The organism is Rhodanobacter sp. G1 (genome assembly GCF_055397855.1).
In genome coordinates this window covers 961,657-1,189,452 of record NZ_AP039674.1, presented here as the reverse complement: position 1 = coordinate 1,189,452, position 227,796 = coordinate 961,657, and the positions used below count along the sequence as shown (strand labels likewise).

206 protein-coding genes, 2 tRNA genes and 2 pseudogenes (1 of these 210 only partly in view) are annotated in these 227,796 nt (G+C 66.8%); 68 read left to right on the top strand and 142 right to left on the bottom strand.

Translation table 11 applies throughout. From position 1 onward, the window contains the following. From ACZ5Z2_RS05285 to ACZ5Z2_RS05270, 4 genes are all read right to left on the bottom strand, one after another. Positions 1-843, bottom strand: the 5' portion of a protein-coding gene (locus ACZ5Z2_RS05285; protein WP_464760908.1) for an SPFH domain-containing protein. The gene continues 102 nt to the left of window position 1, outside the view; only the first 843 of its 945 coding nucleotides appear in the window; it begins with the start codon at positions 841-843; the stop codon falls past the left edge of the window. Between the two features lie 42 nt (positions 844-885). Then, positions 886-2,271 (bottom strand): sensor histidine kinase, encoded by a 1,386-nt coding sequence (locus ACZ5Z2_RS05280; protein WP_464760907.1) that lies wholly within the window; start codon positions 2,269-2,271, stop codon positions 886-888. Positions 2,272-2,281: 10 nt separating this feature from the next. Next, a complete protein-coding gene (locus ACZ5Z2_RS05275) occupies positions 2,282-2,596 on the bottom strand; it encodes a hypothetical protein (RefSeq protein ID WP_464760906.1) in 315 nt (104 codons plus the stop codon). Between the two features lie 75 nt (positions 2,597-2,671). Next, positions 2,672-4,012: a sigma-54-dependent transcriptional regulator gene (locus ACZ5Z2_RS05270; RefSeq protein ID WP_464760905.1), complete on the bottom strand. Its 1,341-nt coding sequence runs from the start codon at positions 4,010-4,012 to the stop codon at positions 2,672-2,674. A gap of 138 nt (positions 4,013-4,150) precedes the next feature. Here ACZ5Z2_RS05270 and ACZ5Z2_RS05265 point away from each other — a divergent pair, with 138 nt between their 5' ends. Further along, positions 4,151-4,357, top strand: coding sequence for a hypothetical protein (locus ACZ5Z2_RS05265; protein ID WP_464760904.1), 207 nt, complete (start codon positions 4,151-4,153; stop codon positions 4,355-4,357). Next, positions 4,354-4,596, top strand: coding sequence for a type II toxin-antitoxin system HicA family toxin (locus ACZ5Z2_RS05260; RefSeq protein WP_464760903.1), 243 nt, complete (start codon positions 4,354-4,356; stop codon positions 4,594-4,596). The genes ACZ5Z2_RS05265 and ACZ5Z2_RS05260 overlap by 4 nt, the downstream gene beginning before the upstream one ends. 8 nt (positions 4,597-4,604) lie before the next feature. Here ACZ5Z2_RS05260 and ACZ5Z2_RS05255 read toward each other — a convergent pair whose 3' ends face one another. From ACZ5Z2_RS05255 to ACZ5Z2_RS05130, 26 genes are all read right to left on the bottom strand, one after another. Then, a complete protein-coding gene (locus tag ACZ5Z2_RS05255; RefSeq protein ID WP_464760902.1) occupies positions 4,605-5,831 on the bottom strand; it encodes an ABC transporter permease in 1,227 nt (408 codons plus the stop codon). An 11-nt stretch (positions 5,832-5,842) separates the two neighbouring features. Further along, positions 5,843-7,192 carry an ABC transporter permease gene (locus ACZ5Z2_RS05250; RefSeq protein WP_464760901.1) on the bottom strand — a complete coding sequence of 450 codons (1,350 nt, stop codon included), beginning with the start codon at positions 7,190-7,192 and terminating at the stop codon, positions 5,843-5,845. A gap of 67 nt (positions 7,193-7,259) precedes the next feature. Then, positions 7,260-8,498, bottom strand: coding sequence for an ABC transporter permease (locus ACZ5Z2_RS05245; RefSeq protein WP_464760900.1), 1,239 nt, complete (start codon positions 8,496-8,498; stop codon positions 7,260-7,262). A 4-nt stretch (positions 8,499-8,502) separates the two neighbouring features. Beyond that, positions 8,503-9,807, bottom strand: a complete 1,305-nt coding sequence (locus tag ACZ5Z2_RS05240) for an ABC transporter permease (RefSeq protein ID WP_464760899.1) — start codon at positions 9,805-9,807, stop codon at positions 8,503-8,505. Between the two features lie 54 nt (positions 9,808-9,861). After that, entirely contained in the window at positions 9,862-11,100 is a 1,239-nt protein-coding gene (locus tag ACZ5Z2_RS05235) for an ABC transporter permease (RefSeq protein ID WP_464760898.1), read from the bottom strand. A gap of 10 nt (positions 11,101-11,110) precedes the next feature. Then, on the bottom strand, positions 11,111-12,430 hold the full coding sequence (locus ACZ5Z2_RS05230) for an ABC transporter permease (protein WP_464760897.1): 1,320 nt from the start codon (positions 12,428-12,430) through the stop codon (positions 11,111-11,113). A gap of 55 nt (positions 12,431-12,485) precedes the next feature. After that, complete coding sequence (locus tag ACZ5Z2_RS05225) at positions 12,486-13,718, bottom strand: ABC transporter permease (protein WP_464760896.1); 1,233 nt, start codon at positions 13,716-13,718, stop codon at positions 12,486-12,488. A 400-nt stretch (positions 13,719-14,118) separates the two neighbouring features. Then, positions 14,119-15,432 carry an ABC transporter permease gene (locus ACZ5Z2_RS05220; RefSeq protein ID WP_464760895.1) on the bottom strand — a complete coding sequence of 438 codons (1,314 nt, stop codon included), beginning with the start codon at positions 15,430-15,432 and terminating at the stop codon, positions 14,119-14,121. Between the two features lie 184 nt (positions 15,433-15,616). Further along, a complete protein-coding gene (locus ACZ5Z2_RS05215) occupies positions 15,617-16,861 on the bottom strand; it encodes an ABC transporter permease (RefSeq protein WP_464760894.1) in 1,245 nt (414 codons plus the stop codon). Between the two features lie 10 nt (positions 16,862-16,871). Beyond that, positions 16,872-18,194 (bottom strand): ABC transporter permease, encoded by a 1,323-nt coding sequence (locus ACZ5Z2_RS05210; protein WP_464760893.1) that lies wholly within the window; start codon positions 18,192-18,194, stop codon positions 16,872-16,874. Between the two features lie 23 nt (positions 18,195-18,217). Next, a complete protein-coding gene (locus ACZ5Z2_RS05205; RefSeq protein WP_464760892.1) occupies positions 18,218-19,435 on the bottom strand; it encodes an ABC transporter permease in 1,218 nt (405 codons plus the stop codon). Between the two features lie 11 nt (positions 19,436-19,446). Then, positions 19,447-20,748: an ABC transporter permease gene (locus tag ACZ5Z2_RS05200; RefSeq protein WP_464760891.1), complete on the bottom strand. Its 1,302-nt coding sequence runs from the start codon at positions 20,746-20,748 to the stop codon at positions 19,447-19,449. A gap of 58 nt (positions 20,749-20,806) precedes the next feature. Then, complete coding sequence (locus ACZ5Z2_RS05195) at positions 20,807-22,021, bottom strand: ABC transporter permease (protein ID WP_464760890.1); 1,215 nt, start codon at positions 22,019-22,021, stop codon at positions 20,807-20,809. Positions 22,022-22,028: 7 nt separating this feature from the next. Next, the gene (locus ACZ5Z2_RS05190; RefSeq protein WP_464760889.1) at positions 22,029-23,336 is read right to left on the bottom strand and encodes an ABC transporter permease; all 1,308 of its coding nucleotides are present in this window, start codon (positions 23,334-23,336) and stop codon (positions 22,029-22,031) included. Between the two features lie 145 nt (positions 23,337-23,481). Next, complete coding sequence (locus ACZ5Z2_RS05185) at positions 23,482-24,735, bottom strand: ABC transporter permease (protein WP_464760888.1); 1,254 nt, start codon at positions 24,733-24,735, stop codon at positions 23,482-23,484. Positions 24,736-24,904: 169 nt separating this feature from the next. After that, a complete protein-coding gene (locus tag ACZ5Z2_RS05180) occupies positions 24,905-26,230 on the bottom strand; it encodes an ABC transporter permease (protein ID WP_464760887.1) in 1,326 nt (441 codons plus the stop codon). An 88-nt stretch (positions 26,231-26,318) separates the two neighbouring features. Continuing rightward, complete coding sequence (locus tag ACZ5Z2_RS05175) at positions 26,319-27,551, bottom strand: ABC transporter permease (protein ID WP_464760886.1); 1,233 nt, start codon at positions 27,549-27,551, stop codon at positions 26,319-26,321. Position 27,552: 1 nt separating this feature from the next. Further along, a complete protein-coding gene (locus tag ACZ5Z2_RS05170; RefSeq protein WP_464760885.1) occupies positions 27,553-28,860 on the bottom strand; it encodes an ABC transporter permease in 1,308 nt (435 codons plus the stop codon). 26 nt (positions 28,861-28,886) lie between these two features. Further along, a complete protein-coding gene (locus ACZ5Z2_RS05165) occupies positions 28,887-30,128 on the bottom strand; it encodes an ABC transporter permease (RefSeq protein ID WP_464760884.1) in 1,242 nt (413 codons plus the stop codon). Positions 30,129-30,138: 10 nt separating this feature from the next. Then, positions 30,139-31,452 carry an ABC transporter permease gene (locus ACZ5Z2_RS05160; protein ID WP_464760883.1) on the bottom strand — a complete coding sequence of 438 codons (1,314 nt, stop codon included), beginning with the start codon at positions 31,450-31,452 and terminating at the stop codon, positions 30,139-30,141. Positions 31,453-31,608: 156 nt separating this feature from the next. Further along, positions 31,609-32,955, bottom strand: coding sequence for a TolC family outer membrane protein (locus tag ACZ5Z2_RS05155; protein ID WP_464760882.1), 1,347 nt, complete (start codon positions 32,953-32,955; stop codon positions 31,609-31,611). A 34-nt stretch (positions 32,956-32,989) separates the two neighbouring features. Next, entirely contained in the window at positions 32,990-33,715 is a 726-nt protein-coding gene (locus ACZ5Z2_RS05150) for an ABC transporter ATP-binding protein (protein WP_464760881.1), read from the bottom strand. Between the two features lie 134 nt (positions 33,716-33,849). After that, on the bottom strand, positions 33,850-35,121 hold the full coding sequence (locus tag ACZ5Z2_RS05145) for an efflux RND transporter periplasmic adaptor subunit (protein ID WP_464760880.1): 1,272 nt from the start codon (positions 35,119-35,121) through the stop codon (positions 33,850-33,852). Positions 35,122-35,291: 170 nt separating this feature from the next. Continuing rightward, positions 35,292-35,852 (bottom strand): hypothetical protein, encoded by a 561-nt coding sequence (locus tag ACZ5Z2_RS05140; RefSeq protein ID WP_464760879.1) that lies wholly within the window; start codon positions 35,850-35,852, stop codon positions 35,292-35,294. A 104-nt stretch (positions 35,853-35,956) separates the two neighbouring features. Beyond that, the gene (hemP, locus tag ACZ5Z2_RS05135; protein ID WP_464760878.1) at positions 35,957-36,181 is read right to left on the bottom strand and encodes a hemin uptake protein HemP; all 225 of its coding nucleotides are present in this window, start codon (positions 36,179-36,181) and stop codon (positions 35,957-35,959) included. 57 nt (positions 36,182-36,238) lie between these two features. Then, positions 36,239-37,213 carry a potassium channel beta subunit family protein gene (locus ACZ5Z2_RS05130; protein ID WP_464760877.1) on the bottom strand — a complete coding sequence of 325 codons (975 nt, stop codon included), beginning with the start codon at positions 37,211-37,213 and terminating at the stop codon, positions 36,239-36,241. A gap of 164 nt (positions 37,214-37,377) precedes the next feature. Between ACZ5Z2_RS05130 and ACZ5Z2_RS05125 the strand changes: the two genes are divergently transcribed. After that, entirely contained in the window at positions 37,378-38,859 is a 1,482-nt protein-coding gene (locus tag ACZ5Z2_RS05125) for an alpha-L-fucosidase (RefSeq protein WP_464760876.1), read from the top strand. A 205-nt stretch (positions 38,860-39,064) separates the two neighbouring features. Here the strand turns inward: ACZ5Z2_RS05125 and ACZ5Z2_RS05120 are convergent, their stop codons facing one another. The 5 genes from ACZ5Z2_RS05120 to ribH are packed head-to-tail and all read right to left on the bottom strand — an operon-like array spanning position 39,065 to position 42,010. After that, complete coding sequence (locus ACZ5Z2_RS05120; RefSeq protein ID WP_464760875.1) at positions 39,065-39,574, bottom strand: phosphatidylglycerophosphatase A family protein; 510 nt, start codon at positions 39,572-39,574, stop codon at positions 39,065-39,067. Further along, positions 39,571-40,533, bottom strand: coding sequence for a thiamine-phosphate kinase (gene thiL / locus ACZ5Z2_RS05115; RefSeq protein ID WP_464760874.1), 963 nt, complete (start codon positions 40,531-40,533; stop codon positions 39,571-39,573). Before thiL ends, ACZ5Z2_RS05120 begins: the two co-directional genes overlap by 4 nt. A gap of 12 nt (positions 40,534-40,545) precedes the next feature. Further along, positions 40,546-41,103, bottom strand: a complete 558-nt coding sequence (locus tag ACZ5Z2_RS05110; RefSeq protein WP_464760873.1) for a GNAT family N-acetyltransferase — start codon at positions 41,101-41,103, stop codon at positions 40,546-40,548. Next, positions 41,103-41,549, bottom strand: a complete 447-nt coding sequence (gene nusB / locus ACZ5Z2_RS05105; protein ID WP_464760872.1) for a transcription antitermination factor NusB — start codon at positions 41,547-41,549, stop codon at positions 41,103-41,105. The genes ACZ5Z2_RS05110 and nusB overlap by 1 nt, the downstream gene beginning before the upstream one ends. Beyond that, positions 41,549-42,010, bottom strand: a complete 462-nt coding sequence (gene ribH, locus ACZ5Z2_RS05100) for a 6,7-dimethyl-8-ribityllumazine synthase (protein ID WP_464760871.1) — start codon at positions 42,008-42,010, stop codon at positions 41,549-41,551. The genes nusB and ribH overlap by 1 nt, the downstream gene beginning before the upstream one ends. A 126-nt stretch (positions 42,011-42,136) precedes the next feature. Here ribH and ACZ5Z2_RS05095 point away from each other — a divergent pair, with 126 nt between their 5' ends. From ACZ5Z2_RS05095 to ACZ5Z2_RS05075, 5 genes are all read left to right on the top strand, one after another. Then, positions 42,137-42,820 (top strand): type 1 glutamine amidotransferase domain-containing protein, encoded by a 684-nt coding sequence (locus tag ACZ5Z2_RS05095; protein WP_464760870.1) that lies wholly within the window; start codon positions 42,137-42,139, stop codon positions 42,818-42,820. A 540-nt stretch (positions 42,821-43,360) separates the two neighbouring features. Beyond that, a complete protein-coding gene (locus ACZ5Z2_RS05090; protein WP_464760869.1) occupies positions 43,361-44,161 on the top strand; it encodes a PDZ domain-containing protein in 801 nt (266 codons plus the stop codon). Between the two features lie 92 nt (positions 44,162-44,253). Further along, a complete protein-coding gene (locus tag ACZ5Z2_RS05085) occupies positions 44,254-44,529 on the top strand; it encodes a hypothetical protein (RefSeq protein WP_464760868.1) in 276 nt (91 codons plus the stop codon). Between the two features lie 94 nt (positions 44,530-44,623). Then, positions 44,624-44,845, top strand: coding sequence for a hypothetical protein (locus ACZ5Z2_RS05080; RefSeq protein ID WP_464760867.1), 222 nt, complete (start codon positions 44,624-44,626; stop codon positions 44,843-44,845). Between the two features lie 627 nt (positions 44,846-45,472). Continuing rightward, positions 45,473-45,604, top strand: coding sequence for a hypothetical protein (locus ACZ5Z2_RS05075; RefSeq protein ID WP_464759780.1), 132 nt, complete (start codon positions 45,473-45,475; stop codon positions 45,602-45,604). A 121-nt stretch (positions 45,605-45,725) separates the two neighbouring features. Here the strand turns inward: ACZ5Z2_RS05075 and ACZ5Z2_RS05070 are convergent. Continuing rightward, a protein-coding gene (locus ACZ5Z2_RS05070) for an IS3 family transposase (protein WP_464758604.1) occupies positions 45,726-46,882 on the bottom strand; the annotation gives its coding sequence in 2 pieces (ribosomal slippage) (positions 45,726-46,642 and positions 46,642-46,882; 1,158 coding nt in all). A gap of 121 nt (positions 46,883-47,003) precedes the next feature. On the opposite strand from ACZ5Z2_RS05070, the pseudogene ACZ5Z2_RS05065 reads away from it, so the two are divergent. From ACZ5Z2_RS05065 to ACZ5Z2_RS05055, 3 genes and pseudogenes are all read left to right on the top strand, one after another. Beyond that, a pseudogene (locus tag ACZ5Z2_RS05065) lies at positions 47,004-47,147 on the top strand (DinB family protein); the annotation flags it as partial. A gap of 100 nt (positions 47,148-47,247) precedes the next feature. Continuing rightward, positions 47,248-47,601 (top strand): hypothetical protein, encoded by a 354-nt coding sequence (locus ACZ5Z2_RS05060; protein ID WP_464760866.1) that lies wholly within the window; start codon positions 47,248-47,250, stop codon positions 47,599-47,601. Between the two features lie 89 nt (positions 47,602-47,690). Then, positions 47,691-48,074, top strand: coding sequence for a GFA family protein (locus ACZ5Z2_RS05055; RefSeq protein ID WP_464760865.1), 384 nt, complete (start codon positions 47,691-47,693; stop codon positions 48,072-48,074). 98 nt (positions 48,075-48,172) lie between these two features. Here ACZ5Z2_RS05055 and tldD read toward each other — a convergent pair whose 3' ends face one another. The 3 genes from tldD to rng form a co-directional block, all read right to left on the bottom strand. Next, positions 48,173-49,612 (bottom strand): metalloprotease TldD, encoded by a 1,440-nt coding sequence (tldD, locus tag ACZ5Z2_RS05050; protein ID WP_464760864.1) that lies wholly within the window; start codon positions 49,610-49,612, stop codon positions 48,173-48,175. Positions 49,613-49,678: 66 nt separating this feature from the next. Then, the gene (locus ACZ5Z2_RS05045; RefSeq protein WP_464760863.1) at positions 49,679-53,602 is read right to left on the bottom strand and encodes a YhdP family protein; all 3,924 of its coding nucleotides are present in this window, start codon (positions 53,600-53,602) and stop codon (positions 49,679-49,681) included. A gap of 27 nt (positions 53,603-53,629) precedes the next feature. Then, positions 53,630-55,108, bottom strand: a complete 1,479-nt coding sequence (gene rng / locus ACZ5Z2_RS05040; RefSeq protein WP_464760862.1) for a ribonuclease G — start codon at positions 55,106-55,108, stop codon at positions 53,630-53,632. Between the two features lie 219 nt (positions 55,109-55,327). Here rng and ACZ5Z2_RS05035 point away from each other — a divergent pair, with 219 nt between their 5' ends. The 7 genes from ACZ5Z2_RS05035 (at position 55,328) to ACZ5Z2_RS05005 (ending at position 65,632) form a co-directional block, all read left to right on the top strand. Continuing rightward, the gene (locus tag ACZ5Z2_RS05035; protein WP_464760861.1) at positions 55,328-55,993 is read left to right on the top strand and encodes a response regulator transcription factor; all 666 of its coding nucleotides are present in this window, start codon (positions 55,328-55,330) and stop codon (positions 55,991-55,993) included. Positions 55,994-56,822: 829 nt separating this feature from the next. Further along, positions 56,823-58,175, top strand: a complete 1,353-nt coding sequence (locus tag ACZ5Z2_RS05030; protein ID WP_464760860.1) for an ATP-binding protein — start codon at positions 56,823-56,825, stop codon at positions 58,173-58,175. Further along, entirely contained in the window at positions 58,172-58,873 is a 702-nt protein-coding gene (locus ACZ5Z2_RS05025) for a Dph6-related ATP pyrophosphatase (RefSeq protein ID WP_464760859.1), read from the top strand. Before ACZ5Z2_RS05030 ends, ACZ5Z2_RS05025 begins: the two co-directional genes overlap by 4 nt. Next, the gene (locus ACZ5Z2_RS05020) at positions 58,857-59,372 is read left to right on the top strand and encodes a mismatch-specific DNA-glycosylase (RefSeq protein WP_464760858.1); all 516 of its coding nucleotides are present in this window, start codon (positions 58,857-58,859) and stop codon (positions 59,370-59,372) included. The genes ACZ5Z2_RS05025 and ACZ5Z2_RS05020 overlap by 17 nt, the downstream gene beginning before the upstream one ends. Positions 59,373-60,057: 685 nt before the next feature. Continuing rightward, positions 60,058-61,437: a TolC family protein gene (locus tag ACZ5Z2_RS05015; RefSeq protein WP_464760857.1), complete on the top strand. Its 1,380-nt coding sequence runs from the start codon at positions 60,058-60,060 to the stop codon at positions 61,435-61,437. Continuing rightward, complete coding sequence (locus ACZ5Z2_RS05010; protein WP_464760856.1) at positions 61,434-62,576, top strand: efflux RND transporter periplasmic adaptor subunit; 1,143 nt, start codon at positions 61,434-61,436, stop codon at positions 62,574-62,576. Before ACZ5Z2_RS05015 ends, ACZ5Z2_RS05010 begins: the two co-directional genes overlap by 4 nt. Before the next feature lie 29 nt (positions 62,577-62,605). After that, positions 62,606-65,632: an efflux RND transporter permease subunit gene (locus tag ACZ5Z2_RS05005; RefSeq protein WP_464761665.1), complete on the top strand. Its 3,027-nt coding sequence runs from the start codon at positions 62,606-62,608 to the stop codon at positions 65,630-65,632. A 16-nt stretch (positions 65,633-65,648) separates the two neighbouring features. Here the strand turns inward: ACZ5Z2_RS05005 and queA are convergent, their stop codons facing one another. Beyond that, positions 65,649-66,713 carry a tRNA preQ1(34) S-adenosylmethionine ribosyltransferase-isomerase QueA gene (gene queA / locus ACZ5Z2_RS05000; protein ID WP_464760855.1) on the bottom strand — a complete coding sequence of 355 codons (1,065 nt, stop codon included), beginning with the start codon at positions 66,711-66,713 and terminating at the stop codon, positions 65,649-65,651. Between the two features lie 69 nt (positions 66,714-66,782). On the opposite strand from queA, the gene ACZ5Z2_RS04995 reads away from it, so the two are divergent. Further along, positions 66,783-67,325 carry a PH domain-containing protein gene (locus tag ACZ5Z2_RS04995; protein ID WP_464760854.1) on the top strand — a complete coding sequence of 181 codons (543 nt, stop codon included), beginning with the start codon at positions 66,783-66,785 and terminating at the stop codon, positions 67,323-67,325. 419 nt (positions 67,326-67,744) lie between these two features. On the opposite strand, the gene ACZ5Z2_RS04990 is transcribed toward ACZ5Z2_RS04995, so the two are convergent. The 6 genes from ACZ5Z2_RS04990 to ACZ5Z2_RS04965 are packed head-to-tail and all read right to left on the bottom strand — an operon-like array spanning position 67,745 to position 73,096. Then, positions 67,745-68,347 carry a response regulator gene (locus ACZ5Z2_RS04990; protein ID WP_464760853.1) on the bottom strand — a complete coding sequence of 201 codons (603 nt, stop codon included), beginning with the start codon at positions 68,345-68,347 and terminating at the stop codon, positions 67,745-67,747. After that, on the bottom strand, positions 68,344-69,549 hold the full coding sequence (locus ACZ5Z2_RS04985; protein WP_464760852.1) for a sensor histidine kinase: 1,206 nt from the start codon (positions 69,547-69,549) through the stop codon (positions 68,344-68,346). Before ACZ5Z2_RS04985 ends, ACZ5Z2_RS04990 begins: the two co-directional genes overlap by 4 nt. Further along, complete coding sequence (locus ACZ5Z2_RS04980) at positions 69,546-70,769, bottom strand: sensor histidine kinase (RefSeq protein WP_464760851.1); 1,224 nt, start codon at positions 70,767-70,769, stop codon at positions 69,546-69,548. Before ACZ5Z2_RS04980 ends, ACZ5Z2_RS04985 begins: the two co-directional genes overlap by 4 nt. A gap of 10 nt (positions 70,770-70,779) precedes the next feature. Further along, positions 70,780-71,358: a DUF7010 family protein gene (locus ACZ5Z2_RS04975; protein WP_464760850.1), complete on the bottom strand. Its 579-nt coding sequence runs from the start codon at positions 71,356-71,358 to the stop codon at positions 70,780-70,782. A gap of 41 nt (positions 71,359-71,399) precedes the next feature. Beyond that, positions 71,400-72,191 carry an ABC transporter permease gene (locus tag ACZ5Z2_RS04970; protein WP_464760849.1) on the bottom strand — a complete coding sequence of 264 codons (792 nt, stop codon included), beginning with the start codon at positions 72,189-72,191 and terminating at the stop codon, positions 71,400-71,402. Further along, a complete protein-coding gene (locus tag ACZ5Z2_RS04965) occupies positions 72,191-73,096 on the bottom strand; it encodes an ABC transporter ATP-binding protein (RefSeq protein WP_464760848.1) in 906 nt (301 codons plus the stop codon). The genes ACZ5Z2_RS04970 and ACZ5Z2_RS04965 overlap by 1 nt, the downstream gene beginning before the upstream one ends. 284 nt (positions 73,097-73,380) lie before the next feature. Between ACZ5Z2_RS04965 and ACZ5Z2_RS04960 the strand changes: the two genes are divergently transcribed. From ACZ5Z2_RS04960 to ACZ5Z2_RS04935, 6 genes are all read left to right on the top strand, one after another. Then, on the top strand, positions 73,381-74,892 hold the full coding sequence (locus ACZ5Z2_RS04960) for an aminotransferase class III-fold pyridoxal phosphate-dependent enzyme (protein WP_464760847.1): 1,512 nt from the start codon (positions 73,381-73,383) through the stop codon (positions 74,890-74,892). 145 nt (positions 74,893-75,037) lie between these two features. After that, on the top strand, positions 75,038-75,394 hold the full coding sequence (locus tag ACZ5Z2_RS04955) for a PsiF family protein (protein ID WP_464760846.1): 357 nt from the start codon (positions 75,038-75,040) through the stop codon (positions 75,392-75,394). 816 nt (positions 75,395-76,210) lie between these two features. Next, positions 76,211-77,086: a glyoxalase III HchA gene (gene hchA, locus ACZ5Z2_RS04950; protein ID WP_464760845.1), complete on the top strand. Its 876-nt coding sequence runs from the start codon at positions 76,211-76,213 to the stop codon at positions 77,084-77,086. Next, positions 77,083-77,802 carry a PA1136 family autoinducer-binding transcriptional regulator gene (locus ACZ5Z2_RS04945; protein ID WP_464760844.1) on the top strand — a complete coding sequence of 240 codons (720 nt, stop codon included), beginning with the start codon at positions 77,083-77,085 and terminating at the stop codon, positions 77,800-77,802. The genes hchA and ACZ5Z2_RS04945 overlap by 4 nt, the downstream gene beginning before the upstream one ends. A gap of 262 nt (positions 77,803-78,064) precedes the next feature. Beyond that, the gene (upp, locus tag ACZ5Z2_RS04940) at positions 78,065-78,703 is read left to right on the top strand and encodes a uracil phosphoribosyltransferase (RefSeq protein WP_464760843.1); all 639 of its coding nucleotides are present in this window, start codon (positions 78,065-78,067) and stop codon (positions 78,701-78,703) included. Further along, positions 78,704-80,293 (top strand): GMC family oxidoreductase, encoded by a 1,590-nt coding sequence (locus ACZ5Z2_RS04935; RefSeq protein ID WP_464760842.1) that lies wholly within the window; start codon positions 78,704-78,706, stop codon positions 80,291-80,293. It abuts the gene before it with no gap. 8 nt (positions 80,294-80,301) lie between these two features. Here ACZ5Z2_RS04935 and ACZ5Z2_RS04930 read toward each other — a convergent pair whose 3' ends face one another. The 6 genes from ACZ5Z2_RS04930 to pdxH all read right to left on the bottom strand — a co-directional run bounded on the left by ACZ5Z2_RS04930 (position 80,302) and on the right by pdxH (position 88,361). Continuing rightward, positions 80,302-81,198, bottom strand: a complete 897-nt coding sequence (locus ACZ5Z2_RS04930; protein WP_464760841.1) for a DMT family transporter — start codon at positions 81,196-81,198, stop codon at positions 80,302-80,304. Positions 81,199-81,277: 79 nt separating this feature from the next. Next, complete coding sequence (locus ACZ5Z2_RS04925; RefSeq protein ID WP_464760840.1) at positions 81,278-82,150, bottom strand: glycosyltransferase family 2 protein; 873 nt, start codon at positions 82,148-82,150, stop codon at positions 81,278-81,280. 99 nt (positions 82,151-82,249) lie between these two features. Further along, entirely contained in the window at positions 82,250-83,020 is a 771-nt protein-coding gene (locus ACZ5Z2_RS04920; protein ID WP_464760839.1) for a hypothetical protein, read from the bottom strand. Continuing rightward, on the bottom strand, positions 82,978-86,850 hold the full coding sequence (gene purL / locus ACZ5Z2_RS04915) for a phosphoribosylformylglycinamidine synthase (RefSeq protein ID WP_464760838.1): 3,873 nt from the start codon (positions 86,848-86,850) through the stop codon (positions 82,978-82,980). Before purL ends, ACZ5Z2_RS04920 begins: the two co-directional genes overlap by 43 nt. Positions 86,851-86,943: 93 nt before the next feature. Further along, positions 86,944-87,741: an ABC transporter substrate-binding protein gene (locus ACZ5Z2_RS04910; RefSeq protein WP_464760837.1), complete on the bottom strand. Its 798-nt coding sequence runs from the start codon at positions 87,739-87,741 to the stop codon at positions 86,944-86,946. A gap of 8 nt (positions 87,742-87,749) precedes the next feature. Then, positions 87,750-88,361, bottom strand: coding sequence for a pyridoxamine 5'-phosphate oxidase (gene pdxH / locus ACZ5Z2_RS04905; RefSeq protein WP_464761664.1), 612 nt, complete (start codon positions 88,359-88,361; stop codon positions 87,750-87,752). Between the two features lie 112 nt (positions 88,362-88,473). Here pdxH and ACZ5Z2_RS04900 point away from each other — a divergent pair, with 112 nt between their 5' ends. Continuing rightward, positions 88,474-89,313 carry a kinase gene (locus tag ACZ5Z2_RS04900; RefSeq protein WP_464760836.1) on the top strand — a complete coding sequence of 280 codons (840 nt, stop codon included), beginning with the start codon at positions 88,474-88,476 and terminating at the stop codon, positions 89,311-89,313. A 119-nt stretch (positions 89,314-89,432) separates the two neighbouring features. Here ACZ5Z2_RS04900 and ACZ5Z2_RS04895 read toward each other — a convergent pair whose 3' ends face one another. Continuing rightward, the gene (locus ACZ5Z2_RS04895; protein ID WP_464760835.1) at positions 89,433-89,777 is read right to left on the bottom strand and encodes a YbjQ family protein; all 345 of its coding nucleotides are present in this window, start codon (positions 89,775-89,777) and stop codon (positions 89,433-89,435) included. Between the two features lie 212 nt (positions 89,778-89,989). Further along, positions 89,990-90,823: an NAD-dependent epimerase/dehydratase family protein gene (locus ACZ5Z2_RS04890; RefSeq protein WP_464760834.1), complete on the bottom strand. Its 834-nt coding sequence runs from the start codon at positions 90,821-90,823 to the stop codon at positions 89,990-89,992. 27 nt (positions 90,824-90,850) lie between these two features. Here ACZ5Z2_RS04890 and ACZ5Z2_RS04885 point away from each other — a divergent pair, with 27 nt between their 5' ends. Both ACZ5Z2_RS04885 and aroB read left to right on the top strand, forming a co-directional pair. Continuing rightward, positions 90,851-91,390: a shikimate kinase gene (locus ACZ5Z2_RS04885; RefSeq protein ID WP_464760833.1), complete on the top strand. Its 540-nt coding sequence runs from the start codon at positions 90,851-90,853 to the stop codon at positions 91,388-91,390. Then, entirely contained in the window at positions 91,387-92,481 is a 1,095-nt protein-coding gene (aroB, locus tag ACZ5Z2_RS04880; protein ID WP_464760832.1) for a 3-dehydroquinate synthase, read from the top strand. Before ACZ5Z2_RS04885 ends, aroB begins: the two co-directional genes overlap by 4 nt. 2 nt (positions 92,482-92,483) lie before the next feature. Here the strand turns inward: aroB and ACZ5Z2_RS04875 are convergent, their stop codons facing one another. Next, entirely contained in the window at positions 92,484-93,152 is a 669-nt protein-coding gene (locus ACZ5Z2_RS04875; protein WP_464760831.1) for a TetR/AcrR family transcriptional regulator, read from the bottom strand. A gap of 92 nt (positions 93,153-93,244) precedes the next feature. Here ACZ5Z2_RS04875 and ACZ5Z2_RS04870 point away from each other — a divergent pair, with 92 nt between their 5' ends. The 5 genes from ACZ5Z2_RS04870 to ACZ5Z2_RS04850 all read left to right on the top strand — a co-directional run bounded on the left by ACZ5Z2_RS04870 (position 93,245) and on the right by ACZ5Z2_RS04850 (position 96,747). Next, positions 93,245-93,910 (top strand): O-methyltransferase, encoded by a 666-nt coding sequence (locus ACZ5Z2_RS04870; protein WP_464760830.1) that lies wholly within the window; start codon positions 93,245-93,247, stop codon positions 93,908-93,910. Between the two features lie 115 nt (positions 93,911-94,025). Then, positions 94,026-94,286 carry a WGR domain-containing protein gene (locus ACZ5Z2_RS04865; protein ID WP_192104990.1) on the top strand — a complete coding sequence of 87 codons (261 nt, stop codon included), beginning with the start codon at positions 94,026-94,028 and terminating at the stop codon, positions 94,284-94,286. 4 nt (positions 94,287-94,290) lie between these two features. Next, entirely contained in the window at positions 94,291-95,367 is a 1,077-nt protein-coding gene (gene hemE, locus ACZ5Z2_RS04860) for a uroporphyrinogen decarboxylase (protein WP_464760829.1), read from the top strand. A 39-nt stretch (positions 95,368-95,406) separates the two neighbouring features. Next, a complete protein-coding gene (locus ACZ5Z2_RS04855; protein WP_464760828.1) occupies positions 95,407-96,081 on the top strand; it encodes a hypothetical protein in 675 nt (224 codons plus the stop codon). Between the two features lie 162 nt (positions 96,082-96,243). Further along, positions 96,244-96,747 carry a hypothetical protein gene (locus ACZ5Z2_RS04850; protein WP_464760827.1) on the top strand — a complete coding sequence of 168 codons (504 nt, stop codon included), beginning with the start codon at positions 96,244-96,246 and terminating at the stop codon, positions 96,745-96,747. 47 nt (positions 96,748-96,794) lie between these two features. Here ACZ5Z2_RS04850 and ACZ5Z2_RS04845 read toward each other — a convergent pair whose 3' ends face one another. Together ACZ5Z2_RS04845 and ACZ5Z2_RS04840 are read right to left on the bottom strand one after the other, a co-directional pair. Beyond that, the gene (locus ACZ5Z2_RS04845; protein WP_464760826.1) at positions 96,795-97,163 is read right to left on the bottom strand and encodes a hypothetical protein; all 369 of its coding nucleotides are present in this window, start codon (positions 97,161-97,163) and stop codon (positions 96,795-96,797) included. Between the two features lie 181 nt (positions 97,164-97,344). Further along, the gene (locus tag ACZ5Z2_RS04840) at positions 97,345-98,493 is read right to left on the bottom strand and encodes an acyltransferase family protein (protein ID WP_464760825.1); all 1,149 of its coding nucleotides are present in this window, start codon (positions 98,491-98,493) and stop codon (positions 97,345-97,347) included. A 101-nt stretch (positions 98,494-98,594) separates the two neighbouring features. On the opposite strand from ACZ5Z2_RS04840, the gene ACZ5Z2_RS04835 reads away from it, so the two are divergent. Then, positions 98,595-99,230, top strand: a complete 636-nt coding sequence (locus tag ACZ5Z2_RS04835) for a hypothetical protein (protein WP_464760824.1) — start codon at positions 98,595-98,597, stop codon at positions 99,228-99,230. Between the two features lie 39 nt (positions 99,231-99,269). Here ACZ5Z2_RS04835 and def read toward each other — a convergent pair whose 3' ends face one another. Further along, positions 99,270-99,806 (bottom strand): peptide deformylase, encoded by a 537-nt coding sequence (gene def / locus ACZ5Z2_RS04830; RefSeq protein WP_464760823.1) that lies wholly within the window; start codon positions 99,804-99,806, stop codon positions 99,270-99,272. A 191-nt stretch (positions 99,807-99,997) separates the two neighbouring features. Then, a complete protein-coding gene (locus ACZ5Z2_RS04825; protein ID WP_464760822.1) occupies positions 99,998-100,789 on the bottom strand; it encodes a DUF4197 domain-containing protein in 792 nt (263 codons plus the stop codon). Positions 100,790-100,911: 122 nt separating this feature from the next. Here ACZ5Z2_RS04825 and ACZ5Z2_RS04820 point away from each other — a divergent pair, with 122 nt between their 5' ends. From ACZ5Z2_RS04820 to ACZ5Z2_RS04805, 4 genes are all read left to right on the top strand, one after another. Further along, on the top strand, positions 100,912-102,987 hold the full coding sequence (locus ACZ5Z2_RS04820; RefSeq protein WP_464760821.1) for a carbon starvation CstA family protein: 2,076 nt from the start codon (positions 100,912-100,914) through the stop codon (positions 102,985-102,987). Between the two features lie 4 nt (positions 102,988-102,991). Next, positions 102,992-103,192 (top strand): YbdD/YjiX family protein, encoded by a 201-nt coding sequence (locus ACZ5Z2_RS04815; RefSeq protein ID WP_464760820.1) that lies wholly within the window; start codon positions 102,992-102,994, stop codon positions 103,190-103,192. A gap of 70 nt (positions 103,193-103,262) precedes the next feature. After that, complete coding sequence (locus ACZ5Z2_RS04810) at positions 103,263-105,422, top strand: putative bifunctional diguanylate cyclase/phosphodiesterase (RefSeq protein ID WP_464760819.1); 2,160 nt, start codon at positions 103,263-103,265, stop codon at positions 105,420-105,422. 8 nt (positions 105,423-105,430) lie between these two features. After that, on the top strand, positions 105,431-105,949 hold the full coding sequence (locus tag ACZ5Z2_RS04805) for a DUF2127 domain-containing protein (protein ID WP_464760818.1): 519 nt from the start codon (positions 105,431-105,433) through the stop codon (positions 105,947-105,949). Positions 105,950-106,162: 213 nt separating this feature from the next. Here the strand turns inward: ACZ5Z2_RS04805 and pip are convergent, their stop codons facing one another. Further along, a complete protein-coding gene (gene pip, locus ACZ5Z2_RS04800) occupies positions 106,163-107,122 on the bottom strand; it encodes a prolyl aminopeptidase (RefSeq protein ID WP_464760817.1) in 960 nt (319 codons plus the stop codon). A 175-nt stretch (positions 107,123-107,297) separates the two neighbouring features. Here pip and bla point away from each other — a divergent pair, with 175 nt between their 5' ends. Then, positions 107,298-108,296: a class A beta-lactamase gene (gene bla, locus ACZ5Z2_RS04795; protein ID WP_464760816.1), complete on the top strand. Its 999-nt coding sequence runs from the start codon at positions 107,298-107,300 to the stop codon at positions 108,294-108,296. Here bla and ACZ5Z2_RS04790 read toward each other — a convergent pair whose 3' ends face one another. Continuing rightward, positions 108,297-109,685: an FAD-binding oxidoreductase gene (locus ACZ5Z2_RS04790; RefSeq protein ID WP_464760815.1), complete on the bottom strand. Its 1,389-nt coding sequence runs from the start codon at positions 109,683-109,685 to the stop codon at positions 108,297-108,299. Positions 109,686-109,794: 109 nt separating this feature from the next. Here ACZ5Z2_RS04790 and serA point away from each other — a divergent pair, with 109 nt between their 5' ends. After that, a complete protein-coding gene (serA, locus tag ACZ5Z2_RS04785; protein WP_464760814.1) occupies positions 109,795-111,027 on the top strand; it encodes a phosphoglycerate dehydrogenase in 1,233 nt (410 codons plus the stop codon). A 109-nt stretch (positions 111,028-111,136) separates the two neighbouring features. On the opposite strand, the gene ACZ5Z2_RS04780 is transcribed toward serA, so the two are convergent. From ACZ5Z2_RS04780 to thrS, 9 genes are all read right to left on the bottom strand, one after another. Further along, positions 111,137-111,213, bottom strand: a tRNA-Pro gene (locus tag ACZ5Z2_RS04780). An 88-nt stretch (positions 111,214-111,301) separates the two neighbouring features. Next, a complete protein-coding gene (locus ACZ5Z2_RS04775) occupies positions 111,302-111,658 on the bottom strand; it encodes a MerR family transcriptional regulator (RefSeq protein WP_181301494.1) in 357 nt (118 codons plus the stop codon). Continuing rightward, on the bottom strand, positions 111,639-111,938 hold the full coding sequence (gene ihfA, locus ACZ5Z2_RS04770; RefSeq protein ID WP_426664735.1) for an integration host factor subunit alpha: 300 nt from the start codon (positions 111,936-111,938) through the stop codon (positions 111,639-111,641). The genes ACZ5Z2_RS04775 and ihfA overlap by 20 nt, the downstream gene beginning before the upstream one ends. 1 nt (position 111,939) lies before the next feature. Beyond that, the gene (gene pheT, locus ACZ5Z2_RS04765) at positions 111,940-114,330 is read right to left on the bottom strand and encodes a phenylalanine--tRNA ligase subunit beta (RefSeq protein WP_464760813.1); all 2,391 of its coding nucleotides are present in this window, start codon (positions 114,328-114,330) and stop codon (positions 111,940-111,942) included. Between the two features lie 97 nt (positions 114,331-114,427). Beyond that, entirely contained in the window at positions 114,428-115,423 is a 996-nt protein-coding gene (pheS, locus tag ACZ5Z2_RS04760) for a phenylalanine--tRNA ligase subunit alpha (RefSeq protein WP_464760812.1), read from the bottom strand. A 246-nt stretch (positions 115,424-115,669) separates the two neighbouring features. Next, positions 115,670-116,029 carry a 50S ribosomal protein L20 gene (rplT, locus tag ACZ5Z2_RS04755; RefSeq protein WP_077481450.1) on the bottom strand — a complete coding sequence of 120 codons (360 nt, stop codon included), beginning with the start codon at positions 116,027-116,029 and terminating at the stop codon, positions 115,670-115,672. A 17-nt stretch (positions 116,030-116,046) separates the two neighbouring features. After that, positions 116,047-116,244 (bottom strand): 50S ribosomal protein L35, encoded by a 198-nt coding sequence (rpmI, locus tag ACZ5Z2_RS04750; protein WP_019467379.1) that lies wholly within the window; start codon positions 116,242-116,244, stop codon positions 116,047-116,049. A gap of 240 nt (positions 116,245-116,484) precedes the next feature. Continuing rightward, the gene (infC, locus tag ACZ5Z2_RS04745) at positions 116,485-117,012 is read right to left on the bottom strand and encodes a translation initiation factor IF-3 (protein WP_464761663.1); all 528 of its coding nucleotides are present in this window, start codon (positions 117,010-117,012) and stop codon (positions 116,485-116,487) included. A 42-nt stretch (positions 117,013-117,054) separates the two neighbouring features. Beyond that, the gene (thrS, locus tag ACZ5Z2_RS04740) at positions 117,055-118,956 is read right to left on the bottom strand and encodes a threonine--tRNA ligase (protein WP_464760811.1); all 1,902 of its coding nucleotides are present in this window, start codon (positions 118,954-118,956) and stop codon (positions 117,055-117,057) included. Between the two features lie 244 nt (positions 118,957-119,200). Between thrS and ACZ5Z2_RS04735 the strand changes: the two genes are divergently transcribed. Continuing rightward, positions 119,201-120,208 (top strand): NAD-dependent epimerase, encoded by a 1,008-nt coding sequence (locus ACZ5Z2_RS04735; protein WP_464760810.1) that lies wholly within the window; start codon positions 119,201-119,203, stop codon positions 120,206-120,208. Positions 120,209-120,219: 11 nt separating this feature from the next. Here ACZ5Z2_RS04735 and ACZ5Z2_RS04730 read toward each other — a convergent pair whose 3' ends face one another. The 3 genes from ACZ5Z2_RS04730 to uvrB form a co-directional block, all read right to left on the bottom strand. After that, a complete protein-coding gene (locus ACZ5Z2_RS04730; RefSeq protein WP_464760809.1) occupies positions 120,220-120,669 on the bottom strand; it encodes a CopD family protein in 450 nt (149 codons plus the stop codon). Positions 120,670-120,731: 62 nt separating this feature from the next. Continuing rightward, positions 120,732-120,806, bottom strand: a tRNA-Val gene (locus ACZ5Z2_RS04725). A gap of 82 nt (positions 120,807-120,888) precedes the next feature. Beyond that, entirely contained in the window at positions 120,889-122,910 is a 2,022-nt protein-coding gene (gene uvrB / locus ACZ5Z2_RS04720) for an excinuclease ABC subunit UvrB (RefSeq protein ID WP_464760808.1), read from the bottom strand. Between the two features lie 152 nt (positions 122,911-123,062). Between uvrB and ACZ5Z2_RS04715 the strand changes: the two genes are divergently transcribed. The 11 genes from ACZ5Z2_RS04715 to ACZ5Z2_RS04665 all read left to right on the top strand — a co-directional run bounded on the left by ACZ5Z2_RS04715 (position 123,063) and on the right by ACZ5Z2_RS04665 (position 152,502). Continuing rightward, a complete protein-coding gene (locus ACZ5Z2_RS04715; RefSeq protein WP_464760807.1) occupies positions 123,063-123,608 on the top strand; it encodes a GspH/FimT family pseudopilin in 546 nt (181 codons plus the stop codon). An 81-nt stretch (positions 123,609-123,689) separates the two neighbouring features. Next, positions 123,690-124,535 carry a prohibitin family protein gene (locus ACZ5Z2_RS04710; protein WP_464760806.1) on the top strand — a complete coding sequence of 282 codons (846 nt, stop codon included), beginning with the start codon at positions 123,690-123,692 and terminating at the stop codon, positions 124,533-124,535. Between the two features lie 318 nt (positions 124,536-124,853). Beyond that, on the top strand, positions 124,854-140,480 hold the full coding sequence (locus tag ACZ5Z2_RS04705) for a putative Ig domain-containing protein (RefSeq protein WP_464760805.1): 15,627 nt from the start codon (positions 124,854-124,856) through the stop codon (positions 140,478-140,480). Positions 140,481-140,488: 8 nt separating this feature from the next. Then, positions 140,489-141,094, top strand: coding sequence for a hypothetical protein (locus tag ACZ5Z2_RS04700; protein WP_464760804.1), 606 nt, complete (start codon positions 140,489-140,491; stop codon positions 141,092-141,094). Positions 141,095-141,180: 86 nt separating this feature from the next. Continuing rightward, positions 141,181-141,486 carry a hypothetical protein gene (locus ACZ5Z2_RS04695; RefSeq protein WP_464760803.1) on the top strand — a complete coding sequence of 102 codons (306 nt, stop codon included), beginning with the start codon at positions 141,181-141,183 and terminating at the stop codon, positions 141,484-141,486. Positions 141,487-141,568: 82 nt separating this feature from the next. Continuing rightward, complete coding sequence (locus ACZ5Z2_RS04690; protein WP_464760802.1) at positions 141,569-146,026, top strand: putative Ig domain-containing protein; 4,458 nt, start codon at positions 141,569-141,571, stop codon at positions 146,024-146,026. A gap of 205 nt (positions 146,027-146,231) precedes the next feature. Beyond that, entirely contained in the window at positions 146,232-146,669 is a 438-nt protein-coding gene (locus tag ACZ5Z2_RS04685; RefSeq protein ID WP_464760801.1) for a hypothetical protein, read from the top strand. Between the two features lie 76 nt (positions 146,670-146,745). Next, on the top strand, positions 146,746-147,159 hold the full coding sequence (locus ACZ5Z2_RS04680) for a hypothetical protein (RefSeq protein ID WP_464760800.1): 414 nt from the start codon (positions 146,746-146,748) through the stop codon (positions 147,157-147,159). A 14-nt stretch (positions 147,160-147,173) separates the two neighbouring features. Beyond that, positions 147,174-147,521: a hypothetical protein gene (locus tag ACZ5Z2_RS04675; RefSeq protein WP_464760799.1), complete on the top strand. Its 348-nt coding sequence runs from the start codon at positions 147,174-147,176 to the stop codon at positions 147,519-147,521. Between the two features lie 9 nt (positions 147,522-147,530). Beyond that, positions 147,531-152,015, top strand: coding sequence for a putative Ig domain-containing protein (locus ACZ5Z2_RS04670; protein WP_464760798.1), 4,485 nt, complete (start codon positions 147,531-147,533; stop codon positions 152,013-152,015). A 16-nt stretch (positions 152,016-152,031) separates the two neighbouring features. Beyond that, the gene (locus tag ACZ5Z2_RS04665) at positions 152,032-152,502 is read left to right on the top strand and encodes a hypothetical protein (RefSeq protein ID WP_464760797.1); all 471 of its coding nucleotides are present in this window, start codon (positions 152,032-152,034) and stop codon (positions 152,500-152,502) included. A gap of 472 nt (positions 152,503-152,974) precedes the next feature. On the opposite strand, the gene ACZ5Z2_RS04660 is transcribed toward ACZ5Z2_RS04665, so the two are convergent. Beyond that, a complete protein-coding gene (locus ACZ5Z2_RS04660; RefSeq protein ID WP_464760796.1) occupies positions 152,975-153,721 on the bottom strand; it encodes a transposase in 747 nt (248 codons plus the stop codon). A 279-nt stretch (positions 153,722-154,000) separates the two neighbouring features. Between ACZ5Z2_RS04660 and ACZ5Z2_RS04655 the strand changes: the two genes are divergently transcribed. The 8 genes from ACZ5Z2_RS04655 to ACZ5Z2_RS04620 all read left to right on the top strand — a co-directional run bounded on the left by ACZ5Z2_RS04655 (position 154,001) and on the right by ACZ5Z2_RS04620 (position 168,475). Next, positions 154,001-156,919: a LysM peptidoglycan-binding domain-containing protein gene (locus tag ACZ5Z2_RS04655; RefSeq protein WP_464760795.1), complete on the top strand. Its 2,919-nt coding sequence runs from the start codon at positions 154,001-154,003 to the stop codon at positions 156,917-156,919. Then, positions 156,916-157,434: a hypothetical protein gene (locus tag ACZ5Z2_RS04650; RefSeq protein WP_464760794.1), complete on the top strand. Its 519-nt coding sequence runs from the start codon at positions 156,916-156,918 to the stop codon at positions 157,432-157,434. Before ACZ5Z2_RS04655 ends, ACZ5Z2_RS04650 begins: the two co-directional genes overlap by 4 nt. An 83-nt stretch (positions 157,435-157,517) precedes the next feature. After that, on the top strand, positions 157,518-157,823 hold the full coding sequence (locus tag ACZ5Z2_RS04645; RefSeq protein ID WP_464760793.1) for a hypothetical protein: 306 nt from the start codon (positions 157,518-157,520) through the stop codon (positions 157,821-157,823). Positions 157,824-157,905: 82 nt separating this feature from the next. Beyond that, a complete protein-coding gene (locus ACZ5Z2_RS04640) occupies positions 157,906-162,495 on the top strand; it encodes a putative Ig domain-containing protein (protein WP_464760792.1) in 4,590 nt (1,529 codons plus the stop codon). A gap of 8 nt (positions 162,496-162,503) precedes the next feature. Next, positions 162,504-163,175 carry a hypothetical protein gene (locus tag ACZ5Z2_RS04635; RefSeq protein ID WP_464760791.1) on the top strand — a complete coding sequence of 224 codons (672 nt, stop codon included), beginning with the start codon at positions 162,504-162,506 and terminating at the stop codon, positions 163,173-163,175. A gap of 723 nt (positions 163,176-163,898) precedes the next feature. After that, a complete protein-coding gene (locus ACZ5Z2_RS04630; protein WP_464760790.1) occupies positions 163,899-164,312 on the top strand; it encodes an Imm70 family immunity protein in 414 nt (137 codons plus the stop codon). Positions 164,313-164,523: 211 nt separating this feature from the next. Next, positions 164,524-164,829 (top strand): hypothetical protein, encoded by a 306-nt coding sequence (locus ACZ5Z2_RS04625; protein ID WP_464760789.1) that lies wholly within the window; start codon positions 164,524-164,526, stop codon positions 164,827-164,829. A gap of 19 nt (positions 164,830-164,848) precedes the next feature. Then, entirely contained in the window at positions 164,849-168,475 is a 3,627-nt protein-coding gene (locus ACZ5Z2_RS04620) for a putative Ig domain-containing protein (RefSeq protein WP_464760788.1), read from the top strand. 120 nt (positions 168,476-168,595) lie between these two features. Here the strand turns inward: ACZ5Z2_RS04620 and ACZ5Z2_RS04615 are convergent, their stop codons facing one another. The 26 genes from ACZ5Z2_RS04615 to ACZ5Z2_RS04490 all read right to left on the bottom strand — a co-directional run bounded on the left by ACZ5Z2_RS04615 (position 168,596) and on the right by ACZ5Z2_RS04490 (position 188,634). Further along, a complete protein-coding gene (locus ACZ5Z2_RS04615) occupies positions 168,596-169,276 on the bottom strand; it encodes a sigma-70 family RNA polymerase sigma factor (RefSeq protein ID WP_464761662.1) in 681 nt (226 codons plus the stop codon). 36 nt (positions 169,277-169,312) lie between these two features. After that, on the bottom strand, positions 169,313-170,056 hold the full coding sequence (gene fliP / locus ACZ5Z2_RS04610; protein WP_464760787.1) for a flagellar type III secretion system pore protein FliP: 744 nt from the start codon (positions 170,054-170,056) through the stop codon (positions 169,313-169,315). Further along, a complete protein-coding gene (locus ACZ5Z2_RS04605) occupies positions 170,053-170,442 on the bottom strand; it encodes a hypothetical protein (protein ID WP_464760786.1) in 390 nt (129 codons plus the stop codon). The genes fliP and ACZ5Z2_RS04605 overlap by 4 nt, the downstream gene beginning before the upstream one ends. Positions 170,443-170,444: 2 nt before the next feature. Further along, positions 170,445-170,750 carry a FliM/FliN family flagellar motor switch protein gene (locus tag ACZ5Z2_RS04600; protein WP_464760785.1) on the bottom strand — a complete coding sequence of 102 codons (306 nt, stop codon included), beginning with the start codon at positions 170,748-170,750 and terminating at the stop codon, positions 170,445-170,447. Next, a complete protein-coding gene (locus ACZ5Z2_RS04595; RefSeq protein ID WP_464760784.1) occupies positions 170,747-171,526 on the bottom strand; it encodes a hypothetical protein in 780 nt (259 codons plus the stop codon). The genes ACZ5Z2_RS04600 and ACZ5Z2_RS04595 overlap by 4 nt, the downstream gene beginning before the upstream one ends. Before the next feature lie 3 nt (positions 171,527-171,529). Next, a complete protein-coding gene (locus ACZ5Z2_RS04590) occupies positions 171,530-172,720 on the bottom strand; it encodes a flagellar hook-basal body complex protein (RefSeq protein WP_464760783.1) in 1,191 nt (396 codons plus the stop codon). Positions 172,721-172,730: 10 nt separating this feature from the next. Further along, the gene (locus ACZ5Z2_RS04585) at positions 172,731-173,150 is read right to left on the bottom strand and encodes a flagellar hook assembly protein FlgD (RefSeq protein ID WP_464760782.1); all 420 of its coding nucleotides are present in this window, start codon (positions 173,148-173,150) and stop codon (positions 172,731-172,733) included. 11 nt (positions 173,151-173,161) lie between these two features. Continuing rightward, positions 173,162-173,983 (bottom strand): hypothetical protein, encoded by an 822-nt coding sequence (locus ACZ5Z2_RS04580; protein WP_464760781.1) that lies wholly within the window; start codon positions 173,981-173,983, stop codon positions 173,162-173,164. After that, positions 173,980-174,432 carry a hypothetical protein gene (locus ACZ5Z2_RS04575; protein WP_464760780.1) on the bottom strand — a complete coding sequence of 151 codons (453 nt, stop codon included), beginning with the start codon at positions 174,430-174,432 and terminating at the stop codon, positions 173,980-173,982. Before ACZ5Z2_RS04575 ends, ACZ5Z2_RS04580 begins: the two co-directional genes overlap by 4 nt. Continuing rightward, positions 174,429-175,769: a FliI/YscN family ATPase gene (locus ACZ5Z2_RS04570; RefSeq protein WP_464760779.1), complete on the bottom strand. Its 1,341-nt coding sequence runs from the start codon at positions 175,767-175,769 to the stop codon at positions 174,429-174,431. Before ACZ5Z2_RS04570 ends, ACZ5Z2_RS04575 begins: the two co-directional genes overlap by 4 nt. Continuing rightward, complete coding sequence (locus ACZ5Z2_RS04565) at positions 175,766-176,416, bottom strand: FliH/SctL family protein (protein ID WP_464760778.1); 651 nt, start codon at positions 176,414-176,416, stop codon at positions 175,766-175,768. The genes ACZ5Z2_RS04570 and ACZ5Z2_RS04565 overlap by 4 nt, the downstream gene beginning before the upstream one ends. Beyond that, the gene (locus tag ACZ5Z2_RS04560; protein ID WP_464760777.1) at positions 176,413-176,859 is read right to left on the bottom strand and encodes a hypothetical protein; all 447 of its coding nucleotides are present in this window, start codon (positions 176,857-176,859) and stop codon (positions 176,413-176,415) included. Before ACZ5Z2_RS04560 ends, ACZ5Z2_RS04565 begins: the two co-directional genes overlap by 4 nt. 5 nt (positions 176,860-176,864) lie before the next feature. Continuing rightward, positions 176,865-178,307 (bottom strand): flagellar basal-body MS-ring/collar protein FliF, encoded by a 1,443-nt coding sequence (fliF, locus tag ACZ5Z2_RS04555; protein ID WP_464760776.1) that lies wholly within the window; start codon positions 178,305-178,307, stop codon positions 176,865-176,867. Positions 178,308-178,385: 78 nt separating this feature from the next. Further along, positions 178,386-178,691 carry a flagellar hook-basal body complex protein FliE gene (fliE, locus tag ACZ5Z2_RS04550; RefSeq protein ID WP_464760775.1) on the bottom strand — a complete coding sequence of 102 codons (306 nt, stop codon included), beginning with the start codon at positions 178,689-178,691 and terminating at the stop codon, positions 178,386-178,388. After that, positions 178,688-179,110, bottom strand: a complete 423-nt coding sequence (locus ACZ5Z2_RS04545; RefSeq protein ID WP_464760774.1) for a flagellar basal body rod protein FlgC — start codon at positions 179,108-179,110, stop codon at positions 178,688-178,690. The genes fliE and ACZ5Z2_RS04545 overlap by 4 nt, the downstream gene beginning before the upstream one ends. Position 179,111: 1 nt before the next feature. After that, on the bottom strand, positions 179,112-179,471 hold the full coding sequence (locus ACZ5Z2_RS04540) for a flagellar basal body rod protein FlgB (RefSeq protein ID WP_464760773.1): 360 nt from the start codon (positions 179,469-179,471) through the stop codon (positions 179,112-179,114). Positions 179,472-179,482: 11 nt separating this feature from the next. Next, entirely contained in the window at positions 179,483-180,598 is a 1,116-nt protein-coding gene (locus ACZ5Z2_RS04535; protein ID WP_464760772.1) for a flagellar basal body P-ring protein FlgI, read from the bottom strand. Next, positions 180,595-181,185: a flagellar basal body L-ring protein FlgH gene (locus ACZ5Z2_RS04530; protein WP_464760771.1), complete on the bottom strand. Its 591-nt coding sequence runs from the start codon at positions 181,183-181,185 to the stop codon at positions 180,595-180,597. The genes ACZ5Z2_RS04535 and ACZ5Z2_RS04530 overlap by 4 nt, the downstream gene beginning before the upstream one ends. Next, positions 181,175-181,882, bottom strand: a complete 708-nt coding sequence (flgA, locus tag ACZ5Z2_RS04525; RefSeq protein WP_464760770.1) for a flagellar basal body P-ring formation chaperone FlgA — start codon at positions 181,880-181,882, stop codon at positions 181,175-181,177. Before flgA ends, ACZ5Z2_RS04530 begins: the two co-directional genes overlap by 11 nt. Positions 181,883-181,884: 2 nt before the next feature. After that, entirely contained in the window at positions 181,885-182,658 is a 774-nt protein-coding gene (locus ACZ5Z2_RS04520) for a flagellar hook-basal body protein (protein ID WP_464760769.1), read from the bottom strand. A 4-nt stretch (positions 182,659-182,662) separates the two neighbouring features. Continuing rightward, positions 182,663-183,340 carry a flagellar hook-basal body protein gene (locus ACZ5Z2_RS04515; RefSeq protein ID WP_464760768.1) on the bottom strand — a complete coding sequence of 226 codons (678 nt, stop codon included), beginning with the start codon at positions 183,338-183,340 and terminating at the stop codon, positions 182,663-182,665. Between the two features lie 8 nt (positions 183,341-183,348). Continuing rightward, positions 183,349-185,406: a flagellar biosynthesis protein FlhA gene (gene flhA, locus ACZ5Z2_RS04510; protein ID WP_464761661.1), complete on the bottom strand. Its 2,058-nt coding sequence runs from the start codon at positions 185,404-185,406 to the stop codon at positions 183,349-183,351. After that, positions 185,403-186,476 carry an EscU/YscU/HrcU family type III secretion system export apparatus switch protein gene (locus ACZ5Z2_RS04505; RefSeq protein WP_464760767.1) on the bottom strand — a complete coding sequence of 358 codons (1,074 nt, stop codon included), beginning with the start codon at positions 186,474-186,476 and terminating at the stop codon, positions 185,403-185,405. The genes flhA and ACZ5Z2_RS04505 overlap by 4 nt, the downstream gene beginning before the upstream one ends. Continuing rightward, entirely contained in the window at positions 186,476-187,231 is a 756-nt protein-coding gene (locus ACZ5Z2_RS04500; protein WP_464760766.1) for a flagellar biosynthetic protein FliR, read from the bottom strand. Before ACZ5Z2_RS04500 ends, ACZ5Z2_RS04505 begins: the two co-directional genes overlap by 1 nt. A gap of 15 nt (positions 187,232-187,246) precedes the next feature. Further along, complete coding sequence (locus tag ACZ5Z2_RS04495; RefSeq protein ID WP_464760765.1) at positions 187,247-187,510, bottom strand: flagellar biosynthetic protein FliQ; 264 nt, start codon at positions 187,508-187,510, stop codon at positions 187,247-187,249. Between the two features lie 2 nt (positions 187,511-187,512). After that, on the bottom strand, positions 187,513-188,634 hold the full coding sequence (locus ACZ5Z2_RS04490; RefSeq protein ID WP_464760764.1) for a tetratricopeptide repeat protein: 1,122 nt from the start codon (positions 188,632-188,634) through the stop codon (positions 187,513-187,515). 458 nt (positions 188,635-189,092) lie between these two features. On the opposite strand from ACZ5Z2_RS04490, the gene ACZ5Z2_RS04485 reads away from it, so the two are divergent. After that, a complete protein-coding gene (locus ACZ5Z2_RS04485) occupies positions 189,093-189,467 on the top strand; it encodes a hypothetical protein (protein WP_464760763.1) in 375 nt (124 codons plus the stop codon). On the opposite strand, the gene ACZ5Z2_RS04480 is transcribed toward ACZ5Z2_RS04485, so the two are convergent. After that, the gene (locus ACZ5Z2_RS04480) at positions 189,464-191,320 is read right to left on the bottom strand and encodes an O-linked N-acetylglucosamine transferase, SPINDLY family protein (RefSeq protein ID WP_464760762.1); all 1,857 of its coding nucleotides are present in this window, start codon (positions 191,318-191,320) and stop codon (positions 189,464-189,466) included. The genes ACZ5Z2_RS04485 and ACZ5Z2_RS04480 overlap by 4 nt on opposite strands. A 271-nt stretch (positions 191,321-191,591) precedes the next feature. Between ACZ5Z2_RS04480 and ACZ5Z2_RS04475 the strand changes: the two genes are divergently transcribed. Beyond that, on the top strand, positions 191,592-192,386 hold the full coding sequence (locus ACZ5Z2_RS04475; protein ID WP_464760761.1) for a hypothetical protein: 795 nt from the start codon (positions 191,592-191,594) through the stop codon (positions 192,384-192,386). Positions 192,387-192,436: 50 nt separating this feature from the next. On the opposite strand, the gene ACZ5Z2_RS04470 is transcribed toward ACZ5Z2_RS04475, so the two are convergent. Beyond that, positions 192,437-193,336, bottom strand: coding sequence for a glycosyltransferase family protein (locus tag ACZ5Z2_RS04470; RefSeq protein ID WP_464760760.1), 900 nt, complete (start codon positions 193,334-193,336; stop codon positions 192,437-192,439). 179 nt (positions 193,337-193,515) lie between these two features. Here ACZ5Z2_RS04470 and ACZ5Z2_RS04465 point away from each other — a divergent pair. Then, positions 193,516-194,672, top strand: a protein-coding gene (locus ACZ5Z2_RS04465) for an IS3 family transposase (protein ID WP_464759034.1) whose coding sequence is annotated in 2 segments (ribosomal slippage) — positions 193,516-193,756 and positions 193,756-194,672 — 1,158 coding nt in all. Because the reading frame shifts where the segments join, the coding sequence is not laid out codon by codon here. 77 nt (positions 194,673-194,749) lie between these two features. On the opposite strand, the pseudogene ACZ5Z2_RS04460 reads toward ACZ5Z2_RS04465, so the two are convergent. Continuing rightward, positions 194,750-195,055 (bottom strand): annotated as a pseudogene (locus tag ACZ5Z2_RS04460) (DNA methyltransferase); the annotation flags it as partial. Between the two features lie 462 nt (positions 195,056-195,517). Between ACZ5Z2_RS04460 and ACZ5Z2_RS04455 the strand changes: the two are divergent. The 3 genes from ACZ5Z2_RS04455 (at position 195,518) to murU (ending at position 197,846) form a co-directional block, all read left to right on the top strand. After that, positions 195,518-195,919: a hypothetical protein gene (locus ACZ5Z2_RS04455; protein WP_464760759.1), complete on the top strand. Its 402-nt coding sequence runs from the start codon at positions 195,518-195,520 to the stop codon at positions 195,917-195,919. Positions 195,920-196,012: 93 nt separating this feature from the next. Beyond that, a complete protein-coding gene (locus ACZ5Z2_RS04450) occupies positions 196,013-197,059 on the top strand; it encodes an aminoglycoside phosphotransferase family protein (protein WP_464760758.1) in 1,047 nt (348 codons plus the stop codon). A gap of 82 nt (positions 197,060-197,141) precedes the next feature. Beyond that, on the top strand, positions 197,142-197,846 hold the full coding sequence (murU, locus tag ACZ5Z2_RS04445) for an N-acetylmuramate alpha-1-phosphate uridylyltransferase MurU (RefSeq protein WP_464760757.1): 705 nt from the start codon (positions 197,142-197,144) through the stop codon (positions 197,844-197,846). 136 nt (positions 197,847-197,982) lie between these two features. Here the strand turns inward: murU and secF are convergent, their stop codons facing one another. The 6 genes from secF to ACZ5Z2_RS04415 form a co-directional block, all read right to left on the bottom strand. Continuing rightward, positions 197,983-198,939: a protein translocase subunit SecF gene (secF, locus tag ACZ5Z2_RS04440; RefSeq protein WP_464760756.1), complete on the bottom strand. Its 957-nt coding sequence runs from the start codon at positions 198,937-198,939 to the stop codon at positions 197,983-197,985. A gap of 69 nt (positions 198,940-199,008) precedes the next feature. After that, a complete protein-coding gene (secD, locus tag ACZ5Z2_RS04435) occupies positions 199,009-200,901 on the bottom strand; it encodes a protein translocase subunit SecD (protein WP_464760755.1) in 1,893 nt (630 codons plus the stop codon). Between the two features lie 154 nt (positions 200,902-201,055). Continuing rightward, positions 201,056-201,385, bottom strand: a complete 330-nt coding sequence (gene yajC / locus ACZ5Z2_RS04430) for a preprotein translocase subunit YajC (protein ID WP_464760754.1) — start codon at positions 201,383-201,385, stop codon at positions 201,056-201,058. Positions 201,386-201,572: 187 nt separating this feature from the next. Further along, positions 201,573-202,703, bottom strand: a complete 1,131-nt coding sequence (gene tgt, locus ACZ5Z2_RS04425; protein WP_464760753.1) for a tRNA guanosine(34) transglycosylase Tgt — start codon at positions 202,701-202,703, stop codon at positions 201,573-201,575. 49 nt (positions 202,704-202,752) lie between these two features. Continuing rightward, positions 202,753-204,033 (bottom strand): c-type cytochrome, encoded by a 1,281-nt coding sequence (locus tag ACZ5Z2_RS04420; RefSeq protein ID WP_464760752.1) that lies wholly within the window; start codon positions 204,031-204,033, stop codon positions 202,753-202,755. After that, positions 204,030-204,797 carry a c-type cytochrome gene (locus ACZ5Z2_RS04415; RefSeq protein ID WP_464760751.1) on the bottom strand — a complete coding sequence of 256 codons (768 nt, stop codon included), beginning with the start codon at positions 204,795-204,797 and terminating at the stop codon, positions 204,030-204,032. The genes ACZ5Z2_RS04420 and ACZ5Z2_RS04415 overlap by 4 nt, the downstream gene beginning before the upstream one ends. A gap of 97 nt (positions 204,798-204,894) precedes the next feature. On the opposite strand from ACZ5Z2_RS04415, the gene ACZ5Z2_RS04410 reads away from it, so the two are divergent. Together ACZ5Z2_RS04410 and ACZ5Z2_RS04405 are read left to right on the top strand one after the other, a co-directional pair. Next, complete coding sequence (locus tag ACZ5Z2_RS04410; RefSeq protein WP_464760750.1) at positions 204,895-206,499, top strand: amidase; 1,605 nt, start codon at positions 204,895-204,897, stop codon at positions 206,497-206,499. Positions 206,500-206,513: 14 nt separating this feature from the next. Then, a complete protein-coding gene (locus ACZ5Z2_RS04405) occupies positions 206,514-206,792 on the top strand; it encodes a hypothetical protein (protein ID WP_464760749.1) in 279 nt (92 codons plus the stop codon). 20 nt (positions 206,793-206,812) lie between these two features. On the opposite strand, the gene ACZ5Z2_RS04400 is transcribed toward ACZ5Z2_RS04405, so the two are convergent. The 33 genes from ACZ5Z2_RS04400 to rpsL all read right to left on the bottom strand — a co-directional run bounded on the left by ACZ5Z2_RS04400 (position 206,813) and on the right by rpsL (position 227,698). After that, positions 206,813-208,165: a class II 3-deoxy-7-phosphoheptulonate synthase gene (locus ACZ5Z2_RS04400; protein ID WP_464760748.1), complete on the bottom strand. Its 1,353-nt coding sequence runs from the start codon at positions 208,163-208,165 to the stop codon at positions 206,813-206,815. Then, positions 208,162-208,683 (bottom strand): disulfide bond formation protein B, encoded by a 522-nt coding sequence (locus tag ACZ5Z2_RS04395; RefSeq protein ID WP_464760747.1) that lies wholly within the window; start codon positions 208,681-208,683, stop codon positions 208,162-208,164. The genes ACZ5Z2_RS04400 and ACZ5Z2_RS04395 overlap by 4 nt, the downstream gene beginning before the upstream one ends. Positions 208,684-208,840: 157 nt before the next feature. Then, positions 208,841-209,224, bottom strand: coding sequence for a 50S ribosomal protein L17 (rplQ, locus tag ACZ5Z2_RS04390; protein WP_464760746.1), 384 nt, complete (start codon positions 209,222-209,224; stop codon positions 208,841-208,843). Between the two features lie 240 nt (positions 209,225-209,464). Further along, the gene (locus ACZ5Z2_RS04385) at positions 209,465-210,463 is read right to left on the bottom strand and encodes a DNA-directed RNA polymerase subunit alpha (protein ID WP_181301024.1); all 999 of its coding nucleotides are present in this window, start codon (positions 210,461-210,463) and stop codon (positions 209,465-209,467) included. A 15-nt stretch (positions 210,464-210,478) separates the two neighbouring features. Then, positions 210,479-211,105, bottom strand: a complete 627-nt coding sequence (gene rpsD, locus ACZ5Z2_RS04380; RefSeq protein ID WP_464760745.1) for a 30S ribosomal protein S4 — start codon at positions 211,103-211,105, stop codon at positions 210,479-210,481. 11 nt (positions 211,106-211,116) lie between these two features. Continuing rightward, positions 211,117-211,503 carry a 30S ribosomal protein S11 gene (rpsK, locus tag ACZ5Z2_RS04375; RefSeq protein WP_007513384.1) on the bottom strand — a complete coding sequence of 129 codons (387 nt, stop codon included), beginning with the start codon at positions 211,501-211,503 and terminating at the stop codon, positions 211,117-211,119. A gap of 12 nt (positions 211,504-211,515) precedes the next feature. Further along, on the bottom strand, positions 211,516-211,872 hold the full coding sequence (gene rpsM, locus ACZ5Z2_RS04370; protein ID WP_464760744.1) for a 30S ribosomal protein S13: 357 nt from the start codon (positions 211,870-211,872) through the stop codon (positions 211,516-211,518). Positions 211,873-212,009: 137 nt separating this feature from the next. Then, the gene (gene secY / locus ACZ5Z2_RS04365; RefSeq protein WP_464760743.1) at positions 212,010-213,332 is read right to left on the bottom strand and encodes a preprotein translocase subunit SecY; all 1,323 of its coding nucleotides are present in this window, start codon (positions 213,330-213,332) and stop codon (positions 212,010-212,012) included. Positions 213,333-213,336: 4 nt separating this feature from the next. Then, positions 213,337-213,774 carry a 50S ribosomal protein L15 gene (gene rplO / locus ACZ5Z2_RS04360; protein ID WP_464761660.1) on the bottom strand — a complete coding sequence of 146 codons (438 nt, stop codon included), beginning with the start codon at positions 213,772-213,774 and terminating at the stop codon, positions 213,337-213,339. Further along, complete coding sequence (gene rpmD / locus ACZ5Z2_RS04355) at positions 213,774-213,971, bottom strand: 50S ribosomal protein L30 (protein WP_192157034.1); 198 nt, start codon at positions 213,969-213,971, stop codon at positions 213,774-213,776. The genes rplO and rpmD overlap by 1 nt, the downstream gene beginning before the upstream one ends. Then, entirely contained in the window at positions 213,964-214,473 is a 510-nt protein-coding gene (gene rpsE / locus ACZ5Z2_RS04350) for a 30S ribosomal protein S5 (RefSeq protein ID WP_181301007.1), read from the bottom strand. The genes rpmD and rpsE overlap by 8 nt, the downstream gene beginning before the upstream one ends. A gap of 109 nt (positions 214,474-214,582) precedes the next feature. Then, complete coding sequence (gene rplR, locus ACZ5Z2_RS04345) at positions 214,583-214,936, bottom strand: 50S ribosomal protein L18 (RefSeq protein ID WP_464760742.1); 354 nt, start codon at positions 214,934-214,936, stop codon at positions 214,583-214,585. A gap of 97 nt (positions 214,937-215,033) precedes the next feature. After that, complete coding sequence (rplF, locus tag ACZ5Z2_RS04340; protein WP_464760741.1) at positions 215,034-215,561, bottom strand: 50S ribosomal protein L6; 528 nt, start codon at positions 215,559-215,561, stop codon at positions 215,034-215,036. A gap of 10 nt (positions 215,562-215,571) precedes the next feature. After that, positions 215,572-215,967, bottom strand: a complete 396-nt coding sequence (gene rpsH / locus ACZ5Z2_RS04335; RefSeq protein WP_464760740.1) for a 30S ribosomal protein S8 — start codon at positions 215,965-215,967, stop codon at positions 215,572-215,574. 222 nt (positions 215,968-216,189) lie between these two features. After that, positions 216,190-216,495: a 30S ribosomal protein S14 gene (gene rpsN, locus ACZ5Z2_RS04330; protein WP_464760739.1), complete on the bottom strand. Its 306-nt coding sequence runs from the start codon at positions 216,493-216,495 to the stop codon at positions 216,190-216,192. 10 nt (positions 216,496-216,505) lie between these two features. Next, positions 216,506-217,045 (bottom strand): 50S ribosomal protein L5, encoded by a 540-nt coding sequence (gene rplE / locus ACZ5Z2_RS04325; RefSeq protein WP_192164571.1) that lies wholly within the window; start codon positions 217,043-217,045, stop codon positions 216,506-216,508. Between the two features lie 11 nt (positions 217,046-217,056). Continuing rightward, positions 217,057-217,371 (bottom strand): 50S ribosomal protein L24, encoded by a 315-nt coding sequence (gene rplX, locus ACZ5Z2_RS04320; protein ID WP_192157047.1) that lies wholly within the window; start codon positions 217,369-217,371, stop codon positions 217,057-217,059. Positions 217,372-217,385: 14 nt separating this feature from the next. Beyond that, a complete protein-coding gene (rplN, locus tag ACZ5Z2_RS04315; RefSeq protein ID WP_007513359.1) occupies positions 217,386-217,754 on the bottom strand; it encodes a 50S ribosomal protein L14 in 369 nt (122 codons plus the stop codon). A gap of 15 nt (positions 217,755-217,769) precedes the next feature. After that, positions 217,770-218,030, bottom strand: a complete 261-nt coding sequence (gene rpsQ, locus ACZ5Z2_RS04310; RefSeq protein WP_464760738.1) for a 30S ribosomal protein S17 — start codon at positions 218,028-218,030, stop codon at positions 217,770-217,772. A 12-nt stretch (positions 218,031-218,042) separates the two neighbouring features. After that, on the bottom strand, positions 218,043-218,228 hold the full coding sequence (gene rpmC, locus ACZ5Z2_RS04305; RefSeq protein ID WP_464760737.1) for a 50S ribosomal protein L29: 186 nt from the start codon (positions 218,226-218,228) through the stop codon (positions 218,043-218,045). A gap of 1 nt (position 218,229) precedes the next feature. Beyond that, positions 218,230-218,643 carry a 50S ribosomal protein L16 gene (gene rplP / locus ACZ5Z2_RS04300; RefSeq protein ID WP_367853338.1) on the bottom strand — a complete coding sequence of 138 codons (414 nt, stop codon included), beginning with the start codon at positions 218,641-218,643 and terminating at the stop codon, positions 218,230-218,232. An 11-nt stretch (positions 218,644-218,654) separates the two neighbouring features. Continuing rightward, positions 218,655-219,419 carry a 30S ribosomal protein S3 gene (gene rpsC, locus ACZ5Z2_RS04295; protein ID WP_192157049.1) on the bottom strand — a complete coding sequence of 255 codons (765 nt, stop codon included), beginning with the start codon at positions 219,417-219,419 and terminating at the stop codon, positions 218,655-218,657. 12 nt (positions 219,420-219,431) lie between these two features. Then, positions 219,432-219,767: a 50S ribosomal protein L22 gene (gene rplV / locus ACZ5Z2_RS04290; protein WP_192105766.1), complete on the bottom strand. Its 336-nt coding sequence runs from the start codon at positions 219,765-219,767 to the stop codon at positions 219,432-219,434. After that, positions 219,767-220,039, bottom strand: coding sequence for a 30S ribosomal protein S19 (gene rpsS / locus ACZ5Z2_RS04285; protein WP_077481308.1), 273 nt, complete (start codon positions 220,037-220,039; stop codon positions 219,767-219,769). Before rpsS ends, rplV begins: the two co-directional genes overlap by 1 nt. A 12-nt stretch (positions 220,040-220,051) precedes the next feature. After that, complete coding sequence (gene rplB, locus ACZ5Z2_RS04280) at positions 220,052-220,873, bottom strand: 50S ribosomal protein L2 (RefSeq protein ID WP_192105767.1); 822 nt, start codon at positions 220,871-220,873, stop codon at positions 220,052-220,054. A 17-nt stretch (positions 220,874-220,890) separates the two neighbouring features. Beyond that, on the bottom strand, positions 220,891-221,184 hold the full coding sequence (rplW, locus tag ACZ5Z2_RS04275; protein WP_192164576.1) for a 50S ribosomal protein L23: 294 nt from the start codon (positions 221,182-221,184) through the stop codon (positions 220,891-220,893). Then, positions 221,181-221,783 (bottom strand): 50S ribosomal protein L4, encoded by a 603-nt coding sequence (gene rplD, locus ACZ5Z2_RS04270; RefSeq protein ID WP_192164577.1) that lies wholly within the window; start codon positions 221,781-221,783, stop codon positions 221,181-221,183. The genes rplW and rplD overlap by 4 nt, the downstream gene beginning before the upstream one ends. An 11-nt stretch (positions 221,784-221,794) precedes the next feature. Continuing rightward, on the bottom strand, positions 221,795-222,436 hold the full coding sequence (gene rplC / locus ACZ5Z2_RS04265) for a 50S ribosomal protein L3 (protein ID WP_192164578.1): 642 nt from the start codon (positions 222,434-222,436) through the stop codon (positions 221,795-221,797). A 20-nt stretch (positions 222,437-222,456) separates the two neighbouring features. Next, the gene (rpsJ, locus tag ACZ5Z2_RS04260; protein ID WP_014402136.1) at positions 222,457-222,768 is read right to left on the bottom strand and encodes a 30S ribosomal protein S10; all 312 of its coding nucleotides are present in this window, start codon (positions 222,766-222,768) and stop codon (positions 222,457-222,459) included. 372 nt (positions 222,769-223,140) lie between these two features. After that, a complete protein-coding gene (gene tuf / locus ACZ5Z2_RS04255) occupies positions 223,141-224,331 on the bottom strand; it encodes an elongation factor Tu (RefSeq protein ID WP_464760727.1) in 1,191 nt (396 codons plus the stop codon). Positions 224,332-224,520: 189 nt separating this feature from the next. After that, positions 224,521-226,650 (bottom strand): elongation factor G, encoded by a 2,130-nt coding sequence (gene fusA / locus ACZ5Z2_RS04250; RefSeq protein ID WP_464760734.1) that lies wholly within the window; start codon positions 226,648-226,650, stop codon positions 224,521-224,523. Between the two features lie 137 nt (positions 226,651-226,787). Then, entirely contained in the window at positions 226,788-227,255 is a 468-nt protein-coding gene (rpsG, locus tag ACZ5Z2_RS04245) for a 30S ribosomal protein S7 (RefSeq protein ID WP_192105773.1), read from the bottom strand. A 68-nt stretch (positions 227,256-227,323) separates the two neighbouring features. Further along, positions 227,324-227,698 (bottom strand): 30S ribosomal protein S12, encoded by a 375-nt coding sequence (rpsL, locus tag ACZ5Z2_RS04240; RefSeq protein ID WP_077481292.1) that lies wholly within the window; start codon positions 227,696-227,698, stop codon positions 227,324-227,326. Positions 227,699-227,796 lie beyond the last annotated feature (98 nt).

Genomic DNA, 227,796 nt, shown 5'->3' with positions numbered 1-227,796 from the left:
TTCGATGGGCAGCAGCAACATCTTCTGGTTGGGCGAGGCGGCCATCGCCTTCAGCGCCTCGACGTAGTTGTTGGCGACGAAGTAGTTGAGCGCGTTGACGTTGCCGCCGGCGATCGCCTCGGACACCATCGTGGTGGCCTTGGCTTCGGCCTCCGCCGTGCGCTCGCGCGCCTCGGCGGCGCGGAAGGCGGCTTCCTTCTCGCCCTCGGCGGCGAGGATCACCGACTGCTTCTCGCCCTCGGCCTTGAGGATGGCCGCCTGGCGGAAGCCCTCGGCGTCGAGGATGTTGGCGCGCTTCTCGCGCTCGGCCTTCATCTGCCGCGCCATCGCGTCCACCAGGTCGCGCGGCGGCGCGATGTCCTTGATCTCGATGCGGTTGACCTTGACGCCCCACGGGTGGGTGGCCTCGTCCACCACCTTGAGCAGGCGCGCGTTGATCTCGTCGCGCTTGCTGAGCGATTCGTCCAGATCCAGCGAGCCGAGCACGGTGCGGATGTTGGTCATCACCAGCGCCAGCGCGGCCTGTTCGAGCTGGGCCACTTCGTACGCCGCCTTGGCCGCGTCCAGCACCTGGTAGAACACCACGCCGTCCACGCGCACTACGGCATTGTCCTTGGTGATGACGTCCTGCGAAGGCACGTCCAGCACCTGCTCCATCAGGTTCATCTTGCGCCCTACCGACTGGTAGACCGGGATCAGCAGGTGCAGCCCCGGCTCGAGCGTGCGCGTGTATTTGCCGAAGGTTTCCACCGTCCACTCGTAGCCCTGCGGCACGATGCGCACCATCTTGAGCAGGGTGACGACGACCAGCACCACGATGACCAACGCAAGAACCGACCCCATGACGCACCCCTCTGTCCAGTGAGGATCGCAGTATAGGCGAGCCTATCGCGCGCCGTGTTGCGGCAGCCGCAGGCTCACGCGCAGGCCGCCGCCCTCGCGGTTGGCGAGCAGTACGCGGCCGCCGTGCGCCTCGGCGATCTCGCGCGCCAGCGCCAGGCCCAGGCCGGTGCCGGAGCGCTTGGTGGAGTAGAACGGCAGCAGCGCCTGCGCCAGCACGGTTTCGCTCATGCCGGGGCCGCGGTCGGCCACCTCGATGCGCAGTTCGCTGCCGACGTCGAGGATGGCGAGGCTGACCTCGTCCTCCGCGCTGCCGGATTCGTGCGCGTTCTTGATCAGGTTGATCAGCACCTGCTCGATCTGCACCGGGTCGAAGCGGCCGGGATGCACGGGGGCCGGCGCGGCAAGCCGGTAATGGCAGTGCAGCGCCAGCGAGGCGAGGAACGGCTCCCACTCCACCACCTGCGGCTGCGGCGCCGGCAGCTTGGCGAAACTGGCGTAGCCGGCGATGAAGCCGTGCAGGTGTTTCGCGCGCTCGCCGATGGTGGCGAACACGCCGGGCAGGCGCTCCAGGTTGCCGCGGCGAGCCAGCTCCGCGCCGGAATGCGCCAGCGAGGAGATCGGCGCCAGCGAGTTGTTCAATTCATGGCTGATCACGCGGATCACCCGCTTCCAGGTCGCCACCTCCTGCCGCGACAGTTCGCGCGTCATGCGCCGGAACAGGTGCAGCCGGTGCGGCCTGCCCTGCAGGCGGAACGCGCGCTGAGAGAGGTGGAAGGTTTCCTCGTTGCCCTCCAGCTCCACGCTGAGCAGCGCGTCCTCGCCGCTTTCCACCGCGCGCGACAGCGCCTCCGGGGCGGCGGTCAGCAGCTCGGCGAAGTTCAGCCCGTTGAGGCTCTTGCCCTCGTTGAACAGGTGGCGCGAGGCGATGTTGGAGTACACCACGCGGCCGTTGACGTCGGCGAGCACCAGCGCCACCGGAGTGTTCTGCACCACCGTTTCCAGCAGCAGCTCGCGCTGCACCAGGTGCTGGCGCTGCTCGCGCAGGGTCTGCCCCAGCGCGTTGTGCATGCGGATCAGCTCGCCCAGCTCATCGCTGCGGCGCGCCGCGATGGAGAAGCTGAAGTCGCCGTCGCGGTAGCTCGCCACCGCGCCTTCCAGCGCGCGCAGCATGCGACTCACCGGCGACATCACCTGATAAGCCAGCCACCACGCCAGCGGCAACAGCACCAGCACGCTGACCGCGAGGCCGCCGTAGATGCCCAACTGCGCCGGAGTGCGGATCGACACCGACAGATCCTTGTGCAGCCAGTCGATCAGTTGCGGCAACGGCCACTGGGTAAGGCCCACGTAGACCAGCGCGCCGGCCACCGCGGCCAACGCGAGCAGCAGGGTCAACCGGAACTGCAGCGAATTCAGGCGACGCCACATGGAAGCCCGCTCAATGGCAGGCGGGATCGTGCGGCGTCTGCGCGCAATCCACCGGCGGCTGGCCGTTCTGCCACGGGCGCCCGGTGCCCATCACCGCGTTCTGGTCGTTGGAACGCGGCGGCGGCGGCTCCTTCTCCCAGGTCTTGCGCGGCTCCTTGAACTTGAACGGCGACGGCTTGGCCTTGTCGGCGTGCACGCTGTAGTCGTGCGGGGCTGCGACGCTGGCGGCAGGCGCCACGCGCGCCCACTGGTCGGGCGCCGTCTGCGCCGCGGCGGCAAACGCCAGCAGGCAGAGCGGCAGTGCAACGAAACTTTGGATGCGCATGGAAATCTCCGGACGAGTAAATGCGGGCGTTGCGGCAGCTTTCCACGCCGCCACAATCGCCGCAAGCGACATCAGTCATGCCGATGCCGTCAGCCCGTAACGCTCCATGCGCCGGTACAGCGCCTGCCGCGACAGGCCCAGCGACTGTGCCGCGCGGCTCACCACGCCGTCGGCCTGGTGCAACGCGCCCTCCACCGCCTCGCGGCTGGGCTCGTCCAGGTTGCGCGCGGCGGCCGACGCCACCTGCGGCAGGTTGAGCAGCTCCGGCGTGATCGGCTTGCCGCCGGCCAGCAGCGCAGCGCGCTCGATCGCGTTCTTCAGCTCGCGCACGTTGCCCGGCCACGGATAGGCCAGCAGCGCCTCGCGCGCGGCGTCGCCCAGCGTGGCGCGGCCGGCGAGAAAGTGCTCGGCCAGCGGCAGCACGTCGTCCACGCGTTCGGACAGCGGCGGCAGGTTCACCTCGATCACGTTGAGGCGGTAATAGAGATCCTCGCGGAAGGTGCCGGCGCGGATCATCGCCTTGAGGTCGGCGTTGGTCGCGGAGAGCACGCGCACCTTCGCCTGCCGCGTCTTGCCGGAACCGAGCCGCTCGAACTGGCCGGTTTCCAGCACGCGCAGCAGCTTCACCTGGCCCGGCAGCGGCAGGTTGCCGATCTCGTCGAGGAACAGCGTGCCGCCGTCGGCCAGCTCGAAGCGCCCCTCGCGCGCCTTGTTCGCGCCGGTGTAGGCGCCGGCCTCGGCGCCGAACAGCTCGGCCTCGATCAGCTCGCCCGGCAGCGCGCCGCAATTCACCGCCACGAACGGGCCCTTCTTCACCAGCGAGTTCGCATGCACGATCGCCGCGATGCGCTCCTTGCCCGCGCCGTTCGGCCCGGTGATCAGGATGGGCACCTCGGCGCGCGCCACTTGGCAGGCCAGATCCAGCGTGCGCGCCATCGCCTCGGAGGCGAACACCACGCCGCCGAGGTCGTAGGTGTTCTGCAGCACCTCGCGGCGGCGGCGGCGCTCGCGCCGCACGCGGCTCGCCTCGCGCGTGGACTCGGACAGCTCCAGCAGGTTCTCCACCGTCGCCAGCAGCTTGTGGTCGTCCCAGGGCTTGGCGAGGTAATCGGCGGCGCCGGCCTTCACCAGCTCCACCGCGGTTTCCAGGTGCGTCCACGCGGTGAGCAGGATCACCGGCAGGTCGGGATACCGTTCGCGGATCGCGCGGAACAGCGCCACGCCCTCCTCGCCCGAGGTGGTGTCGGCGGTGAAGTTCATGTCCTGGATCACCACGTCCACCCGCTCGCGCTCCAGCTGCACCATGCCCTCTTCCGGGTTCAGCGCGATGAGCGGGCGCACGTCGTGCAGCGAGAGCAGAAGCGACAGCGCCTCGCCCACCGCCGGGTTGTCGTCAATGATCAGTACGGTACGCATCTTGTTCCTGCACATGTCTGCATGGATGCAGCTCCGGTGGAAAAGGTTGCCATGACTTTCGGGGGAGGCCCAGCAGTCTTTCTGCGTTCCGTCCCTGCCGGCCGCTGCGGTAAGCTTGCCGCGCCCCCGGAGCCCGCCATGAACGAAATCATCTTCCAAGTCGATGAAGCCGCCGAAGGCGGGTACACGGCCCGCGCACTCGGACATGCCATCTTCACCGAAGCCGAATCGCTGGACGAGCTGCGCACGAACGTGCGCGATGCCGTGCATTGCCATTTCGACGAAGGTACCGGACCGAAGGTGATCCGCCTGCATTTCACGCGCGACGAAGTGCTCGCCGCATGAAGTTGCCGCGCGACCTCGACGCGCGGCAACTGATCCAGGCATTGGGGAAACTCGGCTACCACCCGACCCGGCAGGCCGGCTCCCACATCCGCCTGAGCTGCGACTCGACGCCGCCGCACGCCCTGACCGTGCCGAACCACTCGCCGATCAAGCCGGGCACGCTCAACGCCATCCTCGCCGAAGTTGCTGCGCATCACCGCCTCGAAAAATCGGCACTCATCGACAAGCTGTTCGGCTGATCCGCGCATCACACGCTCCGCGTCGCCACCACCGGCGCCACGCGCGCGGCGCGCAACGCCGGCGACAGCACGGCGAACTGGCCGAGCAGCAGCATCAGCGCCGCGCCGTACGGCAGGAACGGCCACGGCAGGCGCTGCAGTTCGTAGTAGTGCATCAGCCAGGCGTTGCCGAGGTAGGCCATTGCCATGCCCAGCACCACGCCGGCGCCCACGATCAGCGCGTTTTCCGCGAGGAAGTAGCGCAGGATGTCGGCGCGCCGCGCACCCAGCGCGCGACGGATGCCGATCTGCCGCGTGCGCTGCTGCACCCAAAAACCGGTGAGCCCCATGATGCCGATGATGGTGACGATCACCACGGTCAACGCGACGCCGGCGAACAGCCACAGCGAGGCGCGACGATCCTTGAAGGCAGCGCTGCTGAGCGTGCCGTAGAAGCTCGCGCGCGGCTGCGCCTCCATCGGCAGCCGCGCACCGAACTGGCGCCGGATGGCCTTGCGCACGCCGCGTAATGCCGCCTCGCGCATGGCCGGATCGACCCGCACGGCGTACAGCGGCATGGGGGTGTCGCCCACCCGCTGCGGTATCAGCATGGTGTCGTCGGCACGGCCGTCGGTCGCCATGCCGAGCTGGTTGCGCAGCAGGTGGCGCACGATGCCGACGACCCGGTAGCCGGCGCCCGCCGGGTTCTCCGGATCGGCCACCGGCTGCCCCAATGCCTCCGCGTTGCCGAACAGCTTGCGCGCCAGCACCTGGGTGACGATCACCGGCTCCGGCGTCCCCTTGTAGCCGCCTTCCGCCCGGTATTCGTCGGGCAGGAAATCGCGCCCCGCCAGCAGTTGCACGCCAAGCGTGTTCGCCAGCCCTTCGCCGGCATACACGTTGACGCCCACCTTGGCCCTGCTCGGCCCTTGCAGGCCGAAGGCATAGATGGACGCGGCCACCATCGGCAGGCTGTCGGCCGCGCTGGCCGCGCGCACGCCGGGCACCTCGCGCAATGCCTGCGCGCCGGCATGCACCTCGGCGGACGTCCACGGGCGGTCGCCGCCGTCCAGCCGGTCGACGATGACCAGGTTCGCGGCATCCACGCCGCTGGGCGCGAGCATGGGCTGGAGCTGCTGCCAGCAGAGGAACAGCACGTTGCTCAGGATGGCGCAGGCCAGCGCCACCTGCAGCAACACCAGCAGCGGCATCAGGCTGTGCCGGCGCAAGGTGGCGAGAAGAACGCGGATGGACACGGCAAACCTCCTTATTCGCTCTTGACCTGCAGGCCGGGCTCGACCCGCGATATCCGCCACGCCGGCAGCAACCCCACCAGCACGCCCACCGCCAGCGCCAGCGCGAACAAGGCGCCGAACATCGCCGGATCGAGCCGCACCAGCCCCGAGAACTCGCTGCCCTGCTGGCGCAGTATCCACACGCCCAGCCCGGTCAGCGGCAGCGCCAGCACGCCGCCAACCAGGCAGGCGAGGCCGGCTTCCAATACGTGGCGCAGGAAGATCGCGCGCCTTGGCGCGCCCAGCGCGCGGCGGATGCCCACCTCGGCGCTGCGGCGCAGGAAGCGCGCCGACAACAGGCCGACCACGTTGAGCATGCACAGCAGCAGGAACGAGCCGGCCAGCCACACGTTGAGGCGCGCGCTGTCGGGCACCACCCCGTTGCGCTTCAGCCAATCGGCCACGCCGGTGAGACGCGACCGCGCCGGCTTGCGGAATCCGGCCAGCGCCTTCTGCTGCTCCGCGTAGCGCTGCAGGAAACCGCGGTAGTCCGCGACCTGCCGCGGCGTGTCGAGCTGCACCCAGACGCTCAACGAGGCGCAGTGCCGCGGATCGCCCGACATGCCGTGGTTCGCGGCCTGGTAGGACGCATCGCAGGCATCCGCATCGGGCGGCGTGAGGCCCGCATCCAGCGCGGCCGCATACGGCAGGTACAGCCCTTCGCCGCCGTCGCTGCTGTAGGCGCCGAAGTTCAATCCGTAGAAGCGCGGCTGCGGCGCGTAGGGCGCGATCACGCCGACCACGCGGAACACGGTGTCGTTGATGCGCACGCCGCGCCCCACGGCATCGGCGGTGCCGAACAACTTCGTCGCAAGCCCGGTGTCCACCACCGCCACCGGAGCGTGCGCGGCATCCTCGGCCGCCGTCCAGTCGCGCCCGTAGCGCAATGCCACGCCGAACATCGGAATGAAGTCCGCACTGGTCGCCAGGATCAGCTGCTGGTTCTGCACATGCTTGCCGTCCTCCGACGCGAGGTTGGCGGCCATGTCCGCCACCACCGCCTGGCGCACGCCACGGCGCGCCGCCAGCAAGGCCTGCGCATCGGCCAGCTTGATGCGGTCGTAACCCTGGCTGTAGGAGATGCCGTTCAACGCCATGTCCGTCGAACCGCTGCCCTTCGGCTCGGCCAGCACCGTATCCACCCAGGCCAGGTAAAGATGCCGGCTGCGTCCCGGCAACGGGTCGGCGCTCAGCACGTGCAGCAGCGTCAGCGTGGTCATGCACGCGGCCAGCCCCAGCGCCACCGTCAACACCACCAGCACGGTGCTCCTTGGGAAGCGTCGCAGTCCATGCAGGGCCAGTTCGAGGTTGTAGCGGAACATGTCGATCCTTCGGATTTCGAAATTGCGTGGTTCGATAAGGCGGCAACGTGGCGGGTTTCCGGCTCCGTCACACGCTCCGCGTCGCCACCACCGGCGGCACCGCCGCCGCGCGCAGCGCGGGGCCGAGCACGGCGAGCTGGCCCAACAGGCAGAGCAGCACGGCACCCGAGGTCAGCCACGCCAGCGGCATGTGCGCCAGTTCGTAATGCTTCATCAGCCACAGGTTCAGAGCCACCGCGCAGACCGAGCCCAGCACGATACCGGCACCGACGATCAGCAAATTCTCCGCCTGGAAATAGCGCAGGATGTCGCGCCGCGTGGCTCCTATCGCACGACGGATGCCGATCTGCCGCGTGCGTTGCTGCACCCAGAAGCTGGACAGGCCCACCACGCCCAGCGCGGTCAATGCGAGCAGGCAGCCGGTGACCACCGCCAATACCCAGATCATGGCGCGGTCGCCGTGGTAGTAATCCGAGATGGTGTCGGTATAGATCTTGGCATTCACCATGCGTGCGGGGTCGACGCGGGTGAGCACGCCGGGCAGATCGCGTGCGACCGCACCGCGCATGTCCGGCCGCACGCGCAGCACGTACACGCCGCCGACCACCTTGCTCACCGGCAGGATCATGTTGCGATCCGAACCCTGGTATTTGGTGATGCTCGGATTGAGCAGATGATCCGCCTCGCCCACCACTTGCACGGGCTGCTTGCCGTCGCTGTCCAGCCAGAAGATTTTCCCCAGCGGGTTCTCTCCTGGCCACAGCTGTTTGGCCAGCGTGCGCGTGACAATGACGACGGTCGGCGGCGGCGCCTTGCTGTCCGGCCCACCCATGAGCCCGGGGGTGTACGTCACGTATTCCTGCGGCAGGAAATCGCGCCCCGCCGACAGCTTGACACCTAGCGTGCTCAGCAGGCCAGGCGTCCCCACGTACTCGACCACATTGTTGACTTCGTTCTTCTTGTCGCCGGGGCGACGCCATGCCGCCACGCTCATGTAGTTGCGGCTCAACGGCAGCGAGTTGGCCATCGCCACCGATTCGACGCCGGGCATCCCCCGCAGGGCAGCAAGGTCGGCGTTGGTATCGGCGCCCATCCTGGTGTCTTGCCCCAGATCGAGGCCAGTGGTGCGCGCCCACACCAGCTCGTCGTCGGCGACACCCGTGACCGTGTGCATGGCTGCCAGGCGATCGCCGATCAGGAACAGCGCATTGGTGACGATGGCGCAGGTCAGCGCGATTTCCAGCGCCACCAGCACGACGGTGGTCTTGTGGTGCTTCAGTGCGGCAATGATCGGATGCATGGTCATGACCTCACTGCGTCTTGAGCAAACGGGCCGGCACGATGCGGCAGGCGCGCCACGCCGGGAACAAGGCCGCCAGCAAGGTGACGCACACGGCCAACACGAAAGTGGCGGCGAGCATCGTTCCGTCCATGCGCGCAAACGCGGCATATTCCACCGGCTGCTGACGCACAATCCACAGGCCGAAAGCCGCCAGCAGCAATCCGGCCGCACCACCAGCCAGCCCGATCAGCGCCGCCTCCACCAGAAGTTGCCCGAACACCGAGTGTTTCGAGGCGCCCATGGCACGGCGCACGGAGAGTTCGCCACCGCGGCGCAGGAATTTCACCAGCAGCATCGCCACCGTGTTGACGAGGCACACCAGCAGAAAGCCCAATGCCAGCAGGGTCTGCAACTGCACGCTGCCTGGCACCACGTGGTTGTAGTCCAGCCACGCCATCACATCGCGCAATCGCGTGTTCGGCGGCCGCGCAAAACGCCCCAACGATTTCTGCTGTTCCGAATAGTTCACGAGGAAGTCGTGATAGGCCACGACCTGCACCGGCGTATCCAGCTGCACCCAGAACTGCACCCAGGCGCACTGGTCGGCCTTCACCATGTTGCCGTCCGTCGGAAAATCCCCCCAGCAGTTGATGCTGCCCTGGACCCCCTGTTTCAGTTCCATCGCCGTCTCGAACGGCAGGAACACCTTTTCCGGCTCAGCGTAGCTGCCCATCGACAGGTCATAGAAATGTGGCAAGGGGTTCCAGCCGTCGATCACGCCAACCACGCGGAAGTCGTACTTGCCCAGCCGTAAAGTCTGGCCAACCGCATGCGGCGTGCCATAGAGCTTGTCAGCAAGCTCGCGGGCGATCACGGCCACACGCGCGTGCTTGTCGTCATCGCTCGCCGTCCAGCCGCCGCCATCCACGAACGGCACCTCGAACATCGGGAAGAAATCCGCCGTGGCATAGCGGGCATCCGCAATGAAAGCGTGCGTCGCCCCCTGTGGCGGCACCACGGTCACCCGACCGGCCGACATCGCTGCCTGACGTACACCCTTGCGCGCGTGCAGCAGGTTCATCGCATCGAGCCATGTCAGCTCGTCCGGCGGATCACTGTCCTTGCTGTAACCCTCCATGCCCTGCGGATCGACCTGCGGATAGAACAGCTTTCCGCTGCGCCCCGGGATCGGGTCGGCGGTCATCACGTGCAGTACCGTGATCATCGTCATGCTCGCGCCGATGCCCAGCGCGATGGCCAGCACCATCAGCATGGTGAGCGCCTTGTTGCGCTTCAGGCTGCGCAGCGCCAGGTCGAGGTAGTAGGCAAGCATTCCATTCCTCCTTAGCTCAGACTCCCCTCTCCCGCTTGCGGCAGAAGGAAAAACTCACGCGCTGCGCGTCGCCACCACCGGCGCCACGCGCGCGGCGCGCAGCGCGGGCGACAGCACCGCGAGCTGGCCGAGCAGCAACATCAGCGCGGCTCCGTACGGCAAGTAAGTCCACGGCAGCCGGGCCAGTTCGTAGTGGCGCATCAGCCACAGGTTGATCGCGTAGGCCAAGGCCATGCCGAACAGGATGCCGGCGCCCACCACCAGCAGGTTCTCCAGTTGCACGTCGCGCAGGATGTTGCCGCGGCGCGCGCCCAGCGCGCGGCGTATGCCGATCTGCCGCGTGCGCTGCTGCACCCAGTAGCTGGTCAGGCCCATGATGCCCACCACGGTGACCAGCAGCACGATCAGGCTGACGCCGGACAGCAGCCATACCGCGGCCTTCGGCTGCGCCAGCATGCGCTCGCGCATGTCGCCGTACATCTCGTAGGCGGGATCGATGCCCTGGATCATCTCGGGGCCGAGCTCGCGCTTGAGCGTGGCCTTGGCCGTCTTGAGCACGCCGTCCACCTCCGCGGCCGAGCGCACCCGCAGCGCGAAGATCGGCATCGGCCAGTTCGACGGGATGCCGGGGAACAGCATGCTGTAGTCGATGTCCTCGCGGTCGTCCTGGCCGAACTTGTTGCGCATCAGGTGCTCGACCACGCCGATCACGGTGCGCTGCCCCGTATCGGCCTGGTCGCCGACACGCACCACGTGGCCCAGCGCGTCGCCGCCAGGGAACAGCCGATTCGCCAGCGCGCGCGTGATGATCGCCGGCCCGTTCGCGTCGAGGCCCATGCCCGCGTAGGCCACGCCCTCCTCGGCTGCGCTGAAATCGCGCCCCGCCACCAGCTTCAGGCCCAGCGTGCCGCGCAGGTGGGTGCCGACGTAGATCGCGGCATCGGCCTTGGCCGGATGGTCGCCTTCGCCGAACACGCCGCCGTTCATCTGCGCCACGGTTTCCATCGGCCAGGAGCCGGCCACGCTGACCGAGGTCGCGCCGGGAATGGCGCGCAGTTCCGCCGCGACCTGGTTGAGCCGGCTGGTGGGCCAGGGCTGGCCGCGCGGCGCGATGTTCCATGCCACGACCAGGCGATCCGGGTGGCCCACGCCGTCCGGGGTCACGATGGGCACCAGCTTCTGCTGCAGCAGGAACAGCGCGTTGCAGGCGATGGCGCAGGCCAGCGCCACCTGCAGCGCGACCAGCAGCGGCATCAGGCGGTGGCGGAACAGCGGCTTGACGATGTGTCGCATGGTGATCCCCTTACGCGATCTTGATCTGCAGCGCCGGCGGCTGCCGGCACACGCGCCACGCCGGCAGGATGCCGACCAGCAGGCCCACGCCCACCGAGAGCGCGAACAGGATCGCGAACACGCCAGGGCTGAAACGGGCAGCGTCGGCGTAGCCCACCGGCTGCATGCGCACGATCCACAGGCCCAGCCAGGTCAGCGGCAGCGCCAGCAGGCCGCCGATCAGGCCGAGCAGCCCGGTTTCCACCAGGTGCTGCACGAACACGTCGCGCTTCGACGCGCCCAGCGCGCGGCGGATCGCCACGTCGCCCTGCCGGCGCAGGAAGCGCGCGGCCAGCAGGCCCGCCACGTTGACCAGGCACAGCAGCAGGAAGCCGCCGGCCAGCATCAGGTTGAGGTGCACGTCGTCGGGCACCACGTGGTTCAGCGCCATCCACGCCTGCGTGCCGTACAGCTTCGCCTGCGGCGGATAGGCGAAGCGGCCGGCGTCGTGCTGGGCATCCGCGTAGCCCGCGAGGAACCGTCCGTAGTCGCTCACCTGCGTCGGCGTGTCCAGCCGCAGCCAGGCTTCCATCCAGCGGCACTGCGCCACCGCCACCGACTGGAAGCTGACCACCGGCGCGTCCTTGCCGCATTCGCCCGAGATGAGCGGCCCCACGCCCGCGTCCAGCGCGGCCTGCGCCGGCACGAAGAAATTCTCCTCCTGGCCCATCACTCCGCCGGCGTTCTGGCCCAGGCCGAAGATCTGCACGCGCGGCTTCCACGGCGCGGACACGCCGATCACGCGGAAACCGTGCTGCCCCAGCATGACGCTGCGGCCGACGGCGTTCTCGGTGCCGAACAGCTTCTGCGCCATGTGCGCGTCGATCACCAGCACCGGCGCGTTCGCCGCCTGCTCGGCCTCGGTCCACGGGCGCCCGTAGCGCAACGTCACGCCGAGGGCCTGCACCGCCGGCCCGTAGGCCATCAGGCCATAGGCCTGTTCGGATTTGCCGCCATCGGTGTCACCCAGCGGCGTGAGGCTCTGCGCCACCGCCACCTGCTGCACGGCGCGGTGCGCATCCACCAGAACCTTGGCATCGGACAGCTTGAGCAGGCTGTCCGGCCGCTCATAGCTGGGGTTGTCCTTGTCCACCGCCTCGCGCGCGTCCATCGTCGCCACGTAGAGGTACGGGCTCACGCCCGGCAGCGGCGCGCCGGAAAGCGCGCGGAAAATAGTCATCGCCGTCATGCACGCGGCGATGCCCACGGCCATGGTCAGCACCAGCAACAGCACCATCGGCACGTTCTGCCGGCAGCGGCTCAGGGCCAGGCGCAGATAGTAGTCGAACATCCGTTGCTCCTTACGTTGGTCGCTCCCCTCCTCCGCGAGCAGGGGAGGAGAAAATTCACGCGCTGCGCGTGGCCACCACCGGCGGCACCGCCGCCGCGCGCAACGCGGGCGACAGCACCGACAGCTGGCCCAGCGCCCACAACAACAACGCGCCGACCGGCAGGTACCACAGCGGCAGGCGCGGCAACTCGTAATGCGCCATCAGCAGCAGGTTCAGGCCGATCGCCAGCAGTACGCCCAGCACGACGCCGGCCGTGACGATCAGGAAGTTCTCGGCCTGGAAATAGTGCAGGATGTCGCCGCAGGTAGCGCCGATGGCGCGCCGGATGCCGATGCTGCGCGTGCGCTGCTGCACCCAGAAGTTCGCCAGCCCCGCAATGCCCAGCGCGGTGACGAACAGCAGGCCCAGCGCAGAGGCCACCAGCAGGCCGATCATGGTGGTGTCGCGCTGGAAGTAGGCGGCGCGGATCTGGCTGTAGGTCTGCATCCGCTTCGGATTGATGATGCGGTTCGGGTCGACCTTGACCAGCGTGGCCGCCGCGGCCTTGAGCACGCGCTGGCGATCCCGCGGCGCGCTGCGCAGCGCATACGTCACGACAGAGTCGTCGGGCAGCCGCGGCAGGATCATGCTGTCGTAGTCGACGCCCGGCCGGCGCAGGTTCGGGCGCAACAGCGTGTCGACGATGCCGACGACGCGGATGAACCTGTCGCCGTCGTACATGCTCTGCCCCAACGCCGGCTGCCCCGGATACAAGTGCTGTGCCAGTGCCCGCGTGATGATGGCAGCGGGGGGCTTGCCCTTGGTCACGTATTCGTCGGGCCGGAAATCCCGCCCCGCGACCAGATGCAAGCCCAGCGTGTCGATCAAACCGGGCGTGCCGTCGTAGACGCTGGGCTCCACGCAGCCGCTGCCCTTGATCGAATTGAGTTGTATCGCGCGATCCAGCGCCTGCTTGCTGGGGCAGATGCCGCTGGTCGACTCGTCCTGGCCCAGCGGCAGCGAATAGCTCACCGCCACCACCGACTTCACGCCGGGTATCGCCCGCAGCGCCGCCAGGTCGGCGGCGTGCCGCGCCTGCACGTTCTCGTTCTTCTCGATGCCTGTGCTGCGGATCACCGACAGCTCGTTCTCGGCAATGCCGGTGGGCACGTCGATGCGCTGCACGCGGCCGGCCACCATGAACACCACGTTGCAGACGATGGCGCAGGTAAACGCCACCTGCAGGGTCAGCAGGGTGGCGGTGAGCTTGTGGTGGCGCAGGGTGGAAAGGATGGGACGGATTTGCATGATCAGCCTCCTGGTGCGCTTGAGTCGTCATCCCGGCGAAGGCCCACTACTGTCCGGAATAATTTTGAACATTCGTGGCCGCGGTCTTTCTCGTCATTCCGGCGCATGCCGGAATCCAGTGGCCGTGCGGCCTGAGCGAATATGGTCGCTACTGGATCCCGGCCTTCGCCGGGATGACAGTCTAGATAGGTGGTCGTTATCGGAAATGAAGTCGCCTTCCCGCCATGCTTCGTGCAAGCGGCGCGGGCCTTCATCCTTCGACACCGTCCCCAGATTATTCCGGACAGTAGTGGGCGAAGGCCGGGATCCAGGAGCGAACACACGCATTCAGGTCGCAAAGCCACTGGATCCCGGCCTTCGCCGGGATGACGCACATGAAAAGCCATGACGGTTCTCGCCCTCACTGCGTCTTCAGTTGCAGTGCGGGTGCCACGCGGCAGGCACGCCACGCGGGCAGCAGGCCGGCCAGCACGCTGGCGAATACGGCCAGCGCCAGGGTGCCGAGCAGCATCGCCCCATCCATCTGCGCCAGGTGCGCGTAGTCGTCGGGGCGTTGGCGGATGCTCCACAAGCCGAGTTGCGCAACCAGCAGGCCCAGCGCGCCGCCAGCCACGCCGATCAGGGCGGACTCGACGCCCAGCTGCGCGAAGATGTCGCGCCGCCCCGCCCCCAGCGCGCGGCGCACGCTGATCTCGCCGCTGCGCCGCAGGAACTTGGCCAGCAGCAGGGCCACGATGTTGAGCATGCAGACGAACAGGAAACCCAATGCCAGCCACAGCTGCAGCCGCACGTCGTTCGGCACCAGGTTTTCGTGCGCCAGCCAGTCCATCAGGCTGTATAGCTTCGCGTTCGCGGGCGGGCGCTGGAAGCGGCCCAGCGCCTTCTGCTGCGCGGAATAGTCGGTCAGGTATTGCCGGTAGGCGGCCACCTGTGCGGGCGTGTCCAGTTGCGCCCAGAACTGCAACCAGGTCGTGATGGGGCTGGTCATGCGCGTTTCCGCATGATCCTGGCCCCAGCTGCTGAAATTGCCGTTGACGTCCAGCTTCAGGTCGACCGCCGCCGACAGCGGCAGGAAGAACTGATCGGCATCGCTGTAGCGCTTGGCCGAAGCATCCGCATAGAACATCGGCTGCGGCGCCCAGTCGGCCACCACGCCGGTCACCCGGAAGTCGTTGTCGCCCAGCCGCACCATCCGGCCCACGGCATCGGCACCGCCGAACAGCTTGCGCGCCAGCGTTTCGCCCAGCACCACCACGCGTGCGCCGGCCTCGTCGTCCGCCGCGCTCCAGCCGTTGCCGCGTTCGAACGGCACGCCGAACATCGCGAAGAAATCCGCCGTGGCGTAGCGGCCGTCCACGTAGAACGGTCGCAAATCGGCACGGCCCGGACGCACCAGCAGGGAGCCGCCCGCCATCGCCGCCTGCCGCGTGGCGCGATGCGCCTTGAGCAAGGCCATCGCGTCGGGCCAGGTGAGGTTGTCGCTGGCATCGGGGCCATCGCCGCCTTGCTTTTGATCCAGCGGCAAGGGATCGAGATGCGGCGTGTACAGCTGCGCGCTGCGCCCCGGCATCGGATCGTCGGTCATCACGTGCAGCACCGTCAGCATCGTCATCGATGCGCCGATGCCCAGGCCGATCGCCAGCACCATCAGGCCGGTGAGGATGGGCGTGCGCCTGAGGCTGCGCCATGCCAGATCGAGGTAGTAGCCAAGCATTTCCATCCCTCCGTGATTGAACTTCCCTTCCCCGCGTGCGGGAAAGACCATGCCTTGCTCCCCTCTCCCGCTTGCGGGAGAGGGGTCGGGGGAGAGGGCATACGGCCAGCGTGCAAAGCCACGCTCCGCCCGTACCCTCTCCCGCCCTTGCGGGCACCCTCTCCCGAAGGGAGAGGGGAAAAACTCACACCGATCTCGTCGCCACCACCGGCGGCACCCTGGACGCACGCAGCGCCGGCACCAGCACCGCGCACTGCCCAAGCAACACCATCGCGGCGGCGCCGGCGAGCGCGCCAGCCAGCGGCAGCCGATCCAGCGCATAGCGATGCACCAGCCACAGGTTGAGCGCCACCGCGAGCACGAAGCCCGCGGCGGCACCGCCACCCGCGATGAAAAGATTCTCGATGTGGAAGTGGCGCAGGATGTCCGCCTTGCGCGCGCCCAGCGCGCGGCGCACGCCGATCTGCTTGCGCCGCTGGCCCACCCAGAAGCTGGTGAGGCCGACGATGCCGGCCGCCGTGACGCACAGCAGGATCAGGCTGATCGCCGTCATCAGCAGCGCCATGCCGCGGTCGCCGCGATAGACCTTGGCGCGGATCCCGGCAAGCGTCTGGATGCCCCAGGTGTCGGGCATCAGGCGCATGGGATCGACGGCCATCAGCGCCTTGCGCGCCTCGCGCATGGCGGCCTGCGCGCGCCCCGGCTTCGCGCGCAGCGCGTAGCTGGCCGTATCGCCGTCCAGGCGCACCGGCTCCAGCACCGAGTTCCATGCCCAGGCACTGCCCCACTTCGACAGGGTCGGCGTCTGCAGGCGCTGCACGATGCCCACGATGGTGGCCGGCTTGTCGTCCTGGTAAATCGTCTTGCCCAGCGCGCCGCCCTGCGGGAACAGCGCATCGGCCACCGCCTGGCTCACGATGACCACCGGCGCGACGGCCGTGCCGTGGATGGCGCGATGCAGGATCTCGCCCGCCGTGAAATCGCGCCCGGCGACCAGGCGAAGCCCGAGCGTGCTGCGCAGGCGTTCGTCGCCGTAGTAGTAGGCGGCCTGCACGCTCTTGCCTTTCGATTGCGGCGCCAGCGTGAGATAGCCGCTCCAGATCATGCCTTGCAGCGGCATGCTGGCCGATGCGGCGACCTCCTGCACGTCCGGCAGGCCGCGCAACGCGGCAAGGTCGGCGCGTTGCATGGCGTCCAGTTGCTCCACCGCGGCGGCATCGTCGCCGGCGGGCGCGTCCAGCCACTGCTGCGAAACGCGGATCAGGCCGTCCTCGACCACGCCGGTCGGGCGATCCATCCGCGCGATGCGCTGGCCGATGATGAACACCGCGTTGCAGACGATCGCCAGCGTCAGCGCGATCTGCAGCGCGATCAGCGCCACGCCGGTCTTGTGGTGGCCGAGGGCGGCAAGGATGGGGTGCAGTTTCATCGCGTCGCCCTCATTGCGTCTTCAATTGCCAGCCAGGCTGCACGCGCGAGGCGCGCACCGCCGGGTACAGGCCGGCGAGCAGGGTCGCGGCCACCGCCATCAGCAGTGCGAGCAGCAGCAACGGCGCGTCCACGTGCGCGAGGTTCGCGAGATACATGGGCAACACCCGGTTGGTGCAGAGCACGCCCACGCCCGTCAGCAGCAGTCCCAGCGCGCCGCCGGCCACGCCGATCACCGCGGCCTCGGCGAGGAACTGCATGCAGATCGCGCCGCGCGAGGCCCCCAGCGCGCGGCGCACGCCGATCTCGCCGCTGCGCCGCAGGAAGCGTGCCAGCAGCAGGCCCACCGTGTTGACCATGCACACCAGCAGCAGGCCCAGCGCCACCAGCATCGACACCCTGGTGTCGTCGGGCACCACGTGCTCGTGATCCAGCCACGCCCGCAGGCCGCGCAGACGGTTGTTGGGCGGCCAGCCGAAGCGGCCCAGGCGCTGCTGTTCGCGCGCATGGTCGTCGAGGTAGTGCCGGTAGCGCCGCACGGCCGCCGCATCGTCCAGCTCGGCCAGGTAGGCGATCCAGGTGCAGTCCGAGTGCTGCAGGCCGGCGAAGCCGGGCGCGTCGGGCATCCTGTCCTTGGGGCAATTCGTGCTGCCGGCGTTCTCCATGTTCGCCGCGATGGCGGTGTTGAAAGGCAGGAACAGGTCGGGGCCATCGCCGCCGAAACCGCCAGTGTCCACCACGTCGAAGAAAATCGGCTGCGGATTCCAGGGCTTCATCACGCCGGCCACGCGATAGTCGCGGCCGGCGATGCCCACCACCTTGCCCACGCTGTCGGCGCCACCGAACAGCCTGCGGTTGAGCGCGTCGCCGAGCACCGCCACGGGCGCCGCCCGCGCATCGTCGCCCACGCTCCAGCCGCTGCCGTACTCGAATGGCACGTCCAGCATGGGGAAGAACTCGCCGTTCACCGCGAAACCGTTCAGCGGGATCGGCGTGCGGCTGGCGTCCGTGGGCCGCACCGACGGCCCGACGGCATAGATCGCCGACTGCCGCGCGGCGCGGTGGTCGCGCATCAGCGCCATCGCGTCGGCGTAGTCCAGCGCGTCCGGCGGCTCGCCGTCGCCCGCGCGGTCGGCCGGCCCCCACATGTCGACCTGCGGCACGAACAGCCTGGACGACTTCCACGGGATCGGGTCGCCCGACACGGCGCGGAACACCGCATAGGCCGTCATCGACGCGCCCACCCCGAAGCCGATGGCAAGCACCATCAGCGCCGTGAGCCCGAGGCTGCGGCGCAGGCTGCGCATGGCGATTTCGAGGTAGTAGCCGAGCATTGCCAATGGATTCCCCTGAAGGCTCACACGCTGCGCGTCGCCACCACCGGCGGCACGTGCGATGCGCGCATCGCCGGGCCGAGCACGGCGAGCTGGCCCAGCGCCCACAGCGCCAGCGCGCCTACCGGCAGGTAGTACAGCGGCAGGTGCGGCAGCTCGTAGAACTTCATCAGCACCGCGTTGAGCACGTAGGCCAGCAACATGCCCAGCGCGATGCCGAACGTGACGATCAGGAAGTTCTCGGTCTGGAAGTAGCGCAGGATGTCGCCGCGCGTGGCGCCGATCGCGCGGCGGATGCCGATCTGCTTGCGCCGCTGCGCCACCCAGAAGCTGGTGAGGCCGACGATGCCCAGCGCGGTGACGCCAAGCATGAGCACGACCACGCCGAGCAGCAGGCCGATCATGATGCGGTCGGTCTCGAAGTAGCTGTCGCGCAGGTCGCTGAGCGTCTTGCTGTCGTCCTGATCCAGCACCACGTCGGGAGCGATTTTCGCCACCGCGGCACGCGCCGCCTGCAGCACGCGCTGCACGTCCTGCGGCTTGGCCCGCAACAGGTAGGTGCCGGACAGCGAACCGCCGGGCGCCGTCGGCGTGAACACCGTCCACTCCGCCTGCGACATGTCGTACTGGTGCGGCTGCGCACGTGCGAAGTGATCCACCACGCCGATGACGCGGAAGTGAAACTTGTCGCACCAGAAGTCCTTGCCCAGCGGGCTTTCGCCCGGCCAGGCGTGTTCCGCCAGCGCACGGGTGACCAACACCTGCGCATCATTGGGAACGAAGTTGACGGCGGGCTGGTAATCGTCGGGTTGCGGCATGCGCCCCTCGACCAGCTTCAGGCCCAGCGCCTTGAACGTACCCGGGCCGCCAAGCACGAAGTCCACCACGCCGATCAGGTTCTTGAAACTGCCCGGATCATGTGAGACCCCCGCCGCGCCCGCCTGTGGCCCAAACGGCACCTGGTTGATCAGGGTTGCCGATTGCATGCCCGGAATGGCTTGCAGGCCGGCCAGCATGCGTGCGTTGACGTCCGTCGCCTGGTTCGGGTCGAAGCCATTGACCGTGAGAACGGCCAGCGAGCTTTCGTCGACGCCGCTGTCGAGCCGGATCATTTTCCAGCGTTGCGCCACCAGGAAGCAGGCGTTGCACAGCACGGCGCAGGCCAGCGCGATCTCCATCGCGATCAGCAAAGTGGCCATGCGGTGGCGGCGTAGCGCCGCGAGTATCGGTTTGATCTGCATGGTCGGCCTCCTCACAGCGCCTTGAGTTGCCAACTGGGTACCACGCGGCTGGCGCGCAGAGCAGGTATCAGCCCGGCGAGCAGGCTCGCACCAACTGCCAAGGCGAAAGTGGCGAAGAACATGGCGGTATCCAGGCGCGCAAGATGGGCGTAGTCCACGGGCTGCTTCCGCACCAGCCACAGCCCGAACAGGGTCAGCAGCCAGCCGAAGAAGCCGCCGAGCAAGCCGATCACGCCCGCCTCGACCAGGCATTGCGCGAAGATCGCGCCACGGCTGGCGCCCAGCGCGCGGCGCACGCCGATCTCGCCGCTGCGGCGCAGGAACTTCGCCAGCAGCAGGCCTACCGCATTGAACAGGCAGATGACGAGAAAGGCCGCCGCCAGCCATGCCTGCAGGCGCACGTCGTCGGGCACCTGGCCACGGTCGGTGAGCCAGGTCATCAGGTCGCGCAGCCGCGCATGCTCGCTGCCCACGGCGAAGCGGCCGAGCGACTTCTGCGTGTTCGCGTAGTCGTCCACGAAGCGTGCGTAGTCGCGCACCTTGGCCGGGCTGTCCAGCTCCGCCCACAGCCATACCCATACGCAATCCGCGTTCTGCATGTCGTGCGGATCCTTCGGTACGTGCCAGCAGGTGTAGGGCTGGAAGTTGCCCTTGTTGATCTCCAGGCTGCTGCTGAAAGGCGCGAAGACGTCTTCCGCCTTGCTGAAGTTCTGGCTCCACGGGTCATAGAACAGCGGCACGGGGCGCCACGGCTTGAGCACGCCGACGATGCGCAGGTCGGCGTCGCGCACGCGCAAGATGCGGCCCACGCTGTTGGCCCCGCCGAACAGCTTCTGGTTCAGGTCGGCCGAGATCACCGCCACGCGCGCACGGCTCGTGTCCTCGCCCGCGCTCCAGCCGGAGCCGTACTGGAACGGCACGTCGAACATCGGAAAGAAGTCCGCCGAGGTGGAAAGCATGCTCAGCATCAGCGGCGGCTGGCCGCTGTCCGGCAAGCGCACCTTCACGGAGCTGCTGGTGAGGATCGCCTGGCGATCGGCGCGATGCGCGCTCCACAGATCCATCGCCGAGCGGTAGTCCATTTCCGGATACGGCTGAGTGTGATCCTGCGAGGTGGGCGTTTCCGGATCCACCTGCGGGAAAAACAGCGCGCCGCTCTTGCCGGGCAGCGGATCGCCCGACAGCAGGTGCACCACCGTCAGCGTGGTCATGCTGGCGCCTATGCCCACCGCGATGGCAAGCACCATCAGCATGGTGAGCACGCGGTTGCGCTTGAGGCTGCGCAAGGCAAGGTCGAGGTAGTAGCCGAACATCCTTCACTCCTTCATACGATGCACATCTCCAGGCACGAGAACGCGGCGGAACCCGTGCTCACGCCGCGCGCGTCGCCACCACCGGCGGCACATTCGCGGCACGCAGCGCCGGGCCGAGCACGGCGAGCTGGCCGATGCCCCACAACACGAACGCGCCCACCGGCAGGTAGATGCCTGGCAATCTCGGCAACTCGTAATGCTTCATCAGGAACAAGTTGAAGCCGTAGGCCAGCGCCATTCCCAATGCGATGCCGAAGCTGGCAAGCAGGAAGTTTTCGGCCTGGAAGTAGCGCAGGATGTCGGTGCGCGTGGCGCCGACCGCACGGCGGATGCCGATCTGGCGCCGCCGCTGCGCCACCCAGAAACTGGTCAGGCCGACGATGCCGAAGGCGGTCACCGCCAGCATCACCGCGCAGACCAGCACCAGCATCCATGCCATGCTGTTGGTGTCCGCGAAGAAGTGGTTTCGGATGTCGGTGAAGGTCTGGCCTTTCACCACCGCGCCGGGATTGAGCTTCTGCAACGTCTGCGTGGCTTGCTGCAGCACGCGATCACGATTCCCTGGCGCGCTGCGTACTATGTAGCCGCTGGTCATGCCGTCCGGCGCAAGCGGAAAATACACCGCGTTGTAGGCGTACTCCTTATCGCCGATCCAGGGCCGCATCACGTTGGCCACTACGCCGACCACCTGGTAGAAGTTGGGCTTGGAATAGAAGGTCTTGCCCAGCGGCGACTGCCCAGGCCACATCCGGTCGGCTGCGTTCTCGGTCAGCACGGCCACGTGGATGCCGGGCAGCACCCCGCTGCCGAGTTTGCTGTCGGCATATTCGTCGCTGGTGAAGAAGCGGCCCTGCTTGAGCCTGAGGCCCAGCGCCTGATCCGCACCTTCGCCGACGAAGTACATCGACAGGTTGACGGTGTGCTGGGTGGACAGCGTCGTGTCGGGCGAAGTGCCGAAACTCCAGCCGATGTTGTTGGTGGAGAGCGGCACCGTGTTGCTTACCGACGCGGCGGTGACGCCGGCGATGCCGCGCAGCGCGGCAAGGTTGCGCGGAATGTCGCTGGCCGCCAGCTTGGGGTCGGTGCCGTTCACCGAGACCAGCGAAATGCCATGCTCGTCGATGGCGTTGGGAAGGTGCATCTGCCCGACGCGCAGGCTGATCATGAACACCGCGTTGCACAGCACCGCGCAGGCCAGCGCGATCTCCAGCACGATCAGGATGGCTGGAATGCGGTGCTTGCGCAGCGTGGCGAGGATGGGTCGAAGTTCCATGGTCACCTCAGGACGCTTTCAGTTGCGGCGCAGGCGCCAGTACGCAGGCGCGCCAAGCGGGAAGAAGGCCGGCGATCAGGCTCGCCGTCAGCGCGACGACGAAGGTGAAGGCAAACATGCCGATGTCCAGATGCGCGAGGCTCGCGTACTGCGCGGGCTGATGGCGGATCGCCCAGAGCCCCAGCTCGGCGAACAGCAGGCCGAGCACGCCGCCGGCCATGCCGACGATGCCCGCCTCGACCATGAACTGCGCGAACACGGTGCGCCGCGTGGCCCCCAGCGCGCGACGCACACCGATCTCGTTCGAGCGGCGCAGGCATTTCGCCAATAGCAAGCCCACCGTGTTGACCACGCAGATCAACAGGAAGCCGAAGGCGATATACACCTGCAGCCGCACGTCGTCCGGCACCACCTGCTGCTCGCGCAGAACGCCCATCAGATCCAGCAGCGAATCGTCCGGCCGCTTGAGCCGGCCGAGCGCGATCTGCTGATGCACGTAGCCGTCGAGAAACCTTTTGTAGTCCGCGACTGCGGCAGGCGTGTCGAGCTGCACCCACATCGCCAGCCACTCGCAAGGCGCCGTTTCGATGTGCTGGATGTCGGTGATGGCGTCGTAGCACTCGATGTCGCCGCTGGGGCTCATCAGGGCCGCCCGGGCAGTCTGCAGCGGCAGGAAGATCGAAGTGCCGTCGCCATAGCTCCGGCCGCTTTGCGCCACGCTGTAAAACATGGGCTGCGGCGACCAGGGCTTGAGCACGCCGACGACGCGGAAATCGCGATCCTCGATGCGCAATGTCCTGCCAACGCTGTTTTCGCCGCCGAACAGCCGCTGGTTCAGCGCGTTTCCTATGACGGCCACCGCCGCATGGCTGTTCTCATCGGCCGCCGTCCAACCGGCGCCGTACTCGAACGGAACGTCGAACATCGGGAAGAAATCCGCCGTGGTCATCACGCCGTCGGCGAAATACGGCGGCTGGTTCGCGTGCTGCGGCACGATGCGCACCTGCGCCGGCGCCATCGCCGCCTGGTAGCGCGCGCGATGCGCCTGCAGCAGGTTCATCGCATCGGGCCACGTCATGATCGCCGGCGGCTTGGTCTGCCCGGCGACGTAACCGTCCATCCCGTTCGGGTCGAGTTGCGGATAGAACAGTTGCGCGCTCTTCGACGGCAGCGGATCGCCCGAGAGCAGCCGCAGGATCGTCAGCGTGGTGATCGTCGCGCCGATCCCCAGCGCCAGCGCCAGAACCATGAGCGCCGTGAGTACCCTGTTGCGCTTGAAACTGCGCACGGCAAGGTCAAGGTAATAGCCGAACATTCGTTTCTCCTCGGTTGCAGTTCCACTCACCGGAAGTGCCGGGACTGGCGCGGGTTTCCCGGGTATTCCGATCGCGCCGCCAGCCGCCTAGCCAGTCCGCTGGGAAGAAGGCCCCAAACGTTGCCCCTACTCGCAAGGGAAGCGATCACGCCGCGCGCGTCGCCACCACCGGCGGCACGTTGGAAGCGCGGCGCGCGGGGGTGAACACCGCGCCCTGCCCCAGCAGCAGCACCACGACCACGCCGACCAGCACGTAGAGCACGGGCATGCGATCCATCTCGTAGTGCTTCATCAGCAACAGGTTGAGGCCGATGGCCAGCGCCACGCCGACCACCGCGCCCAGGCCCGCGATCAGCAGGTTCTCCATCTGGAAATAGTGCAGGATGTCCACCTTGCGCGCGCCCAGCGCGCGACGCACGCCGATCTGGCGGTGGCGCTGGCCCACCCAGAAACTGGTGAGGCCGACGATGCCGGCGGCGGTGACGCCGAGCAGGATCAGGCAGATCACGCCCATCAGGATCGCCATGCCCACGTCGGCGCGGTAGGCCTTGGTGCGGATGTCGGAATAGGCGCGCACGCTGTCGTCGTCGAGCACGCGCATCGGGTTGACCTTGTACAGCGTGGGCGCGGTCGCCTGCATCGCGGCGCGCAGGCGGCCCGGCTTGGCGCGCACGGCGTAGCGGGAGAAGTTGGCGTTGAGGCGCACCGGCTCGATCGTCGCGTTCCACGTGAAGGCGCTGACCCAGCTGCCGGTGGACGGCACCTGCAGGCGCTCGACCACGCCGATGATGGTGCTGGGCGTGCCGCTGCCGTCGAGGTAGGCGACCTTGCCCACCGCACCGCCCTTCGGGAAGAGCTTGTCGGCCAGCGCCTTGGTCACTATCACCACGCTGGGCTCGGTGGTGTTGCGGAAACCCTTGTTGACGACGTCGCCGGCGTTGAAGTCGCGCCCGGCGACCACGCGCAGGCCCAGCGTGCGCACGAAGTTCTCGTCGCCGAAGTAGTAGGTGGTGCGCGCGTTGCCGCCGATCAGGGTGGCGTCGGCGTTGAGCGAGATCGAGCCGTTCCAGCTCGAATTCAGCAGCGGCAGCGAGTTCACCGGCGTCACCGACTGCACGTCCGGCATGGCGCGCAGCGCGGCGAGATCCTCGCGCTGCAGGGCATCCAGCTTCTGGATGCTGTCCGCGTCGTCGCCGGTGGGCGCGCCCACCCACTGCTGGGTGACGAGGTACATGTCCTTCTCGTCGAGGCCGGTGGGGCGGTTCACGCGCTGGATGCGCTGGCCGATGATGAACACCGCGTTGCAGACGATGGCCAGGGTCAGCGCGATCTGCAGCGCGATCAGCACCACGCCCGCCTTGTGCTTGCGCAATGCCGAGATCATGGGATGGATGGTCATGCCGGTGTCCTCTTTCGCCGCCGGGGTCGCCGGGATGGCGACCTGGGAGCTTTGGTTTTTGCCCGTCATCCCGGCGCAAGCCGGGATCCAGTGGCGATCACGCTCGCCCAAGCCATACCGTCACTGGATTCCGGCCTGCGCCGGAATGACGACCAAGGTAGTCATTCGTCTAATTGCTCTTGAGCTGCCACGCGGGTTGCACGCGCGAGGCTCGGTAGGTGGGATACAGGCCGGCCAGCACGGTGGCGACCACCGCCACCAGCAGGGTCATGGCCAGCAGCGACACGTCCAGCTTCGCCAGCGCGGCGATGTCACGCGGCAGCACCCAGCCCACGCAGGCCACGCCCGCGCCGGTGAACAGCAGGCCCAGCACGCCGCCCGCCGCGCCGACGATGCCGGCCTCGGTGAGGAACTGCGCGTACACCGCCGAGCGCGGCGCGCCCAGCGCGCGGCGCACGCCGATCTCGCCGCTGCGGCGCAGGAACTTCGCCAGCAGCAGGCCCGACGTGTTCACCAGGCAAACGATCAGCAGGCCCAGCGCCACCAGCAGCGACACCTTGGTGTCGTCCGGCACCACGTGCTCGTAGCTCAGCCATTCCGGCAGGTCGCGCAGCTCGTACTTGGGCGGCCAGTTGAAGCGCCCGGCCTGCTGCTGTTGGCGCATGTAGCCTTCGAGATAGTCCTTGTAGCGGCCCACTTCGGCGCGGCTGTCCAGCTCCACCATGTAGGAGATCCACACGCAGCTGGAATGCTGCAGGCCGACGAAGCCCTGCTCCTTCGGGATCTCGCTGCAGTTGGTGTTGCCGTCGTTGGGCATGCCCACGTCGATGGCGGTGTTGAACGGCAGAAACACGTCCTCGGCGCCGTCGCCGACGAAGCCGCCGGTGTTCACCACGTCGTAGTAGCGCGGCTGCGGGTTCCAGCGGGCGACCACGCCCACCACGCGGTAGTCCTTGCCCTCGATGTCGACGTTGCGCCCCACGCTGTTGACGTCGCCGAACAGCTTCTGGTTGAGCTTGTCGCTGAGCACCAGCACGCGCGAGCGGTTCGCGTCGTCCTGCGCGCTCCAGCCGCTGCCGTACTTGAACGGCGCGTCCACCATCGGGAAGAACTCGCCGAACACCGCATGGCCGGTGACGTTGATCGGATGCTTGCTCGCATCCGCCGGCACCACCGACGGCGACACCTGGTACATCGCCGACTGCAGCTTGCCGCGGTGGTCGCGCATCAGCGCCATTGCGTCGGTGTAGTCGAACGCCTCGGTGATGTCGTCGGGGCCGCCCTTCTTGCGGCTCTCCGGCCCCCAGATGTCGAGCTGGGGCACGAACAGCCTGGACGATTTCCACGGGATCGGATCGCCCGACACGGCGCGGAACACCGACCACGTGGTCATCGAGGCGGCCACGCCGAAGCCGATGGCGAGCACCATCAGCGCGGTGAGGCCGGGGCTGCGCCTGAGGCTGCGCAGCGCAAGGTCGAGGTAGTAGCCGAACATCTCGTACTCCTTCGTTGATCTTTCCCCTCCCTGCGGAGGGGCCAATCGCTGCTCCCCGCTCCCGTCGGCGGGATGGGGAGCAAAATGTTCACGCGCTTCTTGTCGCCACCACCGGCGGCACGTTCGCGGCGCGCAGCGCGGGGCCGAGCACGGCGAGCTGGCCGATGACCCACAGCACCACCGCGCCCACCGGCAGGTAGATGCCGGGCAGCCGCGGCAATTCGTAATGCACCATCAGGAACAGGTTGAGCCCGAAGGCCATTGCCATGCCCAGCGCGATGCCGAAGCTGGCGAGCAGGAAGTTCTCGGTCTGGAAGTAGCGCAGGATGTCGCCGCGGGTGGCGCCCAGCGCGCGGCGCACGCCGATGGTGCGGCGGCGCTGCCCCACCCAGAAGCTGGCGAGCCCCACGATGCCCAGCACGGTGACGGTGAGCAGCGCCAAAATCGTGCCGACCAGGATGCCGGCCATGGCGCGGTCGTTGGCGAAGAATTCGCGGCGCGCCTCGTCGTAGCTGCGCTTCACCAGCACCACGCGGTTGGGGTCGAGCTGCTTGAGCTTGGCTACCGCGGCCTTGAGTACCGCTTGGCGATCCTGCGGCGCGGTGCGGAGGACGTAGCTGGAACCATCGGCCACCGTCATGCGGATTGGCCAAAGCGTGCTGTACTCCACGCCGAGGTTCAGATTGTTAGGCCGGGCCAGCCCAGCCACCACGCCGACAACCCGGAACGGCAGTGCCTTGCCGACATAAAGCGTCTGGCCCAGCGCATCCTTTCCTGGCCAAAGCCGCTGGGCCAGCGCACGGGTGACGATGATGGTCGAAGGCAGATTCTTCAGGTCGCCGTCGTGAAGATCGGCGATGACCGTATCGAAATCGGCGTACTCGTCATGGCTGAAGTCGCGCCCTTCGACCAATCGCGCGCCGAGCGTGGAGCGTGCGTCCTCGCCGTAGTACGTCGCCGCCTCGAGCGTGTCCTGCTGCTGTTGCGGGCTGAGCCGGATGCCGCTGTTGGACGACCCGCCGTCGCTGAAAGGCAGTTGATTGACCACCGCCGCCTGCTTCACGCCAGGGATTCGCCGCAACGTGGCCAGGTCGGTCTGCGACTGCGCCTTGGCATCCGGATTGCCGCCGATGTAGCCAAGCTGGATCTGTACCAGTTCGTGCTCGGCAACGCCGCTGGGCAGGTTCATGCGATGCAGCCGCTGGCCGATCATGAACACCGCGTTGCACACGATGGCGCAAGTGAGCGCGATCTCCAGCACCAGCAGCCACGAGGTGACCTTGTGCCGGCGCAGCGTGGAAAGGATCGGTCTCAGTTCCATGTCAGTTGCTCTTCAACTGGAGGGCCGGGGCGACCTGGCAGGCACGCCACGCGGGCAGCAGGCCAGCCAGCAGGCTCGCGCCCAACGCCAGCAGGAAGGTGGCCAGCAACATCGCCGGATCGAGATGCGCCAGCGCGGCGTAGCTGGCCGGCTGCCGCCGCACCAGCCACAGGCCGGCGAAGGCCAGCAGCAGACCGGCAACGCCGCCGACCAGGCCGACCACGCCGGCCTCGACCAGCAACTGGGCGAACAGCGTGCGTTTCGATGCGCCCAGCGCGCGGCGCACGCCCAGCTCGCCCGCGCGGCGCAGGAACTTCGCCAGCATCAGGCCCACCGTGTTGACCAGGCACACCAGCAGGAAGCCGAACGCCAGCCCGTTCTGCAGGCGCACGTCGTCGGGCACCACCATGTTGTAGTCCAGCCACTGTGTCACGTTGCGCAACTGCACGTTTGGCGGTCGCTGGAAACGCCCCAGTACCTTCTGCTGCTCGGAGTAGTTGACGAGGAACTGCCGGTACGCCGCCGCCTTGGCCGGGCTGTCCAGTTGCACCCAGAACTGCAGCCAGACGCAGGGCGAATCATGTCCGGGCGTGCTCCCGCCGCCACCGTTGCCCCAGCAGTTGACGCCCCCATCATGGGCCATACCCGCGTCCTGCGAAGTGGACAACGGCACGAAGACGCCTTCGTTCTCGTTGTAGCTTTTGCGGTTCAGGTCGTAGAAGTGCGGGTTGGGATTCCAGTCGCCGACCACGCCGACGATGCGGAAGTCCATGCCTGACAGCCGCAGCATTTGCCCGGTGCTGTCCTTGCCGCCGAACAGCTTGTCGTTGAGCCGGCTGCTGATGACCGCCACGCGCGCATGCGCCGCGTCCTCCGCGTCGCCCCACGCATGGCCGTACTTGAACGGCACGCCGAACATCGGGAAGAACCCGGCCGTGGTGTAGCGCGCCGCTTCGTAGAATGGATCGAGCACCGCGCTGCCCGGCTGAACCGCCACCTGCCCGCCGGTCATCAGCGCCTGCCGATCCGCACGCCTGGCCTGCAGCAGGTTCATGCCGTCGATCCAAGTCACTTGATCCATCGGCGGTGTCTTGCCGGGCATATAGCCTTGGCTGTCCCGCGGATCCACCTGCGGGTAATACAGCGAGCCGCTGCGCCCCGGCAGCGGGTCGCCCGACAGTACGTGCAGCACGGTGAGCGTGGTCATCGACGCACCGATGCCCAGCGCGATGGCCAGCACCATCAGCGCCGTGAGCACCTGGTTGCGCTTGAGGCTGCGCAATGCAAGGTCGATGTAGTAGCCGAACATGCCAGTCTCTCCAGCCAGCAAAAAACTCAACCGCCGCGTGTCGCCTCCACCGGCGACACGCGCGAAGCGCGCAGCGCCGGCGCCAGCACGGCGCCCTGCCCCAGCAACAGCAGCACGACCACGCCGACGCCCACGTAGGCCATCGACATGTGATCCATCTCGAAGCGGGTTGCCGTCCACAGGTTGAAGGCGACCGCGAGCACGACACCCAGCGCCACGCCGACCACGCTGATCAGGAAGTTCTCGGTGAGGAAATACGCGAGGATGTCGCGCCGCTGCGCGCCCAGCGCGCGGCGCACGCCGATCTGCCTGCGGCGCTGGCCCACCCAGAAGCTGGTGAGGCCCACGATGCCCGCGGCGGTGATCGCCAGCAGCACCGCGCAGATGATGCCCATCAGGATGGCCATGCCGCGGTCGTTGTCGTAGACCTTGTGGCGGATGGTGGCGTAGTCCTGGATGCCGTCCTTCGGATCGATGATGCGCAGGCGGCTCTGCGCGTACAGCGCCTTGGGCGCCTCGCGCATCGCGGCGGCGAGCTGGCCGGGCCTGGCGCGCACGATGTAGTAGATGCCTTTCGAGTCGTCCGCCCGCAGCGGCCAGATCAGCGCCTGCCCGGCATAGCGGTTGCTGCCCTGATCCACGCCCTGGCGATGCAGCGGATCGACGATCCCGATGATGGTGCTGGGCGTGGTGCCCATCGCGTAGAAGCTCTTGCCCAGCGCGTCGCCGCCGGGGAACAGGCGCTCGGCCAGCGCCTTGCTCACGATCGCCGTCGCCGGGGTGATCGCCTGCTGCGTGCCCATCACCATCACCTCGTCGGGGCGGAAGTTGCGCCCGGCGACGAGCTTCAGGCCCAGCGTGCCGATGAAATGCTCGTCGCCGGTGTACACCGCCGCGTCCGTGGTCGGCTTGACCTGGTCGGGCGTCATGGTGACGAAGTTGTCCCAGCCGCCGCCCCGTAGCGGGTAACCGCTGGCAGGCGTGGCGTCGAGCACGGCCGGCAGTTGCCGCAGCGCGATCAGGTCGGCGCGCACCTGCGCATCGACCTGCTCCGTCGAGCGGTTCACGTCGGCCCAATAGTTGGCGACGACGAACACGTCCGCCTCGTCCACGCCGCTGGCCTGGGACAGGTTGGCCAGCCGCTGCTGGATGATGAACAGCGCGTTGCACACGATGGCCAGCGTCAGCGCGATCTGCAGCGCGATCAGCAGGGTGCCCGCCTTGTGCCGGCGCAGCGCGGTGAGGACGGGCCTGATCTGGATGTTCATGGCGCTCTCCTCAGCTCGACTTCAGTTGCCAGGCCGGCTGCACGTGCGCCGCGCGCCACGCCGGGTAGAACGCCGCAAGCACGGTGGCGACGATGGCCACGGCAAACGTGAGCGCCACCAGCGACGGATCGAGCTTCGCCAGCTTTGCGATCTCGGGCCGGAACAGCACGCCTACGCCACCCACGCCCGCCGCGGTGAGCAGCAAGCCCAGCACGCCGCCGGCCAGGCCCACCGTGCCGGCCTCGATCAGGTACTGGGTATAGATTTCGCCGCGTGTCGCGCCGAGCGCGCGGCGCACGCCGATCTCGCCGGCACGCCGCATGAACTTCGCCAGCAGCAGGCCGATGGTGTTGACCAGGCAGATCAGGAAGAAGCCCAGCGCCACCGCCAGCGAGATGCGGCTCTCCGGCGGCACCACCTGTTCGTAGTCCATCCACTGCATCACGTCGCGCAACCGCACGTTCGGCGCCCAGTCGAAGCGGCCCGCGCCCTGCTGCTCGGCGGCATAGTTGGCGAGGAAGCGGCGATAGCCGGCGACTTCGGACGGGCTGTCCAGCTCCACCCACGGCGTGATCCACACGCAATTGCTCTGCAGGTACTCCTGCCAGGTGGTGAAACTGAGCGAACCGCGGCAACTGTTGCGGCCGCCGGTGCGCATCTGCAGATCCAGCGCGCGGTTGAACACCATGTAGATGTCCGGTTCGTCGGCGAAGCCGCTGGTGCTGAACAGGTCGTAGAAGCGCGGGCGCGGGTTCCAGTGGCTGGCTACGCCCACCACGCGATAGTCGTGGCCGCCCAGGTTGAGCGTGCGCCCCACGCCGTCGGCGCCGCCGAACAGCTTCTGGTCGAGCTCGCTGCTGATGACCACGTCGTTGGCGCGCGCGTCGTCGTCCTGTGCACCCCAGCCGCTGCCGTAGCGGAACGGCACATCGAACATGGCGAAGAAATCGCTGGTGACCGCGTAGCCGTTGGCGTTCATGGGCAGGTCGCGGTTGCCGCCCGGTATCACCGAGAGCTGCACCGGATACAGCAATGTCTGGCGCTTCGCCTCGTGCGCGCGCAGCAGCTCCATCGCGTCGATGTAGCCCAGCGCTTCCGCCGGTTCGCCACCCTTCAGGTTCTGCTGCGGGCCCCAGGCATCGACCTGCGGCGTGAACAGCCGTGCGGACTTGTCCGGGATCGGATTGCCCGACACCGCGCGGAACACCGAGTAGGTGATCATCGACGCGGCCACGCCGAAGCCGATCGCCATCACCATCAACGCGGTGAGCGCCGGGTTGCGGCGCAGGCTGCGCAGGCCGAGCTGGAAGTAGTAGGCGAACATGCCGTCACTCTGTGTTTGATCCACCCCGCCCGCAGGAGAGGCCCGTCGTTCCTACCCTCTCCCGCCTGCGGGAGAGGGGCTGAGGGAGAGCGCGTTCTTCGCCACGCCCCCCTATCCCCCCGGCCCCTCTCCCACAAGTGGGAGAGGGGGGCAGGGTTATTGCAACAATCCGTTCACCGCTTCCATGTCGCGCACGTCGATGGTGCCGGCGGCCTGCTTGAGCAGCAGCTTGTTGAGCACGAACTGGTGGCGCACCACGGAGTATTCGCTCTGCATGTTCGCGAGGTACTCGATGGCAAACACCACGTTGGTCAACGACTGCGTGCCGATGGAATAGCCCGCGCGCATCGAGGCCACCGTCTTCTGCGCGGCGTCCACCGAGTCGCGCGCGCTGGCCACCTGCTCGATGCCGTCCTGCACCAGGTTGAAGTAGTTGGCGGCGTCGCGCGCGGCCTGGCGGCGCTGGGTTTCCAGCACGCCCTGGTCGGCGTCGCGCTGGTACAGCGCCTGCTTCACCTGCGCATGCGTGAGCCCGCCGCTGAACAGCGGGATGTTGAGCGTGAGGCCCACCGTGGTGGTGGCCGGCCCGTAGGCGCCACTGCCCGGCATGTTGCTCGTCCATTGGCCGAACTTGTTGTAGCCCACGCCCGCGGTGAGCGTGGGCAGGTGGCCGGCGCGCGCCGCCGTCACCTTGTGCTCGTCGCTGCTCACGGTGTAGCGCGCGGCGAGCACGGTGGGGTTGGTCTTCAGCGCCGCGTCCACCCAGGCCTGCTCGTCGTCCGGCTGCGGCGCCTGCATGGGCAGGTCGTCGCGCAGCTTCTTCAGCTCGCCCACCGGCTTGCCGGTGATCTGCTGCAACGCGCGGCGCGCATCCTTGAGACTGTCCTCCGCGCTGATCCGTTGTGCCTTGATGTACAGGTAGAGCGCCTTGGACTGGCTGACGTCCGCCGCCATCGACAGGCCGTTCTTGAAGCGCGATGAGGTCTGGTCGAATTCCTGCTTGTAGGCGTCCTCGTAGGCGCGGTCGATGTCCAGCATGTCCTGCGACACCAGCACGTTGAAGTACGCGTTGGCCACGCGCACGTACAGGTTCTGCAACGCGGCCTGGTAGGTCTGCTCCTGCGCATCGTCGGCCGCGTGCGCGGCACGCAGGTTGGCGATGGCGGACAGGTCGAGGATGGGCTGGCTGAGGTTGCCGGTGAGGTTGCGGTCACGCACGTGGCCGCCACCTCCCGTGCTGACGATATTGCCGTTGCTGTCGGTGGTCTGCCCGCTGCTGCCGCTGTGGATCTGATCCAGCTCCAGCCCCGCGGACAGATGCGGCAGCAGCGCCGCGCGGGCCATCGGCACGCCCTCGGCCACCATCAGCCGCTGCGCGTCGGCGGTGGCCAGCACGGGATCGTTGGCGACGGCCTGCCGGTAGGCATCCATCAGGTCTTCGCCATGCCCCGCGAACGGGGCGACGGCGAGCAGGAGCAGCACGGGCAGCAGCTTCAAACGCATGGGCTGGACTCGCAGGGTGATGAGCGGCGGACGCTCAGGCCGGATTGGCGTTGCCGCGCGCGGCGGACACGCTGGCGTGGAAGCGCGGGTCTTCGGACAGATCCACCACCTGGCCGTCGATGATGTGCACGTTGCGCTGCGCACGCGCGGCCAGTTCGGGATCGTGGGTCACCATCACGATGGTGGCGCCGTCGCGGTGGATCTCCTCCAGCAGCTCCATCACGCCGCGGGCCATCTGGGTGTCCAGGTTGCCGGTGGGTTCGTCGGCGAGCAGCAGGCGGGGCGAGCCGGCCAGCGCACGGGCGATCGCCACGCGCTGCTGCTGGCCGCCGGAGAGTTCAGCGGGGTAGTGCTTGAAGCGCGAGGCCAGGCCCACGCGCTCCAGCGCGTCCATGATGCGCTGCTTGCGCTCGGGCGCCTTCATGCCGCGGTAGCGCAGCGGCACTTCCACGTTGTCGTACACGTTGAGGTCGGGGATCAGGTTGAACGCCTGGAAGATGAAGCCGATCTTCTCGTTGCGGATCTTCGAGCGCGCGTTGTCGTTGAGCTGGCTCACCTCGATGCCGTCGAGGTGGTACTCGCCGCCGGTGAAAGTTTCCAGCAGGCCGGCGATGGTGAGGAAGGTGGTCTTGCCCGAGCCGGACGGGCCGGTGACGGCGACGAACTCGCCTTCCTTCACGTCGATGTTGAAATCACGCAGCGCATAGGTCTCCACCACTTCGGTGCGGTAGACCTTGGACAGGTGGGTCATCTTCAGCATGGTTCACGTTCCTCGGTGGTGGTGGATGGTTCTTCGGTTTTTTCGCCACCTCTCCGCAAGGAGAGGCTTTTCTTGAAAAGTGCGGCCACGGATGGCCGCTTTTTGATTTTCGCGTTCACGGACGAACGCACTGGTTACCGGCTGATGGCTACGCGCTGCGCACCCTTGAAGCTGTCGGTACCGGAGATCACGATGCGGTCGCCTTCCTTCAGGCCTTCGAGGACCTCCACCTTGTCGATGCTGCTCACGCCCACGCGGATCGGCGTCTTGGTGGCGATGCCGTCCCTGACCACGTAGGCGTAGCTGCCGCCGGATTCGTCGACGAAGGAGCCGCGCTGCACGGTGAGCACGTTGTCGCGCTTGTCGAGCAGGATGCGCACGGACAGGCGCTGGTTCTGGCGCAGCTCCTTCGGCGTGGTGCCCTCGAAGCGCACGCGGGCGGCCACTTCGCCATTCACCACTTCGGGCGAGATCGCGCTGACCAGGCCTTTCCACGTGCTGCCGTTGCCGCTGATCTCGCCGGTCATGCCGATGGCGAGGTCTCGCGCGAAGCTCTCCGGCACCTTCACCTCCACTTCCAGCGCGGTGAGGTCGATCACGCTGAGCAGTTGCGCGTCCTTCGCCACGGTGGCCACCGGCGCGACGAACAGCTGACCGACCTGGCCGTCCACCGGCGACTTCACGTTGAGGTCGTCCACCTGGCGCTGCAGATCCTGCACCGCCAGCATCTGGTTGTCGTGCGCCAGCTTCTTCGCCTGGATGTTGAAGTTGAGGCTGTCGTTGCTCATGCCGAGATCCGCCTTGGCGTGCGCCAGCGTGATGCGCGCCTTCTCCAGCGCATCCTTCGACTGATCCACCTCCACCCCGGTGGCGGCGCCGGCGGCGAACGCCTTCTGCTCGCGGTCGAGGTTGGTCTCGGCGCTCTTGGCGTCGATCTGCGCATCGTCGTAAGCCTTCTGCAGGGCGCCGCGCTTGGTGCGCGCGTCCACCTGCGCCTGCAGGTAGTCCACCTGCATCCCGTCGGCCTTGGACTGCTCCTGTGCCAGCTTGTTGCGCAGCTCGGGGCTGTCGATCACGGCCATCACCTGGCCCTTCTTCACCGCGTCGCCGGCATGCACGAGCAGCTTCACCGCGCCGCCGTAGGTGGCATAGAGCGTGGGGCTGTTCGCCGCCACCACCTTGCCCTCGGCGGCGATGTCGCGCACGAACGGCCCGCGCTCGACGGTGGCGAAAGCCAGCCGCGACGCGCTCACCGAGGCGTCGGCGGAAAACAGGCGGAGGATGCCCGGCATGGCGAGCGCCAGCACCACCAGCAAGGCCACGCCGCCGCCGATGAACAGCAGGCGGCGCTTGCGGTTGGGCTTGATCTCGACGATGCGGTCTTGAGCGGAAGTGTCGCGGATCATCGTGTGTTCCCTTGCCGCGGACAGTGCGGCCCCGACCTGTACTCAGCAATCCACGTGCCAAGCCGGCGCCCAGGAAAAACACGATTCAAGGCAACAACTTGCCGAATACCCTCGCGACGATTCCGCTGTCCGCGGACACTGCGCGGACAGCGGACAGGCCCGAGAGCCGGTCAGGCCAGCAGCAAGCCCTCGGCCCGCGCGATGCCGCGTGCGATCTCGCCGCCCAGCGTGGAAATACGCATGGCCGGCACGGCATCCAGTACATCGAATGCGGCCAGTCGGCGACAGCGGAAATCCAGCAGTTGCGCGGCTTCGACGCGCATGTCGTCGATCCGCCGGCGATTCGCCGAGGGCGCCGGCACGGCAGCAGCCTGCAAGGCATCCCAGCCCAAGTAGTCGCTGTCCGGCAGCAGGTGCAGGCGCGCGCACAGGCGACCGTCGCGGGCGCGGCATTCCAACCATTCGTGCGGGCCGTCGCTGCCGATGACGCTGGCCGCGACCAGCCAGCGCACGCGCAGCAACGGCGCGAGTTCGCCTCGCGCGGCGAGCAGGCCGGACTCGACGTCGTCCATCGTCGCCGGCGCCGCGCACGGCAAGTACAGCACGCATCCGGCGGCAGGCAGGCGACGCGCGAACTGTCGCGGCGCGATGCGCAACCAGCGGCGTTCCACCGCGACGCCGGCGGCGCGCGGACACACATGGGCGATATGGGTAGCCAGCCAGCCGAACATCGCGTTCTCCATCGTGGGCTGGCTGGCGCGGGCGCGACGAGGCGCCGTGCTGGCATGAAGATTCCCGCCTCGGGCCGGTCGCCGCGGAAACGGGAGGTAGCGCTTTACTTGGTGAGGATCAGCTTGTCGTTGCGGGTAAGGCGCAGGTGGTACTCGCTGCCCTGGTGCTGGATCACCAGCTCGCGCCCGCCGTCCAGCAGCGACTGGCTGCTGATGCGGCGCGCGGCGGGCGCCGGTTCCGGCACGTGCGAACGCAACGAAAGCCGCTGCAGCGGACGGGCAAGCCGGCTGCTCACGGCCGGCAGACTCAGGGTGGTGGCGATCGACATGGGCGGCTCCGCATCGGGGGTTGGGCGGAGTTGATGATAATAATTCTCATTAACATGTCAACCATCCCCCACCGCCCGCGCGATGCGCTGGCGCAGCGCCTCGTCCAGCTTCGGCAGCACGTCCAGCGCGGCCAGGTTGTGCTCCAGTTGCTCCAGCCGGCTTGCACCCAGCATCACGGTGGAGACGTGCGGGTTGGCCGCGCACCACGCGATGGCGAGTTGCGCGGTGCTGCAACCCAGCTCGTCCGCCAGCGGGCGCAGGCGACGCACCTGCTCCACGCGTTTGCCGCCCTCGCCCAGTACGCGTTCGCGCAGCCACGCATAGTCGGGGTGCGCCAGCCGCGAATCCGACGGCACGCCGTCGTCGTACTTGCCGCTGAGTAGGCCCGAGGCCAGTGGCGACCAGGTCGTGGTGCCCATGCCGTAGTCGCGGTACAGCGACGCGTATTCCACCTCGACGCGCTCACGGTGCAGCAGGTTGTATTCGGGCTGCTCCATCACGGGTGCAGTGAGGTGGTTTTCCTTCGCGACCTGATGTGCCTCGACGATGGCCTGCGCCGGCCACTCGCTGGTGCCCCAGTACAGCACCTTGCCTTGGCGCACCAGCATGTCCATCGCCGCCACGGTCTCCTCGATGGGCGTGTCGGGGTCGGGTCGATGGCAGAAGTAAAGGTCAAGGTAATCCACGCGCAGGCGCTGCAACGCCTGATGGCAGGCCTCGATCACGTGCTTGCGCGACAAACCGCGCTGCGTGGGCCGGGGATGCTCCTGCGCACCGAAAAACACCTTGCTCGACACGCACCAGCTGTCGCGCGGGAAACGCAGGTCGGCCAGCACGTCGCCCATCAGCGACTCCGCCTCGCCGTTGCCGTAGGTTTCCGCGTTGTCGAAGAAGTTGACGCCGCGATCCCACGCCAGCGCCAGCAGCTCGCGCGCCAGCGAGCGCCCCACGCCCTTGCCGAACGTGGCCCAGGCGCCGAAGGAAAGGACGGAAAGCGGCAAGCCGGAACGGCCGAGGCGGCGGTATTGCATGGGGAAACTCCATCGGGGCAAGGCGGGCGATCTTCCGCATGCTGCGTCGGCGCCGGCGACGAATGCAAGCCGTGCCCGCGCGTTACCCAAGATAGGGGACTTGCTTTTGGATCGAGGCAAGTCTTGCCTATAGTAGTCGCCACATCATGTTCCCAAGGCTCCGCATGGATCGTCGCCGTTTCCTGATCGCCGGTTCGGCCATCGCCTCGCTCGGCCTGCCGCGCGCCAGCCATGCCGACGCCGTTTTCGCACCCGACGACGACGGAACGCGTCCGCGCCCCACGCCGCAGCAGCTGCGCTGGCAACGCGACGAGCTGGCGATGTTCGTGCACCTCACAGTGAACACCTTCACCGGCAAGGAATGGGGTGACGGCACCGAATCGCCAACGATCTTCAACCCGCGCAGGCTGGACGCACGGCAATGGGCGCGCACGGCGAAGCAGGCCGGCTTCCGCAGCATGATCCTCACCGCCAAGCACCACGACGGCTTCTGCCTGTGGCCCACCGCCACCACACAGCACTCGGTGAAAAGCAGTCCGTGGAAAAACGGCCACGGCGACGTGGTGCGCGAATTCACCGACGCCTGCCGCGCCGAAGGCCTGGGCGCCGGCCTGTACCTGTCGCCGTGGGATCGCAATGCCAAGGTCTACGGCAGCGGCGCGGCCTACAACGACTACTACGTCGCCCAGCTCACCGAGCTGCTCGGCAACTACGGCAGGATCGTGGAGGTGTGGTTCGACGGCGCCAACGGCGAAGGCCCGGACGGCCGCAGGCAGGCCTACGACTGGCCGCGCATCCACGCCACCGTGCGCAGGCTGCAGCCCGACGCGATCATGTTCTCCGACGCCGGCCCCGACGTGCGCTGGATCGGCGACGAGAAGGGCGTGGCCGGCGAAACCTGCTGGGCCAGCGTCGACCCGGCCAGCGTGCCCTACCCGGGCTATGACCGCCCCTGGGTGGGCGACCTGCTGGGCCACGGCGATCCGCACGGCAGCGCGTGGCGCCCTGGCGAATCCGATGTGTCGATCCGTCCCGGCTGGTTCTGGCATCCCGAGGAAAACGACAAGGTGCGTTCGCCCGACGACCTGATGGGGCTGTACTTCAGCTCGGTGGGGCGCAACAGCAAGCTGCTGCTCAACGTGCCGCCGAACCGCGACGGCCTGTTCGAGGACGTTGACGTCGCCTCGCTGCAGGGCTTCGCGGCGAGGCGCACCGCGCTGTTCGCCGCCGACCTGCTGCAAGGCGCCAGCGTGCGCGCCAGCAGCAGCGACCTCGCGCACCCGGCCGCCAGCGTGCTCGACGCCGATCCCGACGCGTACTGGAGCGCCGCGCGCAGCGTGCGCAACGCGTGGCTGGAAATCGAACTGCCGCGCGAGATCGAATTCGACACGCTGGAACTCGGCGAGGCCATCGCCCTCGGCCAGAACATCGCCAACCATCGCGTCGAGACGTGGAACGGCCGTGCGTGGCAGCCGCTTGCCTGGGGCACCACCATCGGCCACAGGAAACTCGCGCGCTTCGACCCGGTGCGCACGACCAGGCTGCGCGTGCTGCTGGAATTCGCCTACGGCACGCCGCGGCTTTCGCGCGTGGCGGCGTACCGCGGGCCGGATCGCCGCTACGGGCCGGGGCACGACGAGAAATAGCGTTGGGTGTGGCTACACGCCGCGCCTTATCTGGACACTGGAGACTCTCCCACCCGTCATCCCGGCGCAGGCCGGAGGAGCTTCACAACAGCGAAGCTGGTCATCCAGTGACGGCAAGGCCTGAACGAACACAATCGCTACTGGATTCCGGCCTGCGCCGGAATGACGGGCAAAGCCCCCCAAGCGTTTTGCCCTGCCTGCATCGTCAGCGCACGAAGCGCAGCGCAATCGCCAGCACCGCCGCCGCGAACACGCCGGCGATCACGTCGTCCACCATCACGCCCAGGCCGCCCTTGAGGCGGCGGTCGAACACGCGGATCGGCCACGGCTTCCACACGTCGAACAGGCGGAACAGCGCGAAGCCCGCAAGCACCGTCCACCACGGCGCCACCAGCGCAGGCAGCAGCGCGATCCACTGGCCGACGAATTCGTCCCACACCAGCGCACGGTGGTCATCCACGCCCAGCGCGCGGCCGGCCATCTCGCAGGCCCACACGCCCAGCGCGAAGCCCAGCGCGATGGCCAGCAGGTTGAGCGGCAGCGAGAGTTCGCGCAGCAGCAGCCACGGCAGGATCGCCGCCAGCGAGCCGAAGGTGCCCTGCGCCACCGGCGCGAGGCCGGAGCCGAGCCCGCAGGCGATCCAGCCCGCCGGCGTGGCGAGCAAGGCGCGGCGTTGCGCGGGCGTCAGGGTCTTGCGTTCGGCGGATGCGCTCATGGCGCGAAATGATCCCAGCCTTGGCGCGCGGACTCCAGCCATGCGCCGTCCGCGTCGCGCACGCGCACGCCCGTGCCAGCCACGATGCGGCCGATGCGCGTGGCGCCGCAGCCGGATCGCGCAAGCTCGTCCCGCACCTCGTCCGCCCGCGCGGCAGGCACGGTGAAGCACAGTTCGTAATCGTCGCCGCCGGTCAGCGCGAAGTCGCGCGCGGCGGCCTCGCCGAACGCACCGAGCAGGGCCGGCGAATGCGGCAGCAGGGCTGCGTCGATCTCCGCGCCGACGCCGCTGGCCGCACAGAGGTGGCCAAGGTCGGCGAGCAGGCCGTCGGAAACGTCGAGGCAGGCGCTGGCGCGTCCGCGCAATGCCAACCCGGCCGCCACGCGCGGCACCGGCCGGCTCAGCCGATCCAGCAGGAAATCGCGCATGGACGTCTGGACGTCCATCTGCGATTGCAGGCAGCGCAGGCCGGCCGCCGCATCGCCCAGCGTGCCGGTGACCAGCACCGCGTCGCCCGCCTGCGCGCCGGCGCGGGTCAACGCCTGCCCCGGCTGCACGAAGCCGTGCACGGCCACGCTGAGCGCGAGCGGGCCGCGCGTGGTGTCGCCGCCCACCAGGGCCAGACGATACGGGTTCGCCAATTGCGCGAAACCCTCGGCCAGACCGTCGACGAAGGCCGCGTCGGGGCGCGGCAGGGTCAGCGCCAACAAGGCCCACGCCGGCGTGGCGCCCATCGCGGCGAGATCGGAAAGGTTCACCGCCAGCGCCTTCCAGCCGATGTCGGCGGGTGCCGTGCCAACGGGGAAGTGCACGCCCTCGACCATCGTGTCGATGGCCACCGCCAGCTCCTGCCCCGCAGGCACGGCCAGCAGCGCGGCGTCGTCGCCGATGCCAAGGCGCACGTCCCCGCGCGGCTGCGCGGTGCGCTCGCGGATGCGATCGATCAGGCGGAATTCCATGGCCGGATGGCCTCAGGTTTCGTCGCGCACGTACACGCGAACCGGCACGTCGCGATAGGTCACCTCGTGCAGGAAGACGAAGCCGGTATCCATGGCCAGCCGGATCGAGGCCGCATTGCCTAGCTCGATGATGCAGGCGGCGCGATGCACACCGAAGTGGCTCCTGCCCCACGCCAGCACGGCGGCCAGCGCCTCGCGCGCATAACCGTTGCCCTGCGCGTCGCGGGCCAGCGCCCAGCCGAGTTCGGGCATGCCGTCCAGCGGCGGCTCGATCGGACGCCTGGCGTCCATGTAGCCGATGTCGCCGATCATGCGACCGCCGGCCTTCTCCTCGATGGCCCAGAAACCGTAGCCCAGGAGCACCCACATGCCCGGATAGCGCAGCAGGCGCATCCATGATTCCTGCGGCGTGGAAGGCTTGCCGCCCATGTAGCGGATCACCTCGGGATCAGCCCAGAGCGCGGCCAGCGGCTCGAAGTCGTCCACGCGATGGCCGCGCAGGCGCAGGCGCGGGGTTTCCAGCACCGGCACCAAGCCGTCCGCTGCGGACGCTGCGCCGGAGCACAGCATCAGCCGCGCTTCTCGACCGTGCGCAACTCGCCGGCCAGCTTGTCCAGCACACCGTTGACATAGCTGTGGCCGTGGTCGGCGCCGAAGCGCTTGGTGACCTCGATCGCCTCGTTGATCACTACGCGGTACGGCACGTCGGGGCGGTGCTTCAGCTCGTACGCGGCCAGGCGCAGCGCGGCGCGCTCGATGGGATCGACCTCGGCCACCTCGCGGTCGAGGTAGGGGCGCAGCGCGGTATCCAGTTCGGCGACGTGATGCTCCACGCCGTGCAGCAGATCCTCGAAGTAGTCGAGGTCGGCCACTTCCATGTCCTGCTCGTGGCGGAACTGCTCGATCACCGCGTTCATGTGGCTGCCGGACAGCTGCCACGCGTACAGCGCCTGCAGCGCGCGGCGGCGGGCGCGCGAGCGCGCGGCGAGGTCGATGCCTTCGGGGCGTGCGTGCATCACAGTTGGCCGTACAGGTTGACCATCTCCAGCGCGGCGATGGCCGCGTCGGCACCCTTGTTGCCGGCCTTGGTGCCGGAACGCTCGATGGCCTGCTCGATGCTGTCGGTGGTGAGCACGCCGAACGCCACCGGCACACCGGAATCCAGCGCTGCCTTGGCCAGGCCCTTGGCGCACTCGCCGGCCACGTAGTCGAAATGCGGCGTGGAACCGCGGATCACCGCGCCCAGCGCGATCACCGCGGCGTACTTGCCCGAGGTCGCCAGCTTGTGCGCGGCCAGCGCGATCTCCCAGGCGCCGGGCACGCGCACCAACTCGATGTCGTCGTCCTTCACGCCATGGCGCACCAGCGCATCGCGCGCCCCGGCCACCAGCGGCTCCACGACGAAGCCGTTGAAACGGCCCGCGACGATGGCAAAGCGGCCCTTGGGCGTGGCGAAATCGCCTTCGATGGTTTTCATGCGGGAATGATCCTGAGCGGGCAGCAAGCCCATGCGAGGCGGGTATTTTACGAGTTTGGGGGCGGCGGTGCTTGCATCGGGCGTCCCCGCACCCATGGAAAGGGCACGCCAACCGGGGTTCCCGCCATGAGCAAGCGCATCCTCCACGTTGTCACCAACGTCGCCCACTACGCCGATCCGTCCGAGCCGACCGGCCTGTGGCTATCCGAACTGACCCACGCCTACCAGGCCTTCGCCGGCAAAGGCTGGGAGCAGCGGATCGTGAGCCCGCAGGGCGGCGTCTCGCCGCTGGAGCCGCGCTCGCTCAAATGGCCGAACCTCGACGCCACCGCCAAGGCCTGGCTGGCCGACGACGCCCGCATGGCGCTGCTGTCGGCAACGGCGCGGCCCGAGCAGATCGACCCGGCGGAATTCGACGCGATCTATTTCACCGGCGGCCACGGGGTGATGTGGGACTTCCCCGATGACGCGGAACTTCAGCGGATCACGCGCGACATCCACGAGCGCGGCGGCATCGTTGCTGCCGTCTGCCACGGCTATTGCGGCCTGCTGAACACCAGGCTGTCGGACGGCACGCTGCTGGTCGCCGGGCGCCGGATCACCGGCTTTGCGTGGACGGAGGAGGTGTTGGCCGGGGTCGCCCGCAAGGTGCCCTACAACGCCGAGCAGGCCATGAAGCAACGCGGCGCGCGCTACGAGAAAGCCCTGCTGCCGTTCACTCCGAAGGTCGTCGTCGACGGACGGCTGGTGACCGGCCAGAACCCGCAATCGGCCAGGGCGACGGCGGAGAGGGTGGCGGCGTTGCTTTGAGGGTAGTGCGCGGCGGCGCTTCCGCCGACCCGCATGATTGCCTTGCCCTCACCCGCCATCGCCCATGCCCACCGCAACGGTTTGCCATCCGGCGCAGCCCCGGCCACTTTCCTGGAGTTTCAGGGGACGCCTGCGGCTAGGCTCACCTCGGTTTGCCACCTCGACAAGCCTTGCGGCCGGCTATCCGGCCGGCCCTGCATCTCGCGACATTCCGGCTAGCGCTCCCGTACCTGCGACACATGTACGCCCGCACCCAACCGAGGCACCGCAGTCACGTCGCCAGGGGGCGTCAAACGCGCTTGCCCACGCCGGCTCCGGGTGAGAGGATCGCTGCATGGTCGCCGCCTCCGAGGAAAGGCTGCAGGATTAGGCTGCAGGATTAGGCTGCGGGAATAGGCGGCGCGATCAGGGGAACCCTTTGATTTATGTAGGAAGCTTCCGGCAGTTGCGGCTCGATCTACCGGATTAGGCTGCTGGATTAGGCTTCATTCAACAATCGAATTTAAGTTAGGCTTCAAACAACAACTGAAGGGGGATGTTATGAAGAACCTAGTGATTGTGCTGTTGGTCCTTGGCCTTGCAGGCTGCGCCTTCGGTAATGGCTATACCAAGTTCTATCGGGCGGTACCGGGCGCCACACCTGAGGTAATCGCACAGTTACGTGCAGCTCCCGCACCAGACATGCCACTAGTAGATCACGCGTTGAAATTCCCTGACCCGAAGCCGTACGCCCAACAAGGATACGTCGTAATCGGCTATTCGTCGTTCAACAGCGGACACAACGAACCTGACACCGAGGCCATAAGCCAAGCCAAGAAACTGGGCGCGGATCTCGTTGTCATCGTTGACCCAAGCTATACCGGTTCGGTCACGAGCCAGATTCCACTTACAACGCCAACCTCAACAACCTCGTATACAAATGGCTCCGCCACCGCCTATGGTTCCGGGGGTTCGGTTACGGCATACGGCAACGCTACGACCACAACGTATGGCAGCAGAACAACATATATACCCATGACGGTAAACCGCTACGACTACGGCGCCGTCTACTTCGTGAAGCAGAAGTTCATTCTCGGCGTCCAGTGGCGCCCCCTCAAAAGCGAAGAGCGCCAACTTCTTCAGTCAAACAGCGGGTTGTACGTAAACACCGTAGTAAATGGCACTCCTGCATTCCGCAGTGACATATTGCCGGGCGACATCGTTGAGTCCGTGAATGGACAAAAGCTGTACGACCCGAAGGCGGCGTCCGCGTTGCTGGATCAGTGGAGAGGGCAAGACATCACCGTAACTATCTACCGAGCGGGCCGTGTTCTTACCAAAAGCGTTCACCTCAATCAGTGAGCGTTGCCGTATCGCCAATCAGCCTAACTAGTCGGTCAAGCGGACGGCGTTCCGCCGCCGCTTACCTCCAGCGTTAGATGCAAGGAGCACACATGGCAAACGAGGCAGATAGCCGTCATCGCGCAAAAGAAGGAATAGTCATCTGCCTTCGTGATCTCGGCGACGGGAATTCCCGCCTGATCTTCGATGATGTTGTTGCGGACGATCCAACCGCACGCGAACGGATATGGCGGCACAAAGTTTTCTTTACACACAGCGCGTACCCCAACGATCACTTAGACAACATGGAGCTGTCAGACCAGCAGTTTCAACAAATCGGCGAAGCCGTCGTAGCGCGCCTCTTGGCAATCAACAAGCGGGTCAAGTAGGTGGCTACTCGCCAAACATCTAACAACTCGTTCAAGGCGGACGGCTTCGCCGCCGCTTAACTCAAGCGTTAGCCGTTATCAACAGGGGAAAGTCATGGCACATGAAGTACGCGTCAAAATCGACACCGCCGTCGTCGCCCACAAAGATTTCGAGGTAGTGGTTCGCTCCGATGATGGGAAGCTCGGCACCTTGCTCATCAGCAAGGGAAACATCGAGTGGCTTCCAAGGGGTAATTCGGTAAACAAGCGTCGTTTGTCTTGGGCAAAGTTCGCCGAGTTCATGGAAGAGCACGGAAAGCCGGCAAAGGCCAAGTAACTTGGGCTCGGCTAACAACTCGTTCAAGGCGGACGGCTGCGCCGCCGCTTAACTCAGGCGTTAGTCGGTAGCTTGTTGTTGCTTCATCGGTTCGTGTGTTTCACCCAGCTTTACGGCAGCTTGCAGTCCTTCGCCTCGGCAACCTTGTTCGTGGCGCTCGGCAAGTCTTCCGCCTTCAGAGCTGGCAGTTGGGGGTTGTCAGTTGCTCAAGCTCTGCGCTCAGCCCGGCCAAGCGTCGTCGCCTGTGCGCACCGCGTAGCAACCGTCTAACTCTTCGTCCAAGCGGACGGCCCTGGCGGGCCGCCGCTTAACTCAGGCGTTAGGGGCTAGGCCATGTGGGCAAACTTCAGCGGCATGCCAAAGCTTCTAAAGTTTCTAACTGCGCATGCGGCATGTTGCTTCGTATTCTTGGTCATATCGGTCATTCCAATCGACTCATACGCTATACAAGGTCGGCACGTCACTTACGCTGAGTGGTGGAGCAGCGGCGCCGGCGTACTTGCCTCCTTGCTAGGCATCGTTGGCCCATTCACCGCCTGGGCTCTAGCGTCAAAACAGCCATATGCTCGCGCCGTGTATTTGGGTTTCCTGGCGCTCGCATTCGTAGCACCATGTCCATTCTTCGGCATGCTAGCGTATGTTCTTCCGGGCCTGCTGGTCGTTGGTGTCGGTACGTTCTACATGTACAAGTGGCAGAGCGTGCAGGTCTACTTCGCCCCTAACCAGTCATTCAAGGCGGACGGCTCCGCCGCCGCTTAATTCAAGCGTTAGGCGGTAGCTTGTTGTTGCTTCATCGGTTCGTGTGTTTCGTCCAGCTTCACGGCAGCTTGCAGTCCTTCGCTTCGGAAACCTTGTTTGTGGCGTTCGGCAAGTCTGGGTTCTACCCCGAAATCACGGACGGTTGTGAAAGGGTGGAAAACTTCAGATCCTGCCTTGCCTGCCTGCGCCGCATCCTCGAATTGTGGAACCGCTCAATGTATTCGAACACATCGGCTCTTGCTGCATCGAGCGTCGGGTACCTCATGCGGTAGATGCGCTCACGCTTGAGCTGGCCGAAGAAGCCCTCGCAAGCCGCATTGTCCCCGCAATGGCCGACCGCGCTCATCGAGCACACCAACGCATTGGCCACCAGATAGTCCTGGTAGTCGCCGCTGCGGAACTGGCTGCCGCGATCCGAATGCAGGATCACCGGCTCGCCTCCCTGGCGCTGCCATACCGCCATCTGCACGGCCCGGATCACCATCTGCCGGTCTTGCCGATGATGCATCGACCCACCCACGACCCGGTGGTCGAACAGATCCAGCACGATGCACAGATACAGCTTGCCTTCGTCGGTCTTGATCTCGGTGATGTCGGTGACCCACTTGGTCTCCGGCTCCAGTGCGGTGAAGTCCCGTTCCAGCCTGTTGCGCACGCCCGGTGGGGCCAGCCCCGGTTGACCCCGCTGGCCGCGTCGCTTCTTGCGTGGCCAACCCTGCAGGCCATCGGCCGCCATCAGGCGCGCGACCCGGTTCAGGCTGGCCGACTCGCCTTCCGCGGCCAGATCCTCATGCATCCGTCCCGCTCCCAGCACGCCACGGCTGTCCTCGTGCAGTTCACGGATACGGCCGAGCAGGCGATCGTTGTCGGCTTGGCGGGCACTGGGCGAGCGCTTGCTCCAATCGTAGTAGCCGCTGGTCGACACACGCAGACAGCGGCACATCAACCGAACCGGAAACTCGTCGCGGCAACGTTCGATCACCCGATACCTCAGGATGATCCCTTGGCAAAGAACGTCGCCGCTTCGCGCAAAAAATCCCGCTCCTTCTTCACGCGCGCCAGCTCGCGTTTCAGGTGCGCCAGCTCCTCGTCCCGGGGCGTCCCGGTTCCGCCGAAGGCCACCTTGCCCTGGCTCTGGGCTTCACGCTTCCAACGGGTCAGCAGGTTCTCCCCGATCCCCAGCTCGCGGGCCACCTGGGCACAACTGACACCCGGTTGGCGGGCCTGCTCAACCGCGCCGCGCTTGAACTCTGCACTAAACTTCCTTCGCTTCGACATGAACACTCCTCAGGGCCTCGATCGGCCTTCTCGTAAGTGTCCGTGAAATCGGGGGGGGAACCCGTAATTCCGGACTCTAAACCGACCCGCTACTCAAGGCGGGGGGACGTCGCAGTCAGTTCAGATGCAAAAAGGCCCCATGTTCCTCCACGTCATTAACCACAAAACATATCACCGCGGCTGGGTGAGCCAGATGTTCTTTGATACTGGCATGGATCCACCGGAAACTGATCTTTCGGTTTATCTGAAAGGCTCAACTCCATAAGATCATGGGGTCGCAGCCTAACAATTCGTTCAAGCCGACGCCGCTTCGCGGCGCGGCTTAACTCAGGCGTTAGCCCCACCGCAGCGCTATAGGACTTAACATGAAGAAGATTTGGTTATTTTGTACCTGTTTAGCATTTAGCAACAACATCACATTGGCTGAAGCAGCGTCTACGCCGGGAACAATAACCGTCCGCACCGAGCACCACCCACGACCTCCATATTCGGAGGCCACTTATTATATTTACGAGCGTGACAACAAAGTGATTTGTACAAAAATTCAGGTATGCGACAAGTACGGGAACTGCGTGTCTAACTACAAACTTGGTGCTTATCACGATGAATATGGAGATGACAGCATTACTTATCAATCGACGCCGGCAGTTGTGATTCCGCAAGAGAAGCTTCGAAAGCATTTATGTTTAACTAAGTTCTCGCTTCTCCGGAGCCAGTAACGTAGCGGCTAACAACTCGTTCAAGGCGGACGGCTTCGCCGCCGCTTAACTCAGGCGTTAGGTGGCGCAACAGCCGACACATCCTCCCCATGAACCACGAACAACCCATGCCGTCGCTAGAAGGTTCCTGCCATTGCGGAGCGGTGCGTCTTACGCTGCCGGCGGCACCAGAGGACGCCACGAGTTGCAACTGTTCGTTGTGCCGTCGCACGGGTGGGATCTGGGCTTACTACCCTTTCGGGGAGGTGTCTATCCAAGGTCACCCTGAGAACACTGAAAGCTACATCTGGGGCGACCGAACCTTGAGGAACGTCCGGTGCAAGACCTGCGGGATCGTCACTCACTGGGAGCCGCTTGAACCCACGCCTGGCGCCCGCCATGGAGTGAACCTGCGGAACTTTGAACCCGCGCTCTTGGAGTCGGTCGTCGTCAGGCGCTTCGATGGAGCGCATACCTGGAAATTCCTGGATTGAGCACTTGCCGCTTTTCGTATCGGGCGCACGGTTCCACAGATGCTGCCTAGCGATTCGCCCAAGCCGACGCCGCTTCGCGGCGCGGCTTAATTCAGGCGTTACGCAGCGGTGCCGCCCACCGTCATCGCATCGATCTTCAGCGTGGGTTGCCCCACGCCCACCGGCACGCTCTGGCCATCCTTGCCGCACACGCCCACGCCCTCGTCCAGCTTCATGTCGTTGCCGATCATGGAGACGCGGGTGAGCACGTCGGGGCCGCTGCCGATCAAGGTGGCGCCCTTCACGGGAGCGGTGATCTTGCCGTCCTCGATCAGGTAGGCCTCGCTGGCGGAGAACACGAACTTGCCGTTGGTGATGTCCACCTGGCCGCCGCCGAAGTTCGGCGCGTACAGGCCCTTCTTCACCGAGCGGATGATTTCCTCCGGATCGTGGTTGCCGCCGCGCATGTAGGTGTTGGTCATGCGCGGCATGGGCAGCGCGGTGAAGGATTCGCGGCGGCCGTTGCCGGTGGGTGCCATGCCCATCAGGCGGGCGTTGAGCTTGTCCTGCATGTAGCCCTTGAGGATGCCGTCCTCGATCAGCACGGTGCAGTTGGTTTGCGTGCCTTCGTCGTCCACGCTGAGCGAGCCGCGGCGGCCGGGCAGCGTGCCGTCGTCCACCACGGTGACGCCGGGCGCAGCCACGCGCTGGCCGAGCCGGCCGGCGAAGGCGGAGCTGCCCTTGCGGTTGAAATCGCCTTCCAGGCCGTGGCCGATCGCCTCGTGCAGCAGCACGCCGGGCCAGCCTGGGCCGAGCACCACGGTCATCTGGCCGGCAGGGGCGTCGACGGAATCGAGGTTCACCAGCGCCTGGCGTACCGCTTCGTCGGCGAAGGCCAGCGCGCGGCCGTTCTCGATCAGCTCGCGGTAGCCGTAGCGGCCGCCGCCACCGGCGTAGCCCTGCTCGCGGCGGCCGTTGGCCTCGGCGATCACCTGCACGTTGAGGCGCACCAGCGGGCGCACGTCGGCGGCCAACGTGCCGTCGGAGGCAGCGATCAGCACAGTGTCGATGGTGGCGGCCATGCTGACGATGACCTGGGTGATGCGCGGGTCGCGCGAGCGCGCGTAGGCATCCACTTCGCGCAGCAGGGCGATCTTGTCGGGGTTGGGCAGGCTCTCCACCGGATCGATCGCGGGATAGAGCTGCCGCGCGTTGCCCAGCGCCAGCGGCTGGCCGGCGCCGCGGCCGTCCTGCGCGATGGCGCGCGCGGCCCTGGAGGCTTCCAGCAGCTGCGGCAGCACGATTTCGTCGGAATAGGCGAAGCCCGTCTTCTCGCCGGAGATCGCGCGCACGCCCACGCCCTGCTCGATGGAGTGGCTGCCGTCCTTGACGATGCCCTCCTCCAGCGTCCACGACTCGCTGCGCGAATGCTGGAAATACAGGTCGGCCGCGTCGATGGACGGCCCCATCAGCTGCGAAAACACGCGCTCGAGGTCGCCGGTGGCGAGTCCGCCGGGAGTGAGCAGCCGGCTCTGGGCCTGGGCGATGAGGGAATCCATGGGTCTTTGTTCGATGGCGGTGAGTACAGGGAGGATGGGGGCGCGGCGCGCGAAATCAAAGCCGCGTCAGCGCCCCGTCGACGACGCCGCGGCCGGCAGTGACTGCAGGCTGTCGCGCAACGGCATCGTGATGACGGAGCTGGAGGACGGCGCTGCGGGGGCCAGCAACGGTGGCTTGGTGACCGTGCCGGAAGCGGCCGGCACTTCGCTCTTCTCCACCAGGGTCATCACCGGTTTGTCCCAACTGCCGGTGACGTGGTAGCGCGCGCTGGCGGTCTTGTTGAGGCCGTGGCCCAGCAGGCCCTGCATGGCGAGGCCGGCGGCGGCGCCCACCGGGCCGCCTACCACCGCGCCGATCACCGGCAGGCTGTTGCCGATGTGCGGCACCACCTGCACGTACTGGTCGTAGTCCTTGGCGCGCAGGCCGGTGCGCCCGGTGATGCCGATCTGCGCGGCCGGCCCCTTGATGACGAGGTTGTTGGTGTTGGCATTGCCGTCGGCGAGCCGGAAGTCGCCCTTGATCGAGTCGAAACCCAGCCCTTTGCCGAACACGTCGCCGAAATCCAGCGTGAGCCGGCGCGGCAGCTCGGCCAGCGAGACCAGGCCGAACAGCCGCCCCACACCCGGCCCAACGTCGGGGATGCGGCCGTCGCTGACGTCGATGGCCAGCGTGCCGGTGGCGTTGGCAAGGCTGAAGGCGGAGGGCGAGCCGGGCCAGCTGGCGTCCAGCTGATCCTGCGTCTTGCCGCCGTTGACGAGGCCGTTGTAGCCGAACGCGGCGAGCATCTTGCCGAGGTCGTCGGCGGCGAAGTTGATGCGCATGTGGGTGTGGCTGTCGGCGGGCGTGCCGTTCCAGTCGCCGCCGCCGGTGACCTGCACGCTGGGCGACAGCGCGCGCAGTTGGTCGATGTGCATGCCTTGCGCGGTAGGCCACGTCTCCAGCCGCGCCTCGCCCAGCTTCGCGTCGCCGAAGCTCAGGTCGCCCACCCACAGGTGGAACGGCGGCAGCGAGGCCGGGTTGATGCCGGTGTTGACGGGATTCTCCTCGGGCTGGCTGGCGGCCGCCTTGCCGCTGGGGGTGGGCGGGTTGCCGGGCCAGTGCAGATGGGTGAGGCGCGCGGTGATGCCGCGCTTGTCCAGTTCCGTCGTGGGCACGCTGAAGCGGCCGGCCATCGCCGCGCCGCTCACGTCCACCTGCAGGTTGTCGCCCGTGGGTGTGGCTTGCAGGGTCATCGCGCCCAATGGGCGACCGAACCATTCCGCGCGGTCGGTGCCCACGTCCACGCTCTCCAGCGCGGGGCCGCCGCCGGCGCCGCTGCCGCCCGCGGCGAGCGCCACGGCCTGCTGCACCCAGCCGGTGACGTCGAGCGCGGCTGCATGGCCGCGGACGCGCAAACCCTGCGCGGGCAGCTCGCCGGGCATCTGCGCGCCGAACGTCAGCGTGCCGGCCAGCGGCTTGTCGCCGTCGGCCAGGCGCAGGTGGCCGCGCGCCCGCTCGCCCAACGCTACCTGGAGGTCGGCACCGCTCAGCGGCAGCGTCATCGCGAGGTGCAGCGGCAGCTCGCTGGCGGCGTCCTTCTTCAGCGGCACCGGCACGTCCAGCGCCATGCCGGCCAGGGTGGAGTCGATGGTGAGGGTTTGCGCCAACGCGCCGCCGCTTGCGGGCGCGGCGAGTTTGAAACCCAGCTCGAACGCGCTGCGTCCCCTGCCCAAGGGGTTCAGCCAGTCCAGCGAGGGATAGCCCGCGGTGAGGTCGGCCAGGCTGTAGGTGCCGCCCAGCCTCGCCGCCAGCACGGTGTCCGGATCGCCGGTGGCGCCGGCGATGGACAGATCCAGCGTGCTCGGCTGGCCGTGGAAGCCGCCGCTCAGCGGGCCGGCGTGGAAACCCTTGCCGTCGAACGTGGCCGGGCCGGCGAGCTTGTCGAGCTGCAGGCCCCAGTCCGCGTCGCTGGCGTCCACGTCCTTGAGCTGCGCGTTGCCGGCGAGCAGGAAATCCTGCGGCGCGCCCAACGGCAGCGAGAGGTGGAAATCGAAGCTGCCGTTGCCACCCAGCTTCAGCTGGGCGAGCTGGTCGGCCTGCTTGCTGGCGATGGGGCTCTTGAGCACGAAGCCGAGCAGGTTCGCCGCACTGCCGTTGCCGTCCACGTTGAGATCCAGCGTGCCGTTGGCGAACTCGGGGATCAGCGCCACCGCCTTGTCCAGCTTCACGCCCTGCGACGAGCCGGCGTCGACCTGCACTAGCATGCCGCTGTCGATGAAGCTGGCGATGGCGTGGATGCCGGTGGCGTCGGGCCAGTCGGGCGCGTAGCGGAAATCGAGGCCGCTGAGCTCGGCGCGCGCCTCGAAGCGGCCTTCGTTGTGGTGGAACGGCCAGTCCTTGAGGTCGCCGCGCACCAGCGCCTCGGCGTGGTCGATGCGGCCGCCCACCAGCGCGCGATCCAGCCATGCCACCGTTGGCGGCGGCATCGCGTCGATCGGCCAGAACAGCTTGGCAGCGGTGACGTCGCCGTGCGTCACGCTGGCGTAGATGTCGAGGAAGGGCGGCCCGCCGGCATCGTGCAGGCGAATCTCGCCGCGCGCCTGGCCACCGTAGCCCTGCCCTTCGAAATCCAGCGCGTCGACGCCGAGGTGCCAGTCGCCGTCCGCATGCCACAGCGCCAGCGTGCCGCCCAGCTTGGACATGACGAAGGGCTGGCGGAACACGTGCGTGGCGCGCACCGTGGTCGCCTGCGCGGGCAGCTCCAGCGACACCGCCTCGCCGTCGCCGCGCAGCGTGCCGGCCAGGCCGTCCACGCCGGGCAGCGCGCCCACCGGGTCGATGGCCAGGCCGCTGAACGTGGCTTGCAGCCGATCCAGCCCACTGGCCTGCGACCATGCCAGCGACACGTTGTCGAACCGGCCGCGCGGATGCCCGTCGCCCAGCCATGCCGCCAGCGCGGGCGGCAATTTGGGGACGAGGCCCAGCCACGGCAGCAGCGGCGCCAGTTGCAGGTCGCGCGCAGCCGCCTGCACGGCGAACCGCGGCGTACCGGGATCGTGCAGCCACACCGCCAGCGCGCTGCGGTCGTCGCCGGCCCAGCGCAGCTCGAAGCCGTCCGCGCTGCGCCGCAGCTCGGCTTCGCCGTGCAGCGCCGGCACGTCGGCGCCGCCGCTCGCACCGGCGATGCGCACGCCGTCGAGGTCGAAGCGGCTGAAGTTGCGCACCACCCGGCCCTGCTTCCAGTCCAGCCATGCCGAGAGGTCGCCCTGACCGCCCTGCACGCCGTAGCCGCCGAGATCCACGCCGGCGAACAGCGCGGCGAGGTCGAGCTTGCGCCCGGACAGCCACAGCCGCCCGCTGCTGCCGTCGTCGCGGAAATTGCCCGCCCCGCGCAGCACGCCGGGCGCCCCCTCGCGGTGCAGCAGCGCGCCCACGCGGATGCGGCGGCCCTGCCGGCTGATGCGCAACTGGTCGGCGATCAAGCTGTAATGCTTGCCGTTGGCTTCATCGGCGATGTTCAGCCGCAGGTTGTCCAGCCACAGCTCCACCGAAAGCCGGCCGAAGCTGGGCCGCTGCGAGCCGCCGCCGGTGCCCAGGCCGTTGACGTGCCAGCGGCCGTCCCGGTCGCGGCTGAGGTCGAGCTGCAGGCCGCGCGCGCGCAGGTTCACCAGGTGCCGCGTGGGCAGCCAGCCGCCGAAGTCGATCTGCAATTCCGATTCGGGAATGTGGATGGCCGTGCCGGCGCCGCCCGGCGGCACGCCCACGGTAACGTCGCGCAGCACGAACAGCGGGCCGGAGCCGCTCCACCCGCTGTGCAGCGAGGCGAAACTGATCGGCCGCTCCAGCTTGGCGGACAGCTCGCGCGCCACCCACTCGGGATGCCGCGCCACCAGCGGCACCAGCAGTTGCGCCAGCGCCATCAGCACCGCCAGCGCGATCACCGCGATGCCGGCGATCCAGCCCAGCGCGCGCGCGCCGAGGTGCAGCCATCGCTGCCAGCCGGAGCTCATCGGGAAGCCGCCGCCGAAGCGGCCGGGCTACAGCAACACCACATCAAACTGTTCCTGCGAATAATGTTCCTCGGCTTGGAAGCGTATGCTCTTGGAGATGAACTCCTCCAGTTCGGCCACCGCGGCGGACTCTTCTTCGAGGATGCGGCCGACCACGGCGGGACTGGCCATCACCAGCAGTTTCTCGGCATTGAACTGGCGCACCGCGCGGGTGATCTCGCGGAAGATCTCGTAGGTCACCGTCTCGGCGGTCTTCAGCGTGCCGCGCCCGCTACACGCCGGGCACGGTTCGCACAGCTGGCGCTCCAGGCTCTCGGTGGTGCGCTTGCGGGTCATCTCGACCAGGCCCAGCGAGGACATCGGGTACACCGTGGTCTTGGCGTGGTCGCGCGCCAGCCCCTTGGCCAGCATGCGCAGCACCTGGCGCTTGTGCTCCTCGTCGACCATGTCGATGAAGTCGATGATGATGATGCCGCCGAGGTTGCGCAGCCGGAGCTGGCGTGCCGCCGCCTGCGCCGCCTCCAGGTTGGTGCGGTAGACGGTCTCTTCCAGGTTGCGCGTGCCGAGGTAGGCGCCGGTGTTGACGTCGATGGTGGTCATCGCCTCGGTCTGGTCGACCACCAGGTAGCCGCCCGACTTCAGCGGCACCTCCTTGCGCAGCGCGTGCTGGATCTCGTCCTCCACGCTGTAGAGGTCGAAGATCGGCCGCTCGCCGTCGTAGTGCTCCACCCGGTCGTCCAGGCTGGGCATGAACTTGTGCACGAACTTCACCACCTTCTCGAAGGTCTCGCGCGAATCCACGCGCACCTTCTCGATGTCGTCGGTGAGCATGTCGCGCAGGCTGCGCAGCGGCAGCGAGAGTTCCTCGTACACGCGCTCGCCCACTTTGGTCTTGGCGATGTTTTCCTGCACCACGCGCCACACCTTGCCGAGGTAGGTCACGTCGAAGGCCAGCGATTCCGCGCTCTGCCCCTCCGCATTGGTGCGCACGATGTAGCCCAGCGGGTTCTCGCCGACCAGGCTGCCCATCACCTCGCGCAGGCGCGTGCGCTCGGCCTCGTCCTCGATGCGGGCGGAGATGCCCATGGTGTGTGCGTACGGCAGCAGCACCAGGTAGCGCGAGGGGATCGACAGGTGCGCGGACAGGCGCGCGCCCTTGCTGCCGATGGGATCCTTCACCACCTGCACCACGATCTCCTGGCCCTCGTGCACCAGCTCGCTGATGGCCGGCGTGTGGCCGTTGCCGTGGCCGTTGCCCTCGGCGCCTTCCGGCAGCGCCGGACGCACGATGTCCGAGGCGTGCAGGAAGGCCGCGCGATCCAGCCCGATCTCCACGAACGCGGCCTGCATGCCCGGCATCACCCGCTGCACCCGGCCCTTGTAGATGTTGCCCACGTAACCGCGCTTCGACGCGCGCTCGACATGCACCTCCTGCAACATGCCGTTCTCGACCACGCCCACCCGCGTCTCGCGCGGGGTCACGTTGATCAGGATCTCTTCGCTCACTGCATAACTCCCCGAATAGACAATCTTTATAGCCGTTGCCCGCTACAACTGTCGATGCACGACACGGTGCAAAAAATCGCCGGGAGCGATTTTTGACATCGCGCAGCGATGGCCCGGAGGGCGTCTGCCATGGACGGCGGGCGCAATAAAACGAATGTTTTGCTAAGCCCGAACGGGGACAATGGGGCCTCCTACCCCGGCTTGGACAATGGATCCGGCATGAAATTGCTGCTGGTGGAAGACTCCGAACGCCTGCGCCAGACCCTGCGCCACGGCCTGCAGAGCGCCGGCTTCACCGTGGATGCCGCCGGCGACGGCGTAGAGGCCTGCGGCTTCTTGGCCGGCTACGACTACGAACTGGTGGTGCTGGATCTGATGCTGCCGCGGCTGGACGGCATCGGCGTGCTGCGCAGCCTGCCCGCCAGCGGGCGCCGGCCGCGCGTGCTGGTGCTGTCCGCCCGCGACCAGGTGCCCGACCGCATCGAGGCGCTGAACGCCGGCGCCGACGACTACCTGATCAAGCCCTTTTCCTTCGACGAACTGGTGGCCCGCCTGCATGCGCTGGCGCGCCGCCCGCAGCAGGCGCAGCCCGACGTGCTCAGCCACGGCGCGCTGAGCTGGGATCCGCGCTCGCACAGCACCACGATCGATGGACGCCCGCTGGCGCTGACGCCGCGCGAGTTCGCCGTGCTCGGCCTGTTGCTGCGCCACCGCGGGCGCGCCTTCAGCCGCCAGGAGATCCTCGACCGCACCGCCGGCAGCGACGCCGACGTGTCGGATCGCAGCGTGGAAGTGCTGGTGTTCGGGCTGCGCCGCAAGCTGGATGCGGCGGGGGTGCCCGGTTTGATCGAGACGCGACGGGGGGCGGGATATCTGATCCCATGATGGCTCTCTCTCTTTCGCTGCCGCTGAACCTGGAACGGTTTCGGGAACATGCCGCCGGACTGCGCCCCTCGCCCGCTTGCGGGAGAGGGGTTGGGGGAGAGGGGGCTTTTTTCTTTGCTGGATTCTTCAGAGCGGTTTCGAGCGCCTGTCGGCGCCCGAGTTCCTTTCTCTTTGCGTGCCCAAAGAGAAAGGAACCAAAGAGAAACGGCACCCCGATGGCGCGCCCTGCGGGCATCCTGCCCTTCGGGTGCGCGGGCGGGTTACGGGGTTTTTCGACGGGAGTCCTGTCCCGGCGAAAAACTGGCCCGCATCCCTGCGGGCCATCCTGCGGACTTTCCTCCACCCACCCGCCGCGCCATAGGGGCCCCGGAAGAGCAGCGCGCTCCCAGCGCGCAGAAGCAAGAGCACCCCACCCCAACCCTCCCCTGCAAGCAGGGGAGGGAGATGGCATGCGCGCGGCGCTTGGCTCTGGTTGTTGCTTCTGGCGCGCACGATGCGCGCCTGCTTCTCCGGGGCCCCTCGGCGGCGGTGAGGCGGGGACGGAAAGGCCGCTCAGCGGGCGTTGCCAAGGATGGCAACGCCTTTTCGCGCGGGCAGGAGCCCGCTCGAAAAGCCCGGCTCCGCCTCACGCACTTGCCGGGCAGGACGCCCGGCAAGCGCCGCCGCGGGGTGGCCTCTCTTTTGGTTACTTTTCTCTGGCCACGCAGAGAAAAGTGACTCGGGCACCGACAGGCGCTCGAAACCGCTCTGTTTCCAGTGACAACGCAAAGAGCAAAGGCCCCTCTCCCCTACCCCTCTCCCACAAGCGGGAGAGGGAAGATCAATGTGCATGAGGCCCGCCTCCCTCTCCGCCCGCGTCACCGTGCTGCTGGCCATCGTCTGCCTGCTGGTGCTCGGCGGCGGCGCCAAGCTGATGGACTGGCGCATCGACCACGAGCTGGCCACCCGCTTCCACCTCAGCCTGCTCGACCAGGCCCGCGCGCTCGGCGCCATGCTCGCGCAGGAGCAGGCCGCGCCTTCCAACCACGTCGCGACGGGCGAGGACACCTGGTACGAACTGCGCTGCGACGGCGCCGCGCCGCAACGCAGCGACCCGCCACCGCCGGCCACGCCGCGCGGCTGGCCCGACGACGTGGACGCGAAGCCGCGCTACGCCCGGCTCGGCCACCATCTGGACACGGTGCGACTGGGCTTCGCCCGCCCCGGCAGCGCCACGTCCTCCAACTGCCGCCTGCTGTTCGTGCAGGATCGCCACTCGCTCGACGAGCTGATGCTGGCGATCGACTGGATCCTCGCGCTCGGCCCGCTGCTCGCCGCCGCCATCGCGCTGATCGCCGTACCGCTGGTGGTGCGCCACGGCCTGCGCCCGATGGGTGCGCTGGTGGAACGCATGCGCGGCATCGGCCCCAACGCGCCCGGCCAGCGCCTCGCGCCCATCGGCCTGCACGAACTCGACCCGCTGGTGGCGCGCTTCAACGACGTGCTGGCGCGCATGGACGAAGGCCTCGCGCGCGAGCGCCAGTTCGCCAGCGGCCTGGCCCACGAGACGCGCACCCGCCTCGCCGAACTGCGCGTGCTGGCCGAGGTGGAGGCACGCTACCCCAGCGGCCGCAGCCTGCCCGACCTGCTCGCCGAGATCGGCAACATCGGTGCCGAACTGGAAGCCACCGTCACCGCCCTGCTCCTGCTCACCCGCCTGCAATCGGGACTGGAACAGCCGCAATGGCAGACGCTGGTGCCGGCGCCATGGCTGGAGCGCCAGCTGCAACGCCAGCACGCCACCGTCGCCATGCGCGGCATCGCCCTGACGAGCGAAGGTTCACCGCCCGTGGAGCTGCGCACCGATCCCGCCCTGCTGGAAGTGATCGTGGGCAACCTGCTGGGCAACGCCTGCGCCTACGCGCCCGCGGGCGACACCGTGAGGCTGCGCGCCGATGCGCGCGGCCTCGCCATCGACAACGCCGCGCCCGACCTTGCCGATGCCGATCTCGCCAGCTTCGGCCAGCGCTTCTGGCGCAAGCAGTTGCCGCATGCTGGCCACGCCGGACTCGGCCTCGCGCTTGCCGCCGCCGCCGCGCAGGTGCTGGGCATCGCGCTGGACTTTCGGCTCGATCCGCAGCAGCGTCTGCATGCCGTGCTGGATTGGCATGCGGCCGCCCTCCGGGAAAACTCCACGCCATGAACAACGACACGCCCACGCCCATCCTGCTCGCCTGGAGCGGCGGCAAGGATTGCCTGATGGCGCTGCAGCGCCTGCACGCCGACCCGCGCTGGCAGGTGGTCGGCCTGCTGACCACGATCAACCGCAACTACCAGCGCATCGCCATGCACGGCGTAAGGCAGGACGTGCTGCAGGCGCAGGTGGCCGCGCTGGGCCTGCCGCTGGTGGAAGTGCTGCTGGACTGGCCCGGCAGCAACGAAGCCTACGAGGCCGCGCACGCGCAGGCGCTGGTCGAGGCGCGGATGCGCTGGCCAGGCATCCGCCATTGCGCGTTCGGCGACCTGTTCCTGGAAGACGTGCGCGACTACCGCGTGCGCCAGCTCGGCCGCGACAACTGGCGTGCGGTGTTTCCGCTGTGGGGCGAGGACACCGCCGCGCTGTCGCGCCGCTTCGTGGCCGAAGGCCATCGCGCCGTGCTGTGCTGCGTGGACACGCAACAGCTCGACGCCGCCTTCAGCGGCCGCGCCTATGATGCCGCCCTGCTTGACGCGCTGCCCAACGACGTCGACCCCTGCGGCGAGCGCGGCGAATTCCACACCCTGAGCTTCGGCGGCCCGCTGTTCAAGCAGTCGCTCAAGCTCAAGCGCGGCGAATCCGTGCTGCGCGACGGCCGCTTCCAGTTCACCGACTTCCTGTTGGACGATGCCACGCAAGGCTGACCACATCCTGCCCGACGTGCTGCAGCCCGGCCTCGCCCTGGTGTTCTGCGGCACCGCCGCCGGCAAGCGCTCCGCCGCCGAGCGCGCCTACTACGCCCATCCCGGCAACCTGTTCTGGCGCGCGCTGCACGAAGCCCGCATCACGCCGCGCCAGCTTGCGCCTGCCGAGTTTCCGCTGCTGCCGCAATTCGGTATCGGCCTCACCGACCTCGCCAAGCGCCACAGCGGCAACGACGACGAACTGCCGCCCGGCGCCTTCGACGTGCCCGCCCTGCAAGCGAAGATCGCACGCTACGCGCCGCACATGATCGCCTTCACCAGCAAGAACGCGGCGCGCGCAGCGCTGGGACGTGCCGTTTCGTATGGCCTGCAGGACGAGAGCATCGGGGCGACACGGGTGTTCGTGCTGCCTTCCCCCTCGGGGCAGGCGCGCGGGCATTGGGATCTCGGGCCGTGGCGCGCGCTCGGCGAGTTTGTCTCTCGCGCTCTGTTGGGGTGAGGCTTTCTTGGGTGTTCCGCAAGGAACAAGGCGGTTTCGACAGCCTGCCGGCTGGCAGTGCCTGTCCCGGACTCGGTCCGGGAATGCCCGGAGTCAAGAGAAGGAGTCCAGAGAAATGGCCTGGCTTGATCCGCCGGAGCTACAGACAGGCTGTGTCGAGGACGTTGGATCGACTCCCGCCGGCACGAGCTTCACAGCGGCCACGCCGCATCGTACCTGGGCACTGAAGGTTGAACCTTGCAACACCTCGCATTGCTTTTCGCTCGTCATTCCGGCGCAGGCCGGAATCCAGTGACCGCAAGGCTTGAACAAGCGCGATCGCTACTGGATCCCGGCCTGCGCCGGGATGACGAGCAGCGCTTGGGTGCCTTGCTTCGCTCTACCTTGTTTCTGCTCTGGCCGTGGCTTCTGCGCGCTGGGAGCGCGCTGCTTTTCCGGGGCCCTATGCGGCGGTGAGGCGGGGACGATCAGGCCGCGCCTCACGGACTCGCAGGGCAGGATGCCCGGAGAGCGCTGCATCGGGGTGGCCTTCTCTTTTGGTTACTTTTCTCTTGGCCACGCAAGAGAAAAGTAACTCGGGCACCGGCAGGCGCACGAAACCGCTTTGAAACTTGCGAAAACGCCAAGAGCAAAAGCCCCCCACGGATAAGAAAGCACTAAGCGCCCCCCGGCAAGCTGCTCCCCCATGATCCCCTCCGCGCGCCCACGCCTTCCCATCCGCACCACGCTGATCGCCACGGCAACCATACTGTGCGGCTGTGCCACCTATCACCCGCTGCCGCTGGGCAAGGGCGAAGGCGCCGCCAGCGCCACTCAGCTCAGCGTGCCCACGAATGCGATGCCCGTGCCGGAACTGGCGGCGCATCGCTTTGACCCCGCCGACGGCCTCGACGCCACCGAAACGGCGATGCTGGCGGTGGCGAACAACCCCGACCTCAAGGTGCAGCGCGACGGCCTGGGCATCGCCCGCGCGCAGGCGTTCGCCGCGGGCTTGCTGCCCGACCCGCAACTGGGATTCGGCGAGGATCTCCCGCATGGCGGCGGCGAGGACGGCGTCACCCGGGCCTACAATCTCGGCATTGCCGCAGACGTGAGCTCCCTGCTGCTTCGCTCCTCGCGCAAGCACGCGGCGAACGCGCAGGCCGAGCAGGTGAATCTCGACCTGCTGTGGGCGGAATGGCAGACCATCGCACAGGCGCGGCTGCTTTTCGGACAGGTGCAGGGTCTGCGCGCGCAGCAAGCCGAACTCGACGCCGAGCAGCAGGCGCTGGCGCCGGTGGATCAGGCCGTGCAGGCAGCGCTGCGCGCGGGCAACCTCGATTACGACAGCGCCAGCGCAGGACTCGATGCGATGGCCGACGCACGCAAGCAGGCGTCCGACAACGCAGTGGCATTGCACCAGGCCGAAAGCGACCTGCGCCAACTGCTGGGCCTCGCGCCCACGGCGCCACTGGATCTGGTGGGCGCACCGTACCGCGCCGATCCCGATGCCGCGCAGCTGCAGGCGGCGTTGGCCGACCTGCCGCAGCATCGGCCCGACCTGCTCGCGCTGCAGGCCGGCTATCGCGCACAGGAGGCGACCTTGCGCGGCGCCATCCTCGCCCAGTTCCCCGCAATCAGCGTGGGGCTCGACCACGCGCGCGACAACACCGGCATCAAGTCCAACGGCTTCACCGTCAACCTCAGCCTGCCGCTGTTCGACCGCAACCGCGGCAACATCGCCATCGAGACGGCCACGCGGCAGCAGCTGAAGGACGACTACGAAACGCGCCTGCTCTCCACGCGCACCGACATGCAGCGCCTCGACGCCGATCTACGGACGCTGGACGCGCAGCAGCAGTCGCAGGCCAAACACGCCAGGCAACTCGACGCGGCGCGTGTCGCCGCGCAACAGGCGTGGCAGAAAGGCTTGATGGACTGGCCGGCCTACCTCTCGATACGCGCCAACGCGCTCGCCGCCGACACCGGCCTGATCGCATTGCGGCAGTCGCGCTCCGCTACGGCGATCGCGCTGGAAGCCCTGCTGGGCCGCACGGATTTCGTCACGCAACGGACGTCCAAATGATGAAGCGAATCCCGCTCGCGCGCTGTGCCACGCTGGCCGCCGCCACCCTGCTGCTGATCGCCTGCGGCGGCAAGGGCGGCGACGGCGACGACGACAAGCCAAGCGGCGACGCCGAGGGCGTGGCCCTGGTCACCACCGCGATGCCGGTGCAGCGGCGCTTCCACGACAGCGTGCAGGCCTGGGGCAGCGCGGTGCCCGACCCGCACCACGCGCGCACAATCAGCTTGGCACACGGCGGGCAGGTCGTCGCGCTGAAAGTGAGCGCGGAGCAAACGGTGAAGCGCGGCGACGTGCTGCTGACCGTCGCGCCCGACCCGGCCGCGCGCAGTGCCTGGCAGCAGGCGCAGAGCGCGCTGGCGCTGGCCGGCAGCGAACTGCAGCGCACCGAGCAGATGGCGGCGCAACACCTCGCCACGCAGTCGCAGGTCGCCACCGCGCGCAAGGCGCTGTCCGACGCGCAGTCCGCCCTGCAGGCGCAGCAGGCGCTGGGCGGCGGCACGGCGCGGGAAGCCGTCACTGCACCGGATGATGGCGTGGTCGTCGCCGTGCCGGTGGCGCTGGGCGACCGCTTCGCCGCGAATGCGCCGCTGCTGGATTTCATGCCCGCCCATGCACTGCTCGCCCAGCTGGGTGTGCAGCCCGACGCCGGCGCGCAACTCCATGCGGGCATGCCGGTGGAGCTGCACAGCGTGTACGGCGACACCCAATCCTTCGCGGGCAAGCTGACGATGGTGGGCAGCGCGATCGATCCGCAGACCCACCTGCTGCCCATGCAGGCGGAGATCGACGCGAATGCCGGCACGACCCTGGTGGCCGGCGCCGCACTGGCCGCCACGATCCAGGGCGACGACTACACCGCATGGGCCGTGCCGCGCACCGCCGTGCTGGACGATGGCGCAGCCCATGACGCTGGAGGCGATTACCTGTTCCAGCTCGACCACGGCAAGGCGCATCGCGTGGACGTGCGGTTGCGCCAGCCGGAAGGCGATGTCGTGGGCGTGCTCGGCAAGCTCGATGCGAAGCTGCCGGTGATCGTGCAGGGCGCCTACGAGGTGGACGACGGCGCGGCGGTGCGCACGGGCGACGGCAATCCCGACGACAAGGCGGACGGCAACGCCGGCAGCGAGAGCAAGCCGTGATCGCCGCGCCATCGACGATCGCCGGCTGGATGCAGCGGCATCGCCGCTCGCTGCTGTTCTTCGCCTTCATCCTCGCCGTCGGCGGCATCCTCGGCGCGTTCAACCTGCCGGTGTCGCTGTTCCCCGACGTGTCGTTCCCGCGCGTGCGCGTGTCGCTGGGTGCCGCCGACCAGCCGGCCGACCAGATGGTGGCGATGGTCACCCGGCCAATGGAGGAGGCGATCCGCCAGGTGCGCGGCGTGCGCGAGCTGCGCTCCACCACCAGCCGCGGCAGCGCCGAGATCAACGTCGGCTTCGACTGGGGCGCGAACATGGGCCGCGCCCTGCTCGATGTCGACGCCGCCATGGGCGAGGTGCTGCCACACCTGCCGCCCGGCGTGAACGTGCAGGCGATCCGGCTCGATCCCACGGTGTTCCCCATCCTCGCCTACAGCCTGCGCTCCGACACGCTCACGCCGACGCAACTGCACGACATCGCCGAGTTCCAGCTGCGCCCGCTGCTCTCCGGCGTCGCCGGCGTGGCGCAGGTGGACGTGCAGGGCGGCGACGTCGCCGAGCTCCACGTGGACGTGGACGCGGCCAAGCTGCGCGCGCAAGGCCTCGCGCTCGCCGACGTGGAGCATGCGGTGGGCAACGCCGCCACCATCCAGGCGATGGGCCGCCTGCAGGATCACTACAAGCTCTACCTGCTGCTGGCCGACAACCAGCCGGCCACGGCCAAGGCATTGGGCGACATCGTGCTGCGCGCCGACGCGCACGGCGTGCTGCGCCTGGCCGACGTGGCCACGGTGGCGATGGCCCACGAGCCGCGGTGGGTGCGCACCATCGCCGACGGCCACGAGGCCGTGCTGATGCAGGTGTTCCAGCAGCCCGACGGCAACAGCGTGCAGATCGCCAACGACGTGAAGCAGCGCCTGGCCGATTACCAGAAGCAGGCGCCGAAGGGCCTGCACATCGCCAACTGGTACGACCAGACGCAACTGGTGCTGGGCGCGGCCGGCAGCGTGCGAGACGCGATCCTGATCGGCATCGTGCTGGCGGGACTGGTGCTGTTCGTGTTCCTGCGCAATGCGCGGGTGATCCTGGTCGCGCTGATCGTGGTGCCGGCCACGCTGGCGATCACCGTGCTGCTGCTGACCGTGCTGCACATGAGCTTCAACATGATGACGCTGGGCGGCATGGCCGCCGCGGTGGGCCTGCTGATCGACGACGTGATCGTGATGCTGGAACACATCATGCGCCGGCTGCGCGACGGCAGCGGCGCGGTGCGCGAGCGCATCGCCGGTGCGGCGTGGGAGTTCACCCGTCCGCTCACCGGCTCCAGCGCGGCCACGGTGGTGATCTTCCTGCCGCTGGCCTTCCTCGGCGGCGTCACCGGCGCGTTCTTCAAGGCGTTGTCGCTGACCATGGCCAGCGCGCTGGTGATCTCCTATCTGCTCACCTGGGTGGCGGTGCCCCTGCTCGCCGAATGGCTGATCGACGAGCGCCATGCCGCGGAACATCCGCCGGGCCGCTTCGCGCAGCGCATGCTGGCGGGCTACGAGCGCACGCTGGGCCGCCTGTTGCGACGCCCCCTGCTGGTGCTGCTCGGCGTGATCCCGCTGCTGCTGGCCGGTGCGCTGGCGTACCGGCAGGTGGGTAGCGGCTTCATGCCGCAGATGGACGAAGGCGGCTTCACGCTGGATTACCTCTCGCCGCCCGGCACCTCGCTGGACGAGACCGACCGCCTGCTGCAGCAGGTCGAGAAGATCATCCGCGCCAACCCCTGGGTGGACACCTATTCGCGGCGCACCGGCCTGCAGCTCGGCGGCGGCCTCACCGAGGCGAACACCGGCGACTTCTTCGTGCGCCTGAAGAACGGCCCGCGCCCCGCCACCGCCGACGTGATGGAGCAGATCCGCGAGCAGATCGCGGCCAAGGTGCCGGGTCTCGACGTCGATGTCGCGCAATTGATGGAAGACCTGATCGGCGACCTCACCGAGGTGCCGCAGCCCATCGAGATCAAGCTGTACGGCGACGACGAGGCGCAACTGACCGCCACCGCGAAGAAGGTGGCCGCCGCGATCGGCAAGGTCGACGGCATCGCCGAGGTGCGCAACGGCATCAACCCCGCCGGCGATGCGCTGGACGTGCGCATCGACCCGCTGAAGGCCGGCCTGCTCGGCCTGGATCCGGCGGCGGTGGCGCAGCAGGTGTCGGACGCGGTGGCCGGCAACGTGGCCGCGCAACTGCCGCAGGGGCCGAAAATGCTGGGCGTGCGCGTGTGGTTGCCGCCGGCCTCGCGCGCACAGGTGGAACAGCTCGCCGCGCTGCCGATACGCGCGGGCGACGGCCATGTCGTGCCGCTGTCCGAACTCGCCACCCTCCGCACCGTGCGGGGCCAGCCGGAGATCGACCGCGACAACCTCAAGCGCATGATCGCCGTGACCGCGCGCATCGTGGGCCACGATCTCGGCTCCACCGCCGCCGACGTGAAGCAGGTGCTGGCGAAGCCCGGCCTGCTGCCGCCCGGCATGTACCACGAGCTGGGCGGCCTCTATGCGCAGCAGCAGGCCGCCTTCCACGACCTGCGCCTGGTGATGCTGGCGGCCATCGCGCTGGTGTTCGCGCTGCTGCTGTTCCTGTACGAAAGCTTCCGTGTGGCGCTGGCGATCATGGTGGCGCCGCTGCTGGCGCTGGCAGCGGTGTTCGTGGGGCTGTGGGCCACCGGCATCGAGCTCAACATCTCGGCGATGATGGGCATGACGATGATCGTGGGCATCGTCACCGAGCTGGCGATCTTCTACTTCACCGAACTGCGCGAGGCGGAACAGCGCATGCCCTTGCACGAGGCGCTGCGCCACGCCGGCCACCACCGCATGCGGCCGATCCTGATGTCCACCATCGCCGCCATCCTCACCCTGCTGCCGCTGGCGCTGGCCATCGGCGAAGGCTCGCAGATGCAGCAGCCGCTGGCGGTGGCGATCATCGCCGGCATGCTAGTGCAGGTGCCGCTGGTGCTGCTGGTGGTGCCTGCGATCTATGCGGCGCTGCGCAGGCCGCCGAAGGGCGCATAGCGGCGGCGGAAGGCGCTCAGGCGCCCCCCGGCAGGATCAGCATCGCGTCGCCGTACGAGAAGAAGCGGTAACGCCGCTCCACCGCGTGCCGGTACGCGTCGAGCACGAACTCGCGCCCGGCCAGCGCCGACACCAGCATCAGCAGGGTCGACTGCGGCAGGTGGAAGTTGGTGATGAGGCCGTCGATGCTGGTGATGCGGTAGCCGGGAAAGATGAAGATCTGCGTTTCGCCCGCGAACGGGCGCAGCTCGTCGTCCACCGTGGCGCTTTCCAGCGCGCGCACCACGGTGGTGCCCACTGCGAACACGCGTCCCCCGGCGGCGCGCGTGCGGTGGATCTGCTCGACCAGGTGCGCGCCCACGTTGAGCCACTCGCGGTGCATGTGGTGCTCGCTGAGGTTCTCCGCGCGCATCGGCTGGAAGGTGCCCGCGCCCACGTGCAGGGTGACGTAGCCGAAATCCACCCCGCGCCCGCGCAATTCGGCCAGCAGCGGCTCGTCGAAATGCAGGCCGGCGGTGGGCGCGGCCACCGCGCCGGGCTCGCGCGCGTACACGGTCTGGTAGCGCTCCAGGTCGCTGTGGTCGGCGTGCCGCTCGATGTACGGCGGCAGCGGCATCTCGCCCAGCTTGAGCAGCAGCTTCTCCAGCGGCTCGGGCGCCTCGAAGCGCAGGCGGAAGAAGCTTTCGTCGCGCCCCAGCACCAGCGCATGGCTGCCGTCGGCCAGTTCGATGCGCGCGCCCTCCTTCGGCTTCTTGCTCACGCCGAGCTGCACGGTGGCCTCGTGCGCGCCGGTGACGCGCTCGATCAGGATCTCCACCGCGCCGCCGCTCTCCTTGCGCCCGTACAGGCGCGCCGGCAGCACGCGGGTGTCGTTGAACACCAACAGGTCGCCGGGCCGGAGGAACCCGGGCAGCTCGCGGAACATCCGATCCTCGCGGCGGCCGGCGGCCACGTCCAGCAGCAGCAGGCGGCTGGCCGAACGCTCGGCCAGCGGCGCCTGGGCGATCAGTTCGGGCGGCAGGTCGAAATCGAAATCGGACTTTTTCACGGGATGCGGAACGGGAAGCAGGCGACCGCGCATTATCGCGCAGCGCGGTGCGCACGGGTGCGCCGGCTTGTCCGCGCCGCGCCGGACGGTGAGAATCCGCGCATGCCGATGCACCATCCCGCCGCGCCCTGGGGCGCTTTCCTCAAGGGCATTTCGATCGTCGTGACCCTGCTTTTGCTCGGCATGTTCCTGCTGGGCGCATGCGTCGTGCCGGCGGATCTGCCCATGCTGCGCCCCGCCATGCTCGCGCTGCCACCGATGATCCTGCTGCCCGCCGCACTCTTCGTGGTACGCGGCTACGAGTTGCGCGACGGCGTGCTGTACGTGCGCCGCCTGCTGTGGACGACGCGCATTGCTCTGGGCGAATTGCGTGAAGCGGCCATCGACCCGCAAGCCGGCGCCGGCTCGCTGCGCCTGTTCGGCAACGGCGGGCTGTTCGCGTTCTCCGGCTGGTTCCGCAACGCCAGGCTGGGCCGTTACCGCGCCTTCGTCACCGACTGGCAGCAGGCGGTGGTGCTGCGCGCCAGTGCCGGCACCGTGGTGCTGTCGCCTGCCGATCCGGCGAGCTTCGTGCGCGGGCTGCAAACACCCGTCCCGTCGCCGAAGCGGGACAAGCCACTGCCGCGCTGGCGGCAAAGTCGCTAGGGGAATTCTTGGTCTTGCCCGTCATCCCGGCGCAAGCTGGACAAGCGCGGGGCGGCCACGGTGGGGCGAACGCAGCGAGTCATCCAGCGTCTGCAGGTCATGGAACACAAAGGCACCGGATTCCTGCCTTCGCACACTACTTGTCCGGAATAATTTTGAACATTCGTGGCCGCGGTCTTTCTCGTCATTCCGGCGCAGGCCGGAATCCAGTGGCCGTGCGGCCTGAGCGAACATGATCGCTACTGGATCCCGGCCTTCGCCGGGATGACAGTCTGGATAGGTGGTCGTTATCGGAAATGAAGTCGCCTTCTCGCCATGCTTCGTGCAAGCGGCGCGGGCCTTCATCCTTCGACACCATCCCCAGATTATTCCGGACAGCAGTGTGCCTTCGCAGGAATGACGGGCAGGATCAGAGATACCTACAGCCAGCCCTTCTGCCGCGCCAACCGGTACGCCTCGATGCGGTTCGCCACGCCCAGCTTGCCGATGGCTTCGGAAAGGTAGTTGCGCACGGTGCCATGCGAGAGGTTGAGGGCGGTGGCGATGTCGCCTGCGGATTGGCCTTCGCCGGCGAGGCGCAGCACCTGGCGTTCGCGGTCGTTGAGCGGGTCGGCCTCCGACCACGCCTCCAGCGCCAGTTGCGGATCGATCGCGCGGCCGCCGCGATGCACGGTGCGCAGCGCCTCGGCGAGGTTCTCGGCGGGCGCGTCCTTGAGCAGGTAGCCGGACACGCCCGCGTCCAGCGCGCGGCGCAAAAAGCCGGGGCGCGCGAAGGTGGTGACGATGATGACCTTGACCGGCAGCTCGTGCCGCTGGATGCGCTGCGCCAGTTCCAGCCCGGTGAGGCCGGGCATCTCGATGTCGGTGACCAGGACGTCGGGCTTGAGACGCTGCAGCTCGCGCCAGGCCGCCTCGCCGTCGCAGGCGGAGCCCAGCACTTCGATATCGGATTCGAGGTTCAACAGCGCCGACAAGGCGCCGCGCACCATCGCCTGGTCTTCGGCCAGCAGCACGCGGATCATGCGATGCCCTCCTGCCCGGCCAGCACCGGCAATGGCGCGCCTGCCGCCAGCGGCCGCTCCGCCGCGCGCAGCGGCACCACGATGTCGAGCACGGTGCCGCGCCGCGGGGGCGAATCGATGGCGAGCGTGCCGCCCAGCGCCCGCACGCGCTCGCGCATGCCGCTGACGCCGTTGCCGTGGGCGGCGAGGCCGCCGCGTCCGTTGTCGCCGATGCGCATGTGGAAGCTTTCCGGGTTGCTGGAGAAATCCACCCGCGCCGCCGTGGCGCGCGCGTGGCGATGGATGTTGGTGACGGCCTCGCGCAATACCAGCGCCAGCGTGGCCTCGGCATCCGGCAGCAGCCCGCACGTCGCCGGCGCGTCCGCGTCGAACGCGATGTTCGAGGCTTCCAGCATCAGCCGCGCGGAAACCAGTTCGGCGGCGAGATCGCTGCGGCGCATGCCGGTGACCGCGGCACGTACCTCGGCCAGCGCGTGGCGCGAGACGCGCTCGACTTCCTCCATCTCGCGCTGCGCGCGCGGCGGGTCGGCCAGCGCCAGCTTGCGCGCCAGTTCGGATTTCAGCGCCACCAGCGACAGCGTGTGGCCGAGCAGGTCGTGCAGGTCGCGGCCGATGCGCTCGCGCTCGGCCAGCACCGCCAGCCGGCGCACCTCGTCCTGCGAAAGGCGCAGGGCGGCGTCCTTTTCCTTGTTGACGTGCTCGACCATGGTAACGGCGCTGATCAGCATGACCGAAATCGGGACAATGACCAGCAGGGCCAATGGGTAGCCGATCCACCACGCCAACGCGACATACAGCACATTGAGTAGCACCAGTTGAGCCAATTGCCCGCGAACATGCATCCGGCAATGGCTCACCATCACGCAGGCGTAGACAAAATAACTGAGGCCACTCGGATACCAGTGCAATGACGCAAAGCACAGCGCCGCCATGGCCCAAGCGTAAAAGTGTGTCGTGCGCGACGCGGCAAACTGGATCCTGGCGAAAAGCAACAGGAATACCGGATAGGACACCAGCGTGAACAACAGCCACGTCGAGGTGTAGCCGTGAATGCCATGGTCAAACAACGGCGTGATGAAAATCCACACCGACCACAGCAAGTGCACGCTGTCCGCCCATGGCGACTTGCCGCGGCGCAGGTCGTCGGCCACGCCGGAATCGGGCGCGGGCGTGAACCAGCGCACGAGGAAGGCGGGCATCATGAGGCGCGCCGCGCCAAGGCCGGGATCGGCGCATCGGCCACGGGGGCTTCGGCAACGCGCACCGCGGTGGCCGCAGGCAACGGCACGTTGATGCTCAGCCGCGTGCCGGCGCCCGGCGGCGAATCCAGCTGCAACGTGCCGCCCAGCGCACGCACGCGCTCGCGCATGCCGGCGAGGCCGTTGCCTTCGGCGCTCAGGCCGCCGCGGCCGTCGTCTTCCACGCACAGGCGCAGCACGTCGCCTTCGCGGCTCCATTCGACCTTCGCGCGCGTGGCCTGCGCGTGGCGCGCGATGTTGGTCACCGCCTCACGCAGCACCAGCGCGAGGCTGCGTTCGACTTCCGCGGGCAGGTCGGCCGGCACGCTGCCGTAATCCAGGTGCACGGACGAGGAGCCGAGCAGCAGGCGCGCCGAGGCCAGCTCGGCGGCGAGGTCGGCGGCGCGGATGCCGGTGACGGCGGCGCGCACCTCGGCCAGCGCGTGGCGCGCCACCTGCTCCGCCTCCTCCGCCTCGCGCCGCGCCGCCTGCGGGTCGCGGTCGAACAGCTTGCGCGACAGCTCCAGCTTCAGCGTGATCAGCGACAGTGTGTGGCCGAGCAGGTCGTGCAGGTCGCGGCCGATGCGCTCGCGCTCGGCGGTGGCGGCCAGCCGGCGCACCTCCTCGTGCGAGAGGCGCAAGTCGGCTTCCTTTTCCTCATTCATGCGCTCGGCGTTGACGATCAGGCCGATGACGAGGGTCATCGTCGCCATCATCGTGGTGACCTGCCACGCGTAGTGCAGCAGCCAGCCTTCGAGCAGCAGCAGCGCATTGGCGAGCACCAGCGCGGACATGTAGCGGCGGAACGACATGCTGCACACGCGCAGCATCACGCAGCCGAACACGAAGTAGGTCAGGCCGCTAGGGTACCACGGCATCAGCGCCTGGCACAGCAAAATCATGCCGACCGCATAGGCGCGCGAGGTGCGGCGCGGAGCCACCACGCTCCCGGCATACAGGCACAGGAACACCGGGTAGGACAGCGCCGTGAGCAGGATCCAGCGCAGGTTCCACGCATCGTGGTCGAACACCGGCGTGATGAAGATCCACAGCGTCCACAGCAGGTGCACCGCGTCGACCCACGGCGACTTGCCGCGGCGGATGCTCTGCGCCGCCAGCGAATCCGGCGCCGGCCGCAACCAGCGGGCGAACAGGCGATGCAAGGCGGGCGGGATGGCTGGCATGCCCGGCATCCTACTTCAACCGTTGCGGCGCAACCGCTGCGCGACCGGCAGGAAAAGCGACAAGACGCGACTCCGCAAAACCGATGCCGGCAAACGCCAGCAAGACCACCCCGGAAAACCATCCGCCCACGCTGAAGCGGCTGGGGAGATACACGGCCACGACCACTCCGGAGGCCACCAGCAGTGCCGCCAGGGCGAGAAAGCTGCGCATGCCGTAGAGCGTCGCGAACGGCAGGTAGTGCGCGCCCACGAGCACCATCATCGCCGGATAAAACCAGTCCACGCGATACAGAACGACCGGCACCATCAGCAGCATGGACAATGGCAATACGAAGGCCACCTGGATCGCCAGATGGCGGAACGGATTGCCGGCGCCCAGCGCAGCCGGACGGCCAAGCAGACGCAATATCAAGGACGTCGCCGGGTAGATGCCGAATCCGCCCAGCACCAGGCAAAGCATCCCGGCCTTCGGCGACTGCCAGGTGGACAGCGCGGACGATGCCAGCCACAGCATCCCAGTCACGGACTGCCCGACCAGGCCGCCCAGATAAACGCGCCGCAATTCCTGCTGTGCTTCGTCAACTTGCATGGATAGATTTCCCCCGGTTGCGTGCCGTCTGGTTCGCGCGATCAGCCGACCCGGCGCAGCCGCCGCGCGGCCAGCAGGAAGAACACCCCGGCAAAGCCGGCCAGCACCAACGCATGCGGCCACCACGCGTCCTGCGCCATGCCCACCACAGCCAGCGCGATGCGGTCGAGGTGGTAGCTGGGCCACAGCGGCGCGACCTGCTGCAGCGCCTTCGGCAGCATCGGCAACGGGAACCACAGGCCGGACAGGAAGGACATCGGCAGATAGATCAGCTGCAGCATGCCGGGCGCACCTTGTCCCTTGGCCAGGGTGCCCACGAACATGCCCAGCGCGCAGAACGGCAGCACGCCCAGCACGCCGCTGGCGAGCAGGCCACCGACCTGCGCCATCGCCAGCGATACGTGCCCCAGGCCAAGCGCCATCGCCAGCAGCATCAGCATCACCACCGCGGCGGCGGCCATCGCCATCAGCATCTTGCCCAGTAGGTAGGCGCCGGGCGGCATCGGCAAGGCGCGCTTGAGCGTGAGCAGGCCGCCATCGCGCTCCAGCGCCAGCGACACGCCGAAGCCGAACAGGCCCGGGCTCATCACGCCGAACACGCCGTAGCTGGCCAGCAGGTAGCGCGCCGCGTCGGCGCCGTTGGTCTTCGCCATCAGGATGCCGAACACCAGGTAGAACAGCCCGGGAAACAGCAGGATGGGCAGCATGAAGCCGGGGTTGCGCAGGTAGCGCAGGCATTCGCTGCGCGCCTCGGCGAGGTAGGCGCCGAACACGCGGCTGGCCGGCATGCGCATCGCAACAGCGGGCGCGGCGGAAAGGATGGTGGCGTTCATCAGGCAGCCTCCTGCAAGGCGGGATCGCGGGTGAGTTCGGTGAATGCCTCGGCCAGGCCGGCGCGCTGCACTTCCAGTTCGGCCAGGGCCGGATCGCCGTCGAGCAGGCGGCGTACCACCGTCTCGGCGTTCGCGGTGGCGATGCACAGGTGCACGCCGTCGCGCACGGCGGAGGCGACGCTGGGCCACGCGGCGATCGCCTCGGCGTCGAGGTCGCTCACGCAGCGGATGCGGGTGAGCGCCACGCGCTTGCGCAGGTCGTCCACGCTGCCCTCGCTGAGCACGCGGCCCTGGCCGAGCACCACCACACGCTGCGCCAGTGCCTCGGCTTCCTCCAGGTAATGCGTGGTGAGCACCACGGCGCAGCCTTCGGCGATCAATGTGCGGATCGCCGCCCACAACTTCTGTCGCGCGTCGATGTCCATGCCCACGGTGGGCTCGTCGAGGAACAGCAGCTCGGGCCGCCCGCACAGCGCCAGCGCGAACTGCACGCGCCGCTGCTGGCCGCCGGAGAGCTTGCCGTAGGGGCGCCCCAGGATGTCGGCGATGCCGGCCAGCGCGGCGGTTTCGTCGTAGCCGCGCGGGTTCGGGTAGTAGCTCATGGTGAGGCGCAGCAACTCGCCCACGCGCAAGGTGGGCGGCAGGTTGGCCGATTGCAGCATCACGCCGATGCGCCGGCGCGCCTCGATGCGCTGCGGGTCGAGGCCGAACAGTTCGGCACGGCCCGCATCCGGGCGGATCAGGCCCAGCAGCAGGCCGATGCTGGTGCTCTTGCCGGCGCCGTTGGGGCCGAGCAGGGCCAGCAGTTCGCCGCGCCGCACGGCGAGATCCACGCCGTCCAGCGCGGTGAGTGGGCCGTAGCGTTTCGCGGCGGCGGCGAGTCGGGCAACGATGGTGTCAGTCATGGTCTTTCCTCCGTGCGGCACAGGCTAGGCGGCACGCCGCGGCGCCCCCAGTCGCCGCCGTCAGCCATCGCGGGTGACAGCCGTCATTCGCGCGCAAGTTGCTGCAGTGCAAGGCGTTTCGATGCCCGCAGGGGGTACCGGGCGCCCTGCCCCGCGGGTTATCCTTGGCGTTCGTGGATGCGCGCCGCCCGCCAAGCCGGATGACTTGCCGCGCACGCCACGCCCCATACGTCGGCCTGCTTCGCGCTGGGTGCGAGGCGCCGACGGATTTCGAGGAGAACACCATGGGTTTGATCGATCAGCTGCGCGAACTGCGCGAATTCGGCGGCAAGCCGCGCACCACCGGCCTGGACGACGCCAGCATCGAGCGCATGGCCGCGACCGACGCCATGCTGGGCGAAGCCGTGGCCGCCGCCGTGGCGCGCCACCGCGAACTGCGCGCCGAGCTGGGGGCGGCTGGTATGGGTGAATTCCTGAAGCTGGACGAGGCCGCGCAACTGGCGCAGGCGCAGGCCGGCTTCGTCAACTTCTACCCCGACGACGCGATCAACCCCTACCTGCCGGCCGCCGCCCGCGGCCCATGGATCGTCACGCTGAAAGGCGCGGTGGTGCACGACAACGGCGGCTACGGCATGCTGGGCTTCGGCCACAACCACCCGGCCATCGAGGCCGCGCTGGCCCGCCCGCAGGTGATGGCCAACGTGATGACGCCGAGCATCGCGCAGATGCGCCTGGTGCAGGCATTGAACAAGGAACTGGGCCGCCACCGCGGCGGCAATCCCTACGCGCACTACCTGTGCCTCAACTCCGGTTCGGAGTCGGTGTCGCTGGCCTGCCGCATCGCCGACGTCAACGCCAAGCTGCTGACCGACGCCGGCGGCCGCTACGCCAGCCGCAGCATCAAGCGCCTCGCGGTGAAGGGCGCCTTCCACGGCCGCACCGACAAGCCGGCGCTGTATTCCGATTCCTCGCGCAAGACCTACCAGCAGCACCTCGCCAGCTACCGCCACGAGGACAGCCTGCTGACGGTGGAGCCGTACAACGTGGCCCAGCTCGAAGCCGCGTTCGCCGACGCCGACCGGCACGGCTGGTTCATCGAGGCGATGTTCCTCGAACCGGTGATGGGCGAAGGCGACCCGGGCCGCGCGGTGACGCCGGAGTTCTACGCCGCCGCGCGCAAGCTCACCGAGGCGCACGGCACCCTGCTGCTGGTCGACTCGATCCAGGCCGGCCTGCGCGCGCACGGCGTGCTCTCGCTCACCGACTACCCCGGCTTCGAGAAGCTGCCCGCGCCGGACATGGAGACCTTCTCCAAGGCGCTCAACGCCGGCCAGTACCCGCTGTCGGTGCTGGCGGTGAGCGAGCGCACCGGCAAGCTGTACCGCAAGGGCATCTACGGCAACACCATGACCGCCAACCCGCGCGCGCTGGACGTGGCGCTGGCCACGCTGGGCGAACTCACCGACGACGTGCGCGCCAACATCCGCGAGCGCGGCAAGGAGTTCGTGGACAAGCTCAACGCGCTGAAGGACGAATTGGGCGGCCTGATCACCAAGGTGCAGGGCACCGGCCTCTTGTTCTCCTGCGAGCTGGCCCCGCAGTTCAAGTGCTACGGCGCCGGCTCCACCGAGGAATACCTGCGCGAGCGCGGCATCGGCGTGATCCACGGCGGCGTCAATTCGCTGCGCTTCACCCCGCACTTCAACGTCACCAGCGCGGAAGTGGATCTGGTGGTGTCGCACGTGCGCCACGCCCTGCTGGAAGGCCCGCGCAAGAGCGAAAGCAAGGCCGCCTGACCGGCCCACGGACGCCAGCGCCCGCCGCCGACTTCGCGGCGGGCGCCCGGCCTACGCCGCCCTTCTGCCGTTCAGCATCGATGCGCCATTCGCGGCGATAGACTGCGCACGCCGGCAGCCGCCGGTCACCACGGGAGGAATCACCATGACCTTGCGTTTCAGCCAGCTCGCCGCCTGCGCCGTTCTCGCCTGCGCCACCACCGTCGCATTCGCCGCCACGCCGCAGGCCGCCGCCAAGAAGGCGCTCACCCCGCAGCAGCAGCGCATGAGCGACTGCAGCAAGCAGGCCACCGGCAAGACCGGCGCCGCCCGCAAGACCTTCATGAGCTCCTGCCTCAAGGGCGAAAGCGCCGCCGCGCCAGCCGCCAAGACCACGCAGCAGGAAAAGATGAAAGCCTGCAACGCCGAAGCCAAGACCAAGGCCCCCAAGGGCCAGGCGCACAAGGACTTCATGAGCAACTGCCTCAAGGGCAATGCCTCCGCAGCTCCTGCCGCGCATTAAGAAGCTGCACCGCCCCATCCAGAGCGCCGCCACGACATGGCGGCGCTTTTTTGCGGCAAGACTCCACGAATCCGCACTGGCCATGGGCTCGTCCAGCCACGCAGAAGCGACCCGCCGGCCCGTGACGACGGACAGCGTGTCCGACCTGGGTTCTGATCTCCCTGGTGCCTTGATGGAACGGTATTTCACAAGCGCGCAAGAACCCGACCGAACCCGGCGACGGCTTGACTCTCGTCGGGCGTCAGCGCCGTTTGCGCATCGGCCAGCTCTGGCACCGGGCGGCTCTGCCGTTCTTCCCTGCCGGTCGCGCTGCCTGGCCGCCATCGACTCGAAGCCCGGCAATACATGACGCGTTCGAGACCCAGCGATGGTCGAGAAACCAACGACTGTCCCGCTCACGCCCACTGCTGTCCGGAATAATCTGGGGATGGTGTCGAAGGATGAAGGCCCGCGCCGCTTGCACGAAGCATTGCGAGAAGGCGACTTCATTTCCGATAACGACCACCTATCCAGACTGTCATCCCGGTGAAGGCCGGGATCCAGTAGCGACCATGTTCGCTCAGGCCGCACGGCCACTGGATTCCGGCCTGCGCCGGAATGACGAGAAAAACCGCGGCCACGAATGTTCAAAATTATTCCGGACAGTAGTGCGCTCACGCCGGGAAGCGGCCCGCTCGCCAGATGCACATGCCGGGAACACCAGCGCGGCCGAGCTACGGAACCTGCCGTCGATCCGCGATTGAGGGATAACCCTCATTGTCTGCGCCCATGGCGGGGACTAGCCTCGACGGACATCCAACGCAAGCGGAGACGACCATGTCCAGCGACGCCGCGCCCGATCGCATTCCCACCCCGGATCACGCCGAAGAGAACGCGTTTTTCCCCTCTCCCTACTCCCTGAAGCAGTACACCTCGGCCAAGACCGACTTCGACGGGACGACATACCCGTCGCCCTATGCCGGCGGGAAGTGGAAGGTGCTGATGATCGCGTCGCAGGAACGCTACCTGATGATGCAGAACGGCAAGTTCTTCTCGACGGGCAACCACCCGGTCGAAATGCTGCTCCCCATGTACCACATGGACGCTGCTGGCTTCGCGGTTGACGTCGCCACCCCGTCCGGTGATCCGGTCAAGCTCGAGATGTGGGCCTTTCCCCACGAAGACGAGGCCGTCAAGGCAACGTACGGCAAGTACCGATCCCAGCTGAAGAAGCCCAAGAGTCTCCGCGACGTGGCCCAGGATCTGGACGCGGGCAATTACCTGGCCGTCTTCATCCCGGGCGGCCACGGCGCCCTCAACGACATCCCCTTCAGCGAGGACGTGAAGAAGACCCTGCTGTGGGCGCACGCCAACGAGCGCTACGTCATCTCCCTGTGCCACGGCCCGGCCGGGCTGCTGGCCGCGGGTCTTGGCGAGGAACCCGGAGACTTCCTGTACCGTGGCTACGAGATCTGCGTCTTCCCCGACGGCCTGGACACGGGCGCGAACGTGGACATCGGCTACATCCCCGGCAAGATGCCGTGGCTGGTCGGCGAGCGCCTGCGGCAGCTGGGCGTGCGCATCCTCAACACCGACATCACCGGCATGGTTCATCGCGACCGCCGCCTGTTGACCGGGGATAGCCCATTGGCGTCCAACCACCTGGGCAAGCTGGCGGCCCACACCTTGCTGTCGGATGTCGCCTCGCGATGAACGCCAGCGTGGCCCGCGACGCCATCGCGCTCGCCATCGCCATCGAAGGCGAACGCGACTTCCAGGCGGTGCAGGCGCGCACGCGGAGCGCGGCAGCATCGTTTGGGTACGACCGCTACGTCCTCTACGCCGCCGCCCCGGCCACGGAGGACGTCGTCAGCCGGATCTACTGGGTCGAAGGCGACTGGTTCGGCACCGGCGAGGGCGTGGACGCAGTGACCTATGTGCGTCATTGCCCGGTCGCGCGCCACATCGTGGATGCCAGCGAACCGTTCTTCTGGACCAAAACCGAGACCTCGGCGGGGCCGCGCTACCGGGTCGTAGCGCATCCCCACGGCCACGGGATTCACGGGCTGCAAGTTCCGGTCTTCGGATCCTCCGGGCTGGAAGGTGCCTTCAGCTGCGGCGGCCTGCAGGTGGACAGCAGCCCCGTGGCGCGCGCCACGCTTTCGCTGATCGGAACGGCAGCGTTCCTGGCAGCGCGGCGGCTGCTGGAAGCGCTCCCGCAGGCGCCCGATGCGCGACTCTCGGCACGGGAGCGGGAAATCCTGGCCTGGGTCTCCAGCGGCAAGCGCCAGTCCGACATCGCGGCCAGCCTGGGCCTGTCGGAGCGGACGGTGGAGAATCACCTGCGCCGCATCCGCAAGCGCCTCGGGGCATCGACCACGGCGCAGGCGATACGGTTCGCCATCAGACACGGCCAGATCGACAACTGAACGGACGGTGCTTGCCGATGCCGAAGAAGATGTGCCCTGTTTGGCTTCGGGCGTGGTACTCGAGTTGGACAGGCGGTTGGCACGAGATCGAGGCCTTCGCCGAGCCGCAGCCGCAACGGAGATTTCGACATGACGGCGCTTGCCCGGATCGAAGTTCCATCGGTTCGCTCCATGGAACACAGGCGCCGCGGATTTGCCGCCCCCGCACACGGCCATTGCAGCCATCGCGTCCGAGCAAGCCGTCACGGGCTATGCTTGGCCGATGAAAACCGTCGAAGTCCGCCACCCGCTGATCCGTCACAAGCTCGGCCTGATGCGCCGCGCCGGCATCAGCACCAAGGAATTCCGCGAGCTGGCCGGCGAGGTCGCCGCCCTGCTCACCTACGAGGCCACCAAGGATCTGGAAACCGTCGAGGAACACATCGAGGGCTGGGCCGGGCCGCTCACCGTGCAGCGGATCAAGGGCGCCAAGATCACCATCGTGCCGATCCTGCGCGCCGGCCTCGGCATGCTGCCCGGCGTGCTGGACATGATCCCCGCGGCAAAAGTCAGCGTGGTGGGCCTGCAGCGCGACGAGCATACGCTCCAGCCCATCGCCTACTACGAGAAGCTCACCGGCCGCATGGACGAGCGCATCGCGCTGATCGTCGATCCGATGCTCGCCACCGCCGGCACCCTGGTCGCCACCGTGGACATGCTCAAGGCCGCCGGCTGCACACGCATCAAGGGCCTGTTCCTGGTCGCCGCGCCGGAAGGGCTGAAGCGCATCGAGGCGGCGCATCCCGACATCGAGATCTACACCGCCGCCATCGACGATCACCTCAACGAGCACGGCTACATCCTGCCCGGCCTGGGCGACGCCGGCGACAAGATCTTCGGCACCAAGCAACTGCCGGGCTGAATGCGCGCGCCAAGGGGAGCGTTCGACTACATCGTCGTCGGCGCCGGCCCGGCCGGTTGCGCCACCGCCGCGCGGCTGGCGCTGGCGCGGCCGGAAGCCTCGGTGCTGCTGCTCGAAACCGGCCCCGCGAAAAGCGGCCTGCGCTCCGACGTGCCGCTGGGCATCGCCACCCTGGTGCCGTTCCGCAACGCGCGCAACTACAGCTACCGCACCGTGCCGCAGGCGGCCCTGGACGGACGCCGCGGCGTGCAGCCGCGCGGGCGCGGACTGGGCGGCTCCAGCCTGATCAACGCGATGATCTACGTGCGCGGCCAGCGCGAGGACTACGACGACTGGGCGCGCCTCGGCGCCACCGGCTGGGCCTGGCGCGACGTGCTGCCGTACTTCCTGCGCGGCGAGGACAACGCGCGCGGCGCAAGCGATTGGCACGCCACCGGCGGCCCGCTGGCGGTGAGCGACCTGGCCAGCCCCAGCGACTGCGCACGCGCCTTCGTGGACGCCGCCGTGCAATGCGGCCATCCACGCAACACCGACTTCAACGGCGCCAGCCAGGAAGGCATCGGCCTGTACCAGGTGTTCCAACGCCACGGCCGGCGCTGGAACGCGGCCCGCGCCTACCTGGACACGCTGGCGCCGAAGAACCTCACCGTGCTGGCCGGCACGCCGGTGGCACGCGTGCTGCTCGAAGACGGCCGCGCGCATGGCATCGCCTGCGTCGACGGCCGCACGTACGCGGCGCGCGCCGAAGTGGTGCTGTGCGCCGGCGCCTTCGGCACCCCGCAACTGCTGATGCTCTCGGGCATCGGCCCCGCCGCGCATCTGCGCGAACTGGGCATCCCGGTGCTGCGCGACAGCCCCGGCGTGGGCGCGAACCTGCAGGATCACGTGGATTTCGTGATCAGCCGCAAGGTGGACGACCGCGGCCTGTTCGGCACGGTGCCCTCCATCGTGCCGCAGGTGCTGCGCGCGATCGGGCCGTTCCGTCGCGGCACGGGCCTGCTCACCAGCAACGTGGCCGAGGCCGGCGGCTTCCTGCGCACGCGGCCCGGACTGGAGCGGCCCGACGTCCAGTTCCACCTGTGCATCGGCATCGTGGACGAGCACAGCCGCCGCCTGCACGCCACGCGCGGCCTGTCGCTGCACACCTGCGTGCTGCGCCCGCACAGCCGCGGCAGCGTGCGGCTGGCCGGCACCGACGCACGGTGCGCGCCGCTGATCGATCCCGCATTCCTCAGCGACGCGCGCGACATGGAAACCCTGCTCGCCGGCACCGCGCTGGCGCGTCGCATCCTCGCCGCGCCCGCCTTCGCGCGCTACGCGGGGCCGGCGCTGTACGACGCCGAGACGGATGACGAGGCGCGCCTGCGCGAGATCGTGCGCGCGCACGCCGACACCATCTACCACCCCGTGGGCACCTGCCGCATGGGCAGCGACGCCGCGTCCGTGGTCGATCCCGAGCTGCGCGTGCGCGGCGTCGAGGGCCTGCGCGTGGCCGATGCCTCGATCATGCCCACGCTGATCTCCGGCAACACCCAGGCCGCCTGCGCGATGATCGGCGAGCGGGCGGCGGAATTCCTCGCACGCGGCTGAAGCGCCGCTCACACCTCGTGGTGCGCCGCCTCCGCGCCCAGCGCCGCCGAGCGGCGCGGCATCAGCTCCACCAGGTACATCGCACCCAGCACCAACGCGCCGCCAACCAGCATGCGCCAGCCCAGCACGTCGCTGCCGAAGGCCACCGCGAAGGCGGCGGCGAACACCGGCTCGGTGGTCATCACGATGGCGGCGCGGGTGGCGGGCAGGTGCGCCTGCGCCCAGGTCTGCATCAGCATCGCGCCGGCGCCGGCGACCAGCGCCATATAGAGCACGGCCAGCCATGCGGCACGATCCGGCGGCAGCGCGGGCCCGCCGTGCGGCAGCGTGGCGAACAGGCAGACGACGGCGATGGCGACCATCTGCACCGCCGACAAGCCGAACGCTTCGCCCGCGCGCGACCACTGCCCCAGCAGCACGATGTGCAGCGCGTACAGCGCCGCCGAGGCCAGCGTCAGCCACACGCCCGCGTCCACCGACAGACCGTCGAGCGAGAGCAGCGCGAGGCCGGCCGTGGCCAGCGCCACCGCGATCCACACCACGCCGGCCATGCGCTGGCCGAACAGCACGGTGGCGAGGATGGGCGTAAACACCACGTACATGCCGGTGGCGAAGCCGCTGACGCTGGGCGAGATCAGCGCCAACCCCCAGGTCTGCAGCAACTGCCCGCAACCGTATAGCGCGCCCAGCGCGAGGCCGCGCGCGATGCCGGTGCGGCCCAGCCGCCAGACGTGGCGCGGGAACAGCGCCAGCATCGCCAGCGCGGCGACGGCGAAGCGCACGGCGAGGAAATCCGCCACCGGCATGCGCGCCACCACGTCCTTGATGAGCACGAAGGTGGAGCCCCACACGGCGGTCATCGCCAGCAGGCCGAGGGTGGGCAGGGTCGTGGCGCGGGATGTCATGGAGGAAATGAGTGGAGAGAAGTGAGGAGTGAGAAAAGGCGCGGAGCGGCGACTGCTTGCCCTATCTTCTCACTCCCCTTCACTCGCTCCTCATCCTGCGTACCAGTTGCCCGGGAATCTGCGCGACGAAATGCGTCCAGATGCCCAGCCACACCGTGGCCGCCACCAGCGGGTTGCGCGCGACGGGATCGAACTTGCGGAACCAGCGCCACATGCCGCGATGCTTGTGGCGGCTCACGAACACCGGGCGATGCCGGCTGGAGCCGCCCTTGCCGTGCGGCACGCGCACGTCGCCGGCCAGCAGCACGCGCCAGCCGGCGTCGCGCACGCGGCGACACAGGTCGAGATCCTCGCAATGCAGGAAGTAGCCTTCGTCGAAACCGCCCAGCCGCTCGAACAGGTTGCGCGGCAGCAGCATCAGCGCGCCGGACACCGCCTCGGCCTCGACCAGGCCCTCCGGCATCGCGCCGCCAACCTCCACGCGCTCGCCCTCGCCGCCGGACAGGCTGGCCAGCGCGCGGCGCAGCAGCGGATCGCGCCGGTGCGACGCAGGGTCGGGCACGCCCTGCGCGTCGCACACCACGGCGCCGAGCAGGCCGACCTGCTTTTCTTTTGCGAACACCGCGAGCAGGCGGTCGAGGCTGGCCTGGTCGAGCAGGCAATCCGGATTGAGCACCAGCAGCAGCTCGCCCGTGGCATGCTTCGCCGCGCTGTTCGCCGCCGGGCCGAAACCGAGGTTGCGGTGGTTCTGGATCAGGCGGAAACGCACGTCGTGCGCGCAGGCGCGCGCCACCGCCGCCGGCACGCCGTCATGCGAGGCGTTGTCGATCAGCAGCAGCTCCAGCGGCGTGGTGCAGGCCAGCACCCGGCGCACGCACTCGCGCAGACCCGGCCCGCTGTCGGCGGAAACCACGATCACGCTGAGCGGCAAGGCCTGGAAGGGAGAGGGCATGTTCACGATGCGGAGGCTGGTAGCGGACGTTGGGGAAGGCTGCGGGATTCTGCCGCCAGACGGGTGAAGTTTGCGACAGCGGAGGCGACGGTTCGGCGCTCAGTCGCCCTCGTCGCGCCCCAGCACATGGGCCAGCGCCAGCGGCATGCGCTCCTCGTCGCGCGCCAGCCACGGTTGGCCGGCGTACCAGCCGGCGAGTTGCCAGCCGCGCAGGCGATGGCGGCGATCGTGCCGGCGATCCAGCAGCAGCAGGCCTTGCTGCCTTGCCAGCGGCAGCGCCAACCAGCGGCCGTCGGCGCCGAAGTCGCAACAGGGTTCCACCCCATATAGCCGGCTGCCGTCGGCCAGTTGCACGGCCTCGTCGCCCCGGCGCAGTGTGCCGCCCAGGGGGTCGGCAACGCCCTCTTCCAACGGATGCCACTGCGGCGGTCGCAGCTCGATGATCGCGGCGGCAGGCCCGAGCGGAGCCAATGCAAGCTCGGGCCATTCGCCCGCGGGCGCATGCGAGGCTTCGCGCGGGCGGCCACGATCCAGCCAGCTCTCCAGCAGCACCAGCAGCGAGTAGCCGGCCAGCGCGGCCAGCAGGCTCCACAGCCACGCCAGCAGGCCGGCGCCGAAGCCGCGCAGTATCGCCAGCAGCAAGCCCGCCAGCCCCCAGCGCAGGCCGCGCCGCAACAGCGCGGCGGGCGGCCCGATGTGCCACAGCAGCGCGAACGTGCAAGCCAGCAGCAAGGGCAATCCAAGCCACCACGGCAGGCAGGCCAGCAGCAGCAACCACGCCAGTGCCGGCAGCCAGGCCGGCCACCGGCGCCCAGGCCCGGGTTCGCTCAGCCGCACCACACTCTTGCGTTGCGGAACATGCGCATCCACGGCGAATCCTCGCCCCACTGCTCCGGATGCCAGCTCATCTGCACGCTGCGGAACACGCGTTCCGGGTGCGGCATCAGGATGGTCACGCGGCCCTCGGCGGCGGTGAAGCCGGCCAGGCCGCCGGGCGAACCGTTGGGGTTGAGCGGGAAGTGTTCGGTGGGCTTGCCGCGGTTGTCCACGAAGCGCACCGCCGCCTGTGCCTTGGACGGGCTGCATGCGGTGGGGAAATGCACGCGGCCTTCGCCGTGCGCCACCGCCACCGGGATGCGCGAGCCGGCCATGCCCTTGAAGAACAGGCTGGGCGAATCCAGCAGTTCCAGCGTGGCCACGCGCGCCTCGTACTGCTCGGAGGCGTTGCGCAGGAACTTCGGCCAGTGCTGCGCGCCGGGGATGATCTCCTTGAGCTGGCTCATCATCTGGCAGCCGTTGCACACGCCCAGCGCGAACTTGCTCGGATCGGCGAAGAACGCGGTGAACTCCGCGCGCAGGTAGTCGTTGTAGAGGATGGAGGTGGCCCAGCCGCGGCCCGCGCCCAGCACGTCGCCGTAGGAGAAGCCCCCGCAGGCGGCAAAGCCGCGGAAGTCGGCCAGTTTCACCCGTCCGCTGGCGAGGTCGGACATGTGCACGTCCACCGCCTCGAAGCCGGCGCGCGTGAACGCGGCGGCCATCTCCACCTGGCCGTTGACGCCCTGCTCGCGCAGGATCGCCACGCGCGGCTTGGCGCCGCCGGCGATCGCCGCATGGATCAGCGGCGCGGCGATGTCCTCGGCCGGGTCGAAGGTGAGCTTCGGCGAAAGGCCCGGATCGGCGTCGTCCATCCGCCAGTCCAGCTCGGCATCGGCGCTGGCGGGGTTGTCGCGCAGCTGCTGCATGGCGTGGCTGGTCTCGTTCCAGGCGCGGTACAGCGTGCCCCAGTTCCACTTGAACAGCGTCTCGCCGCCCGAGAAGAGCTTGATGCCCAGCTTCTCCTTGGGTCGGCCGATGCGGTAGCTCATGCCGGCGAGGTCGTGCTTCACCAGCAGCGCCTCGAACGCCTCGCGGTTGGCCTTGGCCACCTGCAGTACCGCGCCCAGTTCCTCGTTGAACAGTGCGCGCAGCGCGGCGTCGGCCCAGCCGTCGAGATGGATTTCCAGGCCGCAGTGGCCGGCGAAGGCCATCTCCAGCAGGGTGACGATGACGCCGCCGTCGGAACGGTCGTGGTAGGCCAGCAGCAGGCCGCCGCGGTTCGCCTCCTGCACCAGCTCGAACAGCGCCTTGAGGCGCCTGGCGTCGTCCAGATCCGGCGGCACGCCGCCGCTGCGGTTGAACACCTGGGTCAGCGCGGACGCGCCGAGGCGGTCGCGACCGGCGCCGAGGTCGAGCAGCCACAGGTCAGTGTCGCCGTGGTCGAGCCGGAGCTGCGGGGTGAGCGTGCGGCGCACGTCGTCCACGCGCGCGAAGCCGGTGATCACCAGCGACACCGGCGACACCGTGCGCTGCGGTGCGTCGCCGTCCTTCCACACGGTCTGCATGGACAGCGAGTCCTTGCCCACCGGGATGGAGATGTCGAGCTGCGGGCACAGCTCCATGCCCACGGCCTTCACCGCGTCGAACAGCGCAGCGTCCTCGCCGGGGTGGTTCACCGCGGCCATCCAGTTCGCCGACAGGCGGATCTCGCTCAAGCTCGCGATCGGCGCGGCAGCCAGGTTGGTGATCGCCTCGCCCACCGCCAGCCGCGCGGCGTCGGCGCTGGAAAGCAGCGCCACCGGGGCGCGCTCGGCCATCGCCATCGCCTCGCCGCGGTAGCCGTCGAAGTCGGCCATGGTCACCGCGCAGTCGGCCACCGGCACCTGCCACGGGCCCACCATCGGGTCGCGGTGGTTGAGGCCGCCCACGGTGCGGTCGCCGATGTTGATCAGGAAGCTCTTGCTGCCCACGGTGGGCAGGCGCAGCACGCGCAGCAGCGCCTCGTCCATGCCGATGCCGGTAAGGTCGGGCACCAGATCCACGCGCGGCTTGATGCGCTTCGCGTCGCGGTGCATGCGCGGCGGCTTGCCGAACAGCACGTCCATCGGCAGGTCGATCACCACGAGGTCGCGGCGCGGGTCGGCGACGCGCAGCACGCGCGCTTCGGTGGCCGTGCCGACTACGGCGTACGGGCAGCGCTCGCGCGCGCAGTACGCCTCGAACTCGGGCAGGTTTTCCTGCGCGATGCCGAGCACGTAGCGTTCCTGCGATTCGTTGCTCCACACCTGCATCGGCGACAGCGAGGGGTCGTCGCAGGGCACCTTGGAGAGGTCGATCTCGCCGCCCACGCCGGCGTCGTTGAGCAGCTCGGGGATCGCGTTGGACAGGCCGCCCGCGCCCACGTCGTGGATGCTGACGATGGGGTTGGCTTCGCCGCGCGCCCAGCAGGCGTCGATCACCTGCTGGCAGCGGCGCTCCATCTCGGCGTTGTCGCGCTGCACGGAGGCGAAGTCCAGCTCCGCGCTCGATGCGCCGCCGGCCACCGACGAGGCGGCGCCGCCGCCCAGGCCGATCAGCATCGCCGGGCCGCCCAGCACGATCACCGCATGGCCGGGCCTGATCTCGTGCTTCTGCACGTGCCCGCTGCGGATGTTGGCGAGGCCGCCGGCCAGCATGATGGGCTTGTCGTAGCCGCGGCGCAGGCCGGCTTCGCCGGCTTCCATCTCGAAGCTGCGGAAGTAGCCGCCCAGGCACGGCCGGCCGAATTCGTTGTTGAACGCGGCGGCGCCCAGCGGGCCGTCGCGCATGATCTCGAACGCGCTGGCCATGCGCGGCGGCAGCGGGCGCTCCACTTCCCACAGCTGCGGGTGGCCGGGAATGCGCAGGTCGGAGACGGAGAAGCCGGTGAGCCCGGCCTTGGGCTTGGCGCCCCGGCCGGTGGCGCCCTCGTCGCGGATCTCGCCGCCGGCACCGGTAGCCGCACCGGGCCATGGCGCGATCGCGGTGGGGTGGTTATGCGTCTCCACCTTGATCGCGTAGTCGATCTGCTCCTCGTGCGCGCGCCACACCTGGTTCGCGTCGGCGAAGAAGCGCTTGCCCGTGCTGCCCTCGATCACCGCGGCGTTGTCGTGATAGGCGGACAGCGTGTGCGCGGGCGAGCACTGGTGGGTGTGCTTGATCATCGCGAACAGGCTCTTGTCCTGTTCCTGGCCGTCCACCGTCCAGCTCGCGTTGAACACCTTGTGGCGGCAGTGCTCGGAGTTCGCCTGGGCGAACATGAAGAGCTCGGCGTCGGTGGGATCGCGGCCCAGCTCGGCGTAGCGTTCGGCGAGGTAGTCGATCTCGTCGTCGGCCAGCGCCAGGCCCAGCTCGGCGTTGGCCTTGGCCAGCGCGGCGCGAGCATCGGCACCCAGCGCGACGTGCACCAGGTCACCGGGCTGGCCGGCGAGAAACAGGCCTTGCGCCTCGTCCAGCGAAGCCAGCACCGACTGCGTCATCGCGTCGTGCAACTGCGCCAGCACGGCCTCGTGGGCCGGCGTGCCCGCCGCGGGCAGGCCGGTGAGGTGCCACGCCGTGCCGCGCTCCACCCGGCGCAGGTCGAAACCGGCGCCGTGCAGGATGTCGGTGGCCTTGCTCGACCACGGCGAGATCGTGCCCAGCCGCGGCACCACCCACAGCGTGGCGGGCGCCGGCGCGGCGTCCTTCGCCTCCAGCACCTCCAGCAGGCGCTGGCGCAGCGCGCCTTCCGGCGCGGCGGCGGCATCGAGGAAATACACGAACCACGCGGCCTGCACATGCGCGCCGCGATGCAGGGCATCGAGGCGGGCGTTGAGGCGTTCGAGGCGGAAGGACGAAAGGGCGCTCTGCCCGTCGAGTGCGATCATGCGGGGAACGGCGCTGCACGAGTGGAAACGCCTATTCTAGCCCATGCTGCAGCACGGCATAACCGGTGTGCCGGCAAGCGCGAGCCGGACGCCTCAGCGCCGCGCCCAGGCGGCGATCACCGCGTGGATCGCCTCCAGCCCGTCGAACAGCGCCGCCGGCCCCGGCTGCAAAATGATCGGCGACTTGATCTCATGCAGCTCGCCGTCGCGCACCGCGGGGATCGCGTCCCAGCCCGGCCGCGCCGCCACCTTCTCCGGCCGGAAGCGCTTGCCGCACCACGAGCCGAGGATGATGTCCGGCGCGCGCCGCACCACTTCGTCGCCGTTCGCGAGGATGCGCTGCTTGGCCAGCGGCTCGCGCGCCAGCTCGGGGAAACAGTCCTCGCCGCCGGCGATCTGCACCAGCTCGGCCACCCAGCGGATGCCGGTGATGATGGGCTCGTCCCATTCCTCGAAGTACACCCTGGGCCGGCGCGGCAACTGCGCCGCCGCCGCGCGGATCGCCGCGACGTGCCGCTCCGCGCGTTGCGCGTAGGCCTCGGCCTTGTCGTGCGCGCCCACCATCGCGCCGAGGCGGCGGATGTAGGCGAGGATGCCGTCCACGCTGCGGTGGTTGCTGATCCACACCTCGACGCCGGCCTTCACCAGTTCGCGGGCGATGTCGGCCTGGATGTCGGAAAAGCCGATCGCCAGGTCAGGCTCCAGCTTCAGGATCTCGCCGATCTTCGCGCTGGTGAACGCGGAGACTTTCGGCTTCTCCCTGCGCGCCCGCGGCGGACGCACGGTAAAGCCGGAGATGCCGACGATGCGCCGCTCCTCGCCCAGTGCGTAGAGGACTTCGGTCGGCTCCTCGGTGAGGCAGACGATGCGCTGCGGGAACGGGTCGGCCACGCCCGTGCTCAGGGATACAGGAGACGGTTCGTCCAGGTCTGGCCGTGCCGGCTCCAGCGCACGCGCTCGTGCAGGCGGAACTCGGCGCCGTACCAGAACTCCACCACGTCCGGCTCGACCAGGTAGCCGCCCCAGTGCGGCGGGCGCGGCACGTCACGGCCCTCGAACTCGCGCTCGTAGCGCGCCACGCGTTCGTCGAAGCTGTGGCGGTCGGGCAGGTTCTGCGACTGCAGCGAGGCCCAGGCGCCGATCTGGCTGCCGCGCGGGCGGGTGGCGAAGTAGGCGTCTGATTCCTCCGGCTGCAGCTTGCGCGCCACGCCCTCCACGCGCACCTGCACGCCATGGCGCAACTGCTTCCAGTGGAAGCACAGCGCCACCTGCGGATGCGCCGCCAGCTGGCTGCCCTTGTCGCTGTCGTAGTTGGTGTGGAAGCGGAAACCGCGCTCGTCCACGCCCTTGAGCAGCACGATGCGCGAGGCCACGCGGCCGTCGGCGTCCGCGCTGGCCAGGTTCATCGCCGTGGGTTCCGGGTCGCCGGAGGCCTTGGCCTCGTCCAGCAACTGCCTGAAAGTCTGCAGAATCTCGGGGCTCAGCATGGCTTCGAAACTTTTCCCTTGAATCGTGGCGCGCTCGCGCCATCATGACGCGGATGAAACAGACATATCTTAACGCAATCCCCCACCCCGCCCGGGCCCACGGCCGGCTGCGCCCGCCCGAAGCCGGTGCGCGCCGGTGAGTGCGGCCAAGCCGCATCCGCCCGCGCCGAACGCCTCGCTGGCCGGCCACCTGCTGGATCAGTACGCCGGGCGCATCGCCCGCTCGCGGCGACCCTACATCCTCGGCCTGTCCGGCCTGCAGGGCAGCGGCAAGAGCACGCTGGCGCGCGAGATGAAGGCACAGGCCGAGACACGCGACTGGCCCACCGAGGTGCTGTCGCTGGACGACTTCTACTACTCGCGCGGCGACCGCGAGCTGATGGCCCAGGAGATCCATCCGCTGCTGCGCACCCGCGGCGTGCCGGGCACCCACGAGATCGAGCTGCTGCTCTCCGTGCTGGCCGCGCTGCCGCAGGCCTCGGAGAAGCTGCCGGTGTCCTGGCCGCGCTTCGACAAGGGCCGCGACACGCGCATGCCGCCCTCGCGCTGGCCGCGCGTCACCCGTCCGCCCAGACTGGTGATCGTGGAAGGCTGGGCGCTGGGCATCCGGCCGCAGGTGCAGGCCGCGCTGGAGGAACCCGTCAACCAGTTGGAGCGCGAGGAAGACGCCGACGGCAGTTGGCGCCACTGGGTCAACAAGCAGCTGCGCGGCTACCAGCCGCTGTGGCGCAAGTTCGACGCGCTGATCGTGCTGCAGGCGCCAAGCTGGGACGTGGTGCGCCGCTGGCGCGGCGAAACCGAGCAGGAGCTGCTGGCGCGGCGCGCGCCGCTGGCGATGGACGCGGCCTCCATGACGCGCTTCCTGCAGCACTTCGAGCGGCTCAGCCGCCACGCGCTGGCCACCCTGCCCGCGCTGGCCGACAGCTGCGTGGAGTACGACGACGAGCGGCACATGACCGGGCTCACGCACGCCTGACGCCTTGCTCCCCTCTCCCTCCGGGAGAGGGGTTGGGGGTGAGGGTTCGGCGGGCTCGAAATACAGCAACCGCCTTGCCTAATGCCGGGAGAGTGCTTCCTGCACTTTCCCGGAGCCCGCTACGCGGGCTCCACCTGCACCGCCGTGCCGTAGGACAGCACCTCGGTGACGCCTTCGGCCACGTCGTTGGCGTCGTAGCGCATCGCCACCACCGCGTTCGCGCCCATCGCGGCGGCGTGCTGCAGCATCAGCTCGAAGGCCTCCTCGCGCGCCTTCTCGCACAGCTCCGTGTAGATCGTGATGTTGCCGCCCACCAGGGTCTGCAGCGCGGCGCCGATGTTGCCCACCACGCTGCGCGAACGCACCGTGATGCCGCGCACGATGCCCAGCGAGCGCGTGACGCGGTAACCGTGCAGGTCGTTGCCGGTGGTGACCATGCCGTGGGGGATCGGTAGGTTGGCCATGCGTGTTCTCCTGATGGAATGATCGACGGGGGCGCCACACCACACCGTTCGCGCTGAGCGTAGCTTGCGCAAGCAAGCGGAGTCGAAGCGCCAGCGCTCCGAAGTTCTTCGACTTCCTCGCTCCTCAGAACGCGGCCATCCATGGCCGCTCTCCGCGTCGGCCCTGCAGGCCTACGCTCAGGACGAACGATGGAGGGTGCAGGCATCCCCGCTCAAGTATCCAGCAAGGCCGCGTAGCCGTCGCGTGCATCCGGCCATGCGGGCGCCCAGCCGCTCGCCCGCAGGCGCGCATTGCGCAGGCGCTTGCTGCCCACTCCGACCGGCGCCGGGCCCTCGCGCGGCGGCGGCGCGTCGAGCAGTTGGGCGAGGAAGTCGCACACCTCGTCCAGCGGCAGCGGCGTGTCGTCCACGCCCAGGTACAGCGGCAGCGGCGCGGGCAGGCGCAGCAGGTGCGCGATGGCCGCCGCCGCATCGTCGACGTGGATGCGGTTGGCCCAGTGCGGCACCTCGCGCGGCACGCGCTGCGCGCCGCTGCGCACACGTTCGAGCAGTTGCATGCGGCCCGGCCCGTACAGGCCGGCAAGGCGCAGCACAGTGGACGGCACGGCCTGCGCGGCCAGCCACTGCTCCGCCTCCAGCAGCAGCGTGCCGTTGAAGCCCATGGGCGCGGGCGGCGTGTCCTCGTCCACCCAGTCGCCGTCGTGCTCGCCGTACACCGCGCTGGAAGACACCAACAGCACCTGCTTCAGCGCACGCGCATCCAGCGCCTCCAGCAGGTGGCGCAGGCCGTCCACGAACAGCGCGCGATACGCCGCCTTGTCGCGCGCATCGGGCGCGGGCAGGTAGACCACGCGGGCGATGCCGGCGGGCAGGCTTCCCGGCGCGTGCGGCGCCATGAGGTCGGCGCCCAGCCAGCGCAGGCCGGGCACGCTTTCGCGCGGCGGGCTGCGGCGCAGCGCCCACACTTCGTCGCCCTGCGCCAGCAGGCGCGCCGCCACCCGCAATCCCACGTCGCCGCAACCCGCGAGCAAAATCCGTTCAGCCATCCAAACGCCTGCTGCTAAAGTGAAGGAATGAATCCGTCGCGCAACCTGTTCCTGATTGGCCCGACCGGCGCCGGCAAGACCTCGGCCGGCCGGCGCCTCGCCGCGCATTATGGCCTGCGCTTCGTCGACCTCGACCGCGAGATCGAACGCCGCACGGGCACCGACGTGAACACCGTGTTCGCGATCGAGGGCGAGGCCGGCTTCCGCCAGCGCGAGAGCGCGCTGCTGGAAGAATTCAGCGCGGGCGACGGCATGCTGGTCGCCACCGGTGCCGGCGTGGTGCTGGCCGCGCACAACCGCGCGCTGCTGGCCGAGCGCGGCTACGTGCTGTGGCTGCAGGCCACCATCGAACAGCAACTGGAGCGGCTGGCGCACGACACCAGGCGCCCGCTGCTGGCCGGCGAGGATCGCCGCGCGCGGCTGGAGGCGATGGCGGCGATCCGCGAACCGCTGTACCGCGAACTCGCCGATCTCGCCCTGCCCGCCATCCACGGCATCGCCGCCATCAAGGCGCAGGCCATCGCATTGATCGACCAACACTGGCAGCGCCAAACCTCCATCGCATGAACCACAACACCCTCACCACCCTCGACGTCACCCTCGGCGAACGCAGCTATCCGGTCTGGATCGGCCGCGGACTGCTGGCCGACGCCGCGCGCTGGCGCGAGCGCCTGCGCGGCCGCCACGCGCTGGTGGTCAGCAACACCACGGTGGCGCCGCTCTACCTGGATCGCGTGGCGCGCGGCCTCGATGGCCTGAAGTGGGCCAGCTTCCTGATCGAGGACGGCGAGGCGCACAAGAGCTTCGCCAACGTGGAACGCGCGCTGGCCGCGCTGGCCGAACTCGGCGCCACCCGCGACGCCTGCGTGATCGCGCTGGGCGGCGGTGTGGTGGGCGACCTCGCCGGCTTCAGCGCGGCGTGCTGGATGCGCGGCATCGACTTCATCCAGATGCCCACCACCCTGCTGGCGATGGTGGACTCCTCCGTCGGCGGCAAGACCGGCGTTAACCTGCCCGCCGGCAAGAACCTGGTCGGCGCCTTCCACCAGCCGCGCGCGGTGGTGGCCGACATCGACACGCTGGCCACCCTGCCCGACCGCGAATACCGCGCCGGCCTCGCCGAAGTGATCAAGGGCGCGGCGATCGGCGACGAGCCGTTCTTCGCGTGGCTGGAAGCGCATGCCGACGCGCTGGCCGCGCGCGACGACGATGCCGTGGTCGAAGCCATCGCGCGCAAGCTGCGCTACAAGGCCGGCGTGGTGGCACGCGACGAAACCGAACAGGGCGAACGCGCCCTGCTCAACCTCGGCCACACCTTCGGCCACGCGCTGGAAACCGCCGGCCGCTACACCACGCTGCTGCACGGCGAGGGCGTCGCCATCGGCATGCTGCTGGCCGCGCGCCTGTCCGAGCGGCTGGGCATGGGCAACGCCGCCGACACCGCGAGCCTGCACCGCCTGCTGGACGCCATCGGCCTGCCCACCGCCGTGCCCATGGGCTTCGACCCGGAGCAACTGCTCGCGCTGATGCGGCTGGACAAGAAGAACACCGCCGGCACGCTGCGGTTGATCCTGTGGCGCGGCGTCGGCAAGGCGGAGATCGTGGCGGGCGTGGACGAGGCCGACGTGCTCGCGGTGCTGGCGCAAGCCCGCGCGTAGCGTCACGCCGACGGCGCGCCCCGCTTGCGCCGTCTGCCTGGAACGCCGGCGAGACTTTCGAGGTAGGCGCAGAACATGTCGGCCATCGCGCCGGCATAGGTCTTGATCTCCGCCGGCGTTCGCGGCCGCTCCGAAAAGCGCTTGCCCACCGTGCCGAGCGTGGTGGCAATCAGTTCGCCCGCCCTCGAACGGACGGATGCCGTCGCATCCGGCAAGACCTCGCGCATGAAGGCCCGCATGGCGCGCTCGCCCGACGCGCGCGCCGCGCGGGCCTCCGGCGCGTCGCGGTAGAGCGGCGCCGCATCGCCGAGCGCCACGCGTATCGCAGCCTCCTCGCACTCCGAGCGGACGAAGGCATGCACCAGGGTGCGCAGCCGTTCAAGGGGCAGCCTGCCGGTGTCTTCGAGGATGTCGCGCAACATGCCGGCGGTGTGCCGCCACTCGTCGCTCTGCAGGCGGAACAGGATCGCCGCCTTGTTCGGGAAATACTGGTACAGCGAGCCGATGCTGACGCCCGCGCGCTCGGCCACCCGCGCCGTGGTGAAGCGCGGCGCGCCCTCCTTCGCCAAAACCTGAACCGCCGCCTCGAGAATCACGGCGACCAGTTCGGTCGAGCGTGCCTGCTGGGGCTGTTTTCGCTGGGAAATGCGCGGTTTCCTGCGGTCGTTCACGGGCGCTCCGGGAATGCGAATGGCGAATGCGATGGATTGATCGCATTCTAGTCCCACGCCGCAACCGGCGCACCCAGACACCGGAGAACCGCATGAATACGCTTGCCACAGCCCCGCTTGCGCCCTTGCTCGACCGCCTGTTCGACGAGGACGCCGCCATGTCACCCGCGACGAACCCTGCCCTTGCCGCGCTGTCCCGCGACGAACGCGAGCGCCTGATGCGCAGCAAGACCGACTACCTCGCCTTCTACGGCCAGCTGAAGGATCTGCCGCTTTCCGTCTCGCGCGAAACCGGCAGCCTGCTCTACATGCTGGCGCGCGGCTGCCGAGCGCGATCCATCGTCGAGTTCGGCACATCCATCGGCATTTCCACCCTGCACCTCGCTGCGGCCCTGCGCGACAACGGCGGCGGGCGCGTGATCGGCAGCGAGTTCGAGCCCTCCAAGCTGGCGCGTGCCCGGGACAACCTCGCGGCCAGCGGCCTCGCCGACCTGGTGGAACTGCGCGAAGGCGACGCGCTGCAGACGCTGGCCACCGGCCTCCCCGACGCCATCGATCTGCTGCTGCTCGACGGCGCCAAGGCGCTGTACCCGGAGATCCTCGCGCTGGTGCAAAGCCGCCTGCGCCCGGGCGCCTTCGTGGTCGCCGACAACGCGGACTACAGCCCTGAGTACCTCGCCCTGGTGCGCGCGCCGGGTTCCGGCTACCTGTCCGTGCCGTTCGCCGACGACGTGGAGCTGTCCATGCGGCTGGGCTGAATGGGCGCTGGGAGCGCGCGATGCACGGAATCCGTCCGTCGCGCGCATCTCCCCTGCAAAGCGGAGGCGTTGCCAATAAACTCTGCGCTCCGGCTCACGCCCAACGCCCTGCCCCATGCGCCTCTACCTGCAAAACCTGCCCGGCAGCGCCGAGCCGCCACGCTACGTCCAGATCGTGCTGGAGCAGGATCTGCTCGGCGGCTGGACGCTGTACCGCGAAACGGGCCAGCAGGGCGGCAAGGCCACGCTCAAGCGCGAACAATTCCTCGAACGCGACGAGGCCATTGCCGCGTTCGAGAAGGCGCGCGACGCCCAGCTCAAGCGCGGTTTCCGCCTGATGTTCAGCCAGGGCCTCGACGGCCCCTACGGCCGCTGACCCGATGAACGCACCGCTGAAGAACGACCGTTTCCTGCGCGCGCTGCGCCGCGAACCGGTGGACACCACGCCGATCTGGGTGATGCGCCAGGCCGGCCGCTACCTGCCCGAGTACCGCGCCACGCGCGCGCGCGCCGGCAGCTTCATGGGGCTGGCGCAGAACCCCGAGTTCGCCTGCGAGGTGACGCTGCAGCCGCTGGCGCGCTTCGAGCTCGACGCGGCGATCCTGTTCTCCGACATCCTCACCATCCCCGACGCGATGGGCCTGGGGCTTTCCTTCGCGCAGGGCGAAGGCCCGCAGTTCGCGCGCCCGGTGCGTAGCGCCGCCGACGTCGCGCGGCTGGCCGTGCCCGACATGGACGGCGAGCTGCGCTACGTGATGGACGCGGTGCGGCTGATCCGCAAGGAACTCGACGGCCGCGTGCCGCTGATCGGTTTCGCCGGCAGCCCGTGGACGCTGGCGTGCTACATGGTGGAAGGCAGCGGCTCGCGCGACTTCGCCACGCTGAAGGCGATGTGCTGGAACGAGCCCGCGCTCGCCCACCAGTTGCTCGACGTGCTGGCGCGCAGCGTGGCCGCGTATCTCGCCGCGCAGGCCACGGCCGGCGCGCAGGCGCTGATGGTCTTCGACACCTGGGGCGGCCTGCTCGGCCCCGCGCCGTTCCGCGAGTTCTCGCTGCGCTACATGGCGCGGATCGTCGCCGAGCTGAAGAACGACGCGCACGCGCGCGAGCTGCCGGTGATCCTGTTCTCCAAGGGCGCCAACGCCCAGCTCGCCGCGATGGCCGACTCCGGCTGCGCCGCGCTGGGCGTGGACTGGACGATCGATCTCGCCGACGCCCGCCGCGCGGTGGCCGGCAAGGTGGCGCTGCAGGGCAACCTCGATCCGGCGATCCTGCGCGCCAGCCCCGAAGTGATCCGCCGCGAGGCGCGCGCCGTGCTGGACAGCTACGGCAACCACCCCGGGCACGTGTTCAACCTGGGCCACGGCATCACGCCGGAGGTCGACCCCGAGCACGTGCGCGTGCTGGTGGACGAGGTGCATGCCTACGGGCGTATGCTGCGCAGGGAGCCGTCCTGACCGTCGAACCGGTCGACCATGACGCATCACAGGAGTGTTATGAAGCCCTTGGCCATCCTGCTGTCCGGCTGGTGCGTGCTGGCGAGCTTCGCGGCCTTGGCGCAAACCGATCTCCCTGCGGTGAAGGTCACCGCACCGCCCTACTCGTCGCAGCATGGCGGCTATCTGATCTCCGGCGACTTCAAGGTCGATCCGCGCATGCCGTCGGTGGTGTTTCCCGCGCAGGCGCTGGTGAAGGGCGACATCCTCAGCATCGAACCGATGTCGCTGCAGGACGACGAATACCTCGTGCTGCAGGAGTGCGCGTCCGCCGACTGCCACGAGGCCAGCATCGTGCGCTTCTGGAGCGCGGACAACATCGGCGGCGAGGATGCGCGCTACAACCGCGTGCGGATCACGCACGAGAACAAGTACTTCATCTGGCTCAAGCGCCTTCCGGAAGTGTCGGGCCAGAGCTGCGGCCAGGGCTGGCTCATGTTCAGCAACGAAACCACCAAGTGCGGCAGCCACTTCACCAGCTTCCAGCAAATCAGCCCGCCGCTGACGCTGATTCCTACCGGCGATCTCGTGGCGTTCCACCGGCAGGCGCTGCAAAGGGCCGAGCGCAGCGATCCGGTACGGGTCGCGCAGGAAACGCACGAGGGATCCACCTATGTGGTGACCTACGATAGCGGCAGCGTGGTGCGCGTCCAGCGCATGCATGCCACCCGTTGAAGCCGGCAAGACAGGTGCCGACGGCTCATTGGCCGGACACCTGTCCCTGTCATCAAGGAAAGGAAGCATGAGGTATTTCGACTGGTTGATGCTGCTGGGCTTCGTCGTTCCCGGCGCCGTCATCTGCCTGATCCATCGCCATCTCACCCGGCGGGCGCGCTGATGTACATGGGCCACTTCGCCATCGCGCTGGGCGCACGCCGCTGGCTGCGGCCGCTGCCCATGGCATGGCTGCTGTTCGCCTCCATCGAACCCGATCTGCACGACGTGCTCGGCAACCTGGTTCCCGCACTTGGCATCGGATCCGACACCCACACCATACCCGGCGTCTGCGCAGCGGCCATCGTGGTTGCGGCCGTCACGGCCCTGGTCTTTCGTCGCGCCGACCTGGCTCTGGGTGCTGGCCTGCTGGTGCTATCGCACGTGGCAGTCGACTACCTCACCAGCCGGTTGCCACTGTGGCGGCATGGCCCTGTGATTGGCCTGCATCTTTACGCAACGCCATGGGCGGATTTCCTGTTCGAAGCCGGCACCATCGCCATCGGCATGACGCTGTACGCCCGTTCGCCCGACCTGCGCCGCCCCGCACGCGGAGGACTGGCAATCATTGCCGTTGCAATGCTGGCTTTTCAGGCTGTGTGGAACTTCGGTCTGGGTAGCGGCTGACCCCGCGAGCATCGCCCGTGCGCGACACCGGCTGTACGTCGTGCAACTCAGCGCACGTGCAGCCAATACACGTAGATGCCGTTGGCGCGATCCTCGGCGCGGAAACCCTCGCGCCCTTCGATCACTGTGCCCCAGGTCGAACGCGGCGTGCCGTACTGGAGGCGATCCACGCGCACGTGTTCGCCCTGGGGGATGATGAAAGTCGTCTCGACCACCATCACCCCTTCGCGCTCGTAGACCAAGGTGGCGCTGCGGCCGGTGCTGGCGCCCCAGCCGATGTGCAGCTCGCAGGCCACGGGCGAGTACACGCCGCGGTTGTCCAGCCCCCAACCCTCGGTCTTGTCGAGCAACGCCTTGAGATCCGCGTTGTTCCAATCCACGCTGTTGCCATACGGCGACTTCTTGTCCCGGCTCATGCCAACGAAAAACCTTGCCCCGGCACGGGGCATGCGGGATTTTTGACGCACGCACACATGCAGGCGCCTTCGCAAACATCTGCGAAGGTAGCCGCACGAAAGTTGAATCCGGGTGAGAACATGGTTGCCTTATCGGCAACAAGCCCGCAGCGCTTGAGTACCAGCCCGACCCATCAGGCCATCAGCCGACGCCCGACAGACGCGTGCGCAACCAGCGCTCGCACGGCACCGAGAGCCAGCGCTCCACGCCCGACCCGAGCAGCCAGCACAGGCAGAGCGCCGGCAGGTACCACAGCCAGCCATGCGCAAGGTCGCCATCCCATGCACGGTACGCACGCAGCACGGCGAACACCACGAACATGTGGGTGAGGTAGATCTCGTAGCTCATCCGACCCCACGAACGCAGCCAGCCGAAACCGCGCAGCGGCGATGCGGCGCCTTCCCCGGCTCGCCACCGGAAGCACAGCAGCAGGCACAGCGTGGAGCCCGTGAGCACCAGCATGTAGCCGTCGCGCAGCCAGTGCCACATCGCCCAGCCATCGAGCAGCACCGCACCCAGGCCCAACGCGCCCAGCCAGCCCAGCATCGCCACCGTGCGCTGCGGCGGCTGGCAGGCGTCGGCCAGCAAGGCGCCGAGCACGCCGGTGGCGATCGCCGCCATGCCCGGCAGATAGGCCTTCTCCAGCCAGATCTCGTTGCCGTGCAGCGCGGCGCGCGCCCACGGCAGCGACAAGGCGAGCAGCACCAGCGGCGGCACCAGCAAGGCGCGACGCCGCAGCAGCAGGCAGGCCAGCGGAAAACCGAGGTAGAACGCCTCCTCGATCGACAGCGACCACAGCACGTCCCACGAGCCAGGCAGGTAGCCGGTGCGCCCTTCGTACCAGTTGAGATGCAGGCCCAGCGCCGCCAGCAGCGCACCTGGCAACGACTGGCCGGCGCGATGGATCACGTAGTCCTGCGCGCCGAGCAGGTGCAGCGCGCTCAGCACCGCTAGCAAGGCCAGCAGGCAGGGCGCGATGCGCGCAAAACGCCGCGCGTAGAAAGCGCGCGCATCGATCGCCGCGAGGCTGCCCCAGCGGCGCAGCGCGTTGCCCGCGATCAGGAAACCGGAGATCACGAAGAACACGTACACGGCCTCGTAGCCGTTCCAGTTCAGCCGGTTCAGCAGCCACGCGGGCAGCACCGCGGCCAGCGCGCTTTTCTCCAGCGGCATGCGCAGGCCGAGGTGGTTGAACACCACCAGCACGATGGCCAGCCCGCGCAGCAGGTCGATGCCGGGATTGCGCGCAACCGCGCGCCCCGTTGCCGTGGAAAGAACCGTATCGCGCATGCGCCCCGCCCCGTCGTGCCGAGCCGCGATGGTGGCGGCACCGGAGACAACGAGCAAGCAAAGGGTATTCTTTCTCGCATTGGAAACCAGAGGGAATGCACATGATCCGAGGCGGCCACACTTTCCTGCTCGCGCTCGGAAGCGCGCTTGCCGTGTCTTCGGTCAGCCATGCAAGCGACAACCAGGGCATCCTTCGCGCGCTGGATCGGCTCGACCAGTCCCTCCGTTCCGGCCAGACGATGACGATCCGCGGCATCCCCCGTATCTTCCATGCGACCGGCAAGGGCGTGCCTGTCGGACACTGGCAATACGCTAGGCAAACGTCGGATATCGTCGAATTCCGCACTTTCGAAGGCCAGTCGAACGGCACTCCGGGCATCGAAAAGATCTCAACCGAGACGCTGGGGAAATCGAAGGCCATTCTGCGTCTGGAGATTTTCCTGGACAAAAAGGCGTGCCTCAACGCCGAGATGGTCATCGCCCGCTACGGCTTGAAAGACACCCCTCCACCCGATCCCAATCCCTACGCTTCGGCAGTGATGTTCGCGCGGAATTACGCAAAGGCGAATCTGTCCGTCGAAATTCCCGTGCAACCGGCGCCCATACCGGAAACCCAGCTCAATGCGGGCAGCTGCGTTTCCAGCGTCAGGGTGTTTGCCGGCTCGACATTTCTTCCAGCCCCCAAGCCGCCCGTCCTGCCGATGAAGCAACCCGCAAGGCACCCACCGGAGACGTGAAGGACAGCCAGCGGGACGAAGGGCAGGATCAGGACACCCTCAGTCGTCCGCCACCTCCATCCCCGGAAACAGCACCTCGGTGAAACCGAACTTGCCGAAGTCGGTGATGCGCGACGGGTACAAGCGCCCGATCAGGTGGTCGCACTCGTGCTGCACCACGCGCGCATGGAAGCCCTCGGCAGTGCGGTCGATGGGCGCGCCGTGCGGGTCGACGCCCTGGTAGCGGATCAGGCTGTAGCGGTTCACCGCGCCGCGCAGGCCGGGCACGGAGAGGCAGCCTTCCCAGCCTTCCTCCATGTCCTGCGACAGCGGGGTGATGACGGGGTTGAGCAGGATGGTTTGCGGCACGGCAGGCGCGTCGGGATAGCGGTCGGCATGCTCGAAGCCGAAGATCACCAGTTGCAGGTCGACGCCGATCTGCGGCGCGGCCAGGCCCACGCCGCCGGCGGCGTGCATGGTGTCGAACATGTCGGCGATCAGCGCGTCGAGTTCCGCGCTGCCCATCATGGCGTCGGGCACCGGTGGAGCAACGCGCAAGAGGCGAGGGTCGCCCATCTTGAGGATTTCGCGGATCATCGGGTTTCGCCTTGAATGCTGCTGGATGACAGTCGTTGGTGCGATGCCCTTCGACTCCGGCGCTACGCGCCTACGCCTGACCTGAGCCCGTCGAAGGGCTCAGGGCGAACGGGAATACGCGGCCCCATGCCTCAACGGCAACGAAGCCGCGTGCCTATGTGCTGAACCCGCAAGCGGGTTCAGCAGCGCGTTCAACCGCCGAACACCTTCTTCAGCAAATCGGTGGTGCGCGCGGCGGGGTTGTCGCGGATGGATTTCTCCTGCTCGCCGATGGTGGTGAACAGGCCGTCGATGGTCTTGCCGGTGACGTAGTCGTCCAGGTTCAGCGGGCTGTTGCCGCTGCCCTGCTTGCCGCCGAGCGAGCCGAGCACGCCGCCCAGCGCGCCGCCGCCGTTGCCGGCGGTGAACGCCTTGTACTTCTGCGTGACGCCCACGCTGTCGGTGGCCTTGGCCACGATGGGCTCGATGCGCGCGGTGAGCGCGGGGCCGGCCACGCGACGGAAGTAGTCGGTGGCGGCGTGGTCGCCGCCGGTCAGGATGCCGCGCGCGTCGCTCAGCGTCATCTTGCGGATCGCGTCGCCGAAGATGTCGGCCACCTGCGGCACGGCTTTTTCCGCGGCACGGTTGAGGCTCAGCTCGAACGCGTCGACCTTGGCGCCCATGCCGACCTTGCGCGCGAGACTGGCGGCCTGTTCCAGCTTGCCGGGCAGCGGGATGCGCACCTTGGGGTTGTTCCAGAAGCCGCCGTTGCGGCCCAGGCTGTTGATCGCGTTGGTGGTGCCCTTGGCCAGCGCCTCCTTGAGGCCGGCGGCGATGTCGCTGCTGGGCAGGTTGGCGCCGGCCTGCGTGGAGCCGGAGGGGTGCACGGCCTGCTTCGCCTTGTTCAAAAGATCCTTGAACTGACCGCCGGCGACGGCGGCGGCAGGCACCGCGGCGATGGCACACAAGGCGACGGACAGCAGCAAACCACGGCGTGAACGCATGGCACGGGCTCCTCGGGTCGGGCGGCCAGTGTACCGGCATTCGACCAAAGGCTAAGGCCACCGGCATTGACCCTCCCGCGCCCCGGCGAGACTCTTGCGGCACTGCCTTCTGGAGACAGCGCATGCATACCGCAACCGCAAGACCGGGCCCGGCGGCGAAGATCCTGTGGGCCGCCATCGCCATCGTGGGCGCCTGGTGCCTGGGCGTGGTGGCGCTGCGCCGCGGCGAACCGATCAACGCGATCTGGATGGTGGCCGCCGCGCTGGCCATCTTCGCCATCGGCTACCGCTTCTACGGCAAGTTCGTCGAGCACTACGTGCTCAGGCTCGACCCCACGCGCGCGCCGCCTTCGGTGCTGCGCAACGACGGCCTGGACTACGTGCCCACCGACAAGTGGGTGGTGTTCGGCCACCACTTCGCCGCGATCGCGGGCGCCGGCCCGCTGGTGGGCCCGGTGCTGGCGGCGCAGATGGGCTACCTGCCCGGCACGCTGTGGATCCTGTTCGGCGTGGTGTTCGCCGGCGCGGTGCAGGACTTCATGATCTTGGGCCTCTCGCTGCGCCGCGACGGCCGCTCGCTGGGCCACATGCTGCGCGAGGAACTGGGCCCGGTGCCCGGCCTGGTGGCGATGATCGGCGTGCTGGTGCTGATGATGATCGTGCTGGCGGTGCTAGCGCTGGTGGTGGTGAAGGCGCTCACGCACAGCCCGTGGGGCACGTTCACGGTGGCGGCGACGATCCCGATCGCGCTGCTGATGGGCGCCTACCTGCGCTGGTTCCGGCCAGGGCGCATCCTGGAGGTGTCGATCATCGGCCTTGCGCTGTTGCTGCTGTCGATCTGGGCCGGGCGCTTCGTGGCCGGCTCGGCCACGCTGGCGCCGCTCTTCGACCTCGATGCCAAGGCGCTGGCCTGGTGGCTGATCGGCTACGGCTTCGTGGCCTCGGTGCTGCCGGTGTGGCTGCTGCTGGCGCCGCGTGACTACCTCAGCACCTTCCTCAAGATCGGCACCATCGCGCTGCTGGCGCTGGCGATCTTCCTCGCCGCGCCGATGCTGCAGATGCCGGCGGTGACCAAGTTCATCGACGGCAGCGGCCCGGTGTTCGCCGGCAACCTGTTCCCGTTCCTGTTCATCACCATCGCCTGCGGCGCGGTGTCGGGCTGGCATTCCATCATCGCCTCGGGCACCACGCCCAAGCTGCTGGCCAACGAGGGCCAGGCGCTGATGGTGGGCTACGGCGGCATGCTGTGCGAGGCCTTCGTGGCGATCATGGCGATGATCGCGGCGGCCTCGCTGCACCCGGGCGTGTACTTCGCGATGAACGCGCCGGGCGCGATCATCGGCACCACGGTGGAGCACGCGGCGCAGACCATCAGCCAGTGGGGCTTCGTGGTGACGCCGGACGCGCTGGTGCAGACCGCGAAGGACGTGGGCGAGCAGAGCATCTTGAGCCGCGCCGGCGGCGCGCCCACGCTGGCGGTGGGCATGGCCCAGCTGCTGCACAACATCCTGCCCGGCGAGGGCATGATGGCGTTCTGGTACCACTACGCGATCCTGTTCGAGGCGCTGTTCATCCTCACCACGGTGGACGCCGGCACGCGCGTGGGCCGCTTCATGATCCAGGAGATCGCCGGCCTCATCCACAAGCCGCTGCAGGAATCCGAGTCGTGGGCCGGCAACCTGCTCGCCACCGCGATCTGCGTGGCGCTGTGGGGCTACTTCCTGTACCAGGGCGCGGTCGATCCGCTGGGCGGCATCAACACGCTGTGGCCGCTGTTCGGCATCGCCAACCAGATGCTGGCGGCGATCGCGCTGATGCTGGCCACGCTGGTGGTGGTGAAGCTCAAGCGCGAGCGCTTCGTGTGGGTGCCTGGCGTGCCGGCGATCTGGCTGATCGTGTGCACGCTGGCCGCCGGCTACGAGAAGCTGGCGGGGCCGATCAGCTTCACCGCCGCCGCCGACAAGTACGCCGCCGCGCTGGCGCGGGGGCAGTTGCTGGCGCCGGCCAAGACCGCCGCGGCGATGCAGCAGATCGTCACCAACAACCGCGTGGACATGGTGATGACCGGGCTGTTCATGGCGCTGGTGGTGGCGATGACGCTGTTCTGCCTGAACGCCCTGGCGAAGGCCTGGAAGGCCAACCACCCCACCGCCCACGAGGAACCCTACGTGGCGCTGGCCGACGTGGCGGTACACTGAGGCCATGAAACTCGCCGCGCGACTGCAGGCATTCCGGAAGCGGGCGGTGCAGACCGCCCGCCTGTGCTGCGGCGTGCCCGACTACGAGGCCTACGTGCAGCACCTGCGCGAACACCATCCCGAGCGCAAGGTGCCCAGCTACGCCGAGTTCTTCCGCGAGCGCCAGGAAGCCCGCTACAAGGGCGGCGGCGGGCGCTGCTGCTAGAATGGGCGCGTACTCCCGTGGCCCCGCCGGAGCGATCCGGCGGGGTTTCGCGTTTCCAGAGTCGCAGGGCATGCCCGCAGCACCCAATCCCGTCAGCTTCGGATACTTCGTCACCGCACTGATCGCCACCGCCGTGGTCGCGGTGGGCGCCGGCCTGCAATTCCTGCTGATCGGCTGGCGCCAGAAGCGCGACCGCACGCCGCTGGCCTTCGCGGCGCTGTGCCTGTGCGTGGCCACGGTGGCGCTCGGCCGCGCGGGCATCTACTCGGCGCAGACCCTCGCGCAGGCCATGCTCGCGCTGCGCGTCTTCGCCGGTGCCGTGCTGCTCGCCCTGCCGGCGCTGATGTTCTTCGTCGCCAGCTACACCGGCAAGCCGATGCCGCGGCCGCTGGCCGCGCTGCTGTTGCTGGTGACGCTGGCCATGTCCGCGCTCAACCTGCTCGAACCCGGCACCGTGCTCTTCGCATCGGTGCAGACGAGCGCGCTGATGCAGATGCCCTGGGGCGAATCGCTGCACGGCATCGACGGCGTGCGCTCGGCATCGGGCAGGGTGTTCTACGGGTTCTGCTACGCGGTGTTCGCGTGGACGTTCTACCGCGCGGCGCGCCAATGCACAGTGCGGCGCCAGCGCCTGCGCGGCGCCATGCTGCTGGCCTGCCTGCTGGTGCAGTTCCTCGCGCTGATGTGGAGCGCGGTGGTGATCGACGCGATGGATCGCCCCTATCCGGCCACCGACGCGTTCGCCTTTCTTTCCTTCGTGGTGCTGATGAGCCTGTCGCTGGTCGAGCAGATGCGCGTGCATACCGTGCAGCTCGAACGCACCACCGCGCAGCTGCGCACCGAGGCCGCCACCCGCAGCCAGGCGGAGCAGGGGCTGCGCCACGCCGCCTGGCACGACGCGCTGACCGGCCTGCCCAACCGCCTGCATGCGCAGCACACGCTGGGCTGCCTGCTGGCCGAGGCCGAGCACAACGGCCTGCACGGCAGCGTGCTGCTGGTCGACCTCGACCACTTCAAGACCGTCAACGAATCGCTGGGCCACCGCTTCGGCGACCTGCTGCTGCAGGCCGTGGCCGAGCGCCTGGCCGACGCGGTGCCCGACGCCGTCTCGGTGGCGCGCCTCGGCGGCGACGAATTCATGGTGTTGCTGGCCGCCACTTCCGCCGATGCCGGCACCGCCGCGCAGCACGGCATGGCGATGGCCGAGCACGTGCTGGCGCACCTGGCCAAGCCACTGGCGATCGAACGCCGCGCGCAGGCCATCGGCGTCAGCATCGGCGTGGCCACCTTTCCCGACGCCGGCAGCGGCGCCGCTGACATCGCACGCCGCGCCGACATCGCCCTGCACCGCGCCAAGGCAGCCGGACGCCATGCGGCGCGCCTGTTCGAGCCGCACATGCAGGACGAGGCGGACACCCGGCTGGAACTGGAACGCGGCCTGCGCCTGGCCCTGCAGCGCGACGAGCTGGCGCTGTATTTCCAGCCGCAGGTGGACGCGCACGGCCGGCTCGCCGGCGCCGAGGCGCTGCTGCGCTGGCACAACCCGACGCTGGGCATGCTGCCACCCGACCGCTTCGTCCACATCGCCGAGGAAACCGGGCTGATCCACGCGCTGGGCCAATGGGTGGTCGCTGCCGCCTGCCGCGAGTTGCGGGAATGGAAGCAGTCCGGCCTCGCCGACGGCATCTGCCTGGCGATCAACGTCAGCCCCTGGCAGATCGCCCAGCCGAAGTTCGCGGACGCCATCGCGGCGCAGGTGCGCGCGGCCGGCGTCGAACCCGGCGAGCTGACGCTGGAGCTGACCGAGAGCGTGCTGCTGGACGACTTCGACGCGGCCCGGCAGACGCTGCAGCGCTTGTCCGACCTCGGTTTCCGGCTGTCGCTGGACGACTTCGGCACCGGCTACTCCTCGCTCGCCCGCCTGCAGCAACTGCCGCTGCACGAACTGAAGATCGACCGCTCCTTCGTCCACGCGCTGCAGCCGGACAACACCAACCCGCTGGCCGGCTTCATCGTGGACATCGGCAAGCGGCTGGGCATGACCACGGTCGCCGAGGGCGTGGAAAGCGCCGAGCAGCAGGCCATGCTGGCTGCGCTGGGCTGCGACCTGATGCAGGGCTATTTCATCGGCAAGCCCATGCGCGCGGAAGCGTTCCGGTACTGGCTGCGCAAGCGCCAGGCCGCCAGCGGCGATGAAGCCGCCATGGATCGCGTGCCCATCGCACCCTGACCCCCCTCATGCATCGAACCGAAGAAACCGCTATCGCCCCGCCCGCCGCGCAGCACCGTACCGGCCTGCGCGTCATCGCCATCTACGAAGTCGTCAAGACCATCTGCCTCGTGCTGGTGGCCGTCGCCGCCTTCCACCTCAACCACGAGCAGAACTTCCAGCAACTGGTGCACTGGCTGGAGCACCTGCCGCTCACCGGCAGCAACGCGCTGCGCTGGCGGCTGGTGGGCGCGCTGCAGGATTTCGGCCCCAGCCGCTTCGTGGCGGTGGGCGTGGTGGCGCTGGGCTACGCCGTGCTGTTCGGCATCGAGGGCGTGGGCCTGCTGATGGGCAAGTACTGGGCCGAGTGGTTCACCGTGATCGCCACCGCCTCGCTCATTCCCATCGAACTCTACGAAGCCCTGCGCCACTTCGGCTGGCTCAAGCTCGCCGCGCTGCTCGGCAACGTGGCGATCGTGGTGTACCTGGTGCGCGTGGCGATGCAGACGCGCGCGGCACGCCAGGCGGCCGCGCGCGAGCCACGCTAGGGAAGGTCTGACCGATCAGCTTCTCGCTCGTCATTCCGGCGCAGGCCGGAATCCAGTTGCCGTGCGGCTTGAGCAAGCATGACCGCTACTGGATCCCGGCCTTCGCCGGGATGACTAGAAAGACCGCGGCCACAAATGTTCAAAATTATTCCGGACAGTAGTGAGCTTGCGCTGGGATGACGAGCAAAATCAGGGCTTCCCCAAAAACCGGATTCAACCGCGGCCGAAACGATCCGTCGCCTCGATCAGCGCATCGACGTTTCCCGGCTCGAACGCCGAATGGCCGGCGTCCGGCACGACGCACAGCTCCGCCTCCGGCCAGGCACGATGCAGATCCCAGGCGCTGCGCATCGGGCAGACCACGTCGTAGCGGCCCTGCACGATCACGGCGGGGATCCTGCGGATGCGCTCCACGTTGCGCAGCAGTTGGTCGTCGTGCGCGAAGAAACCGCCGTTGACGAAGTAGTGGCATTCGATGCGCGCGAAGGCCAGCGCGAACTCGTCCTCGTCGTGCGCGCCGATGCTGGCCGCGTCCTGGTGCAGGTAGCTGGTGGAACCCTCCCACACCGACCACGCCCGCGCCGCGGCGATGCGCACCGCGGGATCATCGCTGGTGAGGCGACGATGGTAGGCGCTCATCAGGTCGCCTCGCTCCACTTCGGGAATCGCCGCGAGGTAGGTTTCCCATGCATCCGGATACAGCGCGTCGCAGCCCTTCTGGTAGAACCACTCCAGCTCCCAGCGGCGCAGCATGAAGATGCCGCGCAGCACCAGCTCCGTCACCTTGTCCGGATGCGTCTGCGCGTAGGCCAGCGCCAGCGTGGAGCCCCACGAGCCGCCGAACACCTGCCAGCGGGCGATGCCGAGGTGCTCGCGCACGCGCTCGATGTCGGCCACCAGATCCCAGGTGGTGTTCTCGCGCAGCTCCGCGTGCGGCGTGGACTGGCCGCAGCCGCGCTGGTCGAACAGCACGATGCGGTACACCGCCGGGTCGAAGAAACGCCGGCACTTGGGATTAGTGCCGCCGCCCGGCCCGCCGTGCAGGAACACCGCCGGCTTGCCGTGCGGGTTGCCGCTCTGCTCGTAGTACAGCGTGTGCAGCTCCGACACCTTGAGCATGCCGCGGTCGTAGGGTTCGATTTCGGGATACAGCGTGCGACGTTCCTGCGTCATGGGCGTGTCCAGTCTGGAGAGGATCGATTCACGCGATCGCGACGGATCGCAAGGAGCTCGAAAAGGCTAACACGACCGTTCACGATTGCGACCCCACCCAGCCGTCCGCATGCCATCGTCCCGCCCTTTTCGCATGGAAGACTGGGCATCCGTCATCCTCCTGCCAAGAGCCCGCATGCACCCCATTCGCCTCACCAGCCTGTTCGCCCTGGCTCTCGCCTTCATCGCGCCGACGACGCTGCCGGCGGCCCCTGCTCCGGCTACCCACGCGGCGCTGCAAGGCAAGCTCGAAGCCTTGGCCAGGCGCGCACAGCCCGGCGTGCTCGGCATCGCCGTGCTCGACCCGCAGAGCGGCGAGCGATGGCAGGTCAACGCCGGCCGCGCCTACCCGATGATGAGCGTGTTCAAGGCGCCCGTGGCCGCTGCGGTATTCGCGCGCATCGACAGCGGCCCGCTGTCGATGGAACAGACGGTGACGCTGACGCGCGCGGACATCGTCGCCGGTTCCGCCGTACCGTCGATCGGCGCGCACTTCCGCGGCGAGCGCATGAGCTTCACCGTGCTCCAGCTGCTCGCGGCGGCTGTCAGCGACAGCGACAACACCGCCGTCGATGCGCTGCTGAAGCTCGTTCCCCCTCAGGACGTCACCGCCTTCCTGCGCGCGCACGGCATCGCCGGCATGCGCGTGGACATGGGCGAGGCCGGCGTCGACGGCGTGTTCGAGCAACTCGCCCCCGGCCAGCAGCCGCCGGCAACCGAGACGGCGCAAGCGGAGGCGTCGCGCCTGCAGCGCGGCTATCGCGCCTATCTGGCCGACCCGCGCAACCGCAGCACGCCGGATGCCGCTGCGGACTTCCTGCGCCAATTGCAGCGCGGCACCTTGCTTTCGCCGGCGTCGACGCACGCCCTGCTCGCGCTGATGCAGGCCCAGACACAACCGAGCCGTCTGCGACAAGGCCTGCCGCACGGCGTGCGGCTCGCGGACAAATGCGGCACGTCCTACACGCTGGATGGGCTCACCGCTGCCTACAACGACATCGGCATCCTGACCTGGCCCGACGGCCGCAGCGTGATCGTGGCTGCCTTCCTTACGGCCTCAACCGCCTCGAAAGCCCAGCGTGAGGCGCTGTTCGCCGACCTGGCACGCGCGGTCGCGAACACATCGCCGCACTGATCACTCCGCTTCGAACAGCTTGCCCGGATTGAGGATGCCGTTCGGGTCGAACACCTTGCGCACGCCGCGCATCAAGGCGATTTCCGCCGCGCTGCGCGTGCTGTCGAGGTAGGGCTTCTTGACCAGGCCGATGCCGTGCTCGGCCGAGATGCTGCCACCGTGTTCCTTCAGCGTGGCGGCCAGCAGCTTGGTGACGTGCTCGCACTGCGCGATGAAATCCGCATCCGCCATACCGGCGGGCTTGAGCACGTTGATGTGCAGGTTGCCGTCGCCGATGTGGCCGAACCACACCACCTCGATCTGCGGGTATTCGCGCGCCAGCAGCGCCTGCATCGCGTGCAGGAAGGCCGGCACCGCGCCGATGCGCACCGACACGTCGCTCTTGTACGGCTTGTGCGGCGCTAGGCTCTCGGTGATGCCCTCGCGCAGCCGCCACAGCGCGGCGGCCTGGGCCTCGCTCTGCGCGAGCGTGCCGTCGACGATCCAGCCCTGCTCCATGCCTTCGCCGAGCACCGCCAGCGCAGCCTCCTGCGCGGCTTCGTCCGGCGCGTCGAACTCGGTGACCACGTAGTACGGATGCTCGCCATCCAGCGCGCGCTGCGCGCCGTGCGCCAGCACGTGCTTCAGCGCGATGTCGGTGAAGAACTCGAAAGCCTGCAGCGCAAGCTTCGAGCGGAACAGACCGAACACGGCCAGCACCGCGTCCATGTCGGGCAACGCCAGCAGCATGGTCTGCGCGGGCGGCGGCGGGTCGGTGAGCCTGAGCGTGGCTTCCACCACGATGCCCAGCGTACCTTCCGAGCCGATCATCAACTGGCGAAAGTCGTAGCCGCTGGAGTTCTTCACCAGCGCGCGGTTGAGGTCGAGCAGTTCGCCGTTGCCGGCCACCACCTTGAGCCCGGCGATCCACTCGCGGGTGTTGCCGTAGCGGATCACCCGGATGCCGCCGGCGTTGGTGGCGACGTTGCCGCCGATGGAGCAGGAACCGCGCGCGGCGAAATCCACCGGATAGACCAGCCCGTGCTCGCGCGCCGCCGCATGCACGGCTTCCAGCGGCATGCCCGGCTGCACGGTGAGCGTGCGGTCGGCGGCGTCGAAGCCCAGCACGCGGTTCATCCGCTCCAGGCTCAGCACCAGCTCGCCGTTGGCCGCCACCGCGCCGCCGGAAAGCCCGGTGCGGCCGCCCGAGGGCACGACAGCCACGCCGCGCTCGTTGGCCCAGCGCACGATGCCCTGCACCTCCTCCACCGTGGCCGGCAGCGCGATGGCCAACGGCGCGGGCGTCCAGCGGCGCGTCCAGTCGCGACCGTAGTGCTCCAGGTCGCCGGGCTCGGAGAGCAGGCGCAACGCGGGCAGGCGGCGGGCAAGATCGTCCAGGGCGTCGCTCATGGGGTCTCCGTCGGGTTATGCCTGGCGCGGCGTTTGGACGTCCAAACACTTCTGTGCTGCGTCGCCGCAATTCTGGCATAGTAGCAGTTCCTTTCGCGCTGGAGCCGCCATGAAGACCTCGTTCCCCCGGCAAGACATCAAGGTGCTGTTGCTGGAGGGCGTGAGTCGCACCGCGGTGGAAACCTTCGAGCGCGCCGGCTATACCAACATCGAGTACCACCTGAAGTCGCTGCCCGAAGCGCAGCTGCTGGAACGCATCGCCGACGCCCACATCGTGGGCCTGCGCTCGCGCACCCAGCTCACCGCCGAGGTGCTGCGCCACGCCAAGCGGCTGATCGCGGCGGGCTGCTTCTGCATCGGCACCAACCAGGTCGACCTGGGCGAGGCGGAGCGGCTGGGCGTGCCGGTGTTCAACGCGCCCTACTCCAACACGCGCAGCGTGGCCGAGCTGGTGATCGCCGAGGCCATCATGCTGCTGCGCGGCATCCCGCAGCGCAACGCGCAATGCCACCGCGGCGGCTGGAGCAAGTCCGCCGCCGGCAGCTACGAGGCGCGCGGCAAGGTGCTGGGCGTGATCGGCTACGGCCACATCGGCACCCAGGTGGGTGTGCTGGCCGAAAGCATGGGCATGCAGGTGATCTTCCACGACGTGGAAACCAAGCTGGCGCTGGGCAACGCCCATGCCGCCGCCAGCCTCGAAGACCTGCTGCAACGCTCCGACGTGGTGACCCTGCACGTGCCCGAGACGCCCGCCACCAAGCTGATGTTCGGCGCGAAGGAAATCGCCGCGATGCGCCAGGGCGCGATGCTGATCAACGCCTCGCGCGGCAGCGTGGTGGAGATCGACGCGCTGGCCGAAGCCCTGCGCAGCGGCCATCTCGCCGGCGCCGCGGTGGACGTGTTCCCGGTGGAGCCCAAGGGCAACGACGACCCCTTCGTGTCGCCGCTGGTCGGCCTGGACAACGTGATCCTCACCCCGCACATCGGCGGCAGCACGCTGGAGGCGCAGGACAACATCGGCATCGAGGTCGCCAGCAAGCTGGTGCGCTACAGCGACAACGGCTCCACCCTGTCGGCGGTGAACTTCCCCGAGGTGTCGCTGCCGGAACACACCAGGAGCCGCCGCCTGCTGCACATCCACAAGAACGTGCCCGGTGTGCTGTCGCGCATCAACGAACTGTTCTCCGCCGGCAACATCAACATCGACGCGCAGTTCCTGCAGACCGACGCGGAAGTGGGCTACGTGGTGATCGACGTGGCCGCCGACGAAGCGCAGGCGAACGTGCTGAAGGACAAGCTCGCGGCGATCCCGGGCACACTGCGCAGCCGGGTGCTGTACTGACGACCAGCCGCAGCCATGGCGACACCTCGCGGTGCCGCCATGCCCAGGGAACGCAGGCGGCAGAAACGACAACGGCGCCCTGAGGGCGCCGTTGTCGTTTCAAGCTAGATGGTCGGGGCGGCCGGATTCGAACCGACGACCCTTTGCCCCCCAGGCAAATGCGCTACCAGGCTGCGCTACGCCCCGACTTGGACTTGAAAGGCGGCAACGTGGCCGCCTTTCGTGCTTCGCGATCATGCGATCGGAAAGCGCGAATTGTAGCAGAGGAACACGCTCAGCGGCGCAGCAGGGCGAGAACTTCTTCCAGCTCCAGGCGCACCTGGTGCACGATCTGGTGCGACATGCTCGCCTCGACGCGCGCCTGCGGGCCTTCCAGCCGCGCGCGGGCGCCGGTGATGGTGAAGCCTTCGTCGTATAGCAGCGCGCGGATCTGGCGGATCATCAGCACGTCGTGGCGCTGGTAGTAGCGACGGTTGCCGCGGCGCTTCACGGGGTTCAGCGCGGGAAACTCCTGCTCCCAGTAGCGCAGCACGTGCGGCTTCACACCGCACAGCTCGCCCACCTCACCGATGGTGAAGTAGCGCTTGGCCGGGATGGGCGGCAGTTCGGTGTTATTCCCTTGATCCAGCATAGCCCTCGACTCGCACCTTGAGTTTCTGACCCGGACGGAACGTCACCACCCGGCGTGCGGAGATCGGGATCTCCTCGCCGGTCTTCGGGTTGCGCCCGGGCCGCTGGTTCTTCTCGCGCAGGTCGAAGTTGCCGAAACCGGACAGCTTCACCTGCTCCCCCCTTTCCAGAGCCTCGCGGACGACCTCGAAACAGGCGTCCACGAATTCCTTGGCTTCCCGCTTGTTGAGGCCCACGTCGAGGAAAAGCCGCTCGGCCATATCCGCCTTGGTCAGAGCCATCTCACCCTCGCAACTTGGCCTTGCACGTTTGCTCCAGTGCGGCGATGGCCTGCCGCACGCAATGGTCTGCGTCTTCGTCGGTAAGGGTGCGGGAAGCATCCTGCAAAATCAAGCCCATAGCGAGACTTTTTCGGCCCACTTCGACCCCCTTGCCGCTGTAGCGGTCGAACAGACGCAGCTCCACCAGCGCCTCGCCAAGGCTGCTCCGAACCACCTGCTCGATCCGTGACCAAGTCACCTCTTCGGACACCTCGACGGCGATGTCGCGGCGCACGACGGGGAAACGGGCGACCGGCTGCGCCTTGGGCAGGCGGCGGGCCAGCAGCGGCTCCAGCGCCAGCTCCAGCACGTGTACGTCCGGCCCCAGATCCAGCGCCTTGGCCAGCCGCGGATGCAGGGCGCCCAGCCAGCCAGCCGTCTCGCCATCGCGTGCGATCCGCGCGCCACGGCCAGGATGCAGCCATGCCGGCAGGCCATCGGCATGCATCGTCCAGCGGTGCGCTTCGCCGCCCCAGGCCAGCAGTGCGTCCAGGTCGCCCTTGAGGTCGAAGAAATCCAGTGCGCGCGACGGCTCGCCCCACTGTTCGGCATGGGCGTTGCCGCTGGCGACGATGGCGAGACTGGGGGTTTCCACGGGCGGGTTGCCCGCCGCGAACACGCGGGCGACCTCGAACAGCCGTACTCGCTCCTGCTGGCGCGCGCGGTTGTGGCGCAGCGCCTCGACCAGCCCCGGCAGCAGCGAGGGACGCATCACCGCCAGGTCGGCCGACAGCGGATTGGCCAGCGGCACGCCCTGCCCCGCCAGGCTCCATTGCGCCAGCAGCTCGGCGGACACGAAGGACAGGTTGACCGCCTCGAAATAGCCGCGCGCGGCCAGTTGCTCGCGCAACGCCAGTTCGCCGATGCGCGCTTCCGGCTCGGCGGACAGCGCCAGCGCGCCCGCCGGTGTGGCGGTGGGAATGTGGTTGTAGCCGAAGATGCGCGCGACCTCTTCGATCAGGTCTTCCTCGCGCTCGATGTCGAAGCGGCGGCTGGGCGCGGTGACCCGCCAGCCCTCGGCCAGCGGCTCGACCTGCATGCCCAGCGCGGTGAAGATGCGCGCGACCTCGGCATCGGCCACCGCCAGGCCGAGCACACGCTCCAGCCGCGCGCGCCGCAACACGATCGGCTGCGGCGCCTGCAACTGCCCCGGCAACGTGACGTCGAGCAAGGGGCCGGCCACGCCGCCGGCAATGTCGAGGATCAGCCGGGTCGCGTACTCGATGGCGATGGGCGGCAACTCGGGATCGACGCCGCGCTCGAAACGGTGCCCGGCGTCGGTGTGCATGCCAAGCCGGCGGCTGCGGCCGATGATCGCCGCGGGAATCCAGTGGGCGGCTTCCAGGAACACGCTGCGGGTGGCGTCGGTCACACGCGTCTCGGCACCGCCCATGATCCCGCCCAGCGCGACTGCGCGCGCGCCCCTGCCGCCGCGACCGTCGGCGACGACGAGGAAATCCCCGTCCAGCTCGACGCTACGGCCGTCGAGCAACTGCAGTGGCTCGCCCGCGCGCGCCGGACGCACGACGATCCCGCCCTCCAGCTTGTCCTTGTCGAAGGCGTGCATCGGCTGGCCCAGCTCCAGCATCACGTACTGGGTGACGTCGACCAGGAAGCTGATCGGACGCAGGCCGCTGCGGCGCAGGCGTTCGGCCATCCACATGGGCGTCGCTACGCGGGCGTCCACGCCATCGATCACCCGACCGGCGAAGCGCGGCACGCGCGGGCCGGCGTCGAGCACCACCTCCATCGTGGCGTCGCTGCCGGCGGCTACCGGCGCGGCGTCCAGCGGCCGCACCTCGCCGCCCAGCGCGGCGGCGACGTCGAACGCGATGCCGCGCACGCTGAAGCAGTCGGCGCGGTTGGGCGTGAGCTTGATCTCGATGCTGGCGTCCGGCAGGCCGAGGTAGGCCGCCAGCGGCGTGCCTACCGGGGCGTCGGCCGGGAGTTCGAGCAGGCCCGAGGCATCCGGATCGATGCCCAGCTCCTTGGCCGAGCACAGCATGCCGGACGATTCGACGCCACGCAGCTTCGCTGCCTTGATGGCGATGCCGCCCGGCAGCACCGCACCGACCGTGGCCAACGGCGCCACCAGGCCGGCGCGCGCATTGGGCGCGCCACAGACGATCTGCACGGTGCCGCTGCCCGTGTCCACCTCGCACACCTGCAGGCGGTCGGCCTCGGGATGCTTCTGCGCGCTGACGATGCGCGCCACGACCACGCCGGCCAGCGAATCGCCCAGTGCGGTGACGTCCTCGACTTCCAGGCCGATGGCGGTCAGCGTCGCGGAAAGCTCGTCGCGCGACGCCTTGGTCGGCACGTGGTGGCGCAGCCAGTTCTCGGAGAATTTCATGGGTCGGATCCGGGATTCGGGATGGGAGATTGGAGATTCGGGAAAACGGGAACGAGGCTCTTGCGAATCCCCGATCCCCAACCCCGAATCCCGCTCCTTAGGCGAACTGCTTGAGGAAGCGCAGGTCGTTCTCGAAGAACGCACGCAGGTCGGAGACGCCGTAGCGCAGCATCGCGAAGCGCTCCACGCCCAGGCCGAAAGCAAAGCCGGTGTAGCGTTCCGGGTCGATGCCGCAGTTCGCCAGCACGTTCGGATGCACCATGCCGCAACCCAGCACTTCCAGCCAGCGCGATTCGCCGTCCTTGGTCTCCCAGCGGATGTCCACCTCGGCCGAGGGCTCGGTGAAGGGGAAGTAGCTGGGGCGGAAGCGCATCTCGAAATCGCGCTCGAAGAACGCGCGGATGAACTCGGCCAGCGTGCCCTTGAGGTCGGCGAAGCTGGAGGTCTCGTCGACCAGCAGGCCCTCGATCTGGTGGAACATCGGCGAGTGCGTCTGATCCGAGTCGCTGCGGTACACCTTGCCCGGCGCGATGATGCGGATCGGCGGCTGGCGCCCCTTCATCGAGCGGATCTGCACCGGCGAGGTATGCGTGCGCAGCAGGCGGCCGTCGCCGAAGTAGAAGGTGTCGTGCATTGCGCGCGCCGGATGGTGCGGCGGGAAATTCAGCGCCTCGAAGTTGTGCCAGTCGTCCTCGATCTCGGGGCCGTCTGCGCGCTGGTAGCCCAGCCGCGCGAAGATCGCGGCGATGCGCTCCAGCGCACGGGTGACCGGATGGATGCCGCCGCGCTCGCCGTCGCGGCCGGGCAGCGAGATGTCGATGGTTTCGGAAGCAAGCCGGCGATCCAGCTCGGCCTGCTCCAGCGCGGCCTTGCGCGCGGCCAGCGCGTCGGCGAGGCGCTCCTTGACGCGGTTCACCTCGGCGCCACGCGACTTTTTCTCTTCCGGCGGTAGCGAGCCCAGCGTCTTCAGCGCGGCGGTGACGATGCCGCTCTTGCCGAGCAGGCCGACGCGCAGGATTTCGAGTGCGTCTAGCGTATTGGCCTTGTCGATATCGGCCAGCGCGGCTACCGCACGGCTATCCAGATCATCCATCGATGCGACTCTCGCTTCTCTCCCTCTCCCCTTCGGGGAGAGGGCTGGGGTGAGGGGTGCTCTTGCGTCGACGCCAGCTCGAAGCGAGCTTCGATGACGTTCGGGGCAAGCCTTGGCCCCTCACCTCAATCCTCTCCCCGGCGGGGAGAGGAGGCGAACGCAAAAAGCGCGCTACCAAAACAAAACGGGGAGAAGGCGTTGGCCTCCTCCCCGCTTGATTCACATCATATCGTCAGTGAGCGACGATCAAGCGGCCAGTGCGGCCTTCGCCTTTTCCGCGATCGCACCGAACGCCTTGATGTCGTGCACGGCGATGTCGGCCAGCACCTTGCGGTCGACCGTGATGCCGGCCTTCAGCAGGCCGTTGATGAGGCGGCTGTAGGACAGGCCGAACTGGCGGGCGGCAGCGTTGATGCGCACGATCCACAGGGCACGGAACTGGCGCTTCTTCTGCTTGCGGCCGATGTACGCGTACTGGCCGGCCTTGATGACGGCCTGGTTAGCAACGCGGAAAACCTTGCGGCGGGCGTTGTAGTAGCCCTTCGCGCGGCCGATGATCTTCTTGTGACGACGACGGGCGGTAACGCCACGCTTTACACGAGCCATGGTCTAGTCCTCCCGGTTCAGAGATACGGCAACATGCGCGCCACACCCTTGGTGTCGCACGCCTTGACGTGGTTGGTGGCGCGCAGATTGCGCTTACGCTTGGTCGACTTCTTGGTCAGGATGTGCGACTTGAAGGCGTGACCGGCCTTGAACTTGCCGGAAGCGGTCTTGCGAAAACGCTTCGCCGCCGCCCGGTTGGTCTTGATCTTGGGCATGGGAATGCTCCTTGATGGGGCTTGCCCTCCTTAAGTGAGAGCAGCCGGTTTCTGACTGATTCGGCGGCGACCGCAAGGCCGCGCTTTCCATCCTGCCGACATCGGTTCACGACCCTTCCTGGCGGGTCGAACTGCCAATTGTACGGAGAAAACGGGACTGGCGCCAGCCCGTGGCGCGCATCCGGGCAGGAACCCGCCCTTGGCCCATGCGAAGCGGCAGCCCGAGGGCCACCGCTCGCCTCACTGCTTCTTCTTGGGGCCGATCATCATGACCATCTGGCGGCCTTCCAGGCGGGGGAAGGACTCCACCTGGCCGTTCTCGCCGATGTCGGCCTGGATGCGCTTGGCCATTTCCTGGCCCAAATCCTGGTGCGACATCTCGCGGCCGCGGAAGCGGATGGTGACCTTGACCTTGTCGCCTTCCTCGAGGAAGCGAAGCATGTTGCGCAGCTTGATCTCGTAGTCGCCCACGTCCGTGACCGGACGGAACTTCACTTCCTTGATCTCGACCTGCTTCTGCTTCTTCTTGGCGGCCTGGGCCTTCTTCTGGGCTTCGAACTTGAACTTGCCGTAGTCCATGATGCGGCAGACCGGCGGGTCGCCGTTCGGCTGGATCTCGACCAGATCCATGCCGGCTTCCTGCGCCAGCGCAAGCGCCTCGTCACGGGTCAGGATACCTAGCTGCTCCGCATCGGCACCGATCACGCGCACGCGCGGGACACGGATTTCCAGGTTGCGGCGATTGCCCTTGGTTTCTGTAGTGGCGATACCACTATCCTCCAGAAGAAGTTGATTTTGGCCGACGCGGCATCAGCGCCGCGTTTCGGCCTCCAGACGCTCGACGAAGGCGGCCAGCGACATGCTGCCCAGGTCTTCGCCCGAACGGGTACGCACGGAAACCGCCCCGGACTCCTTCTCGCGATCACCGACGACAAGCAGGTAGGGCACTTTCTGCAACGTATGCTCGCGGATTTTATAACCGACTTTCTCGTTGCGCAAATCGGCCTCGACCCGGAAACCTTTGTCGACAAGGGCTTGCGTCACTTCGCGAACGTAATCGGCCTGCGCGTCGGTGATGCTGAACACCATCGCCTGCACCGGCGCCAGCCACGGCGGCAGCAGGCCGGCATGGTGCTCGATCAGGATGCCGATGAAGCGCTCCATCGAGCCCACGATGGCCCGGTGCAGCATCACCGGGTGCTGGCGCTGGCTGTGCTCGTCCACGTACTCGGCGCCAAGGCGCTCGGGCATCATGAAGTCCACCTGCATGGTGCCGACCTGCCAGGCGCGGCCGATCGAGTCCTTCATGTGGTACTCGATCTTGGGGCCGTAGAAGGCGCCCTCGCCCGGCAGCTCCTCCCACTCCACGCCGGCGGCGCGCAGCGCGGAACGCAGCGCCGCCTCGGCCTTGTCCCACACGTCCTCGGAACCGATGCGCTTGTCCGGGCGCAGCGCGATCTTCAGCGCGATGTTGTCGAAGCCGAAGTCCGCGTAGACCTGCATCGCCTGCCGGTGGAAGGCGGTGACCTCCGGCTCGATCTGCTCGGGCGTGCAGAAGATGTGGCCGTCGTCCTGGGTGAAGGCGCGCACGCGCATGATGCCGTGCAGGGCGCCGGACGGCTCGTTGCGGTGGCAGCCGCCGAATTCGCCGTAGCGGATCGGCAGGTCGCGGTAGCTGTGCAGGCCGGTGTTGAACACCTGGATGTGGCCAGGACAGTTCATCGGCTTCAGCGCGAACACGTGCTTCTCCGACTCGGTGAAGAACATGTTCTCCTGGTAGTTGTCCCAATGGCCGGACTTCTTCCACAGCGCCACGTCCAGCACCTGCGGGCAGCGCACCTCCTGGTAGCCGCTCTTCCTGTACACGCCGCGCATGTACTGCTCCACCTGCTGCCAGATCGCCCAGCCGCGCGGGTGCCAGAACACCATGCCCGGGCCTTCCTCCTGCTGGTGGAACAGGTCGAGCGCCTTGCCGATCTTGCGGTGGTCGCGCTTCTCGGCCTCTTCCAACTGGTGCAAGTAGGCCTTGAGATCCTTGTCGTTGAGCCAGGCCGTGCCGTAGATGCGCGTGAGCATCGCGTTGCTGGAATCGCCGCGCCAGTACGCGCCGGCCACCTTCATCAGCTTGAACGCGCGCAGCCTGCCCGTGTTGGGCACGTGCGGGCCGCGGCACAGGTCGGTGAACTCGCCCTGCGAATAGAGCGACAACTGTTCGCCGGCGGGAATCGACTCGATGATCTCCGCCTTGTACGCCTCGCCCAGGCCGCGGAAAAACGCCACCGCCTCGTCGCGCGACTTCACGCTGCGCGTCACCGGCAACTGCTCGGCCACGATCTTGTGCATCTCAGCCTCGATCTTCGGCAGATCCTCGGGCGTGAACGGGCGCTCGTAGGCGAAGTCGTAGTAGAAGCCATTGTCGATCACCGGGCCGATGGTGACCTGCGCGCCCGGATACAGCCGCTGCACCGCCTGCCCCATCAGGTGCGCGGTGGAATGGCGCAGGATCTCCAGCGCCTCGGGGCTCTTCTCGGTGACGATCTCGAGGCTGGCATCGTGCTCGATGGGGAAGCTGGCGTCCACCAGCTTGCCGTCCACCTTGCCGGCGAGGGTGGCTTTGGCCAGGCCGGCGCCGATGGAGGCGGCCACGTCCTGCACGGACACGGGGTGGTCGAACGGGCGCTTGCTGCCGTCGGGTAGCGTGATCTCGATCATGGGAAAACGGATGCTCCGGAAACGAAAAAGGACGCCGCAGCGTCCTTTCGACAAGGTAGGGCTCGGCGGAAATTCAACGTGGGCGATGGGTAGTGGACATGTCGCACGCTCGGCCGGCGCTTGCGCGCGGGCCACCTTGTCGCTGGAAATAGTGTCGAAAACGTAGTCTAGCGCCACCCGCGCCGTCAATCGAGCCATGGTCGCGCCGGCTACAATGCCACCCTCCCCGCGAAGGAACGAAGCCATGCGCATCCTCGTCACCGGCACCGCCGGCTTCATCGGCGCCGCCCTGGCCGAGCGCCTGCTGGCGCGCGGCGACGAAGTGCTGGGCATCGACAACCACAACGACTACTACGACCCGGCGCTGAAGGAAGCGCGCCTCGCCCGCTTCGCCGACCATGCCGGCTACACCCACCGCCGCGCCGACCTGGCCGACGCCGCCGCGGTGAACGACGCCTTTGCCAGCTTCAGGCCGCAGCGCGTGGCGAACCTGGCCGCGCAGGCCGGCGTGCGCTACTCGCTGAAGAACCCGCAGGCCTACGTGCAGAGCAACCTGGTCGGCTTCGGCAACATCCTCGAAGCCTGCCGCCGCGGCGGCGTCGAGCACCTGGTCTACGCCTCGTCCAGCTCGGTCTACGGCGCCAACCGCAAGCTGCCGTTCGCGGTGGAGGACGCGGTGGATCATCCGGTGAGCCTGTACGCCGCCACCAAGAAGGCCAACGAGCTGATGGCGCACAGCTACAGCCACCTGTACGGCCTGCCCACCACCGGCCTGCGCTTCTTCACCGTGTACGGGCCGTGGGGCCGGCCGGACATGTCGCCCATGCTGTTCGCCGACCGCATCAGCCGCGGCGAAGCCATCGACGTGTTCAACTTCGGCAACCACAGCCGCGACTTCACCTATGTCGACGACATCGTGGAGGGCGTGATCCGCACGCTCGACCATCCGGCCGCTCCCGATCCGGCCTACGACGCGCAATCGCCGAACCCCGGCACCTCGAACGCGCCCTGGCGCGTCTACAACATCGGCAACGACCAGCCGGTGCAGCTGCTGCGCTTCATCGAACTGCTGGAGCAGCACCTGGGACGCACGGTGGAAAAGAACCTGCTGCCAATGCAGCCGGGCGACGTGCCCGACACCTGGGCCGACGTGTCGGCGCTGCGACGCGACGTGGGCTACGCGCCGGACACCTCCATCGAGGACGGCGTGGCGCGCTTCGTGGCGTGGTACCGCGATTATTTCAAGCGGTAACGCACCGACGCTCAGAACGGCTTGGCCAGCACCAGGAAGATCACGCCCAGCAGCAGCAGCACCGGCAACTCGTTGAGCCAGCGCAAGGCCTTCGACGAAGGCAGCGCGCCGCCCTTCTCGCAGCGCTTGAGCATCCGCCCCGCCCACACGAAGTAGGCCAGCAGCAAGGCCACCAGGGTCAGCTTGGCGTCGATCCAGTGCATGCCCGCCGCCACGTTCGGCAACGTCGACGGCCACAGCCGCCAGCCCTGCCACAACGTCAGGCCGAACAGGAAGGCGATGCCGAACATGTTGTGGCCGAACTTGTACAGCCGCCGCCCCATCAGCAACAGCCGCGCCTTCACCGCCGGCTCGTCGCCGGCCTCGGCCAGGTTCACCAGGATGCGCGGCAGGTAGAACACCGTGGCCATCCAGGCGATCACGAACAGCACGTGGAAGGACTTGATCCAGAGGTAGACCATCGCGACGCTCCAGCCGGAAAAAGAAACGGCGCGAACCGAGGTTCGCGCCGTCGCATGGTATCTGGTGGGCGGTACAAGGATCGAACTTGTGACCCCTACCATGTCAAGGTAGTGCTCTACCGCTGAGCTAACCGCCCGATTCGCGTGACTGCAGGCCGCGCGAGCCGCGCAGTATAGGCGACTTGCCGCGACGCCACAACTGCTCGCTGCCAGGGCACCTCAGCGCAAGGCCTGCTCGCGCAGCTGGTGGATCTGGTCACGCAGCTTGGCCGCCGCCTCGAACTCCAGGTTCTGGGCGTGCTTGTACATCTGCGCCTCCAGCTTCTTGATCGCGGCGGCTGCCTTGGCCGGATCCATCGCTTCGTAGCCGGCCGGCGACTCGGCCACGGCGGCGGCACGCTGGCGTCCCTTGCCGCCGCGGCCACGCGGCGATTCGCTGCGCGCGCCTTCCATGATGTCGGCGATGCGCCGTTCCACCGTCCTGGGCGTGATGCCGTGCGCCTCGTTGTAGGCGAGCTGCTTCTCGCGGCGGCGCGCGGTCTCGTCCATCGCCGCCCGCATCGAACGGGTGACCTCATCGGCGTAGAGGATGGCCTTGCCGCGCACGTTGCGGGCGGCACGGCCGATGGTCTGGATCAGCGAGCCGGTGGAGCGCAGAAAACCTTCCTTGTCGGCGTCGAGCACCGCCACCAGCGACACCTCGGGCATGTCCAGGCCCTCGCGCAGCAGGTTGATGCCCACCAGCACGTCGAACTCACCAAGGCGCAGGTCGCGGATGATCTCGCTGCGCTCCACCGTCTCGATGTCCGAGTGCAGGTAGCGCACCTTCACGCCGTGCTCGGAGAGGTATTCGGTGAGGTTCTCGGCCATGCGCTTGGTCAGCGTGGTGACCAGCACGCGGTCGCCCATCGCGATGCGCTTGTTGGCCTCGCCCAGCAGGTCGTCCACCTGGGTACGCACCGGGCGCACTTCCACCTCGGGATCGACCAGGCCGGTGGGGCGCACCACCAGTTCGACGATGGCGTCGCCGGACTTCTGCAGCTCGTACTCGCGCGGCGTGGCGGAGACGTAGATCGCGCGCGGCACCCGCGCCTCCCATTCCTCGAAACGCAGCGGACGGTTGTCCAGCGCGGACGGCAGGCGGAAGCCGAACTCCACCAGGGTCTCCTTGCGCGAGCGGTCGCCCTTGTACATCGCGCCGACCTGCGGCACGGTGACGTGCGATTCGTCCACCACCAGCAGGCCGTCGGCAGGCAGGTAGTCGAACAGCGTGGGCGGCGGCTCGCCGGGGGCGCGCCGGGAAAGGTGGCGCGAGTAGTTCTCGATGCCCTGGCAGTAGCCCACCTCGGCCATCATCTCCACGTCGTAGCGGGTGCGCTGATCCAGCCGCTGCGCCTCGACCAGCTTGTTGTCACGGTACAGCACTTCCAGCCGCTCCTTCAGCTCGTCCTTGACGGTGTCGATCGCGTTGAGCACGCTCTCGCGCGTGGAGGCGTAGTGCGTGCGCGGGTAGACCGTGTAGCGCGGCACCTTGCGCACGGTCTCGCCGGTGAGCGGATCGAACAGCGCCAGCCCTTCCACCTCGCCATCGAACAGCTCGATGCGCAGCGCCTCGGTTTCCGACTCCGCCGGAAACACGTCGATGATCTCGCCGCGCACGCGGTAGGTGCCGCGGCGCAATTCCATCTCGTTGCGGGTGTACTGCAGCTCGGTGAGCTGGCGGATCAGCTGGCGCTGATCGATGCGCTCGCCCTTGGCGAGGATCAGGCGCAGGCTGAGGTAATCCTCCGGGTTGCCCAGGCCGTAGATCGCCGACACCGTGGCCACGATGATCGCGTCGCGCCGCGACAGCAGCGCCTTGGTCGCGGCCAGCCGCATCTGCTCGATGTGGTCGTTGATCGAAGCGTCCTTCTCGATGAAGGTGTCCGACGCCACCACGTAGGCTTCCGGCTGGTAGTAGTCGTAGTAGCTGACGAAGTACTCCACCGCGTTGTTCGGGAAGAACTCGCGGAACTCGCCGTACAACTGCGCCGCCAGCGTCTTGTTCGGCGCCATCACGATGGTGGGCCGCTGCACCTGCTGGATCACGTTGGCGATGGTGTAGGTCTTGCCCGAGCCGGTGACGCCCAGCAGGGTCTGCGCGGCCAGGCCCGCCTCGAAGCCCTCGCTGAGGCGGCGAATCGCCTCGGGCTGGTCGCCGGCGGGCTGGTAGGGTGCGACGAGTTCAAAACGGTCGGTCATGACGGACAAGATGCGGGCGGATGCGCGCATTCTAAATCGCCGCTGCTGACAGCCCCTGTCAGCAGAACCCGACGCGACAGCCCGCCGACAGACGGCAGGCCGCGCGGAGGCGCCTTCCTAGCATGGCCGCTCCGTCCGGGCAGGAGCGCGTCATGGCGATGCGGCAGGCTGGCAGGCAACGCGGCGTCACGCTGGTCGAACAGATCATGGTCATCGCCATCCTCGGCGTGCTCGCGGCCATCGCCATGCCGCCGCTGGCGCGCATGCTCCAGCGCAACCGCGTGCAAGTCGCCCAGGCGGATTTCATCGCCGCCCTGCAGCACGCGCGCGGCGTCGCCATCACCGCCGGAAAATCCACCCTGCTCTGCCCCAGCCGCGATGGTGCGCAGTGCAGCGGCGGAACACGCTGGGAATCCGGCTGGCTGATCGGCCACGACCAGGATCGCAACGGCCAGCCCGATGCAGGCGCGCTGCGAACGCAGCCCAGCTACGCTGGCGTCACCATTATCGGCGACAGCGGCCGCCCGCTGGTTCGTTTCCGCGCCGACGGTAGCGCACCCGGCACGACCAACACCTTGCGCATCTGCGCTCGCGGCCACTCGGAACAGGCGCTTGTCGTGGTGATCTCCAACTCGGGCCGCGTCCGCGGCGCCAGTGCCAATGCCGCGGAAGCCGCCAAATGCGCGTCCGCGCAATGAAGGGGCGCCCCCGACATCGGCGCCGCTTCCGCAGGCGCCGGCGCCCTGCAAGAATCGGCGCACCAACAACGGGAGCCATGCATGGAAACCAGCTTCAAACGTTCCGCTGCATTCCAGGGAGGCAGCAAGCGCACGATCTGGCTGGTCGTCGCCGTCATGATCCTGATGTCGCTGTGGTCGAGCATCGTCACCATCGGCCCCGGCAACCGCGGCGTGCTGATGACCTTCGGTGCGGTGCACCAGGGCGTGCTGACTCCTGGCCTGCACTTCAAGCTGCCGTTCGTGCAGTCGGTCAAGCAGATGAACGTGCAGATCCAGAAGTCGCAGACCACCGAAACGGCCGCGAGCCGCGACCTGCAGAACGTCTCCACCGAGGTCGCCGTGAACTGGGCGATCAACCCCGTCGACGCGGAATGGGTGTACCAGCGCCTCGGCGACGAATCCGAGCTCACCAGCAAGGTGATCGCACCGGTGGTGTCGAACGCGGTGAAGGCCGTGGCCGCCCGATACAACGCCGAGGATCTGATCGAAAGCCGCGACAAGGTGGCCACCGAGATCCAGCAGCAGATCGTGACGGCGCTGAACCGGTACAAAGTGCAGGTGCAGGGCGTGAACATCACCAACTTCCAGTTCAGCCACGCCTACACCGAAGCCATCGAACAGAAGCAGGTTGCCCAGCAGCGCGCGTTGCAGGCCACCTACGACCTCCAGCGCACCAAGATCCAGGCGGAACAGGAGGTCGCGCAGGCACAGGGCCAGGCAGAGGCGCAGAAACTCCTGCAGCAGACCATCACGCCGCAGATCATCCAGCTGAAGGCCGTGGAGAAATGGAACGGCGTGCTGCCGCAGGTGGTGGGCGGCAACGGCACGCTGCCGATGATCGGGCCGATCAGCCCGGCGTCCAAAACCGGAGCAACGGCCGACTGAGAGCCTCTCGACACATGCAATGCACCGCAGCGACTGGGGTGCGCCAATCGACGCGCCCCGGCCACGGTTCGAGTCCAACTTCGGGCGCCAGTTCAGAGGGTCTGCAGCGATGCAGGCCCTTTTTGTTGCCCAACATCGCCCAGTCTTTCCTAGACATCCCAGGGCCCGGGATGGACTGTTCCTCGGGGTCGTTCACTGCACGCCCCTCCGGGCCAGATTGAAGCCCCCCTAAACTCTCGCGAGCATTCCCCGATTAGTCATTTTTGATCGGGCAGCCGGAGTGGCCTGCCTGCCATGGGATTGGACGGGGACAGCACGATGGTGGCAGTGATCAGCGGTAACGGCCTGGGCCTGGGCAACACGTCGCAGCGCACCGTGGGCGGCCAAGGGGGGCCCGCTGTCCTGGGCCAGGGCGGCGCGGCCAACGACGTCAACATCGCCACCGGGAACCTGATCCTGCAAGGGGCGGACGAAGGGCTGCTGTTCGATGGCCTGTCCCTATCGGCGGTACGCACCTACAACAGCCTGGGCCAGTTGAACGGTTCGGACGGCTGGAGCTACGGATTCAGCCGCAGCGTGGGCAGCCTGACCGGCACCCTCGACACCGCCGGCAGCACGGTGACCCGCACCGACGACGACGGCTCGGCGGTCACCTACGCCTACGACGCCAGCCAGGGCGTGTACGTCAGCCAGGGACAAAGCGGTGCGCAGGACACGCTGCGCTGGGATGCCGCGACGTCGACCTGGACGTGGAGCGATGCCGCCGACCAGCGCCAGGAAACCTACACCGCCGCGGGCCAGCTCGCGACGCTGAGCGACCTGGCCAATGGCGCCAGCTACCGCTTCGACTACGACGACGGCCAGCTCAGCCGGGTCGTGGCCGGCGACGGCGACACCCTGCTGTTCGGCTACGACGCCCAGCAGCGGCTGATCAGCCTGTCGATCCAGGAAGTGCCGCCGGGCCAGACGGCCGCGGTGACCCGGCAGACCGTCAGCTACGGCTACGACAGCCAGGGGCGCTTGAGTACGGTTACCATCGCGCTGGCCTCCGACACCGACAGCAGCACCGCGAGCTACGCCACCACCTACACCTACGACGGCAGCAGCGACCGGGTGGCCTCGGTCACCCAGGGCGACGGCACGGTGGTGAGCTACACCTACACCGAAGACGCGGCCGGGGTGTACCAGGTCACCGGCATCACCACCGGCAGTGGCGCCGCCGCCCAGGCGCTCACGCTGAGCTACGGCACCGGCAGCACCACCGTCACCGACGGCCTGGGCAACGCCACGACATACCAGTACGACGCGGCCGGCCACCTCACGGCGGTGATGGCCCCGGCCGTCAATGGCGTGTCGCCTACCACCACCTACACCTACGACAGCCAGGGCAATGTCCTGACGATGACCGACCCGGACGGGGCGGTCACCACCTACGCCTACGATGCCAACGGCAACCGGCTCAGTGTGGTCGACGGCGCCGGACACACGGTGGGCACCACCTACGATGCGCAGGATCAGGTCACCAGCCAGACCGTCTACACGGTGCCGGCCCAGGGCACGCCCGGCGAACCCGGCTACGTGGCGCCCAGCGGTGCGCAGACCGCCTACTACGTCTACACCGCCAGCGGGCAATTGGCCTATGCCATCGACCCGCTGGGTAACGTCACCGAGTACGACTACACGACCACGGCCGGTGGGCTGAGCGAGCTGGCCTCAGTGCGCCACTACCTGGGCGCGAGCTACCCCCTGGGCGGCCTCTCGCCGAGCGCGCTGCCGACCCTGGCGCAACTGCAGGCCTGGGCAGCCAGCAGCCCGGTGCAGGCCACCTTGGGCCAGACCACGCGCACGGACTACAGCTACGACGTACGCGGCCAGTTGGCCACGCAGACCCAGTACGACACGGTCGATGCCGAGGGCAACGGCGTGCTGACGAACGGGACGGTGATCACCACCACGACCTATGACGCACGGGGGCGGTTGCTGCTGACGGGGACGGCGACGGGAGCGGATCGCGGCACGGTGCAGGCGACCCGTTACGCCTACGACGGGCGGGGGCGCGTGATCAGCCAGACCGATCCATTGGGCAACGTGACCAGCTACGTCTACACCGACAGTGCCGGCACGATCGCCATCACCCAGGCCAACGGGCTGACGACGACGCAGGCGTACAACAGCGCGGGGCAACTGGTCAGCAGCGTGCAGTCGGCGGCGGGCCAAACCAGTCGCACCACGACGCACCTTTACAACGCTGCTGGCGAACCGATCGTCACGATCGATCCGGCGGGCAACGCCACCTACACCTTCTACGACGCCGACGGACGGATTGCCGGCACGGTGGATGCGACCGGAGCGGTCGTCGCCTACACCTACGATGCCGACGGCCGGGTCATCGGCACCACGCAGTACGCCACGTCGGTCAATACGGCGAGCTGGATCAGCGGCGGTGCGCTCACCGCCAGCTTCCCCGCGAGCCTGCCGGTACCCGCCAGCACGGCCAGCGACCGCACGACGACTACGGTCTATGACGCGGCGGGCGAAGCCGTCGCCACGATCGACCCGGAAGGCCATGTCACGACGACGACCTACGACGGCACCGGCCGTGTGACGTCGACCACGCAGTACGCCACGGCGCTGACGGCGGCGCAGCGCACGGCGTTGGGCAGCGCGCCGACCCTGGCCACGCTGCAGGCCGACCTGACGCCCAGCAGCAGCGATCGCACCACGCGCACTCTCCATGATGCCGATGGCCGCGTCGTCGCCGTCGTCGATCCCGACGGCTATGCCTCCGTCACGGCCTATGACGCCGCCGGAAACGCAGTATCGACCCATGCCTATGCCACTGCCCTGACGGCGGCACAGCGCAACGCGCTCGGCAATGCGCCAAGCCTGGCCGCCTTGCAGGCGGATCTGACCGCCAATGCCAGCGACCAGGTCACCTTGGCCTACTACGACGGTGATGGCCGCCCGGTGGCGCAGGTGGATGCGGATGGCTACCTTACCGTCACGGTCTACGACGAAACCACGCGCACCACGACGACCACGCGCTATGCCGCGGCGTTGACCTCCGGGCAGTTGTCCGCGCTGACCGGAACGGAAAGTGTGGCGGCGCTGGTAGGCCTGCTGGGCACCCAGACGGCCCACGAGCAAAGCAGCGTCACCGTGGATGCCGACGGCCGGACGCTCGCGTCCACGGCAACGGACGGCACGATCACCGCTTATGCGTACAACGCCGCAGGCCAGGTGCTGAGCACCACGGTCACGCCGTCCAGCGGCCAGGGGGCGGCGCGCAGGACAAGCGCCACCTACGATGCGTTCGGGGACGCGCTGACCTCGACCGATGCTGCCGGCGCGACCACGACCTACGGCTACAACGCGCTGGGTCAGCGCATCACCTCGACCGATGCCCTGGGCAACACGACCTGGTATGTCTATGACGCCGACGGTCGCGTGAACTGGGTCGTCACCGGCCTCGCCGACAGCGCGGGCCATGCCAATGCGCTGGGCGATTTCAAGAAAATCACGTACAACGCCTTCGGCCAGGTACAAAAGACCGTCAGCTACGCCACTCCTCTCAGCCTGGCCTCGCTCGACCTGACGACGGCCACGCCGGCACAGGTCGGCCAGGCCGTATCCGCGGTGGCCAACCCCGCGATCGACGATGCGCAGATCTACCAGTACACCCTGGACGGCCAGGTCGCGAACGTCAGTGATGGCCTCGGGTACGCCAAGGCGTACCAGTACGATGCGTTCGGCGATGCCCTGCAAGTCCAGCAGCAGCTGAGCCAGCCGGGCAACGCGCCGAGCGCCGCCAACAGCACGCTCATCCAGTACACCTACGACAACCGCGGCGACCGGCTGAGCGAAACCGACGGCATCGGCACGTCCGCCGCACGCAGCACGAGCGACACCTACGACGCCTTTGGCCGCGTGACGAGCGCCACGGATGCCGATGGCCACACGATCACCTACAGCTACGACAACCTGGGCCGGCAGGTGTCGACCCGACAGACGGTGGGCGGCGCGACGCGCACGGACGTGACGACGTACGACGCCTTCGGGCGTGTGGTGACTCGTACCGATGCACTGGGCAACGTCACCAGCTACCAGTACGACGTGGCGAACCACAAGACCATCGTCACCACGCCCGACGGCGTGACGATGACGACGGTCAAGGATGCCTTCGGCGATACGGTCAGCGTGACCGACGGCGCCGGCGACACCACGACGTACACCTACGACGCCGACGGGCGCCTGCTTACCACCACCGACGCGCTGGGCAACACCGGCACGAACCGGTACGACGCCGACGGCGACCTGATCCAGGCCACCGATGCCACCGGCCACGTGATCGCCTACACGTACAACGCCAGCGGCAAGGTGCTGACCCGGACAGTGGATCCGGCGGGCCTCGACCTCGCCACCACGTACAGCTACGACGGCCGGGGCCAGTTGCTCAGCATCACCGATCCGGCCGGATCGACGACCACCTACACCTACGACGCCGCCGGCAACACCCTGAGCCAGGTGGTCGATGCCGGCGGCCTTGCCCTCACCACGACGTACACCTACGACGGAGCCGGCAAGACCCTCACGACGACCGTCGGCGCCGGCACCAGCGCGGCGCGCACCACGCAGTACGTCTACGACAACCTCGAGCGGCTCAGCCAGACGATCGTCGATCCCAGCGGGTTGAAGCTCACCACCGGCTACACCTACGACGCCAACGGCAACCTCGCCAGCGTCACCGACGCCAACGGCAACACCACCCGCTACGTCTACGACGAGGCCAACGAGAAGGTCTTCACGATCGATCCCACCGGCGCCGTCACACAGAACTGGTACGACGCCGATGGCCGACTGACCCAGACCCGCGGTTATGCCACGGCGCTCACGGCCGCCCAACTGACCAGCCTGGGCGCCACGCCGACCAGCACGCAGGTGGCCGCGCTGGTCACTGCGAGCAACGTCGACAGCTTCCGCCAGACGGCCTACAACGCCGAAGGGCTCGCGATCTACGAACTCGATGGCGTGGGTCTGCACGTCACGCAGATGAGCTACGACGCTGCCGGGCGCCTGGTTGCGACCACGCGTTACGCCACCCTCCTGAGTTCGGCCCCCGCGGGAACCTCGCCGACAGTTGCCTCGATCGCCGCGCTGGTCAAGGCATCGGCCCAGGACGAAACCACCCTCACCACCTACGACGCCGACGGCCGCGCATGTTTTACCGTGCAGACCAATACCGTCAACGGCCAGCTCGTCGGCATCGTCAGCGAGCAACGCTACGATGCAGCGGGCCGGGTCATCGCCACGCTCGCCTACGGCACGACGATACCGCTGAGCACCGGCCAGCCCCTGACGTCGCAGGTGAGCACGCAGGGCCTGGCGCAGATGCTGGCCACGGCACCGAACCACCTCTCGCAATCGGTGTACGACAGCGCCGGCCGCCTGCGCTACAGCATCGACACCACAAGCCACGTCACCGAGACGCAGTACGACGCGGACGGGCGGGTGACCGCCCAGTTGGCCTACGCCAACCCGATCGTGCTGCCAGCCAGCCTGAGCGTGGCCAGCGTCGCAGCCGAAGTGGCCGCCGCCGGCACCACCGGCGCGCGCATCCAGACCACCGCCTACGACGCCGCCGGCCGCGTGCTCACCACCGGCGACGCGTTGGGCGTCAATGCCACCTACACCTACGACGCCACCGGCCTGCAATTGACCCGGGCCGATCGCGACGGCCACGTCACCACCTACACGTACGACAAGGCAGGCCGCACGACGCTGGAACAATCGCCATCGGTCAACGTTGGTAGCTGGTCGAGTACGGGGGCCTTCCAGCAGGGCACGGCCTATCTCTACACCAGCTATGCCTACGACGGCGTCGGCAACGTCACCGCGATCGGCAAAGGCAGCGGCGCAGACGCAGCGCATATCACCGTCCTGAGCACCACCACCTACGCCTACGACGCCGCAAACCACCAGATCCAGACCACCTATCCGGGCGGCGCCAGCACGCACGTCCAATACGACGCCCTGGGCCGGGCCGTCGCCGACCAGGATGCCAACGGTCATTGGCAATACATCGCCTACACCAGCATGGGCTGGCCGGCCTATCGCATCGATGCCAATGGCTACGTGACCGCCACGGGCTACGACGCCTTCGGCAACGTCACCTCCGTAACGCGCTACGCCACGGCGCTGAACACCGCAGCCATCAGCGGCTGGAGCGCGGGCCAGCCACTCAGCCTGGCCCAGATCCAGGCCGGCCTGGTGACCTCTGCCAGCGACCGCACGGTTACCACCACCTACGACCAGCGCAACCAGAAAATCCAGGTTCAGCAGTCGGCCATCAGTTACACGCCGACCATGGGGCCCCTGGCCGGCGGATGGGTCACCGGGACACCAACCACCACCTACACCTATGACGCCTATGGCAATCTGACCAGCACCGCCGTGCTGATCCAGGACGCTCAGACCACCAACGGAACCACCATTCCTGCGGTGTGGGCCACCACCTATACCTACTACGACGTCCTCAACCGCGCAGTCATGGTCGTCGCACCGGCCGGGCAGTACACCTCTCCGCAAGGTTACGTCACCACCACGGCCTACAACGCCTTCGGCGACGTGACGTCCACCACGCAGTACGCCCAAGCGACCAGCACCAGCAGCATCAACACCACCACGCCACCGGCCCTGCCCGGGGCCGCGACCGCCGCCAGCGGCGCCAACCGGGTCGCCACCTATACCTACGACACCATCGGCCGCAAGGTCGGCGAAACCGACACCGGCAGCTACAACTACACCGGCGGTACCGTGGGGCAGCTCAATGGTACGGTCGGTCTTGCCTCGGCCAGCAGCGTCACTACGCTCGCCTACGATGGCGAAAACCATGTCACCTCGGTGACGGTCAACGGCGCCACCACCACGACTACCTACGACGCGCTGGGCCGCGTGCTCACGGTCACGGCACCGGCACGTCCGGCGTTGGTGAGCAATTGGCAGACCTTGCTGGAACAAAACCCCACCTGGGATCTCACCACTGCCGCGCTGTACACCACGGCCAGCCCGCTCACGTACTACATCTACGACGCGCTGGGCAACACGCTCAACACCACGACGCAGGCCGGTGGCCTCGCCGAGCAGACCTGGGCTTGGTACGACGCGCGAGGGAATCAAATCCAGACGCAAGACGCCGATGGCATCGAGCACTACGCCAGCTACGACGCCAATGGCAACGTGCTCAGCCAGAGCTACACGCTCACCGGCAACACCGGCAACAGCACGGTCACCAGCACCTATACCTACGACGCGGACAACCAGCAGTTGACCACCGCCGTGCAGCGCAACGGCCAAAGCGGTTACGACCAATACGTGCGGGTGCAGTACAACGCCTTCGGCGAAGTCGCGGCCAAGGGCGACAATGCCGGCTATGAGGCTACCTATACCTACAACACTGCCGGCCAATTGGCGTATGCGCCCGACCCCACCACAGCGGCATACCACAACTACGGTTATGACCTGGCCGGCCACTTGATGGTGGATGGTCATCAAGTCACCGGCAGCCCCACCGACTACGTATGGACGTCCAACGTACTCGACCTGGCCGGCCGCACGCTGTACCAGAGCAGCGCCAGTAGCACCAGCGCCACCGGCGAGAAGTCCACTTCTGTCCACTACACCTACGATCGTTGGGGCAACACCACCGCCGTCACTGACAACAATGGCAACGTCACCACCCTCCAGTACGACAGCCAGAACCACCTGATCCAGCAACTGGAGCCCAACGCCCTGGTCGTCTCGGCGACCGGCACGCGCGCGTGGAATACGCCGAGCAAGGAGTGGTACTACAACGTCGACGGCCAGCTCATGGGGGCCACCGACGAAAACGGCCACTCGTCGTGGAACGGCTACGACGCAGGCGGCAACCTCGCCCTGTCGCAGGATGCGGTGGGCAACGACACCTATGTCGCCTACGACGCGCTGGGGCGCGCAGTGGCGCGGCAGACGCCTCCGGCCAACACCGCCATCGGCCCGGTCGCCCACATTACCTACACGGCCTACGACAATCTCAACCGGGTCGTCGCCCAGGGCGACTTCCAGCTCAATGCCGCCGGTACCGCGCGCACCCTGCAGGCGCAGCAGACCTACGTGCTCAACAGCAACGGCGATCGCATCCAGGTCACCGACGCGCTAGGCAATGCCTCCTACTACGACTACGACAGCCAGCATCGCGTGCTGCGCAGCCAGACCCCGATCCAGCATGCCAACGGCTGGGCCGAAACCTTCACCTACGACGCCAACGGCAACAAGACCGGCGACACCACCGCCGACGGCGACCACCAGTCCTGGGTCTACGACTACTTCGGGCGGGTGCAGTCGCACGTGGATCTCAGCGGCGCTACCACCACCTACACCTACGATGCCAACTCCGGCCTGCTCACCACGGTGACCAGCAATTGGACACCCGCCGGCCAAACCAACCCCGGCTACCTGGACGCGGGCCTGGACGGCAGCAGCACGCAAGCCTACAGCTACGAAGCCGACGGCCAGATCGCGCAGCTCACCCAGGCCGTCAACGGCACGGTCGTGGGCAGCGACACCTACCGGTACGACGCCAACGGCAACACCGTCAGCGACACGCACACGGGCGTCGACGGCGCCGGCCAGACGCTGGATCAGACCACGCTGATCCAGTACGACAGCCACAACCGCCTGAGCGTGGTCGCGACCCAGGACACCGCCACCGGCGCCACCACCTCGCGCGAGGCCATCAACTACGATGCCGCCGGCAACCGCCGCGCCATATTCGTACAGAGCGCCTACGGGCCGAACTCCAGCGCCATCGGCGGCAACGGCGGCGCGCCCACGGCCGCGGCGATCGCCGCGCAGACCGCCACGCCGGGCCAAATCTGGAATTTCGGCGTCGGCGGCGATTTCACCGACAACGTCGGCTTCGGCTTGACCTATGCGGCGAGCCAGTCCGACGGCAGCGCCCTGCCGTCGTGGCTGAGCTTCAATCCGGCCAGCGGCAACTTCAGCGGCACGCCGACCGCTTCCGGCAGTTGGGCCGTCACGGTCACCGCCACCGACGTCAACGGCCAGAGCGTCAGCACCACGTTCTCCATCACCGTTCCGGTAGTGGCCCCCGTGTTCGCTGCCGGCGCCGCCAACCAGACCGGCAGCGTGCATACCCCGCTGAGCTTTGCCGTTCCTGCGGCCATCGACAGCAACGGCTATGCCGTCACCTACAGCGCAAGCTATTACAACGGCTCCGCCTGGACCAGCACGCTGCCATCCTGGCTGAGCTTCAATGCCGGCACGCTCACCTTCACCGGCACGCCGCCGGCCGGCAGCATCGGCAACTACAGCCTGCGGGTGACGGCTACCGCCGCCAACGGCGGCGGCAGCGCGTCGGAATCCTTCACCCTTGCCGTGGCCCCCACGCCACCGTCCTACGCCGGCGGCGTGAACAACCAGACCACCTTTGGCGGACGGGCCTTCAGCTTCGCCTTCGCCACCAGCGACTTCAGCGAAGCGGACGGCGACGCCCTCAGCTTCAGCGCCGGTACCTACACCATCGTCAACGGCGTGGAAGCCGACAGTGCCCTGCCGAGCTGGATGAGCTTCGACGCCGGCACGCTCACCTTCAGCGGCACGCCACCCACCAGCGCCGTGGGCCAGAGCTTCACTCTTTATCTGCGTGGCACCAATCCCCAGGGCCAATCGGCCCAGGCCATCTTTACCGTCAGCGTGGCCCAGTACGTGCAGCCGGCGCCGGTGTACCACGGCACCCTAGCCAACCAGACCGGCGTCATCGGCGGCTCGTCGCTGAACCTCGCGCTGCCCTCGGGTGCCTTCACCGAACCCGATGGCGGCGCACTGACCTACAGTGCGATGGTGCTGGTGCCGGATCATGAGCTGGACTACCCGGTGAACGGCGGCACCGACACCAGCAGCCGCGACGTGCCGGCGCACTGGGTGGACTTGAGCAATGTGGGCCTGGGCATCAACGCCGCCACGGGCGCGATCACCGGCGTGCCGACCACCCTGAGCTACCAGACCTCCAGCGTGGGCAGCGGCACCTACCAGAACGACAGCAGCTACCAGATCGAGATCGTCGCCACGAACGGCCAGGCCGGTTCGGTCGCCGGCACCTTCACGCTGACCAACAGCTTCGCGCCGCCCGCGCTGGCCAATCCGCTGGCCAACCCTTCGGTGAAGCCGCAATCGGGCCTGCTGGCTGTCGTGCAGGCCAACACCTTCAGCGATCCCTACGGGCACGGCCTGACCTACAGCGCCACGCTCGCCAACGGCAGCGCGCTGCCCAGCGGCCTGTCGTGGAGCGGCACAGGCATCAACGTGGGCACGGTCGCCGCGGGCAGCTATGCGATCAAGGTGACGGCCACGGATGGACTGGGGCACACCGGCAGCACCACGTTCACCCTGACCGTGGGCACCGCCTTGCCGGCCTTCACCGGCAGCCCGGCCAACCAGAGCGGCAGCGTGCACGGCGCCCTGAGCTTCACCGTACCGGGCGCCACGGACGCCAACGGCGCGGCCATCACCTACAGCGCCAGCTATTACAACGGCTCCGCCTGGACTGGCACGCTGCCGTCATGGCTGAGCTTCAACGCCGCCACACTCACCTTCAACGGTACGCCGCCGGCCGGCAGCATCGGCAGCTACAGCCTGCAGGTGACGGCCACCGCCGCCAACGGCGGCGGCAGCGTCTCGGAATCCTTCACCCTGACCGTGGCCCCCACGCCGCCGTCCTACGTCGGCGGGGTGGGCAACCAGACCACCTACGGCGGGCGCTCCTTCAGCTTCGCCTTCGCCGCCGGCGACTTCAGCGAAGCGGACGGCGATGCGTTGACCTTCAGCGCCGGCTCGTACACCACCAGCGGCAGCACGGAAACCGACAGTGCGCTGCCGAGCTGGATGAGCTTCAACGCCGGCACGCTCACCTTCAGCGGCACGCCGCCCACCAGCGCGGTGGGGCAGAGCTTCACCCTGTACGTGAAGGCCACCAACCCCCAGGGGCAGACGGCCGAGGCCCATTTCACCGTCACGGTGGCGCAGTACGTGCAGCCGGCGCCGGTGTACCACGGCACCCTGGCCAACCAGACCGGTGTCATCGACGGTTCGTCGCTGAACCTCGCGCTGCCCTCGGGCGCCTTCACCGAGCCCGATGGCGGCGCATTGACCTACAGTGCGATGGTGCTGGTGCCGGATCACCAACTGGACTACCCGGTGAACGGCGGCACCGACACCAGCAGCCGCGACGTACCGGCGCACTGGGTGGACTTGAGCAGCGTGGGCCTGAGCATCAACGCCGCCACGGGCGCGATCACCGGCGTGCCGACCACCCTGAGCTACCAGACCTCCAGCGTGGGCAGCGGCTCCTACCAGAACGACAGCAGCTACCAGATCGAGATCATCGCCACGAACGGCCAGGCCGGTTCGGTCGCCGGCACCTTCACGCTGACCAACGACTTCGCGCCGCCGGCCCCGCAGCAGGCGCTGTCCAACGTGTCGGCCAACCCGGGGCAAGGCTGGGTGGCCGTCGTGCAGGGCACCACCTTCAGCGATCCCTACGGCCACGGCCTGACCTATACGGCCACGCTGTCCAGCGGGGCGGCCTTGCCGAGCGGCCTGACGTGGAGCGGCACGTCGCTCGACGTGGGCGCGGTGACGGCGGGGAGCTACACGATCAAGGTCACGGCGACGGACGGGCTGGGCCATGCGGGCAGCGCGGCCTTCACGGTGACCGTGGCCAACGAGGCGCCGGTGCTCGGCGCCCTGGCGAACCAGACGGCGGCCAGCGGTGTCGCGATGACCGCCTACGTGGCGCCGGCAGCCACCGACCCCAACGGCGACGCGATCACCTACCGCGCCACGGGCCTGCCGGCGGGGATCGCTTTCGACCCTGCCACGCGCACGTTCAGCGGCACGCCCACGGCCACCGGCACCTCGACCATCACCTACACGGCCACCGACAGCCAGGGGGCCTCCACCTCGGCCACCTTCACGCTCACGGTGAGTGCGCCGGTCGACCAGCCCCCGGTGTACCACGGCGGCGTGCCGTCGGAGGTGGACTTCTACTACGGGCGATCCAACAGCTGGGCGCCGCCCGCGGGGGCCTTCACCAACCCGACCGGGCGCGCGTTGACGTATGCGCTGTCCGGGTCGTACCCCGCGACGGTGACCTTCAACAGTACGACCGGCATGCTGAGCACGGCCGCGCTGCCCAAGATCAAGAACGACCACAACTACGGAACGATGGTGCTGACGGCCACCGATCCGGTGGACGGCAAGTCGGTGAGCGTGAGCTTCGACCTCTACTTCGTGGGCACGGGCGGCGGCACCCAGGCCGTGCGGCTGCAAACCCAGGTGCGCACGGCGGCCACCGTCCAGGCAGCCGCCGCGCCGGCACCGGCGCCGGACATCCAGAGCTACTGGTTCACCTACGACGCGGACAACCGGGTGGTGGTGAACAACGGCGCGCTGCAGGACGGCCAGATCGTGGTGACGGCGGGCAGCTACGCGGATCCGTCCTACGCGAACCAGTACGACGCGGCGGGCAACGTGGCCTCCCGCACCACCGTGAACGCCAGCACCTACACCACCGGCGTACTGGCCCACCAGAAAACCTACGCGGCCGGCGACGTGATGAGCCAGCGCCTGGTGTACGACACGCGCAACGAACTGACCGAGAGCGACTACGCGATCGACCTGACCCAGCACGAGGGCAGCCTGGGCGCGCAGGATCACGATACCTACGACGCGGACGGCCACCGGCTGAGCGACAACACCTACCTGCGCAGCGACGCGGAGCAGGCGGTATACGGCACCACCGACCTGCCGAAGGGGTGGGTCTACGTGCCCACCGGCGGCTGGCTGGCGACGGGTGAGGTCAGCGGCTACGACGCCGACGGCCAGGTCACCGCGCAGGTGAGCTACCGCGCTCCCGACCGCGACTGGCTGGCCATCGCCAACCGCTACGCCAACGACGGCACGCTGCCCGACGGCGGCCAGGACGCGGTGCCCAGCCTGAGCAGCGACGGCCCGCTGGCCGTAGGCTCGGTCACCGACTACACGGCGTTCGACCATGCAGGGAACGTGACGGCGTACAGCTACACGCAGAACCCGGCGCCGGGCACGAGCACGGGCGGCTTCGGGGCGAGCTACACGGTGAGCTACCTGAAGAAGGACGGCTACCTGGAGCAGTCGACGAGCGGCACGCCGTCGGTGTCCGGCTACGTGCCGGCGACGGAGACGAGCGACTACGATGCGTTCGGGCAGCGCATCGCGGTGGCGCAGACGAGCCAGGACAACAGCGGCGCGGCGCAGAACACGGTGCGGGTGTACGGCTACGACGGCGACGGGGAGATCCTGACGCAGCGCAAGGGCACGGTGAGCGGGGGCACGTTCAGCGGCACGGGCGGCAACGCGAGCGACCACTACGTGTACGCGAACGGCCAGGCGCTGAGCACGCTGGACGAGGCGGGCGACATCGGCGGCCCGGGATCCAGCACGGACTTCACCAGCGGCGAGCCGGGCCAGTACGTGGTGCAGCAGGGCGACACGCTGGCCGGGATCGCGCAGGCGCAATACGGCGACAGCCAGTACGGCTACCTGATCGCGCAGGCGAACGGGCTGGCGAACGGTGACGCGGATCTGGTGGCGGGCCAGGCCCTGACGATCCCGACGGTGCGCACGGAGGCGAACACGGCCAACACGTTCAAGCCGTACGACCCGGGCCGGATCGTGGGCAGCACCACGCCCAACCTGCCGGCGGTACCACCGCCGCCGCCGAGCAGCGCGGGGTGCAACCCCATCGTGGAAATCGTGGTGATCGTGGTGGTGATCATCGCCACGATCTACACCGCGGGAGCGGCGGCGGAGGGGTTTGCCGGCGCGGGTGCGGGTGCCGGTGGAGCCGCGGCAGGCGGGGCCGCCGCGGGCGGTGCAGCGGCCGGTGGTGCGGCTGCAGGAGGCGCGGCAGCGGCGGGTACCGCCGCCGCGGCAGGTACTGCGGCGGCGTCCACCACCTTTGCGGCCGGTGCCAGCGTGCTGGCAGGCGGCAGTGCCGGACTCGGGCTCACCACGGGCGAAATAATCGCCTCGGCGGCGATCGGCGGGGCCGTAGGCAACGCGGCCGGCCAACTGGCGGCCGATGCGCTGGGCGTGAGCAGCGGGTTCTCATTCGGCCAGATGCTGTCGGCGGGGCTGGGCGCCGGGCTCACCGCTGGCGTGGGCGGAGCACTCAGCGCGACCGGGGGCGAGTTCTCGGTACTGGCGGACGGCAATGGCAACCTGCGTCCGCTGGGCGCAGCGGCGTTCGGCGCGGGCAACTATGCGGCCAGCGTGGCGGCCAACAAGGTCACCGGGCAGGCGGAGCATTTCAGCTGGGCGGGGGTGGTGGCGGCGGCGGTGGCCTCGGGTGTCACGAGTGCAGCGAACCTGAAGGGCGAACCGCTGCAACGGATCGGCGCGGCCACCGATAGCAGCTTCGTCCAGAACGTGGCCGGCGGGCTGCTCTCCGGCGGCCTCGACCGCGAGACCTCGCAGTGGCTCGGCGACGATCACGTGCAAGGCTGGCAGCAGATCGGCGAGGATGCGTTCGGCAATGCGCTGGGCAATGCCATCGTGCCATCGACGAAGCCGACGCAAAACCGAGGCAGTTACGATCCGAACAACCCGCTGGCGACATACAACGCCGAGGGTTTCCAGGCCGACGCGGCCTGGGATCAGGCGGCGTCGGATTACCTGGACACCACACCCCGTGTAGCGGCGGTCGGCGACGATGCTTTCCGCACCGGCATCTACGGGTTGCCGGGCGATACGACCGGCACCATCGACGGCATCCAGCCCATCGGCCTGGATGGCTACACGGCCATGCTCGAAACCAATGCGGACGGCACGCCCTACCTGCTGAACGGAGACACCGTCTCCGACGAGAGCCCGGTGACGGTGACGGCCACGGTGCCCGATGGATTGGTCGGGAGTCTGGATACGTCGCTGACGATACCGAACCTGGTGCCCGACACCCTGCCCGCGATCCCGCCGGTGGATGCGGCGGCAGGCACCGACGGCGGATGGAGCTTCCCCGGCAGCGATTCGGTGATGAACCAGCTGCGGATACAGGAAATGGATCTGATGCCGGGCAGCGCGAAGGACACGCAAGTGCTGCGGCAGATGGTGGTGCAAGGGTACGCCAGCAGCAACCCGCTCGACGTCGCCGCCGCGCAACAGGCAGGCATGCGGCTACAGATGCAGGAGAACCAGCAGGAACTGGCGGCCAACGGGGGCCGCCCGTGGCCGACCATGCAGGATGCAACGCCTTCATTGCTTGCCTTGCAAGCTCAGCAGCGGCAGTTGAACGGCTTGGGCATCATCTTGATGGGAATGAATTTGCCGGCCTTGGTGGGCGGCGGCCGGGCAGATGTTGCGGAAATACCGGTATCATCGACGCCATTGGAGCCGGTGTCGTTGTCAATAGCGACGCCCGGCGCGAATATGCCGCCGGAGGTGGTTGTTCCAAGCAATGTAGATTTGCCACCTCAGCAACTTGGTAGCCCCTACTTTGTTCGAATAAACCCAGCCACTGGCAGCGGGCCGATGGCGATTGATAGCACCACTTTTACTAGTGGAACTCAGACGCTCAATGGGGGTATCCGAAATGCAAGACAGTTCTGGTCACAATGGTCGGACGCTTACCCGGAGACCTTGAGTGATGCCAACGTTGCGCGGATTCAGATGGGGCAATCGCCGATAGTGGATGACACATGGATCAGTGAATTCCCGGAACACGCCGACTACAGCGGTGAAACGCTTATTCATCATCATCTAGACTATGGCCCTGATGCGATTCCGCTACCTGGCTCAGTGCATAGTCAACAACCAGGTTGGGGTATTTGGCATCCCAACCACGCAGGACAGTGAGTACAGCGATGATTAAGAATCTTAGTGAGCTCGTGGCCTATACAAATGGATTGGCGAAGAAGGTTCCACAAATTGCCGACGAGGTCGCAATAAAACCTGAAGGTGTGTCAAAGGACGCGTTAGATATCTTGGCGCGCGGCATTGCTTTGCCGCCGCTGTATGTTCGTTGTATCCGCGAGGTCGGTGTATTTGGTGTGTCACTGGGATACTTCGCACTTTGGCCTACCTTCAATCGCAATGGGAGCTTGGTTGAGTCACTGTTGAAGGCGAATTCCGGATCCACTTCAGGGGAAATGGCCGCACGCAACGCAGCCCTGCTAATTGTGGGTAGGCAGGAAGCAAATCTAATTTGCGTTGGGTCGATAGAGAGCAAGCGGCCAGATGTTGTAGTGCTGCTTGATGTAATGTCATCTCCGGCAGTTGAGAGCGCCAATATTGCGGAGAATTTTGAGGTCTTCCTTTTGCTTGCTGGGAATCTCCATGCAATATCTTTTTTCCATCAAGAGTCGCCATCCAATGCGCTGTCTGAAATGAACCTGTGCTGCGCTCACTTCAATTGCACTGATGAACAATCAACGTTTTGGAAGCGCGCGGTTACAGAACTTGTAGCTTAAAAAAAAATAGATGTTCCAGACACAGTGGGCAAATTTTGGCGCAGGCCGTGGTGCAGCTTTCCGTGCGGCGATAAGGGTGTCGAATCATGAGCTACGTCGCTGTTCGTGGTTGTTCGTCCGAAGTGGATATCGACGGCTTCGGTCGTTGGTTCCACAGGGAGTGTGGCGATACTTCAGACGTAATGAAGGTGATCGTGCGTCTGCGCGCAGGCAAGAGCTACACGCTGTTCCTTGGCGAAAAGAAAGCAGCACAGTTCATGCGCATGGCGAGTCGGTGGGGGTTGACTGGGGTCACGCTGCATGACGACGACGACATGACGGAATACCCGCCACCGTCAGGCTTCTGGAGCCGCGTGGTGTGGCGCCTGCGTCACGGGTTCGACAAGGAGTAAGACGCTGCGCTCTGCCAGGGTATCCACCGTTGAAAGATCGCATCGCCGATGCGACGGCGGCACCGACACCAGCAGCCGCGACGTGCCGGCGCACTGGGTGGACTTGAGCAGCGTGGGGCTGAGCATCAACGCCGCCACGGGCGTGATCACCGGCGTGCCGACCACGCTGAGCTACCAGACCTCCAGCGTGGGCAGCGGCTCCTACCAGAGGGACAGCAGCTACCAGATCGAGATCGTCGCCACGAACGGCCAGGCCGGTTCGGTCGCCGGCACCTTCACGCTGACCAACGACTTCGCGCCGCCGGCCCCGCAGCAGGCGCTGTCCAACGTGTCGGCCAACCCGGGGCAAGGCTGGGTGGCCGTCGTGCAGGGCACCACCTTCAGCGATCCCTACGGCCACGGCCTGACCTATACGGCCACGCTGTCCAGCGGGGCGGCCTTGCCGAGCGGCCTGACGTGGAGCGGCACCTCACTCGATGTGGGCGCGGTGGCGGCGGGGAGCTACACGATCAAGGTCACGGCGACGGACGGGCTGGGCCATGCGGGCAGCGCGGCCTTCACGGTGACCGTGGCCAACGAGGCGCCGGTGCTCGGCGCCCTGGCGAACCAGACAGCGGTCAGCGGCACGGCGATGACCGCCTACGTGGCGCCGGCAGCCACCGACCCCAACGGCGACGCGATCACCTACCGCGCCACGGGCCTGCCGGCGGGGATCGCTTTCGACCCCGCCACGCGCACGTTCAGCGGCACGCCCACGGCCACCGGCACCTCGACCATCACCTACACGGCCACCGACAGCCAGGGGGCCTCCACCTCGGCCACCTTCACGCTCACGGTGAGTGCGCCGGTCGACCAGCCCCCGGTGTACCACGGCGGCGTGCCGTCGGAGGTGGACTTCTACTACGGGCGATCCAACAGCTGGGCGCCGCCCGCGGGGGCCTTCACCAACCCGACCGGGCGCGCGTTGACGTATGCGCTGTCCGGGTCGTACCCCGCGACGGTGACCTTCAACAGTACGACCGGCATGCTGAGCACGGCCGCGCTGCCCAAGATCAAGAACGACCACAACTACGGAACGATGGTGCTGACGGCCACCGATCCGGTGGACGGCAAGTCGGTGAGCGTGAGCTTCGACCTCTACTTCGTGGGCACGGGCGGCGGCACCCAGGCCGTGCGGCTGCAAACCCAGGTGCGCACGGCGGCCACCGTCCAGGCAGCCGCCGCGCCGGCACCGGCGCCGGACATCCAGAGCTACTGGTTCACCTACGACGCGGACAACCGGGTGGTGGTGAACAACGGCGCGCTGCAGGACGGCCAGATCGTGGTGACGGCGGGCAGCTACGCGGATCCGTCCTACGCGAACCAGTACGACGCGGCGGGCAACGTGGCCTCCCGCACCACCGTGAACGCCAGCACCTACACCACCGGCGTACTGGCCCACCAGAAAACCTACGCGGCCGGCGACGTGATGAGCCAGCGCCTGGTGTACGACACGCGCAACGAACTGACCGAGAGCGACTACGCGATCGACCTGACCCAGCACGAGGGCAGCCTGGGCGCGCAGGATCACGATACCTACGACGCGGACGGCCACCGGCTGAGCGACAACACCTACCTGCGCAGCGACGCGGAGCAGGCGGTATACGGCACCACCGACCTGCCGAAGGGGTGGGTCTACGTGCCCACCGGCGGCTGGCTGGCGACGGGTGAGGTCAGCGGCTACGACGCCGACGGCCAGGTCACCGCGCAGGTGAGCTACCGCGCTCCCGACCGCGACTGGCTGGCCATCGCCAACCGCTACGCCAACGACGGCACGCTGCCCGACGGCGGCCAGGACGCGGTGCCCAGCCTGAGCAGCGACGGCCCGCTGGCCGTAGGCTCGGTCACCGACTACACGGCGTTCGACCATGCAGGGAACGTGACGGCGTACAGCTACACGCAGAACCCGGCGCCGGGCACGAGCACGGGCGGCTTCGGGGCGAGCTACACGGTGAGCTACCTGAAGAAGGACGGCTACCTGGAGCAGTCGACGAGCGGCACGCCGTCGGTGTCCGGCTACGTGCCGGCGACGGAGACGAGCGACTACGATGCGTTCGGGCAGCGCATCGCGGTGGCGCAGACGAGCCAGGACAACAGCGGCGCGGCGCAGAACACGGTGCGGGTGTACGGCTACGACGGCGACGGGGAGATCCTGACGCAGCGCAAGGGCACGGTGAGCGGGGGCACGTTCAGCGGCACGGGCGGCAACGCGAGCGACCACTACGTGTACGCGAACGGCCAGGCGCTGAGCACGCTGGACGAGGCGGGCGACATCGGCGGCCCGGGATCCAGCACGGACTTCACCAGCGGCGAGCCGGGCCAGTACGTGGTGCAGCAGGGCGACACGCTGGCCGGGATCGCGCAGGCGCAATACGGCGACAGCCAGTACGGCTACCTGATCGCGCAGGCGAACGGGCTGGCGAACGGTGACGCGGATCTGGTGGCGGGCCAGGCCCTGACGATCCCGACGGTGCGCACGGAGGCGAACACGGCCAACACGTTCAAGCCGTACGACCCGGGCCGGATCGTGGGCAGCACCACGCCCAACCTGCCGGCGGTACCACCGCCGCCGCCGAGCAGCGCGGGGTGCAACCCCATCGTGGAAATCGTGGTGATCGTGGTGGTGATCATCGCCACGATCTACACCGCGGGAGCGGCGGCGGAGGGGTTTGCCGGCGCGGGTGCGGGTGCCGGTGGAGCCGCGGCAGGCGGGGCCGCCGCGGGCGGTGCAGCGGCCGGTGGTGCGGCTGCAGGAGGCGCGGCAGCGGCGGGTACCGCCGCCGCGGCAGGTACTGCGGCGGCGTCCACCACCTTTGCGGCCGGTGCCAGCGTGCTGGCAGGCGGCAGTGCCGGACTCGGGCTCACCACGGGCGAAATAATCGCCTCGGCGGCGATCGGCGGGGCCGTAGGCAACGCGGCCGGCCAACTGGCGGCCGATGCGCTGGGCGTGAGCAGCGGGTTCTCATTCGGCCAGATGCTGTCGGCGGGGCTGGGCGCCGGGCTCACCGCTGGCGTGGGCGGAGCACTCAGCGCGACCGGGGGCGAGTTCTCGGTACTGGCGGACGGCAATGGCAACCTGCGTCCGCTGGGCGCAGCGGCGTTCGGCGCGGGCAACTATGCGGCCAGCGTGGCGGCCAACAAGGTCACCGGGCAGGCGGAGCATTTCAGCTGGGCGGGGGTGGTGGCGGCGGCGGTGGCCTCGGGTGTCACGAGTGCAGCGAACCTGAAGGGCGAACCGCTGCAACGGATCGGCGCGGCCACCGATAGCAGCTTCGTCCAGAACGTGGCCGGCGGGCTGCTCTCCGGCGGCCTCGACCGCGAGACCTCGCAATTGCTCGGCGACGATCACGTGCAAGGCTGGCAGCAGATCGGCGAGGATGCGTTCGGCAATGCGCTGGCGAACGCAGCCATCGCGAGTATCAACGACCCCAGTGCGTTGCCGAGGATTCCCGTGGATTCCGGAAAGCCGCAAATCCAACTCGGGCCGCAGACGCTGGATGTCATGGACGACCCTGGCGAGCTCGCCTCCATCGGATCCGTAGCGGCGAGTCCGGTCAGTGACAGTGACGACAGTACGGTGACGGAGTGGCACTCGACCGACTACGATCCGTCCACGACGCCTGTTGTGCCCACCCATGTCCCATTACTGCCCGAGGTGATGGTGACGCAGAATGACCAGTTCAATGCCGACTACGCCAACCTGTGGGAATGGGCATTGCTGAACCACCAGGCGGCACCGCTGGCCACCACCTCACAGGCGGCGCTTGACGCATATCGAAGCCAGCAAACCCGGCTGTGGGCACAACAGGCACAACAAGCCTACGACGCAAGAATTGCTCGTGAAAACGCAGACAGGTACGGTTTCCACGCTACGCCGGAGACTGCGCTCAACAGGTTTTACGATGGCCTGCAGAACAATGCCCAAGCGGTCACGCCGATGGATGCGGCAATCAATCCAACAATGGCAGCCGCGCAATTGATGGCCCCCAAGTTGGTTGCGGGGATGGGCAACATCTATGCTGGCTGGAGTGCCTTGTGGTCCACCGATAATGTCGTGACCCAACAAGGCATCAATCCGTTCACCGGCAGCTCTGTCATGGGGCAGGAAGCTTGGGATATCCGATTCAATTCAGCAGCGAATGCTGCAATGATAGGCGTAGGTTGGTTGGAAGGTGGCGCCGATGCAGTTGGGCAAGAATTGGAGGGTGCATTTGGTCGAGGAATTCCAGACACGCTATCGAAATTTTCATACACGCTGCAGGAGTTGCCCGCCGATCTTGTTGCAGATTCGCGAGGTGTATATGGCTATGTACCTACCGAGGAGTCACCTTTTGCCTCAACAAGGTGGCCCGTTGATTGGACCGATTCCGAGCAGGTCGCAAACGCGCAAGCGATTCGCCTTCAGTACCATAGTGGCTTGCAGGCTGAAAGTGATTTTGTGCAATCTCTTCAGGGTCAGGGGGTTTCAGATGAAGAGATTGCCCAGCAGCTAGTCAGTTAAGAAACCAAAGCCGGCTTTCTTATTATTCTGAGAGCGAGCTGCCGGCGGTATACGAGCGCAATATGATTACTTACGAAAACGCATTAGGCCCAACCTATGAAATGCAGTTGGCAAAATACGGCACGCCCCAAGGTGTAATACAGGCGGGAATGAGAACTAATCCAACCATGGATGTTCTTACGGGTATAGCTACGGTGGCAGGCCATTGAAAATGATACTTAAGATGCCTTTCGCTAAAAATAAGATGGTTGAATTCAGTCCTGAAAAGGGTGTGATTAGATTGCTGCCGGATGATTTTGTCGGGTCTGTCAGCGGAAATATACAGTCGGTTGGTGAGCATTGCGTTTCTATGTACGCCGAGGGTGGTGTTCTATACCTTCAGATTGACGAGGCGAGGTGGCCTTTGGGTAAAAATCTTCGTATCACGTATAGACATGACGTGCCTACCCAAACAACATTTTTTTCAGTTAGTGATGATGCTCGTCGCACTGATATTTCGTACCCGGCTTGGTGGAGGGGGCTTACCCAAAATCTGCTCGCAGTTCCGGAGCTGGATGAGGATCACGACTATTTGGCGTATGTTTGTTCGGTTTGGCGCAATGAGTCATTGCGCACCAACCTTTTGAAGGCTTGGCAGGTTTGATGTTCCAAACGCGGGAGCCACCTCGATCGGCAAATCGGGGTACGCCTCCGTGCAGGAGTTCTCACAGGCGGCCTACGTGAAGTACCAGGGTTTCGTGGACGATGGTTTCACGCTGGCGAACCAGGCTTGGGATGATGGGCTCCTAACGGCGCCCTCGGGTGTGAGCAAGAACACGGTGCTCGGTCAGTTTACGGACGACTACGCACGCGACTATATGCAGCGCTGGATCGCGGATGAAGGAATCGGCGAAGGTAATGGCGAGTTGATCCAGATCAACCGCTATTTACGCGATCCGTCGAATCCGAGTGCGTACAGAATTCCCGACGTGAGCATCCCCGACGCCAATCAAATCTTCGATGCCACGCTCGCGAATAAGACGTGGGGTACGCCTCAAGTGAGAGGCTTCTTTGACTACTCCCGTGGCAGCAATATAACGATCGTGAGACCCACCCAGATGGGCGGCTCTTATAGCGTGTTGCCGCCTTGGTGAGAGAGGGAATTTCTATGGCTGCCAAGCTCCAAAGGCTTTCCGATTTGAAGGCACGAGTGAACTCGATTGTCCTAACCGCACCGGATCGCTTTCCAATTATCGGGCCCTTCGGCTCCGATCAAAAAAAGAACCTCTTGATCGCTTTTGATGAACTCCACCATGAGGGTCTTCCTCTGGTAGAAAAGACGATCAAAGATCCTGCAGTTCTGCAACAGCTCAGGGACTTGCTACGTGACGCCTTGGCAGCTTATCAGCAGGGTGAGCGAAAAAAGGGGGCTCATTTGCTGCAGGATTTCCAGAACATCGTGTTCCCGAACCGGTTCAAAGAGTACGAAGCGCGCAAAGGCGATGGCGTCCTGTGAACAATCAGAGTGCCCGCCTTGCACGCGGGTACGGTGGCCGGCACCTTCACGCTGACCAACGACTTCGCGCCGCCGGCCCCGCAGCAGGCGCTGTCCAACGTGTCGGCCAACCCGGGGCAAGGCTGGGTGGCCGTCGTGCAGGGCACCACCTTCAGCGATCCCTACGGGCACGGCCTGACCTATACGGCCACGCTGTCCAGCGGGGCCGCCTTGCCGAGCGGCCTGACGTGGAGCGGCACGTCGCTCGACGTGGGCGCGGTGACGGCGGGGAGCTACACGATCAAGGTCACGGCAACGGACGGGCTGGGCCATGCGGGCAGCGCGACCTTCACGGTGACCGTGGCCAACGAGGCGCCGGTGCTCGGCGCCCTGGCGAACCAGTCGGCAGTCAGCGGCACGGCGATGACCGCCTACGTGGCGCCGGCAGCCACCGACCCCAACGGCGACGCGATCACCTACCGCGCCACGGGCCTGCCGGCGGGGATCACCTTCAATGCGACCACGCGCACGTTCAGCGGCACGCCCACGGCCACCGGCACCTCGACCATCACCTACACGGCCACCGACAGCCAGGGGGCCTCCACCTCGGCCACCTTCACGCTCACGGTGAGTGCGCCGGTCGACCAGCCCCCGGTGTACCACGGCGGCGTGCCGTCGGAGGTGGACTTCTACTACGGGCGATCCAACAGCTGGGCGCCGCCCGCGGGGGCCTTCACCAACCCGACCGGGCGCGCGTTGACGTATGCGCTGTCCGGGTCGTACCCCGCGACGGTGACCTTCAACAGTACGACCGGCATGCTGAGCACGGCCGCGCTGCCCAAGATCAAGAACGACCACAACTACGGAACGATGGTGCTGACGGCCACCGATCCGGTGGACGGCAAGTCGGTGAGCGTGAGCTTCGACCTCTACTTCGTGGGCACGGGCGGCGGCACCCAGGCCGTGCGGCTGCAAACCCAGGTGCGCACGGCGGCCACCGTCCAGGCAGCCGCCGCGCCGGCACCGGCGCCGGACATCCAGAGCTACTGGTTCACCTACGACGCGGACAACCGGGTGGTGGTGAACAACGGCGCGCTGCAGGACGGCCAGATCGTGGTGACGGCGGGCAGCTACGCGGATCCGTCCTACGCGAACCAGTACGACGCGGCGGGCAACGTGGCCTCCCGCACCACCGTGAACGCCAGCACCTACACCACCGGCGTACTGGCCCACCAGAAAACCTACGCGGCCGGCGACGTGATGAGCCAGCGCCTGGTGTACGACACGCGCAACGAACTGACCGAGAGCGACTACGCGATCGACCTGACCCAGCACGAGGGCAGCCTGGGCGCGCAGGATCACGATACCTACGACGCGGACGGCCACCGGCTGAGCGACAACACCTACCTGCGCAGCGACGCGGAGCAGGCGGTATACGGCACCACCGACCTGCCGAAGGGGTGGGTCTACGTGCCCACCGGCGGCTGGCTGGCGACGGGCGAGGTCAGCGGCTACGACGCCGACGGCCAGGTCACCGCGCAGGTGAGCTACCGCGCTCCCGACCGCGACTGGCTGGCCATCGCCAACCGCTACGCCAACGACGGCACGCTGCCCGACGGCGGCCAGGACGCGGTGCCCAGCCTGAGCAGCGACGGCCCGCTGGCCGTAGGCTCGGTCACCGACTACACGGCGTTCGACCATGCAGGGAACGTGACGGCGTACAGCTACACGCAGAACCCGGCGCCGGGCACGAGCACGGGCGGCTTCGGGGCAAGCTACACGGTGAGCTACCTCAAGAAGGACGGCTACCTGGAGCAGGCGACGAGCGGCACGCCGTCGGTGTCGGGGTACGTGCCGGCCACGGATACCAGCGACTACGATGCGTTCGGGCAGCGCATCGCGGTGGCGCAGACGAGCCAGGACAACAGCGGCGCGGCGCAGAACACGGTGCGGGTGTACGGCTACGACGGCGACGGGGAGATCCTGACGCAGCGCAAGGGCACGGTGAGCGGGGGCACGTTCAGCGGCACGGGCGGCAACGCGAGCGACCACTACGTGTACGCGAACGGCCAGGCGCTGAGCACGCTGGACGAGGCGGGCGACATCGGCGGCCCGGGATCCAGCACGGACTTCACCAGCGGCGAGCCGGGCCAGTACGTGGTGCAGCAGGGCGACACGCTGGCCGGGATCGCGCAGGCGCAATACGGCGACAGCCAGTACGGCTACCTGATCGCGGAGGCGAACGGGCTGGCGAACGGTGACGCGGATCTGGTGGCGGGCCAGGCCCTGACGATCCCGACGGTGCGCACGGAGGCGAACACGGCCAACACGTTCAAGCCGTACGACCCGGGCCAGATCGTGGGCAGCACCACGCCCAACCTGCCGGCGGCACCGCCGCCGCCACCGAGCAGCGCGGGGTGCAACCCGATCGCGGAGATCGTGGTGATCGTGGTGGTGATCATCGCCACGATCTACACCGCGGGAGCGGCGGCGGAGGGGTTTGCCGGCGCCGGCGCGGGTGCTGGTGCCGGCGCGGGTGCCGGTGGAGCCGCGGCAGGCGGGGCCGCCGCGGGCGGTGCAGCGGCCGGTGGTGCGGCTGCAGGAGGCGCGGCAGCGGCGGGTACCGCCGCCGCGGCAGGTACTGCGGCGGCGTCCACCACCTTTGCGGCCGGTGCCAGCGTGCTGGCAGGCGGCAGTGCCGGACTCGGGCTCACCACGGGCGAAATAATCGCCTCGGCGGCGATCGGCGGGGCCGTAGGCAACGCGGCCGGCCAACTGGCGGCCGATGCGCTGGGCGTGAGCAGCGGGTTCTCATTCGGCCAGATGCTGTCGGCGGGGCTGGGCGCCGGGCTCACCGCTGGCGTGGGCGAAGCACTCAGCGCGACCGGGGGCGAGTTCTCGGTACTGGCGGACGGCAATGGCAACCTGCGTCCGCTGGGCGCGGCGGCGTTCGGCGCGGGCAACTATGCGGCCAGCGTGGCGGCCAACAAGGTCACCGGGCAGGCGGAGCATTTCAGCTGGGCGGGGGTGGTGGCGGCGGCGGTGGCCTCAGGTGTCACGAGTGCAGCGAACCTGAAGGGCGAACCGCTGCAACGGATCGGCGCGGCCACCGACAGCAGCTTCGTCCAGAACGTGGCCGGCGGGCTGCTGTCCGGCGGCCTCGACCGCGAGACCTCGCAATTGCTCGGCGACGATCACGTGCAAGGCTGGCAGCAGATCGGTGAGGATGCGTTTGGCAATGCGCTGGGGAATGCGGTGGTTGGTGAGATCAACCACGTTGAACAGCGCAACGCAGCCATCAAGCAGCTAAGCCCTGAAGCCAAAGCGTTCTATGACCAGAAGGTAGGTCAAGGTGTTGACGAGGATGCTGCGCTGGCGAGAGCGCAACTCCTTGACCAGCAAGGGATCAACATATTTGAGAACGGCGGATTACAGGGGCCGGCTTCGATCGTTGATCCGACGGGCATGCTGCTTCCCGCGGGTGATCTTCAAATGGCTTCAACGCAATTGGGCAATGTGCAAGGCTTGGGTTTGTCGCCGCTGGCACCGGCGAACGATCCGCACACGTACTACATCACTGCGGTGTTTGACGGCACGGACGATGATTTTAGGCAAATGCTCGATCCAACGAACCCAGGAATCTTTGCTGACAGTTTGCTGCAGGCTGATGGTCAGCAATCCTTCAAGATTTACGAGCAAGGGGTTGGCACTGGCGATGAAGGGTCGTTTATGGGGGGTGCATTTGGCTTAGGTGGTCAAGACCGCGTAGATAGAGCGATGCTTGAGCTCGAAGGCCGAATGCAACAAATTTACGGCAATGACCCTCAAGCCAACATCATCGTCAACACGATCGGGTTCAGCCGTGGCGCGGCGGAATCCATCGACTTCGGAAATCTGGTACAACAAGGCGTGCCCATTCCCGGCGAGTTCGATGCTAATGGGAATCCGCTGACGTACAGCGGCGATCAGGCGCCGCAGATCGGGGCGATGGTGCTCTATGATCCGGTGGCGTCCTTTGGGATTGCCGGGAGCGACATCAACCTGGGTTACGACCTCAACATTCCGTCGAGCGCGGAACACGTGCTTGAAATCACGGCACGAGACGAATCGCGGCTGTTCTTCCCGTTGACCTCTGCAGTTGATCCCAGTGAGGAAACCAACGGGTTCTACAACGACGGGCAAGTCGTGGAATTGACCATGCCAGGCGTGCACTCGGACATTGGCGGCAGCTATCCCAATCCGTATTCGTATTACTCGCTGGACATGGGATACAGCTTCCTGCAACAGCTTGGCGTGCCGCTCAATTCTTTGACGAGCCCCAGCGTAGGCTACGACAACAACAACCAAGGTTACGATTACAACGTGAACGACTACTCGCAGGACAACATGCGGGTGCACGATTCAAGCTGGCCGATCGACAACGTCCTGCATAACTTTGGGCTGCAATTGAATCGCACGATCTACGTCAACCCGAGCCCCAACCCGAAGCTCCTGTATCCAGAGTCGGATCACTGAAACCGAGGAATTGGACATGAAGACCAGATTGTCGAAGATGATGATTGTCGCGATCGTGGCGATGTTGACAGTGGGATGTGTTCGCGCGGAGATGGCCATGAGCGGGAAAGTGTTGCAGATGTTTGAATTCGGAAATGATGGCAAAGGTGAAGTGCATGACGTCAGAATCCAGTACGGGAACTTTGTAATACCGACCGGCACGGCAAATAGCGATTACAAGCCGAGTCATATGATCGCTGTTTCTGAAGATCTCACGGTTCCGATCCCAGAATCGGCGGAGATCCATTGGATCTCTGCGGATAGCAAGGTGCACGACATCACTGCTCCCATCCGGAGCTTCGTCGAGAATCCGCCATGCTTTTATGGGTTCCGTTTCTTCTTCGTGGACGATCACGTGGACGTCTATGTGCTGAATCGGACGGGCGACTGCTCGCGACTTCAAGGGATCGAACGGACGAAAGTTTTTTCGTCGAACCCGGGCCAGTGAAACACCCCACCCCACCGCCGTCACGCCGCTTGCATACGCCGCGCTTCCTCGGTCGCACTGTGCCGTCCGCTGTCCGAATAGCCCTTCCGAGTTGTTGGCAGGCCCCTTTTTCCGAAGCGACCAGCGCCGGTAGTGGCCAATAAACGCCTTTTCGGCTTGTCGGGCATGCGCTTTTCCAGGATTCCCGCGCCAAAACCGTTGTTCTTTGACAATACGAACGGCTTTGAGCCTTCCGTGATCCGGTGTGCCGTCCGCTGTCCGAATAGCCCTTCCAGGTCGTTGGCAGGCCCTTTTTTCGAAGCGACCAGCGCCGGCAGTGTCTGATAAACGCCCCTCCGGCTTGTCGGACGTGCGCTTTTTTCAGGATTTCCACGCCAAAACCGCAGTTCTTTGACGATACGAACGGCTTTGAGCCTTCCGCGATCCGGACAGGCATGGCCATGGCGTCGCCGTGGTGTGGTGTTGTGTGGCGTCAGCGTTGCAGGTATTCGCCCTGCAACAACCCATCCCACCCCTCGAACCACAGCCGCCGCCGAGGTGGTTGGCGGATGTCGGTGCCTTCCCAGGCCTCCATGGGTGTGAGACCGCACAAGTGCTGATGCGGGCGCACATGGTTGTACCAGCCGCGAAAGACCGCCAACGACGCTTGCAGCGCGTCGGCGTCGGCTACCGCCCAGTGGTCGAGCTTGCCCTTGAGCGTACCGAAGAAGCGCTCGATACGACCGTTCTGCCATGGACAATGCAGTTCGGTTTTCTGGTGGCGGATGCCCAACAGGCGCAAGGCCATGCGAAACGTGGTGCTGCGGAAAACCACTTCGTTGTCGGTACGGACAGCCTTCGGCGCACCGTGGCATTCGACGGCTTCGCACAGCATGCGCACCACGGTCACGGCAGCCTTGTCCTTGAGTGCTTCGAGCGTGAGGCATCGCCGCGTGCCATGATCGACGATGCCCAGCAGGAAATGCTGTTCGCCGGCTTCGTCCGTCTTGCCGGTGCCGTCCAGGCCCCAGACGAGGTTGGGTCTGCCGGGTGTGTGTTTGCGTCGCCTGAGCGTTTGTCTTTCCAGCCGGATGTCGGCCTGGTGCTGCTTGAGCAGATCGGCAACGAAGGTTTTGCCGACGCGCATGCCTCCGACGTGTCGGCGATTGAAAATATCCGCCAGCACGCGACACCCTAGGCCCGTGCAGCGAGCCGCCAGTGCGATGAGTTCCTCGCGCACCCATGCCGGCTTGGCGCGGGTGCACACTCGGTGGGGCGCACAGGCAAGGCGCCGCCCATATCGTCGCCAAGCATGGGCACGCCGCCATCGAGGCAAGGGCCACCGGCGACGTAGCCAGTCCAGCCCGACCAAAGACAGCAGCCCGCACATCAGGGAGAGCAGAAGCTTCGTGGATGTCATGAAACACTTATCCGCGATGGAGCGCGTTGGTTTAGGCCCTGCTGGCTGGCAAACGGTGAAGCGAGTGGCTACGACGCCGACGGCCAGGTCACCTCGCAGGTGAGCTACCGCGCTCCCGACCGCGACTGGCTGGCCATCGCCAACCGCTACGCCAACGACGGCACGCTGCCCGACGGCGGCCAGGACGCGGTGCCCAGCCTGAGCAGCGACGGCCCGCTGGCCGTAGGCTCGGTCACCGACTACACGGCGTTCGACCATGCAGGGAACGTGACGGCGTACAGCTACACGCAGAACCCGGCGCCGGGCACGAGCACGGGCGGCTTCGGGGCAAGCTACACGGTGAGCTACCTCAAGAAGGACGGCTACCTGGAGCAGTCGACGAGCGGCACGCCGTCGGTGTCCGGCTACGTGCCGGCCACGGATACCAGCGACTACGATGCGTTCGGGCAGCGCATCGCGGTGGCGCAGACGAGCCAGGCCAACAGCGGCGCGGCGCAGAACACGGTGCGGGTGTACGGCTACGACGGCGACGGGGAGATCCTGACGCAGCGCAAGGGCACGGTGAGCGGGGGCACGTTCAGCGGCACGGGCGGCAACGCGAGCGACCACTACGTGTACGCGAACGGCCAGGCGCTGAGCACGCTGGACGAGGCGGGCGACATCGGCGGCCCGGGATCCAGCACGGACTTCACCAGCGGCGAGCCGGGCCAGTACGTGGTGCAGCAGGGCGACACGCTGGCCGGGATCGCGCAGGCGCAATACGGCGACAGCCAGTACGGCTACCTGATCGCGGAGGCGAACGGGCTGGCGAACGGTGACGCGGATCTGGTGGCGGGCCAGGCCCTGACGATCCCGACGGTGCGCACGGAGGCGAACACGGCCAACACGTTCAAGCCGTACGACCCGGGCCAGATCGTGGGCAGCACCACGCCCAACCTGCCGGCGGCACCACCGCCGCCGCCGAGCAGCGCGGGGTGCAACCCGATCGCGGAGATCGTGGTGATTGCGGTGGCCGTCGTGGCGACCATCTTGACCGCAGGGGCGGCGGCGGCTGCATTTGCGAGCCTTGGCGAATTCGCGGGTCTTGCCGCCGGTGCGGTTGCCGGTGCCGTGGGCTCGGCCGCCAGCCAGTTGACCGGCGATGCGCTGGGCGTCAGCCACGGCTTCTCGTTCGGACAGGTGCTGGAAGGCGCCGTGGGCGGCGCCATCGGTGGCGGTTTGAGCCAAGCGTTCAGCCAGGGCGGTGCGCTGGCCGATACTTTTTCCAGTGAAACGGGCAACGGCATCAACACGGCCGGCAATACCTTGATTGGGGCGGCCAGCTATGCCGGCACCTACGAGACTGGAAAACTCACCGGGCAAGCCAGCTCCTTCAGTTGGGCCGGCCTGGTGGCTTCGGCCGCCGGATCGGCGGCGGGTGGCGAACTCGGGCCGACCAACGCCCAGGCCAGTGCCGGCGACACGGGCGAGGTCTACTGGGATCGCGTCGAAGCCAACGTGGCGCAGGACGTGACCCAGCGCGAAGTGGGCGTGGCCATGGGCAGCAACCGTGTGCAGAGCTGGGCGCAGGTCGGCGAGGACGTGTTCGGCAATGCGTTGGGCAACGCTGCGGCCATGGGCATCCACGATGTTCAGATGAACGCCGCGGAGAAAAAGCTCAACGCCCAAATGAATGCCTTGCTGGATCAGCAGCAAGCAAGGATCGGCTCTGACCTCGACCAACAGACAAGCGTCGATGTGGCTGGCGATATGGATGCGCTGGGCCAACAGGACAGCAACAACATGTCGTCCCAGATCGCGGCGGCGATGTACCAGAAGCAATTGGCCGTCGATGTGGCGCCGTGGCCTGCATCGGATCCCACACCGGTAACCACGGATGCAGGCGTTGGCGATAGCACGAATGTCCCCGATAGCGCCTGGAGCTACCCGGGTAGCGATTCGGTGGTGAACCAGCTTCGGCTGCAGGAAATGGACGTGGTGCCGGGTAGCGCGAAGGACAGGCAATTGCTGGCGCAAATCGCACTGGCCGGGTCGATGAGTGGGTCGACACAGGATCAGTTGCAAGCGCAACAGGCCCAGTTGCAATTGACCACCATGAGTGGAGCCCCAAGAACGACCGGACAGACATCCTCTGTTCCGTTCGATACGTCGCTGTACGTGCCACCGGACAGCATTGCCACAACGTACAACGATGCGGTCAATACCTTGTTCGATCCGGATGCGAGCTTCGGCAATCGTTTGATGTCCGGTGTGGTGAGCCTCGTGAGTGCGCCGGTTGCCTTCCTGGACATGGTCGGCAACGGGATAGAAAACGTCCCCTACCAGGCAAGCCTCATGGGGCAGTCGCTGGCGGTAGCCAGTTTGTCGAGCAACACGGATGACAAGGTGCTTGCCTACCTGCAGGCGGTTCAATCGGGGGCAACGGCTTTCACGGGAGCGGGTGCCGTGGTTGATCCGTTGACAGGCATGGCGCCGTCCAATTCGTTGCTCAACGCGGAGCTTGGAATCGGGCGTGACGGCATCACCCTGACGACGCTCGACACAACCTATGCGGTAAGATCGCCGCTGTATCTCGACAGCTCACTGGGGCAACTCAACTCGGGTGTCCCGCTGAACGTCAGGTCGCCGTTGGTCAACTTGACAGAGGAGACTACAGAATTTCCAGACGCAGGAGATGTGGCATCTGCGGAACAAACAATAAACACGATCCCTTGGCCAGTAAATGCCAAGGGGGTGCCATATCCGACAATCGATGTCCCCACGTATGGCGAAGTTCCTTTCCCAGATGGGCCATATACCCCAAGCAATGTCGCTCTTAGGTCTGATTTCACCACGGCTTACAAATCCGACTTCCGAGATTGGTGGAGCGATCAGGGATATGACTGGCCTGATGGTGACGTTCAAATCCATCACATTCAACCGCTGTCAAAGGGGGGAACCAATGCATTCGAAAATTTGGTGCCTTTAAGCCCTGAACAACATCTGCCATTCACTACTTGGTGGAGGAGTTTTCCATGAGTAAAGTATTGTTTTCGGAATTTCAAAAATTGATGGAAGACACTCGTTCGGGCTCAAAGTCATGTGTGGATGAAAAAGGCAGAGCTATCGAAAGAAATTTCAGATATAACAAACCCGCCTCAAGTGGATTGCTCAATCATATCGCTTTGGGAGAATATTTTGTCCCGTCCGAGCTGCAGTCGTTATTATCCATTAGTGACGGATTTGATATATACAATTTTAAAGGAATAGATGGTTATCGAATTTTCGGCATCGAGGATTTGGTTTCAAGAACTGGGCAAATAAGAGATTCCTATGATCCATCGGAATGGGATGATTCGATTTTAGTATTTGGTGAATGCCTCGGGGACGGCTCATATTTGGCGACTAAATCCGATAAGAGTCTAAGCCCCGTCATGGACTGCTTTCTTGAAACAACTCCGGATAATTGGAGGGAGATTTCTCCAAGCATTTCTAGCTTTTTTTCGAGACTGATTGCTTCGGATGGTAAGAAATTTTGGCTCGACCAAGCCTGAGAATCTTGTGTTCCAAACACAATAGGCAAATTTTGGCGCAGGCCGTGGTGCAACTTTCCGTGCGGCGATAAGGGTGTCGAATCATGAGCTACGTCGTTGTTCGCGGCTGTTCGTCCGAAGTGGATATCGACGGCTTCGGCCGTTGGTTCCACAGGGAGTGTGGCGATACCCCGGACGCAATGAAGGTGATCGAGCGTCTGCGCGCGGGCAAGAGGTACACGCTGTTCCTTGGCGAAAAGAAAGCAGCACAGTTCATGCGCATGGCGAGTCGGTGGGGGTTGATTGGGGTCACGCTGCATGACGACGATGACATGACGGAATACCCGCCACCGTCAGGCTTCTGGAGCCGCGTGGTGTGGCGCCTGCGCCACGGGTTCGACAAGGAGTAAGACGCTGCGCTCTGCCAGGGTAGCCACCGTTGAAAAATCGCATCGCCGATGCGACGGCGGCACGGACACCAGCAGCCGCGACGTGCCGGCGCACTGGGTGGACTTGAGCAGCGTGGGCCTGAGCATCAACGCCGCCACGGGCGCGATCACCGGCGTACCCACCACCCTGAGCTACCAGACCTCCAGCGTGGGCAGCGGCACCTACCAGAACGACAGCAGCTACCAGATCGAGATCATCGCCACGAACGGCCAGGCCGGTTCGGTCGCCGGCACCTTCACGCTGACCAACGACTTCGCGCCGCCGGCCCCGCAGCAGGCGCTGTCCAACGTGTCGGCCAACCCGGGGCAAGGCTGGGTGGCCGTCGTGCAGGGCACCACCTTCAGCGATCCCTACGGCCACGGCCTGACCTATACGGCCACGCTGTCCAGCGGGGCGGCCTTGCCGAGCGGCCTGACGTGGAGCGGCACCTCACTCGATGTGGGCGCGGTGGCGGCGGGGAGCTACACGATCAAGGTCACGGCGACGGACGGGCTGGGCCATGCGGGCAGCGCGGCCTTCACGGTGACCGTGGCCAACGAGGCGCCGGTGCTCGGCGCCCTGGCGAACCAGACAGCGGTCAGCGGCACGGCGATGACCGCCTACGTGGCGCCGGCAGCCACCGACCCCAACGGCGACGCGATCACCTACCGCGCCACGGGCCTGCCGGCGGGGATCGCTTTCGACCCCGCCACGCGCACGTTCAGCGGCACGCCCACGGCCACCGGCACCTCGACCATCACCTACACGGCCACCGACAGCCAGGGTGCCTCCACCTCGGCCACCTTCACGCTCACGGTGAGTGCGCCGGTCGACCAGCCTCCGGTGTACCACGGCGGCGTGCCGTCGGAGGTGGACTTCTACTACGGGCGATCCAACAGCTGGGCGCCGCCCGCGGGGGCCTTCACCAACCCGACCGGGCGCGCGTTGACGTATGCGCTGTCCGGGTCGTACCCCGCGACGGTGACCTTCAACAGTACGACCGGCATGCTGAGCACGGCCGCGCTGCCCAAGATCAAGAACGACCACAACTACGGAACGATGGTGCTGACGGCCACCGATCCGGTGGACGGCAAGTCGGTGAGCGTGAGCTTCGACCTGTACTTCGTGGGCACGGGCGGCGGCACCCAGGCCGTGCGGCTGCAAACCCAGATGCGCACGGCGGCCACCGTCCAGGCAGCCGCCGCGCCGGCACCGGCGCCGGACATCCAGAGCTACTGGTTCACCTACGACGCGGACAACCGGGTGGTGGTGAACAACGGCGCGCTGCAGGACGGCCAGATCGTGGTGACGGCGGGCAGCTACGCGGATCCGTCCTACGCGAACCAGTACGACGCGGCGGGCAACGTGGCCTCCCGCACCACCGTGAACGCCAGCACCTACACCACCGGCGTACTGGCCCACCAGAAAACCTACGCGGCCGGCGACGTGATGAGCCAGCGCCTGGTGTACGACACGCGCAACGAACTGACCGAGAGCGACTACGCGATCGACCTGACCCAGCACGAGGGCAGCCTGGGCGCGCAGGATCACGATACCTACGACGCGGACGGCCACCGGCTGAGCGACAACACCTACCTGCGCAGCGACGCGGAGCAGGCGGTATACGGCACCACCGACCTGCCGAAGGGGTGGGTCTACGTGCCCACCGGCGGCTGGCTGGCGACGGGTGAGGTCAGCGGCTACGACGCCGACGGCCAGGTCACCGCGCAGGTGAGCTACCGCGCTCCCGACCGCGACTGGCTGGCCATCGCCAACCGCTACGCCAACGACGGCACGCTGCCCGACGGCGGCCAGGACGCGGTGCCCAGCCTGAGCAGCGACGGCCCGCTGGCCGTAGGCTCGGTCACCGACTACACGGCGTTCGACCATGCAGGGAACGTGACGGCGTACAGCTACACGCAGAACCCGGCGCCGGGCACGAGCACGGGCGGCTTCGGGGCAAGCTACACGGTGAGCTACCTCAAGAAGGACGGCTACCTGGAGCAGTCGACGAGCGGCACGCCGTCGGTGTCCGGCTACGTGCCAGCCACGGATACCAGCGACTACGATGCGTTTGGGCAGCGCATCGCGGTGGCGCAGACGAGCCAGGACAACAGCGGCGCGGCGCAGAACACGGTGCGGGTGTACGGCTACGACGGCGACGGGGAGATCCTGACGCAGCGCAAGGGCACGGTGAGCGGGGGCACGTTCAGCGGCACGGGCGGCAACGCGAGCGACCACTACGTGTACGCGAACGGCCAGGCGCTGAGCACGCTGGACGAGGCGGGCGACATCGGCGGCCCGGGATCCAGCACGGACTTCACCAGCGGCGAGCCGGGCCAGTACGTGGTGCAGCAGGGCGACACGCTGGCCGGGATCGCGCAGGCGCAATACGGCGACAGCCAGTACGGCTACCTGATCGCGGAGGCGAACGGGCTGGCGAACGGTGACGCGGATCTGGTGGCGGGCCAGGCCCTGACGATCCCGACGGTGCGCACGGAGGCGAACACGGCCAACACGTTCAAGCCGTACGACCCGGGCCAGATCGTGGGCAGCACCACGCCCAACCTGCCGGCGGCACCGCCGCCGCCACCGAGCAGCGCCGGGTGCAACCCGATCGCGGAGATCGTGGTGATCGCCGTCATCGTGGTGGCGAGCATCTTCACGGCGGGTGCCGCGGCCTTGGCGCTGAGCGGCGAGGCCTTCAGCTTCGGTGCCGCCATGTCGGCGGGTGTGGGTGCCATGACCGGCGTCGCGGCGGGGGTGACCGCCGGCCTCGGCGCCACCGAACTGGCGGGAGCGGCCCTCGTGGGCGGCATGGCCGGCAGCGCCGCAGGCCAGCTGACCGGCGACGCCCTGGGCGTGAGCCACGGCTTCTCGCTCGGGCAGATGCTGGAAGGCGGGCTGACGGCGGCGGTCGGCTCGGAGTTGGGCGGCGCGCTGGCCGGCAGCGGCAATACCTCGTTGGCGACCACCAGCGAGACGGCGGGACAGACGATGCATGCGCTGACCCCGCTCGGCGCGGCCATCGAAGGCGTGGGCAGCTACGGCACCGGCATCGCCGCCGCCAAGGTCACCGGGCAGGCGACGCACTTCCAGTGGGCGGACGTGGTGGCCACGGCGGCCTCCAGCGCGGTCACGAACTACGCCGGCGAGCCGGACGGCATCGAGCAGCACATGGGTCTGAGCAGCGGCTCCATGCAGGGCGACCTCGCCGGCGGCTTGTTGAGCGGTGGCGTGGACAAGCTCACGGCCGAGGCGTTGGGTGAGCGGCAGACCAACAGCTGGGCGGGCATCACCGAGGATGCGTTCGGCAATGCGTTGGGCAATGCGGCTATCGCCGGCATCAACGCCGCCAGCGCGCTGCCACCGATTCCGGTGGAGCCCGAGAAGCCGCAGATCCAACTCGGGCCGCAGACGCTGGATGTCATGGACGACCCTGGCGAGCTCGCCTCCATCGGATCCGCGGTGGCGAATCCGGTCAGTGGCCAGGCGAGCCCGGCCAGTGACGACGGTACGGTGACGGAATGGCATGCGGCCGACTACGATCCGGCGACTGCGCCGGCGACCGCGCCGGACAACATCAAACAACTCGGCGAGATACACGTCACCCCCACGAGTAGCTGGGTCGATCCCACTTATTCGTCCTATGACGAATGGCTGTTCAACAGTGGCAGCAAGACCGAGGCCGAGTTCTTCCAGGACGAGCGCGAGCAAGCCCGGATCAAGCTGGAAGAGGCTGCCGACCGGCAACACCAGGCCCAGATCAATGCCCGCATTTCCCAAATCGAATCAGCCCAACTGGGGATGCTGGGCCAGGGCCTGATCGGCGCGGGCAAGGCGGTGGTGAACCTGCTGCCACAGACGGCCAATGGCCTTGTCTTGCTGGCGCAAAAAGGCTTGGGCGCCTATGCGTGGTCGCAAGGCGAATCGGGATTGGCGGATGCGATCGACAGTGCACCGACTCCGCAATTGCCCATGGTGTTTGATTACAGCAATGCCGACCAAGCGGGCGGCGCCCAGGGGCTGGATACCGTCTTCACGGTGGCAACCCTGGGTGAAGGTGCGGTGTCGCTGGCGAGCAAGGCACCGGAACTGATCGGTGGCCTGAGTGGCGTGATCGACCAGTTGGGTGACTTGCGGTTTGTCGGGTCGGGGGATGGCTATGGTGCGCTGACAAGCAACAGCCAGTTGGGTGCCGTGGGGAGCGACCTCTCTGGCGTCAGGCCGGGCGCTGGTATCATGGACACGGCGTTGGATGTTCCAAGTAGCGTAGATGCTGGATCAACTTCGAATATTCTGCAAAATGCCGTTCAAGGGCGCGTTTTCGAACAAGCAGGACTGACGTATCTTGAAGGCGTTCAGAATGATGTTGTATCGCAAGTTGCTATTCGGCCATATAACGACGATGGTTCTCTGGCTGACTATTTTGTTCGAGTAGATGGAGTGGGTACGGATGATAGCGGTAACCTGTTGTTAACTGAGTTCAAATCCTCTCCAACGGCTGGATTCACACCAAATCAGACCACGGGCTATCCGCTTATTCAGCAGAACGGTGGTCAGATAGTAGGTGGCAATGGTGGCGCGTTGTATCCGGCAGGAACGCAGATTCCACCTACTGCTGTGAAGGTCTTGAGGCCCGGTGATTTTTAAGGTATGAAATGAAAAACGTGAATAACATTAAAAAAATGTTGCTTGAATTGCTCGTTCCTCAACTGGCGGAGCGTGGCTTTAAACGGCAAGGAAGCAGGGAAAGCTTCCTGCGAAAGCACGCCGATCGAGTTGATGTATTCCAGCTGGTTTTTCTCGATGGTAAACCAGGATGGCGTATTCAACCCAATGCTGGCGTTCGCTTTGACACCGTAGAGGATATTTTTCATCACGTGTCGGGCTTTGAGGCAAAATATCAAAAGGATACGGTCACGGTCGGAGCTCCGCTGGGAATCATTTTGGGAGAAACGGCTAGAGGTTGTGAGTTTATTCTCGAATCGGATACGGAGCTGGAGTCGATTGCAAGGGAAGTGATTGCCTCTTTTGAAAATATTGCACTGCCGTACTTTAGCAATTGGTCGAATATCAAGAATGTAGATAGCGCACTCAACGACGATCCATCTTTACGAGTTCCTAAACTTCGTGGTGGTCTCGCGTGGTTTCGCTGCTCAACAGGAATAATCATTGCCAGGTTAACTAATCGCAAAGATTACGATCGGCTTGTTTCTTTTTATGGTGACGTTATGGCGGTTGATAACAATGGTTTTTATTCAAAACGCTTTGATTTGCTGGTTAAATATTTAAAAAATATTGAGCCGAATAAGCCGAATATAATTAGTTGAGGCTTGCTTCAGGCGCGCATAAGTGACCTTGCTCTTAGGTAAGTGTTCCAAACACGACAGTCGATGCGGCAGCAGGTGCATCGGGTTCTCCGCCACAGTTGGTCAGTGGCCAAGCTGCTGAGGCTCAGCAGCTAGCAGCGTTGAATTCAACAGGGAAGGTTCCTTTTACTCCAACACCCGATCAGGTAAACAGTGCGGCGTTCCGAGTGATCGTCGGAGAGCCCCAGTACACGACAAGTGGCGATCTCGTAGGCACGATCTACGATGGCTTGAATGAAGATGGCCTTGCCGAGATCAAAACAGGTTTCAGTACGTTGGACTCTTCCTACCAGCTTAGGCTGCAGACCTACGGGGCGCTTGTTAACGACACTCCGCTGACTATCTATACGAGCCGACCAGTGAATCCTACTTTCCAGAACTACCTCACCAGATGGGGTGTGTCCGTTCAACCTTTGCCGTATTGAGGTGCGTTATGGAATTTAAGTTCACAAAGCATCAAGTTGCTCGGAGTGCGATGCCTGATGCAGAGGCATTCAACAGGATGTATCTTGTCAAGAATGTTTCGAGGCTTAGAGCGACGTACCAGATACGATTGCTTGCATTTAAGGCATTGGATAAAGGGATGCAGCTTGTTTTACGTGTTCCAGAGGCATGTGTGTTCGATGATTCACTGACTGATCTCATGATTAAGTGCGGCAAGTCCATGGTTAGGGAGAACTACTGATGGGCCTCTACCTATGCGCGTTTGACGGTGCTGAAGAAATAGATGGCGTCGAAATCGGTTCATACGCGGACTTCAACTTTTTCAGGGACGCAGTTGTTGCTGCTGTGGAAAATGGCAACCGTGGAAGCCAGTGCCCTACGCTAGTGGAACATCACGACAGCGATGGCGAGTGGTCTTCCGAGGAGTCCTCGCAGCTTATTGTTGAACTCGACTTGATAGGAAAGGCCTTGCGTGAACTGCCACCTGTGGAGTTCAACTCAGCATGGAAGAAGAAGGTTGCGACGGCACTTGGCTTGAAGCCCAAAAACCTGCTTGACTGCTTCTTTGACGTAGATGGCGAGCCCTTGGTGGATCGATTGCGAGGGTTGGCTGAAAAGGGAGTTCAGCGAGATATCCCAATCCTATTCCAGTAAGCCCGGAAGGGACTGTGTTGGTCGTGCCGACGCTGTGCCGTTGTGCCGTCAGCTGTCCGAATGACCCTCCCGTGCCCCCGGTACGGTTCTTTCTCTGAAGTGATCGTCGTCCGAAATGGACGATTTGTACAGTTCCTAAAAAGTGCCAGAGACAAATTTTTGGCACAGGCCGTGGCGCAACTTCTCGTGCGGCGGCGAAGGGTATCGAATCATGAGCTACGTCGTTGTTCGCGGCTGTTCGTCCGAAGTGGATATCGACGGCTTCGGCCGTTGGTTCCACAGGGAGTGTGGCGATACCCCGGACGTAATGAAGGTGATCGAGCGTCTGCGCGCAGGCAAGAGCTACACGCTGTTCCTTGGCGAAAAGAAAGCAGCACAGTTCATGCGCATGGCGAGTCGGTGGGGGTTGACTGGGGTCACGCTGCATGACGACGACGACATGACGGAATACCCGCCACCGTCAGGCTTCTGGAGCCGCGTGGTGTGGCGCCTGCGCCACGGGTTCGACAAGGAGTAAGACGCTGCGCTCTGCCAGGGTGGCAACCGTTGAAAAATCGCATCGCCGATGCGATGGCGGCGCGCTGACCTACAGCGCACAGGTGCTGGTGCCGGATCACCAATTGGACTACCCGGTGAACGGCGGCACCGACACCAGCAGCCGCGACGTGCCGGCGCACTGGGTGGACTTGAGCAGCGTGGGCCTGGGCATCAACGCCGCCACGGGCGCGATCACCGGCGTGCCGACCACCCTGAGCTACCAGACCTCCAGCGTGGGCAGCGGCACCTACCAGAACGACAGCAGCTACCAGATCGAGATCGTCGCCACGAACGGCCAGGCCGGTTCGGTCGCCGGCACCTTCACGCTGACCAACAGCTTCGCGCCGCCCGCGCTGGCCAATCCACTGGCCAACCCTTCGGTGAAGCCGCAATCGGGCCTGCTGGCTGTCGTGCAGGCCAACACCTTCAGCGATCCCTACGGGCACGGCCTGACCTACAGCGCCACGCTCGCCAACGGCAGCGCGCTGCCCAGCGGCCTGTCGTGGAGCGGCACAGGCATCAACGTGGGCACGGTCGCCGCGGGCAGCTATGCGATCAAGGTGACGGCCACGGATGGACTGGGGCACACCGGCAGCACCACGTTCACCCTGACCGTGGGCACCGCCTTGCCGGCCTTCACCGGCAGCCCGGCCAACCAGAGCGGCAGCGTGCACGGCGCCCTGAGCTTCACCGTACCGGGCGCCACGGACGCCAACGGCGCGGCCATCACCTACAGCGCCAGCTATTACAACGGCTCCGCCTGGACTGGCACGCTGCCGTCATGGCTGAGCTTCAACGCCGCCACACTCACCTTCAACGGTACGCCGCCGGCCGGCAGCATCGGCAGCTACAGCCTGCAGGTGACGGCCACCGCCGCCAACGGCGGCGGCAGCGTCTCGGAATCCTTCACCCTGACCGTGGCCCCCACGCCGCCGTCCTACGTCGGCGGGGTGGGCAACCAGACCACCTACGGCGGGCGCTCCTTCAGCTTCGCCTTCGCCGCCGGCGACTTCAGCGAAGCGGACGGCGACGCGCTGACCTTCAGCGCCGGCTCGTACACCACCAGCGGCAGCACGGAAACCGACAGCGCGCTGCCGAGCTGGATGAGCTTCAACGCCGGCACGCTCACCTTCAGCGGCACGCCGCCCACCAGCGCCGTGGGGCAGAGCTTCACCCTGTACGTGAAGGCGACCAACCCCCAGGGGCAGACGGCCCAGGCCATCTTTACCGTCAGCGTGGCCCAGTACGTGCAGCCGGCGCCGGTGTACCACGGCACCCTAGCCAACCAGACCGGCGTCATCGGCGGCTCGTCGCTGAACCTCGCGCTGCCCTCGGGTGCCTTCACCGAACCCGATGGCGGCGCGCTGACCTACAGCGCACAGGTGCTGGTGCCGGATCACCAATTGGACTACCCGGTGAACGGCGGCACCGACACCAGCAGCCGCGACGTGCCGGCGCACTGGGTGGACTTGAGCAACGTGGGGCTGAGCATCAACGCCGCCACGGGCGCGATCACCGGCGTGCCGACCACGCTGAGCTACCAGACCTCCAGCATAGGCAGCGGCTCCTACCAGAACGACAGCAGCTACCAGATCGAGATCATCGCCACGAACGGCCAGGCCGGTTCGGTCGCCGGCACCTTCACGCTGACCAACGACTTCGCGCCGCCGGCCCCGCAGCAGGCGCTGTCCAACGTGTCGGCCAACCCGGGGCAAGGCTGGGTGGCCGTCGTGCAGGGCACCACCTTCAGCGATCCCTACGGCCACGGCCTGACCTATACGGCCACGCTGTCCAGCGGGGCGGCCTTGCCGAGCGGCCTGACGTGGAGCGGCACCTCACTCGATGTGGGCGCGGTGGCGGCGGGGAGCTACACGATCAAGGTCACGGCGACGGACGGGCTGGGCCATGCGGGCAGCGCGGCCTTCACGGTGACCGTGGCCAACGAGGCGCCGGTGCTCGGCGCCCTGGCGAACCAGACAGCGGTCAGCGGCACGGCGATGACCGCCTACGTGGCGCCGGCAGCCACCGACCCCAACGGCGACGCGATCACCTACCGCGCCACGGGCCTGCCGGCGGGGATCGCTTTCGACCCCGCCACGCGCACGTTCAGCGGCACGCCCACGGCCACCGGCACCTCGACCATCACCTACACGGCCACCGACAGCCAGGGGGCCTCCACCTCGGCCACCTTCACGCTCACAGTGAGTGCGCCGGTCGACCAGCCTCCGGTGTACCACGGCGGCGTGCCGTCGGAGGTGGACTTCTACTACGGGCGATCCAACAGCTGGGCGCCGCCCGCGGGGGCCTTCACCAACCCGACCGGGCGCGCGTTGACGTATGCGCTGTCCGGGTCGTACCCCGCGACGGTGACCTTCAACAGTACGACCGGCATGCTGAGCACGGCCGCGCTGCCCAAGATCAAGAACGACCACAACTACGGAACGATGGTGCTGACGGCCACCGATCCGGTGGACGGCAAGTCGGTGAGCGTGAGCTTCGACCTGTACTTCGTGGGCACGGGCGGCGGCACCCAGGCCGTGCGGCTGCAAACCCAGATGCGCACGGCGGCCACCGTCCAGGCAGCCGCCGCGCCGGCACCGGCGCCGGACATCCAGAGCTACTGGTTCACCTACGACGCGGACAACCGGGTGGTGGTGAACAACGGCGCGCTGCAGGACGGCCAGATCGTGGTGACGGCGGGCAGCTACGCGGATCCGTCCTACGCGAACCAGTACGACGCGGCGGGCAACGTGGCCTCCCGCACCACCGTGAACGCCAGCACCTACACCACCGGCGTACTGGCCCACCAGAAAACCTACGCGGCCGGCGACGTGATGAGCCAGCGCCTGGTGTACGACACGCGCAACGAACTGACCGAGAGCGACTACGCGATCGACCTGACCCAGCACGAGGGCAGCCTGGGCGCGCAGGATCACGATACCTACGACGCGGACGGCCACCGGCTGAGCGACAACACCTACCTGCGCAGCGACGCGGAGCAGGCGGTATACGGCACCACCGACCTGCCGAAGGGGTGGGTCTACGTGCCCACCGGCGGCTGGCTGGCGACGGGCGAGGTCAGCGGCTACGACGCCGACGGCCAGGTCACCGCGCAGGTGAGCTACCGCGCTCCCGACCGCGACTGGCTGGCCATCGCCAACCGCTACGCCAACGACGGCACGCTGCCCGACGGCGGCCAGGACGCGGTGCCCAGCCTGAGCAGCGACGGCCCGCTGGCCGTAGGCTCGGTCACCGACTACACGGCGTTCGACCATGCAGGGAACGTGACGGCGTACAGCTACACGCAGAACCCGGCGCCGGGCACGAGCACGGGCGGCTTCGGGGCAAGCTACACGGTGAGCTACCTCAAGAAGGACGGCTACCTGGAGCAGGCCACCAGCGGCACCAGCAGCAACACCAACTATCTCCCGGCCACCGACACCAGCGACTACGACGCCATCGTGCAGCACGTGACGCTGAGCAGCGGCACCCTCGCCGACACCGTGCGCATCTTCGCCTACGACGCGACGGCCAGAACAGCAACGGGGCGTTCCAGGCCCAGGGCGGCGCCGGCAACACCCACTACGCCTACGTCAACGGCCAGCAGGTGGGCGCCTTCCGCATAAGGGAACGGAGACGATTAAGCAGATCAACCAAGGGACTTGCAGCACGAAAGCTCTTGAACTGGTCGTAGTGCAGCAGTGTGATGGCAGAACCAAGCCGCATGTCGCCATCCCCGTCCGCGCTCAGCATTCCAACAAGATGCGCTCGCGCAGTCCGACGCGCAGCCGCTCGAGTGCACGCTTGTGAAGCTGTGAAATACGCCCCTTGGTCAAGGACATTTGCCCGGCGATATCCACGAAGGGAATCTGGTGGTGGTAGTGCAACTGGAGAATCAGGCGCTCACGCTCTGGCAGCCGTTCCATCTCCTCGCTCACCGCTGCGTTCAATTCAGCTTTCTCCAGCTCCGCGTAGCCTTCGGCGGATTGGGACGGATCGGGCATGGACTGCATGTCCAGCAGGAATCCCAGCCCCAATCCAACGGTCGTGGCGACGAAAGCCTCCAGAGGATCCGCCGGGCCATCTTCCTGCATGGATTCCACGCGCTCCCGCACCACCATGTCGCCGGCATGGCCACTGGCGAATATCGTACCCGTGCGCAGTGCGCGCACTCCGTCGAAAACGGCGCCGCGGACACGATGGCGCGCATAGGGCTGGAAAGGCACGCCTCGCGACGGATCGAAGCGCTCGATGGCTTCGATCAAGCCGAGCAAGGCGTTCTGCGCGCAGTCGTTCCATGCATCGCGGATCAGGTAGACGCGCATGTACACGTCCCGTGCCACCGTTCGCGCCCACGGCGAATAATGGAGGATGAGGGCATCGCGCGCCCGTGGGTCGCGCCCCTGTTGCCAACGCTGCCACAGCATGCCCTCCTGGCCTTCCAAGGTACGGCCTCTCCCGGCTCAGGTGTGGTATCCGCTCAGCAACGCCTGGGCCAACAGGGTCCAACCGTTGATGAGCAGGAACAGCAGGATCTTCAGCGGCAGGCTCACTGTCGTGGGAGGCAGCATGATCATGCCAAGCGCCATCAGGATGGCCGACACCACCAGGTCGATCAGCAGGAACGGCAGGAAGATGACGAAGCCGATCTGGAAAGCCGTGCGAAGCTCGCTCAGCATGAAGGCCGGGATCAACTGCAGGGCGTTGATGTCCTGCACGGATTTCGGCCGCGGCACCTTGGCCATGTTCACCACGGCCAGCAGATCCTCCTCGCGCGTCTGCCGGATCATGAACAGCTTGAACGGCTGGAACGCCCTGCCCACGGCGACCTGGGCCGGTATTTCCTTGTGCAGGTAGGGGTCGAGGCCGGCCTGCTTGGCGCTCTGGAACACCGGGTTCATCGAGAACAGGGTGAGGAACATCGCCAGCGTGATCAACACGCTGTTGGGCGGCGTCTGCTGCAAGCCCAGCGCGCTGCGAACCAGCGAGAGCACGACGATGATGCGCGTGAACGAGGTCAGCGCTATCACCATCAGGGGAATGAAGGAAAGCAGCGAGAGCAGCAGGAAGGAGCGCAGGATCGGCGAGTAATCCTCGCTGGCTGCTTGCGCGATGACGTCCTGGATGGGGTCGGCACACCGGCCGATCAGCGGAAAGCACAGGCCGACGAACGCGATCGTGAGGAGCAAGGGAATGCGGCGGCTCATGGCGTCACCTCGCCACCCGTCCCTTGTTCACTCAGCGGCAGCAGCGTGGCGGACGAGCCACGGAGGCTTTCGACGACCAAGTATGACTGGCCCCGGCAAACCACCAGGTGTGCCGTCGTGGCAATGCTCAACCTGCGCGAGGCGATCAATTCGATGCTTTCGGTCTGGGTACTGCTCCGCTTTTTGGTAGGGGCGGCGATCCATCCGCGCTTGCGCGCAAAGAGCAGGCCGCCGACCAGCACAACCAGCAGGAGAACCGTAGCCAGCAAGGCGAAGGCGAACGTGCCGGTTGAGACCGGCGCGGCTGTCCGGTACGGGATATCCGGCGAAGGCGCCAAGGCAGCCGCCTTGGCTTGTTGCCAGGCCAACGTCATCCAGGCGTGCATGGTCACAGGATCTCTGTGATCTTCAGTCCGAAGCAATCGTCGATCGCCATCAGTTGTCCGCGTGCGATGGGTTTGCCATCGAGCTGCAGGGTGACCGGCGCGTCGAGATCGGCATCCAGTGCGATCGTGTCTCCGCTGGAAAGGGAGAAAAGCCTTTCCACGTCGATCCGCGCCGAGCCGAGCATCACGTCCAGCCGCACGTTGACGTGGCCAAGCAAGGCCAGGTTGCGCTTGATCAGCGGCTCGCCTTCCGCAGGGGCATGGCTGGCTTCTTCCAGTTCAATGGGTTCAACGACGATATCGTTCATGACGTGTGCCTGTCCTGCATGTTTGCGCTGGCGAGCGTGATGGCCCGCCGTTCTCCCGACCGTCGCAGATGACCCTTGGCGACGATGCCCTGCCCCTCCAGGTGAACCTGAAGGGCATCCTCCAACTTGTGTTCTCCGACCAGAATCTCGCCGACGCGCAGGCCGGCCAGATGAGCCAGATCCACTGATCCAAAATCCATCACGGCCCGTACGCTCACGGGAACGCGTGCGAGCGCATCGCGCCGCGGCGACAAGGGAGCGCCGCGATTCCTGCCTGGCGCAACGAGCCCGTCCGCGATACGGCGATCGACGGCGACGCGCCACGACAACGGCCCGAGGGACATGTCGAAGGCGAAGGCCCCCAACCGCGCATCCTTGACGCTCGTGGGCATTTCGGCCGGCGCCGGTTCCAGCGGTTTGCGGCACCCTGCACGGCGTTGTATCCGGATCGCCAGGTCGGACAGGGCCTTCTCGCCGATGCGCCGTGCCAGCCCCCCGCCCTGGTCATCCGTGGTTGCCGCAAGGCATCGTCCGATGGATCCGACGCTCGTGTCGCCGAGACTCATGACGACGGAGCCCTCCTCGCCGGATGCCACCAGGGGTGTGCCCCGCTCCGCATATTCCGGCGCATCGGTGGCATCGCTTAGGTCGATGTCGTCGAACGCGGAAGTCAGCCACCATGCCCTTCCCCATTCGTTGCCGAGATCGGCAAGCAAGACTCGCAAGGCCGATCGGCGCGAAGCCCCAATCCAGCCGAAATGGATCTCCCTGGCCATGCGTCAATTACCTTGCACGGCGCTGTAGAGCTGCTGCAGCATGTCGCTGGAAACGGTCATCACGCGCGAGCTGGCCTGATAGCCCCGCTGCAGGACGATCATGTCGGCAAGCTCCTGCGTGAGATCGACATTGGACATTTCAAGGCTGCTGCCCTGGATCGTTCCGAAACCCGCCGAACCGGCCCGGCCGGTCTGCACGGTCTGGTTCTGCGGCGGCAGGTACAGGTTTCCCTGGATCTCCTGCATTGAACTCTCGTCCGGGAACGTGGTGAGCGCCAATTGCGGCCCGGCCTTGGTCGAGCCGTCGGCGTACGTAAGCTGCAGAACGCCCTTGGTGTCGAAAGCTTCCGTCGTCAGACCCACCACGGCATGGCCGTCCGTCACTTGTGCCGAGAGGCTGGACGCCACGCCGCTGAGTCCCGTTGCACCGCTCAGTCCACCCGGTGTGCCGAAATTGAACAGCACGGTCTGTGATTTGCCGCCAAGCGTTGCCGTCATGCTTATCTGGTTCGATCCAGACACGGGTGTGCCGTCCTGGCCGAAACTGATCGTGCCGCTGCCGAGCGTATTGCCGGAGCTGTCGGCGATGGTCACGGCCCAACTGGTCGTGGTGGACGGAGTGCCTGTGGTCGCCGATGAATTGTTGTTCTTCAGCGTGAGCGTCAACGTGTGCGCGTTGCCCTGCACATCGTAGATCGTGACGTCGCTGACCGAATCGGTGGGATCGCTCGGGGAAAGGTTTCCCGTCATGTTCACGGTGGACGTGGCCTGGGCAGGCAACGTCTTCAGACTGCTGATGTTGATGTCTCCGAAGTTGCCGGACGCGTCGTAACCCTGCACCAGGTACTTGTTGACCGAATCGACCAACTGTCCCGAGGAATTGAACTCGAACTGGCCCGAGCGGGTGTAGTAAAGATTGCCGCTGGGATCCTTGAGGATGAACAGGCCATCGCCCTGGATGGCGACGTCCGTCCCCGTGCTGGTTTGTTCGATCTGGCCTTCGCTCAGATCCTGCCCCGCGCCGGCCACCCGTGTGCCGTCGCCATCCATGACGTTCTCGAAGAAGGAATCCTCGCCGCGGAATCCCGGCGTATTCATGTTGCTGATGTTGTTGCTGATCGTATTGAGGCTCTGCGAGAACCCGAAGAGACCCGACACGCTGTTGTAAAGCGCCTGCATGATGCCGCTGGCCATGGTTTTCCCCTTATGGCGTAACAAGCTGGATCTGGGAGAGATCGACGCCGGTCACCACCTTGTTGGACGTCGTCGTCACGGTTAATTGAACACCGCTGGTGCCGTACTGGATGCCAGTCACCTTGCCCACGGTCGTCGAGCCGTCGGCATTGGCGACCTGCACGGTGTGCGACAGCAGGGCGAGGGTCTGATCGGAGGAATTGAGCGTCAACAGGTTGTCGATGCCGCCCACTTCTTCGCTTTGCTGCTCGATGCTCACGAACTGGGCGAGCTGGGTCAGGAACTGGCTGTTGTCCAGTGGCTGCATCGGATCCTGGAACTTCAGCTCGTTGACGAACAATTGGATGAAATCCTGCTCGTTGATGCCCGAGTTGGGCATGCCCGAAGGATCGGCGGTGTTCAACTGACTGCCAATGGCTGCAACCGTCATGGTGTTCCTCCTCAAACCTGACCACGCGAAGACCAGGCTTCGCGACCGTTCAACATGATCCTGTCCAGCGTGAAGCCTTTCGTCCTGGCCTCCTGCAGCACCAGCCGCACCACCTGACCCGCCTTGTCCGGATCGAGGCGGTAGTCACGCAGCCATGCCACACCCTGCCCATCGGACTGGCGAGTGAAACGCAGCGAACGCTCCGCCCAGCAATCCGCGGAAGCCATGACCGCCATGCTCGGGGCACTGGCGTCGACAGGATCGCCCGCACTCCCGGCTTCGGGCGCCTGTTCCGCATCAGGGGACGCTGCTGACGCTTGCGCCGTGGCAGGCGCCTCAATCGCTGCAGGCGCCTCCTCGATCGTTCCCACCGGAGCACGGGATCCCATAGGCATCAGCGACACCGGGGCTTCCGCCGGCGGCATGTCCCCCGCCGGCACGACGTCGAAAGCCGCCAATTCGGAAAGATAGGACTGGGCCAGGGCATGCCACCCGAAAACACGGGCGCCCAGCAATGCCTCCGTCACACCTACGGGTTGTGCCGTTGCGCGATCCAGCGGCTGCATGGCCTCGGAAAGCTGATCCACAGGAACAGCACGAACCTGATCGAGCATCTCCACGTGAAAGAGTTCCAGCGACACATCGGGTTTCGAGCTCTCGGAAACCGTGGCTTCGTGAAGCTCGGCCTTTTCGTCGCCGATCGGCGCCTTGACATCGTCGTGCGACGGCACATGCTGCTTGGACAGCTCTTGGGAAAAATCCTTGGAAGGCTTCGGCTGCCCATGCTCGTGCCGAGGCAGTTCCTTGGCCGCGATGCCGACGATGGCAGTCATGGCGCCTCTCCCGTGTGGCCGATCCAGAGCTCGACCATCTCCTCTTGCGTCTTCGCCAGCCGCTCGCGCATCAGCGTGGAACGGACGTCGTCCAGCTTCTCCCCCACGCGTTCGCGGTAGCGTTTCGCCAGCACGTTTTCCGATGCGCGCTCCTTGCGCGTCCGGCTTGCCTCATCCAGGCGTTGCGACGCGGCTGCATGCTTGTCCGCCAAGGCCATGTCGAGAAGCGCAAGCATCTCGTAGCGCCCAAGATCCAGGCGCACTCCTTCGCCGGTACACGCATGGCTCGCCGCGGCCACTGCATTGCGCGCGGCCGACACCTGGTCGACATGGCGGCGTTGTTCCGCCTCCGCAGTGGAAGCCTGCGCCAGGGCGACATCGGCGCGCACCTCCTTGACCTTCGCCATGCGGAGAAGCGTGGTGTATGCCCGTTTCTTGCGATCCGTCATGCGCGCTCTCCTTGCGCCATCGACAAGGCCTTCTGCAGGCCCGCCAGGGTCTCCCGCATGCTCGACGACTGGGCCGGCCCCTGGCGCAGGCAGTCGACCAGATGCGGATGGGCGGCGATCGCTTCGTCCAGTGCGGGATTCGTGCCAGGTTGGTAGGCCCCCATGTCCACGAGGTCGCGCGAACCCTCGTAAGTCGACATGAGCGTCTTGACTCGCCGCACGAGCTGCTGCTGATCCGCATCGGCAACGCGCGTGAGCAGGCGGCTGACGCTTGAAAGCAGGTCGATCGCCGGCAACTGCCCTCGGCTGGCCAGGTCGCGCGAGAGCACTACGTGGCCATCGAGGATCGCGCGCATGTGGTCGGCGACCGGTTCGTTCATGTCGTCGCCTTCGACCAGCACGCTGTAGATCGCCGAAATGGATCCGCCGTCGCGCATGCGCCCGCCGCGCTCCAATATTTGCGGGAGAAGATTGAATACCGATGGCGGATAGCCGCGCGACGTGGGCGGCTCGCCCACGGCCAGGCCCACCTCGCGCTGCGCCATCGCGAAGCGCGTGATCGAATCGACGATGAGCAGGACGTCTTTGCCCAGATCGCGGAAATACTCGGCCACGGCATGGGCGGCATGCACGGCATGCGTCCTCACCAGTGCGGACTGGTCGGCCGTGGCCACCATCATCACCGACTTGCGAAGGCCTTCCGCGCCGAGCGACTCCTGCAGGAAATCGCCGACTTCGCGGCCTCGCTCGCCGACCATGGCGACCACCACGACATCGGCTTTCACGTGGCGCGCCATCATGCCGAGCAGGGTGCTCTTGCCTACGCCGCTGCCGGCGAAAACGCCGACGCGCTGCCCCTTGGCGATCGGCATCACGCCGTCGATGGCGCGAACGCCTGTCTCCAGCACCTCGTCCAGCGGTGCGCGGCGCAACGGGTTGATGGAAGCGGACTGAATCTCGCGCCAGCATTCCGGCACGATGGCATGGCCGCCGTCGAGCGGCTCCCCGAAGGCATCGAGCACGCGCCCGATCATGGCCTTCGCCACCGGCACGCGCAGGCTGCGCCCCAGTCCGCGGATGCGCGCCCCGGCGGCGATGCCGCGAAGGTGGCCGAACGGCATCAGCAAGGTTCGGCCATCCCGGAAACCGACGACCTCGGCGCTGATTCCCCGCCCAAGAGCCGGCGCGTCGATCTCACACAGTTCGCCGATACGCGCGTCCGGGCCGTCCGCCTCGACGACCAGGCCATTGAATCCCAGGAGATGGCCGTACTCCTGGGCCATGGGCTGGTTCGCCAGCGATTGCCGGTAGCGCTCGTACGCGGCGGCCGTATTCATGGCCGTTCGATCCCGAGCGATGCCAGCATGGCATCGTGTATCGCGTCGAGACGCGCGCCGATCGAGCTTTCCACCAGGCCGCGCGCCATCTCGATGCGGCATTCGCCCACGCGCAGCTCAGGTTCCGCATGGACGGCCAAGCCGCCAAAGTCATCCGGCAGTGAGGCGCGATCGGCCGGCGATACCAGCAGCTTTTCGGCGCGCACGCGATATTCCTCCGCCATCTGCGCGCACAGGCGGCGAAGCAGTTCCCCATCGCCCTGCATGGAGCCGAACGCGCGGGCCATGCCCGCGAGAGCCAATTCAAACGCCAGTTCCTGCATGGCTTCGGCCTGATCGCGAAGGGCCGCGTGCAATCCCTCGTTCAGCCGGATCAATGCTTCCTTTTCCTCCGCGATGGCGGCTGCTTCGTCCTCCAGGCGCTGCCTGGTTTCGCACTCCCACACCTCGTGGAATCGAACAGCCTCGCGCTTGCCGTCCTGCTCGCCGGCCTCGAAGCCTTCGGCATAACCCTGCCGGTAGGCTTCCGCATCGACGCCCACGTTTGCATCGACGCCGGGACTGTCCGAAGGCGCCGCGCGGCTTCCCGGCACGCAACGGCGCACCGTAGCCTCCGACACATCCGCATGCTGGAGGCGGCGAATCATCGACCGCTCCCCGTCATCCGCACTTCCACGGCAACCTCGCAGAGGTGGGCGGAGAGAGCGTCCGCCAAGGACGGCGGAAACCGGGGAGGCAAGCGGCTCATCTCGTCGCGGATCGCCTTTGCGCGCAGCGGCGCGCAAGCAGACAGATAGATCTCCGCATGATCCATGGCCGTCGCCGCCAGAATCCTGGCAGTCCACGCCGCGGAAAGGCGATCCAGGATCACGATCAGCACATCCGGCGGCGGCAGATCCCTGGCCAAGTGCACCGGTTCGTCCGCCAGTACGGCACGCAGAAGATCCGCGTCGAGCACGGTATGCCGCTTGGCTTCGTCGACCAGCGCGTCCAGGGCGCCGCGCGCGGCGCCGGGCAACTTCCCCAGCATCCAGCGCCTGTCCGCGGAGTGCATGGCAGCCAACGCAAGTGCTGCCTTGCGCATGCCCATGCCCTTCATCGTTCGGCCTCGGAAGATTCGATCCACTGGCGCAGGCGCAGCAAGGCATCCTCACGTTCGGATGCCGTCAGTCGGCGAGGCGCCTCGGTACGCTTGGTCACCAGCAGGGTGACCAGCGCCAGAAGCACCAGCACGGCCAGGATCGGATAGAACCATGCATGTATCCCCCACTGGGCTGCGGGTGCGGCAACGGCCGCCGCCGCATTCATCGGCGACGATGCGCCAGCGCCGTGCGGAGCGTGCGCCGAGGCCGTCGCTGCATGGGAGACGGAACCGGGCGCTGCCTTCACCGTCTCCGCTGGGGCAAGTGCAACGATGTCGACCTTGTCTCCCCGCGTCGGATCCAAGCCGAGACTGGCCGATACCACGCCGGAAAGCTTGTCGATTTCCTCCTTGGGCAGCGTCCCGGGCACCACGATGCCCACCGAAACGCGCTCGATGCGGCCTGGCGCCTGGTCGACCTCTTCCTGTTCGCTGCCATGCGCGTACTCGAGTTCACGGTCGCTGCTCGTCGCCGAGCCGACAGGCGGGTTCGCATCGCCGTCGCCGGACGCATGCCCGCTCGAGTCGATCTTTTCGCGCACCAGCAGGCCGTTGCCGTCTTTGCCCTGGGGTATCAACTGCTCGCGTACCTGCTTGACGTGGTCATAGTTGAGACTGACGTTTACTGAAACCGTGAAGTTGTCGGTCTGCAGCACCCTGCGCAACAGCTCGTCGGCGCGCGTGCGTAGCTGCCCTTCCATCTGGGTGCGAGCGCTCAGGCTGTCGCTGTCGAGCGCATTGCTCGGGCCATTGGCGGCAGAACCCGACAGTACCCTGCCCTGATCGTCCAGCACGACCACGGAAGCGGGCGCGAGGCCATCGACAGCCGATGCCACCAGCCGTTGTATGCCCGCCACTTCCTTGGCGTCCAGGCTCTTGCCCTGGCGCAGGGTCAGGGTCACCGAAGCCTTGGACGGATCCGGATCCGTCTGGAAGAGCTCGGCACGACGGATCGTCAGATGCACCCGTGCCGAATCCACTTCGCTCAGTGCCGCGATCGTGCGCTCCAGTTCGCCCTGCAACGCCCGTTGGTAATTCACGTGCTGGGCAAACTCGGTAACTCCGTAGTCGGAGTCCTTGAACAGCTCGAACCCGACGCTGCCGCCCTTCGGCACGCCACGCGAGACGAGCTGCATGCGGGTTTCGTAGACCTGATCGGAAGGCACGAGGATGACCTTGCCTTGATCGGCCAACCGGTAGGGCACCTGCATCTGCCCCAGCGTGGCGGTGATTTCCGCGGCGTCCGCCTCGCGCAGGTTGCCGTACAGCACCCCGTAAGGCGGATGCGCGATCCACCATAGCCCAGCGCCCACCAGGCACACGATCAGCAGCAGCCCTGTCCCAAAGGCGATGCGCGCGCGGTTGGACATCGATGCAAAGAATTGCCGTACGTTCACTTCAGTACTTCCCTTGTGACCTTCTCGTCGCGATACCGCTCAACATCGAGCCTGCCTTGGTACGAATGCGCCATGAGTTCACAACTGCATGTTCGTGAGGTTCTGGTAGGCATCGACGACCCGGTTCCGCACTTCGACTGCCATCTGCAGCCTCAGGCGCGCGCTTTCCATGGCGATCATCACGTCGTGCACGGGCACGGAACCGTCTCCCGAAGCCAAGGCACGCGCTGCCTGATCCGCCTGGTTCAGGCTGGCATCGAGTTGATGGACTTCGGAGCCCAGCGCCTGCATGAACGAAGGGCCCGTCTGCGATACCTCGCCAACCGCGGTTTCGGGCATCGTTGCGGGGCGGATGGACACGAGCTGGATGGGCGCCACGTTCATGCGCCGCCCCCCAGATCCAGGGCGTGCAGTGCCATGCTGCGGAGGACATTGAACGCACGCACGTTCGCCTCGTAGGCGCGATCGGCATCGATCAGCGTGCTCATCTCCGACACCATGTCGACGCGCGGATAGCTGACCATGCCCTGCTTGTCCGCGGAGGGATCGCCCGGATCATGCTCCATGCGCGTCGGCGCATCGGTCGACACCATGAGCGGAGCGGCATGCGTGCCCGCGTCCGCCCCCCCCAGCGCCTGACCGAAGTGGGCCTGCCCGGCGACGGAAACCTGCATCAGGCGCGCAGGAACTCCCGGCTGCACCGGCGTATCGGCGACGGCGATGTTGTGGCTCGCCGCCTCGAGTCGCATCCGTTCAAATTCCAGGCCGAACCGGGTTGCCGCGAATATCGAGTCGATGACCATCTCAATCCCTCCCTGCCAGAGCAAGTTGCATCAATGCGAAGTGCCTGGACATCACGGTCGTCAATGCCTGGAAATCCGCGCCAGCGGTTTCCATGTCGGCCACTTCGCCATCCAGGTTCGTGCTCCCGTCGAGAGCGTGCGCAGTCGCACCGAGCGACCGGGACGTCACCGCCCGCAGGCGGCTTGCATCCATGTCGGGATCAACCGCCGCCTGGTGCAACAATCCAACGGCCTGCGAGAAATCCACGCCACGGGCCAAGGCCCCGGGCACGTTCGCATTGGCGATATTCGCGCTGGCGACTTCGGCACGTACGCGCGACATGGCGATGCCCAGGCGCAAGGCTTCGGTAGTCAGATCCATCGATACCTCCTCTATTGAATGACCAGTTCGCCGCGCAATGCGCCAGCGTCCTTGATCGACTGCAGAACCGTGATGACGTCCCGGGTGGACAAGTGGATCGCGCGCAGCGCGGACACCAGATCCGCCACGGTGGCTCCCTGCGGAATGCTGACCAGGCGCGCCTCGGGATCCTGCACGTGGATGTTCGCCTGCGGGACGACCGCCGTGCCGATGTTGCGCGACGGGTGCACCAGGATTCCGTTGGGCTGGGAAACCAGGTAATCCGTCTGCACCTGGATGCGCAGGTCGCCTTGCGAAATCGTGACGCTCCCCAACCTCACGTCTCCGCCCGCCACCACGGTGCCGGTGCGTTCGTTGACGACGACGCGCGCCACATCGTCCGGCGTCACCGGTACGCTCTCGATCGTGGAGATGGCACGCACCAGGTTCGCCGGCGGCGCGGCGAACGTCACGCGGATCTTCCCCGCGTTCTCGGCAATCGCGTCGACCCCGGCATTGCGCTGCAGGGATTCGGCTACGCGCTCCGCCGTCGTGAAATCCGGCTGGTATAGCACTACGTCCAGCGTGCGGCTGCCTTCGGGCAAGCCGACGGGGGCATCCCGTTCGACCGTGGCGCCATCGGGCACCCGGCCGACCGTCGGGTGGTTTTTCTGGTCGTAGCTTCCGAAGGCATGGACTTCGTATCCCCCTACGGACAGCGCTCCCTGCGCCAAGGCATACAGCTTGCTGTCCGGCCCATCCAGCGGCGTCAGCAGCAGGATGCCGCCGCTGAGGCTGCGCGCATCGCCCAACGAGGAAACCGACACGTCGAGCTTCTGCCCCGACGAGGCGAACGACGGCAATGTGGCGGTGACCATCACCGCGGCGACGTTGCGGCTGTCGAGGTCGCCCGGGCTGACGTTGACGCCGAAATGGCTGAGCGTGTTGGCCACCGACTGAACCGTGAGGCGGTTCTTGCTGGTGTCGCCCGTGCCGGCGAGGCCGATGACTAGGCCATATCCCACCAGTGCGCTGTCGCGCACCCCCTCGACGCGCGCGATCTCCTTGAGTCGCACGGCTCCGTTGGCGGCAAACGCCGGAAAGCTCGCGAGCGCGGCAAGAAAGGCAGCAGCAAGAACCGGCTTCATATCAACCCCAGCCAACGGACGATGCGATAGAGAATGCCGTGGCGCTGTGCTTCCGAAATGTCGCCCTGGCCCGTGAACTTGATGTCCGCTTCGCTGATGCGGTTCGAGAGGATCGTGTTGCCGGAAGAAATGTCTTCCGGGCGAACGAGCCCCGTGAGGATGAACCTCTGCTTCTCGCCGTTGATGACCATGGTCTGCTCGCCCTGGACGCGCAGCATTCCGTCGCTACCGACGGATATGACGCGTACGGCGATCTGCGCCTGCAGGCTGCCGGCACGGGTGGTGTTGCCCTGCCCGCCGTCCTCGCCCGACAGGCCAAGCCCGTACTGGTGCGAGCCAAAGCGCGTCTGCGTGCTGGCACCCAGCTGCACGCCGCCAGCGGCATTGGTATTGGCGCTCGCCGTGGCCGTAGCGGTCTCCGTGACGATGACCATCAGGGTGTCGCCTACTTGGTGCGCGCGGCGATCCGCCACCAGTCCGCGATACGTGTCCGGATCGATCATCGAGCCGGAGGATGTCTGCGCATGGCTGGCAAACCCGGCAAGCAGGCCAGCCAGCATGGCGATGAGGCAACGCTTATTGATCAACTTCCACCACTCCTTTGCGGGTGACCCTCGCGTGCACGGGAACGTCTGCGCCATCGACCTGCACCGGCACGATGTCGCCTGCGCTGCCTGGAGCCTGGGCCGTGCCCTTGGTTTGCATCCGGATCGCACCATAGGCCACATCCACCTCGACGCGCTGCTGGCGATCCACGTCCGGCACGCGTTCAAAGTCCTCCAGCAGCACGGGGCTACCGGCCAACACCGCGTGGCGCAGCCGCATCCCATCCAACTGGGAGGGATCGGCGACCAGATCACCGTGCACGTCGGCCACGTCGGCACCCTGCCGGGTCAACTTCAACGCTGCGGGCAGGCTGCCCCTGGGCGCATCGGCCGAATAGCCAAGCACGTCCCGATGGACACTCACGGCGAACCAGACCGTAGCCCGGCGGACGACCTCGCCATTGACGCTGACGTCGACGGGGATCCCCACGCGTTCGCGCGGCAAGTGTCCCGCGGGCTGGCGCGCATCGAGCGCCAGGTGCCCGGGCAGAACCGTCACGTCTTCGGGCTTTCCGACCACGGATATCCGTGCACTGGCCCCATCGCTGCCCAGGCTGGCAAGCAGACGGGCCTGCGCAGCGGCAACCATGCGCGAGGACGCCACGGTCTGGAACGCCGGCGACGAGGCCGGCTGCGCGAGCGTCGCTGCAAGCAGCATGGTCGCGAGTACCGTGTCCACGATCACTGGCGCAGGTTGTTGATGGTGTCGAGGATCTGATCCGACGCCTGCAGGACACGCGCGTTGAGCTGGTACGCGCGCTGCGCAATGACCAGCGTGGCCATCTCACTCACCATGTCAACGTTCGAGCCTTCCAGCGAGCCCTGCAGGATCGCTCCCACGCCATCCTCATTGGGCTTGCCGACGGTGGGGTCGCCCGAGCTCTGCGTCGGCACGTAGTTGTTGCTGCCGACCGATTGCAGGCCGTCCGGCGACGGGAAGGTGCTCAACTCGAGAGTGCCCAGCAGCGTCTCGTTGGTGTTGCTACCCACGATTGCGTAGATGCCGCCGCCCTGGTCGATGCGAATGTGCGTGGCGTCCGGGGGAATCTGGATCTGCTGCGCTAGGCGGCTACCGCCGACCGTCGCCAGGTAACCGTCGCTGTCCACGTGAAGTTGGCCGTCGCGCGTATAGAGATGGTTGCCGTTGGCATCCACTACCTCCAGGAAGCCCTGTCCCTGGATGCCGATGTCCCAGGTGTTGCCCGTCTGCATCATCTGCCCTTGCGAGAACACCGATGAAGTGGAAAGCACCTCGGTGCCCGCGCCGGATTGCTCCGGTGCTAGTCCCGCCTGCACCTGCTCGGGCGAGATCACCGCGACATCGCCGAAGGACACGCGCTGGCTCTTGAAGCCTGGCGTCTGCATGTTGGAGATGTTGTTCGACAAGGTGTCGATCTGGGTCTGCTGGCTCTGCAAACCGGATGCTGCGATGTAAAGCGCGTCGACCATGGTCATGTCCTCACGAATTGTCGCCAAGGTGGTTGATGCCTTCCTGCATGGCCGCGTCGTAGGCCTGGATGGCGCGTTGGACGGATTGGGCATGGCGCGTCAGCGCCATGAGGCGGACGATCTCCTCGCCCGGCGAAACGTTGGACTGCTCCAGCGCCCCCTGCTGGACGCGCCCGATCCATTGCCCCGGCTGCCCGGAATAGGTGTAGAGGCCGCCGCCCATTTCGCGCAGCGCCGACGGATCGTCGACCGCCACGATCTGCAGGGCGTCCACGTTTTCCCCGTTGTCGGTGATGTTGCCCGCCGCATCGACGTGCACGTTCGGATGCGCCAGCGTGATCGGCCCGGATCGGCCGAGCACCGGATCGCCCGCGGCATCCACCAGTTGCTGGTTGGCATCGACATGGAACTGGCCATTCCGCGTCAGCATCGCCTGCCCGCCGACGCTGACCGCGAAAAAGCCGTGCCCGCGGATCGCCAGGTCGAGGGGGTGGCCGGTGACCGAAAGGCCACCGTCCGTGAGATCCAGCGATGGCGCCTCGTCGATCACGCCCGTCTTGAAATCCACTTTCTGGTGCTCGGCGCGATACCCCACCGTGCGCATGTTGGCCACGTTCTGGCTCAGGGCATCGAGGGCATCGACGTCGCTGGCGAGGTAGCGGGCGACACTTGGAATGACTTGGCTCATGGGGTTCCTCAGGCGGCGGAAGCGGAGACGGTGCCGAAGGCCTTGACCATGACCGTGGATGGCACTTCGTTGATGCCGAGCACGGTGACATGGGGGAGGCTGCGCTGGATCAGCGACCGCAGGTGGCGACGCACCGTGCCCGGACAGAGCAGCACCGGGAGATGGCTGCGCGCCATCATCGACTCGGACTGCTTGGCCAGGCCGCCGAGCAGCGCCTCGAGCTGGCCCAGGTCGGCGACCAAGGCGCCGGTGCCCTCCCGCTGGCGCACGGCGGAAATCATGGCGCGCTCCAGTTCCGGGGCCAGCGTCAGCACATGCAGTTCGCCCTGGGCATTGCTGACGCGCTGGCAGATCACGGGGCCCAGCCGTTCGCGCACGCGCTCGACCAGTTCGTCGGTCTGCTTGAGCGTCTTTCCCGCATCCACCAGCACTTCCAGGATGGCCTCGGCATTGCGGATGCTGACCTGCTCGCGCAGCAACTGCTGCAGCACCTTCTGGACGTCGGTGTAGGACATGACGCCCGGAATCAGCTCGTCGACCAGCGACGGCTGCTGCTCACGCACGCGCGCCACCAGACGCTCCGTCTCGGCGCGCGTCAGCAATTCAGGCGCCTGGCGCTTCACGACTTCGCCGAGATGCGTGATAAGCACCGTCTCGGGATCCACCAGGGTGTAGCCCGCGCCTTTCGCGTACTGTCGCTGCTCGGGGCTGATCCACTGCGCAGGCAACCCGTACGCCGGATCGCGCGTCTCGCGGCCTTCCAGCCGTGGCCGCTTGCCGCCCGGATTGATCGCCAGCAAGGCATCGAAATGAAGCTCGCCGCGCCCGACCCGCGATCCCTGCACCCGTATCTCGTAGGCATCCTCGGCCATGGCCGCTCCTTGGATCAGCTTGACCTTGGGCAGGATGAAGCCGCATTCGAGCGCCAGTTGCTTGCGGAACGCGCTGATGCGGTCGCCCAGATCCATGCCGCGGGACTTGTACGTCGCCGCGATACCGCTTCCCAGGTGGATCTCGATCGGCTCCACGCTCAACTGCTTATAGAGATCCTCTTCCTCGCCTGTGCCTTGCGATGCCGTCGATTCCTCCTTGGCATCCTCGGGCGGCGGCGCCGAGCGCGATGCAAAGAAGGTCAACCCGGCCACGCCGAGCAGCACCAGCAACACCGGCCATGCCGGCAAGCCGGGCAACACCAGCAGGCCAAGCAACGCCAAAGAGACGATCAGCAGGGTGCGCGAATTGGAAAGCACCTGGCGGGCGATTTCGGTGCCCAGTTGGGCGTCGGATGCCGCGCGCGTGATGATGATGCCCGTGGCCACCGCGATCACCAGCGACGGGATCTGCGTCACGATGCCGTCGCCCACGGTCAGCAAGGTGTAGCGATGGGCGGCATCGCCCCACGACAGGCCGTGCTGCACCATGCCCACGGTCAGGCCGCCGATGATGTCGATCAGGATGATCAGGATGCCGGCGATCGCATCGCCCTTCACGAACTTGGTGGCGCCATCCATCGCACCGTAGAAATTGGCTTCCTTTTCGACCAGGCCGCGGCGCCGCCGCGCTTCCTTGTCGTCGATCAGCCCCATGTTCATGTCGGCGTCGATGCTCATCTGCTTGCCGGGCATGCTGTCCAGAGTGAACCGCGCCGCCACCTCGGCCACGCGCTGGGCGCCGCTCGTGACCACCACGTACTGCACGACCACCAGGATCAGGAACACCACCAGGCCGATGACGTAGTTGCCGCCCACCACGTACGAACCGATGGCGTTGATCACGCGGCCCGCGTTGCCGTGATCCAGGATCAAACGGGTCGCCGAAATGTTCAGGGCCAGGCGGAACAGCGTGGTGATGAGCAGCAGCGACGGGAACGTGGAGAAGCTCAACGGCGTCTCGGTGAAGAACGTGATCAACAGCACCAGCAAGGCACAGGTGAAGTTGAGCACGAGCAGGAAATCGAGCAGCCCGGGCGGGATCGGCGTGAACAGGATGATCAGGATGCCGATCATCCCGAGCACGAGGGCGACGTCGCGCTTGCCCTTCCAGAGCTGGCCAAACAGGGTATTCACGAAAAGATCCTGTTGCCCGGGCGCTTCATCAGCCAGCGATAGACCGGCGATAGCGACTTGAAGAGATGGGACGGCACGGCACGGTCGACCTTGCACTCGCGGAACAGGGCACGCGCCAGTTCCGGCGAGCGCAGGCAAGGCACGCCGGATCGCGCGGCCACCATGCGGATGTGCGCCGCCATCTTGTCGCTCCCCTTGGCCAGGACGACCGGCGCACGCATGCTCTTCGGGCGGTACTTGAGCGCAACCGCCAGATGGGTGGGATTGGTCAGCACGATGTCCGCCTCCGGCACGCGGCGCACCGAGCGGGCGCGCTTCACCAGTTCGGACATCAGCCGCTTGCGCTTCTGCCGGATGTCCGGGTCGCCTTCCCGTCGCTTGACCTCGTCCTTGATGTCGCGATGGCTCATGCGCAGCTTGCGCAGGTACTCGCGGCGCGTGAACCACCAGTCGAGCAACGCCATCAGGGCAAGCACCACCAGCACCCAGGTCGCCACCTCCGCGTACGTCGTCCGCAACAGCTCACCGATGCCCGACGGCGCCATGAAGGAAGCCGACTGCACGCGGCCATCGACGCCCTTCGCCAGGAACCAGCCGAGCGCCCCCAGCAAAACCAGCTTCATGACGAGCTTGAACAGCTCCCACAGCAGGCGCAGCGAGAACAGGCGCTTGGCTCCCTGCGCAGGGTTGATCCGCGTCCAATCCGGCTTGATGGGCGTCGTGCTGAACGTCGGCCCGGTCTGCACGATGTTGCCGACCACGGCCGCCACCAGCATCGCGATCACGATGGGCACGATCGCTTGCCATGCCGGCTGGAAGGTCTTCTGCAGCCACGCCGCCAGGTTCGCCGTAGGTGCCGGCGCATTGCCGGCCATCCGGATGGTTTGCCCGACCGAATGCGCAAAAGCGATGGCCACGGCGCGTACCGAAACCAACAGGGCGACGGTGAAGACGATCGCCACCACCACGCCGCTGACCTCGGCGCTCCGCGGCACCTGCCCGCGCTCGCGCGCTTCCTGCAACCGGAACGGAGTCGGCTGCTCGGTCTTGGTCTGCTGGTCGTCGGACATCAGCGCACCCTCCACACGGGCAGGATCGCGAAGGCATCCCTGTACATCCGCTCGATCAACGGCGGCGCATAGCGCAGCGACCCGGCCAGCAGCAGGAACCCCGCCAGCATCTTCAAGGGCAAGGCCACGAAGTAGATGTTCGCCTGCGGCATCGAGCGGCTTGCATAGGCCACGGCCAGGTCGATCGCGAACAGGCCCAGTATCGTGGGCGCGGACACCATCAACCCCAGCAGGAACTGGGACGACAGCTTCGACAGCAAGAGACCCGGGGATACCAGCATCACGCCGCTTCCAAGCGGCACGAGGGCAATGGATGCCACCAGCCCCCGGAACAACAGCAGGTGCATGCCTAGTGCAAAGAACACGAACGTGCCGGCCCATTGAACGACCGTGCCGGCCAACGCTTCGGTGGCGTGCGTGGCCGGATTGAACAGGCTGGCCGCCGCCACGCCCGACTGCATGTCCACCACGCGCGCGGAAAACCCGAGCGCGGCTGAAGGCAGGAACACGGCCAGACTGAGAGACAAGCCCATGACGCATTCGCCGCCCATGGCCAGGACGAAAGGCAACGGCTGCGCGGGATCCAGCGTCACGGTTGGCGCATGGCTCACTCCGGTGGCCAGCAGCGTCAACGCCAGCAGTACGCACATGCGGATCGACGCCGGCGCCCAGCTGAACGGCGTGAAGGCGGGCACCATCAGCAACGGCGCGAACCGCGCCATCGCGAGAAGGAAGGTGCCGACCTGGGCGTCCATGCTCTCCATGCCTGGTCACATCCCGCCGATCAACCCGAAGAGATGCTTGGTGAACTCGACCACCACGGCCATCATCCATGCGCCGGTCATGAGGAACACGACCACGACCGCAATCAGCTTCGGGATGAAGGTCAGCGTCATTTCCTGGATCTGGGTAACCACCTGCAGCACCGAGATCACCAGCCCGACCACGAGGGTCACCGCCAGGATCGGGGCGGCGACCTTTGCCGCCGTCAGCAACGTCTGGGAGAGCAGATGCATGGCGACATCACCGTCCATGGTCAGCTCCTCGGCCGCACGAGGTCGCGCAACCGGAAGATGAAGTCCGCCGAGACGGCTCCACCAAGACCCGGCGTGCGGTCGAGAATCGTCTCGACGATTGCGCGCGCATCATCGGTGCGGCCTTCATCCAGCAGCAATACGCTTTGCGCATAGCGCGCCGATCGCCCCTGCGGATCCAGCCGCATGGCACGCTTGATCGACTCCTCCGCTTCCTTGCGATCGCCGCGCAGCGCGTGCACCAGCGCAAAACCGCCATGCGTCTCGCCAAAGGTGCGGTCGAGTGCGAAGGCCTTGTCGAAACTTTGCCTGGCACCGGCGAGGTCACCCTCCAGCAACTGGCACCAGGCCAGGGCATGCCATGTGCCGATGTGATCCGGCATCTCGTGCGTCGCGCGTTCCAGCAGCGCGCGAGCTGCCGGCACGTTTCCCCGCAGCATCTGCCCCTCGCCAAGTCCCAGCCATGCCCGGCCCGACTCGGGGTGCAGCGCGGCCACGCGCTCGAGTACCGCCGTCGATTCGTCCAACTGCCGCGACCACAGCGCCAGCGTGCCGCGCACGATGCCGGCCTCATGCTGATCCGGGTCGGCGTTCAGCGCCCTGTCCGCACAGGCGCCGGCCTGCGCCAGATCGCCAGCATCGAGCCACAGCAGGGCCCGCAGGCCTTCGACTTCGGCTGCCCGCGGATACTGGCCCGCATCGATACGCGCAAGCGCTTCGAGCGCGGCGTCGATCTTCTGTTGACGGTGGAGAATCCGGGCTTCCAAAAGGGCAAGCGCCACGGCGTCGCCGGCTTGCCCATGCACTGAAGCCAGAGTCTGCAAGGCCTGGTCGTACTGACCAACCACGAACTGGGCGTATGCCAAGTCATGACCGATGCCGGCCGGGACTTCCCCCGGATGATCCATCAAGGGTCGCAGCACGCCGATCGCCGTATTGGCGTCGCCTCGCATCAACGCGCAGCGCGCTTCGCGGAAGCGGACTCCGGGCAGGTTGAGCATCGATTCGGGCGTCACAGCGAGCCTTGCCGAAGCTTCATCGGCAAGACCGTGGGCCAGCAGTTCATCGAGCAGGTCGCACAGCAGGATCGGATTCAGCGGATCATGGTCGGCCCACGCCGCCAACTGGGACGCCCGATTCAAGGCGCCCCCCTAAACTTTTGCTGTGAAACCGGGATACAGCTATCAACCCAAAAGAAGCTGGCGGTAATGCCAGCAGACCCGCGGCACTGCATAACCCCCTACTCCCTGCGTTCGAGTCAAGCTCAAACGCCCCCTACTCATCCTTTTCGCCACGCCATCCTGGCGGCACGTGACGGCCATGCATCCCAGCAAGCATCCCTTGCGGGCAGCTTGAATCATGCTTTTTTATCTACGCATGACGCAAAGGGCAATGTCAACGATCCCGGATGCCCGATACGCAATAGCAATTTGTTGCGGAATGGATTTCGCATTAAGTTACGAAACTGGTAATCGGAAAGCACCCGCCCCCTTTGTGATTCAATGACCATGAGGCTAGATGCGCTATTGCGGCGTCATCTGCTTTCATTTGCCATCGCCCTCACCTCCACTCCCGCAAAGCCATGTCCACAAACCGCATCACGCCTGCATCGACACTGCTAGAAACGCTCCGAGCCATCGCGCCTGCACGTTCCAATGGCACACGGCGTGGAAGCGGCGCGAAGCCCGGCACCCACGTCGCCCCACGGCACGATGTAACCGCCCTGCGCCAGCGCCTGCGGGATACCGTCGCGAATGTGGACATGGATGATGCGAACTCCGCCACCGATGCCAGAAGCGCTGCAGTGCGTGAGATCCTCCTCTGGGAATTCGGCGGCGAATTTCGCAACGACTCGCAGTTTTCTTCCATGGCCGACGCCATCGACAAGGCGTTCGATACCAACCCGGTGCTCCAGAAGCAGTTCGCCGAATTGGTCGAGGGCCTGCGTAGGGCTTAGTGCGGTTCTGGATACGCTTCATCATCGGGAAAATCAGCAGGCGTGCCACCCCTCCGATGATGCGCAGAGAGGCGTGACAGCAATTTCGCAAAATCTTGCGAGTATCCTGCAATATCGAAGAGTCCGGACAGTCGCTTTTGGCGAACCAGTTTCGCGCGCATCGCTTCGCGAAATGCCCGGTCACGTCCATATCTGACAGCGGTCGCCACGAACTCTTCGTCGCTGCCGACATTCATCTCGTCCATGCCCAGATGGTGGTTGAGGCTACCCGCCACGCGGGTGGCAAAGGTTTCGCCCGGCCGGGTCAGAACCGGACAACCCGCCCACAGCGCATCCGATGCGGTGGTATGTGCGTTGTAGTACTCGGTATCGAGGAACAGGTCTGCATGCCGGTAGCGCGCCAAGTAAGGCAAGTGCGGCAGTTTGTCCATGAACACGAGACGCTCCGGTTGCACACCTGCGGCATGGGCCACGCGGCGCAACCGTTCCGCGGCCGCCCCCGGTGCCTTCAGGAGCCAAAGCACGCTGCCCGGCACGGCTGTCAGTATCCTCAGCATGCGCATCACGCTGCGCGGATTCAGCTTGTAGGACGCGTTGAAGCATGCGTACACGACTCCTTTCGCAGGCAAACCGCAATCCTCGCGCGGCGGCGGCGTACCCACGACACGGGTCGGATCGGTGCTTTGGTAGCAACGCGGCAAGTACACCACGCGCTCGGAGAAATGCTGCTGCAGGGATTTGGGCAGCACGAAGCGATCGGCAATCACGTAGTCCATGAAACGGGCCCCGGTGGTGCCGGGATAGCCCAGCCAGTTCACCTGGATCGGGCTCGGCTGGAAAGAAAACACCGCTGGTCTGCACGATCCGCAGTAGCCGTCTAGATCGACCAGTATCTCGATGCCCAACTCCCGCACCCGTTGTGCCAGTGCCATGGGCGCAAGATGGGCCACTTGATGAAACCCGCGGGCCGCAGCCGTGAGCCGGCGCCGCAACGCGTTTCCCTCGTCGTCGCTGGTCGCGAACAGATGCACCTCGATCGCCGAGGAGCGCAATTGCTCGAACAATGCCGACGTCAGTACGGCGGTCGGGTGAGGGCCGAAACCGTTGGAGACAAAGCCCACGCGCAGAGGATCATCCGGCGAAGCCACATTGGAATTCGCGGGCATCGGTTCGCGCATGGCAACAGCAGCATCATGCAGCTTCATGGCCTGGCGGCTTGCGCACGCGAATTCCTGCGATGCACTCGCACCTTCGGACAGGAAATCGATAGGCGAGACATTGCCGCAACCCGTCGCCACATGCGCCTTGAGTCTCGCGCTCAGATCATCCAACTCGTCCCAATCGCAAATCCGCCGCTTGAGAATCACGAGCGAACACAAGCTACGACTGTCGTCCGGATCCAGAGCCAGGGCATGCCCATAGGCCGCGCAAGCCGCCTCGGGATCATTGGCCCCCTCGCACGCCAGCCCCAACTGGCCGTGCAATGCCAGGTGCCGGGGGGCGACGGATATCGCATGCCGATAGGCCGCTACTGCCTCCTTGTATTTTCCCTGAGCCATCAGCGACTCCGCCAGCAGGTGCCAACCGGGCAAAAGCTCGGGATGGTCGAGCAGCATGGATCGTGCAGCCTGCTCCGCCTCGCCAGGGCGCCCAAGGCGAATGTCGCAGCGCCCCAGGTTGGCCCGCGCGCCGATGGCCGTGCCGTCTTCCGCGGCACGCGCATAGCACACCTTGGCAAGTTCATGGGCTTTCGCGCGGAACAATCGGCTACCGAGCTCGTTGAGCCCGACGGCCTCGGCGCTGATATCGGGCACCGTGGCGTCAAGCCGTGCCGCAAACAGGTCGACCGGCATCGTTACCGCTCCGGTTTCGTCAATCGCAATCCGATACAGCGCATCCCAATCCATGTCAGCCACCCCGCCCCATGCGAACCATTCCCTGTACTGTCGTCCCAACATCCTTTCGCAGGCTTCCGGGGACCATTCTGCCGGACACCGCGACTTCCCACGAAAACCGGCAATCCAGGCCCGGCACTGCACGGCCAAGGCCATACGCCAATGATCGGACTTCGCTACGCCACGCCTATCCTCGCCTGCAACCGATCACACGTCACGGAAGCCGCGTATGCACACCATCATTCTCCAGTCGTATCGCAACAACGGCATTCCCGCGTGGCTCCAGCGATGCATGCAGACGGTCAGGCACTGGGCCAAGGCCAATGGATACCACTACACCTTCGTCGATGATGCCCTGTTCGATCACGTCCCTTCGCGCTTCCGCGCACCCGCGCCTCTATCGTTGCTCCCACTGACCGACCTGGCGCGCCTTGGCCTGCTGCGCGAGAAACTTGCCTCCGGATACGCCCGCGCCGTATGGGTCGATGCCGACGTGGTGATCTTTCGGCCTCACGACTTCCACATCCCTACGCCGAGCGGAGCCATGCTTTGCCATGAAATCTGGACTCAGCGCGATGGGCAGGGGGAGATTCACCATACAAGAAACATCAATAACGCCGTCATGGTGTTCGATCGAGGGCACCCGTTGCTGGATTTTCTGCATCACGCCGCCATCGAACTGTTCTCGCACCTGGGGCCGGAGCGGATTCACGCCACCACGATCGGTACCGACTTCCTCACAAGGCTCGGGCGCATCTATCCGATACGTTTGCTGACCCAGGTGGCCTGCCTTAGCCCGCTGCTGGTTCACGCGGTTTCCACTGGCGAGCCCTCGGCCCTGCTGCAGGAACATGCCGCGCGCTTCGGCCATCCATTTCACGCGGCAAACCTTTGCCGCGCCAAGCACGAGGAGGGAACACAACAGTCCGCCGCTTCGCGGAAGGACAGCCTCGATCCCGGCCAGCTCCTCGACGTGGTCGAAAGGATCATTGCGTCAGGGGGCACGGGACTGAGTCCCACGTAGGCGACTTCCAACGCCATGCCCGGCGCTCGGGGCACCACGCCAAACCCACATCATGCTGTGCCGCGGGCATGGCCATCGGGGCGGGCCTCCGCTGGCGTCTCGAGGCCGCCTGGAAAATATAGCGACATGTCGCGCGTTCCGTCCGCGTCGCGTACCTTGAATCGCATGTCCTTAGCTCCCGCAGCCAGATGCAGTATTCCCAAGGGGGCTCCAGGGAGCACCGGCTCGCAGAACCGCTTGCGCACGGTGTCGTAACGGGGCACAGCCAGGTGGCATAGCCAGTTGCATGTCGCAGGCAAGGGAGCAACCGGCAGTCTCCGCGTCCACAGCAGGTGGTTGAGCGCCGTCTGGTCGCAACAGAGCACGCCCTCGGTGGCCCGTAGCCCGTTATCGAACGTCTCCCGCCAATGGTTCCAATGCGGCGCATCGTCCTTCAGCGCAAAGACGCCGGCGTTGAAATAAGTCGCCCAGTGCAGGCTCTCGGCAGCTTTCCGGCCGAAACAGGCATGCAAGCGCCGCAACCGCCATTCAAACTGCAGGGCCTGATGCCGGTAGGCATGGTGGACTTCCGGCGTAATGGCCAGGTTACCCTGCCATGCGGCCGCAAGGTACCAATCCAGCACATGGTGCTTCTGCACCCAGCAATCGGCGTCAATCCAGAGGTAAACGGAATAGCCAGGAAAATAGTCGCGAAGAAAGGGACGCACCGTGAGCGCCCGCAAGTGCGGCTGCTGCATGCGTAACGTTCCGTCCACCTCGAGATCCCAGCCCGGCTCCACCACGTGGGCCACGTGCTGGCTCAGCCATTGCCGCGTTTCCACGGCCAGCCCCAAGTCGAAACAGGCCAAGGACATGGAAGATCTTGCTTGCCACGGCAACAAGGATCGCACCAGTCCGCGCAAGAGCGGTGCATAGGCCTCATCGGCCGCCGTGACACACAGAGTGCGCATGCTGATCTCCACAGAAGTTGTCGCTTCGCCGTCTTTCGGTTCGTGGGCACACCACTTCGTTTCTTGGTGTCAGGCTACCGCAGGCCATGTTCCGCACGCAGAACCCACGCATACTCCTAGGGCCCCCCCGATTTCACGGACACTTACGAGAAGGCCGATCGAGGCCCTGAGGAGTGTTCATGTCGAAGCGAAGGAAGTTTAGTGCAGAGTTCAAGCGCGGCGCGGTTGAGCAGGCCCGCCAACCGGGTGTCAGTTGTGCCCAGGTGGCCCGCGAGCTGGGGATCGGGGAGAACCTGCTGACCCGTTGGAAGCGTGAAGCCCAGAGCCAGGGCAAGGTGGCCTTCGGCGGAACCGGGACGCCCCGGGACGAGGAGCTGGCGCACCTGAAACGCGAGCTGGCGCGCGTGAAGAAGGAGCGGGATTTTTTGCGCGAAGCGGCGACGTTCTTTGCCAAGGGATCATCCTGAGGTATCGGGTGATCGAACGTTGCCGCGACGAGTTTCCGGTTCGGTTGATGTGCCGCTGTCTGCGTGTGTCGACCAGCGGCTACTACGATTGGAGCAAGCACTCGCCCAGTGCCCGCCAAGCCGACAACGATCGCCTGCTCGGCCGTATCCGTGAACTGCACGAGGACAGCCGTGGCGTGCTGGGAGCGGGACGGATGCATGAGGATCTGGCCGCGGAAGGCGAGTCGGCCAGCCTGAACCGGGTCGCGCGCCTGATGGCGGCCGATGGCCTGCAGGGTTGGCCACGCAAGAAGCGGCGCGGCCAGCGGGGTCAACCGGGGCTGGCCCCACCGGGCGTGCGCAACAGGCTGGAACGGGACTTCACCGCACTGGAGCCGGAGACCAAGTGGGTCACCGACATCACCGAGATCAAGACCGACGAAGGCAAGCTGTATCTGTGCATCGTGCTGGATCTGTTCGACCACCGGGTCGTGGGTGGGTCGATGCATCATCGGCAAGACCGGCAGATGGTGATCCGGGCCGTGCAGATGGCGGTATGGCAGCGCCAGGGAGGCGAGCCGGTGATCCTGCATTCGGATCGCGGCAGCCAGTTCCGCAGCGGCGACTACCAGGACTATCTGGTGGCCAATGCGTTGGTGTGCTCGATGAGCGCGGTCGGCCATTGCGGGGACAATGCGGCTTGCGAGGGCTTCTTCGGCCAGCTCAAGCGTGAGCGCATCTACCGCATGAGGTACCCGACGCTCGATGCAGCAAGAGCCGATGTGTTCGAATACATTGAGCGGTTCCACAATTCGAGGATGCGGCGCAGGCAGGCAAGGCAGGATCTGAAGTTTTCCACCCTTTCACAACCGTCCGTGATTTCGGGGTAGAACCCCTTCAAGTAATCTGGATTGTGTGGCTTGTATTGAGTTTTCCAGAAATAGTCTTCGGACTTGGTATACGAGAACAGCACATCATGCTTTTGTGGAAATTTTTGCGATGTGGATCGTTTGAAACCAAAATAGCTCCAGACGATCTCATTTCTGAAATTGGCTTTGCCGAAAACCTCATTGAGCGCCATTTTCACATAGTGACTGACATGCCAATCCAGATGCACATATATCGATCCGGTATCAGCCAACAGCTCCCGCATTAGGATCAACCGTGGAGTGATCATCGCCAGATACGACGCCGTCCCATCCGACCACGTATCGGAATACGCGAACTGCTCGATCACCGTGGGCCGCTGCTCCAGCTCCACGCCGGGCAGCATGACCTTGGTGCGATAGTCGGCCTTGGAATCGAACGGCGAATCGATGTAGATCAGGTCGACCTTGCCGCGCAGGCTGGGCGTGTGCTCGTCGCCGGCCAAGAGCGCCGCCATCGCCAGCAGGTTGTCGCCGTAGATCAGCCAGTTCGTCCAACCGCCCTCGCCTTCCGTGCCCAGATGCGCCTGTCGGCTTGCGGCGGCGATCCAGTCGCTGTCGCGCGTGTCTTTCGACGGCAACACCCATTCGCGCGTCTGCAGGCCCACGCGATGCCGCCCTTCCAGGCTCTCCAGGATCTTCTCCGCCTGCTGGCGACCGCGGGCAACGATCTCGGGCAACTGTTCGAGCAGGGACTTTGGCATGGTGGCAACCGGCAGGAATCTCGCCGCCAATGAAAGCAAAACTTTATGTTTATATAAAGCATGAATTTCCTTTCCAGGTAGAGGCGCAGCCTATGGTCATCGCCCATGAAGACCGAACAGTCCGCCTTCGCCAAGCATCTGCTCGCCGCACTCGAAGCGGCGGGCATCGAGGCAAGCCCTGCCGTGCTGGAGAAACTGGTGCCCCAGTACGGCGGCGAAACCGTGACCGCGCAGGCGGTTTCGGGCTGGCTCACCGGCAAGCACCTGCCCAAGCAGGCGAACATGCAGGCTCTGGCCCACATCGTGGGATTGCCGCCGCACGAGCTGCAGTTCGGCGCGCAAACGCGCAGGGGCGTGCGCGAGGCGAATGTCACATGGCCGGATCATGTCCGCGGCCACGACCGTCTCGCCTTCGAGGCGTTCCTGGATCTGCCGGAAGCACGACGCAAACTCGTGCGCGAATTGATCGCCATGCTCGCCGTCGCGGCCCACAAGCGTTCGACCTGAGCGCTCCCCCACACCTGAACCGCCATGGGCGGCAACTCGCACGGCGGCCGTCGCATCGCTAAGCTGCAGGGTGTTTTCAATCCTCCGCTCGCCATGCCCGCTCCCGCACCCGACCGCGCCACCGCTCGCCTCTCGTGGGCTCGCCGCACGCTCGGCGATTCCACGCTCACGCTGGAACCCGCCTCCTCCGACGCCAGCTTCCGCAGTTACTGGCGCACCGCGCGCGCCGGGCAAAGCTGGATCGTGATGGACTCGCCGCCGGAGCGCGAAGATCCGCGCCCGTGGCTGGCGGTGGGCGCGCGGCTGGCCGCCGCCGGGCTGCACGTGCCGAAGGTGGCGGCGCAGGATCTGGAGCAGGGTTTCCTGCTGATCGAGGATCTGGGTTCGCGGCTTTATCTCGCGGAGTTGAACGACGCGAACGCGGACAGGCTCTACGGCGACGCGATGGATGCGCTGCTCGCGATGCAGACGCGCGTGGCCTGCGACGACCTGCCGCCGTTCGACCACACCGTGCTGGTGAACGGGCTGGAAGTGATGCCCGCATGGTTTCTCGAACGCCACCTGGGCCACACGCCGACTTGCGAAGAGTGGGACGTGCTTGAGGCGGCGTTCGACGTGATCATGCGCGAGGCGCTGTCCCAGCCGCACGTGTTCGTGCATCGCGACTACCACAGCCGCAATCTGCTGGTGGCGGAGGACAACAACCCCGGCATCGTCGCTCGCGGACTCTCGAGTCCGGGAATACTGGATTTCCAGGGCGCACTGCACGGCCCGCTCACCTACGACCTCGCCTCGCTGCTGCGCGACGCCTACATCGCGTGGCCGCGCGAGCGCGTGGAGGGCTGGGTGGAGTCGTACCGGCAGCGCCTGCTCGGCGCCGGCGTGATCGACGACAACGTCGATGCGGCGCGCTTCCTGCGCTGGTTCGACCTCACCGGCCTGCACCGCCACGTGCGCGTGCTGGGGCAGTTCTACCGGCTGTGGTACCGCGATGGCAAACCGGGTTACCTCAAGGACGTGCCGCAGGTGTACCGCTACGTGATCGAGGTGGCGCGGAGCTATCCCGAGCTGGCCGATTTCGCGGCCTTGCTGGAACGGCATGCCGCGGGCCGCGACCTCCCGCAGGTGGCGTGCGCATGACGGGAACCCCTCGATCTTCCACGCCCGTCATCTCGGCCTTCGCTGGGATGACGACACCCTGCCGCCGCGAAAAGGGTGCGGCATGAGGCACGCGCTGATCTTCGCGGCGGGGCTAGGCGAACGCATGCGCCCGCTCACCGAACGCACGCCCAAGCCGCTGCTGCGCGCGGGCGGCAAACCGCTGATCGTGTGGCATCTGGAGAAGCTCGCCGCGATCGGCGTGAACTACGTGGCGATCAACACCTCGCATCTCGCGGAGCAGTTCCCCGAAGCGCTGGGCGACGGCTCGCGCTGGGGCCTGCGCATCCGCTACGTGTACGAAGGCGCCACGCCGCTGGAAACCGGCGGCGGCCTGCTCAACGCACTGCCGATGCTGGGCGCGGAGCCGGTGCTGGCGATCAGCGGCGACGTGTGGTGCGACGCCGACTTCGCCGCCCTGCCCGCCCAGCCCGATGGCCTCGCGCACCTGCTGATGGTGGACAACCCTGCACACCATTCCAGTGGCGATTTCCGGTTGGACGCGCAAGGCCGGCTGCACGCCGATGGCGAACCGCGGCTCACCTACAGCGGCATCGGCGTATTCCGCCGCGAACTGCTGGACGGCTGGCGCGAAGCGGTGGGCGATGCCACCGGCGCGGACGCCAAACCGCCGCGTTTCAAGCTGCGCCCCTTGCTGGAAGCGGCGATGGCCCACGGTGCATTGGCCGGCTCGCTGCATCGCGGGCGCTGGACGGACGTGGGCACGCCGGAGCGCCTGGCGCAACTGGACGCCACGCTCACGAACTGAATCGCGAAAACGCGAACGGCCCGGAAGAATCCGGGCCGTCGTCTGCATCGCGGAAGAGTCCGCTCTACCCTCCGCGCCACTCCCCCTCAAGCGGGGGAGAGCAATCAGGATCGCCAGCCACGCGGGCGATGCAGGCTCATGGCCGGCGGGCAAGCTCCGGATTCTCGCGGGTCACCGGCATCAGATCCTTCTTCGACACGCCCAGCCACAGCAGGATGGGGCTGGCCACGAAGATGGACGACAGCGTGCCCACCAGGATGCCGATCAGCATGGTGATCGCGAAGTTGTGCACCGCCGGGCCGCCGAAGAAGAACAGCGCGGCCATGGTGATGCCGGTGAACAGCGAGGTGATGATGGTTCGCGACAGCGTGCTGTTGATCGAGCGGTTGAGGATCTCCTCCGGCTCGGCCTTGCGCGCAAGGCGGAACAGCTCGCGGATACGGTCGAACACCACCACCTTGTCGTTGATCGAGTAGCCGATCACCGCCAGCACCGAGGCCAGCACGGTCATGTCGAACTCGCGTCCCGTCAGGGCAAGGATGCCCAGCGTCACCAGCGTGTCGTGGATTTCGGTGAGCACCGCGGCGATGGCGAAGCGGCGCTCGAAGCGGATCCACAGGTAGGCCATGATGCCGAGCATCACGAACACAGCGGCGACCATGCCGTCGCTCTTCAGCTCCGCGCCCACCTCGGCGCTGACCGAGGAGCGGCTCCGCAGCGAGGCGTCGCTGCGCGCGACCTTCAGCGCCTGCATCACCGTGCCGGAGACGCGATCCAGATCAACCTGGCCCTTGGCGTCCAGCATCGCCTTGGTGGGCTGCATGCGGATCGACACCTCGTGGCTGCCGCCCACGCTCTGCACCACAGTGTTCTCGATGCCGCCCTTGTCCAGCGCGTCGCGCACGTCGCCGGTCTGCACCGGCTGGACGTAGTCCACCACCAGCGACACGCCGCCGGTGAAGTCCAGGCCGTAGTTCAGGCCCTTGGTGGCGAGCAGCGCGATGGAGGCGAGCATCAGCACGACGGCCACCGCCACGCTGAAGACGCGGATGCGCAGGAAGTGGATATTGCTGTTGTGGTTGAAGATTTCCATGGATTGGCTTCTCTATACGGAAATCCCTTTCCGGGGTAAAAGCGGCCATCCATGGCCGCACTCTTCAATTTAGACCGACAAAGTCTTGAGCTTGCGGCGGCCGTGAATCAGCGCGGTGAACGCGTGCGTCATCACCACCGAAGTGAACATCGAGGTCAGGATGCCGATGCCCAGCGTGACGCCGAAGCCGCGGATCGCGCCGGTGCCCATCGTCATCAGCGCCAGCGCCGCGATCAGGTGGGTGACGTTGGCGTCGAGAATCGTGGCCCAGGCCTTGTCGTAGCCGGCGTGGATCGCCGCGTGCGGCGTGGAGCCGTTGCGCAGTTCCTCGCGCACGCGTTCGCAGATCAGCACGTTGGCGTCGATCGCCATGCCCAGGGTCAGCACGATACCGGCGATGCCCGGCATGGTGAGCGTGACGCCGATCATCGACATCACCGCGACCAGGATCAGCAGATTGAAGAACAGCGCGATGTCGGCGACCAGGCCGAACAGCTTGTAGTAGACCGCCGCCGCCAGCAGCACCAGGCCGAGGCCCAGCATCACCGCTTCGAAGCCCTTCTTGATGTTCTCCTGGCCGAGGCTGGGGCCGATCACGTACTGCTCGACGATGTCCATCGGCGCGGCCAGCGCGCCACTCTTCAGCAGCAGCGCCAGGTCGGAGGCCTCCTTGGAGCTGCCCAGGCCGTTGGTGGAGAACACCTTGCCGAACGGGCTCTCGATGCGCGCGTCGTTGATCACCTCGGTGGTGGTCTTGGGCGTGCGCACTTCCTTGCCGTTCACGGTGCTGGTTTCGTACACGGTGTTGATGAGCAGCACCGCCATCGGCTTGCCCACGTTGTTGTTGGTGAAGTCCTGCATCTTCGACGCGCCGCTGGCGTTCAGCGTCACGTTCACCGAAGGCGTGCCGTTGTTCGGGTCGACGCCGGAACTGGCGTCCACCAGCTGATCGCCGGTGACGATGGCGCGCTTGCCCACCAGCACCGGCTGATGACCCAGGTTGGCGCTGGTGTAGAAGAGGTTGTCTTCCGGCGGGATGTTGCCGGTTCGCGCGGCGTCCTGCGCGCGCGGGTCACCGGGATAGCCGTCGCTGGAACGGTATTCCAGCGTGGCGGTGGCGCCGATCAGCCGCTTCGCCCCGGTGGGATCCTGCACGCCGGCCAGTTCGACCACGATGTGGTCTTCGCCCTGCTGCTGAATCAGCGGCTCGGACACGCCCAGCGCGTTGATGCGGTTGCGCAGCGTGGCGAGGTTCTGCTTGATCGTGCCCAGCGCGATGTTGCGCAGCTTGTTCGGCTTGATCGCGGCGTACAGCACGTAGCGGTCGCCGGTGCTGGGGCCGTCGGTCACCGCGAGGTCGGGCGAGTTGCCGGCGATCAGGTCGGCCGCGCTGGAGCGGTCGGCCGCCGAGCGCAGCACCACCACGATGCCCTGCCCGTCCACCGTGCTGCGCACCACCGATTCGTAGTGGATGTTCTTGTCGCGCAGCTGGCCGCGGATGTCGTCGGCATAGCTGTTCTCCAGCTTGTCGAGCACGCCGCTCTGATCCACCTGCATCAGGAAATGCACGCCGCCCTGCAGATCCAGGCCCAGCGGCATGGGCCTGGCGCCGATCATGGAGAGCCAATGCGGCACCGTGGGCTCCAGCTTGAAGGCCACGGTATAGCCGTCGCCGAGCAGGGCGCCGATCGCGTCGGCACCGTTCTTCTGCGCGTCGGCGTTGGTGAAGGTGGCGAGCAGGTGATCGCCCTGCACCACGACCTCGCCCGCAACGATGTGGCTCTTGGCCAGCGCGTCGGCCACCTTCTGGCGCAGCGCGCCGTCGACCGGCGCACCGCCCTGGTTGGCGGCGGTAACCTGCACTGCTGGCAGCGGCGGGAAAGCGTTGGGCAGCGCGTAGAGGATGCCGAACAGCATCGCCAGCACCACCAGCACGTACTTCCAGCGTGGAAAATCGCTCATCGGTATTCCTTTGCAGCCATCCGTGTTGCAGACGTCAGCCAGCCGCCCTTCCGTGGCCGTGGTTCATTTTTGCGATCGTCCATGACCGCGAGGGTCTAGAAGCGGCCATCCGTGGTCGCACTGTTCGTAAAAGCCTATGTCCCGGCCTTGCGGCTCAGACGGACTTGAGCGAGCCCTTGGGCAGCACCTGCGACACCGCGCCCTTCTGCAGCTTCACCTTCACGTTCGGAGCGATCTCGACCGTGATGAAGGTTTCGCCCACGTCGTCCACGCGGCCGGCGAGGCCGCCGTTGCTCACCACCTCGTCGCCCTTGGCGAGCGCGGAAACCATGGTGCGATGCTCCTTCTGCCGCTTCATCTGCGGGCGGATCATCATGAAGTACATCAGGCCGAACAGCACCACCATCATGATGATCATGGAAAGGCCGCCGCCCTGGGCGCCCGGGGCGGCCTGGGCCAGCGTGAAAGACATCGGAAGACTCATCGGTTCGTCTCGCAAGTTATGGCGCCAGCAGGGATTTCCGCTGAACATCCGATAAAAGACCACGGATTATGCCATGCGTTCCCATCCACCGCACGGTGCGCCGGACACCCCCGCCCGGCCGTCGGATGCAGTCGGGGCGCCCGACACGCTTTGCAAGGCCGCGGGCGCGCGGACGGCCACGGAAAACTCAAGCCTCGACCGCGGCACCCCGCCTGCGTGCATGGAAGGCGGCCACGAAATCCTGCAGGCGCCCCGCCGCGATCGCCTCGCGCAGGCCCGCCATCAGGCGCTGGTAGTGGCGGAGGTTGTGCATGGTGGCGAGCTGGCTGCCGAGGATTTCGTTGCAGCGATCCAGGTGGCGCAGGTAGGCGCGGCTGAAGCCGTTGGCGCAGGCGTGGCAGTCGCAGCCCTCCTCGATCACCCGCGTGTCGTCGGCGTACTTGGCGTTGCGGATGCGCAGCGTGCCCTCGGCGGTGAACAGGAAACCGTTGCGCGCATTGCGGGTGGGCATCACGCAGTCGAACATGTCGATGCCGCGGCACACCGCCGCCACGATGTCCTCCGGCCGGCCCACGCCCATCAGGTAACGCGGCCTGTCCTGCGGCAGCAGGTTCACGGTGAAGTCCAGCGTGTGGTTGCGTTCCTCTTCCGGCTCGCCCACGGCGAGGCCGCCCACCGCGTAGCCGTCGAAGCCGATCTCCACCAGCCGCTCGGCCGAGCGCCGGCGCAGCGGCTCGTACACGCTGCCCTGCACGATGCCGAACAGGTTGTTGGGATTCCGCAGGTCGTCGAAGGCGCGGCGCGAGCGCTCGGCCCAACGCAGGCTGAGTTCCATCGAGTCGGAGGCAACCTTCTCCGTCGCCGGATACGGCGTGCACTCGTCGAAGATCATCGCGATGTCCGAATCCAGCGTGCGCTGGATCTGCATCGACACCTCGGGCGACAGGAACACCTTGGAGCCGTCCACCGGCGAGGCGAAGGTCACGCCCTCCTCGGTGAGCTTGCGCCGGTGCGCCAGCGAGAACACCTGGAAGCCGCCCGAATCGGTGAGGATGGGCTTGTCCCAGCCGATGAAGCGATGCAAGCCGCCGAACTTCTCCACGATCTCCAGGCCGGGCCGCAGGTAGAGGTGGAAGGTGTTGCCGAGGATGATCTCCGCGCCCGTCTCTCGCACGTCGCGCGGGGTCATCGCCTTCACCGAGCCATAGGTGCCCACCGGCATGAAGGCCGGCGTCTCCACCGTGCCGCGCGGGAAGGAAAGGCGGCCGCGACGGGCGGCGCCGTCGGTGGCGAGCAGATCGAATTTCAGGGAAGTCATCGCGGCATTATCGCAGGTCGACGGCCCCGCTCCCGCCCGCGGAAGACCGTCAGTCCTCCGGCGTATGCCGATACCGGGCCACTTCCTGCGGGCTCACCGCGCTAGCGCGATTGCCCCACGCCTGGCGGATGTAGCTGGCCACGGAAGCCACTTCGTCGTCGTCGAGCGGCTGCGCATAGGGCGGCATGGAATACGGCCGCGGGTTGGCGGCGGTGCTGGGCGCGAAGCCGCCGAGCAGCACCACGCGGATGGCGTTGATGCCGGTGGGCTCGACCACGGAGGCATTGCCGGCCAGCGGCGGATAGACGCCCGGAACGCCGCGGCCGTCGGCGCCGTGGCAGTCGGCACAGCGCTGCCCGTAGATTTTCTCGCCCTGTTTCACCAGGCGTCCGGCGTCGAACAGCGCAGGCGAGGCCGGCGGCGGCGGTGACGACGACAGCGTGGACAGGTAGCCGGCGATGGCGTGCAGGTCGTCCTCGCCCAGGTATTGCGTGCTCTGCCGCACCACGTCGGCCATCGGGCCGAAGGCGGTGCCACGGGCGGACTGACCGGTCTTGAGCAGGTTGACGATGTCCTGGGCGCTCCAGCCGGAAGTGCGCGCGGCGAGCGCGGGCGCGTACCAGTGCTGCGCGGGAATCTCGCCGCCGGCGAGGAAGCGATCCGGCTCGACCGCGCCCAGCGCGTTGCGCGACGTGTGGCATTCGTTGCAATGCGCCAAGCCTTGCACGAGGTAGGCGCCGCGATTCCATTCGGCCGTCTGTTTCGCATCAGGCCGGTAGATGCCTTCGCGGAAATACAGCGCGCGCCACGCCACCAGCAGACGGCGCACGCTGTACGGGAACGCCAGTTCGTCCGGCGTGTCCGCGCGATGCGCCGGCGGCAGCGATTGCAGGTACGCAAAGATCGCCAGCGCATCGTCGCGCGTGAGCCGGGTGTACGAGGTGTAGGGGAACGCCGGATACAGCGGCTCTCGTTGCCGGCCAATGCCGGAGTGCAGCGCCTGCCAGAAGTCCTCGAAGCTCCAGTCGCCGATGCCGGTGGCGGGATCAGGCGTGAGGTTGGTGGTGGCGATGCTTCCGAACGGCGTGGGCAGCAGGCGGCCGCCGGCATAGCGCGCACCACCCTGCGCGGTGTGGCAGGCGGCGCAATCGCCGGCCGCGGCGAGCGCCGCGCCACGTGCGATCAGCGCAGGGTCGCGCAAGCTGGCCTCGCTCACCGCGCTGGCGCTGCGCGGAACCGAAGCGTTGCCGAGCGGACGCAACAGCCATCCCGCCAGCAGCGCCAGCGCCAGCAAAACCGCGGCGAACAGGGCACGCAGCAACCGCCTCACGTGCCCGCTCCGTTGCCGGCCAGCACGCCGCAACGCAGCGGCGGCTGCACGCTGCCAGCGGGCTGCGCGTGCATGTCGGCAGGCAGTTCGCGGCTGGCCAGCCACGCCGCCACGGCGGTGATGTCGGACTCGCTCAGCCGGCCCGCCACTTCGGCCATGCAGTCCGGTGCCACGGTGGCGCGCGTGTGCGTGCGCCACGCGCCGAGCTGGGCACTGATGTAGTCGTACGGCATGCCCACCAGGCCGGGGATGTCCGGCTGCACGCCGGTGAGCTGGCTGCCGTGGCAGCGCGAACAGGCGGGAACGCCGCGCGCGGCATCGCCCTGCGTGACGAGCTGCTCGCCGCGCTGCAGCGCCTGCGCGGGCAGGATGGGCAGCGGCGAGCGCGCATACGGCACCTGCTGCGCCGCGAAGTATCCGGCGATCTCGCGCAGGTAGTCCGCGTTCAATCCGCGCACGGTGTATTCCATCGGCGCGTACTGGCGCAGGCCGTTCTGGAAATCCGCGAGCTGCCGCGCGAGGTAGCCCGCCGGCTTGCCGGCAAGACGCGGGAAGAAACCGCTGCCGGGCGAGCCCTCGCCATGCGCGCCATGGCAGGCGACGCAGGCGGCGATGCGCTGCTGCAAGGTATCGGGCACCGGCGGCGCGGTGGCGCTCGACGAAACGGCCGGCGTACCCGCAAATGCCGGCGGCAGCGACAGCAAGGCGAGCGCCGTCAGGCAGCGCGCGAGGCGCGCGGCAACGGCATGCGCCAGGCAAGACATGGGGGATTTCATGCTGCGGAGTATATGCAGATCGGGCAGCGTGGCCGGGGTATGCTCCGCACATCGCGACAGCATGTCGCAACCGCCGGGGAATGCCATGACGCGCAGACTGTTCGCCCGCTCGCTGCTGGCCGCCGCCCTGCTCGCCAGCCTGCCGCTGGCCGCGCAGCAGCGCGACGACTACGCCTCCGTCGCCCAGCTGCAGCAGCGCATGGACGACGGCAGCCTGAGCAGCAGGGCGCTGGTGCAGGACTTCCTCGCGCGCATCCGGCGCATCGACCGCAACGGCCCCGCGCTGCACTCGGTGCTGCAGGCCAATCCCGACGCGCTGAAGATCGCCGCCACGCTCGATGCGAAGCGCACGAAAAGGCACGGCCCGCTGTACGGCATCCCCGTGCTGCTGAAGGACAACATCGACACCGGTGACCGCGAGCAGACCACCGCCGGCTCGCTGGCGCTGGCCGGCGCGCCGGCGCCGCACGATGCCACCGTGGCGGCGAAGCTGCGCGCGGCCGGCGCGGTGATCCTCGGCAAGGCCAACCTCAGCGAGTGGGCCAACTACCGCTCCACCCACGCCAGCAGCGGCTGGACTGCCGTGGGCGGCCAGACGAAGAATCCCTACGCGCTGGATCGCAATCCCTGCGGTTCCAGCACGGGTTCCGCCGCGGCAGTGGCCGCCGGGCTGGCGACGGCGGCGATCGGCACAGAAACCGACGGCTCCATCATCTGCCCCGCCTCGATGACCGGCCTGGTCGGCATCAAGCCCACGCTGGGCCTGGTGAGCCGCGCCGGCATCGTGCCGATCAGCCACAACCAGGACACCGCCGGCCCGATGGCGCGCAGTGTGGCCGACGCGGCCGCCCTGCTCTCGGCGATCGCCGGCAGCGACCCGCGTGACCCGGCCACCGCCGATGCCGACCAGCACGCCACCGACTACACCAGGTTCCTCGACCCGAACGGCCTGCGCGGCAAGCGCATCGGCGTGGTGCGCGCGCTGGGCGGCGTCGAGCCGAACGCCGACCGTGTGCTCGATGAAGCCATCGCCGCGATAAAGGCGCAGGGCGCGATCATCGTCGACCCGGTGCAGTTGCCGCACATCAACGAACTCGGCGACGCCGAGAACACCGTGCTGCAGTACGACTTCAAGCACGACATCAACGCCTATCTCGCCACGCGCACCGGTCTGAAAGTGCACACGCTGGCCGACCTGATCGCCTTCGACGACGCGCATGCTGCCGAAGAGATGCCGTGGTTCGGGCAGGAGATCTTCGAGCAGGCCGAGGCGCGCGGCCCGCTCACCGATCCGGCCTACCTCGACGCACTGACGAAAGCGAAGCGGCTGTCGGGCCCGGAGGGCATCGATGCCGCCTTGCAGTCGCAACATCTCGACGCGCTGCTCGCGCCATCGTGGGGGCCTGCCTTCATGACCGACCTCGTGCTGGGCGACCACGTGGTCAGCGGCGATCCCACCATCGGCGGCCCCTCGCAGCCTGCCGCCGTGGCCGGCTACCCCTCGATCACCCTGCCCGCCGGCTGGGCGCACGGCCTGCCGGTGGGCATCGTGCTGTTCGGCGCGAAGTGGAGCGAGCCCACGCTCATCGCCATCGCCTACGGCTTCGAGCAGCACACGCATGCGTGGCAGGCGCCAAGGTTCCTGGATACGGTGGACGGCAAGCCGGTAGCCGCATCGTCGAAGCGATAAGCCAAGGAAGCCGCATGGAACGCCAACCCCACATCCACTGCCCGCTCTGCGCCTGGGAGCCGCGCCCCGACAGCCGCTGGTACTGCTCGCCCGGCGAACCCGGCTCCGGCTGCGGCACGCGATGGAATACGTTCTGGACGGCCGGCTGCTGCCCCGGTTGCGGCCACCACTGGGCGATGACACAGTGCCTGTCCTGCAAACGGGCGTCGCCGCACGAGGCGTGGTACCACTTCCCGCCGCCCGGAGACGGCGAGGCGCGCGAGGCGAAAGAAACACTGGAAACGACGGGCTGAACCCGTCGCCTCCGGCACGCTCAGTCCGCTTGCCCGCCCGCCGACTTGCGCACGATCAGCATCGCCAATTCCAGCGACTGCTCGTAGTTGAGGCGCGGATCGACCATCGACTTGTAGGCGCGTTCGAGGTCGGACTCGGACAGGCCGCGCGCGCCGCCGGTGCATTCGGTGACGTCCTCGCCGGTCAGCTCCAGGTGCACGCCGCCCAGCCGCGTGCCGGCAGCGGCGTGGATGTCGAAGGCCTGGTCGAGTTCGCCGCGGATGTTGTCGAAGCGCCGCGTCTTGTAGCCGTTGGCGGTGCTCTCGGTGTTGCCGTGCATGGGATCGGCCACCCACAGCACGCGCCGGCCTTCGCGCTTCACCGCCTGCAGCAGCGGCGGCAGCGCCTCGGCGATCTTCGCGTTGCCCATGCGATGGATCAGGGTGAGCCGGCCCGGCTCGTCCTGCGGGTTCAACGCGTCGATCAGCGGCAGCAACTGATCCGGCGTCACCGAAGGGCCCACCTTCACCGCAACCGGGTTGCGGATGCCGCGGAAATATTCCACGTGCGCGCCGCCCAGCGCCGCGGTGCGCATGCCGATCCACGGAAAGTGGGTGGACAGGTTGAACCAGCCCGGGTGGCGCGGCACCTGCCGCGTGAGCGCCTGCTCGTAGTGCAGCAGCAGCGCCTCGTGCGAGGTGAAGAAATCCACCTTGGTGAAGCCGGCGATCGGCCCGGCCAGGGTTTCCATGAAGCGCAGCGAGTCGCCGATGCCCGCCACCATGCGGCGGTATTCGGCGGCCAGCGGCGAGTGTTCGACCCAGGCCAGATCCCAGTATTCCGGATGGTGCAGGTCGGCGAAGCCGCCGTCGATCAGCGCGCGCACGAAGTTCATCGTCAGCGCGGAATGCGCATGGGCGCGGATCAGCCGCTGCGGATCGGCGCGACGCGTTTCGGCGGTGAACTCGGGGCCGTTGACCACGTCGCCGCGGAAGCTGGGCAGGGTCACGCCATCGCGCGTCTCGGTGTCGGCCGAACGCGGCTTGGCGTACTGGCCCGCGAAGCGGCCCACGCGCAGCACCGGCTGCTTCAGCCCGTGCACCAGCACCAGGCTCATCTGCAGCAGCACTTTGAGCCGGTTCGAGATGATCGGGCTGCTGCAGTCGGCGAAACTCTCCGCGCAATCGCCGCCCTGCAACAGGAAGCGTTTGCCTTCCTGCGCTTCGGCCAGTGCCTGCTTCAGCGCCAGCACCTCCCAGGAAGTCACCAGCGGCGGCTGCTGCGCGAGCTGCGAAGTGGCTTGCGCCAGTTCGACGGCATCCTCGTACTGCGGCTGCTGCAGCGCCGTGCGCTGCTGCCACGACGAAGGTGTCCAGTCCTGGCCAGGGTTCATCGCCGCGCCGCCGTCGGGCGGCGCACGCCGGCCAGCACCGCCCACGCGCCCAGCAGCACGAACCAGATCAGCGACCACCACGGCATCGACAGGCCGAGGATGGGCTGCACCTTGGCGCATTCGCCGGAGCCGCTCAGCACCTTGAGCAGCACACGCACCAGCCCGCCGTTGCTGGCACGCGTTTCCAGCAGGTAACCCAGCGGCGCGCCGCAGCTCGGCACCTGATCCAGCGGCAGCGACTGGATCCACAGATGGCGCGCGGCGATACCAATGCCGACCAGCGCAACCAGCACCAGCAGCGCCACGTAGAACCATCGGCCGCCGCCGCGAGGCGCATGCAGGCCGCCGGCCAGGAACACCACGCCCAGCGCAATGAACGCCACGCGTTGCAGGATGCACAGCGGGCACGGATCCATCTGCAGCACGTACTGCGCGTACAGCGCGAAACCGATCAGGCCGGCACAGACGAGGAAGCCCGCCAGCAGGCTGATGCGAAACGACCAACGCAAGGGATTCATGGGCGGAGAAAAATGAGGCGAAGACGCGACATTACCCGCTTGCCGCCGGGCTGTCAGCATCCGCCTGCGGGGCGCTTCTCCGCGCAAAAGAAAACCCCGGCAGGTCGCCCGGCCGGGGTTTTCTTTTGGACGTCTGGATGTCCGTATGCGGCGATGCTTACTCGGCGTCGACAGCCTCGGCCTGCGGACGGCCGACCAGCTCGACGTAGGCCATCGGAGCATTGTCGCCGTCGCGGAAGCCGCACTTCAGGATGCGCAGGTAGCCGCCGGGACGCTCGCGGTAGCGCGGACCCAGTTCGACGAACAGCTTGCCCACCGCTTCCTTGTCGCGCAGGCGCGCGAAAGCGAGGCGGCGATTGGCGACGCCGTCGGTCTTGGCGAGCGTGATCAGCGGCTCGGCGACGCGGCGCAGTTCCTTGGCCTTCGGCAGGGTGGTCTTGATCAGCTCGTGCTTGAACAGCGACGAAGCCATGTTCTTGAACATCGCTTCGCGGTGGGCGCTGGTGCGGTTGAGCTTGCGACCGGATTTCATGTGGCGCATGGCGAATACTCTCTATGTGGTCTGTTGTTATGAAGCGCTGGCACCTGTGTCCAGCACCCCGCGGTTACCCGCTTTTATGGCCTCATCAACGCGAGGCTCCTTTAAATCCCCATCGGAGCGAAAGCTCTTGTGAGGAGTGCGGCCATGGATGGCCGCTTTTAGCGCTCAAGCGGAGCGCAAGATGCGCCCCGCTTGAGGATTTGCTACACGGCGATCAAGGACGATCGCACAAATAACTCATCAACCCAACTGCATGCCGTGCGAGAGGCCGGCCGGCGGCCAGTTCTCCAGCTTCATGCCCAAGGCCAAACCGCGCGAGCCAAGGACGTCCTTGATCTCGGTGAGCGACTTCTTGCCCAGGTTCGGGGTCTTCAGCAGCTCGACCTCGGTCTTCTGCACCAGGTCGCCGATGTAGTAGATGCTCTCGGCCTTCAGGCAGTTCGCCGAACGCACGGTGAGCTCCAGATCGTCGATCGGGCGCAGCAGCAGCGGGTCGAAGCCGCTCTTCTCGGCCTTGTCGGTGGCGCTCTCGCGACGCGAGAAGTCACCGAACACCGACAGCTGGTCGTTGATGATCTCGGCCGCCTTGCGCACCGCGTCCTCGGCACCGATGGTACCGTTGGTCTCGATGTCCAGCACCAGCTTGTCGAGGTTGGTGCGCTGCTCGACACGAGCGGCGTCCACTTCGTAGGCCACGCGCAGCACCGGCGCGAACGAGGCGTCGAGCTGCAGGCGACCGATCGGGCGCGCCTCGTCGTCCGGATGGACGCGCGAGCTGGCCGGCTGGTAACCCACGCCGCGACGCACCTTCAGGCGCATGTTGAGCGCGATGTCCTTGGTCAGGTGGCAGATCACGTGCTCGGGATTGATGATTTCCACCGAGTGGTCGACGACGATGTCGCCGGCCGTGACCACGCCCTTGCCCTTCTTGGACAGGGTCAGGGTGACTTCGTCGCCGGTGTGCTGGCGAATCGCCACGTCCTTGAGGTTCAGCAGGACTTCGATCACGTCCTCCTGCAGCCCCTCAAGCGTGGTGTATTCGTGCAGCACGCCGTCGATCTCGACCTCGACGATGGCGCTGCCGGGGATCGAGGAAAGCAGGACGCGGCGGAGCGCGTTGCCCAGGGTGTGGCCGAAACCGCGCTCGAGCGGTTCGACCACCACCTTGGCGCGATTGGCGCCAAGCTGTTCGACGCTGAGGCCACGCGGCCGCAGCACGCTAGTAGACGAAACTGCCATGCAGGGCTCCGGTGATTACTTCGAGTAAAGTTCGACGATCAGGGCTTCGTTGATGTCGGACGGCAGGTCGCCGCGATCCGGCACCGCCTTGAACGTGCCTTCGAACTTCTTGCTGTCGACTTCGACCCAACCCGGACGCAGATCCATGGTGTCGAACACGGTCGCCGCTTCCTGCACGCGCAGCTGGCTGCGGGCACGCTCGGTCAGCGCGATCGCGTCGCCGGGCTTGACCTGGTAGGACGGGATGTTGACCTTCTTGCCGTTGACCAGCACCGCCTTGTGCGAAACCATCTGGCGGGCCTGGGCGCGGGTGACCGCGAAGCCCATGCGGTAGACGACGTTGTCCAGGCGGCTCTCGAGCAGGCGCAGCAGGTTCTCGCCGGTGTTGCCCTTGAGGGTCGAAGCCTTGGTGTAGTAGTTGCCGAACTGGCGCTCGAGCACACCGTAGATGCGCTTGACCTTCTGCTTCTCGCGCAGCTGGACGGCGTAGTCGGACATGCGCATGCGCTTGTTGGCGCCGTGCTGGCCGGGCTTGTTCTCCAGCTTGCACTTGGAGTCGATCGCGCGGGCCGGGCTCTTGAGGCTCAGGTCGGCGCCTTCGCGGCGGGCGAGCTTGCAGGTAGCTCCACGATAACGTGCCATGGTTGTGCTCCTTAGACTCGACGCTTCTTGGGGGGACGGCAGCCGTTGTGCGGAATCGGCGTGACGTCGATGATGTTGAGCACCTTGTAACCCAAGGCATTCAGCGAACGCACGGCCGACTCACGACCCGGGCCCGGGCCCTTGATGCGCACTTCCACGGTCTTCACGCCGTAGTCGCCTGCGGCACGGCCAGCCTTCTCGGCGGCGACCTGGGCAGCGAACGGGGTCGACTTGCGCGAACCGCGGAAACCCGCGCCGCCGGCAGTCGCCCACGACAGGGCGTTGCCCTGGCGATCGGTGATGGTGACGATGGTGTTGTTGAAGGAGGCCTGCACGTGGGCCACGGCATCCGTGACAACGCGCTTGATCTTCTTCTTGGTCTTGACAGGCTTGGCCATATTCTCGATCCGTTACTTCTTGATGGCGCGACGCGGACCCTTGCGGGTGCGTGCGTTGGTACGCGTGCGCTGGCCGCGCACCGGCAGGCCGCGACGATGGCGCAGGCCGCGATAGCAGCCCAGATCCATCAGGCGCTTGATGGCCATGCCCACTTCGCGGCGCAGATCGCCTTCCACGATGTACTTGGCGATTTCCGCGCGAAGCTTTTCCACTTCGCCCTCGCTGAGCGACTTGATCTGGGTGGTGGGAACCACGCCAGCGTCCGCGCAGACCTTCTTGGCCCGGCTGCGGCCGATACCGTAAATGCTCTGCAGGCCAACCCAGACATGCTTCTGGACCGGCAAATTGACACCTGCGATGCGCGCCATGATGTGCTTTCTCCGAGTGCTTTCGTGCGCGGTAAACGCGCAATTCTATCTTGAATCAACTTGTCAGGAAAGCCCTGCGGCGCTCAACACCGCCCGGCCCTCCGGGGTTTCGACCCATCTCCCGCGCCCAGCAGCCACTAGTTGCGGCGGAGATTGGCCTTCTTGAGCAAACTTTCGTACTGGTGGCTGACCAGATGCGCCTGCACCTGCGCCGTGAAATCCATCACCACGACCACCACGATCAGCAGCGAGGTGCCGCCGAAGTAGAACGGCACGTGCCAGAACTTCTGCATGAACGACGGCACCAGGCAGACCAGCACCAGGTACAGCGCGCCCACACCGGTCAAGCGGGTCATCACGCCGTCGATGTAGTTCGACGTGGCGCGGCCCGGACGGATGCCCGGAATCAGCGCGCCGGAGCGCTTGAGGTTGTCCGCCGTCTCGTCCGCGTTGAACACGATGGCGGTGTAGAAGAACGCGAAGCCGATCACCAGTACCGCGAACACGATGTCGTACAGCGGCTCGCCCGGGCTCAACGCCTGGGTCATATCCTGCAGCCAGCGCGCCTGGTGGCCGGTGCCGAACCAGCTCATCGCGGTGGCCGGGAACATCAGCAGGCTGGAGGCGAAGATCGGCGGGATCACGCCCGACATGTTGATCTTCAGCGGCAGGTTCGAGCTCTGGTTCTGGTAGGCCCGCTGGCCGCCGGAACGCCGCGCATAATTCACCGTGATCCGGCGCTGCGCGCGCTCCATGAACACGCAGAACGCGGTCACGCCCAGCACGACGGCGAACACGACCAGCAGCATCAGCACCGACAGCTCGCCGTTGCTGGACATGCCCAGGGTGTGCACCACCGCGCCCGGCAGGCCGGCCACGATGCCCGCGAAGATCAGCAGCGAGATGCCGTTGCCGATGCCGCGCTCGGTCATCTGCTCGCCCAGCCACATCAGGAACATGGTGCCGGCGGTCAGGCCCACCACCGAGGCGAACACGAAGCCGAAGCCCGGCATGTACACCACCGGCGCGCCGCCCGCGGCCACCTGCTTCTGCAGCGCCACCGCGATGCCGAAGGACTGGAACAGCGCCAGGCCCACGGTGCCGATGCGGGTATACATCGTCATCCGGCGCTTGCCGGACTCGCCTTCCTTGCGCAACGCCTGCAGGCTCGGGATCACCGACCCCATCATCTGCACCACGATGGATGCCGAGATGTAGGGGATCACGCCCAGCGCGAACACCGAGAAGCGCGACAGGGCGCCGCCCGAGAACATGTTGAACATGTCCATCAGGCCGTTGCCGTTGACCAGATTGCTCATCGCATCGGGGTTCACGCCCGGCACGGGAATGAACGAGCCGAGACGGAACACCATCAGCGCACCGATCACGAAGAAGATGCGCTGGCGCAGCTCGGTCAGTTTGCCGAGCTTGCCGAGTGCGTTGCCGTTGGCCTGGGCCACGCGATTACTCCACGCTGCCGCCGGCCGCCTCGATGGCAGCCTTGGCGCCGGCCGTAGCCAGCAGACCCGAGAGCTTCACCGCACGACCGATCTCGCCCTTCAGCACCACCTTGACCTTCTTGGCGCGGCTGTCGATCAGGCCGGCCTTGTGCAGCTCGACCACGTCGATCACGTCGGCCTTGAGGCTGGCGAGCTGGTACAGGAACACCTGCTGGCTCTCGGCCTTCAGCTTGGAGCGGAAGCCGACCTTGGGCAGGCGGCGCTGCAGCGGCATCTGGCCGCCTTCGAAGCCGTACTTGTGGGTGCCGCCGGCGCGGGCGTGCTGACCCTTGTGGCCGCGGCCGGCCGTCTTGCCGAGGCCGGAGCCGATGCCACGACCCACGCGCAGGCGCGTCTTGCGCGAACCGGCGGCGGGCTTGATGTCGTTGAGACGCATGATGATTACTCCTCGACCTGCACCAGGTAATAGACCGTGTTGATCAGGCCACGCACCTGCGGGCTGTCCTTCAGCTCGCTGACGTCGTTGGTCTTGTTCAGGCCCAGCGCCTTGACGCTGAGGCGATGCCGCGCCTGCACGCCGCGCAGGCCCTTCACCAGGCGCACGCGCACGGTGCCGGCGGTTTCGTTTTTCTTAGCCATTGCCCAGCACCTCTTCCACGGTCTTGCCACGCTTGGCGGCGATCTGCTTCGGCGAAGCGACCGCCTGCAGGCCCTTGATGGTGGCGCGCACCAGGTTGATCGGGTTGCGCGAACCGACGGCCTTGGCCAGCACGTTCTTCACGCCCACCACTTCCAGTACCGCGCGCATGGCGCCGCCGGCGATCACGCCGGTACCTTCGGAGGCCGGCTGCATGTAGACGCGGGCCGCGCCGTGGTTGGCCTTGATGGCGTACCACAGGGTGCCGTTGTTCAGGTCGATGTTCACCATGTTGCGGCGGGCGCGCTCCATCGCCTTGGAGATGGCGACCGGCACTTCACGCGCCTTGCCATAGCCGAAGCCAACCTTGCCCTCGCCGTCGCCGACCACGGTCAGCGCGGTGAAGCTCATCTGGCGGCCACCCTTGACGGTCTTGGCCACGCGGTTGACGGCGATCAGCTTTTCGAGCAGGCCGTCTGAATTTTCGCGATCGTTCGAAGACATTTCTCGATTCCGTGTGCCCGGACCATCCGGGACTTTGCTTGCGGCTGGGCCGCTTGTTGTTGTGTACTGCTGATGCGAGGCAGGGACTCAGGGAATCCCGCCCCAATACTTAGAACTTCAGGCCAGCCTCACGCGCCGCATCGGCCAGTGCCTTGATGCGACCGTGGTAGCGGAAACCGGAGCGATCGAACGCCACCGACTCCACGCCGGCAGCCAGTGCGCGCTCGGCCACGGCCTTGCCCACTGCAGCGGCGGCGGTGAGGTTCTTGGTGCCCTTCAGGCCCTCGGCCACCGACTTCTGCACGGTGGAGGCGGCTGCCACCACGTTCTGGCCGTCGGCGGCGAACACCTGGGCGTAGAGATGCTGGCCGGTGCGATGCACCGACAGGCGCGCCACGCCGAGCTTGCGGATGTGCGAACGCGTGGACTTGGCGCGGCGCAGGCGGGATTCGTTCTTGTTCATCTGTCTGTTCCTCGAAAGCGGATCGGCAGTAGTTACGCAATGCTCTTGTGAGTAGTGCGGCCATGGATGGCCGCTTCCACACGCAGGGAAAGCGTACTCAGGCCTTCTTGGCTTCCTTCAGGGTGATCTTCTCGCCGGCATAGCGCACGCCCTTGCCCTTGTAGGGCTCCGGCGAACGGAAGGCGCGGATCTTGGCGGCCACCTGGCCCACCACCTGCTTGTCGGCACCCTTGATCAGGATTTCCGTCTGCGTGGGGGTTTCCAGGGTGATGCCTTCCGGAGCCTCGAACACCACCGGGTGCGAGAAGCCCAGGCTCAGGTTCAGCGCCTTGCCGGCCATGGACGCGCGGTAACCCACGCCGACCAGCTCCAGCTTGCGCTCGTAACCCTCGGACACGCCCTTGACCATGTTCGCCAGCAGCGCGCGCGCGGTGCCGCCGAACTTGTCGTCGGCGCCCTCGGCCAGCTGGATGTTGACGGCATCGCCTTCAACCTTCAGCGACACGCCGGGCAGCGCATGGATGGACAGGGTGCCCTTCGGGCCCTTCACGGAAACACCGTCGGCCGCAGCCTTCAGCTCCACGCCCTTCGGCAGATTGATCGTCTTCTTGGCAACACGTGACATCGTCGGCTCCTTAAGCGACCTGGCCGATGACTTCGCCGCCCAGACCCTTGGAACGGGCCTGCGCGTCGGTCAGCAAACCGGCGGACGTCGAGATGATCGAGATGCCCAGACCGCCGAGCACCTTCGGCAGTTCATCCTTGCCGCGGTAGATGCGCAGACCGGAACGGCTGACGCGGGAAATGGACTCGATGGCCGGACGGCCCTCGAAATACTTCAGACGGATTTCGAGAACGGGCTTGCCTTCCGCCTGGGCGGTCTGCACGTCGAGTACGTAGCCTTCGTTCTTGAGAAGGTTGGCGATGGCCACCTTCAGCTTCGACGACGGCATGCTCACCGTCGGCTTGCCCATCAGCTGGGCATTGCGGACACGCGTGAACATGTCGGCGATGGGATCAGTCATGCTCATGAAAACATCCTTCAGAGTGCACCGATATCCGATAAAACCGGAAATCTTCTAGATTGTGATGCTGGCAAAGCGCCAGCCTGCGTTGCGCAGACCAACGACTATAGCAGCTTTTACCGGCTTTGCGAACATCGGCGCCAAAATTGCGCCGGCGACGGCAGTCTTCAAGGACTGCCGCCGCATCGGGTCAGGCAGGATCGCTCCCGCCCTACCCCAGTGTGGATCTTACCAGCTGGCCTTGCGCAGGCCGGGCACGTCGCCACGCATGGTGGCTTCGCGCAGCTTGTTGCGGCCGAGGTTGAACTTGGCGTACACGGCGCGCGGACGGCCGGTCAGCGCGCAGCGGGTGCGCTGGCGGATCGGGCTGGCGTCGCGCGGCAGCTTCTGCAGCTTGCCCTGCGCTTCCATCTTCTCCTCGTAGGAGGCGGTGGTGCTCAGCACGATCGCCTTCAGTTCCGCACGCTTGGCGGCGTACTTCTTGACGAGCTTGGTCCGCTTGATGTCGCGGTTGACCATCGAGGTCTTTGCCATAAGTAATCTCTCAGTTCCTAAACGGGAAGCTGAAGGCTTCCAGCAGCGCCTTGGCCTCGGCATCGGTCTTCGCGGTCGTGGTGATCGCGATGTCCATGCCGCGCATCGCATCGACGGCGTCGAAGTCGATTTCCGGGAAGATGATCTGTTCCTTCACGCCGAAGTTGAAGTTGCCACGGCCGTCGAAGGCGCGGCCCGACACGCCGCGGAAGTCGCGGGTACGGGGCAGCGAGATGTTGATCAGGCGATCCAGGAACTCGAACATCTGGGCGCGGCGCAGGGTGACCTTGCAGCCGATCGGCCAGCCGTCGCGGATCTTGAACGAGGCCACGGAAACGCGCGCCTTGGTCGTGATCGGCTTCTGGCCCGAGATCTTCGCCATGTCGGCCACGGCGTTCTCGAGGATCTTCTTGTTGCCCGCGGCTTCGCCCACGCCCATGTTCAGCGTGATCTTGGTGATGCGGGGAACCTGCATCACGTTCTGGTAGCCGAACTTCTCGGTGAGCTTCGGCACTACCTGCTCTTTGTAAAACGTCTCAAGGCGCGTCATGTCATTAATCCTTACGCGTCCACGACCTCGCCATTCGAACGGAACACGCGGACCTTGCGCCCATCAGCGAGCGTCTTGGTGCCAACGCGTTCACCCTTGTTCGTGGCGGGGTTGAACAGCTGCACATTGGAGAGATGGATCGAAGCCTCGCGCTCGACGATGCCGCCGGCCTGGTTGGCCTGCGGATTCGGCTTGGTGTGGCGCTTGATCAGGTTCACGTTGGAGACGAACACGCGCTCGCCTTCCACGCGCAGCACTTCGCCGCGCTGACCCTTGTTCTTGCCGGTGATCACGAGGACCTGATCACCCTTGCGGATACGGTTCATGTTCAGGACCTCGCTCAGAGCACTTCGGGCGCGAGCGAGACGATCTTCATGAACTTCTCGCTGCGCAGCTCGCGGGTGACCGGCCCGAAAATACGGGTGCCGATCGGCTCGAGCTTGTTGTTGAGGAGCACCGCTGCGTTGCCGTCGAAACGGATCAGCGAGCCATCGGGACGGCGCACGCCCTTGGCGGTACGTACCACCACGGCGTTGTACACCTCGCCCTTCTTCACCTTGCCGCGGGGAATGGCATCCTTCACGGTGACCTTGATCACGTCACCGATCGCGGCGTAGCGGCGCTTGGAGCCGCCGAGCACCTTGATGCACATCAGTTCCTTGGCACCGCTGTTGTCCGCCGCGGAGAGCGTGCTTTGCATCTGGATCATGTCTGCACCCTCCCCTTAGACGGCCGCGCGGGTGACGATTTCGACCACGCGGTGATGCTTGGTCTTGGACAGCGGACGGCATTCGGCGATGCGCACGAGGTCGCCCTCGTTCGCGCCGAGGTCGTCCTGCGCGTGCAGCTTGGTCGACCGGCGCACGATCTTGCCCAGCAGGCCGTGCTGCACCTGGCGCTCGATCAGGACGGTGACCGTCTTGTCCATCTTGTTGCTGATGACGCGGCCCTCGAGGGTGCGCGCCTGCTTGTTGTTGTCGCTCATCTCGGCGCTCCCTTACTTCTTCGCGCCGAGCACGAACTTCGTGCGGGCGATGTCACGCCTGACGCGGCGCAGCTGATGCGGCTGGTTGAGCTGGCCGGCACCCTTCTGCATGCGCAGGTTGAACTGCTCCTTGCGCAGATCCAGCAGGTGCTGATTGAGCTCTTCGGCCGACTTGGTGGTCAGATCTTTGATGGCCATATCACATCACCGCCCGGGTCACGAACTGGGTCTGCACCGAGAGCTTGGCGGCGGCCAGGCGGAACGCCTCGCGCGCCGAAGCCTCGTCGATGCCCTCGATTTCATAAAGCATGCGGCCGGGCTGGATCGGGGCGACCCAGAATTCCACGCCGCCCTTGCCGGCGCCCATGCGCACTTCGATCGGCTTCTTGGTGATCGGCTTGTCCGGGAACACGCGGATCCACAGCTTGCCGCCGCGCTTCACGAAGCGGGTGATGCAACGGCGGCCGGCCTCGATCTGGCGCGCAGTGAGCGCGCCGTGGGTGGTCGCCTTCAGGCCGAATTCGCCGAAGCTGACGAGGTTGGCGCACTGCGCCAGACCGTCGTTGCGGCCCTTGAACTGCTTGCGGTACTTGGTTCGCTTGGGTTGCAACATGGCAACTCTCCTTACTTCGCCGCGCGCTCGCGACGGCCTTCGCCATCGCGGTCACGACGCGGTTCACGGTCACGACGGCCTTCGCCACCCTCGCGGCGCGACGACGGCGCCGGGGACTCGTCCTTCGGTTCCTGGCCGATCTGGGCCACGTCGAAGATCTCGCCCTTGTAGACCCACACCTTGATGCCGATGATGCCGTACTGGGTCTTCGCCTCGGCGGTGCCGTAGTCGATGTCCGCACGCAGGGTGTGCAGCGGCACGCGGCCTTCGCGGGCCCACTCGGAACGGGCGATCTCGGCACCGTTCAGACGGCCGGACACGTTGATCTTGATGCCCAGCGCGCCCAGGCGCATCGCATTGCCGACCGAGCGCTTCATCGCGCGGCGGAACATGATGCGGCGCTCGAGCTGCTGCGCGATCGACTCGGCCACCAGCTGGGCGTCCAGCTCGGGCTTGCGCACTTCGTTGACGTTGATGTGCGTCGGGACGCCCATCAGGTCGCTGACTTCCTTGCGCAGCTTCTCGATGTCCTCGCCCTTCTTGCCGATCACCACGCCCGGACGGGCGGTGTGGATCGTCACGCGCGCGGTCTTGGCCGGGCGCTCGATCTGGATCTTCGAGATGCCGGCGGCGGCCAGCTTCTTCTTCAGCATCTCGCGGACTTTGATGTCGGCCACGAGATACTTCGCGTAGTCGCCCTTGTTGGCGTACCACTTGGCGTTCCAGTCCTTGGCGATGCCGAGGCGGATGCCGGTGGGATGAACTTTATGACCCATCGTCTTCTCCTCTTACTCGCCGACGACCACGGTGATGTGGCTGGTGCGCTTCAGGATGCGGGAACCGCGACCCTTGGCGCGGGCATACATGCGCTTCATGGCCGGGCCTTCGTCCACGAAGATGCGCGCGACCTTCAGCTCGTCGACATCGGCGCCGAGGTTGTTCTCGGCGTTGGCGACGGCCGACAGCAGCACCTTGCGGACAAGGTGAGCGGCCTTCTTGTTGGTGAACTGGAGCACGTCGCTGGCCCGGCCCACGGGCATGCCGCGAACCAGGTCTGCCACCAGGCGTGCCTTCTGCGCCGAGATGCGGGCGCCGCGCAGGATCGCTTTGGCTTCGGTGCTCATCACTTGCCCTTCTTGTCGCCGACGTGGCCCTTGAAGGTGCGGGTCACCGCGAACTCGCCGAGCTTGTGCCCGACCATGTTCTCGTTGACGAGCACCGGCACGTGCTGACGGCCGTTGTGGATGGCGATGGTCAGGCCCACCATTTCGGGCAGGATCATCGAGCGGCGCGACCAGGTCTTGATCGGGCGCTTGTTGTTGGCGGAAACCGCGGCTTCCACCTTCTTGGCGAGGTGAAGGTCGACGAACGGACCTTTCTTCAGAGAGCGTGGCATGTCGGGTTCCTGTTACTTGCGACGACGCACGATGAACTGCTGCGTGCGCTTGTTGTTGCGGGTCTTGTAACCCTTGGTCGGCGTGCCCCACGGGCTGACCGGGTGACGGCCGCCGGAGGTGCGGCCTTCACCACCGCCGTGCGGGTGGTCGACCGGGTTCATGACGACGCCGCGAACGGTCGGACGGATGCCCAGCCAGCGCTTGGCGCCGGCCTTGCCGAGCTTCTTCAGGCTGTGCTCGCCGTTGCCCACTTCACCGATGGTGGCGCGGCACTCGACCGGCACGCGGCGCATTTCGCCGGAGCGCAGGCGCAGCGTGGCGTAGCCGGACTCGCGGGCCACCAGCTGCACCGAGGCGCCGGCGGAACGGGCGATCTGCGCGCCCTTGCCGGGCTTCATCTCGATGCAGTGGATCGTGGAACCCACCGGGATGCTGCGCAGCTGCAGGCAGTTGCCGACCTTGATCGGTGCGTCGTGGCCGGACAGCAGGCGGTCGCCCACCTGCACGCCCTTCGGCGCGATGATGTAGCGGCGCTCGCCGTCGGCGTAGCACAGCAGCGCGATGTGCGCGGTGCGGTTCGGATCGTATTCGATGCGCTCGACCTTGGCGGCGATGCCTTCCTTGTCGCGCTTGAAGTCGATGATGCGGTAAGCCTGCTTGTGACCGCCGCCGCGATGACGCGTGGTGATGCGACCGAAATGGTTGCGACCACCCGTCTTCGACTGGCTTTCGGTCAACGGCGCGTAGGGAGCGCCCTTGTGCAGCCCCTCGGTGCGGACGCTGACAGCGTCACGACGACCCGGCGAGGTTGGCTTGTGATTGATTAGTGCCATCTCGAGGAACTCCTGGCTCAGGCCTTGGCCGACACGTCGATGGTCTGGCCATCAGCGAGGCGTACGTAGGCCTTGCGCTTGCCCTGACGGCTACCGGCGCGGAAACGGAAGGACTTGGCCTTGCCCTTGCTGTTGACGAGGTTCACCTGCTCGACCTTGACGTCGAACATCTTCTCCACCGCCTCGCGGACATCGGCCTTGGTCGCCGTTGGGGCAACCACGAAAACGTACTGATTGTGCTCGCTGACGCGAGCCGACTTCTCGGAGATGTGCGGCGCGCGCAGCGTGTCGAGAATGCGTTCGTTGCTCATGCCAGCCACTCCTCGATCTTCTTCACGGCGTCGACGGTCATGACGATGTGGTCGGAACCGACCAGGCTGACCGGGTTCAGCGCCATCACGTCCAGCACGTGCAGGTAGGGGATGTTGCGCGCGGCCAGGTACAGCGCCTCGTTCGCATCCTCGGAAACCAGCAGCACGCGGCCGGAAACCTCGAGCTCCTTGAGCTTGGCGATCATCGCCTTGGTCTTGGGCTGATCGACGCCGAAGCCCTCGACCACCTTCAGGCGACCCTGGCGGTTAAGCTCGGAAAGGATCGAGCGGATCGCCACGCGGTAGGCCTTGCGGTTGACCTTCTGCTCGTAGCTGCGCGGCTTCGCGGCAAAGGTCACGCCACCGCCCACGAAGATCGGGGCACGGTAGTCGCCGTGACGGGCGCCGCCGCCCTTCTGCTTCTTGAACTTCTTGGTGGTGCCCGACAGCTCACCGCGCGACAGCTGCGCCTTGGTACCGGCGCGACCGCCGGCCTGGTACGCAACCACCACCTGGTGGATCAGGGCCTGCTTGAACTCGCCGCCGAACACTTCGTCCGACACGCTGAGCGGCTTGGCGCCAATGACATTCAGTTCCATGGCGTCTCTCCTCAACCCTTGGTGGTCGGACGGATGACGACGTCGCCGCCGGTCGCACCGGGGACAGCGCCCTTCACCGCGATCAGGTGACGCTCGGCGTCGACCTTGACCACTTCCAGACCCTGCTGCGTGCGGTTCACCGCACCCATGTGGCCCGACATCTTCTTGCCCGGGAACACGCGGCCCGGCGTCTGGCGCTGGCCGATCGAGCCCGGCGCGCGGTGCGACAGCGAGTTACCGTGCGTCGCGTCGCCCATCTTGAAGTTGTGGCGCTTGATGGTGCCCTGGAAGCCCTTGCCCTTCGAGACGCCGGCGACGTCGACGATCTGGCCGACCGAGAACACCTCGTCCGCCTTGATCTCCGCGCCCACGCTGTACTTGCCGAGGTCGTCGGCGGACACGCGGAATTCCCACAGGCCACGACCCGGCTCAACCTTGGCCTTGGCGTAATGACCCTTCAGCGGCGCCGTCAGCAGGCTGGCGCGCTTCACGCCCGCCGCGACCTGCACCGCGCTGTAGCCATCGTTGTCTTCGGTCTTCAGCTGGGTGACGCGGTTCGGGGTCGCTTCAATCAGCGTCACCGGAATCGAGCGTCCGTCTTCAGTGAAGAGCCGGCTCATGCCGCACTTGCGGCCTACCAGTCCGATACTCATGTTCGTATCCTGTCTATCGCTCAACCGAGCTTGATCTGAACATCGACGCCAGCGGCGAGATCAAGCTTCATGAGCGCGTCCACGGTCTTGTCGTTGGGATCGACGATGTCGAGCACGCGCTTGTGCGTACGGGTCTCGTACTGGTCGCGTGCGTCCTTGTCGACGTGCGGCGACACCAGAATGGTGTAACGCTCGATCTTGGTCGGGAGCGGGATGGGGCCGAGCACCGTGGCGCCCGTGCGCTTGGCCGTCTCGACGATCTCGCTGGCCGAACGGTCGATCAGACGATGATCGAACGCCTTGAGCCGAATGCGAATCTTCTGGTTCGCCATAAACCGTGTCCTGTTATCAAAAGAACTTGAATGTGCAACGAAGCGGCTTCTCACCGCTCCGCACTGCTCTCTGGAACCATCGGGATTGCGCCAAGGCGAAACCCCAACCCGAAAAACGCCAAGCGAGCATTGGTCTGCTCGCCTGGCGCAAATCCTGCTGCGCAATTTGGCGTGGCAACGGGATCAACCCGAAACTGCGCCGAATGCGATGGCCGTCCACGGCCTGCGAACTCGAAGCACTTCCTGCGCCTCATTTCGCGGTGAGTCGACCGAAATCACGTTCGGTCGACTAGGGAGCTGGGAAGTATAACGACAAATTTCCCGCAAGGGAAGCGTTTCAGGGTGCCGGCATGCCGGCACCCTGAAACGGGCTTACTTGATGACCTTGGCGACCACGCCGGCGCCGACGGTACGGCCACCTTCGCGGATCGCGAAGCGCAGGCCCTGATCCATCGCGATCGGGTGGATCAGCGTCACCTTCATCTTGATGTTGTCGCCCGGCATCACCATCTCCACGCCTTCCGGCAGCTCGATCGCGCCGGTCACGTCGGTGGTGCGGAAGTAGAACTGCGGACGGTAGCCCTTGAAGAACGGGGTATGACGGCCGCCTTCGTCCTTCGACAGCACGTACACCTCCGCCTCGAACTCCGTGTGCGGGGTGATCGTGCCCGGCTTCGCCAGCACCTGACCGCGCTCCACGTCGTCGCGCTTCAGGCCGCGCAGCAGCAGGCCCGCGTTGTCGCCCGCCTGGCCCTGATCCAGCAGCTTGCGGAACATTTCCACGCCGGTCACGGTGGTCTTCTGCGTCGGGCGGATGCCCACCACTTCGATTTCGTCACCGACCTTGATGATGCCGCGCTCGATACGACCGGTCACCACGGTACCGCGGCCCGAGATCGAGAACACGTCTTCCACCGGCATCAGGAACGGCTGGTCGATCGCGCGCTGCGGCTCCGGAATGTACGTGTCCAGCGCGTCCACCAGCGAGATGATCGCCGGCACGCCGATTTCCGACTGGTCGCCTTCCAGCGCCATCTTCGCCGAACCCTTGATGATCGGGGTGTCGTCGCCCGGGAAGTCGTACTTCGACAGCAGCTCGCGCACTTCCATCTCGACCAGCTCGAGCAGCTCGGCATCGTCCACCATGTCGGCCTTGTTCAGGAACACCACGATGTACGGCACGCCCACCTGGCGCGACAGCAGGATGTGCTCGCGCGTCTGCGGCATCGGGCCGTCCGCGGCCGAGCACACCAGGATCGCGCCGTCCATCTGCGCCGCACCCGTGATCATGTTCTTCACGTAGTCGGCGTGGCCGGGGCAGTCCACGTGCGCGTAGTGGCGGGTCGGCGATTCGTACTCGACGTGCGCCGTCGAGATCGTGATGCCGCGCGCCTTTTCTTCCGGCGCCGCGTCGATCGCGTCGTAGGCCTTGAACTCGCCACCGAAGCGCTCCGCACCGACCTTCGTCAGCGCCGCCGTCAGCGTCGTCTTGCCGTGATCCACGTGACCAATCGTGCCCACGTTCACGTGGGGCTTGGTGCGCTCGAACTTGCCCTTTGCCATGATGATGACCTCTAGATGATGCTTTCTGTCAGTGCGGCTTGCGCCGCGTCGTTTGATTTACGCGACCCGGGGCCGCACTGGTTTTGCTTCCAAACTTCGCAGCCCATCAAGACCGCGATGCTTTTCCTGAAGAGTGCGGCCAAGGATGGCCGCCCGTTTGATCTTCGCGGTCAAGGATGACCGCAAAGATCAAGCCTTCTTGATGACCTGCTCGGCGATGTTGTTCGGCGCCTCGGCGTAGTGGTCGAATTCCATCGTGAAGGTGGCACGACCCTGCGTCAGCGAGCGGATGCTCGTGGCGTAGCCGAACATTTCGCCCAGCGGCACGAACGCGTCGACGGTCTTGCCCGACGGCGTGTCTTCCTGGCCACGCAGGATGCCGCGACGACGACTCATGTCGCCCATCACGTCGCCCACGTAATCTTCCGGCGTCACCACCTCGACCTTCATGATCGGCTCGAGCAGCACCGGCGAGGCCTTCGCGAAGCCCTGCTTGAACGCCATCGAGGCGGCCAGCTTGAACGCCATTTCGGACGAGTCGACGTCGTGGTAGGAGCCGAACACCAGCTTCGCCTTGACGCCCACCACCGGGAAGCCGGCCAGCGGACCGCTAGTGATGGTTTCGCGCAGGCCCTTCTCGACCGAGGGGATGAATTCCTTCGGGATCACGCCGCCGGTGATGTCGTTGATGAACAGGAAGTCGTCCTTGATCTGCGCCGCGATCTTCTCGTCCGCGCGATCGGCGTCGCTGATCGGCGACATCTCGATCACCACGTGGCCGTACTGGCCCTTGCCGCCGGACTGCTTGGCGTGCTTGTAGTCGGACTTCACGTCGCTGCTGCGGATCGTCTCGCGGTAGGCCACCTGCGGCTTGCCGACGTTCGCCTCGACGTTGAACTCACGCCGCATGCGGTCGACGATGATGTCGAGATGCAGCTCGCCCATGCCCGAGATGATGGTCTGGCCGGATTCCTCGTCGGTACGCACGCGGAAGGACGGATCCTCGGCGGCCAGACGGCCCAGCGCGATACCCATCTTTTCCTGGTCGGACTTGGTCTTCGGCTCCACCGCCATCGAGATCACCGGCTCCGGGAACGTCATGCGCTCCAGGGTGATGACGTGATCCTGCGCGCACAGCGTGTCGCCGGTCGTCACGTCCTTCAGGCCGACCGCGGCGGCAATGTCGCCCGCGCGGACTTCCTTCAGTTCCTGACGATCGTTCGCATGCATCTGCAGGATGCGGCCGATGCGCTCCTTCTTGGACTTCACCGGGTTGTAGACGGCATCGCCGGCATTCAGCACGCCCGAGTAGACGCGGAAGAAGGTCAGCGAACCGACGAACGGGTCGGTCATGATCTTGAACGCGAGCGCGGAGAACGGCGCCGTGTCGCTGGCGTCGCGGTGCGCCTCATGGTCGTTCTCGTCCACGCCGGCCACCGGCGGACGATCCACCGGCGACGGCAGCAGGTGCACCACCGCGTCCAGCATCGCCTGCACGCCCTTGTTCTTGAAGGCGGTGCCGCAATAGACCGGGATGATTTCGCTGGCCAGGGTGCGCTGACGCATGCCCGCGATGATCTCGTCCTCGGAGAGGTCACCCTCTTCCAGGTACTTGTTCATCAGCTCTTCGCTGGCTTCGGCGGCGGACTCGACCATGAACGAACGGGCCTCGGCAGCCTTGTCCGCGAGGTTGGCCGGGATGTCCTGGTATTCGAACTTCATGCCCTGGGACGGCATGTCCCAGATGATCGCCTTCATCTTGAGCAGGTCGACCACGCCCTCGAAGTCATCCTCGGCGCCGATCGGCACCACCATCGGCACCGGGTTGGCGCCCAGGCGTGCCTTCAGCTGGTCGACGACCTTGTAGAAGTTCGCGCCGGTGCGATCCATCTTGTTGACGAAGGCGAGGCGCGGCACGTGGTACTTGTTGGCCTGGCGCCACACGGTCTCGGACTGCGGCTGCACGCCGCCGACCGCGCACAGCACGAACACCGCGCCGTCGAGCACGCGCAGCGAACGCTCCACTTCGATGGTGAAGTCAACGTGCCCGGGGGTATCGATGATGTTGAAGCGGTGCTGCTCCATCGAACCATCCATGCCCTTCCAGAACGCCGTGGTGGCGGCGGAGGTGATGGTGATGCCGCGCTCCTGCTCCTGCTCCATCCAGTCCATCGTGGCCGCACCGTCGTGCACCTCGCCGATCTTGTGCGAGACGCCGGTGTAGAACAGGATGCGCTCCGTGGTCGTGGTCTTGCCGGCATCGATGTGAGCCATGATGCCGAAGTTGCGGTAGCGCTCGATGGGAGTGGTGCGTGCCATAGTCGTAATCCGACGGAGATCCATCCCCGATGTGGGCAGCGGCGGCCATCCGAGCCGCACTGGTCATGAAAAAATCCGGCACGAGGCCGGCTTGTTTGGCGCCGCCCGCACCTGCGGGCGGCGCATTTACCGCTGAATTACCAGCGGTAGTGCGAGAAGGCCTTGTTGGCTTCCGCCATGCGATGGGTTTCCTCGCGCTTCTTGGCGGCGCCACCACGGCTCTCGGAGGCTTCCTGCAGCTCGGCAGCCAGCTTGCGCGGCATCGAGGTTTCGCCGCGCTTGCGCGCAGCCTCGATCACCCAGCGCATCGCCAGCGCCATGCGGCGACCCGGGCGCACTTCGACCGGCACCTGGTAGGTGGCGCCACCGACGCGGCGGGACTTCACTTCGACGGCGGGCGCGACGTTGTTCAGCGCCTTCTCGACCAGAGCCACCGGCTCGGCGTGCTTCTCGCCCAGGTGCTCAAGGGCACCATAGACGATGCTCTCGGCCACCGACTTCTTGCCGCTCTTCATCACCATGTTGATGAAGCGGGCGATCAGCTGGCTGCCGTGCTTCGGGTCGGGCAGCACCACACGGGCGGGATGGGAACCTTTACGCGACATAGTTATTGTCTCTTTGAGTAGGCATCCATGCCCCAAGAAAAGCGGTCATCCCGACCGCACTCTTCGATTTAGGCCTTCGGGCGCTTGGCGCCGTACTTCGAACGCGACTGGCGACGCTTGGTGACGCCGGCGCAGTCGAGGCTGCCGCGCACCGTGTGGTAGCGCACGCCGGGGAGATCCTTGACGCGGCCGCCGCGGATGAGCACCACCGAGTGCTCCTGCAGGTTGTGGCCTTCGCCGCCGATGTAGCTGATGACCTCGTAACCGTTGGTCAGGCGCACCTTGGCAACCTTGCGCAACGCCGAGTTCGGCTTCTTCGGGGTGGTCGTGTACACGCGCGTGCAGACGCCGCGACGCTGCGGGCTGTTCTGCAGGGCAGGCGAATCGCTCTTGTAGCTCTTCGGGCTGCGGGATTTGCGCACCAACTGGTTGATAGTCGCCATGCGTAGCCTATTCTGAAAACATAAAGGCAGCCCGAACAAGCTCGGTCTGCCAAGAAGCGGGAATATAACACGGACAGCCTGCCATGGGCAAGCCAGCG

Bases quoted from the DNA above. Each gene is read 5' to 3' on its own strand.
- ACZ5Z2_RS05280 (WP_464760907.1), bottom strand. From the start codon at position 2,271: ATGTGGCGTCGCCTGAATTCGCTGCAGTTCCGGTTGACCCTGCTGCTC.
- ACZ5Z2_RS05275 (WP_464760906.1), bottom strand. From the start codon at position 2,596: ATGCGCATCCAAAGTTTCGTTGCACTGCCGCTCTGCCTGCTGGCGTTT.
- ACZ5Z2_RS05270 (WP_464760905.1), bottom strand. From the start codon at position 4,012: ATGCGTACCGTACTGATCATTGACGACAACCCGGCGGTGGGCGAGGCG.
- ACZ5Z2_RS05265 (WP_464760904.1), top strand. From the start codon at position 4,151: ATGAACGAAATCATCTTCCAAGTCGATGAAGCCGCCGAAGGCGGGTAC.
- ACZ5Z2_RS05260 (WP_464760903.1), top strand. From the start codon at position 4,354: ATGAAGTTGCCGCGCGACCTCGACGCGCGGCAACTGATCCAGGCATTG.
- ACZ5Z2_RS05250 (WP_464760901.1), bottom strand. From the start codon at position 7,192: ATGTTCCGCTACAACCTCGAACTGGCCCTGCATGGACTGCGACGCTTC.
- ACZ5Z2_RS05245 (WP_464760900.1), bottom strand. From the start codon at position 8,498: ATGACCATGCATCCGATCATTGCCGCACTGAAGCACCACAAGACCACC.
- ACZ5Z2_RS05240 (WP_464760899.1), bottom strand. From the start codon at position 9,807: ATGCTTGCCTACTACCTCGACCTGGCGCTGCGCAGCCTGAAGCGCAAC.
- ACZ5Z2_RS05235 (WP_464760898.1), bottom strand. From the start codon at position 11,100: ATGCGACACATCGTCAAGCCGCTGTTCCGCCACCGCCTGATGCCGCTG.
- ACZ5Z2_RS05230 (WP_464760897.1), bottom strand. From the start codon at position 12,430: ATGTTCGACTACTATCTGCGCCTGGCCCTGAGCCGCTGCCGGCAGAAC.
- ACZ5Z2_RS05225 (WP_464760896.1), bottom strand. From the start codon at position 13,718: ATGCAAATCCGTCCCATCCTTTCCACCCTGCGCCACCACAAGCTCACC.
- ACZ5Z2_RS05220 (WP_464760895.1), bottom strand. From the start codon at position 15,432: ATGCTTGGCTACTACCTCGATCTGGCATGGCGCAGCCTCAGGCGCACG.
- ACZ5Z2_RS05215 (WP_464760894.1), bottom strand. From the start codon at position 16,861: ATGAAACTGCACCCCATCCTTGCCGCCCTCGGCCACCACAAGACCGGC.
- ACZ5Z2_RS05210 (WP_464760893.1), bottom strand. From the start codon at position 18,194: ATGCTCGGCTACTACCTCGAAATCGCCATGCGCAGCCTGCGCCGCAGC.
- ACZ5Z2_RS05205 (WP_464760892.1), bottom strand. From the start codon at position 19,435: ATGCAGATCAAACCGATACTCGCGGCGCTACGCCGCCACCGCATGGCC.
- ACZ5Z2_RS05200 (WP_464760891.1), bottom strand. From the start codon at position 20,748: ATGTTCGGCTACTACCTCGACCTTGCCTTGCGCAGCCTCAAGCGCAAC.
- ACZ5Z2_RS05195 (WP_464760890.1), bottom strand. From the start codon at position 22,021: ATGGAACTTCGACCCATCCTCGCCACGCTGCGCAAGCACCGCATTCCA.
- ACZ5Z2_RS05190 (WP_464760889.1), bottom strand. From the start codon at position 23,336: ATGTTCGGCTATTACCTTGACCTTGCCGTGCGCAGTTTCAAGCGCAAC.
- ACZ5Z2_RS05185 (WP_464760888.1), bottom strand. From the start codon at position 24,735: ATGACCATCCATCCCATGATCTCGGCATTGCGCAAGCACAAGGCGGGC.
- ACZ5Z2_RS05180 (WP_464760887.1), bottom strand. From the start codon at position 26,230: ATGTTCGGCTACTACCTCGACCTTGCGCTGCGCAGCCTCAGGCGCAGC.
- ACZ5Z2_RS05175 (WP_464760886.1), bottom strand. From the start codon at position 27,551: ATGGAACTGAGACCGATCCTTTCCACGCTGCGCCGGCACAAGGTCACC.
- ACZ5Z2_RS05170 (WP_464760885.1), bottom strand. From the start codon at position 28,860: ATGTTCGGCTACTACATCGACCTTGCATTGCGCAGCCTCAAGCGCAAC.
- ACZ5Z2_RS05165 (WP_464760884.1), bottom strand. From the start codon at position 30,128: ATGAACATCCAGATCAGGCCCGTCCTCACCGCGCTGCGCCGGCACAAG.
- ACZ5Z2_RS05160 (WP_464760883.1), bottom strand. From the start codon at position 31,452: ATGTTCGCCTACTACTTCCAGCTCGGCCTGCGCAGCCTGCGCCGCAAC.
- ACZ5Z2_RS05155 (WP_464760882.1), bottom strand. From the start codon at position 32,955: ATGCGTTTGAAGCTGCTGCCCGTGCTGCTCCTGCTCGCCGTCGCCCCG.
- ACZ5Z2_RS05150 (WP_464760881.1), bottom strand. From the start codon at position 33,715: ATGCTGAAGATGACCCACCTGTCCAAGGTCTACCGCACCGAAGTGGTG.
- ACZ5Z2_RS05145 (WP_464760880.1), bottom strand. From the start codon at position 35,121: ATGATCCGCGACACTTCCGCTCAAGACCGCATCGTCGAGATCAAGCCC.
- ACZ5Z2_RS05140 (WP_464760879.1), bottom strand. From the start codon at position 35,852: ATGTTCGGCTGGCTGGCTACCCATATCGCCCATGTGTGTCCGCGCGCC.
- hemP (WP_464760878.1), bottom strand. From the start codon at position 36,181: ATGTCGATCGCCACCACCCTGAGTCTGCCGGCCGTGAGCAGCCGGCTT.
- ACZ5Z2_RS05130 (WP_464760877.1), bottom strand. From the start codon at position 37,213: ATGCAATACCGCCGCCTCGGCCGTTCCGGCTTGCCGCTTTCCGTCCTT.
- ACZ5Z2_RS05125 (WP_464760876.1), top strand. From the start codon at position 37,378: ATGGATCGTCGCCGTTTCCTGATCGCCGGTTCGGCCATCGCCTCGCTC.
- ACZ5Z2_RS05120 (WP_464760875.1), bottom strand. From the start codon at position 39,574: ATGAGCGCATCCGCCGAACGCAAGACCCTGACGCCCGCGCAACGCCGC.
- thiL (WP_464760874.1), bottom strand. From the start codon at position 40,533: ATGGAATTCCGCCTGATCGATCGCATCCGCGAGCGCACCGCGCAGCCG.
- ACZ5Z2_RS05110 (WP_464760873.1), bottom strand. From the start codon at position 41,103: ATGCTGTGCTCCGGCGCAGCGTCCGCAGCGGACGGCTTGGTGCCGGTG.
- nusB (WP_464760872.1), bottom strand. From the start codon at position 41,549: ATGCACGCACGCCCCGAAGGCATCGACCTCGCCGCGCGCTCGCGCGCC.
- ribH (WP_464760871.1), bottom strand. From the start codon at position 42,010: ATGAAAACCATCGAAGGCGATTTCGCCACGCCCAAGGGCCGCTTTGCC.
- ACZ5Z2_RS05095 (WP_464760870.1), top strand. From the start codon at position 42,137: ATGAGCAAGCGCATCCTCCACGTTGTCACCAACGTCGCCCACTACGCC.
- ACZ5Z2_RS05090 (WP_464760869.1), top strand. From the start codon at position 43,361: ATGAAGAACCTAGTGATTGTGCTGTTGGTCCTTGGCCTTGCAGGCTGC.
- ACZ5Z2_RS05085 (WP_464760868.1), top strand. From the start codon at position 44,254: ATGGCAAACGAGGCAGATAGCCGTCATCGCGCAAAAGAAGGAATAGTC.
- ACZ5Z2_RS05080 (WP_464760867.1), top strand. From the start codon at position 44,624: ATGGCACATGAAGTACGCGTCAAAATCGACACCGCCGTCGTCGCCCAC.
- ACZ5Z2_RS05075 (WP_464759780.1), top strand. From the start codon at position 45,473: ATGCTAGCGTATGTTCTTCCGGGCCTGCTGGTCGTTGGTGTCGGTACG.
- ACZ5Z2_RS05060 (WP_464760866.1), top strand. From the start codon at position 47,248: ATGAAGAAGATTTGGTTATTTTGTACCTGTTTAGCATTTAGCAACAAC.
- ACZ5Z2_RS05055 (WP_464760865.1), top strand. From the start codon at position 47,691: ATGAACCACGAACAACCCATGCCGTCGCTAGAAGGTTCCTGCCATTGC.
- tldD (WP_464760864.1), bottom strand. From the start codon at position 49,612: ATGGATTCCCTCATCGCCCAGGCCCAGAGCCGGCTGCTCACTCCCGGC.
- ACZ5Z2_RS05045 (WP_464760863.1), bottom strand. From the start codon at position 53,602: ATGAGCTCCGGCTGGCAGCGATGGCTGCACCTCGGCGCGCGCGCGCTG.
- ACZ5Z2_RS05035 (WP_464760861.1), top strand. From the start codon at position 55,328: ATGAAATTGCTGCTGGTGGAAGACTCCGAACGCCTGCGCCAGACCCTG.
- ACZ5Z2_RS05030 (WP_464760860.1), top strand. From the start codon at position 56,823: ATGAGGCCCGCCTCCCTCTCCGCCCGCGTCACCGTGCTGCTGGCCATC.
- ACZ5Z2_RS05025 (WP_464760859.1), top strand. From the start codon at position 58,172: ATGAACAACGACACGCCCACGCCCATCCTGCTCGCCTGGAGCGGCGGC.
- ACZ5Z2_RS05020 (WP_464760858.1), top strand. From the start codon at position 58,857: ATGCCACGCAAGGCTGACCACATCCTGCCCGACGTGCTGCAGCCCGGC.
- ACZ5Z2_RS05015 (WP_464760857.1), top strand. From the start codon at position 60,058: ATGATCCCCTCCGCGCGCCCACGCCTTCCCATCCGCACCACGCTGATC.
- ACZ5Z2_RS05010 (WP_464760856.1), top strand. From the start codon at position 61,434: ATGATGAAGCGAATCCCGCTCGCGCGCTGTGCCACGCTGGCCGCCGCC.
- ACZ5Z2_RS05005 (WP_464761665.1), top strand. From the start codon at position 62,606: ATGCAGCGGCATCGCCGCTCGCTGCTGTTCTTCGCCTTCATCCTCGCC.
- queA (WP_464760855.1), bottom strand. From the start codon at position 66,713: ATGCGCGGTCGCCTGCTTCCCGTTCCGCATCCCGTGAAAAAGTCCGAT.
- ACZ5Z2_RS04995 (WP_464760854.1), top strand. From the start codon at position 66,783: ATGCCGATGCACCATCCCGCCGCGCCCTGGGGCGCTTTCCTCAAGGGC.
- ACZ5Z2_RS04990 (WP_464760853.1), bottom strand. From the start codon at position 68,347: ATGATCCGCGTGCTGCTGGCCGAAGACCAGGCGATGGTGCGCGGCGCC.
- ACZ5Z2_RS04985 (WP_464760852.1), bottom strand. From the start codon at position 69,549: ATGATGCCCGCCTTCCTCGTGCGCTGGTTCACGCCCGCGCCCGATTCC.
- ACZ5Z2_RS04980 (WP_464760851.1), bottom strand. From the start codon at position 70,769: ATGCCAGCCATCCCGCCCGCCTTGCATCGCCTGTTCGCCCGCTGGTTG.
- ACZ5Z2_RS04975 (WP_464760850.1), bottom strand. From the start codon at position 71,358: ATGCAAGTTGACGAAGCACAGCAGGAATTGCGGCGCGTTTATCTGGGC.
- ACZ5Z2_RS04970 (WP_464760849.1), bottom strand. From the start codon at position 72,191: ATGAACGCCACCATCCTTTCCGCCGCGCCCGCTGTTGCGATGCGCATG.
- ACZ5Z2_RS04965 (WP_464760848.1), bottom strand. From the start codon at position 73,096: ATGACTGACACCATCGTTGCCCGACTCGCCGCCGCCGCGAAACGCTAC.
- ACZ5Z2_RS04960 (WP_464760847.1), top strand. From the start codon at position 73,381: ATGGGTTTGATCGATCAGCTGCGCGAACTGCGCGAATTCGGCGGCAAG.
- ACZ5Z2_RS04955 (WP_464760846.1), top strand. From the start codon at position 75,038: ATGACCTTGCGTTTCAGCCAGCTCGCCGCCTGCGCCGTTCTCGCCTGC.
- hchA (WP_464760845.1), top strand. From the start codon at position 76,211: ATGTCCAGCGACGCCGCGCCCGATCGCATTCCCACCCCGGATCACGCC.
- ACZ5Z2_RS04945 (WP_464760844.1), top strand. From the start codon at position 77,083: ATGAACGCCAGCGTGGCCCGCGACGCCATCGCGCTCGCCATCGCCATC.
- upp (WP_464760843.1), top strand. From the start codon at position 78,065: ATGAAAACCGTCGAAGTCCGCCACCCGCTGATCCGTCACAAGCTCGGC.
- ACZ5Z2_RS04935 (WP_464760842.1), top strand. From the start codon at position 78,704: ATGCGCGCGCCAAGGGGAGCGTTCGACTACATCGTCGTCGGCGCCGGC.
- ACZ5Z2_RS04930 (WP_464760841.1), bottom strand. From the start codon at position 81,198: ATGACATCCCGCGCCACGACCCTGCCCACCCTCGGCCTGCTGGCGATG.
- ACZ5Z2_RS04925 (WP_464760840.1), bottom strand. From the start codon at position 82,150: ATGCCCTCTCCCTTCCAGGCCTTGCCGCTCAGCGTGATCGTGGTTTCC.
- purL (WP_464760838.1), bottom strand. From the start codon at position 86,850: ATGATCGCACTCGACGGGCAGAGCGCCCTTTCGTCCTTCCGCCTCGAA.
- ACZ5Z2_RS04895 (WP_464760835.1), bottom strand. From the start codon at position 89,777: ATGGCCAACCTACCGATCCCCCACGGCATGGTCACCACCGGCAACGAC.
- ACZ5Z2_RS04890 (WP_464760834.1), bottom strand. From the start codon at position 90,823: ATGGCTGAACGGATTTTGCTCGCGGGTTGCGGCGACGTGGGATTGCGG.
- ACZ5Z2_RS04885 (WP_464760833.1), top strand. From the start codon at position 90,851: ATGAATCCGTCGCGCAACCTGTTCCTGATTGGCCCGACCGGCGCCGGC.
- aroB (WP_464760832.1), top strand. From the start codon at position 91,387: ATGAACCACAACACCCTCACCACCCTCGACGTCACCCTCGGCGAACGC.
- ACZ5Z2_RS04870 (WP_464760830.1), top strand. From the start codon at position 93,245: ATGAATACGCTTGCCACAGCCCCGCTTGCGCCCTTGCTCGACCGCCTG.
- ACZ5Z2_RS04865 (WP_192104990.1), top strand. From the start codon at position 94,026: ATGCGCCTCTACCTGCAAAACCTGCCCGGCAGCGCCGAGCCGCCACGC.
- hemE (WP_464760829.1), top strand. From the start codon at position 94,291: ATGAACGCACCGCTGAAGAACGACCGTTTCCTGCGCGCGCTGCGCCGC.
- ACZ5Z2_RS04855 (WP_464760828.1), top strand. From the start codon at position 95,407: ATGAAGCCCTTGGCCATCCTGCTGTCCGGCTGGTGCGTGCTGGCGAGC.
- ACZ5Z2_RS04850 (WP_464760827.1), top strand. From the start codon at position 96,244: ATGTACATGGGCCACTTCGCCATCGCGCTGGGCGCACGCCGCTGGCTG.
- ACZ5Z2_RS04845 (WP_464760826.1), bottom strand. From the start codon at position 97,163: ATGAGCCGGGACAAGAAGTCGCCGTATGGCAACAGCGTGGATTGGAAC.
- ACZ5Z2_RS04840 (WP_464760825.1), bottom strand. From the start codon at position 98,493: ATGCGCGATACGGTTCTTTCCACGGCAACGGGGCGCGCGGTTGCGCGC.
- ACZ5Z2_RS04835 (WP_464760824.1), top strand. From the start codon at position 98,595: ATGATCCGAGGCGGCCACACTTTCCTGCTCGCGCTCGGAAGCGCGCTT.
- def (WP_464760823.1), bottom strand. From the start codon at position 99,806: ATGATCCGCGAAATCCTCAAGATGGGCGACCCTCGCCTCTTGCGCGTT.
- ACZ5Z2_RS04825 (WP_464760822.1), bottom strand. From the start codon at position 100,789: ATGCGTTCACGCCGTGGTTTGCTGCTGTCCGTCGCCTTGTGTGCCATC.
- ACZ5Z2_RS04820 (WP_464760821.1), top strand. From the start codon at position 100,912: ATGCATACCGCAACCGCAAGACCGGGCCCGGCGGCGAAGATCCTGTGG.
- ACZ5Z2_RS04815 (WP_464760820.1), top strand. From the start codon at position 102,992: ATGAAACTCGCCGCGCGACTGCAGGCATTCCGGAAGCGGGCGGTGCAG.
- ACZ5Z2_RS04810 (WP_464760819.1), top strand. From the start codon at position 103,263: ATGCCCGCAGCACCCAATCCCGTCAGCTTCGGATACTTCGTCACCGCA.
- ACZ5Z2_RS04805 (WP_464760818.1), top strand. From the start codon at position 105,431: ATGCATCGAACCGAAGAAACCGCTATCGCCCCGCCCGCCGCGCAGCAC.
- pip (WP_464760817.1), bottom strand. From the start codon at position 107,122: ATGACGCAGGAACGTCGCACGCTGTATCCCGAAATCGAACCCTACGAC.
- bla (WP_464760816.1), top strand. From the start codon at position 107,298: ATGCACCCCATTCGCCTCACCAGCCTGTTCGCCCTGGCTCTCGCCTTC.
- ACZ5Z2_RS04790 (WP_464760815.1), bottom strand. From the start codon at position 109,685: ATGAGCGACGCCCTGGACGATCTTGCCCGCCGCCTGCCCGCGTTGCGC.
- serA (WP_464760814.1), top strand. From the start codon at position 109,795: ATGAAGACCTCGTTCCCCCGGCAAGACATCAAGGTGCTGTTGCTGGAG.
- ACZ5Z2_RS04775 (WP_181301494.1), bottom strand. From the start codon at position 111,658: ATGCTGGATCAAGGGAATAACACCGAACTGCCGCCCATCCCGGCCAAG.
- ihfA (WP_426664735.1), bottom strand. From the start codon at position 111,938: ATGGCTCTGACCAAGGCGGATATGGCCGAGCGGCTTTTCCTCGACGTG.
- pheT (WP_464760813.1), bottom strand. From the start codon at position 114,330: ATGAAATTCTCCGAGAACTGGCTGCGCCACCACGTGCCGACCAAGGCG.
- pheS (WP_464760812.1), bottom strand. From the start codon at position 115,423: ATGGATGATCTGGATAGCCGTGCGGTAGCCGCGCTGGCCGATATCGAC.
- rplT (WP_077481450.1), bottom strand. From the start codon at position 116,029: ATGGCTCGTGTAAAGCGTGGCGTTACCGCCCGTCGTCGTCACAAGAAG.
- rpmI (WP_019467379.1), bottom strand. From the start codon at position 116,244: ATGCCCAAGATCAAGACCAACCGGGCGGCGGCGAAGCGTTTTCGCAAG.
- thrS (WP_464760811.1), bottom strand. From the start codon at position 118,956: ATGATCGAGATCACGCTACCCGACGGCAGCAAGCGCCCGTTCGACCAC.
- ACZ5Z2_RS04735 (WP_464760810.1), top strand. From the start codon at position 119,201: ATGCGCATCCTCGTCACCGGCACCGCCGGCTTCATCGGCGCCGCCCTG.
- ACZ5Z2_RS04730 (WP_464760809.1), bottom strand. From the start codon at position 120,669: ATGGTCTACCTCTGGATCAAGTCCTTCCACGTGCTGTTCGTGATCGCC.
- uvrB (WP_464760808.1), bottom strand. From the start codon at position 122,910: ATGACCGACCGTTTTGAACTCGTCGCACCCTACCAGCCCGCCGGCGAC.
- ACZ5Z2_RS04715 (WP_464760807.1), top strand. From the start codon at position 123,063: ATGGCGATGCGGCAGGCTGGCAGGCAACGCGGCGTCACGCTGGTCGAA.
- ACZ5Z2_RS04710 (WP_464760806.1), top strand. From the start codon at position 123,690: ATGGAAACCAGCTTCAAACGTTCCGCTGCATTCCAGGGAGGCAGCAAG.
- ACZ5Z2_RS04705 (WP_464760805.1), top strand. From the start codon at position 124,854: ATGGTGGCAGTGATCAGCGGTAACGGCCTGGGCCTGGGCAACACGTCG.
- ACZ5Z2_RS04700 (WP_464760804.1), top strand. From the start codon at position 140,489: ATGATTAAGAATCTTAGTGAGCTCGTGGCCTATACAAATGGATTGGCG.
- ACZ5Z2_RS04695 (WP_464760803.1), top strand. From the start codon at position 141,181: ATGAGCTACGTCGCTGTTCGTGGTTGTTCGTCCGAAGTGGATATCGAC.
- ACZ5Z2_RS04675 (WP_464760799.1), top strand. From the start codon at position 147,174: ATGGCTGCCAAGCTCCAAAGGCTTTCCGATTTGAAGGCACGAGTGAAC.
- ACZ5Z2_RS04665 (WP_464760797.1), top strand. From the start codon at position 152,032: ATGAAGACCAGATTGTCGAAGATGATGATTGTCGCGATCGTGGCGATG.
- ACZ5Z2_RS04650 (WP_464760794.1), top strand. From the start codon at position 156,916: ATGAGTAAAGTATTGTTTTCGGAATTTCAAAAATTGATGGAAGACACT.
- ACZ5Z2_RS04645 (WP_464760793.1), top strand. From the start codon at position 157,518: ATGAGCTACGTCGTTGTTCGCGGCTGTTCGTCCGAAGTGGATATCGAC.
- ACZ5Z2_RS04635 (WP_464760791.1), top strand. From the start codon at position 162,504: ATGAAAAACGTGAATAACATTAAAAAAATGTTGCTTGAATTGCTCGTT.
- ACZ5Z2_RS04630 (WP_464760790.1), top strand. From the start codon at position 163,899: ATGGGCCTCTACCTATGCGCGTTTGACGGTGCTGAAGAAATAGATGGC.
- ACZ5Z2_RS04625 (WP_464760789.1), top strand. From the start codon at position 164,524: ATGAGCTACGTCGTTGTTCGCGGCTGTTCGTCCGAAGTGGATATCGAC.
- ACZ5Z2_RS04615 (WP_464761662.1), bottom strand. From the start codon at position 169,276: ATGCTGTGGCAGCGTTGGCAACAGGGGCGCGACCCACGGGCGCGCGAT.
- fliP (WP_464760787.1), bottom strand. From the start codon at position 170,056: ATGAGCCGCCGCATTCCCTTGCTCCTCACGATCGCGTTCGTCGGCCTG.
- ACZ5Z2_RS04605 (WP_464760786.1), bottom strand. From the start codon at position 170,442: ATGCACGCCTGGATGACGTTGGCCTGGCAACAAGCCAAGGCGGCTGCC.
- ACZ5Z2_RS04600 (WP_464760785.1), bottom strand. From the start codon at position 170,750: ATGAACGATATCGTCGTTGAACCCATTGAACTGGAAGAAGCCAGCCAT.
- ACZ5Z2_RS04595 (WP_464760784.1), bottom strand. From the start codon at position 171,526: ATGGCCAGGGAGATCCATTTCGGCTGGATTGGGGCTTCGCGCCGATCG.
- ACZ5Z2_RS04590 (WP_464760783.1), bottom strand. From the start codon at position 172,720: ATGGCCAGCGGCATCATGCAGGCGCTTTACAACAGCGTGTCGGGTCTC.
- ACZ5Z2_RS04585 (WP_464760782.1), bottom strand. From the start codon at position 173,150: ATGACGGTTGCAGCCATTGGCAGTCAGTTGAACACCGCCGATCCTTCG.
- ACZ5Z2_RS04580 (WP_464760781.1), bottom strand. From the start codon at position 173,983: ATGACTGCCATCGTCGGCATCGCGGCCAAGGAACTGCCTCGGCACGAG.
- ACZ5Z2_RS04575 (WP_464760780.1), bottom strand. From the start codon at position 174,432: ATGACGGATCGCAAGAAACGGGCATACACCACGCTTCTCCGCATGGCG.
- ACZ5Z2_RS04570 (WP_464760779.1), bottom strand. From the start codon at position 175,769: ATGAATACGGCCGCCGCGTACGAGCGCTACCGGCAATCGCTGGCGAAC.
- ACZ5Z2_RS04565 (WP_464760778.1), bottom strand. From the start codon at position 176,416: ATGATTCGCCGCCTCCAGCATGCGGATGTGTCGGAGGCTACGGTGCGC.
- ACZ5Z2_RS04560 (WP_464760777.1), bottom strand. From the start codon at position 176,859: ATGGGCATGCGCAAGGCAGCACTTGCGTTGGCTGCCATGCACTCCGCG.
- fliE (WP_464760775.1), bottom strand. From the start codon at position 178,691: ATGAACGTGGCGCCCATCCAGCTCGTGTCCATCCGCCCCGCAACGATG.
- ACZ5Z2_RS04545 (WP_464760774.1), bottom strand. From the start codon at position 179,110: ATGGTCATCGACTCGATATTCGCGGCAACCCGGTTCGGCCTGGAATTT.
- ACZ5Z2_RS04540 (WP_464760773.1), bottom strand. From the start codon at position 179,471: ATGGATCTGACTACCGAAGCCTTGCGCCTGGGCATCGCCATGTCGCGC.
- ACZ5Z2_RS04535 (WP_464760772.1), bottom strand. From the start codon at position 180,598: ATGAAGCCGGTTCTTGCTGCTGCCTTTCTTGCCGCGCTCGCGAGCTTT.
- ACZ5Z2_RS04520 (WP_464760769.1), bottom strand. From the start codon at position 182,658: ATGACCATGGTCGACGCGCTTTACATCGCAGCATCCGGTTTGCAGAGC.
- ACZ5Z2_RS04515 (WP_464760768.1), bottom strand. From the start codon at position 183,340: ATGAGCCAAGTCATTCCAAGTGTCGCCCGCTACCTCGCCAGCGACGTC.
- ACZ5Z2_RS04505 (WP_464760767.1), bottom strand. From the start codon at position 186,476: ATGTCCGACGACCAGCAGACCAAGACCGAGCAGCCGACTCCGTTCCGG.
- ACZ5Z2_RS04500 (WP_464760766.1), bottom strand. From the start codon at position 187,231: ATGGACGCCCAGGTCGGCACCTTCCTTCTCGCGATGGCGCGGTTCGCG.
- ACZ5Z2_RS04495 (WP_464760765.1), bottom strand. From the start codon at position 187,510: ATGGACGGTGATGTCGCCATGCATCTGCTCTCCCAGACGTTGCTGACG.
- ACZ5Z2_RS04485 (WP_464760763.1), top strand. From the start codon at position 189,093: ATGTCCACAAACCGCATCACGCCTGCATCGACACTGCTAGAAACGCTC.
- ACZ5Z2_RS04480 (WP_464760762.1), bottom strand. From the start codon at position 191,320: ATGCCGGTCGACCTGTTTGCGGCACGGCTTGACGCCACGGTGCCCGAT.
- ACZ5Z2_RS04475 (WP_464760761.1), top strand. From the start codon at position 191,592: ATGCACACCATCATTCTCCAGTCGTATCGCAACAACGGCATTCCCGCG.
- ACZ5Z2_RS04470 (WP_464760760.1), bottom strand. From the start codon at position 193,336: ATGCGCACTCTGTGTGTCACGGCGGCCGATGAGGCCTATGCACCGCTC.
- ACZ5Z2_RS04455 (WP_464760759.1), top strand. From the start codon at position 195,518: ATGAAGACCGAACAGTCCGCCTTCGCCAAGCATCTGCTCGCCGCACTC.
- ACZ5Z2_RS04450 (WP_464760758.1), top strand. From the start codon at position 196,013: ATGCCCGCTCCCGCACCCGACCGCGCCACCGCTCGCCTCTCGTGGGCT.
- murU (WP_464760757.1), top strand. From the start codon at position 197,142: ATGAGGCACGCGCTGATCTTCGCGGCGGGGCTAGGCGAACGCATGCGC.
- secF (WP_464760756.1), bottom strand. From the start codon at position 198,939: ATGGAAATCTTCAACCACAACAGCAATATCCACTTCCTGCGCATCCGC.
- secD (WP_464760755.1), bottom strand. From the start codon at position 200,901: ATGAGCGATTTTCCACGCTGGAAGTACGTGCTGGTGGTGCTGGCGATG.
- yajC (WP_464760754.1), bottom strand. From the start codon at position 201,385: ATGAGTCTTCCGATGTCTTTCACGCTGGCCCAGGCCGCCCCGGGCGCC.
- tgt (WP_464760753.1), bottom strand. From the start codon at position 202,703: ATGACTTCCCTGAAATTCGATCTGCTCGCCACCGACGGCGCCGCCCGT.
- ACZ5Z2_RS04415 (WP_464760751.1), bottom strand. From the start codon at position 204,797: ATGTCTTGCCTGGCGCATGCCGTTGCCGCGCGCCTCGCGCGCTGCCTG.
- ACZ5Z2_RS04410 (WP_464760750.1), top strand. From the start codon at position 204,895: ATGACGCGCAGACTGTTCGCCCGCTCGCTGCTGGCCGCCGCCCTGCTC.
- ACZ5Z2_RS04405 (WP_464760749.1), top strand. From the start codon at position 206,514: ATGGAACGCCAACCCCACATCCACTGCCCGCTCTGCGCCTGGGAGCCG.
- ACZ5Z2_RS04400 (WP_464760748.1), bottom strand. From the start codon at position 208,165: ATGAACCCTGGCCAGGACTGGACACCTTCGTCGTGGCAGCAGCGCACG.
- ACZ5Z2_RS04395 (WP_464760747.1), bottom strand. From the start codon at position 208,683: ATGAATCCCTTGCGTTGGTCGTTTCGCATCAGCCTGCTGGCGGGCTTC.
- rplQ (WP_464760746.1), bottom strand. From the start codon at position 209,224: ATGCGCCACATGAAATCCGGTCGCAAGCTCAACCGCACCAGCGCCCAC.
- ACZ5Z2_RS04385 (WP_181301024.1), bottom strand. From the start codon at position 210,463: ATGGCAGTTTCGTCTACTAGCGTGCTGCGGCCGCGTGGCCTCAGCGTC.
- rpsD (WP_464760745.1), bottom strand. From the start codon at position 211,105: ATGGCACGTTATCGTGGAGCTACCTGCAAGCTCGCCCGCCGCGAAGGC.
- rpsK (WP_007513384.1), bottom strand. From the start codon at position 211,503: ATGGCCAAGCCTGTCAAGACCAAGAAGAAGATCAAGCGCGTTGTCACG.
- rpsM (WP_464760744.1), bottom strand. From the start codon at position 211,872: ATGGCGCGCATCGCAGGTGTCAATTTGCCGGTCCAGAAGCATGTCTGG.
- rpmD (WP_192157034.1), bottom strand. From the start codon at position 213,971: ATGGCTAAGAAAAACGAAACCGCCGGCACCGTGCGCGTGCGCCTGGTG.
- rpsE (WP_181301007.1), bottom strand. From the start codon at position 214,473: ATGTCTTCGAACGATCGCGAAAATTCAGACGGCCTGCTCGAAAAGCTG.
- rplR (WP_464760742.1), bottom strand. From the start codon at position 214,936: ATGAACAAGAACGAATCCCGCCTGCGCCGCGCCAAGTCCACGCGTTCG.
- rplF (WP_464760741.1), bottom strand. From the start codon at position 215,561: ATGTCACGTGTTGCCAAGAAGACGATCAATCTGCCGAAGGGCGTGGAG.
- rpsH (WP_464760740.1), bottom strand. From the start codon at position 215,967: ATGAGCATGACTGATCCCATCGCCGACATGTTCACGCGTGTCCGCAAT.
- rpsN (WP_464760739.1), bottom strand. From the start codon at position 216,495: ATGGCAAAGACCTCGATGGTCAACCGCGACATCAAGCGGACCAAGCTC.
- rplE (WP_192164571.1), bottom strand. From the start codon at position 217,045: ATGACGCGCCTTGAGACGTTTTACAAAGAGCAGGTAGTGCCGAAGCTC.
- rplX (WP_192157047.1), bottom strand. From the start codon at position 217,371: ATGAACCGTATCCGCAAGGGTGATCAGGTCCTCGTGATCACCGGCAAG.
- rplN (WP_007513359.1), bottom strand. From the start codon at position 217,754: ATGATCCAGATGCAAAGCACGCTCTCCGCGGCGGACAACAGCGGTGCC.
- rpsQ (WP_464760738.1), bottom strand. From the start codon at position 218,030: ATGAGCGACAACAACAAGCAGGCGCGCACCCTCGAGGGCCGCGTCATC.
- rpmC (WP_464760737.1), bottom strand. From the start codon at position 218,228: ATGGCCATCAAAGATCTGACCACCAAGTCGGCCGAAGAGCTCAATCAG.
- rplP (WP_367853338.1), bottom strand. From the start codon at position 218,643: ATGTTGCAACCCAAGCGAACCAAGTACCGCAAGCAGTTCAAGGGCCGC.
- rpsC (WP_192157049.1), bottom strand. From the start codon at position 219,419: ATGGGTCATAAAGTTCATCCCACCGGCATCCGCCTCGGCATCGCCAAG.
- rplV (WP_192105766.1), bottom strand. From the start codon at position 219,767: ATGAGCACCGAAGCCAAAGCGATCCTGCGCGGCGCCCGCATCTCGGCG.
- rpsS (WP_077481308.1), bottom strand. From the start codon at position 220,039: ATGCCACGCTCTCTGAAGAAAGGTCCGTTCGTCGACCTTCACCTCGCC.
- rplB (WP_192105767.1), bottom strand. From the start codon at position 220,873: ATGGCACTAATCAATCACAAGCCAACCTCGCCGGGTCGTCGTGACGCT.
- rplW (WP_192164576.1), bottom strand. From the start codon at position 221,184: ATGAGCAACGAACGCATTCTCGACACGCTGCGCGCGCCGCACATCTCC.
- rplD (WP_192164577.1), bottom strand. From the start codon at position 221,783: ATGGAACTGAATGTCATTGGCGCCAAGCCGCTCAGCGTGTCGGACGAA.
- rplC (WP_192164578.1), bottom strand. From the start codon at position 222,436: ATGAGTATCGGACTGGTAGGCCGCAAGTGCGGCATGAGCCGGCTCTTC.
- rpsJ (WP_014402136.1), bottom strand. From the start codon at position 222,768: ATGGCGAACCAGAAGATTCGCATTCGGCTCAAGGCGTTCGATCATCGT.
- tuf (WP_464760727.1), bottom strand. From the start codon at position 224,331: ATGGCAAAGGGCAAGTTCGAGCGCACCAAGCCCCACGTGAACGTGGGC.
- fusA (WP_464760734.1), bottom strand. From the start codon at position 226,650: ATGGCACGCACCACTCCCATCGAGCGCTACCGCAACTTCGGCATCATG.
- rpsG (WP_192105773.1), bottom strand. From the start codon at position 227,255: ATGTCGCGTAAAGGTTCCCATCCCGCCCGTGTGGTGCTGCCCGACCCG.
- rpsL (WP_077481292.1), bottom strand. From the start codon at position 227,698: ATGGCGACTATCAACCAGTTGGTGCGCAAATCCCGCAGCCCGAAGAGC.